Here is a 198,133-nt window from a genome sequence, read left to right as displayed (position 1 = left end):
GACAGAGTGGGTGCTATAAATATAATGAATGCACCTGTGATAGATGGTAACAGTCTATCAGCCTAGGGTACTATATGTACTGCCCTAGGAGGGGTGATGGCATACCCCGAACTTGAGGTCATACTCGCCTACTAGAAATAGACTGGTGTTTAATCATTCAAGAATCCCCTTCCTTCAGGTATGGGGAGTGTCAAATACAAAAAATGATGTACTGATTTTAAGTGGTGAAGGGATTTTAGGGCTAGAAGCTGCCTGTGCTTCATTAATAGAAGCTGGGGATCGGGTTTTATGCTTAGACAATGGCATATTTGGTAATGGATTTATTGACTTTGCTAAAATGTATGGGGGCAATGTGGTAAGCTTTGATTCAGATTATCAAAAGGGAATAGATATAGATAAATTAAAGGGATTTTTAGAGAAGGATCACGATTTCAAAGTGGCGACTCTGGTTCATTGCGAAACACCGTCGGGAATTACAAATCCCATAGAAATCATTTGCCCCCTGCTTAATTCATATGGCATTATTACCGTAGTGGATTCTGTATCTGCAATTGGTGGAGAGACTTTAAAGACGGATGAATGGAAAATAGACATGGTGCTGGGAGGATCTCAAAAGTGTCTTTCTGCACCTCCAGGATTGACTTTTTTAAGTGTCAGCAAAATAGCTTGGAATAAGATATTAAATAGAGAAACTCCAATTGTAGGGTATTATAGCAATCTATCCTATTGGAAGAACTGGTATCAAGAAAAATGGTTTCCCTATACTCAACCCGTTAGCGATATCTTTGGGTTAAGGGCAGCAGTAGACAATTGGTTGCAGGAGGAAAACCCAATCCTTAGACACAAAAAAATAGCAGAGGCAACTAGACAGAGTTTAATAAAGGCTGGCTTGAGTCTTTATCCCCAAGACCACTATTCAAATACGGTCACTACTGTAAAGATTCCATCAGGAATCACATTTAAAGAGATTTATGACGAAATGCTTCAACAACAGCATATCTTAATTGGTGGAGCCTTTGGATACTTAAAGGATCAAGTATTTAGAATTGGTCACATGGGGGAGAACTGTTACGAAGAAAAATTATACTTAACTTTAAAGGCTTTATCAAAAGTACTTATCAATCATAAGGTGAGACTTGAGGGGCAACTTCATGAAATTTTTCTTAGGGAAATGAAATAGCTTGTTATTTTCTATAAGCAAACATAAAATAATTATGTATTAAATAATATCGAGAACCAACTAGAGAAATAAATCTAGTTGGTTTTTATTTAATTGAAATTAACTGCGAAAAGCTCAATGCTAGTTTACGAAATTGTTATATATATGTGTCCTGTTTAATCCACTATTTCAATTTGTATTTAGGTTTAAGTACTATTAAGAATCACAACATAGAATTAACCATGTATAAAAAATTAACGCATTTGCAGGGTTTAAAGCCTGAATTTTACAAAAAAAAGAATTGAAATAATACATAGATTAAGTTACTATTATAATAGCAAAGAGAGCTTGAAACACTTTCAACTAGAGGGATTACATAAGAGGGGAAAATGTCGACTGATTCAGTTAACTTATATATATGAAACAAGTTAGGGGAGGAAGGGGCTTAAAAACTAATGAAAAAGGTATTGAGTGCAGGAGAAAAAATAAAAAAGCTAAGATTGGAACTAGGTTTAAAACAAGCAGATCTTACCAGTGAGGCTGTTTCAAAAAGCTTGATCAGTATGATAGAGAAAGGAAAACGTTCCTTGACTCTACAAACTGCTGAGATTATAGCAGAAGTACTGAATAGGTATTATAAAAATATGGATATGGAAATTACACCTGAGTTTTTAATGGAAACAGAAAGAGATCAAATAAAGGCAGATATAGCAAAAGATTTGGACCACTTAAAGAGAGCTATTAATTCCCGTAGAGCAGATGAGGTGTTAGTAAACAATACCTTTGAAAAAGTAATTGATTTAACCCAGAAATGGAAATTCAAAGAGGAGTACATGGAATTAAAAATTTTAAGGGGAAATTTCTACTATGACAACTATCAATATAAAGAAGCTGTAGAAGATTATTTAGATGTAATGAATTATAGCATCAGAGAGCAAAACTACGGACAAATCGCACGAATATATAACTTACTAGGTAGAACATATCAAATGCAGATGATGATGGATAGCGCCATTGTTCATTATGTGAAGGCATTTGATACAGCCATGTACCATTCAACTACCAATAAAGATAGAATAAAGACTGAAGCACTGCTAAATCAAATCATCTGTTATAAAAATATAAAGCGTTATGATTTGGCTTTAGCTCATGTAAGATTATTTAAAAATCTAAATTGGGAGGACCCTTTATTTAACATCTATAAAAATAGGGTAACACTAATTGAAGCCAATACCTACAGAGATTTAGAAAACTGGAAAAAGGCAGAGGAAGTCTATCAGACCCTAATACCAGAAGCTAGGAGACTAGACGATGAGACTTTATTTCTATTATATGAAAACTATGCTTTACTGCACCGTAACCAGGGGAATAAAGAAATTGCCCTTGATTACCTCCAAAAAGCATTTTATTTAAAGGATGATGTAAATCTAAATTATTTACCAGCATTGTATCTATATCAAGCTACGTGTTATAATTTAACAGAGGAATATGAAAATGTATTAATCTGTTTAGAAAGAGGTCTAAAATTAGCAAAGATGGTTTCGCAGAAACATTTGATGATTGAACTACAATTTACCTTTGTAGAGTTATTCATTAAACTGGAGGACTATGAAACTGCCCTTCAACAGTTGAAGGAAGTAGATAAGACAGTACAGGAGCTTGCTGTAAAATCACTATTAAATGATTTATACAGCTATTACATAGATGTCTACACTGGACTAGGGGAAGGAAATATTGCAAAAGAATACACCTCTAAAATCCGTCAAAAGAATTACTTAAGGGATTAGTACAGTTTTCATCAATATTGAATAAGGAGGAAAAACTATGAAAAGATCTAAAATTTTGTTTGCAGTAGTAATAACGCTAACAATTTTGTTGGGCAATCTTAACTTGGTAGACAGTAGTAATAATTCGACTGGTTTTTATTCGGATAGCTACTCTACTAACCAAGAACCTAATCCAGTAGCAAGTTAAGTACAAAAAACTATGACATTTAATGATAATCGGATAACACTGGAATTAGGAAAGCTGTGCAAGTATAACTTGTATTAAAATACTAATACAGTAGTCTCAACGAAAAGAATCTGGCAAGCAAAACTCCTATAATATATGAGGTGCTGAAAAAGTATTTTAAAACAAAGAAAAAACTTTATCATAAAAATGATAAGGTTTTTTTCTTTTTTACAAAAAGGAAATATGCCCTAAAAGTCGTATACTATTAGTAATAATAAAAATTTCAAAAAAACTTTCTACAGTTTTTGCAGGGTTGTTTAAAATCACATCGTCTTTATTTATGTAGAGAAGGGAGGGGAGCTATGGAACAGGAGGCATTATTAATCAAAAGGGCTACTAGGGGGGATGAGGCAGCCTTTCGAGAAATTGTTGATGGATATAAAAAATATGTGTTTGCAATTATACTGAATATCACTAAGAATCAACAGGAGGCTGAAAACATAGCACAAGAAACCTTCCTAAAGGTCTATAGTTCCCTACAAAATTATCAAGGGCAGGGCTTTAAGGGGTGGATCGGGAAGATTGCTGTCCATAAGGCAATCGATTGGAATCGAAAAAGACATCGGGAGGGAGAAGGTCTGTTGGTCTATATGCAAAATCAAGAGAGCACCAGTTCTTTAACAGAGCCCTCCCCTGAGGAAAGAATTCTAAAGGAAGAAGAAGTAAAAAAATTGAAGATGACCCTACAGCAGTTGCCCCACAAGTATGGTGGTGTGCTAGAAAAATATTTTCTGCAATCCATGAGCTACAAGGAGATTGCTGAACTGGAGGGTATCAGTGTTAGAACAGTGGAATCAAGGCTATATCGGGGGAAAAATCTATTGAGGGAAGCCTGGAGAGAGGAGGGATATGATGCAACACTATAGTAAAGAGAAATGGAATCAATATATTTTTGTACAATTGGATGAGACAGAGGCAGTTGTTATGGAGGAACATTTATATTCATGTGATGACTGTATGAATACCTACCTATCTTTATTAGAGGCCTCAGATATCCCTCAAGGAATACTATCACAGGATTTTACAGATCAGGTTATTTGTAAAATACAGTTAGAAGATAGCACAAATAATAGGCCTAAGGAAAGAGATGAGAAAATATCTAATATTATTCAACTTAATACCTCATCGAAGAATCAGCTCAAGCTAAAAAGAAGAGAAGTGTTTAAATACTATACTGTAGCAGCCTCCATAACAATGGTTTTAATGTATAGTGGTTTTTTCAATGTAATCGCCAGTGGAATCCCAAGGGCCACCAATGAGATAGTTACCTCCACAAAAAATGTGGAGAAATTAGTCCCAGTAGGTTGGTCCCAGAGGTGGATGGATACAACATTGGAAACATTAGATTCTATTAAAGATAAACAAGGGAGTGAAGAAAATGAAAATTAATCGATTTTTTGGTACGCTACTTTGCTTTTTTCCTGGTGCCGCCCATCTATACTTAGGTTTAAAGAAACAGGGGGTTCAATTAATGGCACTGTTCCTTTTACCGATGTTTGTGACGGAACTTATCAGAATCAGTGGGTTAATGTTTATTTTACCCATTATTTGGTTCTATGCCTTCTTTGATGGGCTTAGGAAAATCAATGGACACGATGAATTAATCGATCGTAATATAGCTATTTTTGATTGGGTGTTAGATTGGTATTATGGTAAACACCATGGCTTTAGCGTAAAGAATAAAGCCATCGCCTATTGTTTAATTGGCTTAGGTGTATTAATGATATTAGAGAGAATACTAATGCCTATTGTTCTCATTGAATTTGGATATAGGGTGAGGGAATATCTTTATATGGGCTTTGTATCGTTATTATTAATCGGCGGAGGTGTAATGCTATTGAAATCCGGTATTAAAGAGGAAGAGGGGGAGAAAAAATGGTAAGGATGAGGGTTGGAACATTGTCCATGGGGATATCCCTTATTGCTTTAGGAGTAATCCTATTAGTTGCACTATTAGGAGGCTATGGTATTATAGACCAGCTATTTAAGTGGTGGCCTATAATACTAGTTATCATTGGTGGAGAAATTCTATTGTATGTATACCGTGCTCAAGAGGATCAACCAAAGATTAAGTACGACTTTTTCAGTATATTTATGATTATGGTCATCTTTGTATCCAGTGGTATCTTTTATGCAATTACATCAACAGGAATTGCAGAACAAGTTTCTGTTAATATTAGTAGCCGAGACTTCTCGGTAATGATTCCTCAAAAGGAAATAAGTATAGATGAAAGTATTAAGAAAATAGTCATCAATACTCCAAATAGAGCAACTTTAGAGGTAAATAAAACAGAAGGTAAAAATGTAATTTATCAAGGAGCTGGAGAGGTTTTTACAGAGTCCATAGAAGCTGCACAGGCAATTGTCGAAGGAAAACAGATCTATGCTAATCAAGTGGAGGAAACTCTATATTTACAGTTCCCTACATTTGAAAGAAGACAGGATATCAAGACAGGAGTAACTCAATTAAACTATCAAATCTTTATTCCAGCAGGTGTGGATGTTGAATTAAAGGGAAGTAATCATTATTACTCTAACATTACCATTAATGGTGATGCGGTTAAGGGCAATTGGACGATGAACGGTATTAATTCTGTTGTGGTGAATGGAGGTGCTGATTCAAATTTCATTCTTGAAGTTGCTACAGACCATCGCCACGAATTACAGGGGAATGTAAATTGGGAAATAAAAGAGCAGGAATCAGGTTACTCGATAGGAAAGACTACTTTTGGAACAGAGGAACACAAGCTGACTATTTTAAAGGCAAGAGTTGAAGCAATGGAGTTATAGTTATAGTATAATATACAGTTATTTATGAGTTTTCTGATTAGATTTATTTATAGCAAAAGCAGTCCTCTATTCATATAGGAGACTGCTTTTGATTTTGTTAATATTTAAGTTATTTACTAACACAATTCCTTCCCTTCTTTTTAGCACGATAAAGGGCTTTGTCGGCATTCTTCATTACCTCCATTGGGGATTTAGTCTCCTTTGTTCTACCTGCAACCCCAATGCTAATGGTCACTTTGAGTTTTTTAGAAGGAGAAGAGGACTTTTGAGATGAAGTAGACCTTCTTGTTGGTGTACTTTTTTTAGCTGATGTCGTTTTCCCACCACTGGTGGGCTTTTTTCTTGGACGATCCTTACTTCTTACAGTAAAGGTTCTATTAGCCACCTCTTCTCGAAGACTCTCTAAATGAGGCAGGGCATCAGATGAAGCCTTACCAGGAAAGAGAATTGTAAATTCCTCTCCGCCGTATCGAAAGGCTTTTCCACCACCAGTTACGTCACCTAAGGTGGAGGCAACCATTTTTAACACCTCATCCCCGATATCGTGGCCATGTTTATCATTAAACTTTTTAAAGAAATCGATATCCAACATGGCTACAGTATATTTACCACTAAGCTTCATCATATCCTCCTTTAATGCCCGCCTACCCGGTAGGCCCGTCAATTCATCAAGGTAAGACATACGGTAGGAGTCTCGAATAATGCTGATGGTCAATAGTATTCCAAAGGTAGAAAAAAGAATTAGTAGTGCATTTGTTTGTTTCAATAATAGAATAAACGTGGCTATAACCATCCCCATAATGAAGCTACTATCAGAGTAGGAGGGAGAAAAATACATCTTTGTTAGTATTAAAATTAAGCTGATTCCCAACACTAGTCCCACCAATTGAGGAAACAACTTTATTGGAAAAGGAGCCCATAAATATTCTCTGTAAAGGAAATCAAGCGCTTTGTGACCAGGAGTAACTAAAATAGAACTTATGTAAAAGAATTCTCCTGCGATAACTATAAATCGAGTAAGTCCCCAAGCTGTGAAGAAGCCCCTCTCCTTTAGTAAAGAAAAGATCAATAAATTCAGTGGGAAAAGAATCCCAATTAAAAGATACAGCATAGTAGTATAGCTATAGTCTATTGTGCTATCCTTAAAAAGGTATTGAATTGTAATCAGACTCAAAAGAGCTGTTAAAAGAATAAAAAATATTCTGCTTCTATTAAATTGCAAAGATAGAATCATGCTAATAATGAAAATCCCATAGGGGAGGAAGTTTAACACTAGTTTCTGAGAAAAGGTTGAAAAATCAAACCAAAAGTAAAGAAAAACTGATGCCACTACAAAAATTGTAGGAAGGATTAAACTGAGTAAAAGTCTGAGTAAGCGATTCAATGTATTTCATCCTTTCGTTATGTAAGACAAATAAAAACATAGAGAAATGCAACTATGTTTTAATTATAACATGGATGGTCCTATTATTTAATAGACTAAAAGGGCTAAGGGGGAAAAGAGGAATAGTCGATTTTATATAGAAAAGATTAGGTAAGAACAAAGTCTTCCTTTGGAAGATTTAATTGATGACTTATGTTGAAACTCATTTGCGAAAAAGCTCTATTCTATGTTAATTCAAAGTAGACTTTCCTATTCGTTATAAATAAGAGTTAAAAAAGGATGGAGAGGTGGCTGAAAATGACCTGTGTCATAGAAATGCTATAATCAAGGCACTAAATGGAAAGACTATACAATGGATAAAACTTGTCATTATACCATAGATAGCATAAAATGATACAATGGTAACAGGTTAGAATTATATATAAATTAAATGTTAGAAAATCTAGATAGAGGAGTCTGTAAATGGAAAGCAAAAGAAAGATTTTAATTATAGGTGGTGGTGCTGCTGGACTGATTGCTGCAATAGCAGCCGCCAGAAACGGTGGAGAAGTAACCATCCTAGAGAGAATGAATCGAGTAGGAAAGAAAATATTAGCCACAGGAAACGGTAGATGTAATCTCACCAATACAAATACAAACATAAAAAGATTCCATGGAAACAATCCAAAATTTGCTTTTGGGGCATTAGGTCAATTTGACGTACAGCAGACAATGGATTTCTTTGAATTTCTTGGGGTAAAGTGTAAGGTAGAGGATGAAGGGAAGGTCTATCCCTATTCCGACCAAGCCTCCAGCGTATTGGATGTTATGCGATATGAGTTGGAGAAACTGGAGGTAAAAGAGTATTGTGAGGTAGAGGTAATTAAAATTAAGAAAGTAAAAGATGCCTTTCAAGTAATCCTTTCCGACGGCAAAACCCTAAAGGGGGACAAGGTGATTCTTGCCACAGGAGGAAAAGCCAGTCCAAAGCTAGGTTCCAATGGAAGTGGATATCAGTTGGCTGAGGATTTAGGACATAAGATTAATCCAGTATTCCCAGCTTTAATACAGCTAAAACTAAAGGCTAACTATCTAAAGCAAATAAAGGGAGTTAAATTTATAGGGCAGGCGGCCATATCAGTGGGGGGCAATACCCTGAGGGTAGAAGGTGGAGAAATCCTATGGACAGATTATGGGATATCTGGTCCCCCTATTCTACAATTGAGCCGAAGTGCCTCTGAAATGTTGGAAAAGCAGAAAAAACCTTTAGTCCATGTAGATATGTTTCCTCAACTCACCAGTGAAGAATTAGAAGAAATACTACAATTAAGACTAGCCTATCAACCAGAAAGGTCTCTAGATTTTAGCTTTGTTGGTTTAATAAATAAAAAACTGATACCTGTAGTACTGAAGGAAGCAGGGATACAACAAATTTCAAAACCTGCTAGGGAAGTGGGCAGCAAGGAAATAAAGAAGATTGTCGCTCAACTAAAGGACTGGCGGGCGGAGATTACTGATACACAGGCTTGGGATCATGCTCAGGTGACGGCAGGTGGGGTTGATGTGGGGGATATTGATCCTAAAACGATGGAGTCGAAACTAGTATCAGGACTTTACATAGTTGGAGAACTATTGGATATTGATGGGGACTGTGGGGGATTTAATCTGCAATGGGCTTGGTCCTCTGGATTTATTGCTGGAGATCATGCCAGTGTAGGGATGTAAGCAAAAGTTAAAAAGGCTATTGTATACTCCATTTAATTAAAGTCGATAGATACAATATATGTCAAGCCAATATAGATTAGTAGATGAATCACATAGCTGTTTCAGAAAGGATGTTAAGAATGTTACGAATATCAGAAATCAAAGTTTCTATAAATCAGGGTTTAGATTGTTTAAAGAGTAGTATTGTTAATAAACTAAAGATTAAAGATTCTGATTTAATAGCCTATACAATCTTTAAAAAATCCGTTGATGCCAGAAGAAAGGACAACATTCAGTTTGTGTATACAGTGGATGTGGAGGTTAAGAACGAAGAAAAGGTATTTGCATTGAGATCAAAAGACCCCCATGTTATGCAAACTCCCGACATATCCTATCAATATGTAAAGACAGGCAATCAAAAGTTATCTCACCCTCCAGTAGTAGTGGGGTCAGGGCCAGCAGGACTTTTTGCTGGGCTAATTTTAGCACAGATGGGCTATTGTCCTATTGTACTGGAACGGGGAAAAGCAGTAGAAGAGAGAAGTAAGGATGTTGATTTATTTTGGAGGACCGGCAAGCTCAACCCAGAGTCAAACGTTCAATTTGGTGAGGGGGGAGCAGGGACCTTCTCCGATGGTAAACTAACTACCCAGATAAAGGATACCAGATGTAGAAAAATCCTTGAGGAATTGGTGGTGGCTGGAGCACCAGAGGAAATCATCTACTATAGCAAACCCCATGTAGGGACAGATCATCTAAGAAGAGTAGTTAAAAATCTTCGGGAGACAATCAAAAGCCTAGGAGGAGAAGTTCGTTTTGGTAGTAAAGCGACAGATATCATCATAGAGAATGGCAAGATAAAAGGGGTAGAGGTAAATGGCGGAGAAGTCATCCCTACTGAGGTGGCAGTAATGGCTGTAGGTCATAGTGCAAGGGATACCTTTAAAATGCTACACCAAAGGGGCACCTATATCCAACAAAAGGCTTTTTCTATTGGGGTGAGAATTGAGCATCCCCAAACCCTCATCAATAAAAGTCAATATGGCAGTGCAGCAGAGAATCCAAACCTAGGGGCTGCCGATTATAAGTTGTCCTATCATGCTAAGAATGGGCGGTCTGCCTATACCTTCTGCATGTGTCCAGGGGGGCAAGTGGTGGCATCTTCTTCGGAAGAGGGTGGGGTAGTCACCAATGGTATGAGTTATTATGCGAGGGATTTAGTAAATGCCAATAGTGCCTTATTGGTAGGCGTTGGTCCAGATGATTTTGACAGTGATCATCCTTTGGCAGGGGTACATTTCCAACAAAAATGGGAAAAAAAGGCCTTTGAAGCAGGGGGCTCCACCCATTATGCACCAGCCCAGCTAGTGAAGGATTTTCTAATAGATACACCATCTACAGAATTAGGAGAAGTGAAGCCCTCCTATACTCCCGGAGTGAAGTTAACAGACTTAAGGGAGTGCTTACCGGAGTTTGTGACAGAAACCATGAAGGAAGCCATTGTAGAACTAGATCGCAAGCTCAAGGGATTCGCAATGGAGGATGCTGTTATGACGGGGGTGGAGACTCGAAGTTCTTCACCAATTAGAATTCTCAGAAATGAATCCTGTGAAGGAAATATACAAGGACTATATCCATCAGGTGAAGGGGCAGGCTATGCAGGGGGAATTATTTCTGCTGCTGTCGATGGTGTGAAGGTGGCTGAGGCCATTGCCCAGAATTATGCTCCTTTGAAATGTTAAATTTAATAAAAGAATATATTAAAGGCTGATTTATAGATAAAATTGCAGGCGTTGGAGACTGATGAAGAATCAATAAGGGCGGAGTTAAGACTAAATCGTATATCTAAGTTATAATTAATCTCGAAGATTAGGAGGGTTTTTTATGCTGGTTATAAGATTGTTGATGTAGAGGATGATGTGGGAATTGAATTTTTTATGAAATAATGGTATATTAGTAAAAACAAATTGTAAAAAATGCTAATAAATGTCCCATATTTTTGATGATATACTGAATAAAGCCCTATAGAAAGGATATACAATTGTACTAGATATAATTTTATTAACAAATAAGGAGGAGCGGAATACTATGACGAAAATTGCCATTGTTGCAGATTCTACCAGTGACCTAATAGAAGAGGACGTAAAAAAATATAATATAAAGATACTCCCCCTGAGGGTTGTATACTCGGAGGAGGAAGAGTATAGGGATCGAGTAGAAATTACGCCAGAAGAAATTTATGCAAGATTTGATAAAGATATTCCAACCACTTCCTTACCTTCTCCAGAGGATACAATCAATCTTTTTAAGCAGCTGGAGGATGAAGGTTATACTCATGTAATCGTTACCACGATATCTTCAGGTTTAAGTGGAACCATGAACATGATTCAAAATGTTGCCTCCGATTTTAAGAATTTGGTTATTGAAATTATTGACTCAAAAGCCCTTACTATGGGATTAGGTTTTCCGGTACTGGAGGGGGCTAAGGAGTTGCAAAAATCAAATGACTTTGTAAAGACGGTACAAATAATTAAAGAAACCATTAAAAAGACAGAAGTATATTTTGTTGTAAAGACCCTAGAATATCTTAAAAAGGGTGGTCGAATAGGTAAAGTAGAGGGAACTATAGGTGAGCTATTGAGTATAAAACCTATTATTTCAATTACTGAGGAGGGAATCTACTATACATATAAAAAGGTAAGGGGTAGAAATAAATCACTTCAAGAAATATATAATTTAGTTAAAGAGAAAGCCCGTGATAAAATGGTTAATGTTGCAGTAGCCCACGGGAATGCCTATGAAGAAGCCCATTCATTATTAGAAAGAATAAAAGAATTAAAGAATGTAAAACATACAGTCTTTACCCAAGTTAGCCCTGTGATGGTGGTTCACACAGGACCTGGATTGATGGGGGTTGTAATATCGGAATATACTGAATAGCTGTCGGAAACATATTGTTTTCTGCCGTATTGAGAAAGACCAGCATTCTCGCATATTATTTAGATGCGTGACCGCTGGTTTTTTTAAAAGACTACTACCTGTTGCAATGTGAGAATGATATTGTTAAACCTCAATCACCTAAGACAATTAAAGGAGGAAGAGATTATGGAAAATTTAAAAAAGTTAGTAGTGTACTACTCTCTAGAGGGGAACACAAAGTTAATTGCAGAAGCAATAGCATCGGAAACAGGGGCAGATTTATTGGAGCTAAAACCCATTAAAGACGTATCTCCTACAGGCTTTATGAGGTTTGTCTGGGGAGGAAAACAGGTGATGTTCAAGGAAAGACCAGAGCTACAACCCGTTAATGTAAAGATTGAAGATTATGACGTTATTTATATGGGAAGTCCTGTTTGGGCTGGTAGCTATGCCCCTGCCTTTAATACCTTTTTCAATAATCACCAAATAATTGGTAAAAAGATTGGCCTATTCGGGTGCTATGGTGGTCAAGAGGGAAAGCTTTTTATTAATTATAGAAATCAGCTAGAAGGTAATGAAATCATTGGAGAGATTGGTTTTAAAAATCCATTAACATTGAGTAAGCAAGAAAGCCAATTGAGGGCGAAGGAGTGGGCTAAGAAATATTAGATAGATGGATGAATCATAGCTGTCACAATCCCCCCACATACTTAATATTATGTAATGCAACAAAATAAATTTCGGGGGTGGAATAATGTATCATCAACCATGTCAAAATCCAATGATGCCATACAATGATTATAATAACTATAATTATTATAATAAAATGATGATTTATTATACTGCATTAGTAGATCCTTGTGTGATAGAAACTCTAAAGACTGTTATCGGTCAATCTGTTGTTATTGAAACAGTTAGAGGGAATTTACAGGGGATACTTGCAGACGTACAGCCAGATCATATTGTTGTCCAGACAGGAAATAATGGTGCAACATTCTTTGTAAGAATACAGCAAATTGTATCTATCATGCCAGATTAATCACACCTAGCATAAAACCACAACAATCCATGACGATTGTTGTGGTTTTTTCTTTTTGGTAAGTTGGTAAAAAGACTATCAAATGCTTCAAACATAAAACTTCTTTCTTAAAACTACTTCATCACAAAATACACCATCACCATTACCCCGTAGGTAATTGGTAGTAAATACAAATAATTTTTATATAAGGACTTCAACTTCACCTCAAAATACTCTAAAGTAAGAACCTGACATAGATGTAGAGGAGAAATATAATAAAATAAGAAGGAGCTGGTATAGATAAACATCGCGTATAAAAGCTTCGTCTCATAGTTTGGTGCTAAAGGTAAAATCATTGGGAACAAAATCGCAATCCCAGGGTTTGTGGATGCCAATGGAAAACAAATGATTGCCGTAGACATAAGAATCAATAACTCTATAGGCATTCCTTGATCTAAAAGGTTATTTAAGAAAATGATGATTTCATCAACATCATTAACGGTATTTTTGTAGAGCATAATTCCAACAATTGCAATAATCATAGGGAATTTGATTCCCTTATAGATTGTTTTAAACACGTTTTCTTTTAGGGCGTATTTTTCATCCTGTCTTGTATCATATTGATTAATTAAGATACTGGCTAAAATACCCGCAATCAAGGAGATATAGAAGGGTAGTTGAAATAGTACAACCCCAAACAAACTGATCATGATTGGAGAAGAATATAGAACAAATTCTTTGATGGCACTGAAATATTGCCCAACGCTTATTTTTTCAGTTTTGGGGTCTTTTAAGCCCCTTAATAAATAAAAGTATCCGAAAATATAAAGGGCTAAGGCGATGGGGAATTGAAGTTTTATGAAATCCCATAATTCAAAATTTCCGATTTCTGCCGCCAATAGAATCGTTGGAGAAAGAGGAAACACAAAGTACAGGGCATGTCTAAATATAAGATTAATGGTGGCTTTTTTATCGTTAGGAATAGAAAGTCGATCCCCTAAGCTTCCTACGATCGGACAAGACATCAATGCACCACCAGATACCAGTAGGGTACCCATAAGGGCTGGAGCGATCAAGATTGTTGCCTTAGTGCTTCTTAGGATTTTTTCAAGGGCTACAATCATACGGTCTAATATTAGGTATTTTTCCATCAAGTAGGCAAGTACTGTAATTAATCCAATAGTAATCGCCAGTGCAATGGTGGTGGATTCTGTGATGGTTTGGATAAATAGTTGATAAATGCGGGAAATCCCTCTGCCGTTTAATAAAGCAAGTAGAATAGATCCAGTAATTAAGGAATAGCCGATATTTACCTTTTTATTCACCATGAATAAAGTGACTAGGATAGAAAGAAACAAAGATAGAATTAGCATTTGATAGACACCTTCTCTATGAAATATTTTGATTTACTAAATAAATATAACATATTTCTAAAGATGAATACAATAAAAAGTCCCCTTTAAGAAAATGAAAAAGACCTCTTGTTGAGGTCAGGACATTTTTAGAATTATCGTTTTCTTGGCTAAGAGTTTAATTGTAATTTTTTAATTAACATGCTCCTTTAATACTGAATTTATTTTATATACATCCTTTTCAGATACATTGTATGATATCTTTTTACGCCCAATTAAATATAACTTCCTTACCTTAACCAATAATATTAATTTTTTATTATTTTCAAAATCCCAATGAAAGTTCTTGATCTCATCCCAATGGAAAAAAACACCTTCGATATAAACACCATTTTCACCAACGATCAATTTATTAAAACCTCGATAAATTAATAACGCACCAAGTATAAGCTCTAATGGTAAAATGATAATACCTTGAATATTGTAAAAATGTTTAAAACTGGCAGTAGAAAGAATTATACATCCTAAAGCTAACGGAAGAATACTAAGCCTGGTGGATGTTAGAGTCCCTCTAAGTTTTCGGTAATTAATCCAGTTATATATTAAACTACAAATTAATATAAATATAAAAATTAATAGGTTTATCAAATAATCACCTCATTTACAAAGAGTTTTAAATAGTTATGGGTTTTATGACTTTTTTATTCTATATCCCTAGCCCTTATAGTACTACTAATATGCTCCCCAAAATCAAATGCTCTTCTCTCAATCTGAGGAATCTTCCATATACTCCCCTTATCATTGGCTATGGCCATGATGGAAAAATAGGGGGGAAGATAAAAACCTTTATTGATATTAAGGGCATCAATCAACTGTCGGGCAATAGAGTCACTACCGGAATTACCCGATACAATGACAGAAAAAATAGACTTATCGTAGAAATTCATTCTTCGATAGAGGGTGGTCAAGCGATTGATTACCGCCATCAAATTTGAAGAAATAGAGTCATTATAGTTAGGACAAATCCAGACAAGGGAATCGGACTCCTCTATCGCAGGTAAAATATCCTCCGTCATCACTCCCCCATAAAAGCAACTACTTTGCTCACTGAATTTCATACAGGTCTTGTAGGAACATCCATAGCAATCAAAGACAGAACCATTACGGATATAGAGTTCCTGCACCCTAGGATTCTTTAATCCCTTTGATATCATAGACCACAGACTAAGGGTGTTGGAGGTAGCACGGGAGCTGGAATGAAGGACAGCAATTTTAGGGTCCCTCACTTGCTTGTGGGAGTATTCCCTAAGCCTTAGCCCCAACTGGGAAGATAACCTCAGGGAAATCTCTTCAAGGGATAAATCGAGTGTCTTTTGCCACGTTTTGAAATTTCGCATACTGCCTGTAGCCTCCACCAAAGGATGCCCTATAAAGCCACAGCCCATTTGATTTGCCCGAAAAATGATTTCAGCAGAAGCGCTTTTAGTAAATAACTCCGTATCACTATGTACCACCAATGCCCCTACAGAAGACTTGAGGGAATCATTCCCCCTTTGATGAAGGACAGATAGTAATTGTAGGAGGGGAAGATCAGCACCGAACTCCCCTAATTCAACGGCAAAAAGAATCTTTTTATTTTGAAGATTAGGAAGGTGATCCTCTGATTTGATCACATAAGTCACTTCTTCTTTAGTAGCCGCCTCCACCATCTTCATCAGTTGTTGAGAAGGTTCGCTGGGCATGATGACATAGATCATAGGAGATCCCTCAATTCATCATAGGTTGCCTGTAGTCGTTCCATTAGTTGAGGGGGAAGATCAAGGATTTCCACCTCAGTACCAGAGGGCAGCAGTCGATTCTTTGCTCCCATGTAGACTCCCCCCATATAGGTGGCACTATAATGCCATTCTCCCCTGAGGGTATCCAAAATAGACAAAGTCCCAGAGGAAAGGGCAGGGGCAATATAGGGCTTGTAGCCAGTTTCCCTCACCTCAAGGTTGGCTGTTCTAGCCTTTTCTGTTAAGTATAAAGATAGCTCCTGATGATAATTTTCGATACTATTGGCAATGATCAATCCTGCCCCATGGGGACCAAAGGCCCGACCTTCAGTGACATAGTTTTTTGTATCAGTCCTTTTATTTGCATAATATAGGGCACGGGCATTCATTACCCCAAGGCCATAGCCCCGTACTTGTTCGGGGGCTAATCCTTTTTCGTCCTGCTGTCCCTCTTCATTGGTGTTACTGGCTAAGTACACAGCCTTACACAAGAGGTCAACTGGGTCTGACACCACAGCAAAAATCCCCTTAAATTCAGCCTGTCGAGCTAATGTTCCATAGGCACCAATGATTTTAGAATTTGCCTCCAACTGAACCATTCGAACATCCCCAGATTCTTTTCCCACCTCGGGGACATGGGCAGCGATACAAAATACAAAGGCATCACAATCAAAGACCTCATCTTCTTTGAGGATTCTTACATCTGGTAGGTTAGGGGTGTTGTAGCCATTGATTTGATTGATTTCCTGTTCCCAACGTTGGAGTTTTTTTAGATCCCGGTCATAGATCCCGATGGAGTCGATAATGTCTCCACCAAGGAGTCTAAGTCCAATCAATAGGGTCCCCCCAACATCCCCCAATCCAGCGATATTGACCCGCCATTTTTTAGGGGGGACATTAAACAGAGGCTCCTGCCAGCTCTTAAATGCTGTATTGATTGCCATGACCTCCCGTTTCTGTATCTTATCAAAAACCCATTGGGGAAGACCAACGGTGTTGGTCTGCTCCCTTTGTAGAAGGCTTAAATCCTCCCTATGGGAATAAATCATTTGAGGGTGGGCAAGGCAAAAGCTTCTACGGGTGGGAATATTGTCATTATGTTTAAGGAAATATATCAAGCCACTGGTGGATTGTGCTTCTTCCTCGGTAATTTTAGTTAGATTGGGATAGTTCTCTAGAGAAAAAAGAATCTTGTCCTTCAGACGATAATATTTCAAAATTAATCCCTCCTTGTTTCGCTGGTGATGATACTGGATTCTAGTCGATTTAGTAGCTCTAAGTCATTCTTTAGATAGTGGGATGGACTTAGGCTCAAATCATAATAAATATTCTCCCCATGATCGGGGCATCGAGGATATAAAAACACCTCATTCAAAGAAGCTAAGGTTAATTTACGCTCATTAACCTTTTGATATTCAATCTCCAATACCCTTAAGATTTCAATGGAATTTCTTATAGATACCTCCGATAAATTGTGGATCAGATGGTTTGAAACCCCTCTAATATAATAGGGAGAAGTATAGGGGAGGATCAAGTTAATAGAAGGTAGTAAATTCTCTTCTGGATAAACTCCCCGCCATAGGGTATCTCCACCAATAAAGGGATACATTAAATTTTCATTAAACCAAAGATTAAGCTTTGGCATAAAGTATGCGCATTCCACTTCTCTATTTTGAATTTCCATTAGTTCCTTGCCTCGCCCCGAAAGGATTCCCACAATTGTTTTCTGAACATTAACCCCTTGGGTTTTAAATAGGGGGTCTAGGGCTTTGATACGATAACCCTTATTTAATAAGTCATCCACTAGGATAACAGGGCGATTAAAGGAACGAATCATCTTTACTTGATTAATCAAATCCAAGTAGAAGGGATAGGAACCGATGGTGAAGCCCTTCATATAGGGATAGAATAATTTCTCCGTATGGAGGGATTTGGTGACGGTGTTGGGGACAATGGCTCTATTTAGAATATTACCAAAGGGAACACACATTAGATCCCCCAGTTTTCTTGGTTGAGTAGGGAGAGGAGGCACACCATTTTCCCTACATATTTTCCGTACTAGCGTTTCATCAATGATACTCCTATCAAAGGATAGAACTAAATTTCCAGGGTATAGCTTTGTCAGAGCCTCTTGGAGATTTTTACGGGTACTGCCAATGACTTCCTTCACCATACCATTACTTCTAAAGGGCTCTTTGATGACGGTTTCTAAATCAAGATTTAAGGTACATGGATTAGTTAAATCCACCGCCATGATTGGATGATCCTCGTGAACCGTAGGAACAGGAAGGAATCCATGAAGTCTAATCAGTTCCATAAGCTCCTCAGAAACTATATCATCAATATTGTTTCTATAGATGCCATAGCTAAAGTCCTTTCTGAGACAATAGGTAAGGGTCTCCGTTAAGATAATTTGGTATAGGTTACGCAAATGAGCATATTCCTTAATGAAAAAGCCGTCAAGGGAAATAATTCGCCCCGTAGATTTGCTTCGAATCAGTTCTGTAATCTTACTATCTTGAAATTCTTGATAAATCCGATCGGAGGGAATCCAATGGAAAATGGAATAAGCCAGAAGATTATTAGCGTTATTGATATCCTTAATGATAACCATCCTACCGTTGAAATCTTGACAAAGCTTCTTTAGTCTATTGGCAACTTCCTCCACCTCTTGATGAAAGGAGGATGCCACCATATAAATTAAATCCTCTTGATAATCTTCTATTACTTCAACATCTATAGATATGGTCTGGATTACCGACTTATACTGGGGTTCCTTCTTGTATAGATTATTTTTATAAATATACTTTTGAGCCAGTGGGTCCATCAGCTTAGAAATATCTCGTCCTTCATCAATATAGTTTCGAATTTGAGTAGAACTAATATCCTCATATCGGGGTGGCAAAGTCAAGTTCACCACTGGAGCGAGGATTTGCTTCAAGGATTCTTGTAATTTATCTGGGTCATATTCATGACCATTCTCCCGACGTTCAAAGATAATATGGGGGAAATGGTGGATCGTGTTCTCCTGTGAAGTAGAGTGATAAGCAGAGGCATTCATCACCACATCACTACCCACAACAATATACACATCTTCGTTGTTGAAGATTTCTTTAAGCTGCTTCAAATCCTTAGGATTTCCAATGTTAGTAGGAAAATCCTCTGGATATAGAAAAATGTTCATTTCGTCGGCGATAGATTTATTAATAATATTTCTTCTGATTAAATTTGGTTGCGTCCTTTTAGACCAAGAAAACTCATCCACCGCTAGAAATACCTCAAAGCCTTCATCCCGGATTGCCTTTGAAATCTCCTTGTGACCAAGGGTAAAGGGATCAAAGGTTCCAGGGAAAAATGCCACATTTGAAGGAATAGGAAGCTGAATTTCTCCGTGCTCAAATACATAGTCAGTGATAAAACGATAAATATAATTCAGACCAGCTGCATTGGATAGGAAAAGCAGTTGGCTTTCTTCTCCCTCTGCCAGTAGTGTCAGGAGTTTTTTACTGATGGTTTTAAATATAAAATATTTCTCTGCTTTAGTTAATATTTTGGAACCAAACAGCTCCTTACCAATAACGGTAAAGGAGATTTGACGAATTTGTAAATCGTCATGGACAAGACCATTAATGAGAATACCAAGAAGCTTAGTTTGTCTCTTAGCAAAGGCGTTTTCATCCTCTTGAAATCGCTCGGCATATTCATCATAGCCCGAGATGATAATACCAATGGTCCTTAATAGCAGGGATTTGGTTTGGTTATTGGATTGGCGAATCTTTTCCTCCAAATCATCAATAACTTCATCCAGCTCATAGGGTCTTAGATAAAGAAGAACTTTACCTAAATAGATAGGAATATACTTTGTAAATTGATACCCTTCAATTTCCAATCCCCTCAAAAGTTCAATGGCAATATCGTTTCGTTGCTCAACAGGTAGGTGGGGAAAAAGCTTTACCAAGGCCCTCCCTGCCCCATTGCGGACGCTTTCTACGGCACTAACCTTTAAGAGATTACAAAAATGCATAGCAGTATAAAGTCCAGTGACATTTCCATTCTCTAGGAAATACTCCAACAGCATTTTTACTTGTACCTTCTTTGTCACCCAACTGGTGGCAGTTTTCAGATTGCTTAAGAATAGATCCGAAATGCTCTCCATATCCTTCTGGCAGAGCTGGTGGTAGTGCTGACTGATTTCTTCATCCATGGAAAGACTCTTGGAAATCCGTAGTTGTAGATAATTTTCTGCTGGAAATCCTACGTCCTTATATTGTAGGAGAATATCTTCAATTCTTTTAATCAATTCCCGATGATCCTTTAAATGTCTTACCAAATAGTCTATGGCATCCAATGAAGCCACCTTTAAATCTTGATTGTTACTCCTAAGACTATTGGAAAGATAATCACAAATAATTGTGAGGGATTCGGTATCATCCTCTAGGGGGATGTATTTGATAATATCCAATAGATAAATGTTAATGTTTGTTTCGTAAAAAGTCTTTGAAGAATAATACTTTAGTACAACATTTTTGTATTGTTGAATTTGTCTATTGGTACACATAGAAAATATGTAAGTAATCAATACCTTCATGCTATAGCCCATCCATTGGCGATGGAGGGGAATAATCTGATGGGGTGGATTGATGAACAGGTCAATGTATTCCTCCAATAGACTACAACTGGTGAAGGCAGCAGGGGCTAAGGTTACTCCCTGGGGAATTTCCTTCCGATAATCTTCATCAAATAAAATAATCAGGTTGCCCATTACTTCAGCACTATGGCGACGAATATCCTCCTCAGAATGAACTAATTTTTCATATAAGAATCTGAGGGTGATAATCTTTTGTTTTTGGGTTAGATATGTACAATACTCATGAAAAACATCTAAATAAGCCCTTAAATTCCTCGGATCTTCTTCGCTTCTGGCCATTTCTAAGATTTCATTTAGAGAGCTTTCATTTCTAAAATGATACATCAAAAGGATGTTATGTCGGATGGCAAGGTACTTGAGATTTTCAGTTACTTCCTTTCCCTTCATTAAGGAGAAATATTTTTTCTCCAATTTTGGAGAAATGGTAGCTGGTAAATCAGGATTTGTTTCAATATTAAGGTTTAATAGGTAATCTTCGAAATCCTTTAGTTTTGAATAAACACGGGTATACCTTCTTTCCTTTGTAGCATCAAGGTTATCTAGTTTATCCAAGATCACTTGAAAGGAATCCTTGAGGGAGAAGAAGGTCATTTCATATTTATTTGCTTTTTCATTAAAGTCATTCTTCACACGAAAATCGGAATAAATTAATATGAGGGATTCTATAGAGAGATTTTCCAATTCTAAATCCCAAACAGAATGATTTAAAGCAATATGCCCAATAAAGGTGATTCCGTGATTCTTAAACCATAGGTCTGTATAATAGTAGTGGAGATAGGCAACCCGTTTGCCTTCCCAGCTTTTACATCCAAATTTACCTAGATCATGCCCTGCTGCTGCTCCGGAAACCCTTCCAAGGTCAACAGGAACCCCTGCGTCAAATAATTGTTTTCCGATAAAAAGGGCTAAATGATGAACACCTGAGATATGGTCTAGGGTATTGTGGTTCAATACCTCTTGATTCAGCTTCATCATTTCATAGATATATTCTTGATAAAAAGCCCATTTAAAGTGTCGATACTCCTCTGAGACTTTGTAGTAGGACTCTTCCTCATTAGTTAGAAAACGTAGGGGCTTCTGTTGGAGGATTGTATCTCCATCGCTCTCCATCTCTAACTGTGCCACCACCCGAAGAACCTGCAAATAGAGGAGGCATCCTTTAGTCCATTCCTGTCTTAGGTCGATTTCCACCGATTGAGGAAAGGATTTGCTTAGGGTAAATTGATAGATATAAAAGAGGGGATCAGGAGGCATTTCGTCTCCCCATAGCTTGTGGAGGAACTGTTTACATAGGTGAAGCACAGCCCCACAGCTATAGTCCCTATTGGTGACAATATATGAGATTTGGTTAATGAACTCAGGTGCTTCGATTATTTCTTTTATAAAAGGCCCTTTTATCTGAGTATTCTCCAGGAACTCTGGGTGAAGTAATTCACCACAAATACTCTGATATAATCGTCTTGCGGTAACCATATGAATAAATCCCCTTCCCAAAATATATTTAGAAAATATTTGTTATGAGTTACTTTACATTAAAGCAGTATCGCAAAATTTAGACTAGATGAATAAGAATAAATTTAGAGGGTAGTGTATAAAGTAATATATTAATCATTATATCCTTAATACCCAACAAATTTGTAATGCACCAAAACAAATTGCTTAAATATTATTCCCAAAGCTAATTTATGTATCTTATTCATTTACTATATTGTATCCCGAAAATTTTCATATTGCAAAAAAGTTCAAGAAAATGGAACATTATTAATTTTAAATTAGTCAAATAAAAGGAGGTGCTTATGATGACTAAAAAGTTAACGGCATTATTAATGGTAGTGATGATGTTGCTGACACTGGTTGGATGTGGTGATGAGACGACAGAGGAAGCTATTGGAGGACCGGACATAAGAGGGGTCATAATAGCTGTTGAAAAAAATCAAGCTGGTGGAGTAGGTAGAATATTCGTAAAGGGTGAACTGGAGGAGGGTACCTCCTACGATCAGGCCTATATTAGCATAGTTCAAGATACCAATATTGTTGGTGAAGAGCAACAAGGATTATCAGTTGATGATCTTTGGGTAGGAAAGACAGTGGAGGTTTGGTTCGAAGGAGACGTTGCAGAATCATATCCAGTCCAAGCGAAAGGAAAGAGAGTAAAAGTTTTAAATCAAACCTAGGAACCACCTATGCTAGGCTGAAGCAGGAGAATAATCAGTGGATCATAGAAGCAGGTGGGGGAAGGCCAGGTATGACGGAGGAAGAAATGAAGAAGCATGTGAAGGATTTTATATACAGGGATGGAAAACTCATAGAGAAAGCGGATGCCCATTAGATTTAAGGAGGAGAGGATATGTGGATTGTAGCACTAATAGCAGTACTATTCTTTGTATTGGCGATACTTATAAAACACTTCAAATGCTATTGGTTGATCGCTGGTTATAATACTGCATCTAAGAAAGAAAAGGAAAAGGTGGATATTGAAGGTTTAGGAATTTTTATGGGGAATATGATGTATCTCTTAAGTTGTGTCATGCTTTTAGGAGTCATCTTAAGAACACTAGGATACAAACTAGTGGGGGACTTAACTTGGATCGTAGTTATCGGCATTACCATCTATATGGTGGTCAAAGGCCAACGGTTCCAAAGCAAAGGGCAAGAAGGACAACAGCAAATGAAAAAAAGTACTGTGGTTACAGGGATACTTATCTTTATACCAATTATTCTACTGTCTTCAGGACTAATGATTTATGGCGTTCTCCCTAGTGAAGTGGTGCTAGAGGGAGGGGCTTTGCAAATAACAGGTATGTATGGTACGACGATAGCAGAGAAGGAAATCATTTCAATGGAATTGATTGACGAAATCCCAGAAATCGAAAGAAAAGTAAATGGTTTTGATTTTGGGAATATCCTCAAGGGGAACTTTCAACTGGAGGAATGGGGTAGCGGTATGATTTATTTAGAATCCAAGAGAGGACCATATATACTAATAAGGTATAAGGATGGGAAATTTGTTCTAATAAACTTTAAGAAGCCAGAGGATACCCAGAGGACTTTTGAAATGCTGTCTACATAATCCCTTTGACAAATATCATCAGCTATGCTAAGATAACTTAAGAATGTGAGTCTACCTTTAAATTGGTCCAGAGAGGCCAGAAAGGAATGAGAGCTATGAAAAAGTTCAATGGATTTTTTGTCGTACAAATTTATATACTAATTAATATACCCAGAGCAATGAAAAAGAGACTGAGTTCTCCTTTTTGTTGCTCTTTTTATTATGTCTAAAATCGTTCCTGTAGACCAACATCGTTAAAATTGTGGAATAAGAAAAGGGAGGAATTTCAGTGAAAACATTAATTAAAAATGGAAGAGTGATTGACCCTGCCACTAAAACAGACTTAGTAATGGATTTACTAATAGAAGATGGGAAAATTAAAGCCATCGGTAAAAACCTTGAAGTAGTAGACGGAAAAGAGATCAATGCCACTGGAAAGTGGGTAGTACCGGGTTTGATCGACCTCCATGTACATTTAAGAGAACCAGGATTTCAACATAAGGAAGACATCTTGACAGGAAGTTGTAGTGCAGCTCTGGGAGGGTTCACCACCATTTGTTGTATGCCCAATACCAACCCTGTGATTGACAGTGTAGAGGTCGTAGAATATATCCAAAGGAAATCAGTAGAGGCGGGTGTTGTCAATGTCCTCCCAATTGGGAGCATTACTAAGGGACAACAGGGTAAGGAATTGATTAACATTCAAGAAATGAAACAAGCAGGGGTTTGTGGCATCAGTGAAGATGGAAAAACTGTCATGAACAAAAAACTACTAAGGGAGGCAATGGTGGAGGCTGCAAAGCTAGACCTACCGATTTTCTCCCACTGTGAAGATCATGAATTGGCGGCAGATGGGGTAATGCACCAAGGACTATTGGCTGATGAGCTAGGACTAAAGGGGATTCCGCCAGAAGCAGAAGAGATCATTACCCTAAGGGATATCAACCTAGCTAAAGAAACCTGTGCAAGACTTCACCTGTGCCATGTAAGCACAAAAGGAGCAGTAGGAATTATTAGAACTGCTAAATTAAAGGGGGAAAGGGTGACGGCAGAGGTATGCCCCCACCACTTTACCTTGACGGAGAAAGCAGTAGTAGGAAAAGATCCCAATACAAAGATGAATCCACCCCTTAGAGGACAGGAGGATCTGGAGGAAATCATTCAAGGGCTGAAGGATGGTAGTATAGATGTGATTGCTACAGATCATGCCCCCCATCATGCCGATGAAAAAGCAGTAGGATTTGAAAAAGCCCCCTTTGGAATAGTAGGCTTAGAGACGGCAGTAGCCCTAGGGGTGACGGAGCTGGTGGAAAAGGGAATCTTGACTCCTATGGAATTAATCGAAAAAATGAGTACAAATCCTGCTAAGGTCTTGGGGTTAATGGGTGGTAGCATAAAGATTGGCCAAAGGGCTGATATTGCCATCATTGACCCAGAGGAAGAATACCAAATAGATGTCAATAGACTTGCTTCAAAGGGGAAAAATAGCCCCTTCCACGGTAAAGAGGTAAAGGGAAAGGTGACCCATACCATAGTAGCGGGAAGAATTGTGGTGGAAGACGGGGAATTGGTTGAAGAAATTAAAGTAAGATTATAACAATAATTCGATAGTCGAATATAAGCAGCTAAAACAACAAGTAAAACAACAAGTAAAACAACTAAAATACTACAACAGAAAAAACAATACTGAATCAAATAAAGCTAGTAATCAATAAAAATATAAAATATAACAACATTTAGGGAGGAATATAGAATGATTGATTTATTAATTGAAAAGATTCAAGAGAAGGCAAATCCAACAGTGGTGGGGTTAGATCCAAGACTAAGCTATGTTCCAGAATATATTAAAAATGAAGTGTATGAAGAATTGGGGAAAACACCAGCAGCAGCAGCGGAAGCATTTTATCGTTACAATGTTGCCCTAATTGATGCCATCCATGAAATTGTCCCAGCAATAAAACCTCAAGTTGCCATGTATGAGCAATTTGGGGGGGCAGGAATAGATGCTTATATCAAGACCATCAAATATGCAAAGGAAAAGGGACTAGTTATCATAGGGGATATTAAAAGGGGAGATATTTCCTCCACAGCGGAAGCCTACGCAGATGGACACATCGGAAGGGTGGATGTAGAGGGAGAAAAGTTTGAAATCTACCATGAGGACAGCATCACAATTAATCCATACCTTGGATACGATTCTGTACACCCCTTCATTAAGCATTGTCAAGAATACAATAGGGGATTATTTGTACTGGTAAAGACCTCCAACCCAAACAGTGGTCAAATCCAAAACCTTGATGTAGCAGGCAAAATGGTTTACGAAATCATGGGGGAAATGGTGGCAGAATGGGGTCAACAGGTGATGGGTACGAAAGGCTATAGTCAAATCGGAGCAGTAGTGGGGGCAACCTACCCAGAGGAAGCAACTAAATTAAGAAAAATTATGCCAAACACATACTTCTTAGTTCCAGGTTATGGAGCTCAAGGGGGTACAGCAGAGGACCTAAAAGGATGCTTCAATCAAGATGGATTAGGGGCAATTATCAATTCTTCAAGAGGAATTATCGCAGCCCATTTGAAGGAAGAGAACAAAATGAAATTCTCAGAGAAGGAATTTGCTTTAGCTGCTAGGAAAGCGGCTTTGGCTATGAAGAAGGATTTACAAAGGGTAATTGGATAAAGGCACAATGAAACGATGTGAAATAATGTAGTATAATTAATTCCAAATATATAAAAGAATATAAAAGATTAAAGATTAATTCTATGAAAAGAACTATAACCAGCATATAGTTCTTTTCATTTTTTTACTCTAAATTATTCCAGATTAATGGCAAATACTCATTTTGATAGCCTGTTCCTATCGTTCTTTTCAAATTTTTTAGATCAAGGTAGGTTATTTTTAAAAAAAGGGTATTATAAAAGAAAGACTACATTAGAAAACATACTGAGTAGAAATTTTATTATAGACCAGCAATTATTTTGTTTTAAAGGAAGGGAGATTAGTCAATTGAGAATAGGATATGCCTGTATTCCTTTAGGAATCAATCTCAAGACAAATAGGAGATTTATCATCAAAAACTATTCAGAGGAAAAACTACAATCCACCCTAGCGTCCAACCTCCAAGATTTACTGGGCATCCTTAAATACAATAAAAAATATGGGATACATTTGTTTCGCATTAGCTCTGATATTGTTCCCTTTGGAAGCCATGAAATCAATCAATTGCCATGGGAGAAGATTTTCCAAAAAGAATTATATGAGATTGGAAGATACATTGCTATTATTCTAGTAAAAACCTTTGACAACCGTCTCAACCTATGATAATATATTTTGAAGAGTGTGAGTCTACCTTTAAATTGGTCCAGAGAGGCCAGAAAGGAATGAGAAACCATGAAAAAGCTGACAAAGTTTTTTTGCTGTACAAAATTACAGGTAAATAACAAAAACATCATTGGAAAAACAGCGGAAGAGAAATCTCTATTACCGTTGTACTTTGCCGTTGGTGTAATATTACTATTAAATATAACAAGAGCAATGGAAAGAAGATTGTTAAAATCCTCTTTAAATTGCTCTTTTTGTTATGTCTAAAACATTCCTGTAGACCACCTTAACAACATCTAATCAAAAAATACTAAAACGAGGTGAAATGCATGAAGGCAACATTAATCTTGGAAAATGGCAAAACCTTTCAAGGAAAGGCTTTTGGCTATCTAAAGGAAACCGTTGGTGAAGTTGTATTTAATACAGGAATGACGGGATATCAGGAGGTACTGACAGACCCCTCCTACACAGGGCAAATCGTCACTATGACCTATCCCCTTATAGGAAACTATGGAATCAACCTTGGGGATCGAGAGTCACGAACCCCAAAGGTAAAGGGCTTCATCGTAAGGGAAAGGGCAGAAATGCCAAACCACTGGCGTTGTGAAATGGATTTAGAGGGCTACCTGAAGGAAAATAAGATTATGGCAATGGAGGGAATCGACACAAGGGCATTGACAAAAATCCTCCGAAACAATGGCTCCATGAAGGGAATCATCGCCCTTAGAGATCTTACCCCAGCCCAGATTCAAAATAAGTTTGATAGCTTTAGCAATACTAATGCGGTGGAGTCTGTATCAACAAAGGAAGTATATGAACTAGAAGGAAAAGGAAAGCATGTGGCGGTACTGGATTTTGGGATTAAACAAAATATCCTCCGCTCCCTACAACATAAGGGTTGTAGATTGACAGTTTTCCCAGCCCTCACTCCAACAGAGGAAATATTAAAGGTTAATCCCGATGGTATCCTCCTTTCCAACGGACCAGGGGACCCAAAGGATTTGCCACAGGTGGTGGAGACCATTAAAGAACTATTGGGAGTAAAACCCATCTTTGGAATCTGCTTAGGACATCAGCTTCTAGCCCTAAGCCTAGGGGGAGATACAGAAAAGCTAAAGTTTGGACACAGAGGTTGCAATCACCCCGTAAAGGATTTATTGAATAAGAGAATATACATCACCTCACAAAATCATGGCTATGTCATGAAGGCAGACCAGCTGCCGGAGGATATCATCATTACCCATGTCAACGTCAACGACCAGACCATAGAAGGAATTGCCCACAGGACTTTACCAGCCTTTAGTGTACAGTTCCATCCAGAGGCAGCACCAGGACCGAAGGAAAATGATTATCTATTCGATAGATTTATGAAAATGATGAAGGGGGAATCGCTATGCCAAGAAATCACAGCATAAAAAAAGTACTAGTTATCGGTTCAGGACCCATTGTAATCGGTCAAGCAGCAGAATTTGACTACGCAGGGGCACAGGCATGTCAAGCATTAAAGGAAGAAGGAGTTGAAGTTGTACTAATCAACAGCAATCCTGCCACCATCATGACGGATCGGGAAATCGCCCACAAGATATATATAGAACCATTAACAATAGAATTCATAGAAAAAGTCATTAAAAAAGAAAGACCCGATAGCCTGTTGGCTGGTATGGGGGGACAGACGGGACTAAATCTTGCGGTAAATCTCCACGAAAAGGGGATTTTAGATAAATATGGAGTCAAAATTATTGGAACATCCATCAAATCAATCAAAGATGGGGAAGACAGAGAAGCCTTTCAACAACTGATGAAGCGAATCAACCAGCCAACTATAGAAGGGAAAATCGTCACCTCCTTTAAGGAAGGGATGGAGCTTGTTGAGACATTAGGCTATCCAGTAGTGGTAAGACCAGCCTACACCCTAGGGGGAAGTGGTGGAGGAATAGCAGAAACCCAAGAAGCCCTAGAGGAAATCCTAGCCCAAGGATTACAGCTCAGCCCTGTAGGACAAGTACTAATCGAGAAATCCATCAAGGGATGGAAGGAAATCGAGTATGAGGTAATCAGAGACAGCCAAGGAAATTGTATAACTGTTTGCAATATGGAAAACATTGATCCAGTAGGCGTCCATACGGGGGATAGCATTGTGGTTGCACCATCCCAGACCTTGACGGATAAGGAGTACCAAATGCTAAGAAGTGCCTCCATTGATATAATCAATGCAGTTGGAATAGAGGGGGGCTGTAATGTACAAATTGCCCTCCACCCAAGAAGTCATGAATATGCAATCATTGAAATCAACCCGAGGGTAAGTCGATCCTCAGCTTTAGCCTCAAAGGTGACGGGTTACCCAATAGCAAAGGTGGCGGCGAAAATTGCCCTAGGTTATGGACTAGATGAAATATTAAACGGAGTAACAGGAAAGACCTTCGCCTGCTTTGAGCCAACCCTAGATTATGTGGTGGTGAAAATACCGAAATGGCCCTTTGATAAATTTACAGGTGCAAAGAAAAACCTAGGTACAAAAATGATGGCAACAGGAGAAATTATGGCGATTGCCAATAACTTTGAAGCTGCCTTCCTCAAGGGGATCCGATCCTTGGAAATGGGACAATACAACCTAGAGCTGAAGACCTCTAAAAATAGAAGTCTTGAGGAACTAAAGGAAAGGGTACAAATTCCTGATGATGAGAGAATCTTTGATATCGCTGAAATGCTTAGAAGAAACTATCGAGTTGATATGATTTGTCAGCTGACGGGGATGGATGCCTTCTTCGTTGAAAAACTGAGAAATCTTGTGATGACGGAGGAAGTCCTCAAAGAAACCAAGTTAGAGGATTTGACAGAGGAAAGACTAAGGGAACTGAAAAAGAAGGGATTCTCCGATAAGGGAATAGCTGACTTAATGGGAATCAGCCCCCAAGTCCTTTATCAAAGAAGAAAAGAGATGGGAATACAGGCGGTCTACAAAATGGTGGACACCTGTGGCGGAGAATTTGAAGCCTTATCCCCCTACTACTACTCCACCTACGACCAAGAGGACGAAGTAGTGGTATCAGATAGAAAAAAGGTGATGGTGATTGGCTCTGGACCAATAAGAATAGGGCAAGGTATTGAATTTGACTACTGCTGTGTCCACAGCGTACTGGCATTAAGGAGGATGGGAATTGAAACCATTATCGTCAATAACAATCCAGAAACCGTCAGCACCGACTTCGATATATCTGATAAACTCTACTTTGAGCCTCTGACGGAGGAGGATGTACTGAATATAATCGAAAAGGAAAAGCCCGACGGAGTGATCCTACAATTCGGAGGTCAGACGGCCATCAAACTAGCCAGTTTCCTAGAGGAAATGGAAATCGAGATATTAGGAACAAAGCCTCAACAGATTGATGTGGCAGAGGATCGAGAAAAGTTCGAAGCATTGCTGGAATCCCTGAATATTGCAAGACCAAAGGGGAAGGCAGTTTGGAGTATCGAGGAAGGGATAGATGAAGCAGAAAAAATTGGCTATCCTGTGTTGGTTCGACCTTCTTATGTACTGGGAGGACAGGGGATGGAAATCACCTATAGCCCAGCAGAATTAAAGAGTTATTTAGAGGCAGCCTTCCAAAAAGATAGAAAAAATCCAGTCCTCATAGACCGTTATCTGAATGGAAAGGAAATTGAGGTGGATGCCATCTGCGACGGGGAAGACATACTGATTCCGGGAATTATGGAGCACTTAGAGAGGGCAGGAGTCCACTCTGGAGATAGTATTACCATATATCCAAGCCAAACCATTACAGCAGAAATCCAAGAAAAAATTGTTGATTACACGAAAAACATCGCCCTAGCTCTAAAGGTAAATGGGATGGTTAATATACAGTTTATCCTACAGGGGGAGGAACTCTACATCATAGAAGTAAACCCCCGATCCAGTAGAACGGTACCCTATATCAGTAAGGTAACCGAGCTACCAGTTGTGGACTTGGCAACTAAAGTCATGATGGGAGAAAGAATCAAAGACCTAGGCTATGGTACAGAAGTCTATAAAAAATCAGCCTATGTGGCAGTGAAGGTTCCAGTCTTCTCAACAGAAAAGGTCCCTTTGGCAGAAATCAGCTTAGGGCCAGAGATGAAGTCCACAGGGGAAGTGCTGGGAATCGGAAAAACGCTAGAATCCGCCCTATACAAAGGGTTTGTGGCAGCAGGGATGAGGATTCCGGAGGCAGGGGCAACAGTACTAGTCACTCTAAAGGATCAAGATAAAGAAGAGTTTCTGCCAATGGCAAAGGACTTTGTGGAAAGAGGAATTAAGCTCATGGCAACGGCTGGCACGGCAGAATTTTTAAAGCAACATCAGCTACCTGTTGAGGAAGTTAGAAAAATTAATGAAGAAACACCAAATATATTAGACATTATTCGAAGTGGCAAAATCAACTTAATCATCAATACCCCTACAAAGGGGAAGGAACCGATTCGGGATGGATTTAAGATTAGAAGAGCAGCCATTGAATCCACAGTAAAGGTACTGACTTCTCTAGATACGGTGGGGGCATTGTTGAAGGTGATGAAGTATGACTTAGGAGAAAGTAAACTGGATGTAATAAACATGGGGGTGTGTTCATGAAGAAGAAGGTATTAGCAAAGGTACTTTTAAATGAAGCAATAGCACCAAATAATTTTAAGATGGTGATTTCAGCAAAGGAAATGACGGTGGATGCAACGGCAGGTCAATTTGTGAACCTATACTGCAATAGGGGAGAGCTACTTCTCCCCAGACCCATCAGTATTTGTGAGGTAAATAAAGAAACAGGCGAAATGACTTTAGTCTATGCAGTGGTTGGAAAGGGAACTAAAGAATTGTCTCAAATGAAGAAAGGGGAAACCCTAGGTGCAATGGGACCTCTAGGTAGGGGATTTGAGGTTAGTTATGAAGTTGAAGAACATCTAATCATTGCAGGGGGCATCGGCGTACCACCGATGGTGGAACTGGTAAAGTCATTAAAGGGAAACATCACTGTATACCTAGGATTTAGAAGTAATCCAATATTGGTGGAGGAATTTGAAGCGTACGGAGCAGTTGTTCATGTGGCAACGGAGGATGGCAGTGTTGGACTACAGGGAAATGTCATGGGACTAATTAAAGAACATCAACCAAAACCCCAAATGATCTATAGCTGTGGACCGAAACCAATGCTAAAGGCTGTAGCTGATTGGTCAAAGGCAGAGGACATACCAACTCAGCTTTCTCTAGAGGAAAGAATGGCATGTGGAATCGGAGCTTGTCTAGTGTGTACCTGCAGGACGAAGAAGCAGGAGGATACAGACTGGGAAAATAGAAGGGTATGTAAGGATGGACCAGTATTCTGGAGGGATGAGGTGATTTGGAATGACTAAGTTGGACTTAAGGGTAAATATCGCAGGGGTAGAACTAAAGAATCCTGTCATGACAGCTTCGGGAACTTTTGGATCAGGTAAAGAGTATGGAGAATATGTAGATTTAAATCGACTAGGGGCAGTGGTGGTAAAGGGAATAGCCAGTACTCCTTGGAAGGGAAATGCCAGTCCAAGGGTGGCAGAGACCTACGGAGGAATGTTGAATAGTGTAGGTCTTCAAAACCCTGGGGTGGAGGAATTTATCAAAACAGATATTCCCTTCCTCAGAGGTTATGATACAAAAATTATTGTCAACATCGCGGGTAGAACGGTGGAGGATTACTGTGCTGTGGTGGAAAGACTAGGGGATGCTGATGTAGACCTGTTGGAGCTAAATATCTCCTGTCCAAATGTAAAAGAAGGGGGCGTATGCTTCGGTACTGACCCTAGAATGGTGGAGCATGTTGTCAAAGAGGTAAAGAAATATGCAAAGCAACCACTAATCGTAAAGCTGACTCCAAATGTGACTGACATCGTTGCAATAGCTAAAGCAGCAGAGGCAGGGGGCGCAGATAGCTTGTCCCTCATCAATACTCTGCTGGGAATGGTGATTGACATTCATAAGAGAAAGCCTGTATTAGCCAATGTAGTAGGAGGATTTTCTGGACCTGCCATCAAGCCAGTGGCGGTAAGAATAGTTTATCAAGTAGCCAAGTCAACAAATCTTCCCATCATTGGAATGGGGGGAATCATGACGGGTGAGGATGCAATTGAGTTTATCCAAGCAGGGGCAACAGGAGTGGCGGTTGGAACTGCCAACTTCATTAATCCTACAGCTACAATAGATGTACTGGAAGGAATCGAAGGTTATATGAAGCAGTATGGTGAGGAAAATATCAATAATCTAAGAGGAATAGTTTAAAATTTTATAATGAGGAGGAGTAGTTGTATGTTAAAGAGAGAAAGAGTATTAGAAATTTTAAAGGATTCAGAGGTATTATTAGAGGGACATTTTCTATTAACATCTGGAAGACACAGTAACCAATATATGCAATGTGCTAGAATCCTTCAATACCCGTGGTACACAGAGGAAATCGCAAAGGGATTAGCAGAAGAATTTGCAGATGACAACATTGATATCGTAGTAGGGCCAGCAATGGGGGGCATCATCATCGCTTATGAAATGGCAAGACAACTAAAGGCCAAGAACATCTTTGCTGAAAGAGAAAATGGCAAAATGGCCCTAAGAAGGGGATTTGCCATCCCAAAGGGAGCTAGGGTTCTAGTGGCTGAGGATGTGATCACAACTGGTGGATCTGTAAAGGAAGTAATCGAAATCGTTGAAGAACAAGGTGGAATCGTAGCAGGTGTGGCTGTACTAGTAGATAGAAGTAATGGTACAACAGATTTTGGAGCAAAGCTACGGGCAGCCCTTACAACAGAAGTTATCTCCTATGAGGCTGATGAATGTCCACTTTGTAAGGAGTTAAACACACCTCCAGTGAAGCCTGGTAGTAGAGGGATGAAGTAGTAAAATATAAGAAAATAGCCATAACTAGAGTAAAGCCACACATTTAAAAATGTGTGGTTTCACAATGTCCATTGAAATATATTATATGATTAAATAAACCTGAAACATCTGTACCATCTGAACAATCAATATTTAAAATAACAATAGAAGGAACTATTTTTTCATAAATAAAGTAGAGAACCTAAAGGCTCTCTACTTTAAAAAATAAGATGCATTTAAGATATTATCTATTTAGCAGGGGCCAACTCCACCAATAGCTGGGATAGCAACTTGACGATTTTGAAGTAACTTAAGGGTGATATAAAGAACCATTTTTTCTTCTAATACTCTAAACTTTCTTTCTTCAAATGGCATATAAGAGTGGTCAAATCCAGTTGGATTAAGTGCTTCATCAAATTCTACGATCTCTGCTCTTATAAGTTCGCAGTAAGGTAGTTCATTAAACTCTTCGGTACTTACTTGGTTGAATTCAGTGGTATCACTAGATTGTAGTTTATCCTTAGTTCCAAAACTTGGTCCAGTTAGATCTTGTTGCATCAAATATTCAAACTCTCTAGAAGTATTGTCGATTACCGGAGCAGGTTGGAATCCATTGAAGAAAACTTCAGTAGTACAAGTGAAAGGTACATCTACTGTGAAGTGGCGAATATCTCCGTGGAAGCTTCTGCTGTTGGAGCCTGATCTAGTAGAATAATCTATATTCTTTCTAACAAAACCTTTAATGAATAACATTCCTGTATCTCTAATCAATAGACATTGGGTTATTTTTACTTTTTTCTTGATGTTTTTAATTTCATAAGCATATTCAGGTAATTCAATAATTGAGTTTATATTAACCTGTAATCTTAGCTCTGCTAAGACAACTGGGATTTTTGCCACTACACCACGGGTAATGGCTTCTATATCAGTGGGAACATTAACACAATTGCTTATGGTTTCGTCTTTTACAGTTAGAACTGCATCTCTTGCATCTTTTGAATCTCTTTTAGATTGACATTCTATTACTTTGGGTGAGTATTCAACATTAACTTTAGCCATTTATATTTAACCTCCTTAAAGTCTCTAAAACCTCTAATATCAACACTAGGAAGTAGGTGGGACTTCCCTCCCTGATTCCTAGTACATAGTATGAAGGAAGTTTAATTTGGTCACTAGAAAAATAACATATTTTTAATAAAAATTTCGCCAAAACAAAAAAAAGCACAGTAAAACCTGTAACATCTTTTTTTGAAGACATGAAAAGTCCATATAAAATATAAAATTATGAATTTACTAAATTTTTATAAAATATTACAAAATTTTAAAGTAAAAAAATCATTAATATGGGATATAATGAGATAAAACAATTAGTTAGAAAGATAGTTGTTGGGGGAGTGGAGATAGTGTTTAAATTGTTTGAGAAATTAGATGGGTTATTTGAAGTTAAACAAACGAAATTTACTGGTAGTAGGATTTTTGTAGCCCTGTGCCTAATGGTAGTAATGCTAATGAGTCTACCTATGTATTTTAAGTATGAGAATTACCGGTATCAAAATTATTATAATGAATACATTGAAGCTAAGAATTTAACCTTCGATTATGCTGAAATTCATGGTAAATACCCCATAGGGGAGAAGATTAATTTAAAAAAGGAGAAGGATTTATATGGTTTCTTAAATAATTATTTAGGTGATCGACAGCTTTACTATATTAATACTGACCTAATTCCCGAAATGAAGGATTTCAAGTATACTTATATATTCGATACAAAATATGAGTATATGTATACTAGTGAATTTGTTGTTTATAAAATGAGAAGGTGGCATTTGGCAAGGTGAGGATTATGGCTTCTAACCTCATTTTCTGCGTTACTGCGAGAGACCAGCACTTTCCGTATTACTTATCCGAGACGGCCGCTGGTCTCTCTTGTTCTGAATCTAAGGTATTTACTTAATTTTATTTATTGTTTAAGCTATTCTTCTTTACATTCTCACTCAATACCTCGTTCATACTACCTGTACGGTAGCCTAATAGGTCAAGGGTCACATAATCAAATCCGATTTCCTTAAAGTAGTTCCCAATCTGATCCATTAGATCTTTATCAAAGAATTTAACCCTTTCATCCTTGGCAACCTCGATACGGGCAATATTTTCATGGTGACGAACCCGGAGTTGTCTAAAGCCTAAGTCTAATAAAAATTGTTCCGCAAGTTCCACCATTTTTAGCTTTGGAGCTGTAATCTCATGACCATAGGGGAAACGGGAGGATAGACAAGCAAAGGCAGGTTTATCCCAAGTTGCAATACCTAGCTCTTTAGATAATTGACGGATATCATCCTTGGTCATTTGGGCTTCCTTTAGGGGACTTACGACATTTAATTCCTTTGCGGCGTGCATTCCAGGACGAAAATCCAATAGATCATCAAGGTTAGAGCCATCTAAAACGTGTTTAATTCCATATTCATCTGCAACTGTTCGTACCTTTGTAAATAGCTCATGTTTGCAGTAGTAGCAACGATTAACAGGATTCTTAGAAAAGCCTTCTATATCCAATTCTTCTGAGACAATCACTACATGCTTAGCTCCAAAGGATTTAGCATATTCTGTGGCTTCGTTAAATTCCCTCTCTGGATACGTGGAGGAACGGGCTGTTACAGCAATGGCTTTATCTTTTAAAACATCATGGGCTACCTTTAATAGAAAAGTACTATCAACTCCACCAGAAAAAGCAACTGCTACACTTTCCAAGCCTGTAAGAATCTCCTTTAATTTAGAATATTTATCGGATAAAATCATCATTAAACCTCCTTAATATAGTCATGTTAATAGGTATGTATAATACTATAGCTTATCATATTTCAAATATATAATCAATTCAACTGATTTCTTATTTTCTTCAGAACCATTAATTTAATGATAGTACAACTTAGGTAGTTCTGTATATGGTACTATGCTTAATGGATTTTTCATCTTCCTTGAATCCTAAGACTAAGACTTTTCAATAGAATAGAGTTTTTTACTTCGTCTACATCCTTATATATGTAGGCTTTCTATTCAATTTAATATATTATATAATAAGTTTGTTAAGAAATTATATTTCTAATTGAACTTTACACTACATTTAAACGTTATATATTGGGGGAGTGGTTATGGAGGAACATTTGCTAGTAAAAATGGCAAAGAGGCAAGATAAAAAAGCAATGGAAAAGCTTCTTCAAAGCAATTATTCCATCCTCAAGGGTTATCTACTCAAAATGACATTAAATCCAACTCTAGCAGATGATCTCACTCAAGAAACGATGCTAAAGGCTGTGCTGAATATTTCAAAGTATGAGCACAGGGGGAAGTTTTCTACTTGGTTGATTACCATTGGAACAAACTTGCATCGAGATCAACTAAGGAAGAATAAGAGACTGGTCTACTCAGAAGAGCATATGGAACTGGTGGACCATCATAATATAGAAGAAGAATTTATTAAAAAGATAGAATATGGAAACTTAATGAAGGTGTTAAAGGAAATTCCTGAGGAAAAAAGGGTGGTTTTGATATTGAAGCATTATTATGATTATTCTTATTTGGAGATAGCTGAAATACTGGACTGTCCTATAGGAACGATTCGCTCAAGACTACACTATGCCATTAAAGTCTTACAAAAAACCATGAAAGGAGGGGAAGACATTGAATAATACCTGCAAAGAATATGAAGAAATCCTAATGGATATTTATTATGGGGAAGCAGAGATGTCGATTGAGGTGGAAGAACATTTAAAAAATTGCGAAGGTTGCATGCAGTTTTGTTGCGAATTACAGGAAATGGGCGAAACATTAAGCCAACCCCAGGATATACCTATTGATTATGGGATAATCAGAAATGTTATGGAAACAGCTGAGGGTGTAGAGGCTAAAAAGAGTAATATTAGAGAATTGGCATTGTTTATCCTATTGGCATGTGGTCTTTTAGGGGGAATTGCAGGCCTAGTAATGTTAGGATATGCAAAGCCGATTTTGTATCTACAAGGGATTCTTCATATGGGATTACCATTAACCCTTCCCCTAATTTTATGGAGACGCAAACGCAAGGAGGGGTACAATGTATAGTTTAGATGACACCAATCCACTTTTCTGGATAATAATATTCCTTATACTAATAATACAAGGCAGCTGGATTTTTAACGATGCTTCCAAAAGGGGAGAAAATAAATGGATTTGGGGTTTGTTTGGTTGCCTTAATGTTCCCACCTCCCTGTTGATTTACATTTTAGTTACTAGATATATCATGAAAACGGAAAACTGTGGACATTGTGGTAATAAAGTAAGGACAAATGCCAATTATTGCTCCAATTGTGGTCAAAGAATAAAAAACGAATATTAAGCTAGTTGAAAAAATATGAGTTATTATTTACCTCAAATGACGACCAGCACCCTTACGTATTCAAATTGACGTTGCGGTGGCTGGTTTTTTTTGATCTTTCCCATGAACTTTTTGAACACCTACTTCGTTATAGATATGAAAAATAAATGGAGGTGTTTAAAAATGGGTGATATAACAACATTAGAATTTATAAAATTGGTCTTGCCTTTTATTGTTTTAGAATTAGGTTTGAAGCTATTTTGTTTTTATTTGATTTTGAAGAAGGGAGTAAGAAACCTATCAAAAGTTATTTGGAGTCTTATCTTATTGGTTCAGGTGGTAGGACCGATTAGTTTCTTATTGTTTGGCAGAAGGAGGGAGTTCAATGATTAAGGTAGAGGGACTAGTAAAGTCCTATGGGAAACATGAAGTATTAAAGGGACTGAACTTTGAAGTGAAAAACAATGAGATCTATGGGTTTTTAGGTCATAATGGTGCAGGAAAATCAACCACCATTAATATATTAACGAACCTGATCAAACCAACGAAGGGAAATGTATCGGTAAATGGAAGTATAGGCTATTTACCAGAGGATCCAAAGTTCTATACCTATATGACAGGAGCAGAATATTTAAAATTAATTGGAGAAATCAGTGGTTTTAGTAAATCCAACATTGCTACCCGTTCAGCAGAATTATTGGAACTGGTGGGGTTAAAAAAGGATGCAAAGAGAAAAGTAGGTGGCTATTCTAGGGGGATGAGACAAAGGCTAGGTTTTGCGGTGGCCCTATTTAATAAACCTCAAATATTACTGTTGGATGAACCAGCTTCAGCCCTAGATCCAGAGGGAAGAAAAGAAATGCTGGACTTGATTCAACAATTCAAGAATGAGGGGGGGACTGTTTTCCTATCCAGTCATATTTTAAGCGATCTTGAGCGGATTGCTGATCGAATAGGTATTTTGAATAAAGGGTCAATGGTTTTAGAGGGTAGTCTTGAAGAAATCAAAGGAGAATATCTCCTACCAATCTACGATATTGAGTTTGAAAACCCCATTGGAGCCTTACCAAAGAGACTACTGGCTGAAGCATGGGTGGAGGATATTCAGGTTAAAGGAACTGTTATGAGTGTAGGCATTAGCAATCCAATAGTTGCTAAGACAGAGTTATTAAGAATATTGGCAGAAAATAATCAGCCGGTTACCTCCTATCAAGTTAGGAAAAGCAGTCTGGAGGACATTTATATGAGGGCGGTGAAGGAAAATGCATAGCTTTAAAGCTTATTTTAAAAAGGAAATCTTAGAGGGAATGAGGACCTATCGATATATCATTATAGCCTCTGTATTTATTGGGTTTGCAATATTTACACCAATGATGCTTAAGATGCTACCTTCAATTTTGGAATCACAAGGGGATGGGATTGACTATAGCCAACTTATGAAGGTAACTCAAACCAGTGCTTTGCAGAATTACATGGGTAATATACTACAATTAGGAACTTTGGTTGTGGTCCTTAGTCTGATGGGGATCGTTGCAGAAGAAGTTAAAAATCATTTGTTTGTAATGCCAACATCAAAAGAATTATCCTTTACAGGAGTGATATTAAGTAAGGGTGTACACTATAGTATATTGGTATCAATCTTGATTCCGATTGCCATGACGATTAACTACTATTATGTAGCCATGCTGTTTGAAGACGGGGTGGTTACCCTGCAGCAGACATTGAGTAGTGCTTTTCATTTGACCTGCTACTTCATTTTTATTATTCATCTTTTAATCTGTATCGGTAGCTATGTGAAAAAATCTGGTGTTGTTGCCACCATCACAATGTTGGTCCTACTGGCAATGCCCTTATTAAATAAAATAAATGCATTAAGCAAGGTATTACCCTACTACTTTATTGAGGCAGCCACTAAAGTAAGTAACTTAGATTCATCGGTTTTTATGCCTCTGTTGGTATTGTCAGGGTACATTGTCTTACTGAATGGGATGGCGATTCATCGACTAAAAACGAGAGAACTGGAATAATCCTATAGGAAGGGACAGGAGGGGAGGAAGGAATATCAAGGCCCTCTATCGAACTCTATTTATAGGAGGTGTTGGTGATGGAGGAAACAAAAAAAGTCATTTTAATTACAGGTACGGAGGATACACGGATATCTCTTCACAAACAAATTCAACAATTCATATATCCTCTGGGGGTTGTGGAGAGCTATGCTTCGGATGAAGGATTACCGTCTATGGTTTCGGGGGATTTGATCGTTTTATCTACTCAACTTCTAATGGATGAGGTAGTTCATGTTTTGGATGAATCCATCCCCCTTGTCATTGCCCGTAGGATGATTAACTACGATTTTATTGATAAAATTCTAGTGCTACCTAAGGGGAAAAATGTACTATTGGTGAATGATGTTCAAGAAACAACAATTGAAACCATTGAATATTTAAAGAGACTAGGGATTGATCATTTAAACTATTATCCCTATTATCCAGGTGGAGAAGTGAATTTAGAATGTACCATAGCCATCACCCCAGGGGAGGCCCATTTAGTCCCTACTCATATCAAAGAAGTAATCGACATTGGCCCGAGGCTCATTGATATGACCTCTATTATGGAAATTTTTAGAAAATTAAATATTCTAGACGAACGGGCAGATGCTCTATCAGAGAAATACATTAAGAAAATTATTCAAATGGCTAAAAAATTAGCCCAATATAGTAGTGAAAAAACAGCCCTAAATCAGCAATTGATGATGGTTATTAATAATATGAACGATGCCATCATTGTTGCTGACGAAAAGGGAACCATCCAGTTAATGAATGATAACATGGAAACCCTATTGAAAATCCCTAAAAAGAGGGTTTTACAACAAAATATCCGCTATTATCTACAAGACCAAGCTTTACAGGATTTTATCTTTGGTGAATGCCAAAATAGAAGCAGAATATTGAGCTTTAGACAACAGGATTTTGTTGTGGAAAGGTTTTGGATGGATGAGTCTAATCTATTGGTAGTTACCTTCAAAAATCCCCATGAGACTTTGGAAATTGAGCGGAAATTGAAGCGGGAACTCATCAACAAGGGTTATGTGGCAAAATATCATTTTAATAATATTATTGGAGAAAGTAAACGGATTCAGGAGGCAAAGGCAATTGCAAAAAAACTGGCTCCTGTAGACTATACGATCTTGATTGAAGGAGAAAGCGGTACTGGTAAAGAGCTATTTGCCAGTGCAATACACAATTCCTCTAAGCGAAAAGAAGGTCCTTTTTTAGGGGTGAATTTCAGTGCATTATCGGAGGAATTAGTGGAAAGTGAACTCTTTGGTTATGAAGAAGGGGCCTTTACTGGGGCCAAGAAAGGTGGGAAAATTGGGCTCTTCGAACAGGCCAACGGAGGAACCATATTCCTAGATGAAATCGGGGATATATCCCATAAAATCCAAACTCGACTTTTGAGGGTATTACAGGAGAAGGAACTGATGAGGGTTGGAGGGAGTCGAAATATCCCTATAGATGTTCGGATTATCGCCGCCACCAACAAGAACCTATTGGAGATGATCGAGACGGGGGAATTTCGAGAGGATCTATACCATCGTTTAAAAAGTTTGTACCTACATCTACCACCATTAAGAACCAGAAAGGAAGACCTACAGCTACTCTTATCCTATTTCTTAAAGCAAGAGGGGAAGGGGAAAATCAAAATACAGCAGGAGGTTGTTCAACAACTGACGGAATACAATTGGTATGGCAATGTTAGGGAACTAAGAAATATTATAAACTATATGGTGGCAGTATGTGATGACAATTTGATTCAATTGAAGGACCTTCCTGATAAACACTTTTTCCAAAAAGCCAAACCCCACAACAACATAAATCTTAATGTTGATGAAGATATTACTAAACTAGAAAACTATGGAGACATTAGAGAGTTTCTTAAGATTATGGAAAAAATCGAGGATGCAGGAGGTAGTGGTGATAATATTGGACGGGGAAGATTAGTCAGTATATTGAAGGATGAGGGGTTTCCATTAACAGAGCAGAAGGTAAGGTATAGACTAGATATTCTAGAAGAATTGGGTTATATCAACAAGGGTAAAGGACGTAGAGGTTCTAAGATTACCTTGAGGGGTAAAGAGATTCTCACTAAAATAATTAGCTTAGGATAATGAAGTATAATAATGTAAAATAAATAGGCTGTTCTTGGTTGTAAATAATAACCTATTAAAACCTCTATTTCATTGGAGGCTTGTCCAAAAAAATAGTAAAATAAACCACTTACATTTTAATTTATATAGAAAAATGGTGGTAATACTATTGTCCACCTCAATTTTTACGATCTCGTCCTAAATTGGCATAATATTTGCAATATTAACAAATCAAATATTGAAGGGGGATGAGGATTAATGGCTGTAAAAACGAGTGGGAAGAAGAAAAGCGCTTTTAAAGTGCCCCATACCTATGTAATTATTTTTTCAATTTTAGTATTGGTTGCTCTAGCGACCTACATAATTCCTGCAGGGGAATATGATCGGGCAGAAAATGCCAGCGGTAGAACAGTAGTTGTTCAAGATTCTTATCATACAGTAGACAGCAATCCGCAGGGTATCACTAAGGTACTACAGGCTCCATTAGAGGGGATCAAAGATAGTGCCAGTATAATTGGATTTATCTTAATCGTTGGGGGTGCCTTTGCAGTTGTTCAGAAGACTAAGGCGATTGATACGGGAATCATCAAAATTACTAAGAGATTAAAGGGTTACGAAGTACTAATTATTCCAGTAGTGATGATTTTATTCTCATTAGGAGGAGCGGTATTTGGAATGTCAGAGGAGATCATTCCCTTTGTGGCGATCTTTGTACCCCTTGCCCTAGCACTGGGCTATGATACCATCACTGGTATTGCCATGTGTTATGTGGCTGCCCATATTGGATTTGCAGCGGCATTTTTAAATCCTTTTACAGTGGGAATCGCTCAAGGAATAGCAGAATTACCTACTTTTTCTGGTATGGGATATCGTCTATTTGTATGGGCATTCACTACCCTAATTGGTGTTGCCTATGTAATGTATTATGCGACGAAAGTTAAGAAAAATCCAGAACTAAGTATTACTTTTCAGCATGACCAAAAGAGAAGAAAAGAAATTAATACTGATGAAGCCATGAATAGCAAGTTTACAACAAGACATGGTTTAGTATTATTAGTATTCTTTGCTGGTATTGCAACTCTTGTAGCTGGAGTAATTATTAAGCAATGGTGGATTAGTGAAATCGCTGCCATCTTTGTGGCTATTGGGATCTTATCGGGTATTGTTGGTGGATTAAAGGCTGGAGAAATTGCTGATTCGTTTATCGAAGGGGCAAAGGACTTAGTAGGGGCTGCTCTTATTGTAGGTCTTGCAAAGGGAACTCTCATTTTAGCTACTGAAGGTAGAATTATCGATACCATCTTAAATAGTGTTGCAGGTGTAATCGGAAATGTTCCAAGCGTAATCTCCGCTTACTTAATGTTCTTCATCCAATCAATCATCAACTTCTTTGTTCCATCTGGAAGTGGTCAGGCGGCTTTAACAATGCCGATCATGGCTCCATTGGGAGAATTAGTTGGTATTACAAGACAAACAACTGTATTGGCATTCCAATTTGGTGATGGATTTACAAACATGATTATTCCTACTTCTGGAGTATTGATGGGAGCTTTAGGAATGGCGAAAATCTCATGGGATCAATGGGCTAAATGGATGATTAAACTTCAAGTTATTTTCTTAATCATTGGTTGTCTATTGCTAACACCAGCAGTATTAATGCACTTAGGACCATTCTAGGATAAAATATATTAAATTCATAATATGATTAAATTAGACCGTAGGCTATGGAATAGTCTACGGTCTATCCTTACAACTTCAAAAGAGGAGGCGTTAAAAGGATATGTTATTAATAAAGGACGGAATAGTTTATACACCAGAGAAAATTGGAAAAAAAGATATATTAATAGCTGGGGGACAAATTGAAATGATTTCGGATGAAATATCCCTTCCTACAGGATTTGATATAGAAGTAATTGATGCAAAGGGGAAATTGGTGGTACCAGGATTTATTGATTCCCATGTCCATGTTTTAGGGGGTGGGGGTGAAGGAGGCTACAGGACTAGAACCCCAGAAATACAACTGACGGATTTAACCTTAGGAGGCATTACAACTGTAGTTGGATGTATAGGGACCGATGGAGTGACAAGAACAATGACCTCTTTAGTGGCAAAGACAAGGGCTCTAGAAGAAGAGGGAATTACTGCCTACTGCTATACTGGCTCCTATGATGTTCCTGTTAGGACCCTATTTGAAAGCCCTAAGGAAGATTTGATTTTGATTGACAAGGTAATTGGAGTAGGGGAAATCGCCATATCCGACCACAGATCTTCCCAACCAAGTATGGATGAATTGAAACGACTGTCGGCTGATGCGAGGGTTGGAGGAATCCTATCGGGGAAGGCTGGTGTGGTGAATATCCATTTAGGGGATGGAGATACTCAGCTAGAACCTTTATTGGAAATCATCAAGACCACGGAAATACCCATCACCCAATACATGCCCACCCACGTAAACCGTAGCAAAAAGCTAACGGAGGCATCTGTTGAATTTGGTAAATTAGGGGGCTATTTAGACTTAACCACCAGCTCTGACCCAGACCATCTAGAGGAAGATGAGGTAAAGGCCAGTGCAGGGTTGAAGTATTTACTAGATCAAGGAGTCGATATTGACTATATTGGCTTTAGCTCCGATGCCCAAGGAAGCTTGCCCATTTTCAACCATAAGAAGGAATTTATAGGGCTAGGGATTGGGTTAGCAAAGTCCTTGTATCGAGAGGTGAAGGATGCTGTCATAGATGAAGGAGTACCTTTAGAGACTGCCCTGAAGGTAATTACCCAGAACCCTGCTAGGATTTTAAAGTTGAGGAGAAAAGGAAGTCTATTAAAGGGATTGGATGCAGATTTGGTTGTGTTGGATGCTGATACTCTAGAGATTGATACCGTTGTTGGTATGGGTAGGGTTTTGGTGGAAAAGGGAGTGGCGGTTGTTAAGGGGACTTTTGAGTAGCGGGTTCCCTATTCAGGGGCAAAACATAAAATACTATAAATGAATAAATAATTTAGCCATGTAATTCCCATGAAATTGCATGGCTTATTTTTATAACGAATAGGAAAATTCTACATTAAATGAATATAAAAGACTGAAGGAAGACCTTGTTCTTATTCTTTACAGTGATATTTATACTCAAGAGAACATATTATTTTACAAACATAATAAGAGTATGATACATGTAAAAATGGGCATAAAATTAGTAAATATTTTACTGGAATAATTTATGTGAAAATTTAAAAATTTAGAAAGGTATTATTCAAGTGAGTATTGAATTAAGCATTAAATATGTACTTAGCATATCTATTGTAACATTATTCCTTGGAGAGATGTTCTAATATCAGACGATTTAAAACATCTAAATAACTTAAAAGGGGGCATTGTTTTATGGTTGATAATTTAAAAGATTTTGGAAAGGCAATTCTCAAGTTTTTATTAATTGTGGCATCTATTGTAATAGTAGCTTCATTAATAACCTTGGGGATCTGTAATTATTGGAATTTTGAGTATAGCGTGGCTTTCTTTGTAGCAGGCATAATTTTTATGGGCATTGGAGCTCTTTCCTTTATGGGTAGCCATAATATTAGAGGAGACTTTGCCTTTAGATATAGTAGAACTGCAGGTATAACGACATCTGCACAAAACGGAGTAGATGATCTTAATGAAGTTTGGAATAGCTGGAAATTTTTTATCTATGTTGGAAGTGTTGGGGCAGTGCTTATCTTAATTAGTACTCTGTTGTACTAAATAAATAATACAGCCATAGCTAATTAGTATTAGCTGCATTGGTAATAGTGTTATACAGGTCGAATTAACTTAAAAAAAGGAGACTGAAATGAAATTACTAGAGCTGATTAGTAGATTCATACCAGAAAAAATATTATACTTTTCGATAATTCTAGGAGTCGTAGGGTTACTGATAATAGGTCTAAGATACGGAGAATTTTCTATTACGGTAGGTACCATTGCCGTATTATTCCTTTTGCTTAAAAATGAGAAATGCAAATAATAGCTTTAGTTTTTACTTTCAACGTAATAATAGGGTTCTTTCTAGAAATAACATGTAGTATAATATAGCTGAAATAAAAGAATTTAAAGATTGGCCTATGTAAGCAACTATTCATTATACAATAGACAATAGATAAAAGGTGGTAACGGGATGACAATAAATTACATTGATCGAAACACTGGAGAAAAAAAACTGGAAGTTGTCTCAGGGGGGAGAGCTTTAAGATGGACCTATGAAACTAAACCAGGGCGGATGTTACTAGAGACTTTCATGAAGAAGAAGCTATTTACAACCCTTTTTGGTAAGTTCATGGATACTCCCTTCAGCAGGAAAAGAATCCAAGGATTTATTGAAGAACTGGGGATTGATCTATCGGAAGCAGAACTGGATAAGGTAACGGACTATAAAAATTTTAATGAATTTTTCGCTAGGAAGCTAAAGGAAGGTGCTAGACTAATCCATCAAGGGGAAGAAACATTAATTTCTCCAGCTGATGGGAAGGTTTTAGCCTATGAGAATATAGATATTAAGGAGATCGTGCAGATAAAAGGCTCAAAATATCAACTAAAGGATTTATTTCAACATGAAGAACTGGCAGAGGAATATCAAGGAGGCACATGTATCGTTGTTAGGTTGGCTCCAGCCGACTATCATCGTTTTCACTTCCCCGACTCTGGGGTGCCAACTAAATCAAGACTGGTTGAAGGGGATTACTACTCTGTGAGTCCCTATGCCCTGAGACAGGTGGTGGAGCTCTATTGTAGAAATAAAAGGGAGATTACAGAATTTGAGTCAGACCATTTTGGAAAGATGGCACTAGTAGAGGTAGGGGCAACCTGTGTAGGAAGTATAATACAGACCTATAAGGCTGGAAAACCAGTGGAAAAGGGACAGGAAAAGGGATATTTCAAGTTCGGAGGCTCTACAACTGTGTTATTTATAAAGAAGGGTATCGTAAAAGTGGATGAGGATATTATCACAAACTCTCGCTTGGGGATTGAGACTAAGGTGTATATGGGAGAATCCATCGGGAAATCTTGTTGAAAATACCTCATCTTCTGCGTCACTGCGAAAATCAACCACTCTTGCGTATTTTTTATACGCGGCGACCGCTTGATTTCCTGGTTTCTTGAATCTAAGGCATTTTGAACAAGATTATTAAATCTTGTTGAAAATACCTCATCTTCTGAGTCACTGCGAAAACCAACCACTCTTGCGTATTATTTATACGCGGCGACCGCTTGGTTTCCTGGTTTCTTGAATCTAAGGCATTTTGAACAAGATTATTAAATCCTGTTGAAAATACCTCATCTTCTGCGTCACTGCGAGAAATCAGCACCCTTGCGTATTACTTGTAAAAAAGGGGACCTTGTAGGGTCCCCTTGAACTTATAAATTGTATTGATATATGGTATATTATTTACCAGTAGTAAAGGAAGTGAACATTTCCTTCTTTACTTTACAAACTGGGCAGTTGTCTTCTAAAGCACCTGTTAAGGTGTAACCACAGACATCACAGACATGAACAGTGTCTTCTGCAAAATCTTGCTTTGCATCAACAGCTTCTTTTGCCTTTCCAAAGATGATTGCATGGGTCTTTTCAGCTTCGATGGCATAGTGGAAAGTTCTCATGCTTCCTTTTTCTTCTTGTAGCTCTGCTACTGCCATGAAGGCTGGGTACATTTGCTCTACTTCGTGGTTTTCTCCATCAATAGCCCCTTGAAGGTGATCAGAAGTAGTTGATAATCCAAAGCCTGCGCCTGCTGTTACAGAAGAATCTCCTGCTTCATTCTTTAATTCTCTGAAATGGTTGTGGGCATGAACTTGTTCAGCATAAGCAACAGCCTTAAATAAGTTACCAACATTTGGATAACCTTCTTTGGTTGCAAAAGCTCCCCATTGTAGGTATCTCATGTGGGCCATACTTTCTCCACCATAAGCAGATTTCAAATTGTTTGCAGTCATATCATTCATTTTTTATTCCTCCCCTTTAAACATATAAGTACACTCTAGCTTAGTTAATATTTATTGTCAAGCCATGGATATAGTTACCCATGGTTTTGAACCTTAAACACATAATTAATCATATAAAAATAAAAGGGATTTTAGACTTTAAATCGAAATTTATTTAATATAAATATATAAACTAGAATCGTAAGCCTTTTCTGATAGATATAATCATATATTGCTGCTATACGGTTTGATTACAGGAGGAGTTAGATGGATATTAAATTATTAAAGGAAATCAATAAAAATCACCTCAACTGTATTGTGGAGGTAGTGGCATTACTGGTGGAGGTTAAGGTAAGAACCACTAAAACAGAAAAACAGTATGCTGATTTAATCATACAGGACACCTCTAAAAAAATGGAGGTAAAGTATTGGGAATATGAAGATAACAAACAGTTTTTTGAAGGTCTAGGAGAAGCCACTGTCGTAAAAATCAAGGGGATGGTGGGGGAATACCAAGGGCAAATTCAGTTGACCTGTAAACAAATTGCCCTACTAGATTCCCATGAAGTGAGAATGGCAGATTTGATTCCCACCAGTGATTGGGGATTGGATACCCTTCAAAAGGGCCTGCGATACTTCTATGACAAGGTAGAGGCTCCCCATTTGAAGTCACTATTGGATCAAATGATCTTTACTGAGGAATATTATGAAAGGTTTAGCACTTATCCTGCTGCTCGATCTGTCCATCATAACTTCTATCATGGATTACTACAACATGTATTGGAAGTGTTGAAATTCGCCTATACTGTAGCCACAACAAAGAAACTTACCACCCGTCAGCAGGAAAGACTAATCGTAATGTGCTTCCTCCACGACTGGGCTAAAATTTTTGAATACAAACCACTACCCACCATCGGTTTTACAGAGGAAGGAACAATGTTGGGGCATATTTTTCTTGGAGCCCATAAATCCATGAATGTGATGGAGGAAATAGAGGGCTTTGACCATGAAGACAAGCTGATTATCCTAAATGGTATATTAGGTCATCACGGAAAACTGGAGTATGGTTCGCCAGTATTACCGAAAACAGTAGAGGCACAGATTTTGCATCATGCCGACTGTATTTCAGGAGATATTGAAAGTATCCTTTCCTTTATGACGGAGCAAGAGGAATCAGAAGAAACCTTCACCAGTAAGCTTTGGAATATGGGAACAGATTATTATAAAAAAGGAAGATAGAAATTAATAAACTGTCGAAGTCGGCAGTTTTTCTTATAACGAATAGGAAAGTTCTACATTAAATTAATATAAAAGAGAACTTTTTCGTAAATGAGTTTCAACATAAGGCATCATTTAAATCTTCCGAAGGAAGACTTTGTTCTAACAAATAGCAGATCAGTTATTTAGAAAAGAGGTGGAGTTGTGGAGATTAAATATATTTTAGGCCGTAGTGGTGTTGGAAAAACCCATCATATATTACAAGAGATTAAGAAACGGATTGAAGATAAGGTTGAAAATCCGTTAATATTGCTGGTTCCAGAGCAATTCACACTACAGGCAGAGCGGGATTTAATCCAAAAGCTGGATTTAGACGGAATCATGCAGGTGGAGGTACTGAGTTTTAGTCGTTTAGCCCATCGAGTATTTAATGAGGTGGGAGGACTAACACGAATCCATATAAATGATATGGGGAAAAACATGGTGATTCGAAAATTGCTGGAGGAACACGGTAAGGAACTAAATATCTATCAAAAAGCCTCAAGGCAGGAGGGGTTTGTTACCAAAATCAATGAATTGATTACTGAAATGAAGCAACATGATATCACCCCAATGGAGTTAAGCCTCCAACTAAAAAAACTGGAGGAATCACCATTACTTCAAATGAAACTAACGGATTTTAATTTAATCTACGACCATTTCAATTCCTATTTAGAAAATAGATATATCGACACTGAGGATCATATTAATCTTCTCATAGAAAAACTAGAGGCGACAAAATTTCTAGAGGGGGCTGAAATATGGGTGGATGGATTTCATCGCTTTACACCCCAAATTCTTAGAATCATAGGAGAGTTGATGAAGAAAGTTCAAAATCTGACCATGACCTTTACCCTAGACCCAAGCCCTCAAAGTCGTGAGGGGGATTTATTTGCTATCCCGTCCCATACGGTGGGACAGATTAGAAGGATGGCGAAGGAGTATAAGCTAAAGGAAACGGTTGTAAATCTGGAGGCTTCCCCAGAAGTGGAGGTAATGAAATCTCCAGAATTAAAGCACCTGGAAAAGGAAATCTACTCCTATCCCTACAACCGGCTTTCTTCTAAAGCAGATGCTATAGAGTTGTTCGCCGCCAACAACCTCTATTCCGAGATAGAGCGGGTGGCAATCAAAATTCAAGAATTGGTAAGGGACAAGGAATATCGCTATCAAGATATTTCGGTGGTATCGGGGGACCCAGAAGGATATGGTCGAATCATAAAAAGGGTCTTTAATGAATACAAGATTCCGTATTTTATGGATCAAAAGCGGGGGATTATGGATCACCCCATTATCGAGTTGATTCTTGCGGCTTTAGATATTGTCATAGGAAATCTACAATATAAGGATGTTTTTAGATACCTCAAGACGGGTTTCAGTGATTTAACTAAGGATGAGTATGAAAAGCTTGAGAACTATGTGTTGGCGTATGGGATCGGTGGCAGACAGTGGATGGAGGCCTTCTATAAAGGAGAAAAAAAGGAGGACCTTGAAGGTTTAAATGAACTTAGAGAAAGAATCGTTACTCCCTTTATCAAGCTGAAAAAGGAGGTTGGCGGTTCTAAAACTGTCCTAGAAACCACCCGTGGAGTCTTTAAATTCTTGGTTGACCAGAAGATTGAAGGAAAATTGGAGGACTGGATTCATCAGTTAAAGGAACTGGGGTACTATGATTATGTAAACGAAAACACCCAAATCTGGAATGCTGTTATGGAGATATTTGATCAGTTATCAGAGATATTAGGGGATAATAAAATTTCCCTAAAGGGGTATCGAAGAATATTAGAATCAGGTTTTTCTGCCTGTGAAATAGGGGTAATCCCCACCACCATAGACCAAGTCCTCATAGGGAATATTGAAAGATCAAGAAGCCATGATATCAAGGCTATGTTTGTAGTGGGGGTAAATGATGGGGTTCTACCTGCCATTCGAGAGGATAAGGATATCTTATCGGGCAGTGAAAGGAAATCCTTGAAGGAAAAGGGATTCCTCTTGGAGTTTGATGATGATAGTAGATTGTTGGAGGAAAAATTCTCCATTTATTTAGCCATGACAAAACCAAGGGAATATCTATGGTTAAGTTATTCTATGGCAAATAACGAAGGAAAAGCCCTAAGACCCTCCATGTTGATGGACCGCTTTAAAAAACTATTTCCAAAGGTTGTTTTAAGGAGTGAGTTAACCAGTGGGTTGGAGGAAGAATTGGAACTGGTGGCAACCCCTGACAGTACCTTTAAGCATTTGGTAGAAAGAATACGTAGGGATATAGATGAAGACGATATTCAGGACTTTTGGTGGGATGTCTACGGATGGTATCGACATGATGAGAAGTGGGAGGAAAGGGTTAAAATGGTGGAGGAAGCCTTCTTTCATGCTAATCAAGTCTACTTTATTCCAGAAAACAAGGCAAAGGAGCTCTATACTACCCCCATCACCGCCAGTATATCGAGGCTTGAAAAATTTGCAAATTGTCCCTTCTCCCATTTTGTCACCTATGGTCTAAAGCCAAAGGAGCGGAAGGAATATCAATTGGGACACCCAGATATTGGGAAACTCTTCCATGATTCTATGGATTTATTCACTCAAAGATTGTCGGAAGAGGGGTTGAACTGGGCAGAAATTGAAAGACCGAAATGTGAGGAATTAGTAGACCATGTAATCGAAGGAATGTTGGACAACTTTGAAAACGGTATACTGCAAAGTAGCCATCGTTACCGTTATATGGTGAATCGTTTGAAACGAATTAGTAAAAGGGCCCTTTGGACCCTCACTCAACATCTAAAGCGGGGTGGATTTACCCCAATGGGACAGGAGGTTCGTTTTGGGCAAGGTGAAGCAGTACCTCCTATTGTTGTGGAATTAGAAGATGGAGAAGTGATCTATCTTGAAGGAAGAATAGATAGGGTAGATATATTTGAAGACGAAGAAGGTCGATATATTAAGATTATAGATTATAAATCTGGAAACAAGGACTTTAGTTTGACGGATGCCTATTTCGGACTACAACTACAGCTTTTGGTGTATTTAGATGCTATGATGTCCATGAAGAAGGATTCTAAAAATCAAACCTACCCTGGGGGAATTTTCTACTTCAAAATAGATGATCCATTAATAAAGACCACAGAAAAAGCAGCGGAATTTGTAGAAAAGGAAATCAATACTAAGCTCAAGATGAAGGGAATAGTTTTATCGGATTTAAAAGTCATTAAGGAGATGGATCGGGAGATTACAGGTTCATCTGACATCATTCCTGTAAGACTCAACAAAGGAGATGAAATCTCAAAAATGTCTTCAGTATTGTCGAAGGATGACTTTAATAATCTAATGAAGCATATTCGACATTTAATAAAGGAAATTTCCTGGGAAATGCTGAGGGGAAATGTCAGAATATATCCCTGTAAAAAAGGAAAGCAGGTTTCTTGTCAATATTGTCTATACCAAGGGATTTGTCAGTTTGATTCCTCCCTAGAGAATAATGAGTATAGAAACATAAAAGATTTAAAGGATGAGGAAGTATTTGAAAAAATCAATGGAAGGGAGGAAGCCCCCGATGCCTAATTGGACTAAAGAGCAGGAGGCCGCCATCAAAGCCAGAGGAAGTAATCTGCTGGTATCGGCTGCCGCTGGTTCGGGAAAGACAGCAGTATTAGTTGAACGAATTATCAGGTTGATATTAGATGATGGGGTGGATATCGACCAGCTATTGATTGTTACCTTCACCAATGCCACAGCAGGGGAAATGCGGGAAAGGATTGCCGCTGCCATCGTCAAGGAGCTGGAAACCAACACCCAACAGGAGGAGCATATCCGTCGACAAATGATCTTGTTGAATAAAGCAACCATCACCACCCTCCATTCCTTCTGTATCGAGGTGGTGAAGCGTCATTTCCATTTAATTGAAATAGACCCCTCCTTCCGTATTGGGGATGTGACGGAGACGGAAATCCTGCGTTTAGAAACCATAGCTGAGTTGTTTGAATTAGAATATGAAAAAAGTCATCCTGACTTTTTGGAGTTAGTGGAATCCTTTGGTGGTAGTCGAGAAGATACCCCGTTACAGGAATTGGTCATGAAAATCTTTAGGTTTATACAAAGCAAGCCCAATCCTTATGAATGGTTAAGGGAAAAGACCTTGGACTTTGATATAAACTCCTCAGAGTTGGAGGATAGTCAGTGGGGAAAAACTATTATTAATAGTATTAATATCCGCCTAATGGGGGCTAGAGATTCCTTGTTGGAGGCTAGGGAAATCTGTGGTATGATTGCTGGTCCTGATTGCTATTTAGCAGCGGTGGAGGAGGATTTACTACAGGTGGAGGAACTGATAAGAAAGCTCCCCAAAGGGCTATCTGAATTTTATCAAAGCCTAAAGACCCTAAATCATCAAAAGTTAGGTCGGGCAGGGAAGGACATCGATCCCATCCTAAAGGAGGATGCCAAGAGTCTACGGGATCAAGCTAAGGATATCTTGAAAAAAATCGACAAGGATTATTTTGCCTTGAAGCCTGAAGAATACATTGAAGACCTAAATTTAATCGCTCCTTTAATGAAATATTTAAGCTATCTAATAGAAGAATTTGGAAAAAACTTTCAACAAAAGAAGGTTGAAAAGGGAATCGTAGATTTCAATGATTTAGAGCATTATACCTTAGCCATTTTAGAGGATGGAATGGTGGCTCAGGAATATCAAAATAAGTTTGAATATATTTTTATAGATGAATACCAAGACAGTAATATTGTTCAAGAAACCATTATCCAACGGATTAATCGACCAAACAATCTCTTTTTGGTGGGGGATGTTAAGCAAAGTATTTACCGATTCCGTCTAGCAGACCCTTCTCTATTCATTGACAAGTATGAAAGGTATCAATTGCAGGAGGGTGGCATAGATCGAAGAATTGACTTGGCAAAGAACTTTAGAAGCCGTGGAGAAATTCTTCAAGGAGTGAACCATATCTTTAAAAACATCATGACCAAGACCCTAGGGGAGGTGGACTATGACGAAACCGCCTATCTATATCAAGGGGCGGATTTTCCACCTATCGAGGACTCCTCTATTGAATTGAATATCATTGATAAGGTATATGAGGGGGAAGAACTTGAGGAAGAATTGGAGCTGATGGAGGATATCGAGGTGGAGGCAAAGATTGTCGCCAATCGAATCAAGAAGGCTTTAGAGATGGAGATTTTTGATGCTAAAAGGCAGGATTATAGAAAAGTAGATTATAAGGATATTGTCATACTTTTGAGGACCACCATGAATTGGAGTACCATTCTTTTAGAGACTTTAATACAAGAGGGGATTCCCACCTATGCCGATGCCAATGCAGGATATTTTGAGACGATGGAAATCAATATATTCTTAAATCTCTTAAAGGTCATTGATAATAAAAGACAGGATATTCCCCTCCTCAGTGTAATGAGATCCCCAATAGGTGGATTTACTACAGAGGAATTGATTGATATACGAGTCGCCCACAAGCAGGACAGCTATTATGATGCAATGGAAAACTATGTCCTCCATCATGGGGGGGATTTAAGGGATAAGCTGGTAAAATTCCTAGAGAAATTGATCGGTTGGTTCGAATCATCCCGTTATATGAAGCTGGATGACTTTATATGGAAAATATTAACTGAAAGTGGCTATTATCACTATGTAGGAGCTATGCCAGGGGGACAACAACGGCAGGCAAACCTCAGGATTTTACTGGATCGTGCTTCGGAGTTCCAAAAGACCTCCATCAAAGGATTGTTTAATTTCATTCATTTTGTTGCAAAGATTCAAAGTAGTAAAGGGGATATGGATGCCGCCAAAATCCTCAGTGAAAACGATAATGTTGTCAGGATTATGAGTATCCACAAAAGTAAAGGTTTGGAATTCCCTGTTGTCATCGTGGCAGGTATGGGGAAAAACTTCAACCTAAGTGATAGTAATGATGCAGTTCTTCTTCATAAGGAATTGGGACTAGGACCAAGATTTGTGGATAGTGAATTGAGGACCACTAGAGATACCATTGCCAAGATTGCCATGAAGGATCAAATCAAGACAGAGAGTTTGTCGGAGGAAATGAGGGTGCTTTATGTTGCCTTAACTAGACCAAAGGATAAGCTCATCTTGGTGGGTTCCACTAAAAATATTGATAAGCAATGTAAGAGATGGGCTCGGGGTCTAGGGAAGTTTGCCCTCTTCAATGCCAAGAGTTACTTGGATTGGGTAGGGAGTGTCATGGTGCGACATATCGACGGAGAAGCCCTGAGGACCAAGGGGGAGTTGGAGATTTGTGGAGAAGGAATGTTGGAGGATCATTCAAAATGGACAGTGGAATTCTTCAACAGAGGGGATGTACTACTGGAAAAACTAGAGGAAGTCAATCAGCAACAACAGTACAAGGAAAAGCTAGAGGACTTTGGAAATTCAGAGACCTATACAGCCACCTCCCATCAACTTATCCTTGAGGAACGTCTAAGTTGGAAATATGCCCATGATACTGCCATGAAGATTCCCTCAAAGCTTTCTGTTACTGACATAAAACACGCCCACTTTAGGAAGATGGAAAGCTTGGGGCATAAAATACCACCATTGGTCAGTATGCCAAAGTTCATGGAGGGGGTAAAGGAATTTTCTCCTGCTGAGCGGGGAACGATTCTTCACTTTGTTCTACAGCATCTTGATTTGAAAATACCAAAGGATTTTAATACCATCCAAGAGGAAATAGACATGATGATTGCTAAAGAACTATTGACGGAACCAGAGGCAGAAACGGTGGAAATTGAGAGGCTAGTAAAATTCTTTGAAAGTGATATTGGTAGCAGATTGACAGCTGCACCAAAAGTCTATCGAGAAATCCCTTTTAATCTAAAAAAGAAGGCTGTGGATGTCATTGAAGGCATAGAGAATTGTCAAGATGAGTTGCTGATCCAAGGGGTGATTGATTGCTTTTTCCAAGAGGGGGAAGAATTAGTTCTATTGGATTACAAGAGTGACTTTATACTGGATGGTAAAATTGAAGAAATGAAGGCTAAATATAGGGGGCAGTTGGATCTTTATCAAGAGGCATTAGAAAAAATCACAGGGAAAAGGGTAAAGGAACGATATCTATATTTATTCTATGTGGAGGAAGCATTACTATTGCAATAATATTTTAAGATCCCATGCTTTGATTTACTAAAAAAGGGTATCTTATAGATATATATTAAAGAGGAGAGGGGAATATTTATGAAGGTAAAGGAAATAATGACGACAGAGGTAATTACTACAAAGAAGGACAACACTGTGGAGGACGTCATCAAGCTCTTGGTGGATCATAATATCAGTGGGATCCCAGTGGTGGATGATGAAAATTACGTAGTTGGAATTATTACTGAGGGGGATATCATTTATCGAAGTAAGAAGCTACGAATTCCTAGCTATTTCACTATTCTTGATAGTTATATTTTCCTAGACAACCCCAATACAGTACAGGAGCAGATTAAAAAGATGGTGGGGTATAAGGTTGAGGATGTAATGTCGGATACGGTAATTGTTGTGAAGGAAGATGAGACAGTAGAAGAGGTGGCTACAATCATCACCCATAAGAAGGTAAACAGACTACCTGTTGTAAAGGACGGGAAATTAGTTGGGATTGTAAGCAGGAGAGATATTATCAAAGCCTACTCAAAATCATAGAAGCCTGTTGAAAAGATCTCAGCTTCTGTGTCACTGCAAGAACACAGCACCCCAAAATTAACAATCAAACCTACCTCTTTTAAAAGGAGGTAGGTTTTTAAAAAGGAGTTAATTCAAATATGGAGATATTAAGGGTAAAGGGACTAAAAAAAGTATATCCGATGAAGGGAAAAAAGGAATTTGTCGCCGTTGATGATGTTTCCTTTGAAGTGAATCGGGGGGAGGTTTTTGGGCTTTTGGGTCCGAATGGAGCAGGGAAGACCAGTACCATCAAATGTATTTGTGGGTTATTACACTATGATGATGGAGATGTCTGGGTAAATGGGTATTCCATGAAGGATAGTAGAAGAAGAGGATTACGACATATCAGTGCTGTCCTAGAGGGAAATCGGAACATATATTGGAGGATGACGGTGAAGGAAAATCTGGAATTTTTTACTGGAATTAATGGATTCTCTCCATCGAAATCAAAGGAACGAATGGAATATCTCCTACACCAGTTTCAGTTGCTAGAGCAAAGGGATACAGTGGTAAACAAGCTTTCCCGAGGGATGAAACAGAAGGTGGCCATAGCCATTTCTTTAGTTACCGATAAGGAGATCATCCTGTTGGATGAGCCTACCCTTGGGTTGGATGTGGGAATGAGCCACGAGCTCAGGGGACTTTTAAAGACCATTGCCAAGGAAGAGGGGAAGACCATTCTTCTCAGCACCCATGACATGCAGGTGGTGGAGGAAACCTGTGACCGATTAGTGATTATCAACCAAGGGAAGACCATAGTTCATGACACTGTTGAAAATCTAATGAGATTGACCAATCAGCATTTTTACCTTCTTCAGTTGAAGAATCAATTGACTTCTGAAATTAAACAGAGGGTTGCTAAGATTGCAAAAGCCATCAGCCTTCGAAATGATACCAACAATGGTTATACATACTTAATCACCCTTGAAAACCCCAATGGACTTTATGATATTATGGGAATGCTGAGGGATAGTGGGGCAGAATTAAGATTCATAGAGAGGACGAATAATCGTTTGGAGGATATCTTTATCAACTTGGTGAAGGAGGCTGGAAATCATGAGATATCTTCATAGTTTTGTGGCCATAGCCAAGCGGGAATGGATTGAATTAAAACGTTATTGGTTCAATAGTTTGATTGGGTTGGTGATCTATATTGCCATCTTTACAGCCCTATTCAGGGGTGCCCAATACATAGGCCAAAATAATTATGCCTTGAATGAAAGTCTAGAGGGTTTTTTAATCGGTTATGGCTTATGGTTTATGGCTATGGGGGCATTTTCCGACACTGCCCATTCCATCATTGATGAAGCCAGAAAAGGAACTTTAGAGCAATTATATATGACGGAATTACCCTTTACATGGCTTTTGATTAGTAAAAATATCATTTCCACAGTGATTTTTTCCATTATGTTTTTATTGATAATTCAGATCCAGTTATTCATTACGGGTATACAGCTACATATGGATATAATCAGTATTTTTACAACCCTTCTAATCGGGCTATTTGGTCTATATGGGGTGGGTTTAATTATGGCAGGATTAGGCTTGTTATTTAAACGAATTCAAAACCTCCTAGGGGCAACCCAGTTTATCATCGTTGGGGTAATGGTGGCTTCACCTACAGAAATTCCAGTAGTAAGGTTTTTACCCTTTGTCCATGCCCGTGAATTAATTATGGCAATCATGAGGGATGGGATTTCTATTCTACAGTTCTCCAGTGGGGACTGGCTGTTTTTGATTTTAAACTCATTGCTTTATTTGGGTCTAGGGATTTTACTCTACAAGTTGGCGGAGAAGGAAGTACTACGAAGGGGAATGTTGGGGCAGTACTAACCTAGCCTGTTGAAAAGTCTTCATCTTCTGCGTCACTGCGAAGTACCAGAACCCTCACGTATTACTGTATACGCTACGTTCTCTGGTACTTCTTGTTTCTTGAATCTAAAGGCTTTTGAACAGGCTATTCCTTAGGAAAAGTCTTCATCTTCTGCGTCACTGCATAAAGACAGAATAAATATAGAAAATTATGCAATAAATTACGAAATAAGAAAGGAAAGTGATTATGAAACTTGGTTCCCATGTATCGGTATCGGGAAAGGGGCTATTGGCAGCGGCAAAGGAAGCCATTAAGTATCATTCGGATACCTTTATGATTTATACTGGAGCTCCCCAGAATACAAAAAGAAGAAAAGTTGAAGATATGTTTATTGAAGAGGGAAAGAAGCTCATGAAGGAGCATGGAATAGAGGATTTTATTGTCCACGCACCCTATATTATTAACCTAGCCTCGCCAAAGGAGGATACCTTCCAAATGTCGGTAGATTTTCTAAGGGAGGAAATTGTAAGGACAGAGGCAATGGGTTCAAAATATATCGTCATTCATCCAGGAGCCCACGTAGGTACAGGTGAAGAAAAGGGACTAGAGCGTATCATCGAGGGATTAAATGAAGCCATATCGAAGGATCAAACGGTGTCCATTGCCCTTGAAATGATGGCTGGAAAAGGTTCAGAGCTAAATTATCGTTTTGAACATGCAGCCAGGATCATCGAAAAAGTAAAGATACCTGAGAAGCTTTCTATTTGCTTTGATACCTGTCATACCCATGATGCAGGTTATGATATCGTTAATAACTTTGACGGTGTAATGGAGGAATTTGATAAAATCATAGGATTAGACCGATTGCAAATTTTCCACATCAATGGTTCCTTAAATCCAATGGGCTCAAAAAAGGACCGCCACGCCAACATTGGTGCAACAGAGGATAATCCAAAGGGTAGAGATCATATTGGATTAGAAGCAATCAAATATATTGTGCACCATGAGGTTGCTAAAGGCAAACCATGTCTGTTGGAGACGCCTTGGTTGGATAAGAAGACTAATTTATACAAAGAAGAAATATCCCTCCTTCGAGGCTGATGAAAAGCCCTCACAAAAAAACAAAGAGTTAGTAATTTAAAAATCAAACCTTTGAAAAAACTTTAATTTGAAACAGATTAAATACCTACAGGAGACATGTATAATTTATGCTTTGTTCCTGTGGGTTTTATTTTTTCTAAACATGGGGATTGGCTCGGTTATGTTTGCTTGTACGAGGCAAGTCAGCCACTACACCAGTTTCATTAATGAAAACCCCAACTGGACTGTAGTAGATATCTATACCGATGAAGGAATTACGGGAACGAATACCAAGAAAAGAACAGGTTTGAAAAAGATGATTGAGGATGCCAAAGCAGGAAAGATTGATTTAATCCTCACCAAGTCCATATCAAGGTTTGGTAGAAATACAGTAGATGTATTAAAGTATTCAAGGGAATTAAAGGAGATAGGGGTAGCCATTGAGTTTGAAAAGGAACGAATAAATACGATGGAGGCTTCAGGGGAATTAATGATGACAATATTCAGCTCCCTAGCCCAAGAGGAGTCACGGAGTATATCAGAAAACTCTAGATGGGGAATTGTAAAGGGATTCAAGGATGTAAAGGTCTTCTGCAATACCAATAGATTCCTTGGCTATGATAAAGATGAAAATGGCAATCTAGTCATCAATGAAAAGGAAGCAGAAATTGTTAGAAGGATATATCGATACCTTGAGGGGAAGAGTTACCATTCAATAGCCAAAGGGTTAGAAAAGGACAATGTCCCAACCGTCACAGGAAATAAGAAATGGTGGGATAGCTCCATTACAATAATCCTCACCAATGAAAAATATTGTGGAGACTTGCTTCAACAGAAAACTATCACAGTGGATTTTCTAAGCCATAAGAGGGTGAAGAATAAAAACTATGCCGATCAATACTATATAGAAGATAACCATGAAGCCATAATCCCAAGAGAGGTCTTTGAAAGGGTACAGGATGAAAAGGAACGGAGAGCCTTGGCAAGCAATGTTAGGGGTGATCGAAATAAATACTCCAATAAATATGCCTTCAGTAGTAAGATAGTTTGTGGGAATTGCAAGGATACCTTTAAACGGAGGATGTGGAACAGCAATAAGGAATCTAAGAAGATAGTATGGCAATGTAAGACATATATAAAAGAAGGAAAAGACACCTGCGATGCCAAGGCAGTTGATGACCTACTTCTCAAGGATTCTTTTATAAAGATATTCAATGAAATGCAGAGTAATAAGGAGGATTTTATTAAAGCCTTGATGGATAATATAGAAAAGGTACTGGCTAAGAGGACTGATGATAGTAAGGTACAGGAAATAGAGGGTAGAATTGAAGCCTTGAAGGAAGAACTCAAGGGGCTTATCAAACTGAACTCCAAGGGACAAATAGATATAGAAGTTTATATGGAAGAAAATAATAGGATAGCCCATGAACTAGAAGAGTTGAGGAATGATAAGGCACAGATTGAAAGGGATATAAAGTTAGCGAGGGATACAAGGAAAGGGTTAATGAGATAATAGAAGTGTTGGATAGCATGGATGGACTATTAGAAGAATTTGATGATGATATTTTTAATGCCTTGGTGGAGAATATAGAAGTTCTCTCACAAAGGCATTTTATTTTTGTCTTGAAGAGTGGGATGAGGATAGAGGAGAAATTGTAGAATAATGTAAAATGGATGTGGAAATTAATTACCTCATAATATATACTGAGAAGAGAAGATCCTCTTTTCAGTATTTTTATTTACTTTTATGAAAGTTATTCCACTTAAAGTTAAGGAGTGAAGAAATGCCTAGAGATTTAACAAGTTCAGAAATTGATAGACAAAATATATTAAATAATCAAGTTGCTTTGAATGAAATCCAAAAAGAAGCGAATATAAGAGGTGTATTGTTTGAGGGTAAAATTACCTTTACAAAAGAAATGGTTGCAGAGTTCTACAGTATTGATATTAGAACAGTAGAGCGATATTCATCAAAATTTTCAGATGAACTTAAAAATAATGGATATGAGATATTAAAGGGTAAAAGGCTTAAATCGTTTATTTCAGAAATTGAACGACAGGAGGTTCCCGACATTAATGTCGGGAAGTCGATCCCACAGTTAGCAATATATGATTTTAGGGCTTTTCTTAATATTGGAATGCTTTTAGTAGAGAGTGAAAATGCTAGGGTTTTACGACAGATGATGCTCGATATTGTTATTGATATAATTAATCAAAAAACAGGTGGTGCAACAAAATATATTAATCAACGAGATAAAGATTTTCTTGGAGCTTTTTTAGGAGAAGAAAATTATCGTAGAGAATTTACAGATGCATTAAGAGATTATGTTGATATGAATAATTATAAATATGCTAGATATACAGACATGATTTATCAAAGCATCTTTAAAGAAAAAGCTAAGGAGTACAGAGAAATTCTTAAGTTGCAAAGTCGGGATAAAATTAGAGATACTCTTTATGCTGAGATTTTGGATTTGGTAGCTTCTTATGAATGTGGTTTAGCTGAGAATATTAAAAAGGAATATCAAAGACTAGGAAGAAAACTAACAAATTGGGAGACTGATAAAGTTTTTCAGGATTTCGAAAGTTTACCACATTGGAAGCCACTTATAAATAGGGGAAGAAGCAAGATGGCGAGTAGAGATTTAGCGTTAAGGGATGCTTTCCATAAACAACTAGAAGAATATATAAAACCTTTAGAAGCTGATGAATACCAACGTTTCTTGGGAACAGAGGGAGATGAAATTGAAAAACTTATGAAGGATAATGCAGATGTGTTGAAAAGATTGAAGGAGCGTGAATAATATGAATTCATACTCCTATATAACAATAGATGAAGCTTTAAAAATTCATAGTAAAACTGTAGAAAATAGTGGTGGTGGAATTACTCAATGTATTGATTCTAATAAGTTGGATAGCGTATTGCAACATATACAAAACGATGACTACTATCCATGTTTTGTTGATAAAATAACGCATTTGTTCTATTGTACTTGCCAATTTCATTGCTTTGCAGATGGCAATAAAAGAATTGCTATTACGTTGTCAACACAATTCTTATTAAAGAACGGATATATGCTTATAGCTAAGGATTTTATAGGAAAGATGGAAAATATCAGTTACCATGTTGCTGCAGGAAAAATAGATAAAAGTTATTAAAGAAAATAATGCAGTTAATATATGATGGTGAATATGATAGTAATGAAGAAATTAAACTTGACATTTATAATGCTATTAAAGATTAGTGATACTAGCAAATTAGAATGATAGCGTTGAATAGTGAGCAGAGTATAACCCAGCACTACCAACGTTCTGAGGCATGTCGAGTGTACAGTAAAGATATATAAGGGATAAATGATAGAAGGTAGTGGTTCACTCTACCTTATAATAAAATTTTGAAAGGACTGAGTTCTGTGCAACCAAGATTTCAGTCCTTATGTAAGTACTTGCAACTTAGGATGCTAGAAGGCATAATCTTTTAATTCTGCTTATATATTTTATGAACAATATTATAGGATGAATTGATAGTTTTGTCATTTTGAATTTTAAGTTGTGCTATTTTTTAATTATTCTGGTAATATATAACAGTATAAAAGTCAACTGGATTTATATTCTTACTGATGGGATTTGATTGGATTTTAGTATACAGTTTCAATATTTCCAGAATACTTGGCTCATCAGTTATCACCGAGGCTTTGCTACTTACTCCATGGAGAATTACTATTTTATCCGCTGAAATGGTAGATGTTAAAGGCACTCTTGTTTCACATCCAATAATAAGTAATAAGCAAAGGGTTACTAACAGTCCTATTCTTTTCATAGTTTACACCTCCTTTCGATTATCTCGTATTGTTAATTTTGTAAACCAATTTTCTTACCATTATAAAACTTAATTTTGTATGAGGTATCTAATAGACCATGAATTTGCACGAAAAATAAGCAAATCATATTATCAGCATTATTCAGCATATCCACAGGGTTGAGAACATGATAATTTTTAGATTGATGAGGTCTGAGAAAATTAGTGAGTCGAATAAAAAAACCCAGTCCGATGGGTAGGGCTGGGTTTTAATCTTATTGTCCACTCTCAAAAAGAGGAATCATTAACTCAATGTTCTTCATAACGATAGCACTCTTAATTTGGGCTATTTGTTGGTTTTCAGCCTTTAACTCATGCTGTAGGTCCTGTAGAGATAATTCGTATTTTGAAATTACTTTTTCTCCGTCTTTTTCTATGATTTTTTGTCTTAGACCTTTAGCTACTTCCTCTAACTTTTTTGTCTCCTCTAGGGCAGCTTCATAGTCTTCGGCGCTGGCTAAAAGGGCAATTTTACGGGTCAGATACTTCAACTTATAGATTTCATAGGGAACCTTGCTCTTAAAATAGTTACGGAATTCTGCTAAGTAATTGGTTAATTCATTAAGGGACATCAGACTTTCCTCAATTTTTTTATCTGAAATATTTTTTGTTGCTTCATCCATCAATTTTTCGTACTCTTCTGCTTTCGTTTGAGAAACCTTTACATCCTGAAGATTTGTCTCCAACACATTCCACTGACGATGGAGCTTTGTAACATTTTCTTCCACCTTATGCCATACTTCCTCTGGGTCTGATGGAGGAGCCTCTGGCTTGATGATTTCATCCTCAACTTTTTCTTCTTTTAATACTGGAATAATCATGGCTTCTTCCTCAATTAGCATTTTTAGATTAATATTTTTTTGAGCCGCTTGATCTTTTTCCTCTTTCTTTTGATCTACTTCACTTTCTTCTGAGATTTTTTTCTTCTCTTGCTCCATTTTTTCTTTTGCCTTTTCTACACCCTTTATACCATCAATCGTATGCATGGTGGAGAGAATAGTCATTTCTTTCTCTGTTAGTATTTCTGGTACTTCTGGAATTTTACTTTCTTTTTCTTTTGGGGCTGGTTTTTCCGGTTTCGCGCCACAACCCGATAGAGAACCGACTACTAAAATCAAAACCATGGAAGAAATCATTAGAACTTTAAAATATTTTCCCATCCTATCACCTCGAAAATATTTTTTCCAATATAGTTAAAAAAATTACACTTATTTAAAAATAATGCATTAAATATCTTTAAAGAAGTTAAATCGTATGGAATCATTGGGTTTGTTTTCCTTTAAAATATGTAAATGGGTCCTAAGAACTGGCTGAAAACACTAAAGTATATATAGAAAATAGTCGATAGTGAATAATAAAGATAAGAATAAAGATATAGAAAAGAGGCCAGTTATGTTTTTTAGTAGAAAACGAAAGAAAATTCTTCTCGATAAAAATATTATCAAAAAGAACAATGTCCCCATACTGATTAAAGACAAAAGTTGGAGGGATGTTTTCGCCACAAAATCTAATAAATCTATTACCATCTCCAGCAAACAGCTGGAGGAATTATTGCTGGAGCAAATCAGGTGCATGAAGACCTTAGAAGAGAAGAAAAAATTGAAAAGAGAATTGACGGCCAAAATTTTAGTAATGTCGGATAAAATCAACACAAAGGGTGCAGAGGATTCCATAGATGAATTACTTAAATACAAGGAGGACTTTGCCAAGGTTGCTGAAGAATTAGAGGAGTTGTATAAAAAGCTGGAGGAGTATCCTGCGGCTATTGAAGCCCTCAATCGAGATTTATTGGAGGAAACAGTCCAGATTGCCTATGAAGATTTATTGGAGGGGCAAAAGGAGTTGGATGAGATTCATAAAGAAATTGAAAAATTGAGGGAACGCTTAAATGTTCTAAGGGAAAATAAAGAAGGTCTAGATAACAAACTCAGTTATCTGTATTCATATTTACATACCATGATTGGACATGAGGAAATAGAGAAGTTGGATATACATTATTTTAAGAAAGAGGAAGAATAGATAGGTAGTAGAATGAGTTGACTTTTAAAATAGTATATTATAAAGTTCAATAGAAAGAAATCCAAATGAAAAAGGATTTCTTTTTTTGTGTATTTCAATAGGACTATTTAAAAAGTTTAAATTTTTAGTATTTTAAAAACAATTAAAAAATGGTAGGATAGATAATGTAGGAGGGTGTATATGATTAAAGGAATCGGTATAGACATGATTGAGATTGAACGCATCAAAGAGGCAATGGAAAAGAATAGTAAGTTCATTGAACGTTTTTTCACCTCGGATGAAATAGGAATTTTCGAAGAAAAAAACTTTCGTCCCTCGACAATAGCGGGATTTTTTGCAGCAAAGGAAGCTGTGGTGAAGTCTTTAGGGACAGGTTTTCGTCATATGAAATGGAAGGATGTAGAGATCTACCAGGACCCACTAGGCAAGCCCTATGTAAAATTGCATAATAATGGGGCGAAAATCGCATATGATATTGGTATAGAGGATATTTTAATTTCCATTTCCCATAGTCGATTTAATGCTGTAGCCCAAGCTATAGCATTGGGAGGGGAATAATAATTTCATAGGGAGGGTTACGCTTGAAGTTCCTAAAGACTGCTTTAGTACTGATTTTACTATTTTCACTGATAGCTTGTCAGACCCCCACCGATGAAGAACTTTATTACAAAGCACAAAAGAAATTAAATGAGATGGAAGGCTATACAACTTTAGCAAAGATTTACGTCCAAAGAGACGCCGAGGAAAAGGAGTATATTTTTCAACAAACCTTTCAAAATCCCGACAAATATCGTTTGGAGATTTTAGCTCCAGAAAATCTAAAGGGGAACTTAACCATTTCAAATGGAAAGACTGCATGGATCAAACATCCCGCCATCAACCAAGTATGGAGGATGCAGGACTTTGAGCAATCACAGGAGCAACTAATGTTCATTGGATATTTTATGAGGAATCTATTAAATTCTGAGGACTCAAGGGTTGAACGGGAAATGATTGAAGGAAAGAGCTACGGGGTTATTACCACTTCTCTACCTGGTGGCAGTTATTATTTTTATGAACAAAAACTGTGGATTGATTTAAAAACCTTGGTCCCAAGTCATCTACATATTGTGGATGAAAAAGGAAAAGTTAGATTTAGAGTACTTTACGAAGATTTTGTATATAACCCTAAGCTAGAAGATAGCCTATTTAATCTAAACTGATGAGTATATACATTGAACATGTTTTCTGAATACATATTCTAAGCAAATGAAAACATCTACACAAGGGGGAGCACTTTAATGGAGGGGAAGAAATTACTTAGACCTGTATGGGCAGAGATAAATTTAGATCATATCAAGCACAATCTCAATGAGGTAAAGAGGGTAACCAAGAAGGATACAAAGATTTGTTGTGTCATTAAGGCAGATGGATATGGACATGGAGCAGTGGAAATTTCAAAAACCCTAAAGGAAAATGGAGCCGACTGTTTTGCTGTAGCCACCTTAACAGAGGCGATACAATTGAGAAAAGGTGGAGTAGACCTACCAATCTTAGTCTTGGGTTACACACCAGAGGAGCATGGAGAGCGTATACTGGAGCATGACCTGACCCAGACTGTGTATTCCTTCCAACAGGCAAGGGTGTTTTCAGAAACAGCCTCAAAAATGACGAAGATGATGAAGGTTCACATAAAGGTGGATACTGGAATGTCAAGGCTTGGCTTTTATCCACCTGAGGAAGCCTTCAATGATATTGAAGCTATTTTTAACTTGCCCAATATTTTAGTAGAGGGTATGTATACCCATTTTGCCACAGCTGATGAGAAGGATAAAACGATAACGAGAAAGCAGTTTGACAGATATATGAAGTTAGCCCAACAGCTGGAGGAGGCAGGCTATCAGATCCCTATTAAGCATGTATCCAACAGTGCTGCCATTATAGATTTACCAGAAATGAATTTGGATATGGTGAGGGCAGGTATTATGCTTTATGGATTATACCCATCTCCAGAGGTGAGTCATGAAAACGTAAAGTTGAAGCAAGTTATTACATTGAAGTTAAAGGTGGCACAAGTAAAAGTACTACCAGCCGATACAGGTGTCAGCTATGGACATATCTACAAGACTCCCAGCACAAGACAAATTATTACCCTACCAATTGGGTATGCCGATGGATTTACTAGAATGTTGACCAGCAAAGCTGAGGTAATTTTAAAGAATGAAAAGATACCAGTTGTAGGTAGAATTTGTATGGATCAGGCTATGGCAGATGCTACTGGTATAGATGTAGAGATGGGGGATGAAGTTACTATCATTGGCAACGACCCATCTATAGGAAATACAGTAGATGAAATTGCAAAAAAACTTGGAACCATCAACTATGAAATAGTCTGTATGGTGGGAGAACGGATTCCACGGATCTATATGGAAAATAATAACCTTTTACACGTTAAGGATAGTTTGATAGAATAAAAAAGAATGGATGAAGTGTAAGTATAAAAAAGATAAAAAATCGTACAGTATTTTACGATAGATTGTATAAATACTTGGTTATATTGACACACTTTAAATGAATATATATAATGGGATATATATTATCCATATATAAAAATACTAATGGAAAGTATAATCAGCTACTTAGCCATTATCTAATTTTTTGATTCTGAATAATTCTAGGAGGTGCGCAATGGCTGATTCTAAAAGAATTATGATAAGCCTTCCCGATAGTCTACTAAAGGAAATAGACTCAATTGTATGTGATGAAAAAACCAACAGAAGTGAGTTTATTCGTAAGGCAATGCAATTGTATATAAGGGAGAAAACGAAAGTTGAGATTAGAGAAAAGATGAAGCAAGGCTATCAGGAAATGGCAACGATTAATCTTTCTTTAGCGGAGTTAGGATTGAGTTTAGATATATCTTCGTTAGAAAACTATGAGGTCAAAATGGCGGAGTGTGAATAGTGTGAATGTTAAAAGAGGAGATATTTATTATGCAGACTTAAGCCCTGTCATCGGTTCCGAGCAGGGGGGCGTTAGACCAGTGCTGATTATCCAAAATGATATTGGAAATCGCTATAGTCCAACCGTAATTATTGCTGCCATAACATCACAGATAAATAAAGCTAAGCTACCGACTCATATAGAAATTGCTGCAACTGATTATGGATTACCAAAGGATTCTGTAATTTTATTGGAACAGATCAGGACCATTGACAAGCGACGCCTAGAAGAAAAGATAGGTCATATAGATGATGAAATGATGGAAAAGGTGAATGATGCATTGATGATCAGCTTGGGCTTAGTTGACTTTTAAAAAACTAAATTTAGGTAGGAGAAGACTTAAGATTTTCTTAGGTCTTTTTGTGTGTGTACTTCAAATCCAGTTGTAATTGTAGTATAATGATTACATAAATCCATTTGTAAACGGGAGGGGACTGACTTATGTTGAGGAATAATAAAAAGATACTACTTTCACTAATGACCATATGTGGAACAGTGTTTATCGTAGGACAATTGGTTTATGCAATGAATCAAGAACCTGGTTCTACGGAGGACCCTTTAGTAACATTGTCTTTTGTGGAGCAAAAAATTAATGAAGTAAAAGTATATGTTGATGAAAAAATTCGGACAACCCCTTCAACAGGAGGAGACAGTCTGGAGGTAGTTAATCTAAAGGCTGGTGAAAAATTGATTGCCGGTCAAGGAACAGAAATTATCCTAAGAAGTGGAGCTGCTGTTGCAATAGACTCACCGGGTGGTGGTTTATCAAATGTTACAGCTGGGGTGGATATTCGTATGGGAGAGAAAATTCCAATGAACAATCTACTGATTATTCCAAGGGCTGATGGAAGAGGTGCTGAAGCCCAAACTGCCACTGTATTCATGGTGAGGGGTACTTATAGGATTGAATAAGAATATCTTGAAGACTTTAAAGGAAGACTTCCCAGTGAAACGTCAAGGGAGTCTTTTTTATGGAGAAAATATATCTAAACTACATTAGAGGGATGGAACAATATGAAAAATAACAAAATCATTTTAGGTGTTTTATTAATTAGTCTTTTGGTGACAAGTTTTAATTTTATAGGAAGATTTACTGTAGAGTCAGGGAATAAAAGGATTGATATGGTATTGGATTACTATGAATTCAAAGAATTGGCAGATCAATCGGAAGAATCCTTAACATGGTGGTTCCAACAGCTAAAGTCCATGGGGGTTAAAAATGTTGCCTTAAGGGAAGAAACCCTTGAGGACCTTATTGTAGACGGGAAGCCCCTAGAAATAGAGATGGCTGCCAATATTCTATCTGATGTAAATAATAGAGATGGTTATCCAACTCAGTTATTAGAATACCTTCAAAGCAATCCAGAGGATCATGATTTTGATGCTGTTGTGATGACTGATTCCCAGGAATTATACCAATTTATTAGTGAAAAATTACAAGATCGTTATGAATCGGAGAAGTTTACTTTAGTTGAAGACGAAGGAATCTATTCTATCATTTTAAAGGGAACAAAAGAAGAGGCCCTATACCAATACGAACGGGGAATTGATATCAAAGGAAGAGCTTTCCTATTACAACAAGAATTGGTCTCTACAAAGCTGATCAAGCTAGGTTTGGGTCTTGATCCTGAGAAAGTAAAGATAATTCAAGATAGTGGCTTAGAGGTAATGGCTAGACCTTATCAGTATGATGGATGGGAAAGCGAAAAATTATTTTCTGCAACCTTTGATGAATATAAGGAGTTAAACGTAGCTCCTTCGGTGCTTATTTTTGATGGTGAAAGTGTTTTTGGATTCCCTGATTATATGCATATTACAAAGAATTATATGAAGGAGAAGGGGAGTAAAGTAGGCTTAATAGAAAAGTCAGTCCAAGGACAGTATATCAAGCAAGAAGGAATTGATCCATTAATTAAACAATTGGACTATAACGCGGTTGGTGTATTCTCTATGCCGGAATTTATTCAGATGAAATTTGCCCATTTATATTATACAGGAGCAGAAGAAATTGAAAATACCCTATATAGGGCAGTAACAGAGAGAAATATTAGAGTAATTTATTTTAGACCCTTTAAGATTGACAAATTAACCTATGTCACCGACGTGGAAGAATATGAGAAGATGTTTGACCGCTTTGAAGCAAGAATCGCGAGACATGGGATGGAATTAGGGGAAAGTAGTAGGATGGACCCTAAGCGAGTAAGTCCGATTCATCAAATAATGATGGGATTAGGAATTGTAGCGGCAGGAATTCTGCTGCTGAATACTTTTGTTAAATTGAAAGAAAAATATAATATATTATTACTGGTATTTGGTGGCGGGTTTGTAGTAGCCCTTATTTATGGAATCCCTTCTTTAGCAGGTAATATGTTAGCTATAGGGGCGGCAATTGTTTTTGCTTCCTTAAGTATGGTTTATTTTACAGCCAGTTGCTCAAAATATTTACATGGTGACAATAACAATCAAAATTTCATTATCCAACTAGGAAGAGGGATAAAGGATCTATTAATCACTTCTCTGATCTCTTTTGTAGGGGCTTTATATGTATCATCAATATTATCAGATATTGAATATTTTATAGCAATGCATCTCTATCGTGGAGTAAAAATTGCTCAGTTAGTACCAATGGCAGTTTTCCTACTGGCATACCTAAGCTACTTTGGATACAAGCGTAAGAAGGGAAGTAGAAAAGTTGGAATTCAGATATCTGATATTCAAAAACTATTGATGGAGGATATTAAGGTACTCTATGTTTTACTAGGTGGTATTGCATTAGTAGTGGGCTATGTTTATATTGCCAGGACAGGTCATGCCACAGATCTTCAAGCATCCAATATAGAGATACTTGTTAGAAACAAATTAGCCGAACTATTACTGGCTAGACCTAGAACAAAAGAGTTTTTAATTGCCTTTCCATTGTTATTAATGGGTTTTTATGCAGCCCAAAGAAGATATAAATGTTTAATCTTTGCTACAGGAATCGTGGCCGTATTAGGGCAAACATCTATTATTAACACCTTTAGTCATTTTAGAACGCCTGTATATTTATCAATTGCTAGAACGATTTATTCTTTAGGATTAGGAATTGTATTGGGTATTTTCTACATTGTAGCCCTAGAAATAGGAGTGAAGTTATTAAATTCCCTAAGAAAACACTTAAATATTTAGGCAACTACAGAGTTAGAGGAAATGTAAAAGAGCAATTCTTTATTAAGAAATATCCAGAGAGAGGATGAATTTCATCTATGAAAAATGTTTTATTGTTTGGGTATTATGGATTCCAGAACACTGGAGACGAAGCATTATTACAAACAATTGTTGGTAGAATGAAGAAAGTTAGACCCAAAATTAACATAACAGTATTGACCTATAATGAGGAGGAAACCAGTAAGCAGTATGGTGTCAAAGCAGTCAATAGAAATGATATGAAGAAGGTACTAAAGGCCATTAAAGATAGTGATGTTGTCATTAGTGGCGGTGGTTCTGTCCTGCAAGACGTAACCAGTAGTCGATCCCTGCTATATTATCTAGCCATTATTTTTACTGCTAAGAGGTTGGGTAAAAAGGTTATGTTTTATGGAAATGGCTTTGGACCGATAACAAAGGGAATTAATAAGAAAATATGTAAATATATATTAGACCAAGTGGATGTGATTACAGTTCGAGACCATCCTTCAAAGGAATTGATGCAATCTATAGGGGTGAAAAAGAATATCCAAGTGACGGCAGACGTAGCCTTTGGTATGGAGCTTCCTACTGTAGAAAAAGTGGATAAACTCTTGAGACAAGAGGGGCTGGATCAGAGTAAAAAAATAGTAGGAATCTCAGTGAGAAGCTGGAAGGACCATGAGGACTATAAGAAAGTGATTGCTAAAATGGGAGACTACCTCCAAAAAGCAAATCATGAGGTGGTATTTGTCCCAATGCATTTTCCAGATGACGTAAATGTTTCCTTTCAAATCGCTGACATGATGGAAACAAAGGCAAAAGTTTTGACAAATCAATATTCCCCTGAGGAGTTATTGACTGTGATTAGCGGACTAGATTTGATGGTGGGGATGCGACTTCACTCCTTGATTTTCGCCGCTATAGCCAACGTACCAATGGTGGGGTTAGAATATGACGATAAGATCAATAGTTTCTTAAAGCTGGTGAATCAAAGAAATGCTGGTAGGGTGGAGAGTCTTGATCAGATTAGACTATTTACAGCCATTGACGAAATATTGCAAAACTGTGCTTTTGCAAAGCAGGAGCTGGATCAAGCCACTGCCATTCTAAGAAAAAAAGCAAATATGACCCAAGAAATCTTTTTGGATTTATTATAAGAGGGGGATAAAATGAGTAAGAAAGCTGAAATATTAAATGTACCAATAGACGCAATCACCATGAAGGAAGCCATTAGAAAGGTGACCTCCTTCGTGGAGGGAGACACCCTAAAGAAAGTCTATACACCCAACCCTGAAATCGTCATGTTAGCCCAAGAAAACAAAGAATTAGATCGAATCGTCAAGGAAGCAGATTTAGTTGTTCCCGATGGTATTGGCTTGATCATTGCTTCAAAACTAAAGTCAAAGGGTCTGATTGAAAGGGTAACAGGGGTAGATTTAATGCATCACCTTCTCCTGTATTGTGCCTCAAACCATAAGTCTATTTATATTATGGGAGGAAAACCAGGTGTAGCAGAAATGGCAGTAACCAATATTGCTGCAAAGTATAAAGGGATTAATATTGCAGGTTTTAGGGATGGCTATTACAAGCAAGAGGAAACCGAAAGTGTGATTAATGACATCAACCAATCGGGAGCTGATGTACTTTTTGTTTGTTTAGGAGCTCCAAGACAAGAAATATGGATTGACAAACACAAGGACCAACTGAAATGTAAGGTGGCAATGGGGGTAGGGGGAAGTGTAGATATTCATGCTGGTACTGCTAAAAGAGCCCCAGAAATTTATCAAAAAATGGGTATGGAGTGGTTTTATCGTCTTGCAAAGGAACCTTGGAGATTTAAGCGTATGTTAGTATTACCAAAGTTCTTAATTAAATTTATCCTTAAAGGCTAACTATAGAAAATAAAATACAACTAGAGGGAGGGAGAAAAAGTGAATAATGAAAAATATAAAAAAGTCCTAGATTATGTCGTTATAACCATTGGAGCAGCAATTATGGCCTTGAGTCTAAACTTTTTCTTAGAACCGAATACCATCGCCCCTGGTGGAGTTACTGGTTTAGCAATTGTAGTATATAAGCTTACAGGAATACCCATTGATGTTACCAATTTAGCGTTGAATATCCCCTTATTTATCGCAGGTATTATTGTTTTAGGTGGCGTTTTTGGACTTAAAACAGCCTATGCCACTGTGATGTTATCAGTTTTTATTCGATTATTTATAGTGATTTTTGGTCACGGTTTTATCGTTACTCAAGATATACTGCTGGCAAGTATATACGGGGGACTATTGATGGGTATAGGCCTGGGAATGATTTTTCTTGTTGGGGGGACAACAGGGGGTACTGATTTAGCAGGTGCAATATTAAACAAGTACTTTCCTTCCCTGAGTACAGCCAAACTAATGATGATTCTAGACTTAATCATTGTAGTGACTGCTGGTTTTGTGGAAAGAAATGTGGAGACTACCCTTTATTCCATCATAGCCTTGTATATATTAGTTAAAATTGCAGATTTTATAGTAGAAGGGCTCAGCTTTGGAAAGGCCTTTTATATTATTTCCAGTTCCCCATCTGAAATAGGAAAGAAGATTATGGATGAAATGGAGCGAGGGGTTACAGTGTTGGAGGGACGGGGCATGTATACAGGTAGTCAGAGGGACGTTCTGTTATGTGTTGTCAACCGTGCTCAAGTAACGAAATTGAAGAGAATTGTTTACGGTGTAGATCCTAGAGCCTTCATTATGATCACCACAGTTCATGAGGTATTGGGTGAAGGGTTTAAAGAAATAAAATAGAAAGCATTGGAGGAGAAAAATTTCATGAAGGATTACCAATTATTAGAGGAAAAAGCAACATCTATTAGAAGAAATATAATTGAAATGTTACATGAAGCAGGTTCTGGTCATCCAGGAGGATCTTTATCAGCAGCAGATATTTTAACTGTGCTTTATTTTAAGGAAATGAATATCGACCCAGCAAACCCTAAAATGGAGAACAGGGATAGATTTGTTCTTTCAAAGGGACATGCGGCACCAGTCTTATATGCAGTATTGGCAGAAAAAGGATATTTTCCAAAGGAAGAATTAATGAAGCTAAGAAAAGTTGATGCAATGCTTCAAGGTCACCCAGACATGAAGGGGACTCCGGGAGTTGAAATGTCTACAGGTTCTTTAGGTCAAGGTTTCTCTGCTTCCTGTGGTATGGCTTTAGCTGCAAAGATGGATAACAATGGAGCAAGAGTGTACTCACTACTAGGGGATGGAGAATTACAAGAAGGTATGGTCTGGGAAACTGCTATGGCGGCTGCCCACTATAAGTTAGGTAACTTAACTGCCTTCGTTGACCATAATGGTCTTCAAATTGATGGACCGAATGAAATTGTAATGGGAATCGATCCAGTGGGAGACAAGTTTAAAGCCTTTGGATGGCAAGTACTTGAAATTGATGGACATAGCTTTGAGGAAATTATCAAGGCTTTAGAAGAAGCTAAAAAGACGACAGAACAACCGACAGTGATTGTTGCTAAGACAATCAAAGGCAAGGGTGTTTCCTTCATGGAAAATCAAGCTGGATGGCATGGTAATGCACCAAAGAAAGAAGAAGCAGAAAAAGCTTTAATGGAATTGGGAGGCGAAAAATAATGAGTAAGAGTGTAGCTACTAGAGACGCATATGGAGAAGTTCTTGTTGAACTAGGAAAAGAAAATGATCAGATTGTGGTATTAGATGCCGACCTATCTAAATCAACCAAAACCTATGATTTTAGCAAGGCCTACCCTGAAAGATTCTTTAATATAGGAATTGCAGAACAAAACTTAGTGGGTATGGCGGCTGGGTTATCAACAGCTGGAAAGATTCCATTTGCCAGTACTTTTGCTATGTTTGCCACAGGTAGAGCCTTTGAAATCATTAGAAATTCAGTAGCTTATCCAAAGCTAAATGTAAAAATCTGTGCTACCCATGCAGGATTAACAGTAGGGGAAGATGGGGCATCTCATCAAGCATTAGAGGATATCGCTTGCATGAGGGCGATTCCAAATATGACAGTAATCGTGCCTGCTGATGGTGTTGAAACCAAGGCAGCTATTCGTGCTATTGCAGAGTACAACGGACCTGTTTATGTAAGAATGGGAAGATCCGCAGTACCTACTTTAAATGATGAAAGTACATATAAATTTGAGATTGGTAAAGGTGTACAATTAAAAGAAGGTAATGATGTATCCATCATTGCTACAGGAATAATGGTCAGTAAGGCGATGGAGGCGGCTGAAAAATTAGCTACTGAAGGCATCAATGCTAGGGTAATTAATATCCATACGATAAAACCTATTGATAAAGACATCATTGCAAAGGCAGCTCAAGAGACGGGAGCTATTGTTACTGTAGAAGAGCATAACATTATCGGAGGATTAGGATCTGCTGTAGCTGAAACGCTAGTAGAGACTCACCCAGTTCCAGTAAAGAGAATCGGTACTATGGATACCTTCGGTGAATCTGGTAAGCCAAATGAATTATTAGAGAAGTATGGATTAACTGTGGATGCCATTGTAGAGGCAGTTAAAGGAATTAAGAAGTAAGCCTGTTGAAAAATCATAGAAAAAGGAAGCTTTCGCTAGCTTCTTTTTTTATGGAATTTATTTGAGTTCTGAATATTTCCCATTATCCAAGAATAAACATAGAAGTGAGGACGACATAAAGAATATTGGAGGGGGGGAATATTGTGAATAAATTAAGATTACCGAAATTTCCAAAGTTAAATTGGAAATTATTAGTTACTGTTATGTTATTAATTGTTGTTGTCGTAGTTGCAATGAGATGTGTTCCTAATTTTATGGAAAATGACACAGTGAAGTACGAAGTGGTGGCTACAGAAAATATACCAGAGGAGCTTACGGATATTATAGGTAGGTATAAGATGCTAGAGAGGGCTTTGGCTACTAAAATTGATGATGAAGTTTATGTGATTGTTACTAGGGGAGAAAAATTGACCGCAGGATATGGGGTTGATATAGAGAAAATTGAGCTGGTGGAAGAAGAAAACGAATCAAAGCTGGTGGTTTATGCTGTATTTACAGATCCCAAACCAGATGAATTGGTGGCTCAGGTGATTACATATCCCTATGCAGTAGCAAAAACAGATTTGAAAGAGCTACCTCAAAAGATTGAGTTGCAGGTTAGGAATCCTGAGTAATTAATGGAAAACAATCAAACATAAGAATCCACCTAATTTGGGTGGATTCTTCATATTAAAAAGTAATACCAAAAATTCATTAAATTGTAATCTAGTTGTAATGGACATTCAATATAAAAGAGATATACTGAAAAGTAGAGTTAAATACTAGAAATATATGACACCAAAGGGGGATTGCAATGAGCTTACAAAAGAAACGTATATGGACTGGCATCTTTAGTATTATCCTGTTGTTGAGTCTAACGGTAGGAGCTAACGCTAATAGTGATTTTTACGAAAAAATCACCACAGAAAGGCTTTCCAGTGGGGTAACCCAAAAACATATCCAGCGGTTTACTAAAGACGGTTGGTTAAACGTCAATGCATTATATGTTGATTTAAATGATGAAACCATAGAACTAGACCTATTACAGAGTTCGGGTGGTGTGTCAACAAAGGAAACCCTAACATCGATGGTAAAGAGAAAAGAAAATGTTGTAGGGGCAATGAATGGAGACTTCTTTTATATGACAAACCCTGATTCACCCATGGGAATCATGTTAAAGGATGGAAAGATGATTAGTAGTCCTGTTATTGCAAATGAATTAGCTACTTTTTACATTAATAGATACAATAATGCTTTTGCAGATTACCTAGATTATTACCTGAAATTAAAGACCGATAAAGGTAAAGAATTGAAGGTGGCTGCCATCAATAAAATCACTTCAAAATATCAATACATAACAGTGATTGATAAAAATTGGGGGCCTCAGTCCCTAGGGGTAGCCGAGGACAGGCAGGATCTAGTGGAAGTCCTTGTGGTTGATAACAAAGTTGTAGAGGTTAGAAAAAGCCAACCCTCAGTGAATATACCTGCTAATGGATATATAGTCATGGCGACTGGGTTTTGGGGTGCCGAGCTAATGAGAAATATTAACGTTGGAGATGTATTGACGATAGAAACCCTGATGATTCCTGGAGTAGATAGTATGAAATTAGCTCTAGGAGGAGGAACGCTTTTGGTTAAAAATGGACAAGTCGTTCCCTTTACCCAGAGCGTTACAGGAAATCATCCTAGGTCGGCAGTGGGGATAACAAAGAATCGAAGTCAAATAATCCTAGTAACAGTGGATGGTCGCCATAGTTCATATGTAGGCGTAAATGGTGATAGTTTGGCAAAGTTGATGATTGAGTTAGGTAGCCATGAAGCTGTCATTATGGATGGGGGAGGCTCCAGTACAATGCTCACCCGTAGACCAGGGAGCTTTGTGCCTCAGTTGACGAATACGCCTTCTGATGGATCTGAAAGAAGAATTATCAATGGATTAGCCATAATATCCAATGCAATTGCTGCTCCTATACAGGGAATCAAAGCAGAAGCTTCAAATCAAAATGTGTTCAAAGATACAGCTGTTGAAGTAAGTGTTGTGGGCTTTGATACAAACTATAATCCAATAAAAGTAGATACTTCAAAGATTAAATATTCATTAAAATCTGGTGGAGGGAATTTTACAGGTAATAAGTTTATTCCCAATAAATCTGGCAAGGCAGTAATCGCGGTGGAATATCTTGGTAAAACAACAGAGGTGGAGGTTAAGGTATTAGAAGAGCCTGCCAATCTTGAAATCACACCTAATTCCTTGACATTATCCCAAGGGAAAACAGCCTCCTTTAAAGTTACAGGGGTAGATGCCTTAGGTTACAGGGCACCGATTAATCCACAGCAAATTACATGGAAGGATTTAGAGGGCTTGGGGACCATCAAGGATGGCGTATATACAGCAGGGAATTCCAATGGTGAGGGTACTTTGGTGGCTGAATTTAAGAATAGCAAGCTGAATATCCCTGTGGCTGTGGGTAATCAACAGGTAATTCTGGATAACTTTAATGAAATGAAGGTAAGGTTCAACAGTTACCCACAGGGGGTGACGGGCTCTATTTCATTAGTGGATGAGGGGAGACAAAACACTGATGCAGTGGCATTGGAGTACGACTTTACCACTACAGAAGCCACAAGGGGAGCCTATATGGATTATCCTAATGGTGGTATTACCATCAGTGGAAAGCCCCTTAAATTAGGTGTATGGGTATCAGCAGACCAACAATCAACCCAATGGATTAGAGGTAGAATTTATGATGGAAATGGAACCGTCCATACCCTTGACTTTAAGAGGGGGGTGGATTGGACAGGGTGGAAGTACTTAGAGGCAGCTTTACCTGCTAATATCGCCTATCCTGTTAAATTAGACAGAGTGTATGTTGTTGAGCCCAATCCTGAGGAAAAGGTAAAGGGGAGAATAGTCTTTGACGATCTACAGGCGGTCTACCCCATCGGTAGCACTATCCAGACTGTAAGTAAGCCAGTAATCAAAGACCCCCTATACAAAGAAGCAGCCACTAAAGGCAATATCATCACTGCCCATAGTGGAATTGCTTTAAATCAAAACACCTTAATGGAGCGATATCTAGTAAATAACATAGTGAATAAAATAAATCATGCAAGCAACACAGCCCTATTTACAGGGAACGTAGAGGAAGGCGTGAAAGCCAAGCTTAAAAAACCAATGGTGATTGCATCATCAGGACACTCCCATCAAGATAATGTAGATCATCTGATTATCAAACTAGATAATAGACAAAAGGGACTAAGACAAACCAACTTTAGTCAATGGCCCTACCTAAAGAGTCAACTGGAAAACACAAAGAAGAATAACATTTTCATTGTGTTACCAAATCCCATTTGGGGTACAAATGGCTTTTCTGATGGTCTAGAAGCCAAACTTTTTGAAGAGATGTTGACAAAGGAGGCTGAGAAGGGAAAAAATATATTTGTGCTATACGGTGGGGAAGCCCTAAAGGTGGACCTCAAAAATGGCGTAAGATATATTTCTACAGGAACCAATCCTAAAATCCCTCCCAAAAGCCCCCATGATACGTATCAATATTTGGAATTCAATGTATCGGGTAACACTTTAACCTATCAAATTAAATCTATTTTTAAGTAAAAAATAGCCCAGTTTCCAACGGTTACAAAATGATAACCATTGGAGGCTGGGTCTTCTTTTGTAGGAAACAATGCCATAATTTACATCAAGGAATCAAGGGGTTTCCCGTCGTATTATATCTAGGACACTTATATTTCGACAAAGGAGGCAACACTATGCAGAAAAATATAAAAAAGCTTTTAATAGGTACGACAATGGTGGCAACCCTATTCTCATCAACAGTTAACTATACCTTTGCAAATCAAATACATACCGTAAAGAGCGGTGATACTTTATGGAAAATCTCACAACAATACAATACAAATTTGAATGAAATCTATCGTTTAAATCCTCAATACCAAACAACCCCTGCACTAATGGTGGGCAGTATTATAACAATACCCTCCACAGGGCAAACAAATCAACCAACATATACCAACTACACAGTAACCAAAAATGATACACCATGGATCATCAGCAACCGTTTTGGAGTAAGCTTGAATGAATTGCTGAGAATAAATGGAATGACTGCTTCATCCCATATCTATCCTGGACAGGTTATCCTTATTCCCAGCAAGTCAACCATAACCCCAGAAGTAAATAAATACACAGTGGTAAAAGGTGATACCCCTTGGATTATCAGTCAGAAATTCAATGTAAATCTACAACAATTAATGCAACAAAACAACCTAAAGGAAGGGCAGTCAATTTATATAGGACAAATATTATCTATTCCAAAGGGAACCAGTATAACACCAGACAATACAGGTAGTACTGTACCACCTGCCTCTGGTGTAAACACAAAGACCACCACAACCCATATAGTAGCCAGCGGAGATGACCTGTGGAGTATATCCATCAAGTACGGTATCCCTTTTCCTGAGTTAAAGCAAGTAAATGGGCTGACGGACAGAAGTGTATTAAGAGTAGGACAAAAGCTGACAATCCCAGTATATCACATTGCAGTAAAGCCTACTCCTGGCCCACAATACGGAGAATTATTAGACTGGTGGACTGAGGCCCAATATGTAGTGCCAATCGGTAAAGTATTTACAATGTATGATGTTAAAACAGGTAAGAGATGGCAGGCAAAGCGTACCATCGGAGCCAATCACGCAGATTGTGAGCCTTTGACAGCAAAGGATGCTGCCATTATGAAGGGAGTTTGGGGAGGTAGTTATAGTTGGACTAGAAGAGTAATCATAGTAGAAGTCGATGGCAGAAGATTAGCGGCTTCCGCAACTTCAACACCCCATGATATCCAATATATCAAAGACAACAATTACAATGGACATTTTGATGTATATTTCCTAAATGGAACTAGACATAAGGATGGGCAACCAGATCCAGCTCATCAGTCTAATGTGCTAGAGGCAGGCGGAAAATAATAATCCATCAAAAACAACCCCATAAGTATTTTTGAAAATAAATTTGTTGAACTTTCTTAAAATGGGTATACATTAAAAAACATACGGAGGGGGAATGTAATATGAATAGGAAATACCGGCTAGAACCAGATGCACTTACCAGTCCATGTAAACTTGATTTTATGGATTTTCAAGCAACTGATACTTTAGAACCTTTAAATGAGATTATTGGACAAGAAAGGGCTGTAGAGGCACTAAGCTTTGGGTTACGTATGAAGAAGAAGGGTTACAACATCTTTGTAGCTGGATTAAGTGGGACAGGCCGTAGTAGTTATTCCTATTCCATTACAAAAAAATTAGCTGAAGAACAAGAAGTTCCCGATGATTGGGTCTATGTTTATAATTTTAAAAACCCAGATAAGCCAAAAGCATTATCTATGGAGGCTGGGTTAGGAGCTCAATTTAAAAAGGATATGGAGGATTTAATAAATGACCTTCAAAGGGAGATTTCAAATATTTTTGAAGGAAGCGAATATGAGGCAGAGAAAAATCAATTATATAGAAGCTTTCAACAGGAGAATGATAAGGTAGTACAGCTGATTGATAAAATTGCTTCGAAATATGGTTTCGTCGTCAAGGAATCAGAGGGAGGACTGGTGACTGTTCCCCTTAAAGGAGATCAGCCAATGACCAAAGAAGAATATGGCCAGTTATCGGCGGAAGAAGTTGAGGAATTAAGGGAAAATTCCAGCCAGCTTACGTTGGAGACACTGCAATACTTCAATCAAATGAAGACATTAGAGGCAGAGTTTAGAAATCAATTAAAAAAGCTAGAAGAATCCAAGGGTTATCGAATCATCAACTTTTATATTACTAAACTGCTTCAAAGATACGGCCATAGAAAATTAATGGTGGAATACATCAACCATCTGGAGCAGGATATCCTAGAACATCTGGATTATTTTAAGAAGCAGGATGAAGTCCCAGAGGCAAATGTAAATCGTCTCCTTATGATGCAGGGGAAGATGCAGGAGGACTTTTTAAACCGCTATGGGGTAAATCTCTTTATAGACAACAGAGAATTAACCCATGCACCGATCATTATTGAGAGTAATCCATCCCTATATAATTTACTTGGCTCGATAGAATATAAAAATGAGATGGGTGTCTTAAAAACAGATTTTATGGAGATAAAACCAGGAGCTTTGCACTTATCTAATGGAGGTTATTTGGTTTTAAATATTCATGAAGTACTACTACAACAGCATGCATGGGAAACCCTCAAAAGAGCCCTGAAAACTGGGGAAGTCAATATTGAATCCATTAATAAGCTGATGGGTTATGTGGTAACATCTACCCTCAAGCCGGAAGCAATCCCTTTAAATATTAAGATTGTTTTAATTGGAGATCATCAAACATATCATGCCCTATACAATCTAGATGAAGATTTTAGAAAACTCTTCAAAGTCATGGCAGACTTTGATGTAGAAATGAGTAAAGATAAGGAAAATGTCATGAAAATGGCTCAATTTATAGCTGCCCATTGTGAAAAAGAAAATTTGAAGCCATTTGATTTCTCAGCAGTTGCAAGGGTGATGGAGTATAGCTCTAGATTGGCAGATCATAAGGACAAACTAAGTGCTCAGTTTAATCAAATCGTAGAAATTCTCTACGAAGCCGATGCATGGAGGGACATAAATGGTGGCGAAATCGTACTAAAGAAACATGTTGAAAAAGCCATACAGCAGAAGATTTATCGAAATAGCAAATATGAAGAAAAGCTGAATGAAATGATTAAAGATGGTTCATTACTGATGGATTGTAGGGGCAAACAAATAGGACAGATTAATGGATTGGTGGTTATGGGAACAGGTGAACATAGCTTTGGAAAGCCAAGTCGTATCACAGTAAGCACCTACAGGGGCAAGGCAGGTATTATTAATATTGAAAGGGAAGTAAAGAAGAGTGGTAGTATCCATGATAAAGGAGTATTAATTCTAAGTGGTTATCTAGGCTATAAATATGCTCAACAAGAGCCTCTTTCTTTAGCTGTAAGCATTAGTTTTGAGCAAAACTATTCGATGATTGATGGAGATAGTGCCTCCAGCACTGAGCTGTATGCTATTCTATCCAGCATAGCAGAAGTACCCATTAAGCAATCCATAGCTGTTACAGGGTCCGTGAATCAAAAGGGTGAAATACAGCCTATTGGTGGTGTCAATGAAAAAATAGAGGGGTTCTTTGATGTATGTAGTCTGGAGGGATTAACTGGAAATCAAGGTGTGGTCATTCCGATACAGAATGTCAAAAATCTTATGCTAAGACAAGATGTAATCGAAGCTGTTAGAAACAATCATTTTCATATTTACGCCATCAGTCATGTGGAGGAGGGAATAGAAATCCTTACAGATGTACCTGCTGGAGAATTATTGGACACTGGAGTATATCCAGAGGGAACGATTAATTACTTGATTACAGAAAAATTAAAGGGACTATCTAAAAAGAATCAAAACAAGTAGAAAACCATCTTCTTCACTGCAAACAGCCAGCACCCTTGCGTATTTCTATATACGCTGCGGTGGCTGGCTGTTATTGTGCCTTGAATCTAATGGTTTTGAACAGGCTAGAGATTATTGACTTTGATATTAATCTTAGAACAAGTACTGGTTTGTAAGTATGTAGAAGATTTTGGTATTACTTTTTACAGCTGATGATTCTTTCCTCTGTAATAATAAAATCCACAGGAATATCAAAGGAATCATCATCTACTTGGTCTATCATTTGTAATTCAAAGGCAATGGATACTTTAGGAGTATTAGGCATGAGCTTAGGAAGGAAACGATCATAATAGCCACCACCATAGCCAATACGGTAGCCCCTTTCATCATAGGCAACTCCTGGTACGATTACTAAATCAAGCGTCTCTGGGGTAACTGGTCGAAGAGCTTCTTGTTTTGGCTCCATTACCCCAAAGTGGCCTAGTTCCAAATCTGCATCAGGGTTTATTAGTTCCGATACAACTAGTTCCTTTGTTTTTGGAACCGTTACAGGGATAAAAACCCTTTTATTTTCCTTCAGTAACTTTACAATCAGATCCTTTGTGTCTACTTCGTTGCGAAAGGAAAGGTACAGCATAATATTCACTGCATTTGTAAAATATTCCAAAGCGTCTAAATTTTTAATGATTCTGCTACTTCTTATGACAACTTCTTCTCTTTGTAAATTTTCTCTTTTATTTAGGATTTTTTGTCGAATGATTTTTTTCATTTTATGAAACGCCCCCTAAATGCTGGTATTTTAAGCTATTATCTATATTGTATCAGAATTTTGGTAATCAATTCAATTGAAATAGGGGCTACAATATTGGTATAATGGAGTAGAGTGTTGGTAGAAAAAGATTGATAAATATAAATATGACTATTATTTCCTCGAAATACAATGAAAATAGGTATAAATCACTATAATACACTGCTGTTTTTATAAAGGAAAATACAAGTTAATGTCGAAATAGGATAATGTAGATAACAGGAGTTGATAAACTTGATAGAGATGATGAATGTAAGTAAAAAGTATAAAAATGGTGTACAAGCTTTAACGAATATTAACCTTAAGATAGACAAAGGGGAATTTGCCTTTCTAGTTGGCCCCAGTGGTGCAGGTAAATCCACCTTTATTAAACTACTACTGAAGGAAGAAGAACCATCGGAGGGTAAGATTTACTTAGATAATAAAGAAATTACAAAGCTATCTAAAAGAAAAACCCCCCTACTCAGAAGAAATATAGGGGTGATTTTTCAGGATTTTAGGTTGCTACCCAACAAGACAGTCTTTGAAAATGTAGCATTTGCAATGGAAATTATTGAAGCCTCCTCAAGGGAAATTAGAAGACAGGTTCCTATGGTATTGGGGATGGTGGGCTTAAGTGATCGAGCAAACAATTATCCCCATCAGCTTTCAGGGGGAGAAAGACAAAGGGTATCTATTGCTAGAGCCATTGTTAATAACCCATCTATTTTGATTGCCGATGAGCCTACAGGAAACCTAGACCCTGAGACAGCTTGGGAGATTATGAAGGTACTTCGACAAATCAATAGAAGAGGCACCACTATATTAATGGTTACCCATGCAAAGGACATCGTTGATGTCATGCAACAAAGGGTAATTGCCCTCGAAAAAGGTAGAATTGTACGAGATCAAGAAAGGGGGGCATATGGTTATGAAGATTAGAACGATAAAATATATCTTCAAGCAAGGAACCCTAGGACTATGGCGTAACAGAGGAATGAGTGTTGCCTCCATTGGTTCCGTGGCAGCTTCCCTGATTGTATTAGGTCTGATTATTACCTTAGTATTAAATATCAATAATGCAGCCTCCATGACACAGGCTCATTTTGATACAATACAGGTCTATTTACAGGAAGAACTTAGTGAAGAAGAAATAATTGATATAGGAAAAAAGATAGAAGTCATAGACGGTACACAACAGGTAGAATATGAATCAAAGGAACAGGCCCTACAAAATATGAGGGAGCGATGGGGGGACCAAGGATATTTGTTAGAATCGCTAGAGGAAAATCCTTTACCCAACTCCTATATCATTCATTTGGAAAATATTGATCTTGCAGACCCAGTAGTACTGGCATTGCAAGAGGTTGAAGGAATAGATGAAATAAAATACTACAAAGAAATGATTCAAAACCTACTAAGAATCGCTAGTTTCATTAGGACGGTGGGATTAGCCTTGATCTTTATTCTAGTCTTAGTAGCAATGTTTATTATCTCTAATACTGTAAAATTAGCATTGAATGCCCGTAGACAAGAAATAAACATCATGAAGTATGTTGGGGCAACCAACTGGTTTATTAGATGGCCCTTTGTGGTGGAGGGGATTGTATTAGGGCTCATCGGTGCAGTATTGGCCGTAGGTATTGTACACTATGGGTATCAATACGCCTTTGTGGCCATCACTTCTAGATTTACGGTTTTATTCAGTGGATATTTAATCCCAATTGAAGAAATGATGGAAAGAACCCTTATGATGTTCCTAGTATTGGGATCTGGAGTAGGGGCGTTGGGAAGTATTATTTCATTAAGAAAACACTTAAAGGTGTAGAGATTTAAGGGGGGCGTGTATCTTGAGGTATTTAAAAGTATCCTTTGCAGTTGTTATGGGCTTGATTATCTTGATTTCATCGACTTTTGTATTTGGGAATCAAACTAATGCAATAAAACAACAGATTGCCAGTACAACAAAGAAACTTGAAAGACTAGAAAAAGATATTAGTAAAAACAAACAACTACAAAAAAGTGCATTTACACAAATTCAAAAACTTGAGCTAGAAATTGATATAATAGAGAAGGAAATTACTCTATTAGAAAAGGATATTAGCTCTACTCAAAAGAATATCGATAAGACTACTGTAGAATTGGTAAAGTCTGAGGAAATAATTGATGATAAGAATGAGCTATTAGGTTCAAGAATTAATGTAATGTATCGAAGAGGAAACATAGGCTATGCAGAGGTTATATTAAGTTCAAAGAGTCTACCAGAGCTATTATCGAATCTAGATATGGTGAAGAAAATCGTTCAGCATGATGTAGATTTACTAAAAGAGCTAAAAATACAGAGGGATGCCATCGAAGACAAGAAAGTTCAGTTGGAGACAGATAAGAAAGAATTGATCGGTCTAAAGAATAATGTTGTATCAAAGCAGAAAAATCTACAGGTTTCCAGAAGTCAGCAGGAAAGGTATAGAAAAGAATTGATGGCAGAAGGAAAGGAATTGGAAAAGTTAGAAAACCAATTTGAAAGAGAAATAGAAGAATCACAAAGTAAATTGAGAAGACTTCAATCAAATAATACCCAGTATGCTGGGGGGGTAATGGCTTGGCCAGTTCCAGGATATTCAAGAATATCATCGCCTTATGGTAATCGGATTCATCCAATACTAAAAACAAAGCGATTCCACTCAGGTATTGATATACCAGCCCCAACAGGTGTAGCCATTGTTGCAGCAAATGCAGGTAAAGTAGTTCATTCAGGAGATATGGGGGGGTACGGTAGAGTACTTATTATTGACCATGGTGGTGGAATAATGACCCTATACGCCCACAACTCTAGACTATTGGTATCGGTGGGAGATCAAGTTACTAGAGGGCAAAAGGTTGCCCTTGCAGGAAGTACGGGGATGTCAACAGGACCCCATCTTCACTTTGAAGTAAGAAAAAATGGAAGCTATGTAGACCCAACTCCATATATAAGATAATAAAGTTATAAAATAAGCGAAGGATGTTTTGAATCCTTCGCTTATTTTATGTATAAATTATCAAATGTAAATGTAGAAGACTATCTTCCTACAGAATATTGGGTGAAAATCCAAAGGAGTATTCCAACTCCGATTATTAATAGTCCAATCCTTTTAGCAGTCCTCAAAACAACTCCTCCTTTTTATTTTAATGTATTCAATAGCAGGAATTTTATGATAAATATCTAATACTTATACATGCAGAAAAGACTACTAGAGGGGGTCGATTAGTAAAAATCTGAAATCAATGAGTTTAATTGCGGTTTTTAAGTCATAATAAGAATATGGTATAATGTAGTCTAATAAGCTATAGAAAGGACGAAATAAATGTAATTGGACAAAAAAGGGGCGAAAAAAATGATCAGCAAGAAAAAAGCAATAATCGGTGCAGTTTTAATCGTAATTATAACCTCTGTATTAAATTATACGGTTGGAAATATCCTAGGGGTTAAGCTTGGTCAAAGATTCATAATCAGCAAAGATACATATGAGTATTATCAAGACATTCAGCAGACCCATAAGAAACTACTTCAATTAAGTGAGTTCCTTGAAGAAAATTATTATAAAGAAATTAATCCAGAAGTATTGGCAGAGGGAGCCGTTAAGGGAATGTTTGCAGGTGTTGGAGACCCATATACTGTATACATGAATGAAAAGGAATTTAATGATTTAATGACCAGAACATCCGGGAGCTACGGGGGAATTGGAGTTATTGTAACCCCAGGCGAAGATGGATACGTAACTGTAGTATCTCCAATAGAAGATACCCCTGGTGAAAAAGCAGGGATAACAACAGGTGATAAAATTATTGCTGTAGATGGAACAGCCATCTATGGCGAAAAGCTAGAAGAAGCAGTGGGATTAATGAAGGGTAAGCCCGGTACTGAGGTTATCTTAACCATTAGAAGAAAAGGTGTGACCAATGCTTTAGAAGTTCCGATAGAAAGAGAAGAAATTCGTCTACAGACCGTAAAATCAGAAGTACTAGAAGAAAATATTGGATACATCCGTATTTCAATGTTTGATGAACAAACAGCAGCAGATTTTAAAAATCATTTGAAAAAGCTGGAAAAGCAGAAGATTGAAGGGTTGATTCTGGATTTGCGAAACAATCCCGGTGGATTACTAAGCCAATGTATTGAAATCTCTGATATGCTATTGGGAGAGCAAACAATTGTTTATACAGAAGATCGTCAAGGCAACAAAGAGGTAGAAAAATCCGACAAGAGCAAGATTGATTATCCTCTAGCTGTTTTGGTAAATGGAGGAAGTGCCAGTGCGTCTGAAATTCTTTCAGGAGCAATAAAAGACGGAGAAGCAGGTACCATAATTGGAACCACTACCTTCGGAAAAGGCCTAGTACAGCAAGTAAAACCTCTAGCCGATGGAACGGGCTTTAAATTCACAGTAGCCCAATACTTTACGCCTAATGGAACCAATATTCATGGTACGGGAGTAGAGCCGAATATCGTTGTGGAATTACCGGAAGAGCTTAAGGACAAAACAACGATAGAGAAGGATGATGATATTCAACTACATAAGGCTATTGAAGTAGTACAGGATAAAATAAAGAAATAGAATTAGCTAGTTAGGATTGCCTGAATTAGCATAGATACATTAGCAAATTAATCGTAAGTAAAATAATCTACATTTACATCTACATCCATGGTTAACACTATGGATGTATTTTTTACGATGATTTAATGGTATAAGTTTGACATGATAAGTCTTAATAACTATAATAGAAAATAGAACAAATGTTCCTAAAGATTCGGAAAGATAAGGTGAGATAAAATGATTTAAAATAGTGGCTAGAAATAGGAGGGAAGTAAAAATAAGCTCCGTTATTATATTATGTAAACTAACTATGATATAATAGAATATAGCAAACGAAATGATGAAGGAATAGCGAGGTATATAATATGGATAAATTTGAAATTGTATCTGATTATCGACCAACTGGGGATCAACCGAAGGCAATTGAAGCATTGACCCAAAGTATAATGAAGGGCAACACCCATCAGACTTTACTGGGGGTAACGGGTTCGGGAAAGACCTTTACCATGGCAAATGTGATACAAAATGTTCAGAAGCCCACGTTGGTAATTGCCCATAATAAAACATTGGCAGCCCAATTATGTAGTGAGTTTAAAGAATTCTTTCCAAACAACGCAGTAGAATATTTTGTCAGCTACTACGACTACTATCAACCGGAGGCATACGTAGTCCATTCTGATACCTATATCGAAAAGGATGCCTCTATTAATGATGAGATAGATAAATTAAGGCACTCGGCAACCTCTGCTTTACTGGAAAGACGGGATGTAATCATTGTAGCCAGTGTATCCTGTATCTATGGCTTGGGGGACCCAGAAGAATACAAGAAATTGATGGTTTCCCTAAGGACAGGCATGGAGAAGGATCGGGATCAAGTACTACGACAGCTGGTGGATATACAATATGAAAGAAACGATATCAACTTTGTACGGGGGGCCTTTCGAGTAAGGGGAGATGTAGTGGAGATATTCCCTGCCAACTCTTCAGAAAACGCCATCCGTGTGGATTTCTTTGGTGATGAAATAGAAAGCATTACAGAAGTAAATGCATTGACAGGAGAAATTATCGGAAGAAGAAATCATGTTACCATCTTCCCAGCATCCCACTACGCCACAGGAGCCGACAAAATTGAGTTGGCGATTACGGCAATTGAAAAGGAGCTGGAGGAAAGGGTAAAGGAATTTAACGAACAGGAAAAGTTAATCGAGGCCCAGAGAATCCAGCAAAGAACCATGTATGATATAGAAATGCTCAGGGAAGTTGGTTTCTGTCAAGGAATCGAAAACTATTCAAGACATCTGACGGGAAGAGAGCCCGGCAGTAGACCCTATACGTTATTAGACTACTTCCCAGATGATTATTTGATTATTATAGACGAGTCCCACGTATCAGTTCCTCAGGTCAGGGGGATGTACAATGGTGACAGAGCAAGGAAGGAAACCTTGGTGGATCATGGGTTTAGACTGCCCTCTGCCTTTGATAATAGACCTTTACGCTTTAATGAATTTGAAGAATTAGTGAATCAAGTGGTTTATGTCAGTGCAACACCAGGTCCCTATGAGCTAGAGAAGGATGGACCAGTGGTGGAGCAAATTATTCGACCTACTGGACTACTGGACCCAATTGTGGAGGTACGACCTGTCCAAGGTCAGATTGATGATTTAGTATCGGAGATTTACAAACGAATAGCCAAAAATCAGAGGGTATTGGTCACCACCCTTACCAAGAAGATGTCGGAGGATTTAACCAACTATTTAAAGGAACTGGATATTGCTGTTCGATATCTTCATTCGGATATCAAGACCATAGAAAGAATGGAAATCATTCGAGATTTAAGATTAGGTGAGTTTGATGTATTAGTGGGTATCAACCTATTGAGGGAGGGGCTAGACCTACCAGAGGTTACTTTAGTCGCCATACTTGATGCTGACAAGGAAGGATTCCTAAGATCAGAAACCTCCATGATCCAGACCATTGGGAGGGCCGCTAGAAATGCCGAGGGTAAAGTAATCATGTATGCCGATAAGATTACCAAGTCAATGGATCGAGCCATCAGCGAGACAGAAAGACGTAGAAGCCTACAGCATGATTATAATGTGGAGCATAATATTGTTCCTACCACAGTTAATAAGAAGGTAAGTGAAGTCATCCAAGCGACTAAGGTGGCAGAGGATGAAACACCATATCGTGCTAAAAAGCGTAAAGAAGATATGACGACGAAGGAACTGGAGAAATATATTAAGAAATTAGAAACTGAAATGAGGGCAGCTGCTGAAAATTTACAGTTTGAACGGGCAGCCCAATTACGGGATGAGTTAAAGGAACTACAGAAGAAGAAGTAGAAAAAGGGGTGTAGAAATGGCACGGGATAAAATTATTATTAGGGGAGCTAAGGAGCATAACCTAAAAAATATTGACGTAGAAATTCCAAGGGAAAAGCTAGTGGTGCTAACAGGGTTATCGGGGTCAGGGAAGTCCTCCTTGGCCTTCGATACCATCTATGCAGAGGGTCAAAGAAGATATATTGAAAGTTTATCTGCCTACGCTAGACAATTCCTTGGACAAATGGAAAAACCAGATGTGGAATATATTGAAGGGCTATCCCCTGCAATCTCCATAGATCAGAAGACGACAAGTAAGAACCCTCGTTCTACAGTGGGTACAGTTACAGAGATCTATGACTATCTAAGGCTTTTATTCGCAAGAGTTGGTACTCCCCACTGCCCTGTGTGTAGTATGGAAATCAGCCAGATGACAGTTGAGGAAATTGTGGACAAGATTATGGAATTTGATGAAGGGACTAAGTTACAAATATTAGCCCCTATTGTAAGAGGTAAAAAAGGAGAGCATCAAAAGTTATTAGAGGATATTAAAAAAGAAGGTTTTGTAAGGGTAAGGGTGGATGGGGAAGTGATGGACCTCCACGAAGACATTAAACTTGCCAAGACGAAGAAGCATAATATAGAGGTAGTGGTGGATCGGATTGTTCTCAAGGAGGGCTCACAACAGCGTTTAGCCGACTCCGTGGAGACGGTACTAAAGCTTACCGATGGACTCATTATCGTTGACGTAATCGGAAAGGAAGAACTGCAATTCTCCACAAAGTTTGCTTGTCCAGAGCATGGAATTGGAATTGAAGAATTAGCCCCAAGAATGTTCTCCTTTAATAGCCCCTTTGGAGCATGTCCAGAATGTAATGGTATTGGACACATGAAGATAGTCGACCCAGATTTAGTGCTACCAAACAAGAACCTATCCATCCGTAATGGAGGGATTGCCCCTTGGACAAGTGCCAGTGGGACAAATGAGGACACCTACTATTTTAAAATGGTGGAGAGTATTGCCGATCAATTTGATGTAGACTTAGATACGGCTATTAAAGACCTACCAAAGGACTTTATCGATGTTTTACTATATGGTTCCAGTAAACACAAGGTATCCTTTGAATATGAGTCAAAGTATGGTGGAATTAGAACCTATGAGTCAATCTTTGAAGGAGTAATTCCAAATCTTGAAAGAAGATATAAAGAAACTTCCTCTGACTATATGAGGGAAAAAATCGAAGAATATATGAGTGAAAACCCTTGTCCTGAATGTAAGGGAGCTAGACTAAAGGATGTTGTCTTAGCAGTTAAGGTGGGGGGATTAAATATCCATCAGATTACAGAAATGTCCGTAGGAGAAGCAAAGCTATTCTTTGATGAACTAAAGTTAAATGAAAGAAAAGCCTTTATTGCGAATCAGATCCTAAAGGAGATCAGGGGAAGACTAACCTTCCTGTTGGATGTTGGTCTGGACTATCTGACCTTATCTAGAAATGCAGGGACATTATCGGGGGGAGAATCCCAACGGATTCGTCTAGCAACCCAAATCGGTGCTAGTCTTGTGGGGGTACTCTATATCCTAGACGAACCAAGTATTGGTCTACACCAAAGGGATAACGATCGATTAATTAAAACCCTGAGAAACCTCGCCGATATCGGGAACACAGTAATTGTGGTGGAGCACGACGAGGATACCATGTGCTGTGCTGACCATGTAATCGATATAGGCCCTGGGGCAGGGATTCACGGTGGTGAGGTTGTTGCCCAGGGAACCTTGGAGGACATTAAAAACTGTAAGGAATCCATCACTGGACAGTATCTAAGTGGTACAAAGAAAATAGAAGTTCCAGCTGAAAGAAGACAGCCTAATGGTAAATGGCTAAAAATAAAGGGTGCCAACGAGAATAACCTAAAGAAATTAAATGCTGAAATCCCATTGGGGGTACTGACCTGTGTTACAGGGGTATCGGGTTCTGGAAAGAGTACTTTAATCAATGAAATCCTTTATAAGAAGATTGCCCAAGAACTCCACGGAGCAAAGCGTAAGCCTGGTAATCATAAGGCCATTGAAGGAATAGAGCATATTGATAAGGTGATTGATATTGACCAATCCCCAATAGGTAGAACCCCTAGATCGAATCCTGCCACCTACACAGGCGTATTTGATGATATAAGGGACGTATTTGCCCAAACCCAAACCGCTAAAATGAGGGGATATCTAAAGGGTAGATTCAGCTTTAACGTTAAAGGTGGAAGATGTGAGGCCTGTAGCGGAGATGGTATCATTAAAATTGAAATGCACTTCCTACCAGATGTGTACGTCCCCTGTGAAGTATGTAAAGGGAAACGGTACAACAGGGAGACACTAGAGGTTAAATACAAAGGAAAGACGATTTCCGATGTATTGGGTATGAACGTAGAGGAAGCCGTATCCTTCTTTGAAAATATTCCTAAAATCAAGAGGAAGCTACAGACTTTAAACGATGTAGGTCTTGGCTATATCAAACTAGGGCAGCCATCTACCCAGTTATCTGGGGGAGAGGCCCAAAGAATCAAGCTGGCTACAGAGCTCAGCAAGAGAAGTACAGGTAAGACCCTATATATACTAGACGAACCAACAACAGGATTACACTTCGCCGACATCCATCGTCTCATTGAGGTGCTACAGCAGTTGGTGGATACAGGCAACTCTGTCTTAGTTATTGAACATAATCTGGATGTCATCAAAACAGCCGATTATATCCTTGACTTAGGACCAGAGGGAGGTACAAATGGTGGTATGATTATTGCAAAAGGTACGCCAGAGGATGTGGTGAAGGTGAAGGAATCGTATACTGGGATGTTTTTAAAGAAACTACTCTAGCCTGTTGAAAAACCTTCATCTTCTGCGTCACTGCGACAGACCAGCACTCTCGCGTATTACATATACGCGACGACCGCTGGTCTGTCTTGTTCCTTGAATCTAAAGGCTTTTGAACAGGCTACCTGTTGAAAAGCCCTCATCTTCTGCGTCACTGCGAGAACTTAGCACCCTCACGTATTGTCTATACGCTACGTTCGCTCTGTTCTCTTGTTTCTTGAATCTAAAGGTTTTTGAACAAGCTCTAGCCTGTTGAAAAGTACAATAAAAAATAGTAGCTAAGTTAATTCTTAGCTACTATTTTTTTCAATTAAAAAGGATTTTTTGACAAATAAGCTAATATTACTATAGGAAAAATTGTATCCTCAAGATATTATAGATATAATGAATAACGTACTAAGTTGCGTCGTAGGAGGTTACCACCATGAAGGGTTATTTGGAGCAAGGTATGCCCATTAAACTTGAAATAGATGTATCGCCCCCTCATTTCTACCTTTGGGGAGAAATTGGTGAGTTCCAAGGGGATGAAATGATCGTCAAAATTGAAGGTCAGTATGCCCAAAGGGAAGTCCGTAGGGTCAAGTGTACAATTCCAAGAGATACTAAGGCCTGTACCTTCGAAACCTTCATAATGAAGGGGAAAGAGCAGGCGGTAGTACTAAAGATGCCACCTTTAAATGGTTTTCAACTAATTCAAAGGCGGAAATACCTGAGGGTGGATGTGGATATACCGGTTAATTGTTATCTAGTTGGGATTGAAGATGAAGAGGGCAAAAGTGAAAAATTTTTCCCAGCAAGTCTAAAGGATTTAAGTGGGGGAGGGGCATTGATTAACAGTAACATATCGCTACCATTAGGAACTGTAATTCTATTTGAAATACCAATAAATGATCAAATGATGGTGCTTACAGCTCAAGTAGTACGGAATAAAGAAAGTGATGAAGATTACTCAAGAAACCTTGGCTGTGAATTTTTAGGGATTGATGAAGCAGATCAGAAGAAAATTATTGCCTACTGTACTGGGGTTCAGTTAAAGAGTAAGAGAAGAGTGAAGAATATTGTATAGAATATATAAAACAAAAAGCCGTCACTTGATAAGTGGAGGCTTTCCTACGTTCCTTCTTTTCCAATCGTAAATTTTATAAGTACTAATAAGACAATCGTTACCACTAATCTTATCCAATTACCATGAACATTAATAATATCATAACTAACCAATGCTTCTAAAGCGATGGAAGGTATTTTTCCGATTAAGGTGGCTATTGTAAATATGACACCATTAACACTACTGACTGATGCTGCCAACGTTATAATCCCTGATGGTATAAAGGGAATGATTCTTCCTTGGAAGATTAATAATCCTGCCTTTTTACCATTACTAGTGACGATCCGAGAAAGCAATGGATGCCTATGGGTAATTTTTTCTATCTTCTTTTTAAAGCCCAATCTATAGACAGTAAAAGTAATATATGCCCCGATGGTTTCTCCTAGCAGGGAAATAAAAAAGCCTTTAACAGGGCCAAAGAAAAGGATATTGGCTCCTGTGATAAATACCGATGGCAATATTCCAGCCAGTGAAATACCGATATTGATTAGAAGACTGATGGGGATTGCAAAATGGCTATTGTTTTTTAGAATTTCCAGTAGAGCGTTTATGTTGAACATGGTTTCTCCTTTGTGGATAGCTAGTTTGAAGTATATATCATTATATCAGAAGAGTTTTTTAGTAGTCGAGGATTTTTATTAATAAAGCTTGTATTATAAGAGGAAATAGATGGTAAGTGTAGAAAGTTACTGGACAAAGAAATGAATAATAAATATATGAAAAGCGGTGTAAAAATGATCAAGGATACGATGATAATGAAAATACTTAGATCAATGTTATTTTGGGGATTAATGGGCATATTTTATGTACTTGTAAAACGTTTGATTAGATATGGCTTTACTGGAGCAGTTTTCTTAAATGATTATAAGTCGGACTTTATAATTGGATCTAGTGTGGCTCTATTAGTAGGTTTGAATAATGATCTGAAAAAATAAGGATTAATAATCAAGAAGAGCAAATTTAATTCTTAAGGGGGGCAGTAATATGCCAAAGATTTATGTAATTGGCTCTGTTGCCAGTGGAAAAACTACATTAGCAAAGCAACTATCTAATACACTAAAAATCCCTTGGTATGAATTAGATAATGTGGTTCATGAAAGGTTGAAGAGTGGTGATAGAAAAAGGAGACCAGAGGAAAGAGACATCGTTTTTAATGGAATTATTGATTCGGAGCCCTGGATTATTGAAGGTGTCTGGAGGGATTGTTTTGATAGGGGATTTGAAGATGCAGATATAATCATACTACTGGATACCCCTACCTATGTAAGAAAATATCGTATTGCCACAAGATGGATTAGACAAAGATTAAAGTTGGAAAAGGCTCACTATAGACCAACTTTAAAGATGTTATCCATGATGTATAGATGGAGTAATGTCTTTGAAAGGACTAAAGGGAGGCTTTTTAAGGTCCTACAGCCCTACGAAGATAAGGTAATTATTTTAAAGAACAATAACAATATTGAGGGAGTAGTAAAAAAATATAAAATAGAGAATTTAGTGGAGAAGGTTGGAGAATAAAGAGATGTTACAGTTGATTAGTAAAATCTCACCTCAAGGGAGAGATTATGTAAGTACTCAAATGGAACAGGGCAATGTAGAAGTGCTATATTCTATATCTACGAAAGAAAATACAGGGTATTTTTAAAGACTGATGATGCTGATTATTGTATTTTTTATCTTTTGTAAAATGATATACAATAGTATTAAATAAAAAATATATTGGTTAAAAACTTATTATATACTACAGGAGGAACAACCATGCCATACAACCTCTCCGATTACCTAGTAATAGGAATCTCATCAAGAGCATTATTTGACCTAACAAAAGAAAACGAAATATTTCAAAACGAAGGGCGAGAAGCCTATTGCAAATACCAACTGGAGCACGAAGAAGAAATCCTTGAAAAAGGGGCAGGATTTAACCTAATCGAAGGATTCCTAAGACTAAATGATATTGTTCCATCAAAACGCAAAGTAGAAGTCATCATCATGTCCAAGAACAACCCCGATACAAGTCTAAGAATCTTCAACTCCATAGAACACTACGGCTTAGATATCGCAAGGGCAGCCCTCACCAGTGGACAACCCCTTACCCCCTATTTAAAAGCCTTTAGCGTCGACCTATTTTTATCCTCCGACGAAGGGGATGTGCAGGAGGCAGTTGATGCTGGTTTTGCGGCAGGACTGATTTACAACCCACAAAAATACGACAACTCCCCATTGAACAAGATAAAAATAGCCTTTGATGGAGATGCAGTATTATTTTCAGATGAAGCAGAGAGAATCTACAAAGCGAAAGGACTAGATGCCTTTGTAGAACACGAAAGACATAATGCAAAAAAACCCTTACCAGAGGGACCATTTGCAAAGCTCCTAAAAACAATAGCCTTTATCCAGTCTCAGTTTGACCCTAAAGATGTACCCATCAGGACAGCACTGGTGACAGCAAGGGGAAGTCATGCCCACGAACGGGTTATTAGAACCCTGAGGGCATGGAATGTACGGATTGATGAAGCCTTCTTCCTAGGGGGAGCCCCTAAAGATGGAATACTGGAGGCATTTGGTGCTCATATCTTCTTTGACGATCAAGATGTGCATTTAGAGGGGGCATCAAAGGTCGTACCATCTGCTAAAGTACCCTACAAGACTCAAGTAGAGGTTGATGATACAGAAGAATAGTCAATACTAACGTGAAAGGTTTCTTTTGCATATAACAAGGGGGAATTCAAATGCCACTAGAAAACATATACACCTACACCTTCAACAACACAGAAACAATCCAGTTTCGCCTACTATCAGAAGAGGACTCCATATCAGAGCTAACCAAACTGCTCCATCGCTCCTACAAGGCTTTAGCAGACATGGGTTTCAAGTACCTAGCCACATGGCAGGACGACAGCATAACATTAAATAGAGTCCAAAGTGCCTATAAATGCTATGTAGGAATCTACAATGATAAAATCGTCTCCACCATCTGTCTATATGCGCCACAACCCTCTGATAAAAGTAGCTGGTATAACCAAGATACAGTGGCGAAGGTCGGACAGTTTGCCGTAGACCCCCAGTTGCAAAAATTTGGGGTAGGTGGCAGGATGATGGACATTGTAGAAGATGAGGCAAGAAGAATGGAGAATATAAAAGAATTGGCTTTAGATACTGCTGAGACAGCTCATCACCTGATTAACTTCTACAAGAAAAGAGACTACAGACATGTAGAAACCATCGATTGGGATGGCACCAATTACAAGAGTGTAGTATTGAGTAAGAATCTTCTATAAAAAAGAATTTAATTCTCATCACAAAAAAGACCCTTCCAGAAGGGTCTTTAACTATTACTAAAGTACTGATTACTTATCATTTATCACTTGAAGTCCAGTTTTATTACTTAAGCAAACAATTAGCGAGGTTAAGATTAAAAGAAGGAAAAAATATCAGTTAAGCATTTTCAATGTCTGAGCAAAGCGAGTTTTGAAAATGTATGATATTTTTGAGTTCATTCCCTGTAAGATGCCGAGCGGGTTTGTGTAGTAATGAAACTGGACTTCCTTCCTCTCCCTTAATCCCCAACAATCATCCCACGAATCTCATTGTCCACCGTTAGGATAATGCCAACGATATCCCCAACCCTTACATCCTCAAAATGAATCGGGAATTGATGCTCATTACGCTTTAGGACAATGATGGCATCCTCTGTGGGGGATAGGGCTTCAAAGACTTCACGACTATTGTCATCCATATGTTGCTCAATTTCAATCAGCTTGTTATCATAATCAATCTTCATGATCTCACCATATACAAATGCTTCACCCTTATATGGGTCAGTTGGTTCCAGTAGCTCCGATTCAATCTTTTCTCCAATCACCACTGTTTTATTTTCTGCATCCCAGATCACCTTTTGTTTCAATCCCTCAGAGACAGTTCTCAATGGAACATACACCCTATTGTCATAGATAAATGGTTCATCCTCCGATTCCACCACTTCATCATTGATGTTGATTTGTATATTATCAAAATACACTTGAATATCCTGCAATACTGTAGCTCCCCAACTCAATGAAGAACCAGCAAATAAAAGAAGTGTTATTATTCCAGCAAAAAGTTTTTTCATAGTTTACCCCTCCAAATAAAATAATATTCATTTGAAGTATAGTCAAACTAAAAAAAGTTATTCATCTCTGTGGCAAATTCCTTGGGGAACATTCATCATCATTAGGAATTGCTTTAGGTTTTCCTTTTCATCTGGTTCAAATTCAAATGTAATCCTTCCAGACTCAGCAGGTAATTGGAACTCCACCTTAGAATCCGTCATAGAATAATGTTCAAATCTAGTATAGGGATAAAATCCAGTAGTGTTGATAAAGGGAGATGGTAGAGGTAAGTTAAGACGAAGGTCGATCCCCTTCACCACAAGACCCTCCTTTACGAAAAACACTTTTGTATGTTTCTTGGAGAATTCAAGAACAAAGTAAAACACCGACAAAGTAATGGCAAAAAGAATAATTCTGATTAAAAGAACTTCCCTAGCATTGACAGTACGAAATAATGGCAATAGGTAGGCTAAAAATGGTACAATATAATAGATTGATCGGTCAGTTGCTGAAAAGAAAGTGATGGGAAAACTCATAATCGAGTTAGATGTACTATGGCGATACAGTAATACTTGTCTTATGATGGCTTGTAAAGCAGCAAAGGTTAAAACGATAAAGATTAATACCAGTCCTGAATAAATCTCGATCAAGTAATTTTCCGCTATTCTCCCGGCAAGGGTGGTATCCACCAAGAAGTAAGTTGCCTGTTGAATTAAAGGATATACTAAGTAAGCAATGATTGATGAAACGAGAAAAATAATGGTTCGTAGTGTATTATACATGAACACAACCTCCTGAATATTACGATTTTCTTATGTACTGTTTATTGTAACCAAAAATATGTGAAACTTCAACTGATTATTTGAAGGGGGCAAATTGGATGTTTGACTTAAAAGAACAACTAAGAATACTACCAGAGCGACCTGGTGTATATATCATGAAAAACATAGATCAAGAAGTGATCTACGTAGGAAAAGCCATCTCCCTAAAAAATAGGGTAAGGCAATATTTCCAGTCCAGCAAAAATCATGCCTCAAAGGTACGGGCTATGGTTTCCAATATTAACAACTTTGAGTATATCGTCACCGACTCAGAGCTGGAGGCCCTAATCCTAGAGTGTAATCTAATCAAAAAATACAGGCCCAAATACAACGTCCTATTAAGGGATGATAAAACCTATCCATATATTAAAGTAACCTTAAATGAAGAATACCCGAGGGTTATTAAAGTTAGAAAAATCGCCAAGGACAAGGGAAAGTACTTTGGTCCCTATACCAATATTGGAGCCCTCAACCAGACCATAGAAATTATCCATCAGCTTTATCCTATACGAAATTGCAAAAAAAATATAGCAAAAATGATAGAAAGAAAAGAAAGACCCTGCTTGAATTATCATATAAAGAAGTGCATCGGACCCTGTAGAGGGGAAGAAAGCAAAGCAGAATACCTTCAAATGATTCAAGAAATCATTATCCTCTTAAGTGGTAAGGAGTCAGGGCTAATCAAAATGCTTAACATAAAAATGAAGGAAGCTGCCGTCGATATGGATTTTGAACAGGCTGCCACCTATCGAGATCAATTGATCGCATTGGAAAGTACCTTTGAAAAGCAAAAAGTCGTCTCCACCAATCCAAGGCTTGATCAGGATATTATTGCAATGGCCAGTGGAGCAGAGTTCAACTGTGGGGTGGTATTACTAATCCGTGAAGGTAAATTGATTCATCGGGAGCCCTTTACATTGACCTCCAATGAAGGGGAGTCAAGGGACGATTTATTAACTGCCTTTATGAAGCAATACTATAACGAAATGGATTACATTCCAAAGGAAATATTAATGGAGGAAAGTCTACAGGAGGAAGAAATTCTTCAAGAATGGTTAAGTAGCAAACGAGGAAGCAAAGTCCAAATCAAAGTACCCCTAAGGGGAGACAAGAAGGAGCTATTGGAAATGGCAAAGAAAAATGCCGCCACTACTTTGCTACAGTTACAGTCCTTTAGAAAAACAAAGGCAGAAATTAAAGACCAGAGGGAAGAACTTATTGAGTTGCAGGATTTACTGGGGATTGATGAATTTCCAAATCGAATTGAATCCTACGATATTTCCAATATCAGCGGTCTACAATCGGTTGGCTCTATGATTGTCTTTGAGGGAGGAAAAGCCAAATATAGTGATTATCGAAGGTTTAAGATTAAGACCATTACTGGACCAAATGACTATGGTAGTTTAGAGGAAATCCTGCAAAGAAGATTTTCAAGGGGACTACTGGAGACAGAACAACTTCTAACGGGGGAAATCTCCATGACGGAGGGGAAGTTCTTAGTATTCCCAGACCTAATCATGGTGGATGGGGGCTTTGGACAAGTCACCAGCGTAAAAAAAGTATTGGAGGCAATGAATATCGACATCCCTGTTTGTGGAATGATTAAAGATGATAAGCATAAAACCAGAGGACTTGCCTATGAGGGCAGAGAAATTATATTAGAAAAGACATCGCCTTTGTTCCGTTTGATCTACAAGATTCAAGAGGAGGTTCACCGTTTCGCCATTACCTACCACAAGACTTTACGGAAAAAGAACATGCTCCATTCGGAGCTAGAGGACATTAGTGGTGTTGGTGAAGCCCGTAGAAAGGCTCTAATGAAACATTTTGGAGACATTACAAAGATTAAAAATGCCTCCCTAGAGGATTTGATGCAGGTGGAGGGAATGAATAAGAAGGTAGCCAATAGTGTATTTGAATACTTTGTAAATCAAAAGGAAGTGCAGAGAAAAGAAGAAAAGATAGAAGAAACTCCGTCAAATGACGAAGGAGGTAGGATTAATGACTAATGGGGATAATAGGGTTAAATCCATCACTGTAAAAAAAATGATTGAAGATTTAAAGCTGGAGGAGATTAATTGTCCTCCAAATGAAATCCGTTATATTACCACTACAGAGCTGAATCGGCCTGGCATCCAGTTGGCAGGTTTCTTTCATTATTTTGCCTATGAGAGGATACAACTCATCGGAAAAGTGGAGCATTATTATTTAAATACTTTATCCCCAGAGCTGCGACAAGAACGATTTGATAGACTATTATCCTATGATCTCCCTTGTATTATCATCAGTAGAGATCTAGAGGTACATGATGAAATGCTGGTGGCGGCTGAAAAATACAAACGGAAAATCCTGAGAAGTAGCCATAATACAACGAAATTGATTAGTAAGCTAGTAAATTACCTAGAGGATAAACTAGCCCCAACAGTAACCCTTCATGGAGTGCTGATGGACATTTATGGGGTAGGGATACTAATAACAGGAAAGAGTGGGATCGGTAAAAGTGAGACGGCAGTAGAGTTGATTAAACGGGGACACCTACTGGTGGCGGATGATTCTGTGGAAATAAAGAAAATCGGAAATGAGGTCCTTATCGGTACTGCTCCAGAGTTGATTCGTCACATGATGGAGGTTCGTGGGATCGGACTAATGGATATTAAGAGTCTTTTTGGAGTAGGGGCTATTAAGGAACAGACCCAAATAGATATGGTGGTTCATCTAGAGGAATGGGATTCGGAAAAAGCATACGATCGTCTTGGCTTAGAAGATAACCATCGGGAAATTCTTGAAATTAAGGTGAATGAAGTGGTAATCCCTATCAAACCTGCAAGAAATATTGCTCTACTCATTGAAGTGGCGGCAAGAAATTGTAGACAAAAGGAAATGGGGTATCATGCCGCAAAGGAGTTTGACAAACGGTTAATGGATCAATTATCAAGGCAAGAATAGCTGTGGAGAACAATCAAAAGTAGATATAGTAGTAGGGGGAGCAAGAATGTATTTAATAGGTATAGATTTAGGTGGTACTGAAATAAAAGGGGGACTTTTCAAAGAAGATGGTGAAGTTCTTGCAAAACAGCGTATCAAGACTCCAGTATCAGAGGGTTTTGAAGGGGTATGTCAAGCCATCTATAGATTGGTTCAGCTATTAGTCAATGCTGGAGGAATTGAGGAAAAAAATATTAAAGCAGTGGGTGTGGGAATACCGGGGGTCTGTGATGGGGAAGGAATGGTCTACTCGGCTGTTAATCTTTACTGGACCAATGTTCCCTTTGGTAAAAGACTAAGGGCGATTACAGGTCTAGAAATCTTTGTGGAGAATGACGCCACCATGGGGGCAATTGGAGAATCGGCAGTGGGGAGCATGAAGGGGGTAAAGAACAGTGTTTTAATCACCCTAGGAACAGGGGTAGGGGGAGGGATCATTATTGATCATCTACCCTATAGTGGGAGTCATGGACTTGGAAGCGAACTGGGGCATATGATTGTTGGAGAAAACTATTACGACTGCAATTGTGGCAGTAATGGGTGTCTGGAAACCTTTGCTTCTGCTACAGCATTGGTGAATTACACGAAGAAACTACTACAAGAGGGACAACATGAAAGTATTTTATGCACCAAATGCCAGGAAGACTTAGACAAGTTAGAAGCAAAGGATGTCTTTGACGCAGCTAAAGAAGGGGATCAATTGGCACAAAAAGCTGTTCAACGACTGGTAAAGTACCTAGCCATAGGGGTTGCAAACATCAATAACATTCTCGATCCAGATGTAATTGCCCTTGGGGGTGGGTTGTCAAAGGCTGGAGATTACCTGTTGAATTTATTAAATAACGAAGTTGAAAAATACATTTTCTTTAAATCAGAAAAGATGAAATGTAGACTTGCTATCGCGGAATTAATGAATGATGCAGGGATTATTGGAGCCGCAATGTTGGCTGAAAAAAGAATTCAAATAAGCTCCTAGGGCGAGTAAAAAGCTGGCGTAAACTAATAGTATTAAAATTGAGGAAATCCACTGTAGGGTTTCTTTTAGATTATTCTAAATTTATTTATTATTTAAAAGGAATATTGCTAAGTGTATCGAAATAATAAGTAATGCGAAATATTTTTAAGGAGGCTATTTACTTATGGAGTTAAAATGGAGTTTGAAGGAACTTTACCCATCTTTTGAAGATGACAGCTTTAAAGAGGACTTAGCAAAAGTGACGGCAATGCTTGAAGAAATGAATAACTGGATTGACAAAGAGCTAGGAGATACGTCTAATCCTGTTGTAAAGATGGAGACCTTCCTAAAGAAATTCAGTGTATATAAAAGTACCTTCCACAAGCTTTTTGCCTTTACGCTTCTTACCATGAGTACTGAAGCAACCCACCCAATTGCACCAAAATATCTTAATCAGTTGGAGCAAAAGCAATCGGAGTTAACGAAAATCATCGTTGCCTTCCAGAAGTGGGTAGGAAGACTAGACAATTTAGATGAATTAATTCAAGCTTCTGACTTAACTAAAGAGCATGAGTTCTTCATAAAAGAAATGAATGAAAAAAATCAATATCTTTTGAGTGAAGCAGAAGAAGTAATTATTAGTAAAATGAGCAATACAGGATCTAAATCCTGGAAAAAGCTTCAAGAACTATTAATCTCAACATTAATGGTACCAATTACAATCAATGGTGAAGAGAAAGAATTACCTTTACCAGCCATCAGAAACATGGCGTACGTATCTGATGCAAATACTAGGAAAATCGCATATGAAGCGGAATTGAAGGCATACAAGATGGTGGATGAGGCTTCAGCCGCTGCTCTGAATGGGATAAAGGGGGAGGTCATCACATCAACTTCCTTAAGGGGTTACAAGTCCCCATTAGAGGAAACTTTATTAGGGAGCCGTATGGAGGAAGAAATCTTGAATTCAATGCTGGAGGCAATGAAGGAAAGTCTTCCAAGTTTTCATAAATACTATCTAAAGAAGGCTGAGTTATTAGGCCATAAGAAGGGATTACCCTTCTATGATTTAATGGCACCAATGGGTTCCTTCGATAAAAAATATTCTTATAAAGAAGCTACTGATTATGTCATCAAGCATTTTGGGTCCTTTAGCCAAAAGCTTGCCGACTATGCTAAAAAGGCAGTTGAGAACAACTGGATCGATGTAGAGCCAAGAAAGGGTAAAAGGGGCGGGGCTTTCTGCTTTAATCTACACCCAATAAAGGAAAGCAGATTCCTACTTAACTTTGATGGAACCTTTAAAAATGTTAGTACATTAGCCCATGAGCTAGGACATGGATATCATGGTTCTTGCTTAGTGGAGGAAAGTCCTCTAAATACTACCTATCCAATGCCTTTAGCTGAGACTGCCTCGATATTTGCAGAGACAATCATCACAAATGCAGCCCTAAAGGAAGCCACTAAAGAAGAAGCTTTTAGTATACTTGAAAGCTCAATATCCCATTCAGGCCAGATTATTGTAGATATTTACAGTAGATTCTTATTTGAATCTGCTCTATTTGAGGAAAGAAAGAGTTACGCTTTATCAGTTGATCGTCTAAATGAATTGATGATTCAGGCACAAAAAGAAGCCTATGGTAAAGGATTAGACGAAGATTATCTTCACCCATATATGTGGGTAAATAAATCCCACTACTATAGTGCAGATCGTAATTTCTACAACTTCCCATATGCCTTCGGACTATTATTTGCATTAGGAATCTATGGAGAGTACTTAAAACGAGGAGAAAGCTTCATAGAAGAATACGACCAATTGTTAGCGGCTACAGGAAAGAATTCTGTTAGAGATGTAGCTAAAATGGCTGGAATCGATGTGGCTTCAAAGGACTTCTGGAAAAGTTCATTAAGTTTAATTGAAAAAGACATCGAAAAATTTATTAAATTAGCTGATGAAGTAGCTACAAAATCTAGTTATAAATAAAGGATTTGGCCTCTTCTGAGATTTTTGAGGGTTTATACTTGTCCAGTAAAACTATATAGTTAAATATTAAACAAAGTCCTTCGAAGTATTGTATGCTTCGAAGGACTTTTTATATGAAACTCAAATACGTGAAAAGCATTTTAAGAAAAATCCTTAAACACTATAAATTATTAGTTAATATTAGTATAAGGGGAAGGGATATTAGGCAGATAATTGACAAAGATTTTTTATTGCACATTTCTTCTGAGTTTATTATACTATTCATGTGGGAAAAGTTTGTTTAATTATTAACAATTCTTCATAAAATTAATCGTATTATTTCCTAAATAATAATTGATATACATAAAGGATTGTTATATAATTAAAGCGGTGAAAGACAAAATCAGCATTGATGCAGAAAATGGCAAAAATTCTGACAATTAACTAGGGTATTTTGCAAAATACCAAGAGGTTTTCATAAGCCTGTTCTGGTTAATTATTTAACAACAAAGTATATTTTTTCATAAATATATGAAATTATTTTAGTTACTTAAATATTTTTAATTAGGAGGGACATTGATGGCTAAAAACATTTTTACTGAAGAAAACTTTCAGAAGCTTGAAAAGACAATCGAAGCTAATCGAGGAAGACAAGGAGCATTAATGCCAATATTACATGATGCTCAAAAGATTTTCGGATGTGTTCCATTGGAAGTACAAAAGAAAATTTCAGAAGCAATAAAGACTCCCCTTAGTGAAATCTACGGTGTAGTAACTTTCTACTCCCAATTCACTTTAGAGCCAAGAGGAGAGTACGTAATTGGAGTTTGTATAGGAACTGCCTGTTATGTAAAAAATGCTCAACCAATCCTTGATAAAATCAGTGAATTAACCGGTGCTCCTATTGGAGGAACTTCGCCAGATGGTAAATTCTCAGTTGAGGGAACTAGATGTATTGGAGCCTGTGGTTTAGCACCAGTTCTTACAGTTAATGAAGACGTATATGGTAGATTAGTAGTAGCAGATGTACCAGGAATCGTTGAAAAATATTAATTAAGGGGGGCATTTAAGCATGAAATCTATTCAAGAATTAGAACAAATTCGTAAAGCTGCTTTAGAAAAAGTTAATATTAGAACAGACCGTAAAGGTACAAGAATTGTTGTAGGAATGGCAACCTGTGGTATCACAGCAGGGGCTAGACCAGTATTAATGGCGCTTGTTGAAGAATCTAAAAAGAGAAATCTAGAGAACGTTACAGTAACTCAGACAGGATGTATCGGAGTTTGTCGACTTGAGCCTATCGTTGAAGTATATAAAGAAGGCGAAGGAAAGACAACTTATGTAGAAATGACTGCTGAAAAAGCTAGAAAAGTAATTTTAGAGCATATAGTTAATGGTAAAGTTGTTGATGAATATACAATAGGAGCTACTGAAAAGTAAGTAGGATAGGAACTTATAGAATAAGGGGGTTAAACAATGGAACTATTTAGATCCCACGTGTTAGTATGTGGAGGAACAGGATGTGTATCATCTGGATGTCAAAAAATTATTAACAAATTAGATGAGCAATTAAAGAAGCATGAAATGGATAAGGAAATTCAAGTTGTTAAGACTGGATGTTTTGGACTTTGTGAAGCTGGTCCTATCGTAATCGTATATCCAGAAGGTGCTTTCTATAGCCGTGTTGAAGAAAAGGACATTGAAAGAATTGCAGAAGAGCATTTGTTAAAGGGAAGAATCGTAACTGATTTATTATATAAAGATGCAGTTGTTGATGGACAAATCAGATCTGTTGATGAAGTAGATTTCTACAAAAACCAAACAAGAGTTGCCTTAAGAAACTGTGGAGTTATCAACCCAGAGTCTATTGAAGAATACATCGCATTTGACGGATACAAGGCTTTAGGAAAAGTATTAACTGAAATGAAGCCAGAAGAGGTTATTGATGTAATTAAGCAGTCAGGTTTAAGAGGCCGTGGTGGTGGAGGATTCCCATCTGGATTAAAGTGGGACTTTACTGCAAAAGCTCAAGGAGATCAAAAGTATGTTGCCTGTAACGCCGATGAGGGTGACCCAGGTGCCTTCATGGATCGTTCAGTATTAGAGGGAGATCCCCATGCAATTGTAGAGGCGATGGCTATTGCTGGTTATGCAGTTGGAGCAAGTATGGGTTATGTATATATCCGTGCAGAGTATCCTATCGCTGTAGAAAGACTTGACATTGCAATTAAAGAAGCTAGAAAAGCTGGTCTTTTAGGAGAGAATATCTTCGGAACAGACTTCAACTTTGATATGGAAATTAGATTAGGTGCAGGAGCTTTCGTTTGTGGAGAAGAAACAGCATTAATCAACTCAATCGAAGGTAAGCGTGGTATGCCAAGACCAAGACCACCATTCCCAGCTGTTAAGGGTATCTGGAACAAGCCAACTCTATTAAACAACGTTGAAACCTATGCCAATGTACCTCAAATCATCCTAAAGGGTGCTGACTGGTTCTCTAGCATCGGAACAGAAAAGTCTAAAGGGACTAAAGTATTCGCTTTAGGTGGAAAGATTAATAACACAGGTCTTGTTGAAATCCCTATGGGAACAACATTAAAGGAAGTTATATATGATATCGGTGGCGGTATTCCTAATGGTAGAGCCTTCAAAGCAGTACAAACAGGTGGACCATCTGGTGGATGTATTACTGCTGACTATTTAGATACACCAATTGATTATGATAACCTAATCGCATTAGGATCTATGATGGGTTCTGGTGGTATGGTTGTAATGGATGAAGATAACTGTATGGTGGATATCGCTAGATTCTTCCTTGACTTTACAGTAGAAGAATCTTGTGGTAAGTGTCCTCCATGTAGAATCGGTACGAAGCGTATGATGGAAATTTTAGATAGAATCACTGAAGGAAAAGGTGAAGCTGACGACATCGAAAAACTAGAAAGACTAGCAGAGAACATCAAGGTTTCTTCTTTATGTGGTCTTGGACAAACGGCTCCAAACCCAGTATTATCAACTATTAAATACTTCAGAGAAGAGTTTGAAGCTCATATTCATGACAAGAAGTGTCCAGCGGGAGTATGTCAATCCCTATTAAGCATCGTCATTGATGAAACCTGCAAAGGATGCGGAATCTGTAAGAAGGCTTGTCCAGTTGATGCAATTGCTGGAGAAAAGAAGTTACTACACCAAATTGATCAAGACAAGTGTATCAAGTGTGGAGTTTGTATTGATAAATGTCCTTTTAGATCTATTGTTAAGCAATAGGTTATAGGGTTCGATTTTATAATTGAAAGGAGTGCTTCCAGTTGGAAAAAGTTACTTTAACCATAGATAATATACAAGTAGAAGTTCCTCAAGGTACTACAGTTCTTGAGGCGGCAAGGGTAGCTGGCGTGGATATTCCTAGCCTATGTTACCTAAAGGACATTAATGAAATTGGTGCCTGTAGAGTTTGTTTAGTAGAGGTAGAGGGTAGCCGTGGACTTCAGGCTTCCTGTGTGTTCCCAGTATATGAGGGAATGAAGGTTAAAACCAATACTAAGAAGCTTAGAGATGCAAGAAAATCAACAGTTGAATTAATTCTTTCAAATCACAACAGAGAATGTTTAACTTGTTCAAGAAGCAAGAACTGTGAGCTTCAAAACTTAGCAGAAGAATTAAACATCACTGAAATCCCATTTGAGGGAGAAAAATCCCATGAAACAATGGATACCGTGTCTCATTCTATCGTGAGAGATTCTAGTAAATGTATTCTTTGCGGAAGATGTGTTAATGTATGTAAGAATGTTCAAGAAATCGGCATCTTAGATTTCACAAATAGAGGATTTGAAACTCAAGTATCACCAGCTTTCAACATGAGCATGAATGATACTCCATGTATTTACTGTGGTCAATGTATCGTTTCTTGTCCAGTAGCTGCATTAAAGGAGAAGGAAGATATCGACAGAGTGTGGGATGCTATCGAAGATCCAAACCTACACGTAGTTGTACAAACTGCTCCTGCGGTAAGAGCAGCTTTAGGAGAAGAGTTCGGTTTAGAAATTGGAACTAGAGTAACAGGTAAAATGGTTGCTTCATTAAAGAGACTTGGGTTCGATAGAGTTTATGATACTAACTTTGGTGCTGACTTAACAATCATGGAAGAAGGTCATGAGTTACTACATCGTATTCAAAACAATGGTGTGTTACCAATGATTACTTCTTGTTCTCCAGGATGGGTTAGATATGCTGAGCACTACTATCCAGAGTTTATTCCAAATCTATCAAGCTGTAAGTCACCCCACCAAATGGTAGGGGCCATCGTTAAGAGCTACTACGCTGAAAAGAATAACATTGATCCTAAGAATATCTTTATGGTTTCAATTATGCCATGTACTTCTAAAAAGTCAGAGTCAGCTAGACCTGAAATGACTGTAAATGGATTAAGAGATGTGGATGCAGTATTAACAACAAGAGAATTAGCTAAGATGATTAAGCAATCTAGAATAGACTTCCTAAAATTACAAGATGCTGACTTCGACCAAGACCTATTAGGAACCTACACTGGTGCCGGAGTTATTTTCGGAGCTACTGGTGGTGTTATGGAGGCTGCTTTAAGAACTGTAGCTGACGTATTAGAAGGTAAAGACCTAGAGCAATTCGAATACAATGGCGTTAGAGGAATTGAAGGAATCAAGGAAGCAGAAGTGACTCTTGGTGGAAACACAATTAGAATTGCAGTTGCCCATGGTACATCTCAAGCTGCTAAAGTATTAGAAATGGTTAAGGCTGGAGAAAAGGATTATCACTTCATTGAAATCATGGGATGTAGTGGTGGATGTGTAACTGGTGGAGGACAACCTCATGTATCTTCTAAGACTAAGATGGATCTTGACATCAGAGTAGAAAGAGCTAAAGCTTTATATGAAGAAGATACTAAGTTAGAGATTAGAAAATCTCACAAAAATCCTCTGATTAAAGCATTATATGACACTTATTTAGGCAAGCCTAATGGTCATAAGGCCCATGAATTACTTCATACCCACTATGCTGCTAAAGAGAAGTATCCTGTAAATAAGGAAGAGTCTGAAATTATTAAGGACGAAGCCCATAAAATTTCATAATTTAACGTAATATAGATTAAAAATCTGATCAATGGGCATGCTCATTAAGAGGAGAATTATCGAATTCAAAACTAATTGCAAGGAGTTAAATCTAAGCAAAAGGTACTGAAGGTTAAAATGACTATATCAAAAACTTTCCTATCTTTTTAGGAAAGTTTTTTTTGTCTATAGGGGTTTGTAGCTAATTTATGGGTACAAAATGAATAAGCTCCCTCAGATATTGAGGAAATTGGTAAGGGGGATTCAAATGGAAAAGCGGATTGGAGTAGTGGCGGTTATTGTTGAAGACCGAACGAATATTGAAGAAGTTAATAAACTATTAACGCTATATGGAGACAGCATTGTAGGGAGAATGGGAGTTCCCTATAAGGAAAAGCAGGTGAACATTATTTCTCTGATTGTTGACGGAACAACTGATGAAATAGGTAGCTTGACAGGAAAGTTAGGGAAGCTGGAGGGTGTGACGGTAAAAAGTGCCCTCACAAAAAAATAGTAAGGACAACCTAAGGAGGTAAAATCATGAACACCCATGAAATAATTAATGAAGAAAAAATCCATCAGCTGATTAATGAAGGGAAAGCTACCACAAAGGAAGAAGTGCTAGAAATTATTGAAAAGGCTAGAGAATGTCATGGATTAAGCCTAGAGGAAGCTGCTTCATTGCTAATGAACGAGGATGAAGAAGTATTTAATTCATTACTGGAGGCAGCCAGATATGTAAAGGATGAAATATATGGTAAAAGGGTAGTCATCTTTGCACCCCTTTACACCAGTAACGAATGTACCAACAACTGCCTATATTGTGGGTTTAGAGTGGCGAATAAGCACCTCCATAGGAAGACATTAAATACTGATGAAACGGTCAAAGAAGCTAAAAGAATTGTAGAACAAGGACATAAGCGATTGTTATTAGTTTGTGGAGAAGACCAAAGAAAAACCCATATTGACCATATTACTGCAGCCCTAGAGGCCATTTATAAAGAAACTGACATTAGAAGAATCAACGTCAATGCTGCCCCTATGGAGGTAGAAGACTTTAAAAAATTAAAGGCAGTAGGCATCGGGACATATCAGATTTTCCAAGAAACCTACCATAGAGAGACTTACAAAAAGATGCATCCATCTGGTTCTAAGAGCGATTATGACTACAGACTAACAGCCATTGAAAGGGCCTTTGAAGCAGGGATTGATGACCTAGGAATTGGAGTTCTACTAGGGTTATACGATTATCGCTTTGATGTATTGGCTACCTTGATGCATTCTCAATACATGGATGAGAAGTTCCATGTGGGACCCCATACGATTTCAATACCAAGATTAAGACCAGCAATGGATTCTGCCTTAAAGGAAGTACCCCATGAAGTATCCGATAAAGACTTCAAGAAAATTGTTGCTATATATCGTCTAACGCTTCCCTACACAGGTATTATTTTATCCACTAGAGAGCCAGCAGCTTTAAGGGACGAACTGCTTAACTTAGGGGTTTCTCAAGTGTCCGCAGGGTCAAAGACTAATCCGGGGGGCTATGGAGAATCCGATGAAGAAGCAGCTCAATTTGAAACCAGTGACGAAAGAAGCCTTGGAGAAATGCTACGGGTCATCTGTGATCAAGGATACCTTCCAAGCTTCTGTACTGCCTGTTACCGGGCAAATCGTACAGGAGAAGCCTTTATGAATTTAGCTAAAGAGGCTGAAATCCATGAGTTTTGCCAAAGCAATGCCATCCTTACCTTCAAGGAGCATCTATTGGATTATGGTGACGAAGAAACCAGAGAAAAGGGTAATAAACTGATTGAGAAATCTTTAAAGGAAATTAATAACGAAAAGCTATATCAGCTTACCCTTGAAAGATTGAAGGAAATTGAAGAAGGCAAAAGGGATCTATTCTTTTAAACAGGACCTACGGAGGAGATAAGGATATGAGTCAACAGTATATAATAATATGTTATTCCACTAGTCAAATGCTGAGGGCAGATAGTCTATTAAAGGCAATGGATGTGGAGACGGATTTAATTCCGACCCCCAGTGAGCATGGTACAATCTGTAGTACAGCCATTGCCATAGGGGAAAAGGATAAGGGTAAGGCAGAAAAAATCCTCGCTGAAGGAAACTTTGCTGTAAAGGGTATCTTCCCCCACAAGACTAGAAAGCTAAGTGGATTAATGGAGAGCTTGAAAAACTGTGTCATCTCCCAGACATTTAAAGATATTATGAAGAAGGTGGAGTCGGGAGAGGACTTAACCAAAGATGAGATTACCTACCTGCTCAAAGTAGAAGGAGAAAGTGAATTAAAAGCACTATTTGAAACCGCCGATCGGATGAGGAAGGAAATCGTAGGTGATATTGTTGAAGTTCGTGCCGCCATAGAATTTTCCAACTATTGCAACAAGAGTTGTCACTACTGTGGTATCCGTAATGGTTGTACAGTACCAACCCGTTATCGGATGACAGAGGACGAAATCATGGAGGGGGTTCATGAGCTACATCGAGTTGGAATTAAGACGGTTGTTCTTCAATCGGGTGAGGACGATTATTATACCCTTGAAGTCCTGATCAAATTAATTAAACGGATTAAAAGAGAAACAAAAATGGGAATTACCCTTAGTGTAGGTGAAAGAAGCTATGAGGAATATAAAGCCCTTAAGGAAGCAGGGGCAAACAACTACCTATTAAAAATTGAAACCACTAATCCTGATATTTTTAAATTTATCCATCCAGATGATGACCTAGAGTATAGAAGACAATGTGCCCAATGGCTAAAGGAATTGGGTTATGTCAATGCTTCTGGAAATATGATTGGATTACCAGGACAAAGAGCAGAGGATATAGCAGAAGATATACTCTTTTATAAAGAAATGGGGATCCATATGATTGGTATTGGCCCCTTCATACCAGCAGCAGGAACACCCTTTGAAAAATATCCTCAAGGTAGCGTAGAAATGACATTAAAAGCAGTGGCAGTGACGAGACTAGTCTGTAAAAATGTATTTATCCCAGCCACCACAGCCTTGGCATCAGTTGATCCTGACGGTCAGAAGAAGGCTCTACAGGCTGGAGCCAACAGCTTGATGCTCATCTCCACACCACCTAAATATCGGTCAAACTATCAAATATATAGCAACAAAAACATGATTGATTTAGATTCTGCAGTAAAGGCCATCCACGATGCAGGTAGAAAATTGCCTAAATATTTGAAGCTAGACAATAATCAACAAGAGGAATAAGAATCCAAGGAGGGAAACAAGCATGAACCAAACCCCTAGAGGAAACAGACTTCATATAGCCATTTTCGGTCGGAGAAATGTTGGTAAATCAAGTTTGATTAACGCCCTAACAAATCAAGATATCGCCCTAGTATCGGATGTAGCAGGGACTACCACAGATCCAGTATACAAGGCAATGGAAATACTACCGATTGGACCAGTACTAATCATCGATACAGCAGGGATTGATGATGTGGGGGTGATCGGAGAATTAAGGATTCAAAAAACAAAAGAAGTCTTAAACAAGACGGACTTAGCACTAATTGTTACCGACGAAGCTGGTGGAGCTTATGAAGAAGAACTAATCACTACAATCCAAGAAAAGAACATCCCGATTGTCATGGTAAGAAATAAAATTGACGACAGTGAAAACTTTGATATAGAAGCAATGAAGAATCAATTCAAATTACCTGTAGTAGCTGTAAGTGCCAAGACAAGGGAAGGTATTGAGCTACTAAAGGAAACCATCATCGAAAATGCTCCAAAGGAAGTGGAAGTAAGCTTAATGGGGGGACTCATCAAAAAAGGTGATTTGGTGGTACTGGTAACCCCTATTGATTCAGCAGCTCCAAAGGGCAGAATGATTCTGCCACAGGTACAGACCATCAGAGATATATTAGACCATGATGCCTTTATGATGGTGTGTAAGGAGACAGATCTTGAGGCTACTCTGAAAAAGTTGAATCACCCTCCTGATTTAGTGGTGACGGATTCCCAGGCCTTTGCAGAGGTATCGGCAATTGTACCAAGTAATGTACCTCTAACCTCCTTTTCCATCCTATTTGCCCGTCATAAGGGGGATTTGAATGAGCTGGTAGAGGGAGTAAGGGCCATTAAGAGCTTAAAGCCAGGAGATCATGTTTTAGTTGCCGAAGGATGCACCCACCATAGACAGGATGATGATATCGGAACAGTTAAAATCCCAAGATGGTTGGAAAATCGAGTAGGTGGAAAGCTACAGTTCTCTTATGTAGCAGGAACGAAGTTTGAAGAGGACCTATCAAAATTTAAATTAATCGTTCATTGCGGCTCCTGTATGCACAATCGTAGAGAAATGATGAGCAGAATTAATCGAGCTAAATCGGCCAATGTACCCATCGTTAACTATGGCGTGCTCATTGCAGATGTGACAGGTATTTTGGAAAGAGCTTTAGAGCCTTTTATGGCTATTGAAGAAGTATAGAAGATTACTCTTATCCTTTAGGAATGATCATTACTTCCTAAGGGATGAGAGTTTTTGGTTTTTCGGGTAGAGATTGCATAACTGAACTTATAGACTAGTCTAAGAAGAGTACTTTTTTTAGTTCGTTAATGATATAATGAATTATTAGAAAATTATGACTCAACGGGGTGATTAGATGCAGGATCGTTACTTGAGAAAAGTAAACTATATGAGGATATCAATCACCGATTTATGTAATTTAAGATGTCAGTACTGTATGCCCAAAGATGGATTAATTAAAAAATACCATCAAGATATGATGACCTTTGAAGAGATTTTAGAGGTGGTTAAATCAGGGGTAAAGCTGGGGATAGATAAAATCCGCATCACAGGTGGAGAACCCTTAGTAAAAAAGGGGATTGTTGATCTTGTTGAGGCAATTGCCAGTGTTGAGGGTATTAAAGATATTGCTCTCACTACCAATGGATTGTTATTAAAACAAATGGCTAAGGATTTAAAGAAGGCAGGTTTAAAAAGAGTCAATATTAGTATAGATTCATTAAAGCCCCACCGATTTAGAGAAATCACCAGAGGAGGAGACTTGAATGCAGTATTGGATGGAATTCAAGAGGTACTACATCTAGGGATGTCTCCTGTCAAGTTGAACACGGTGATGATCGGAGGCTTTAACGAAGACGAGGTAGAGGACTTTGTCCGTCTAACGATCAGTGACAACATAGATGTTAGATTCATCGAACTTATGCCTGTAGGGGAAGCTTGTGGATGGGCACAGGAGCGATTTATATCCAATGAAGAAATCAAGAAAAGAATAGAGACACTAACTCTTTTGAGATATGATAAACATGAGGATGGACCTGCTAAGTTATATCAGCTACCAGAAGCAAAGGGAAGGATAGGGTTTATTAATTCCATCAGTGATCATTTCTGTGGAAGTTGTAATCGGATTCGACTAACCAATGATGGAAAACTGAAGCCCTGCCTCCATAGCAATCATGAAATTGATATATTACAGGTTTTAAGAAGTAACCCAAAAGCAATAGATAATTTTCTTCAAAGAGCCATCTTATCTAAGCCAGAAAAACATCGGCTCTATGGGGTGGAGCAGGAAATAGGCTATAGAAATATGTCTGAGATCGGGGGTTAAAGGGAATGTCAACAATTATCGGAATTCGTGGAAGGGTAGAAGGGACAATTCTACCTCCTTCGAAAATAGAAGTAACAAATGCATTCTTTCAATCTAAAAAACCCCATAGACAGGTGAGTTTTATCAGTTTAGCTGGGGAAAATCAATTGAGAGAAGATCTACAAAAAGGTTTTTGTCATACTCGATTTAAAGCTGATTTTGTGGTGGAGGGTCTAGAGATAAGAGATTTAAAAGTAGAAGATCAGCTCATTATTGGTACTGCCATCATTGAGGTGACAGAGGTGGGGAAGGAGTGTCATGATACATGTCCGATTATTCCTTCAGAGGGGCCCTGTGGAGTCAATGAGATCATTTTCTTTGGAAGGATTATTAAAGAGGGAACGATCAAGATTGATGACAAGATTAAAATAAACTAGAAGTAATTAGCATTTATATCTGTTTAAAGGTAAAGTTAGAGTTCAAAGGGAGTCCTTTTGTACTCTAACTTTTTTATAGCTTATTGCTTTAAACATTTAGTTATTCCCCCTTGAATTAAAGCTCTTTACACGACATTGTATAAGTAATGCATTTTATTATAAGAATGATTGATTCTATTGCACTTATATTTTAATTCTATCATATTGCCTCATATGCATGACACGAATATTCATTTTCCCCCAAGAATACATTATAATAGGGGGGGATTGTATGAACAGGAAAAGAAATAAGAAAAAAAGTATATTCAGATCTTTATTAGCAGGAATATTAATAATATTTATCCTTCTAGGACCCTATTATTTTTTTGGCTTCAAACCCAGTCAAGAAGATTATGACGCTGCTAAAACACCGCCCCAATGGAGGGGGGTTATTACTTTTTGGGATTATCCCCGATTAGACCAAAAAACAGGTGGGAGCTTTACTTGGATTACAAGACAGGTGAAGGCTTTTGAGAAGAAATATCCTGGCGTATATATCAACTTTCAAAGTCTAACATGGAATAAAGGCGGACAAAAAATAGAAGAGGCCATGAATAATGGGAGCTTACCAGATGTTATACCGGTAGGGGGAGAGTATCATTATATTGCAAAGGATATATTAGAACCCCTAGACCCGTTGCTGACGGTGGAGGAAATTAGAAGCTTTGAGGACAATGCCCTCAAGGCCGTCACCTATAATGGAAAAATATGGGCTATGCCATGGATGATGACCACCTATGGGATGATGTTAAATGCAGACCTATTCCAAGCGCGGGGTGTGGAATTACCTACAGATGGAATGTGGACCTATGGGGAATTTGTTGAGAAGTTACAGGTCTTAACCTACGATGCAAAGGGAAGGGGAAAAAACACCCATTTCGGTTTTAATAGTTTTATAGATCCCCAGTATTACAATATTTGGGGTATCATACTAAGTGATGGAGCAGAAATTTTTAATGATAAAATGGAGTATACTTTTAATGACGAAAGAGCAAAATCAGGTGTGCAGAAGGTAATCGACCTAAAGCAGAAATATACAGTGACCCATCCAAAATTCGGTGAAAACACTTCGAATCAAGCATGGACCACCTTTTATCAAGATAAAAATATCGGAGTAATACCTTCAGGCACTTGGTCCATCAACGTGTTAGACAGACTAAGAAGTGAAAGTAAGGGATTTAATTATGCTGTAGCCATGTATCCCACAGGGAGTCTGGGAAAGCCAGTTGCCATGAGTAACATGGTGGGAACCTATGGGATTACCAAACAGGAGAACCCAGAGAAATTAAAAATGGTCTTGGAATTCCTTAGATTTATTACAAAAGATGAATATCAAAAGGATTTAGGTCGTTTAGGCGTTTTTCCTGTTAAAAAGGGTATAGGAAATATTTATGAAGGGGATCCTTTGATGTCTTTGCTTTACAATAACCTACAGAACACCATTATCATTCCACCCCATCCCCATTGGAAGGAGATAGATGCCATCCTACAGGAGGAAATTCAACAGGGGATCCTGGGGAATAAAACAGTCGAGGAGTTATTACAGGATGCTGAGGTACGGGTTAGAAGTATTGGTTCAACCTCCAATTGACCCTATGGAGAAAAAAGTATATACTTTTAATAATCCCTATATATAATTGATACATAAATTTGGTATGATATAAATAACCAGCTAAAATACAGAAAAACAGGAATATAGGATAGGTATATATACTTTCAATATTAGAAATTAGGAGTGAAGTTGATGAATAAGGAAATATTACAAAAGTTATTTTTAGAGTTTATGGAAAAGTCGGATGTATTAATAGACGAACCAATGAAAAATCATACCTCTTTTAAAATTGGTGGTCCAGCAGATGTATTATTAAAGCCAAGAAGCATCGATGACCTTCAAAAAATCATCAAAATCTGTAAGGGTCAAGAAGCTCCCTATTTTGTAATGGGTAATGGCAGCAACCTATTGGTGAGGGATAAGGGACTTAGATGCGTTGTGATTAAGATTGCTGACAACTTCAATGATGTTAAATTTGAAGGAACAACGGTAAAGGCACAGGCAGGAATATTGTTATCCACCTTATCCAACAAAATTTTAAAGGAGAGCTTAGGTGGATTTGAATTTGCCAGTGGAATCCCAGGCACCCTTGGGGGAGCAGTTACCATGAATGCAGGGGCCTATGGTGGAGAAATGAAGGATGTACTTAAATCCTGTAGAGTACTAGATCTTGATGGTAATGTACTGGAATTTACTAATGAAGAACTAGAACTAGGCTATCGTACCAGCATTATACAACAAAATGGCTATGTTGTTCTTGATGTGATCATGGAGTTGGTAAGTGAAGAATATGAAGTGATCAAGAACAAGATTGGTGAATTAACCCAACAAAGAACAACAAAACAACCCCTACATTTACCTAGTGCAGGTAGTGTATTTAAAAGACCTCCAGGATACTATGCTGGGAAGTTAATTCAAGATAGTAATTTAAGGGGAGCAAAAGTTGGTGGGGCTCAAATATCGGAGCTACATTGCGGCTTTATCGTCAACGCTGGGGATGCAACAGCAGAGGATGTATTGAGTTTAATTGAATTGATTCAAAAGGAAGTCAAGAAAAATTTTGATGTGGACTTACACACAGAGGTCAAGGTGATTGGAGAAGTTTAGAGAAATAAATTACTTTAGAGGAGTCTAAAATTATGCGATTTGTAATTATAACCGGTTTATCTGGAGCTGGAAAAAGTCAAGCGGTCAAATATTTAGAGGATTTTGGTTATTTCTGTGTAGATAACCTACCTCCTAGCTTGATTCCTAAATTTGTAGAGCTTTGCCAACAAACTAAAGGCAAGATTAATAAAATTGCCCTAGTGGTGGATATTCGAGGCGGAATGTTCTTTGATGATGTCTTTACCAGTCTTGATACCATGGAGGAATTGGGGTATAAATGTGAGATTATGTATTTGGAAGCCAGTGATGGAATTTTGGTGAAGCGTTTTAAAGAAACAAGAAGGTCCCATCCTTTATCACCAGAGGGATCAATATTGGAGGGAATCACAAAAGAAAGAGAAAAGCTTAAAGAACTCAGAAAAATGGCTACCCATATTATAGATACGACAAAACTGATTCCTTCACGGCTAAAGGAGGAATTGAGGGAAATATATGTTGAAGGTAAAGAAACCAATAGCTTGATGATCTCCATATTATCCTTTGGATTTAAGCATGGAATCCCTTTGGATGCTGATTTAGTATTTGATGTACGATTTCTTCCAAATCCCTACTACATTGAAGAATTAAGAGACTTTACAGGTAATGACCAGAAGGTTAGGGAATATGTTATGAAGTCACCCGTCAGTTTAGAGTTTTCTGAACGGCTACATGACATGGTGGGTTATCTGATCCCCCACTATATAAAGGAAGGAAAGAGTCAACTGGTGATTGCAATAGGTTGTACAGGAGGGCGCCATAGGTCAGTAACAATAGCCAATATACTATATGAGCAATTGAAGGAAAAGGGTTATCGAGTCAGTTCTAATCATCGAGACAGCCTATTGGTGAAGGAAAGGAAAAGATAAATAAAATGAAATTAAGCGACTGGCTTAAACCTGGATTACAAGTTAAAAGATGGCTTTTAATAGGCTTTGTGGGCCTTTTACTATTAATGTTCTCCTTGTCCTATTATTTAAACCTTATGGGAATAAACTATAGGGGATGGCCAAGCCTTTTACTGGGTTTAGTGGGATTAATACTGATTATATTTGCTATTAAAAGTGGGATGGCCTCAGTTTTCAGGGTCTGCCACTTTCAAAATACCCTTCAGGGGAAATTAGACCGAAATAAAATTAATAAAATGATTTATGACAAAAGAATATTGGCAAAAGGACCCAAGGTTGTTGTCATAGGTGGAGGGACGGGCCTTTCGGTATTGTTGAGGGGACTAAAACTATATACCACCAACATAACTGCCATCGTAACGGTTGCAGACGATGGTGGGGGATCTGGAAAGCTCAGGGAAGACTTAGGCATGTTACCTCCCGGGGATATCAGGAACTGTATTCTTGCCCTAGCTGAAATGGAACCAACTATGGAACAATTGCTTCAATATCGGTTTCAGGAGGGAACCCTAAAGGGGCAAAGCTTTGGAAACCTCCTTATTGCCTCCATGAATGGTATTAGCAATAACTTTGAAGAGGCCATCAAAAAGATTAGTGAGGTATTGGCAGTTACAGGAAAGGTATTGCCAGTGACCCTAGAGGATGTGACCCTATATGCTAGGCTTAAAAACGGTACAGTTGTTGAGGGGGAGTCCAATATACCACATAAGAGTATAGAAGAGGATAGTCCTATTGAAAGAATGTTTATTAATCCCCAGCAGCCCCCTGCATTGAAGGAAGCAATTGAGGCTATCCTGCAGGCTGATGTGGTGGTGCTGGGGCCTGGGAGTTTATACACCAGTATCATTCCCAACCTATTGATTGAGGATATCCGTAAAAGCTTATTGGACACATCGGCTGCTAAAGTGTATATACCCAATATCATGACTCAACCGGGGGAAACCACCAACTATACATTATTGGACCATATTAAGGCTATTTCAGAACATTGTCCAGACCTAGGGATTGACCATGTGTTAATTAATGATGGCACTATTCCCAATGAAATTGAAGAAAAGTATCTTTCTGAAGGGGCTCAATTAATTCGGGCTAACCACGAAGAAATCAAGTCCATTAGTGTATTGGGCATTAATATTCTTTCAGATAACTTAGTCGATATTAAAAAGGATTATGTTCGTCATGATGCCATTAAGCTATCGAAAATGATTACAAACGTAGTGCTCCGCAATAGACCCTCTAAAGAAGCCTACTGGATTGGTGAAATCTCATCTTTTAAAGATTGGATAAAGAATTTAAAGAAATAAAGAATCAAAGCGAAATAGGAAAAAATAATCTTAACCCAGTACTTGTACGAAAAACATAAATAATATATAAGGTAATTGGGTAATAACTAAACAAGGATATTCTATAACACTATATTAGGAGGAGTTATCTATGTATAACAGAAAAGCAGAACCCTATAAGATTAAGATGGTAGAACCAATAAAACTGATCTCTAAAGAAGAACGGGAAAGAAAAATAAAAGAAGTGGGTTACAATCAATTTGCCCTTAGGTCAGAGGATGTATATATCGACCTATTAACCGACAGTGGTACTGGCGCAATGAGTGACTGGCAATGGGCAGGAATCATGCAGGGGGATGAGGCATATGCCGGAAGTAGAAGCTTCTACAACTTAGAAAAAAGCGTTCAAGATGTTATCGGATATCAATATTTTGTGCCAACCCACCAAGGTAGAGGGGCAGAAAATGTATTGTTCCCTCTATTAATTAAGCAACAGGGACACTATGTGCTGGGGAATATGCACTTTGATACAACTAAAGCCCATATAGAGCTTAAGGGTGGCAGAGCCATCAACCTTGTTATTGAAGAAGCCTATGAAACAGAAAAAGAACATCCCTTCAAAGGAAACTTTGATTTAGAAAAGCTAGATGCCTATATCGAGGAAAAGGGAGTTGAGAATTGTTCCTTCATATTGGTGACTGTAACCTGCAATAGTGCTGGTGGTCAGCCTGTTTCTATGGAAAACATAAAGGGTGTAAAAGATATAGCAGATAAATATGGTTTGAGGGTCTTCTTCGATGCCGCTAGATTTGCAGAGAATGCCTACTTTATCAAACAAAGGGAAAAGGGTTATGAAAACAAGTCAATTCAAGAAATAATACTAGAAATGTTCAGTTATGGTGATGGACTAACAATGAGTGCTAAAAAAGATGGTATTGTAAATATGGGTGGAATGATTGCCATTAAAGATGATGAAGAGCTATATACTCAAGTTCGGTCGATGGTGGTACCGATAGAAGGTTTTCCAACCTATGGAGGATTAGCAGGTAGAGATATGGAGGCACTAGCTAGAGGATTAAGGGAAGTAGTTGAGGAAGATTACTTAGAAAGTAGAATCGGTCAGATAGAATATCTTGGACAGCGATTAATTGATGCAGGTATACCAATCCAAAGACCTGTTGGAGGTCATGCGGTATTTGTGGATTGTAAAAAGTTCTGTCCCCATATTCCTTATGACAAATTCCCAGCACAAGCAGTATGTGTAGAGTTATATAAAGAAGCGGGAGTAAGGGCAGTGGAAATTGGTTCCTTCCTATTGGGAAGAGACCCTGAGACAGGGAAACAACTGGAGTCACCAATGGAACTTTTAAGACTAACCATCCCAAGAAGAGTATATACAGATCGTCATATGGATGTTGTGGCTGATGCCTTAATTGAAATATGGAAAAGAAGAGACTGTTTAAAAGGCTTTGATTTCACTTATGAACCAGAGGTTTTAAGACACTTTACTGCTAAGCTAAGGCCAGTAGAATAAACATGTAAATTACCCCAGTCATTTAACGGTATAATCGTTGAGGGCTGGGGATTTTTATTAGCCATTGGCTGGTGATGTTAAATGGAAATTCATTTGAAAAAATTGTCTGAATGTGTTAACTTAATAATAATAGATAATTAATTGTATTAGGAAAAGAACTAACGAAATTCAAGGAAACTTGTTATAATAGACTATAGGATAAAGTATAAAGGGGTGAAGGATGTGAGGAAAGAGGTTAGCGCTGGGGGCGTTGTTATTTTTGGAAATGCCATATTAATGTTGAAAAAATACAATGGTGACTGGGTACTTCCAAAAGGAAAAGTAGAAGAAGATGAAAAATTTGAAGATACTGCAATTAGAGAAGTATACGAAGAGGCTGGCGTAAAAGTAGAAATAATTGAATATCTGGGAAAAATTCACTTTACCTTCAAAAATAGTTGGGAGGACAATGATCGAATTTATAAGACAGTACACTGGTTCTTAATGCAGTCAAAAACAATAGATTGTATTCCACAACGGGAAGAGGGTTTTGTTGAAGCTAAGTTTATTCATATTAATCGTGCGGTAGAATCAGCTAAACATCAAGATGAGAAGGAGATTATCGAAAAAGCTCTTAATATATATTTTAAGACCCCACAATAGTGGGGTCTTAAAGGATATTACTTAGTACCAGATACGAAGGTTGAACATAGCGCTTCGTCAGAAGTACTTGCTGCGTTTCCGTTTCTTGCATTAACTTCAATTTTAGGTGCAAAACAGTATTGTTTTTCATTAAACTTACAGTTATTCACATGGCACATAACTTCCATTTTTGGATGCTGACTCATATTAAAAAACCTCCTCTATAAGTTGTATTGGGTGAAGTGAAGATCAACTTCAGTAGTATTGTGTGTAGTTTTAATATTTTTATTAAATGAAAATCTTAGAAAATATTTATGTAAGGGCGCCTTTTGTTGGGTAAAATAGAAAGTAGAAAAGCTAAAAGGTTGTGATTAAATGTCGTTTTCATCAAAAACTAAAGGAGAATTGGCAAGGCTTTTTACTGAGGAGCAATGCTGTCAACTAGCAGAATTGGCAGCTTTAGTAAGAATGAGTGGTACTTTGCAATTAGCAGGACTTAATCGGCTTAATTTAAATATAATTACTGAAAATCCATCCATCGCAAGAAAACTTTTTAAATTGATAAAAGACCTATTCAACATTCATACAGAAGTAATGGTAAGAAAAAACTCTAGACTGAAGAAAAACAATCACTATCTTATTGTCATTACCCATCAAATGGGTAGTGATTTAATACTTGAAAAGGTTGGAATTCTCAGAAAAGAAGCTGATTCCTTTGATATTACCTATGAAATTCCAGAGAATATTGTGGAAAAGCAATGCTGCAAGCGGGCATATCTAAGGGGGGCATTTTTAGGAGGTGGATCAGTAAGCGATCCTGAAAAAACCTATCACTTGGAGTTTGTCACCAACAGCTCGGAGCATAGTGAGGTAGTAAAAAACTTAGTGAATGAGTTCAATTTAAATGCTAAAGTAATTCAAAGAAAAGGTAGCTTTGTAATCTACTTAAAAGAGGGGGACCAAGTAGTTGATCTCCTTAACATCATTGGTGCCCACAGTGCTTTGCTTGATTTAGAAAATATACGAATTATGAAGCAGATGAGAAATGATATCAATCGTATAGTTAATTGTGAAACTGCAAATCTAAGTAAGACCGTTAATGCATCAATGAGACAGATTGAAAATATTGAATTTATAAAAGAAACAGTGGGACTTAATAAATTACCAGAAAATCTAAGGGAAATAGCTGAAATTAGAATCAATCATCAAGAAGCTAGCTTGAAGGAATTAGGACAAATGCTGACACCACCTATTGGGAAATCTGGCGTTAATCACCGGTTAAGAAAAATTGAAGAATATGCTCAAAAGATAACGATAAAACAATGATGTAGGGTGACATCCCAGCTTTTTATCCATTAAGTGGATATTATAGCTGGGATTTTTATACATAAAATTTCAAAAAACAATGCATTTCAACCGTTTTTTTCATTGTAAAAACCCTATTAGAATTTAAATGAAAATTAAAGGAATTTCTAATTATTTGTCGAAATTATACAATGGATTAATTTAGTAATTAGCGCTCTATATTGCAAAAAAACATTCTGTTACTGGGTTAAAGGGGGAGCAAAATGATTAAATTAAACATGGCATCTGTTAAGGCAGGAATGAGGCTAGCCAAAAGCATAAGTACTACTGACGGAAAGCTCCTGATTGATGCAGGAATCCCTCTTAAACACCAATATATAGAAAAATTATGCAAACTCGGCATACAAGATATCCATGTGGATTGGGACCAAAATGCAGATGGAGATTTATATGATGTTTTTTTTCAGGATACCAAAAGAGAAATGACCCAATTAGTTGAGGAATCATTTAAGACTATGAGCATATCCAAATCCTTCGAAATTAATAGATTAAAGGTGCTTATTCGACAATTAATTGAAGACTTATCCTATAATAAAGAAACGATGGTTTACTTAACAGATATTAGAAATATTGATGTCTACACCTTCGGTCATTGTATCAATGTCTGTATTTTCTCCCTTATGATGGGGATTTTATTAGATCTCTCTCAAGATGAACTTGTAGATTTAGGGGTTGGAGCACTACTACATGATATCGGGAAAATTGCCGTTTCTCAAGAAGTTCTTAAAAAACCCAGCAGCCTAGACCCCTACGAATATGAAGAGATTAAAACCCATTCAATAAGGGGATATGAAATTATAAAAAACATTGAAGGTATCTCAAAATCCTCCTGTCATGTCGTTAGACATCACCATGAACGTTTTAACGGGAAGGGGTATCCAGATGGACTAAAAGGGAGCGATATTCACCTCTTTTCAAGGATCGTTGCCATCTGTGATGTTTATGATGCCCTTACATCAAATCGAGTCTACAAAAAGAAAATTACACCTCATTTTGCTGTAGAATACTTAGTTTCCATGGGGGGACATGAATTTGATTATGAGCTGGTCAAGCTATTTATAAAGCATATTACTGTATATCCAGTAGGTACTCTAGTAAAGTTTAATACTGGAGAATCAGCGGAAATTATTAAAATAAATGAATCCTTCCCTACAAGACCAGTGGTGTGGGTGAAGTTTGACCAACAGGGGGAACCAATTGAAGGAAGTCGCGTACTAGACTTAACGAAACATCTGTATATAAATATTGAGCAAATCATATAAAATGATAAATAATGCAAGATACGGACATAACAATTCCTTTCTTTACATAATGCATACATAAATTAGTACTAAAAACATATAAACATAGAAGAGGCCATTGATTGATTTAGTGGTCTTTTTTTGTGCCTTAAAGTCCATTCATTTTTAGTTCATTAATAAAAATAGACGTTTTGGTGACGGAGGTCTAATATAATATTATGGGAGTAGCGAAATCAATATTAAGAAGCATTGGTTGTAGTACATATTTTTAACAAGAATATATAAAAATACAATAGTATACTAGGTCAGCATAATAAAAATCCTGAGATTTTTATTACCACCAGAAAAGTAAAATTTTTGATGACATCTTAAATTGATTAAACACCTTTAGTACGTTCAAACTGTAAGTTATATTTGCTTTATCATACATAAAAAATTAAGTAGGAAAGGGATGGTATCATGTCAAAGAAATACTTAAGCGATATCGAAATTGCACAACAGGCTAATATGCTACCAGTAGCAGACATAGCAAAAGAATGGGGTATTCTAGATGATGAGCTAGAGATGTATGGAAAATATAAAGCTAAAATTTCTCTAGATATTTTTAATCGTCTACAAGATCGACCAGATGGAAAGTTAGTATTAGTAACAGCCATCAATCCAACCCCAGCAGGTGAAGGTAAATCAACCACTACGGTTGGTCTAGGACAGGCTTTAAATAAGATTGGTAAAAAGGCTTGTATCGCCCTAAGGGAGCCATCCTTAGGACCAGTTTTCGGGGTAAAGGGGGGAGCTGCTGGAGGCGGTTATGCTCAAGTGGTACCAATGGAGGACATCAACCTTCACTTTACTGGAGATATGCACGCAATCACAACTGCCCACAATTTATTGTCTGCTGCTATTGATAATCATATTCACCAAGGAAACGCTTTAAATATCGACTTAAACCAAATCGTTTGGAAAAGAGTTTTAGATATGAACGATAGAGCCCTAAGGGAAGTAATTGTAGCCCTAGGACCAAAATCCAATGGTGTAGCTAGACAGGACGGGTTTATGATTACAGTTGCTTCAGAAGTTATGGCAGCCCTTTGTTTAGCCACTAGCTTAATGGATTTAAAGGAAAGGTTCGGAAGAATGATTGTAGCCTATAGCAATGAAGGAAAGGCTATTACTGCGGCAGATTTAAATGTTCACGGAGCAATGACTATGCTGATGAAGGATGCTATTAAGCCTAATATCGTTCAAACATTAGAAAATACACCAGCCCTAATCCACGGAGGTCCATTTGCAAACATTGCCCACGGTTGTAACACCATCATGGCAACTAAGCTAGGCTTAAAGCTAGGAGAATACTTAGTTACTGAGGCTGGTTTTGGTGCAGATCTTGGAGCAGAGAAATTTCTAGACATCAAGTGTCGATACGGAAACCTAAAGCCTGCTGCTGTTGTGGTTGTTGCTACAATCAGAGCGTTAAAGATGCACGGTGGAGTTGCTAAGAACAACCTAGGGGAAGAAAACGTAGAAGCTCTTCAAAATGGTTTTGTGAATTTACAAAAGCAAGTTGAAAACATCAAGAAGTACAATTTACCAGTAATGGTGGCAGTAAATAAGTTTGTATCCGATACAGATGCAGAGGTTAATAAATTAATCGAAATGTGTCAAGCTGCTGGTGTAGAGGTTGCCCTAAACGAATGCTGGGAAAAGGGTGGCGAAGGTGGAGCGGAAATGGCTCAAACATTAGTAAATTTAATTGATAGCCAAGAATCTAACTTCAAGCCAATTTATGAAGTAGAAGCTACTATAGAAGATAAAGTGAACAGCATTGTTACTAAAATTTATGGTGGAGAAGGTGTAATCTTTACGCCAAAGGCTAAGAAGGAAATGAAGCGATTAGTAGAACTTGGATTAGATAAACTGCCAATCTGCATGGCGAAGACCCAATATTCCTTATCAGATGATCCAACTTTACTAGGAGCACCAAAGGGCTTCACAGTAACTGTTCGAGAGGTAAGAGTATCGGCTGGAGCAGGCTTCATCGTTTGCTTAACAGGAGACATTATGACAATGCCTGGTCTACCAAAGGTTCCTGCTGCTGAAAGAATGGATATCGATTCAGATGGAAACATCAGTGGATTGTTCTAGTAGATAAAAGGTTCGAAATATAAAAAAGAACTATAGTAAGAAGAGGGAGTGGTTTGAATGATATCAAATGTTGATATTTCACAGGCAATGTCTATCAAGCTAGATAGTCAATTACCAGAGATGCCAGAATTTATAAAGGGGCTAAGAAGAGCCCCAGATAGAGGATTTAAGCTAACACCTGCCCAAACGGAAGTAGCTTTAAAAAATGCCCTAAGATATATTCCTGAGGAGCATCATGAAGTCGTAGCACCAGAGTTTTTGGAGGAATTGACCACCTATGGAAGAATCTATGGATACAGATATCGACCAGAAGGGGATTTAAAGGCCAAATCGATTGATGAATACAAAGGTAACTGTATTGAAGGTAAAGCCTTCCAGGTAATGATCGACAACAATTTAAGCTTTGATATTGCCCTTTACCCCTACGAGTTAGTAACCTACGGAGAAACAGGTAAGGTATGTCAAAACTGGATGCAATATAGATTAATCAAAAAGTACCTTGAGGTAATGACAAATGAGCAAACGCTAGTAATTGAATCTGGACACCCACTAGGATTATTTAAGTCAAAGCCAGATGCCCCTAGAGTAATCATTACAAATGCCCTAATGATTGGGATGTTTGATAATCCAAAAGATTGGGATATCGCAGAACAAATGGGTGTTGCCAATTATGGGCAAATGACAGCAGGAGGTTGGATGTATATTGGCCCTCAAGGAATCGTTCATGGTACCTTCAACACATTATTAAATGCAGGTAGAAAGATTCTTGGCGTACCAGATGACGAGGACTTAAAGGGAGTTCTGTTCGTTTCATCAGGGCTTGGTGGAATGAGTGGAGCACAGCCTAAGGCTGTAGAGATTGCCAATGGCGTTGGAATCATTGCTGAGGTGGACGCTTCTAGGATTGAGACAAGACATAGCCAAGGATGGGTACAGGTTGTATCTGCTGATCTAAAAGAAGTATTTGATACAGCTAAGAAATATCAAGAAATGAGAAAGCCAATCTCCATTGCTTATCACGGTAACATTGTTGATCTATTGGCTTATGCGGTTGAAAACAATATTAAAATAGATTTATTGTCTGACCAAACTTCTTGTCATGCTACTTATGAAGGTGGATACTGTCCGCAAGGATTGACCTTTGACGAGAGAACAGAAATGCTTAAAAATGATCGTGAAAAATTCAATAAGTTAGTGGATGAAACTCTAATAACCCACTTTAACCTAATCAAGACTTTAGTTGAAAAGGGAACTTACTTCTTCGACTATGGAAATGCCTTTATGAAGTCAGTATATGATGCAGGTGTAAAGGAAATCTCCAAGAATGGTATTGATGACAAGGACGGTTTTATCTGGCCATCTTATGTTGAAGATATCATGGGACCAGAGTTGTTTGACTATGGATATGGACCTTTCCGTTGGGTTTGCTTAAGTGGAAAGCATGAAGACCTTATGAAGACGGACCAAGCTGCTATGGACTGTATCGATCCTAATAGAAGAGGTCAAGACCGTGACAACTATGTTTGGATTCGTGATGCAGAAAAGAACCAACTAGTAGTAGGTACACAAGCAAGAATCCTTTATCAAGATGCGATGGGTCGAACAAAAATCGCCCTTAAATTCAATGAAATGGTTAGAAATGGGGAAGTAGGACCTATCATGCTGGGTAGAGATCACCATGACGTAAGTGGTACAGATTCACCATTTAGAGAAACTTCAAACATCAAAGACGGTAGTAATGTAATGGCTGATATGGCAACCCAATGTTTTGCAGGAAATGCTGCAAGGGGGATGAGCTTAATTGCCCTTCATAATGGTGGTGGAGTAGGAATCGGTAAATCCATCAATGGGGGATTTGGTATGGTATTAGATGGTAGTGAAAGAGTGGACAACATTCTTAAAACTGCTATGCCTTGGGACGTAATGGGAGGCGTTGCTAGAAGAGCTTGGGCTAGAAACGAAAACTCCATTAGCACAAGTATTGAATACAACAAAGACAACGATGGTACTGACCACATTACAATTCCATATATTCCAAAGGAAGATTTCATCAAGAGCTTAGTAGAAAAAGTATTTCAACGAAGTCTACCTTAAGTGTTATAAGGGACTTTGTTATAAACAGAAATACTAATTTCAATGGATTTTGTCATAATGAAAACTAGTATGTAGGTTTCTACCATCCTTATGATGGTAAATCAATTTACAAAAATAATAATAGAGCCGAGGGGAGAATGTATCATGAATAAAATCATCCAATGTGTTCCAAACTTTAGTGAAGGTAGAGATTTAGACAAAATTGAAAAAATCGTTAATCCTTTTAGAGGAAAAGACGGCGTAAAGCTTTTAGACTACAGTAGAGACGAAGACCACAACCGTGTAGTAGTAACGGTTGTAGGAGAACCAGAACCATTAAAGGCAGCAGTATTAGAGGCTATGGGAGTTGCAATCGAAGTAATTGATATGACTCAACACCAAGGTCAACACCCTAGAATGGGAGCAATCGACGTAGTTCCCTTCATCCCAGTTAAGAATGTAAGCATGACAGAGGCTACTGAATTAGCTAAAGAAGTAGCTAAAGAAGCTTCTGAAAAATACGGATTACCAATCTTCTTATATGAAAAGGCTGCATCAAGCCCAGATAGAGAAAATCTTGCTAAAGTAAGAAAAGGCGAATTTGAAGGAATGGCTGAGAAGGTTAAGCAACCAGAGTGGAAGCCAGACTTTGGGCCACAAGACATCCATCCTACTGCTGGTGTTACAGCTGTTGGAGCAAGGATGCCATTAGTAGCATTCAACGTAAACCTTGATACAGCAAACCTAGAAATTGCCAACAAAATCGCTAAAAACGTTCGTTTCTTAAGCGGTGGATTAAGATACTGTAAGGCAATCGGAATTGATCTTCAAGAAAGAGGAATCACTCAAGTATCTATGAACATGACTGATTACTCCAAAACAGCATTATACCAATCATTTGAAATGATTAAAATGGAAGCTAGAAGATATGGTGTAAATGTAGTAGGAAGTGAAATCATTGGATTATTACCAATGGCTGCTTTAGTAGACACAGCAGTATACTACTTAGGCGTTGAGGAGTTCTCTATGGATCAAATTCTTGAAACAAGAATAATGGAGTAATATTGGAGTGATGATGATGAAAAAAGGTAAGTTGTTAGTTAAGGGAGCCTCAGAGGTTGTTACTTGTAGCGGTTTCCAAGCTAAAAAAGGGAAAGAAATGCAGGACCTAAAGGTAATCCCTAATGGTTCAGTCGTTATAGAAGACGGCATCATCAAGGCAGTCGGGCCAACAGAAGAAATCTTAAAGCAATATGATGAGTCCCAATATGAAGTAATAGACGCAACTGGTAAGGCAGTATTACCAGGGTTTGTAGACTCCCATACCCATTTAGTCTTTGGAGGTTATCGAGCGGAAGAATTTTCTTGGAGACTACAGGGACAAAACTATATGGAAATCATGGAAAAGGGTGGCGGAATCGTAAGCTCCGTAAGGTCTACTAAGGCCGCATCCCATGATGAACTATATAAGGTTGGGATGAAGCGACTGGACTCAATGTTATCCTTTGGGGTGACAACTGTAGAAGGAAAGAGTGGCTACGGTCTTGATTTAGAGACCGAAATCAAGCAATTGGAAGTAACTAATAAAGTAAATGAAGACCATCCAGTGGATGTTGTTCCTACCTTCTTAGGAGCCCATGCAGTACCACCAGAGTATAAGGGTAGAGAAGATGAATTCATTGACTATATGACAAATGATGTTTTACCAGTAGTTGCTGAAAGAAAACTAGCAGAATTCTGTGATATCTTCTGTGAAAAGAAGGTATTCTCAGTGGAGCAATCCCGTAGACATTTATCAAAGGCGAAGGAGTTAGGCTTTAAAATAAAAATCCATGCCGATGAGATTGTACAACTAGGGGGAGCTGAACTGGCGGCGGAATTAGGGGCAGTTTCAGCAGACCACCTACTACAGGCCTCCGACAAGGGTGTAGCAGATATGGCAGAAAAGAATGTCGTTGCAACGCTTTTACCGGGGACAGCCTTTAGCTTAAAAGAAGACTTTGCAAGGGGTAGATATATGATTGATCAGGGCTGTGCTGTGGCTTTGGCTACTGACCTAAACCCAGGTAGTTGTTTCACTGAGTCAATCCCACTAATCTTCTCTTTAGCAACTCTATATATGAAGATGACTACTGAAGAAACCATTACTGCCATCACCATCAATGGTGCAGCGGCGGTTGACCGTGCAGACACCATCGGAAGTATAGATATAGGGAAGAAAGCAGATATGATTATGCTGGAGTTTCCATCCTATCACTATATTCCTTATCATATAGGTGTAAGTACAGTAGAAAAGGTGATTAAAAATGGCGTACTGGTTTTTGATAAGGAACAAGGAGGGGGAAGATTATGTTAGCATCAGTTGGACTTAATGAATTTTTAAATAAAACAGCTTCCAGCGATCCAGTACCAGGAGGAGGAAGTGCTGCTGCCCTTAGTGGGGCTACAGCTGCGGCTTTAACAGAAATGGTGGCAAAGCTGACTGTTGGTAAGAAGAAGTATGTGGAAGTAGAAGAAGAAATGAAGGCAATTGCTGAAAAGGCGGCTTCCCTAAGGGAAAAATTAATGAAGGATATTGACAGAGATGCAGATTCCTTCAATGAAGTAATGGGAGCTTTCAAGCTACCAAAGGAAACTGATGAAGAAAAGGCTACTAGAAGCAAATCTATCCAAGAAGCAACTAAAAAAGCTGCTGAAGTACCACTGGAGGTAGCAAAGGACGCCTTTGGAATGATGGAAATGATTGAAGCTGTTGTGGTAAAGGGCAATGCCAGTGCTGTAACAGACGGAGCAGTGGCGGCTATGATGGCTAGAACTGCAGTGTTATCAGCCATATACAACGTAAAGATCAATCTTTCCTCCATTAAGGATGAAGCATTTGTTGCTGATTTAACTCAACAGGTGAAGCAATTGGAGGAAGCGGCAGTTGCTAAGGAGCAGGTGATTTTAGGTAAGGTAATGCTGTAGGGATAGGTAGTTTAGAATTAGAAAGATATAAAAGAATAGATAATAAAGTGAAGATTTTATAAGAAAACACCCTCCATGGATACATATGGAGGGTGTTTTGTAAGGTATATGAACATTTTACCCCTCCAATACCTCAAGAATATCATAAAATCTAAAAATACGATTTCGCTTCTTATCATCAGCAAAAATCTTATTAGATTTCACAAGCCTTTGGACATGGAGATTAGCAGTATTGTAGCTTATATTAAGTTGGGTCTGAACTTCATTGATGGTGAAGAAGGGTTTCCGAAAGATAAAACTAATAAGATCTTGTCGTACATTATTCTTTTCAGCAAAATCTTGCATTTCAGATAATATAGTTTCGATTTTAATTAGTTTATCTATGTTTTTATCAGCCTGTTTGATGGAGGCTTTGAGAAAATATTCAATCCAATCCTTCCATTTTGGAGAGGAGCTTCTTAAACTATTTAATAGACCATAATACTTGTACTTACTCTTTTCTAACTCTTCACTGACGAAAAAGGCAGGTTTACTAATTACTTTTTTATCTAGTAGATAAAGCATAATTAGTATTCTACCTAATCTACCATTACCATCAAGGAAGGGGTGAATAGTCTCAAACTGGGCATGAATAATAGCCGCTCTAATCATATAATCCAGTTGATCATCGTACTCATTATTAATATATTTTTCAAGATTAGACATATACTCAGGAACAGAATTTGGCTCTGGGGGAATATAAGTAGCATCTTTAGGGTCATTGGTCGGTCCAATGAAATTTTGAATCCTTCTATATTCACCAGGGGAACGATTTTGACCACGGGAGTCCTTTAGAATAATGTTGTGTAATTCTAGAAATAATCGAGTAGAAATTGGAATGAGATTGAGTCGTTCCTTACCATGATTAAGGGCTTCTAAGTAATTCATTACTTCTTGAATATCATTACTTCTGTAACCAGTAATATCTGCCTCCATAATTTCACTAAAGGTGGTCTGTGTTCCTTCGATTTTCGTAGACTCTATTGACTCTTGAAGGGAAAAGAAAACCAATGCTTCATCACTAATGATGGATCTTTCCAATAGAGAGTTAAAACGTTCAATTTTTACTCTAGCTTCTAAAGCTAATTTATAAAGATAAATGATGTCGTCTTGGGATAAAGTAATGGGTAAATAATCAGGTTTAAAAGGTTTTAGCATAATACACCTCCTATTTAAAATAATATTACCATATTATGTACTTTATTTCAATAATAATACTAAAATTGAAATATAATCAGTATGGGCAGTTTGACTGTAAAAAAAACTATAAAGAAATAAGGTTGAATCATCTTGTATTGAATAATAGAATCCTCCGTGTAATAGAGGATTTTTTATTTTTTAGAGATACTGTTGACAAAAATATATCAAGATGTATAATAATATTAACGGTGTTAATAAATTTAACTATGTTAGTTTAATTAAAACTGTTAATGAAATTACTATAAATATTGTATGGTAATGAAATGCTAAACAACAGAACAGCAATCGGAGGGACTGAAATGGATAAAAAAGAAATTCAAAGACAAAGAATGATGACATATTTTATAGATGCAGCAAAGGAAATTTTGCGGGAAGAGGGAGTAAAAGGACTCAGCGCCAGAAAAGTAGGAGATCGGGCAGGTTACTCCTATGCAACAATATATAATTATTTCAAAGACTTGAATGAACTACTGGTTTACTGCACCTTTGACTATCTTGAAGATTGCTATCAATACTTAACTAAATATAAAAAAGATAGTTTAAATGCAAAGGAACAGCTAATGGTCTACACAATAGCATATTTTAAATACTTTGCTGAGAATCCCGACACCTTTCAATTGGTTTTTGTTGAGGAAATAGGGAATCCACCAGAGGAGCTTTTACAAAATAGATCTATTCCTTCCGTTGCTAAACTCCTTGGTGAAAGTATTATGGAGTGTGCCAAAGCAGGTTATATATCAGAGGATGCAGTAGATACTTTGGGGGAGTTAATTGCTTCTTCAGTCCATGGGAAACTATTGTTTTATATAAACCGAAGGACGACTGAAGAGGAGGAGGACATAATTAAACTAATAAGAAGTGAAGTAGAGTTTCTTATAAAAAAATAGGGAGGTATAGGGATGAGGAAACGAAATGTAGTGAAAAAGGTTCTAATCACAGCTGTAGCTCTAATAATCCTACTGGGGGGTGTATTCTATTTCGGGTTACAGGCTAAGTTAAAGGAGTTCAGTGATGAAATCAGTAATATTGCTGTAAATGATATTAATTTATCCAATATCAATGATGGTGTATACGAGGGAGAATATCAAGTAAATGAGTTAGTGGGAGCTATCGTTGAGGTGACAGTTAAAGATCATAAAATCATTAATGTAAATTTTCTAAAACATAAGTATGGCATGGGTGGAAAGGCAGAAGTGATTACTGAAAAGGTAATCGAGAAGCAAAGTTTAGAGGTGGATGCCATCTCAGGTGCCACAGGGAGTAGTGTAATCATATTAAAAGCGATTGAAGATGCTTTGAATAGTAAATAAGATAAGTGGAGGGGTTAAGATGAAAACATTATTGGTGTATGGTACAAAATATGGATGTACAGAAAAATGTGCCCAGATGCTTAAGGAAAAGCTTAGTGGAGATATAGACCTCATAAATCTTAAGACATCAAGTACTGTGGATTTATCTAAGTATAACAAGGTGATTATTGGTGGCTCCATCTATATAGGTCAGATTCAAAAAGAAGTAAAAGCGTTTTGTTCACAGAATATGGACTTATTAAAAGAAAAAAACTTAGGATTATTCACATGCTGTATGGGGGAAGGGCAAAGAGCAGAAGAACAATTAAATGCTGTATTTCCAAAAGAACTTTTGGATTTAGCAGTGGCTAAAGAATTTTTTGGAGGAGAGTTTATATTTAAGAAGATGGGCTTTATCGACAAGTTGATTGTTAAAAAAGTCAGTAAGATAACCAAAGATACAACTAATATATATGAAGAAAATATTAGTAGATTTGCTGAAGTAATGAACAATGTAAAAGTAGAACATAATTAGTAAGACTTAATAAGGATTATAGTGAAATGTTTTTCTTGGGTACTGCAACCAACCAGGATCGCTACGTATTTCAGTATACGTAGCGGTGACTGGTTGTTTTTATAGAAGTCAAATTAAGTAAGAAAACTCATATTGCCAAAAGGAAAAACAAACAATATGTAGAAGTACTAAACTATTAAAGGTTTAAAATAATAATGCCTAATTGAGGTCATCAGAAGGAGGAAACACATATGGAAATACAAATCATCAAAATAGACGATTCAACAGAAGATATCCTTGTAAATTTTACAACCCCCTACGGAGAAGGAAGAGCCTTCTGGAATGGAACTAAAAAATACAAACCAGAGCTCAATGAAAAATACAAAGTAGAATATGACATCAGTGACACCCTAGAATGGGGCAAAGAAATCACCCTCAGCAAAAATAACGATTTCAGCATAGAAACAACAGAAGATGGTATCCGCTTAACAGGAAAACTTGAAGGAGTAGATCGGGATGGTATCGCCGAACTACGCTTTGGAGAGAGTATCATTCAATTGGAAATAGAGGGTGGGAAATTACCTACTGGAAAGTTTGTAGATATTAATACAAATGAAATAGAAATTTATGAAAAAGCATATTAAAAGTGCTACTAAAGACGACGAACCATCCTAAAAACCTCAAATGAACCAAACCTACTGCATAATCAGTAGGTTGTTTTGTAGTGTAAACATATAATCTTTATTTTAAGCAAATGGTTTTAAATCAATTCTTTCTTTCATGATATTATTTGCTTTACTGATCCCAATAAATTAAAATTAAATTAATGAATTGATAACCGACCATTTCAACTTTAAGAGGGGGAACTACCATGATTGAACTAGAAAAGAAGGACTTTCAACATGTAAAAAGCCTACTAAATGAAGAAAATCACCATTTTCCACTACTCAAATCAGTTATATCCCACAATATTGAAGGAAGAATTTTTGTAGATGAGCTAAACCCACAAAAAGGATGCCAATCAGCCCTTATCATTAACAATATGGGGTGGGCATATTTCTTAGGTAGAGAAGACAATGACGACTTCAATGAACATGTTGAGGAGATACTTAAATCCTTTGCCTCTATGACTGGTAATCTTGCTAATAACAACCCAATCATCTGGTTTGGTATAAGTGACTATTGGAGGGGAAGGGTCACTGAAAGGTTGACGACGGACGTTCAAGACTACCCAAGAATGCAATATATCTTTAATCCAGAGGGATATCAGTTTGGAGGTTATACTAAGGATGATACTAATTTCCACTATGAAATAGCAGAAATCACAGAAGAAAACATACAACAGGCTATAGCATTCAATGAAAGCATCATCAATTTCTGGCAATCAAAAGAAGAATTCTTAAAAAAAGGATTTGGATACATCGTATTAGACCGAGAAAAAATTATCAGCCAAAGTATCAGTGCCTCTGTTGAAGATGGAGAAGTTGAAATAGATATACTGACGGAACAAGACTATAGAGGGAAGGGGTTAGCTAAGATCATCGCCTCCCGTCTCATAGAAAAATGCCTTGGTGAAGGACTAATCCCCAAGTGGGACTGTATAGTGAACAATACCCCATCAAGAAAATTAGCTGAACAACTGGGATTTGAAGTCAAGAAAGAATATAACCTGAGTATTATTAACCTTTAGGTATTATTAAGGCGGACTCTATAAACTTAGAGGGATATTAATTAAGCTAGTATAGGGTAGGATTATTTGACTCAATAATATGTAATTCATTAAAAAAATAACCTGTGGTTAAAGGTCTTAAAGTAGGGCTAACGGATCAGGATTATCATTTCGTCTATAGATATTACAAAATAGTAATAGAGGAATTTCACCCCCCATAAAGAATCTATACATAATACCAAACGTAATAATAGGGTTAAACGTAGCACCAAAAACCAGGGAGGATTATTATGAGTCGCATTGAGGTAAAGGTCTTTAACACACCTACAGTCCATATAAATGAAGAACAGGTACATTTCCCCTTCCGTAAAGCAGAAGCCCTTTTCTACTACCTTTTAATCGAGGGAGAGGCTACCCGAGACGAGTTAGTTAACCTCCTATGGGGCGAAATAGACGAAGAAACTGCTAAAAAGAACCTTAGGAATGCCATGTACAAAATCAGAAAAGTATTTGATCTAGACATCATCATTTCCCCTCAAAAGTCCATAGTTATGCTTAATCCACAAATTAAATTAAAAACGGATTTAGATGCATTTTTATCAGAGGATCAACAATCGATTGATGTGTACACTGGAGAATTTCTACAGGGCTTTTTAGTGAAGGATGGAGAACATTTTGAAGAATGGATGTTTAGCATTAGGGAACAATACAGGGATTTATATATAAATAAGATTAATCAGAGAATCGAAGAAGAGATCCAACAAAATACTTGGGATTCAATAGAATATTATGGTAAGCTTTTGATCAGTGAAGATCAGTTTGATGAAAGAGCATATCGTACCCTAATGAAACTCTACATCAAAGAAGGTGCCTACAATAAAGCAATAGACATTCATCAAAAATTAGCCAAGACCCTTGATATGGAACTGGGGATTAAACCCGATGCAGAAACCCGTAAAATCTATGAAGAGGCCCTAGCCTTAAGGGATTTACTAGAAAACAAGCCCAAAGCCAATCGAGGGGGATTCTTTTATGGTCGGAATGAAGAAATAGCCCAATTGGCAGAAAATACTCAGTTGTTTACAAAGGAGATAGGGGCAAAGTCACAACTGATTATAGGAGAGGCAGGGATCGGAAAGACTCGACTAAAGGAACAATTCCTTCAAATGATAGAGCATCAGGATGTCTACGTATTTCATACCAATTGTTACCAAGCTGAGGAAAAATACATCTTAAAGCCCTGGAACCCGATCTTTTCAAAGATTGCTGATATCATTAAAAAGGATAAAATATCTATTCCTAGTAGTTGGAAAAAGGCGATTGCCTACTTCTTTCCGATTTTTGCAATGGTGGGGTATGTGGAGGACCTTGACTATATCAATGATAGAGACCCTCAACAGTACCAGATGGCGGAGGAGGCCATACAGGGACTATTTAAAAGTCTGGGGGAAGAAAAGAAAATTGTTTTAATCATGGAGGATCTCCAATGGATTGATACTAAGAGCTTGTCTCTATTAAATAGCTTATTATTACACCAACAGCAAAGTCACATCATGTTTGTTGGAACTTGTCGAAATGGGTATGATGAAAAAATAGACAAATTTATTGCTGTGATGACAAAATATAATCTTTTAGAGAAAATCCAAATAAAAAGGTTTAACCAAGTCGAAGTAGGGGAATTTATACAAGGGGCATTGCCCAACACCGAAGTCAAAGAGGAACTGAAGAAAAAAATATATCACGAAACGGAAGGAAACACTTTCTTCCTAGTAGAATATATCAATGCCCTTAAAGAAAATAGAGGCATTGGCGAAATGTCATCGGAAATGCAGGACATTTTAAAGAGTAGATTGATTGACCTGTCGGAGATAGAAATGAAGGCTTTAAATATTGTGTCTTTATTCTTTGATAAGGTTTCCCTAGACCTTTTAGCAGAGCTTCTGGGAAAGGAGGAACTGGATGTACTGGAAATCATGGAGGAGCTTCAACGCAGATGGCTCATTAAAGAAAAACATGAGGAGGATAAAATCAGTTTCTTGTTTACCCATCAAAAGCTGAGGGAGTTTGTTTATCTGCAGCAATCACCTGCCAAGAGAAAACTCCTCCACAATCGAATTGGATTAATGATGGAAAACCAATTGAAAAATGAAAAAAGTGATATGCTGATGTATACTCGGTTGATTTATCATTACTCCCACGGTGGAAATCGATTGGCAACCTTAAAATATCAAATAAAATATGTCAATGGATATCTAGACTTCACCCACGAGCTCTATCCTGTTTTGAGCAACAATACCAAAATAAAAGAAAAAAGCCTACATCTTTCAAAACAGGAAGTAAAGAAATATCTAGTGGAAGTGGAATCCATGCTAAGGGAAGCTGAGGAGCAGGAACCTGAAGCAGAGGGGCTGATTGATTTACAAATGGCCTTCAACTATATGAAGGGAAGGTATTTAATCGGTGAAGGTGAGTACGAGGAAGGTATTCCATACCTACAGAAATTGATTAATTATTCACTTGAAGGGGATAACTATTATTATGGACTAAAAGGTTTTAAACAGATGATTTATTATGGTATCCAGACCCATAATGTACCTTTGATGGAGGAATACCTAGACAAGGGCCTAGCATTAGTTCATGAAAATAAGATTAAGAAGGAGGAACCCTTCTTCTTGAGGCTCAAGGGTCTAAGTAAAATTATGCTGACGGAGTATGATGAAGCAGAGGAATTCCTCAAGCAATCCATAGGACTCTTCAAGGATTTTAGCAAAATGGAGGATAAGTACGTCCTCAACATTGCCGCCAGTTACAACTATTTAGGGGAAGTTCGTCGATACAAGATGCAATTTGCCTCAGCTTTAGTCTACTATGACAAAGCAATGGAGATTTGTGAAGAAAAAAAGGTAACAAGAGGATTGACAATTTTCAACACAAATGGGGGTCAGGCTGCTTTTGATATGGGGGATTATGACAGAGCAAAGATGTATTTTTCAAAGGCTCTAAAGATTTATCGACAGTTCGACATTTCTTGGGGGAGGGCAATTGCAGAAGGATATATGGCATTACTACAAATCCGAAAAGGCAACTATAGAGGTGCTTTAGAGGGCCTAAAAAGAGCAGAGGCATACAGTGACCAATTAAAAAGTCCCTATGAGATGGGACTAATCTATCGAGTAAAGGCAGAAATTAAAACTAACATGAAGACCAATGAAAAGCTTCGAGAGGTTTTTAAGAACTATCTAAGAGAAGATTTAGAGGATTATTGCAATAAGGGAATCACTGTATTGAAGCAAGTGAAGGGGTGTTATGAAATTCAGATTTTAGAAGTATTGAAAAAAAGCTAAGGAATACTTTAATTACTTATAAATTATAGTGATTTTGTATATAATGGTGTTAGAAAGTAACATTTAAATTCAATTGTAAAGGAGAAATGAAAGTGGAGAATAATAACCATAGTTGTGGATGCGGACATAATCATGAACATGAGGGAGAAGAATTAAATAATCATCATCATGAACATGGTTGTGGATGCGGACACCAACACAATCTTGAAGATGAATATGAGTCAATCCGTTTGATGTTGGACGATGAAAGAGAAATGGAATGTTTTGTATTAGAGATTTTCACTATTGGGGATGACGAACAAGAATACATCGCCCTATTACCTAAAGGGGAAGAAAGTGTTCTTCTTTATAGATTCAACGAGGATGCAGAGGATGAGCCTCAACTAATCAACATTGAAGATGAAGAAGAGTTCCAAAAAGTGTCGGAAGTATTCATGCAAATTATGGATGGAGAAGATGTAGAAGAATAAACTGAAATAAAAACTAAATAAATATCCAAATCCTTGGTGGTAACTGCCGAGGATTTTTTCATTCTATTACTTTTATAATTATTAATAGTTTTCAAATAAAATGTTAACCATCCCCTACTACGATAGTAACTTTGAGGAACGAAATGGAATAAAATGTATTAAGATAATAATAGAGTTATATAAGGGTTAGTTTATAATAGTCAAAATAGTCATATTCTATACCATCCTATGAATAAAATGATATAGAGGATATTACATGTCAACTATAACATAAAAAATGTATCTTTATTTTTATTTAATTTTCATTGCATCATTGTATAATATAAATTTTAAATTTTTTGGGGGTATTGGAATGAATATATTGTTGGACTCAAGTAATGAAATTATGGAAGATGTTAGTTTTCAAGTGCTGAAACTTTCAGATAACAAAATTAAAATTATGGTCCACTGGAATCAAACACCTTCCACTGGCTATAAGATTAAGATTGAAGAAGTGAAGTTTGAGGAGAATAAAATTAAGGTTCTCTACAAGAAATATAAGCCAAGGGAGGACTCTATCAACTGCCAAGTCATTTCTAGACCTGTTGATATATGGGAAGGAATGGTAGAGGGAGAATATGATGAGTATTATGTAGCTTTGGTGGATCAGTAATTATGTTTTAGATTATCATTAGAAAACTCTCCAGAATTTACTGGAGGGTTTGTTTGTGTTAGGAGAATTGAAAAGTTGAAGAATCGGGGCTATTTTGATATATTATTTATATAATACAGAAAAAAGAGGTGGAAGTATGAGTCAATTTGTTCATCTCCATGTCCACTCAGAATATAGCCTCTTGGACGGCTTTACCACCATTGGTAAAATGATGGATCGCCTAAAGGAGCTGGGGATGGATAGTGTCGCCATTACCGACCATGGAACCATGTTTGGGGTGGTGGAGTTTTATAAGACGGCTAAAAAGAAGGGAATCAAGCCTATTATTGGCTGTGAGGTCTATACAGCCACTAGAAAAATGGGTGATCGGGACCCTGTTAAAGATAAGGGACAAGGACATTTAGTCCTATTGGCAAAGAATAATGAAGGTTATCAAAATTTAATCAAGATGGTATCAGCTGGATACACCAAAGGCTTCTACTATAAGCCTAGGATAGATTATGACCTATTAAAAAATCATACAGAGGGATTAATCTGTCTAAGCGCTTGTTTGGCAGGAGATATTCAGCAACACCTTATGAGGGGGCAGTATGAAAAGGCGAAGGAACTAGCCCTTGAAATGAGGGATATGTTTGGCCCAGAGGATTTCTACTTAGAGCTACAGGACCATAGCTTGCCAGAGCAAAAGCAAATCAATCCCCTTTTAGTAAAGCTCAGTAGAGAGACAGGCATCCCCCTAGTAGCCACCAACGATAGCCATTATATCTATCGGGAGGATGCTGAAGCCCATGATATACTCCTATGTATTCAAACGGGTAAAACCTTAGAAGATCAGGAACGAATGAAGTTTCCCAATGACCAATTTTATTTAAAGTCACCAGAGGAAATGATGGCGTTATTCCCTTATGCCCCAGAGGCCATCAGCAACTCCCTCAAGATTGCAGAAAGATGTAATGTGGAGTTTGACTTTAATACCATACATTTACCTGAATATGGGCTACCAGAGGGCTTGACAGTAGAGGATTACCTCAATCAGCTTTGTTATGAAGGATTAGAAAAGCGTTACGGGGAGATTACCCAAGAATTGAGGGAACGTCTAGAATATGAGTTGGGTGTTATTAGAGAAATGGGATATACAGAATATTTCCTAATTGTATGGGACTTTATTAAGTATGCAAAGGACAATGAAATACCTGTGGGTCCTGGACGGGGAAGTGCAGCAGGAAGTATAGTTGCCTATACCCTAGGGATTACCGATATTGACCCCATCCGATATAATCTAATCTTTGAACGTTTCCTAAATCCTGAAAGGGTGTCCATGCCGGATATTGATATTGATTTTTGCTACGAACGGCGGGAGGAAGTCATTGACTATGTAAAAAGAAAGTATGGAGATGAAAAGGTAGCCCAAATCATTACCTTTGGAACGATGGCGGCTAGGGCTGCTATACGGGATGTTGGTCGGGTAATTAATATGCCCTATAATGAAGTGGATCAAATTGCTAAACAAGTCCCCTTTGCCATAGGTATGACAATAGAAAAAGCTTTAGAAATGAATCCTATCCTTAGACAGATGACGGAGGAGGACGAAAATGCCGATTTCCTAATTAGGATGGCGAAAAAGCTAGAGGGTATGCCCCGTCATGCCTCTACCCATGCGGCAGGGGTGGTAATTTCAAAAAAAGCACTGGATGAATACGTCCCCCTATATATGCACGACCAGAGTGTCACCACTCAGTTTCCCATGGGACATCTAGAGGAACTTGGATTATTAAAGATGGACTTTTTAGGACTTAGAACCTTGACGGTTATACGGGATGCGTTGTCTTTGATTGAAGCTAACCACGGGGTAATAATTGATTTTTCTACCTCCACATATGAGGACCCAAAGGTGTATGAAACCATCAGTAAAGGGGATACCCTTGGTCTCTTCCAATTGGAGAGTGCTGGAATGATTCAATTCCTAAAGGAGCTGAAGCCCAATTGCTTTGAGGACATTGTTGCTGGAATTTCCCTTTATCGACCAGGTCCAATGGATTCTATTCCTAAATATATAGAATATAAAAACAATCCTTCAAACATCCAATATAAACATAAAAAGCTAGAACCAATACTAAACGTTACCTATGGTTGCATGGTGTATCAAGAGCAGGTAATGCAGGTGGTAAGGGATTTGGCAGGATATAGCTACGGAAGAAGTGATTTAGTACGTAGAGCGATGGGTAAAAAGAAAATGGATATCATGGAGGAAGAAAGACGATACTTCATACACGGCAAAACAGATACCGATGGTAAAGTTGAGATTCAAGGATGTATTCGAAATGGTGTACCAGAAAAGATTGCCAATGAAATCTATGATGAAATGATTGACTTTGCCAAATATGCCTTCAATAAATCCCATGCAGCTGCCTATGCAGTATTGGCCTATCAAACTGGCTATCTTAAATCCTACTATCCTGTGGAGTTTATGGCGGCATTGATGACCAGTATCATGGGGAATACCTCAAAGGTGGGTCAATACATTCAAGATTGTAAGCGGATGGGGATTGAAGTGCTACAACCCCACATCAATCGTAGTTATAGTAAATTCACAGTGGAGGGGGATAAAATTCGCTATGGTTTGGCGGCAGTAAAAAATGTTGGGGTAAATATGATAGAAGCCATTGCGGAGGCAAGAGAACGTAAGGGTGACTTTGTTAGCTTTTATGATTTCTGTCAGAAGGTGGAGTCGCGGGATTTAAACAAGCGGGCTGTTGAAAGTTTGATTAAATGTGGTGCCTTCGATTGTCTAGAAATTTTTAGATCTCAGCTTTTGGCAATCTATGAAAGGGTATTGGAGGGGGTCAATCTAGACCGTAAACGAAATATCCAAGGACAAATTGGTTTTTTTGATGTGGAGGAGGCTTCTGCCATATCATTAAAGGAAGACCTACTACCAGATATTAAAGAATTTGAAGAAAAGATCAGACTGGCAATGGAAAAGGAAGTAATGGGGCTGTATATCAGTGGACATCCCTTATCTGAGTTTGAGAAGGAGCTGACTAAATACGTTACTGTCTACAGCAATGATTTAGTAGGTTTAGTTGAAGAGCCAGAGGAGTCAAAACTAAAAGACGGACAACAGGTGATTGTAGGGGGCATGATTATTGAAAAGGTAACAAAAACCACTAGAAATAATCAGCTCATGGCATTTATTACCCTAGAAGATCTATATGGAACGATGGAATGTATTATCTTTCCAAAGACCTTTACTAGGTTTATGAAATATATAGAAGAGGATCGTTCCATCCTATTGGAGGGGACTTTAAATGTTAAAGAAGAAGAAGTCCCCAAAATTCTAGTAAATCGCTTGAAACCTCTAGTAAAGGAAGAACTAAAAAAGTTAAAAATAATTATTGAAGACGAAAGAAATTTAGTACTATTGGACAAAATAAAGCCGACACTTAGAAAATATAATGGGAACGTGCCGGTATATATATCTATAGGGGAAGGACAAAAGACCATAAGGGCTAAACGGGACCTATGGGTGAGCTTAGAAGAAGACTTATTGGCAGAATTACGAAATACCTTCGGCGAAGAATGTGTGATGATTAATTAATTGTTTGCGAATTTTGAATGGGCAATTCTTGCCGATGCGGCTGCGGCTACTGCAGCGACTAAATCATCTAAAAAAGTATGTACTTTTTCATCAGAGTTATTTAGGGATTTTAGTATGCCAAATTTATTTTTATCAAGATACCCAAAGTTGGTCAAGCCAATGGTGCCATATATATTAGTGATGCTGAGGGCTAAAATTTCATCTATTCCATATAAGGGTTCATCTCGTTCAAGGATTCCTTGTAGCGGCTCTGGGAGAAGTTTTTCCTCAGTGTACAAATCTAAGATCACACCAGTGATGATGGCATTTTGAACTTCGCGTTTTTCTAGAACTCGATCGATACTCTCTTCACAATCTTCAATGGTTAGTGGACCATATTTAGATTGAAGTTCATAGACTAAATCAGCAATCTCCTTTATGGTTACGCCACGATCTGCTAATATCTGTATAATTAATTCTTTCAAATTCATTCCTCCCTTTAACAATATTTTATAGTTAGAAATCATTGTATATGTTATAATATGAAATATATTTCTAAAAGGGAACAATATACTTAAATAACGACAAGTAGTAATGGAGATAGATGCTTTTAAAATGGTGGAAAAGGAGGCCTAATGGACTTATGTGGACAGTTGTATATATGGCGAATACTAAGCAGGATGCGGAAAATATTCAGAAAATGCTAGTGGAAGAAGGCTTCTTAGTCAAAGTAAAACCAATCAGTAAAAATAATATAGAGGGAACTTCCGAAGTACTGGTACCTAGATCTGAAGTGGAAGAAGCCCATACCATATTGATGCAAAGGGGTTTTTAAATACCCCTATTTTGTTCAAGCCCCCTAACTTCTTCTTCAACTTTAAAAATGAAGGTTGCTTTGAATCAAGGGGTTTTGAACAGGTGGAACAATTTGAATTTTGAGAAGATGAGGGACTAAAATAATATTACAGGGACATAGAATGTCCCTGTGGTTGAAAAGGAGGTAGCCATATGCAGACAATAGGGGTATTGACCAGCGGAGGTGACTCACCTGGTATGAATGCAGCTGTAAGGGCAGTGGTTAGGACTGGTATATACAAAGGGTTAAAGGTCATTGGTATTCGTCAAGGCTATCATGGTTTGATTAATGGATTGATGGATGAAATGAACCTATCTTCAGTCGCCGATATTATTCACAGGGGCGGCACCATGCTTCAAACCGCCAGAAGTGAAGAGTTTAGAACTGAAGAAGGAAGGAGAAAAGCTAACTATGCCTTGAAAATCTTTGGAGTAGATGGACTTGTTGTCATCGGTGGAGATGGTTCTTTTGCAGGAGCAAAAAAACTAAGTGAGTTAGGAATTAAAACCATAGGGATACCTGGTACAATTGACAATGACTTAAGATATACTGACTATACCATTGGATTCGATACAGCAGTGAATACCGTAGTAGATGCCATTGGTAAAATCCGCGATACCTCTACATCCCATGGTAGAGCAAATGTGATTGAAGTAATGGGAAGGCATTGTGGAGATATTGCCCTTTATGCTGGTTTAGCAGGAGGGGCCGAAAGTATCATTGTTCCAGAAGTACCTTTTGAAATTGATAGAGTTTGTAAAAAGTTAATAAAAGGTAGAAATAGAGGGAAACTACATAGTATCATCCTATTGGCAGAGGGTGTTGGTGGCGGAATGGATATCGCAAAGGAAATTGAAGAAAAAACTGGAATAGAAACAAGGGTAACAATTCTTGGGCATATTCAAAGAGGTGGAACACCTACGGCTTTTGACAGAAACATTGCCAGTAAAATGGGTGCAAGGGCAGTGGAACTGTTGGTAGCGGGAAAAAGTTGTAGGGCAGTAGGTGTAAAGGGTTTAGATGTAATTGATGTAGATTTTGATGAGGTTTTTAATACCGAGAATAAATTTGATAAGAAAAGTTATGATTTAGCAAATATATTATCTATTTAACAAGATAGGGGGAGTATAAATGAGAAAAACTAAAATAGTATGTACCATTGGGCCCGCCAGTGAAGGTAAGGAAATATTTACGGAGTTAGTCAACCAAGGATTAAATGTCGCAAGGTTAAACTTCTCCCATGGAAACCATGAGGAGCATGAAGCGAGAATCAAGACCATTAAAGAAGTACGAGAAGAATTACAGGTACCTGTGGCTATTCTCTTAGATACAAAGGGTCCAGAAATCAGAACAGGTAAGTTTAAAGACCCAGAGGTTCAACTGGAAGAGGGACAGGAGTTCACCATCACCACTAGGGATATTCTTGGAGATGAGACTATATGTAGTATTACATACAATGGATTACCAAAGGATGTCAAAGTGGGGGATTCTATTTTAATCGATGATGGATTAATCGGCTTAAAAGTTAAGGATATCAAAAACGATACTGATATCCTTTGCATCGTAGAAAATGCTGGGGTAGTAAAGAACCATAAGGGAGTTAACGTACCTGGGGTAAAAATTAACCTACCTGCTATTACAGAAAAGGATCGTAGTGATATTGAATTTGGTATTAGAATGGATATCGACTTTATCGCTGCTTCCTTTGTAAGAAAAGCCAGTGACGTATTGGAAATCAGAAGGATACTAGAGCAAAACAATGCTGAACACATCCATATTATCTCTAAAATAGAGAATCAAGAGGGTGTAGATAATCTTGAAGAAATTATTGATATATCCGACGGTATCATGGTGGCTAGAGGTGATTTGGGAGTTGAAATCCCTACTGAAGAAGTACCATTAGTTCAAAAAGAAATGATTAGATTATGTAATTTAGCTGGAAAGCCTGTTATCACAGCTACCCAAATGCTAGATTCTATGATGCGAAATCCTAGACCCACTAGAGCTGAGGTGACGGACGTAGCCAACGCCATATTTGACGGAACAGATGCCATCATGCTGTCGGGAGAAACAGCTGCTGGAAAATATCCTGCTGAGTCAGTAAAAATGATGGCTGATATTGCAAAAAGAACAGAATCTGCCATCAACTATTGTGATCTATTGAAACATAAATCTTTAGTTAAAGAAGTTACAATAACAGACGCCATCAGCTATGCTACTTGTAGTACAGCAATGGATTTAATGGCATCTGCCATCATCACAGCAACTTCATCTGGATATACTGCAAGAATGGTTTCGAAATTTAGACCAAAGGCACCAATCATTGCAACAACAGTAAGCGAAAGAATAAGAAGAAGAATGAGCTTAGTTTGGGGTGTTCAATCTGTTCTAGTAGATGAATTACAGTCTACAGATGAAGTATTAGAGGTTTCGGTACGCAAGACTTTAGAACAAAAACTCATTAAACGAGGGGATTTAGTAGTAATCACAGCTGGTGTACCAGTTGGAGTTGTTGGAACCACCAACCTTATCAAGGTTCATATTGTTGGTGATATATTAGTTTCTGGTACTGGTGTAGGAAAGAAATCAGTTACAGGTAAAGTTGTGGTAATCAATGACGAAAGTGACTATGCTTCCTTCAAAGAAGGGGATATTTTAGTAGTGCAGTCTACTGATAAAGAAATTGTGCCATTAATTGAGATTGCTGGAGCCGTCATTACTGAAGAAGGAGGCTTAACAAGCCACGGAGCAATTGTTGGGTTAAACTATGGTAAGCCTACAATTGTTGGTGTTGCTGGTGCTACCTACAAATTAAAAAACAGGGATATCGTAACAGTGGATGCAGCTACTGGATTAGTATACAGTGGGAAAACAAGAGTACTATAATTAAAAATTCTTTTACAGAAGTTTAACCTGTTTATAACACAAATAAAGGTTTAGAATCATATAATGAGTATATGAAATCAATATCCCCCTTTAATTATTGATATTCATGAATGCCGTTACCTTTATAGAACTTACAAATCTGTAAGTTCTTTTTTTCTTTGATAGAAAAGGAATCTACTGGTGAATATAGAATTAAATAAGTAAACCTTTGTATATAATATTATTGGGAGGTATATATATGTATTATAACGAATGTGAAGTAACGGTAAGATACGCTGAAACTGACCAAATGGGAGTGGTTTATCATGGGAACTATTTTACTTGGTTTGAAATTGGAAGAACAACGCTACTAAAGTCAATTGGGTACTCCTATAAGGAGCTGGAAGATAAAGATATTATGCTGCCTGTAATTGATGTAGGGTGTCAATACAAGGAATCAGCAAAATATGATGATGTAATTGTCATCAAAAGTACAGTAAAGGAAATGAAGGGAGTAAGAATTACCTTCAGCTATGAACTGTATAGAAAAAAGGATGGAAGACTATTGGCTACAGGAACAACCACCCATGCTTTTGTGGATAAATCCTTTAAGCCCATCAGTATTAAAAAGAAGTATCCAGAGTTTTATCAAAAGCTTATATAAAAATAGTGGGGTGAAGATATGTTAATGAAATTAATCTTACTTTTTACTGTTATTCCAATCGTAGAACTAGGCTTATTATTAAAGTTAAATGAGTACATAGGTTTGAGCTATACACTATTAATCGTTCTAATGACAGGGATTGCAGGGGCCTATCTTGCAAAAAAAGAAGGTAGGGGTATACTGCAGAGGATTAAACTAGAAATGAGTCAAGGAAGAATGCCTGGGGATGAGTTAATCAACGGATTGTGCGTATTGATTGGGGGAGCTTTTTTATTAACCCCAGGGCTATTAACAGATATCAGCGGATTCATATTAGTAGTACCTTTTACTAGAGGGATTCTAAAACACTTTATCAAAGGAAGAATTCGTCAAATGGTGGAGGATGGCACATTTACCTTCTACTATCGTAAATAAAAATAAATTATTACTTATTATTTATTAATTATTAATTATTGGGTTTAAAGAGGAACTGAGGGAGGTTTAGCTTTGGAGAAAAGAAAGCTCGGAAGAACCAACTTAGAAGTAGGGGTTATTGGTTTTGGAGGAATCCCTATTCAAAGATTAAAAGAAGAAGAAGCCATAGACCTGATTAAAAAGGCGGCTGATGAAGGAATAAATTTTATAGATTCAGCGAGAGCCTACGGTGAGAGTGAAAAATTGATCGGTAAAGGAATAGCAGGTAATAGAGATCATTGGTATATTGCCACAAAAACAATGGCAAGGGATTATGAATCCATGAAGAAAGAAGTGGAGACCAGCTTAGCCGATTTTAATATTGACACCATAGATCTTTACCAGTTTCATTTGGTAAAGACAGAGGCACAACTGGAGCAAATACTTGCACCAGATGGGGCCTTCAGGGCATTGAAGGAAGCTCAAGAAGCAGGCAAGATTAAAGAAATAGGCATCACCAGCCATAGTGCAGAGCTGTTGGAGATGGCAATTGAAACTGATTATTTCTCAACTATCCAGTTCCCATATAATATTGTAGAACGACAAGGAGAAGCTCTTTTCAAGAGAGCAGCAGAAAAAAATATTGGGGTTATTATCATGAAGCCCCTAGCAGGGGGAGCTCTAGAAGATGGAGATCTGGCCCTAAGATTTATTTTACAAAATCCTAACGTTACAGTAGTGATTCCTGGGGTAGATAAAGAAGAACAGGTTTATGAAAATGCAAATGTAGGGAAGAATTTTGTGCCCCTATCAGAGGTAGACCAAAAGCGGATTGAAGAAATCAAGCAAAGTCTGGGTACAACCTTCTGTAGAAGATGTGGCTACTGTTTACCCTGTCCCCAGAAGATTGACATACCTACTCAATTTCTAATGGAGGGTTATTATTCCCGTTATGAATTGCAGAATTGGGCAGTAGAACGATATGGAGTGCTCCCTAAAAAAGCTTCGGAATGCGTAGAATGTGGTGTTTGTGAATCAAAATGTCCTTATGATCTACCCATTAGAAGCATGCTAAAAAATGTTGTAGCAAAGTTAGAACCTAATAATAAATAATTGATATGAAATTTATGGTATAATAATGCCATAATTTGAGTATAATCACTAATAGTTTATTGAAGGCCAATAAATTTAATTCAATCACGGGTATACTGATTCTATCTTTGGAGTACATTGCTAACAATGTACTCATTTTTTTTTTACCCCAGCCTGTTGAAAATGCCTTACAAGATAAAAAGCAGCTATGGTGGCTGCTATTTTTCTGGATTAATAAATTTAGATGGATAGAGGGGACTAGATATGGTTTGTCCAGCAAAGGTGCTCAGGGGTTCTCCCTCTACTTGAAGAACAACTCCTTCTACATCTGGTAAAGAGGTAAAGGTATAAAGGAGCGCCTCCAGCATAAAACGCTTTTTAGCATTGTCTTCTGGGTGTGGCAATAAAAAGCCCTCTGAAAGATTAAGGGTTAGAATACCCTCATGTAAATTATGGGACACTAACTCCACCGCTTCAGGAAGTGGGGGTTGAAGCTGATATTTATAAATATCCTGTTGTCCACTGTACTTCAGTTTATTAAAAAGTAATTCTATTGTAGGACTTTCCTCATATAAGGGAATTGGTGTTAATAGAATACGATCTGTCTCTGTAATGGTGCCGATATAAATACGGGCTCTTTCAGATTGGTAGAAGGGCTTATCTACTTGATGGTCATGAAAAGCAACTTCTTTAATTTTGTTGCCAAAGTAGAATTGTACCCCATCTACTGCATCAATAGAGGTAAGGGATTGAATAAAACTCTCCATGGCGACTCTAGCACTTGTAGGATAAGATTCATAGATTCCAATGTCATTGGGAAGATAGACTCCTGCAATACCGTTTCTTAAGCTTAATTTTGCATTAGATGGAATAGGTGAATCTTCCGGTAATCCCAGTGAAGGGTTTGGGCCTTTTTCTAAATTATCTAGAGTGTGTCGTAGAGGTGTATTGGTGTAAGGAATTACTCTTGTAATCGGGATTAAATGACTAGCCAGAGGGTCTGTAAAGTACAAAGTTAATGCTGTTTCATTATTTTTAATGGATTGAAGTGCTGGTATGTACTGATAGTTGGTAGTGAAGCTTAAGGCCACATTAAAGGTAGGGATAGATATTTCTGGAGTTCTAATATTCGGTTTAATCATTAGACGATAATCACCATCTGGTATATCTAATTTATCTTGCTTAATACTAAATTCGATGGTCATTGGATTTTCTTTATTAAGTAAAAGGGAATCTAGTGTTTGCTTGGGCATAGAAGTGAGGGTGATTTGATCTTGTTCTATTTTTTTAACATGGATGTCATCGAGATATAGGTCGAGGGATAGTGGATTGTCGGGGTTTAGGTTAATATTAATTGGGTTTTCTTCTGAGATTAGTTGCACTGTAACACTTTGCTGGATATCACTGATGGTCTCTACTTGAACATCCATAGATAAGTTGTTTTGTAAAGTGACCCCTGTAGTGGATACACTAAAATTAAGGGTATTGGCATAAAGGGGAACACCAGTTGCGACAAAACAAACAACCAATAGTAATATCATATTTCTAATTGCTCGAAACATTTCATCAACTCCTTACTAGCTTGTCTACTCTTATATACTATTATAAAATAAGGAATTGCAATGGTAAACCATTATTATGCAACAAATTATGTCAAAATCGGCAGAAGTAGTGTAGAATAGAAAAGGATATACTAAAACTAGTCATAATAATACAGAGAACATTCAAAAAAATTTTAATAAAAGAATAAAAATTTTTAAATATGAATAGAAAAAGGAGTAGTTTTAATGGTAGAAAAGAACAAGGTATATGAAATACAAATCATTGACCTAGGCCATAGTGGCGAAGGAATCGGAAAAGTAGATGGATTTACAGTATTTGTGGAGGGGGGATTGCCAGGGGATGTTATAAAGGTGAAGACAACGGTAGTGAAGAAGAACTATGCCACTGGTAAGTTACTGGAGATGATTACCCCATCCAATAGTCGAGTGGAGCCTACTTGTGCAATAGCTCATAAATGTGGGGGCTGTCAGATTATGCACATGGACTATCAAGCTCAACTGGATATTAAAACCAGTCGAGTAGAGGAAACCCTAAAGCGTATTGGAAAAATAGATGCAAAGGTTTTACCTACCCTTGGAATGGATAATCCCTATTGGTATCGGAACAAAGCTCAATTTCCTGTTGGGATGACGGCAGGAAAGGCTATTCTGGGCTTTTATGAAAAGGGAAGCCACAATATAGTGGATACGGGATACTGCCATATCCAACACCCTGTTAATGAAAAGATTGTAGCGCTGATGAAGGATTTTATTCAAAAATATAAGATTAGTGTCTATGATGAAAAGACTAAAAAGGGTCTAATCCGTCATGTGGTGACCAAGGTGGGATACCAGACAGGTGAAGTGATGGTGGTGGTGATTACAAATGGAAAAGAGTTACCCCATCAAGAGCAATTAATTAAGTTGTTAAAGGATAATATAGAAGGTCTTGAGAGCATTGTGCAGAACATCAATACTCAAAATACCAATGTGATTTTCGGACGAGAATCAATAACTATCTATGGTAGGGATCATATCGTGGACTACATCGGGGATTTAAAGTTTAATATCTCTGCAAGGTCCTTCTTCCAAGTGAATCCGTTGCAGACAAAGGTGCTGTATGAAAAGGCTCTGGAATATGCCCAACTAAAGGGTGAAGAATCAGTATTTGATATTTACTGTGGTATCGGAACAATTTCATTGTTTTTAGCCCAAAAGGCAAAAAAGGTCTATGGGGTTGAAGTGGTGGAGGCTGCCATTGATGATGCTAAAAAAAATGCTGAAATCAATGGTATGACCAATACAGAGTTTTATGTTGGAGAAGCAGAAAAGGTTGTCCCAGAGTTGTACAAGCAGGGGATCAAGGCTGATGTAGTGGTTGTGGACCCTCCAAGAAAGGGCTGTGATGAGGCAGTATTAGACACGATTGTCAGTATGGCTCCTGAAAGGATTGTTTATGTATCATGTAATCCTGCTACACTAGCTAGGGACTTGGCTTATTTGAATGATCGAGGTTATAAAGCTGAGGAAGTTCAGCCGGTGGATATGTTTCCTCATACTAGTCATGTGGAGACGGTAGTATTGATGTCAAGGGTTGAGGTAAATACGATGTTTTAGGGATAAAAAACTTTGCAAATAAAGGGTTTCCGTGATTTGAGATCTGGTTTCAAGCCGGCAGGATAATAACGGGATTTTTCTTTGTGAAAACTTGTCCAAGATAGGCAGGTTAGATGATCAAGAAGATATTATGGATATTGATGTGGTAAGTTGACAAGATTGCTGGCAAAAACGTGGTGAGTTGACAAGATGACTAACGAAATCAGCATAGGTGTCGTTGGTGACAAGAGTTCGAAGTAACTCTCCTAAGAATGATAATAATAAAATAAAGGGCTCCTGACATTGCATCGTTAGTTCGATTGTTTTACCATGATGCTAATACCAGGAAACCCTTATTTTTTTCGCGGGGACTTATAAACTACTATGAAATCAATGATGTGAGGCTGACATGATATATGAAGAGATTAATCCTCTCTCACTGCATCCTCATCGAAAATTCTATCAAGCTCTTCATTTGACGTAATACCCCTAACCTTGTTTCTAATAGTTGTTTTTTCCATATCAAGTCGATAGAAATGCTCGCGACCATCAACACCTTTTTTTAGCCTAATGAGCTGAATCCTACCAAATTTATCCCAGTGTTTTTCTGCAAACTTTGCTAAACCAACTGCTTTAGGGTAATTGTCTTTACGACTAGGGTCATGTGGTTCAAGAATATCAAAAATGTAACCGTCTGTATCAACTCTTACTACTACCAAATCTGGGAACATGGAAGTGGTGACACCGTTAACTTCATATGGAATTTCAAGGGACCACTTTTTACGATCAAGGTTACGCAACCAGCAGATAGCTCCATTTTTAAGCTCTTCATCAAGCAATCCACTTTCCCATTTATTTAGTTTTGTTTGGAATGTACCATCTTCATTACAGTAGAGGTGTTGTTCAAACTTTACACTATCTTCTGGCAGATAAAAATCGATTGAATCTGGCATTACCCATGGAACAGAAATGGGTTGTACTGAAGCGTTGATTAATCTTTCATAAAATGTCTTACGTGCTTCATTCAATTTTGCAATAGAGCGTTTGTTATGTTCATACAGTTTGATAAACTCTTTCTCAGCCAAATCATTTATTCTTTCCATTGCATCTGTATCGTTTGTAAGAACTATGATTTCAACTTTTACATCAATATGATCTCTACTACTATTCTTAATCCAGTATTCTTTGTGCAACCCTTCACCTAAAATCTTTCCGGACTGCTCAAAATGACGGGAAATATCAAAATCTGACACTGTCATAGTCTGTGAGGACTCATCAAAAGAATAGGCGTTGTCACCATAGTCAAATGTCAGCGTTCCAAGCGAAAAGCCAGTGATTGCAGCTACTCGGTTTTCAAAAAGACCACTTTCTTTGAGCTTTGTGAATTCTTCCTGCATTTTTAATAACACTGCGTTTTTTACAGTCTTCTGAGATTCTAAATCGATACCATCCATAGTTAGAGCACGAGAAATCTGTATCAATAATTTTAAAGGTGCTTGCTTACGAGTTGAATCTATCCTGTAAGTGATAAGATTATCCATCGCATCAAATACGTCTGTATAAGCCAAGTTTCTCCCTAATGTTACAAGTTCTTTGTTGGTCCCAGTTTCAGTTGGCATAATAGCTTCACTATCACGTAGAGCCTTGACAACATTTTCAACCGTTTTTTCATCAAAGTATGGAAGGAATAAGCTGACGCTGTTAAGTTCAGCATCTGAAGAAATCCTTCTAGCTAAAGGAGTACGAATAACTCTCCCTAATAATTGAGCAATGTAAGTATAATCCTGTGCACTCCTGAATGACATCATTGTTTCGGCACGTGGACAGTCCCATCCTGTAGAGAGGTTCATTTTAAAGAATACAACCATTACGTTTTCTTCGTCATTTATTCTAGATGCTTCTATTTGTTGTATTTCAATGTCGCGCACTTTAAGTGTACCGCGGTCATTAAATGTATGAACAACCTCTCCAGGTTGTAATTTTCGTCCTATAGACTCTTCTAATAAATCAATACAAGTTCCTAAGTCTGTATGAGTTGCTTCGCGCTCATTGCCATCCTCAACCTGAATAACAAGAATAGGATTTACCATTTTCTCGTCTTCACTCTCACAATAGGATTTCCAATGAACACATTTCTTTCGCCAATTTTCTACTGCTCCTTTGAACATTGTCATATTGGCACTTAATTGAATATCAGGATAGTGTATGATAATTCTATCTTTCAAGAGGCCGGATTCGCGCACTTGCTCGGGTGGGACGATGACTTTCTGGACCGTTGATGTTGTTCCAGCAATCAAATTATCAAACCTCTGTGGTGTTGCTGTTACACCGATTACTAAAGGCATAATGCAAAGTCCGTCTTCTTTACTGCCTTTAATAAATTTTTGCATTATAGATTGTGCCTTGTTTTCAGCTTGAACAGATGTATAGGTGCCTCTATGAGCCTCATCAATAACTACATAAAACTTTTTAGGACTACGCTTCGCAGTATTAGTAAGTGTTTCCCATATTGAATATTGTCGTATATCTGAAGTTCCTGTAAGCAGTTTATCAGAACCAAGTTTCTGAGTATTTAAAAAGTAAATGCAGCCACCTTCAAAATATTCAGCATTAAAGGTTGAATCAATAGTTACCAGATCTCGAACACGGATTTTGTCCGACTTACTTTCGATCTTCAGTCTAGTTTGTTCATTGAGTTCGGGTGAATCTGAGAGCCAAATAAAAACGGAATCTGGATCTCCAATGCTGTCGGCACTACCATATAATAAATCTTCAAAGAGTGTTGTCATAATAATGGTTTTTCCTGAACCTGTGGGAGCGGAAAAGGATATAATCTGTGGGTCACGTTCACTCCACATTAAGTGTGCTTTATTGATTTTGTCGTGTAGCTCTGTAAGGGCCGTTTCCTGAAAAGGAAATAATATATCTCTCATTTATGAATCCCTCCTGCTTCCCAACACAAAGTTATCGATATAATCACGATAAAGTTGGTGTGTGTTATTTATTTTTACTCCAGCTGTCATTTCACGGAAAGCTTCCTCGGAGTTAGTAACGAAGTACACCACTTGGATGTTATTTTCTTCAGAGAGCTTTTCGGTAAACTCAGCAAATTTTGTCTCATCAACCAGGATAGCAAAACCATTTTGAGGTAAAATTAGCATGTCTGGCACTTCATTATTATTTATTTCAGGTCTTTTTCCAATTGCACCAGACTTAAGCCATAATAACGGCAATATTTCGCTAAACTGGTGTCCTAATGAAACACTATTTTTATCTAGGAAATCTAGTTTGAAGTATTCTGCATTGGCAGGAAAGCCTTCGTTCATTGGACGCTTAATTTGTGATGTTAAATTTATGAGGCCGAGCAAGTCTGAAACCTTCGATTTAATGATCTTGAATACTGCGGCTTCTTTTTCAATAATGTAAAAGTCTATGATGTGGTCTTGGCCTTCCAGAGCATCCAACCATTCATCAACAGCATTTGCATCAAAAAGAATCGATGCTGTATGTTTATCAGAAACAATGAATTTACTATACGACTTTACCAACGTTTGTGGTAGTTGTGTTTTTCCTTCTTTGCTGCGAAGCAAAGAAACAAGCTGCTTTTTGGTAGTTTTCGTTAGAACTTCAAAGTCTTCAGCAAAGCTAAGTTGATAGAATGAACGTTCAACTTCCTTTGTTTCAGTCAGGGTTGTAATGTAATCACCTGTCAAAATTGTACCATCGTCACGCTTGCCAAGGATGCTATATTTTGTCCTCGGCCAAGTTACTGCTCGGCAAATTCCTTGTTTTTCCCAATCAGGATCACCTGGCTGATAGCCGCTTCTTTGTAAATTTCGAGCCTCATCAACTGAAACTTCATTGTTGGTAACTATTATGCATCGCCTGTGACCGCTGTCTTCAGCATTCAAAAGATTAACAGCGTGGAGAGTCGTACCACTTCCAGCAAAGAAATCAACAATGAGAGCATTAGGGTTATCTTTAATTACCACACCAAGCGCATCATGGACCGCATAAAGTGATTTAGGGAAAGAAAATGTATTAGGCTTATTGAGTATACTTGTAATCATGTCAGTTCCATATGTTCCTGCATTATGAGAGTTTCGGTACCAAACGGTCCGAACGAGTTGATTTGTCTCACCAGCATATTCCACCTCAACGGCTCCAGTAACATTGTTGCGTCCAGTTATGATTATCTCTCCACGTTCGATCTGTTCGCGTTGTTTTTTAAACAAATATTTAATAGGCCATGTTTTTCGCTTAGCATCGAATTTCCCAACAGAAACATATCCAAGCTCTATCATCTTATTTAAAGTGTCATTGCTCATTGACCATCGGCCTTCCGATAAATCAGTTCGAACGGGCCATGCGGCTTTATATCCATCTATAGTAGCATCGTAATCAGGATGTTCTCCTAATGGTAAAACATCCCCAGCCTTGACAACCCGGTTATTTTCTTCATCAATTAATATTGGATAGTATAAATTAGGTGAATCTTGCCTATATGAATCACTGCCTCGTCTAAGCAAAGATGCCCATGTTACCTTTTTTGAAAAAGCATCGTTTTCTCCAAGCATTCTATCGAACCAACTTGAAATATTCGCCAGTGGCATAAAAACATAAATGATATACTCTTCAACTCGAGCGAAATGTCCTTGTGATACGCCCTTATAATTAATTACGTCGGTTACCATTTGAATATGAGCTTCAGGGAAAAGCTCCTCAAGTAAAGTGCGAAGATGATGAACTTCGTGTTCATCGATAGTAACAATCAATATACCTGTATCAGGGTTTAATATTCTTCTAGCGATTTTTAATCTTTTTTGCATCATTGAAAGCCATTTGCTATGGCGCCAGTTATCACTAGAATCTACGTAATCATTATTGTATTTCCAATCCCGTGCACCTGTGTTGTATGGTGGATCAATATAAATACAATCGACCTTCTTAGGGTAGAGATATTCCAGTAACTGAAGGGCATGGTAATTATCTGCTTCAATGATTGAATGCCATGAATCATTATCAGGAGCATTTTCTACAGAATCAATTGGCTGAAGAGTAGGAAATATCGGTTCTCCAAACTGAGCAACTGAAACTAACTCCATAAGCGGGGAGTTCAATATATCTCCTGTTGTTTTGTTACGGCAAATTGCAGAATTACTCTCTAATTTTATTACTGTATATACATCATTAATGTGACCAGTTTTTAACGCAACTGTCGAACCGCGTTTGATAGGAACGTCGTAAAGAGGAGTACATTCTGGGATATGGTCCTCAAATACAAGTCCAAATTTTTTATTTTTTGAAATACGTGTAAATTCCTGTTCCAAGCGGTTACGCAAGGAAGTGTCCGGAATTTGACGCAATAAATCATCAATTGCAGCCATTTTTTAAAATCCTCCTTTATTTAATCGTTCGATTCGTACTTACTCCACGAACGACCAAAAAGTTCATTTCCGTCAGATAAACGTAATATTGCAGTTTCTTCTAAAATTCTATGTGCATTCTCGGTTGTAGAATCAGCTTTATCAAATGCAATAAAAACTTGGCGTTTGGTAGACTGATAACGTTCCAATAAATGTTCCAAGTGAACATCCTCAATACGTTTGAGAATGTTTGAGTCGTGGATGATAGCAGGAACTGGACGTAATTCAAGAATACTTAAATCATAAACAACTAGACTTTTGAAGGCAGTTCCTTCACTTGTGTTGCCAGGAGTCTCAAAAATAATATCTTTTTGAGGAGAGATATATAGAAGGGGAGCAGTTTCTTGCTTTTCAGTTACTACCCTATTAATTAATTCCATCCTAGAATTAATATCGTCTTGAATCTCACCTATTTTTTCAGATTGTTGCAACAGTAGCTTTTCTAATTTTTGCTCTGCTTCAGCTCGAGCATCTTGTAATTCTTTTTGATGAACCAACTCTGATGTCTCTTCTTCAAGCCTATCAATGCTCTTAGATACATTGATGCACTGGGAAAGCACTCTCTCAGACATTTCCTTTGCTATGCCAGACTCTTCAATTTTCCTATTTAGACGATTTATTTCCTTATCGTACTCTTGGATCAGTGGTTGCAGTCGGTTTATTTCCTGATCCATTTCTTCACCTAAAATTTCTCTAATTCTTACATGAAAATGTTCTATCTCTGCAAATGCTTTTATATTAGCGTTGGGAAAGAAATTAGCTAAGGAATTAAATTCACTTTCGGTATTGGTCTTGCTATCAAGGATATTGCTCAAGATAGCATTGAGTTCTGATTGCAGGCGATTGCGTTTGCGAATAAAACTATTCAAATCTCTTTGAACTGCTGATATCCTTTCGAATGTTTGTGTATCAAAACCAAATATTGCCAATTGAGCTTCCTCACTGTTTTTCATCAGCTTTTGAAGCCTCTTTTTTAATGATTCAATTGCCTTTTTATTACTTTCGATCTTTTCAATGTCAACTCTATGACGCTGACGATTTTTTAGTTGTGAAGCTTTAATTCCAAGTTCTTCTTCCATACTTTTGATGGATATAAGAATTTTGTAATGCCCGAAAAGTTTTAGTAGAAAATCTACAGCCTTTTCATCTTGTTCACGAGGCTTCACTAACAATGGATATTTTTCAAGAGTGTTCTCGCGCCCGTAAATACGGAAAAAACGCTCTGTAATATCTGAAAACGAAAGAGCAGGAAGGCTTATTTTATATTCCTGAAATAAAAACCTTCGGTAATCTTCAAGTGACAATTTTGCTATAAAATGATGCTCTTTGTCACTTTGATAAACATTTTTAGGATCATCAGTGCTTCTATAAAAATAGTATGGTTGACCATCAAACTCAAATTTGAAGTAAATTGTATGAGAGCCTATTTCTTTCTTTATATCTCCAGTCAGGGAGCAATAGCTTTCACCGCCGAATACATAATCTATAATCCATAGAAATGTAGATTTTCCAATCGCATTGCTTCCACCTGTACTTCCTAGAACCGTATTCAGGCCTGAATTGAAATAAATAGTATGATGGTCTGGAGCAAACTTATCGCATTTAATCTCTTTCAACATAGCGAAGTAGCCTCCCTTCCTCAATTAATTCAAGTTTTCCTAATGCAAATAAGCAATCTAATGCACTTAGAAAATCAGCCATGTCATATTTTCTTGACTTGGTTTTTTCGAATAGCTCTTTAGGTGACATATCCTGCTGTGACAATTCCTCAAGAATGTCAGGAAAAAGAGCAATAATGCTTTTTGCATAGGGTGTTACTTTATTTGGTAATCTCATCGAACACCTCACACCTTTGTACGAAGTAGGAGATTATGATCTCACATGCTTCTCTATATTTTCGCCCGGTTTTTTCGAATAATGTCTCAACAAGTAGATTATAAATAGCACTTTGGGATAATTGTGATTCATTTGCATCTTCGTACATTCGTTTGACGCTTTTTGCAAACTTATCGACGTTTAGCTTGTTTTCTCCTGCCAACCGATCTAGCGCATCGTTAACTCCTTGATACAACTGCCGAACATCAAAAAGCACCCTTTCTTTCAAACGTTTCTCAACGATTTTTTTCTCAACTTTCACAGGCTGGATTTTTAGTTGAGTGCCATCTGTAACATCCATCAAATCGACTTCACGGAGCACCTGTTCAATTTGTTTTTCTATTGTATATCTTGATGTCGCTTCTCTCGCGACTACAAGAGTTTCTAAATCATGCTTTTCAGATATTAGAGCTATTTTTTCTTCCTCAGAGACATTTTGTATTTCCCGTTCACAGTCAACACAAAGAACAACTTCATCAGTTTCAGAAAGGCGGACGATCTTAGCATAGTTAACATCGCTGCCTTCTTTTTTTATGCCTAAAACTTTACTGCATCTTTGACATTTGCCCCCCGTTTCAGTTAAGAGAACTAAAGCGCGAGTGTTAATTGATATTTCGTTTGCTGTTTCATAAGAGAAATTACTATATTTTGAAATGAAACTTATCTTGTCTTTTTCATCATTAAAGGACTGTATGTACTCATCAGTAACTTCCTTTACGCTATCTTCACAATTGCGGTTTTCAACATTTTGAACAGTGTAAAGAAATATTCCAGCGAGAAAATCTTCCAAGACAAATGCATTCCGTCTCGATATGGTTTCTTTCGTCATACCGTTAACTTTTTCAATGATTGTGTCAGGTTCAATTGCATTATCTGATGCAATGATGTCTTTCAGGGCAAGAACGATTAAGCACCTTTTGTTGCTGTCCAACATTTGAAGGATATTCTGCTTAAAGAACTCTGAAACATTCTGAGGGTCGGCTGATAAAGCAGCATCAGTTACAATACGTGAAAGATTTTTCTTGCCCTTTACTAAGTCTGAAGTAGTTCCATCATCGCTACGAACATCATAAGTAGACGCAACAGAAAGCAGCATGATACCGCACAACCACTTTTGTGTAATGCTCTTAGTTTTGCAATTTTTTAAAATTGTTGCCAAAGTACCAAAGCATAGCTTTTTCATACATGCGTCTCCTCTCAATAGATCTAATTAGTTGGAAGTATCATCGTCCACGAAATCGACAATGTCGCCAATGTTGACATTAAGAGCTTTACATATTCTTCCTAGCACATCCATACTTACTGGCAAATCTTTGCTCATTTTTGCTAACGTAGTCGACGTTAAATTTGTTTTCGCCATTAAATCTTTTTTCATCATTTTTTCATCAATTAAGAGCTTCCATAATTTGTTATAACTAAAAGCCATTTAAATCGCCTCCAAGCACAATTGGATGGTAACCAAGACGTGTCTTTACTATTGTAGCAATTTACTAAGCGAATTACAATCAAATATTTAAAAACACTTACTAGAACTTTATAAATACTTAGTTTTATGTTGTTTTGAGGATAAGTAAATATTTGCGGAGTCTCAGCGGAGTGTCAGAGGAGTATCAGCTGAGGATTTTAGGAACTCCAGCTATTAAAATTAAATAGATGGTAAGACAAGCTGATTTCTAGGAAAGACATCTGTAAACGGAAAAGTCTGATAGCTTACCAACTATGAAAAATACAATATGACCGATTTTCAATAAAGGCATATCGAAGAAAAGGAAGGAGGGAAAAGAAATGGCAAAACGTAATACACGCCAAACATCCAAGAGAGTTGCTTCAAAGGCAAGTAAAATTCTCAACGACGGACGTTACAGCAAAAATTCTAAATCAGTTGCTGGCAGTGCTTTAAGTCAAACTAGACCTAGCAAGAAGAAGTAGTTTTTATTTAGTCGATAGGCAGAGACAGATTTGAATAATCAGCCTGCCTATCTTCCTCAAAGGTAGTAATCAGTAAAGAGCATTTATCGCTCAACCAAAATAAATCTCAAAGTCCTAGTGCGCATACGGACGGCGGGATGCATAAGAGTTCAGAACACAGTGATAAAGACTGTGTTTGGAATGAAGATGCACCCACCGTAATTTCGTGTGCCCTTTTTTAGGACAAGCGGAGTCTGTGGTCATCTTCATCACAGGCTCTTTTTGTATTCCGCCGCCCAATGCCAGGACGGAAAGGAATACTTTATGAAGATTCGAGTTTTATATGAAGACAACATCAAAAATGGTCACAAGAACTACACCACAATTGAAATTCCAGATGGAGATTACAGCGTTATGCTGGACATTGATTACGAGCAGCGTCTTGCAGAGGCAAAGCCCGAAAAGAAAGCAGAAGTACAGCGTTGTAAGACTTTACAGGAAATGTTAGACCTAATGAATTCCAAAGAATACAACCACTGGCGCCGCTATCATAGGCATCTTGGCAATCCGAAGATTCCATATCGTAAAGATGATCAGGCTGAAGATGAAACAGATGTTATGGATACATTTGCAGATAACTCTCAAGAAATAGAGCGTTCTAACCAATACGAGCACGAGGATGTTTGTAAATGGATACGCAAGGTACTCGGTAAAAAAGAAGATTGGGCGGATATGTTTATCGCAGTTCGCATAGACGGTATGTCAATCCGCGAATATGCCAGCTCCATAGGTGCTGATGAAAACAACATTACTCAGAAGTTAAAACGAGCAACAAAAAAATTGGAACAAGAATATAAAAACCGTCAGATTTGACCTTCTCCCAAGGCTACCAGGTAGGAGGTCAAGACCTCCATAAAAATTTAAGGAGGTAATTCTGATGAGAGAATTAATACCTAAAGACCAATATGGTGTGTTTGCCGACACCAAAGATATGGCAAGAGTGGATAGTTTGTTTGTAGCAGAGTTCTTTGAGAAGGAACATAAAAATGTTCTGCGTGACATTGCTAAAATCACTGACCCCAAATCTGGGTTAAGCACAGAATTTGCTCAGCTCAATTTTGAGCCGACCTCATACACGGATGGTTGGAACAGAAAGCAAAAGGCTTATGCCATGACTCGTGATGGATTCACTATGTTAGTTATGGGATATACAGGGCAGAAAGCAATGAAGTTCAAAGAGTTATACATCAAACGCTTTTATGAAATGGAGCAGTTCATTAAAACTCTTGTTTCGGCTCGTAAGGAGTTCCCTTTACTGACAGACAACATTAGGTTACTTCATGAAAAACCAAAGCCATATCACTTCAGTAATGAATGCGATATGTTAAATCGCATCGTTATTGGAATGACGGCAAAGCAGTTTAGATTAGCAAATGGAATTGAAAAAGGAAAAAGCATTCGACCTTACTTATCTAATGAGCAGATTACGATGCTAGACACATTGCAAAAAGTAGATGTTGGTTTGTTAGTAGCTGTTCCAGATTATGGGCAGCGCAAGCGTTACTTGGAATGGTACAAAACCAAAATAGAAAATAATTAAGGAGGGCTACAACTATGTTTTATGTGAAAGAAAGAGTGAATGATTCCATGGGGATATCCATTGAAACAACAGATGAGAATGTATTTTGCCATTGCCCAATGTGTGGTGTTGAAGTAATGGTGGATATTGCAGACATCCTAGGTGATGGTGAAAGTGATTTATTTGGTACTGCAATATGTTGTAGCGAATGTAGTAAAAAGATTAGAGCCGGAGGTAGCTGTGATGAACATAAATAGGGCTTACTTAATACAATTAAAAGTATTGAAAATACTGAATTATAGGTCATTTTGTAGTATAATAAGTGTATAGGAAAGTGCTGAAAACAGTAAAAAACCGTACACTTTGGAGGAGCTATGTATAAGAATTCAGTAGGTCAATTGAGATTTGGTGAGGTCGAAATATTTCAAAGAGTCTCATTTCGACTAGATCCTGAAAACAGATGGGTAAAATTAGCTGATTTAATTCCTTGGTGGGAGTTTGAAGAAAAACATATCGACTGCTTTAAAAGTAATGTCTTAGGTCAAGAGGCTTTTACAGTTCGTGTAGCCTTGGGGACTTTGATCATTAAAACAAAGTTAAATATTTCAGATGAAGAAACCGTACTACAAATATCAGAAAATAAGTATTTGCAATACTTTATAGATGTCGATTTAAAAGAGGGAAAGAAACCTGTTGATGCTTCATTGATTACACATTTTAGAAAACGACTAGGTCCAGTAATCCTGATAGAAGAAAATAATCGAATTGCATATGAAGCTGCAAAACGGGAGCAAGATTCCGACGATGACAATGATGGAGATGAACCACCAATAGAATCAAACAATACAGATGAAGCTCCAGAAGATAAACCTAGACAAGGTACTCTTATTTTGGATGCAACCTTTGCCCCAAGTGATATCAAGTATCCTACAGATTTATCTTTGTTGAACAAAGCAAGAGAAAAACTTGAAGTAATGATCGATAAGTTGCATGTGCCAGATATAGGAACGTTGAGAAAACCACTTACAAATAAAAAAGTAGCAAGAAAGGATTTCTTATCAGTAGAGAAGTTACGTAGAAAACCAAAAAATAAATTGAAGCAAGCATTGAGGAAGCAGTTGAAGTATGTCAAGAAAGACCTCGAATTTATTGATGCTTACTTACATGAAAGCCCTGAGCGCTTGAACTTACTTTCATCTAGAGAAATCACAGAACTTTCAACAATCAGAGAACTATATATCCAACAGCAGAAGATGTTCGATGAAGGTATCAAAAGTGTAGAAAATCGAATTGTTAGTATATCCCAACCCCATGTAAGACCAATAGTTCGCGGCAAAGCAGGTTCTGCAGTAGAATTTGGTTGCAAGCTGTTGACAGGTGTTATCAACGGATACAGCGTCATTTTTAAAATGAGTTGGGATAATTTCAATGAGGGCATTTATCTACAAGCAGCAGTAGAAGCTTATGCAGAAGAGTTTGGTTACTATCCGGAAGCTGTCATAGTTGATGCAATTTTCAGAAATAGAGATAACTTAGATATTTAAAGAATCTTGGTATCCGTGTATCTGGTCCAAAGCTAGGTAGAGCTTCCAAAAACATCTCAATCAATGAAAAAAAGATAGCTCAATCAGACTCATCAAAACGCAATGAAGTCGAAGCTAGTTATGGCGTAGCTAAACGTAGATACGGCTTAAATCGTTTTATGTCAAAGCGTAGCGATACAAGTGAGGCCACAATAGCTTTACAATTTCTCGTAATGAACTTAGACAAGCTTGCTAAGCTTTCTTGCGCTCTAAAATATTGTTTGAATCTCATATTAGGATATATTTCCTATGAAAATCAAAGAATATTTGGAGAGCAAATGGAGAAGAGCTTATTGCTTTCTGTTCAGTAAGCCCTAAATAAATTCAATGCTGAAGGATACTATGACCCTACTCCCCATGAAGCACTAACTAATATTGTAAAAAAGGAAAAGGCAGCGTCAAAACCTGCCTTCCGTCCTTTGGTTTATATATGTGCTCCTTTTCGTGGGGCTGTTAAGGAAAATGTATTAAAAGCCACTCAGTTTACAGAGTTCACTTTCAATCGTGGATGTATCCCACTGACCCCACACCTTCTATTCCCATTCATGGATGATAGTAATGAGAAGGAACGTAATCTTGCTATTTTCATGGACATCATCCTTATGGGCAAATGTCAAGAAATATGGGTACTCGGTGATGTTATCTCAAAAGGCATGAGTATTGAAATTGAAAAGGCAAAGAAACGTAGACAACCGGTCAGATATTTCAATAAGGATTTTGAGGAGGTAGAGGCTTTATGAAGATAACATACTGCAATGGCCGAATGGATAAAAAATGGAAAAACAGCGATATTAGCTGGGGAGATTTCTGTTCCCGTGTTAAGACCACACAGCGTACTACTGAAACTGTTGAAGAATACCGGAAAATGAGAAAAGGCGGGCAAGATTCCATCAAGGATGTGGGCGGCTTTGTTGGTGGCCACTTAAAAGATGGCAGACGTAAAAAAGGAAATGTGCTGTCGCGGTCCATGCTGACTCTTGATATGGATTATGGAACAAGTGGTATTTGGGAAGAAATCTGTACCTTCTTCCCTTACCAGTGCTGCATCTATTCTACCCATAAGCATACTCCAGAAAATCCAAGGCTTAGACTAATTATTCCTCTTTCTCGTGATGTGGGAGAAGAAGAATATGCTGCGGTCAGCCGTATGGTAGCAAAGGAAATCGGCATTGACCTTTTTGATGACACGACCTATGAGCCGGAAAGATTGATGTATTGGCCATCTACTTCAAGAAACGGTGTATTTGTATATGAAGAAAAAGATGTCTCCCTCCTTGATCCGGATGAGTTTCTAAATAAATACGATGACTGGCGAGACACAAGTACTTGGCCGGTATCTTCCAGGCAATCTGAGGTGATAGAACGTTCATTAACAGAACAAGCTGATCCACTTTCTAAGGAAGGTGTGATTGGCACTTTTTGCCGTACTTACTCTGTAAGTGATGCAATTGACAAATTTTGGTAAATGTCTATGAGCCTTCAGCAATGGTAGGTCGGTATGATTATATACCAGCCGATTCAAGTGCTGGGGTCATACTCTATGATGATAAATTTGCATACTCCCATCATGCAACAGATCCAGCAAGTGGGAGGTTGCTGAATGCATTTGACCTTGTTCGTATTCATAAGTTTGGCAATTTGGATGATAGAGCATCAGAGAATACTCCACCAAGTAAATTGCCATCTTTTATCAATATGTGTGAATTTGCCATTAAAGATGATGAAGTGAAGGGGCAATTTGCTAAAGAGCGTATGGAGCAGGCAACGGATGATTTTACGGATGATACATGGCAGACAGCTCTTGAACTTGATAAACAGGGCAAGATTAAGGATACCCTCGATAATATTGTCCTTATCATCCGTAATGATAAGGAGCTTGAATCCATTGCTTTTAATAAGCACCGTGATGGAATCGATGCCAGAAATGGTCTGCCTTGGGATCAAATGAAGGCGGTTGGAATGACTCGGATAATGCTGCCCTTAAGAACCTTTTGCGGGGAATGCGGGGATATTTACAGACGGGTCTATTGGAATGTTCACGGTAGAAAAGAGTTTGTTTGGCGATGTGTCACAAGAATCGAGCAAGGTCCCGAAGTCTGCAGGAACCGAACTGTAAAAGAAGGTGATTTATATGATGCGGTTATGACGGCAATAAACAAGCTCCTTGCAGGTGGGGACAACATGATAAGAACCTTGGAAGAAAACAACCATGCAGTAATTGGCGACACCACAGAGTACAAAATTTCAGAGATAAACACCTTGCTTGAAGATAAGCAGAAAGAAGTAATCAACCTCGCCAACAAGGGAAAGGATTACGAATTCTTAGCCGATGAGATTGACAAGCTCAGTGAGGAGCGACAGAGCCTTCTTGTGGAAGATGCATCCTTAAGTGGTGAGAATGAGCGGTCAACGAACTGATAGAAATTATCCGCAAGAATAAATATCGCACTCTACTATACGACGATACGCTTGTAAGGAAGCTCATACAAAACGTCACCGTGTACGAAGACCACTTTGTGGTAAGATTTAAATCTGGCATTGAAATTGAAGTATGAAAACGGATTGAAATAGCCCATGACTCTAGGGTAGAGTTGTGGGTTTTATTCTGGTTATGAAATTATAAGAATATTGGTAAATTTATTGTGCATATCAACCAAATGGTTTATAATATAGTATAGTAGAATATGGAGGTGCTGTATGACTACGGCAGATATGATCAAACAACTGTGTGAACAAATGAATATAAGTGTGGCGGAACTTGCCAGACGTATTGGTCAGACTCCACAGAACTTTTATAAAAAATTGAAACGTGAAACTGTAACCTTGGATGAATTGAAAGCGATAGCTGATGCGTTGGATATTAAGTTTGAGCAGGTATTCATTTTGCCTGATGGCAATGAAATAAAGACAGGAAATGAGTAAAGGAGGTGGCCTAACATGATGATTAGTCCAGAAAGTTATTATGAACAGTATCTTAAAGGAAAAACCAAAGAACAGATAATGACCGCGATTCGGGGACTTAAGCAAGAAATAGGCCGCCTGAAAAATATAATGGAAAGCCCGGAATATGGCACTAAAGAAATCGAGCATCCAAGTGAAGATTCACGACTTCACTGGACTCGTGAAAACCTGGACAGAGCCAGACAAGCCTTTGCCGAAGCTGGTGGAACTTATACCTTATCAAAATCAGAACAAAAGACTGCAGACTTTGATGCGAATATAGATGCCATCAGTAGAATTACTTTTAGTATTGGGGGCTACTTTGGTGGCTATCGCAGTTATGTTGTAGAACTAACAGATGGTTTGAAAGCCTATACAAAATTATGGGAAGATGAAGAACCACTCTCTTTATGGGATGAGTATAACGAAGAGCCCTTCACAAAAGACACTTTTATCGACGCGCTTACGGATATTCACATTGGTGAATGGCGCAGACGATATTCAACTGAGCGTTTCGGATACGTCGTGTGCGATGGTGGTACCCAATGGGAGTTGGAATTTGAATATAACAATGGCCACAGGCCAGTAAGATTCAATGGTGATAATTCATACCCTTATAATTTCGATAAGTTCCAGATGTTATTTGGAATTGACGATGCTGGGGAGGAAGACGAGGATGATTAGATTTTATTCGGTGAAAGAGGTTCACCGTTGGGGACAAATTGCATGAAAACTTTATTGGATGAGCAACTTGAATTTTATTAATATAGGGTGGTGTATTTATGAGTATAAGTCAATACATAAATGAAATAAATAAAGCTTCAAGACATGGTAAATTAGTGTTTTTCGTAGGAGCTGGGCTCTCTTCTTTGTCTGGTTATCCGAGATGGGCAGAACTGGTTGATGTGTTCTATAAAAGACTGTATGGAAAAGATCGAGAAGGAGTATTAACATCAGATGATTACTTACGAATACCGCAAATTTTCTACGATGTATTGGAAGAAAACAAAAAGAATAAGTATGATGAAATATTAAGAGAAGTATTTGATGTAGAAAAGATACCAAATTCAATCCATTATAAAATATTATCTTTGAATCCAGCGCATATAATAACGACAAATTATGATGATCTATTAGAAAAGACATGTTGGCAAAGAGGAAAGTATTACACAAAAATTAGTGCTGAAAAGGACGTTTCTGGAGCTACTTCATCCCGATACTTGGTAAAAGTACATGGGGATTTTAGTCGTGGTTTTAACGCTGATAATGTGGTTTTAAAGGAAAGCGATTATATGAGCTATGACCAAAACTATCCTTTAATAAGTAATTTGATGAAGACAATAATGGCAACTCATACAATAGTATTTATTGGTTATGGATTAGGAGACTACAATATAAATTTATTGCTCAACTGGGTAAAACAATTACAAAAAGATGGATATAATAAACCTTTCTTCATTCGGACTGATCAAGAACCTATCAAAGAAAGCGATGCAAAGTATTTTAAGAATAAGGGATTAAGAATAATTGATTCAGCATCTTTGAAAAAATCGGAAGGTGATGAATATTTAGAACGCTACAATGCTGTTATGGATGTTTTAGTTGATTATAGAAATAACACTGTAAGGATGGAAGATAGTGAAATTATTGAGTTATTTTATCAACAGGTTCAACCTTTGTTTACTTTAAAAAGTATAAGGAAAACTGAATTGAAATATGTTTTTGATAATGATTATTTCTTTAATGTAGATGGACTAATTACAAGTAATAGTTCAACTGGCGAAGGCTATCTGGAAAGGTTTTATAGCATACAGATCAAATCTAATGAAGAGATTGATGAAAACACATGTGAGAAATATAATGCTATTTTAGAATTTTTCTCAAAAAATAATATATTTGGAATGGCTAATAAAACTGAATCAAAAAGTATTAGCATAATTAATAAGGTAACAAACCCTATTTTTGATGCAAACTTCGATGAAGTTGAACAATCAATTGATTCAGAAAATGATGATGTTGAATTCCTTTACAAGAAAGCTTTTTACTTAGCGAGTATGGGAAAGTTGGAAGAAGCGTATAGTTTATATACAAAAATAATTTCTATCACTATAAAGAGTGAAAATCTATGGGTTTACTTTTTATCACAAATTAATCGATATCACTTATATCAATCAATAAAGCAAACAAAGAGGTATCTGGATACAATTGGTATTTTGACATATGGAAGGCATTATCAACCATTTTCTAAACAGTTTATAGAGCAGATAGAAAGTGAATTAAAGAATTTTAATTTAAATGATTTATTTTTAAGTATGCCTAATGAATTTCAAGAAGACTATAAAATCTTGGAGTTCTTAAGCGACAATAAATTTTTATATGATGATACTGTTAAATTATTCGAATTAACAAATAAAGTTAAGGATTCAATGAGCAAAGGCTCTGTAACATTTGGCTTAACGTCAGAAAATGAAATAATGTTAAGAGTTTATGAAACCATAAGATTCCTATTTGATAATCATTTATTAAGCATATCTTTTGGAGAATTTAAGAAATACGTTAAGAATGCCATAATATTACAATTTGAAAAAGCGGAGTATGATTTAACCCGAGATACAGATAGGTTTGGATTCTTGGAAGTAATTAACCGTTCAGGCTTTTATATTGATTATTTTGATTTTGTGATTATTTCAAAAACCTTTAATATAGATGACATAAAATATATTGAAAGGGCTTGTGATATTAGCAGGATAGTATTCAAGGAAGAAGATAAAATTGAAGAATACTTATCAAGACTTATTCTTAAGCTTGAGGCTCATTACACAGGTGATTCATTACAGATGAATATTCTCTTTTATAGTTCCTTTATTAATGAAATTAAATTAGCTGTTTACTTCGCAAAGTATGTATCATTATCTCCACAGTGCATAACAAAGTTGATAAAGGCAATCCTTTACTTGATACCACTTAGAGAACTTGATAACGGAAAAAAATATTTGTGGTGTGAGAGATTAACTAAAAATAATAGTTTACCTGAAGATGCCGTCCAATTAATTGAAAACTTTCTACTAAAAGAAGCTCAAAATCGCAAAGATTCAAATTACTCTGAAATGACATCAAATAATCTCTTTTCACATAACTTTTCTTTGTTGATCCATCATTATTATCCTAAATATATTTCAGAGAGACTATCAAAATATGCTGTTAATATAAATAAATCATCAGGAAATGAAATAGATTACGTATACAAATTATCAAGAATACTAACAGCGGAATCAAAGAAATATTTATTTGAAAACAAAACTATTAAGAATATAAAAGATGTAATTGATGGCATAAATGCCGGTGATATTAATAGTATTGCAGAATACGATGAGCTTGTAGTTGATTATGTATCAGATAGAATATCTGAAATAAACAGCAATAAAGAAAAAGGGGTAACTGTACTTAAAACTGGGGATTATTTGGTAGAATTTGCATCACAGTTTTTTATGGGAGAGCTGAAAAACGAAGAACTAAATGAATACAAAGGTGTAGTAGATGAATACGATATGTTTATTGATCCTAATTGCTTTGACTATTCCAAGTTTGATCCAGTGTGGCTCAAACGCTATTCTGATGAGTTGCTTATGAAGATATCTGAAAATAAACATATGCGTAATAATATATTGAAAATTCTTAAAGAGCGTATAGTTTATTCGAAAGACCACATGTATCTTAGCATTCTGTTAAAACACTTTGTCTAGATGTCATTTTGGATATTTTCCCTCAAACGAGAGGATATGTTGGATATGTTTCCATATACGAGCGTAGATATGTTCCCAACAAGAATAGGGGTTGAAAACTTACTATTGATAGCTATCAATGCAACTCCAAGCATGTGGAGACTGTCGTGAAGATAGAGAAGAAAATAGTTAGATAAATCCATGATTCTATGAGGAATCATATAGAGTTCTGTGTATTTTAAGTATGGAGAAGCGAAATTTTATCTGAAGATTATATATAATGTTATGATAAGGGTGAATACAATGGTTTACTTAAATGTTTTTACATTTCCAAATGAGGATATAGAGTTTGATTTTTTTATGAAGATAAAAAGGACGTGCTATGACTCGTTTTATCCATTTAAGATATTATCAAGACATGGCTTTGAAAGAATTGATTTTGAGCCAGTTACAATTTTATATGGAGGAAATGGTTCAGGAAAATCAACAGCATTAAATGTGATAGCAGAAAAAACAGGAATCCATCGTGATTCTATCTATAATAAATCAAGCTTCTATTCAGATTATGTAAATATGTGTGGGATGCAGCTCGAAGCCGACATTCCTGAAAATAGCAGAATTATTACCAGTGATGATGTGTTTGACTATATGTTGAATATCCGTAATCTCAATAAAGGAGTTGATCAAAAACGTGAAGAACTTTTTGAAGAATATTTGGATGCGAAATATTCCCAATTTCAGATGAAGTCCATGGCAGATTATGAGCAACTTAAAAAAGTAAATGCTGCTAGAAGTAAAACGCAGTCTCGGTTTGTGAGAAATGAATTGATGGATAATGTTCGTGAATACTCGAATGGAGAAAGCGCGTTTTTGTATTTTACAGAAAAAATAGGTGAAAATGGACTGTATATATTAGATGAGCCTGAAAACAGTCTATCTCCAAAGCGCCAGATAGAATTAGTTAAATTTATTGAGGACTCTGCAAGGTATTTTGGATGTCAGTTTATTATATCGACACATTCGCCATTCTTGCTTGCCATAAATGGAGCGAGAATATATGATCTGGATGAAAAACCTGTTGAGGGAAAACGATGGACTGAGTTGGAAAATGTACGTATTTATTTTGAGTTTTTCAAACGACACGAAGAAGAATTTTAATGTTGTTAGGAGTAATAGCGTCAACTACCCATCACCTAAAGGAAATGGGCTTGTAACTGCCCAGTAGTACTAACGGCTAACGCCTCCTACCTTTAACCCCGATAAGCATTAAAGCTTAAAGTGGCGTTACATCATAGGGTGGCTGACAGCACCCTTTACAAAAGAGTTTACTCTGTTGTAACTGCACTAGGTACTTGATTATCAACAAGATAGTTTATTCCCATACGGTGCAGATTCATTGCTCCAATACGGTCATCATTTGACTGATAACCACAGTTTTTGCAAGTAAATAGATGTTTTTTCTTGTTACGATTAGCTTTTTCAGTATGTCCACACTTAGGGCAACATTGGCTCGTATAAGAAGGGTCAACCTTTATTACTGCTGATTCGTTTTGCTTTGCCTTGTAGATTAATTTTTGCTCAAGGTCATAAAATGACCATGATACAGAAACATAGCGGTCTTTGGTGCGAATACGTTCTGTAGCATTACGGACACCTGTTAAATCTTCTAACACAAATAAGGTATGCTTTGGATTACGTTCAACGAGTGCCTTTGATACTTGATGATTTATATCTTGCATCCAACGGTTTTCTCGCTGTCCAATAGCTTTAATTCTTCGTCTTGAAGAAGGTGTTTTTCGTATTTGTAGCTCTTTACGTAGTTTTGAATAGTTTGCTCGTTTTTGTTTGATGGCTTTACCACTTACAAAACCTGATTTATGTTTGCTGTCATAGGTGGTAATTAAAAAATTTATACCCCTATCAATACCTACAACATTGCATACTTCTGACAGGTTACTAGCAGGAACATCATACGTGACAGGAATATGCAGAAAGTATTTTCCATGCTTATTGACAAGTTTTGCAGTGCCAAATTTATAAATGGTTTGGTCAAAATATTTTTCCATACCTTCGGAATAGTAATCTAACTTAATGCGACCCTCAAGTGTGTTTATTGAGAATACATCTTGTGTCAAGGAATAATCCCTATTCCATACCAAATCATATTGTGGTTTCTTAAATACAGGTTTTATCCATTCCTTTTGATTCTCAAGAATAGTTTTATATCTTGCAATAACTGTTTTGAGAACAGATTGAGCCATCTGTGATTTAAGTCCAAATTTTTCACGAAGGGTAGCGTACAAAAATTTATTCAGAGAAAATTGTTTTAGGTCGTGAGTATGGAATATATGATTTGAAACATAGTTACAGGCATTACGATAAATAGACATAGTATTATCAAGCAATACTGTGTCTGCATCCGAAGTTATAATTTGTATTTTTGCTGTAACGGTAATTTGTTCCATAAATACGACCTCACTATTTATTATTCACTAATTATAGTGTATAATAATTATTAGTGAATGTCAAGTAAGGGAGTAGTAGTATGGATACGAATGATAACCGTAAAAACAGGCGTAAATACAGCTTAAAGGCACATATTGAATTAGTCACCAAATATAGAAAACAACTACTTAAAGGCATCATATCGGAAGATATTAAACATCAAATACTATATATTTCTCATACGTATGATTACGAAATAATTGCTATGGAAACGGATAAAGATCATATTCATTTTCTGATCAGCTATGATACCACCGATAGTATATGTGAGATTGTGAAAAGAATAAAACAGGAAACAACATATAGACTGTGGCAAAAACATTCTTTAACGTTATCTAAACACTATTGGAAAAGAAAAATATTTTGGTCAGATGGTTATTTTGCCTGTAGTATCGGTGAAGTATCATCTGCAACAATTCAAAGATATATTGAAACTCAAGGCTAGAAAGGAGCAAGGCACTCCTCCCACCACCTAAAGGTAATGAGTTTCTGTGCCACAAAAATTTATGAATATGATTAGCTCATCCTAGCACTAGCCGATGAGGGGAATTACACTGAAATGTATTGCGTATTAAAAGATATGGTGTCAGATTTTAAAGTCAGTCAGATATCAAGTATGTGCTAACTGCAACACACCATGCACGTGGAATCCATAGTCCTGTTGCAAAGGCGAAAATACTGATGTTTCAAGGGTTTATAGTGGCTAATAAAATAAGTTAGAATGAGGATGTGAGAGGATGACTTTCACGTCTTTTCTTTTTGGTAGAATATAAAATGGTTGCCCTTTTTACATAGATGGTGAGGAACAAATGAAAAATGTCAGGATTATTCCGGTTTTACCGAAAGAAAATAAAAAACTCAAGGTGGCCGCATATTGTCGAGTCAGTACATTTGGACCGGCGCAATTGCGCAGCTTTGAGATGCAGATAAAAACCTATGCAAAAATGATACGCAGCCATCCTGATTGGATTTATGCCGGGGTATTCTATGACATCGAAAGCGGGTTGCTTCGAAGTGGCAGAACCGGGCTGAATAAAATGTTAAAGAAAGCGGCGAAAGGAAGAATAGATTACATCATTACCAAGTAAATAAGCAGGGTGTCACGAGACACTTTGGAGGTTTTGAAAATTATAAGAGTAAATAAAAAACAATGATATGACTGTTAATACACAAAAATAAATTTATATATTAATATTTACAAAGCCAAATAAGTATGATAATTTATATTCAACAAGTTTAATATAAATTATTTAATATAAGCAAATATAAGAAGGGAGGGATTCTATGAGTTTACGATATGGATTACTGGGTTTACTCTGTTATCAAGATATGACAGGTTATGACTTAAATAAAGCTTTTCAATCATCTTTGCAATTTATGTGGAATGTTAAGTCCAGCCAAATATATCGAGAACTATCGAAAATGGAAGATGAAAAATTAGTCACATCACGGATAGAAACACAGGAAAAAAAGTTTGATAGGAAAGTTTATTCAATTACTTCATTAGGAAAAGAGACGTTTCAAGAATGGGTTAAAAAATTTCCTCAGAACCTTATAGCTCCAATTAGAGATGAATTTATTGTAAGAGTATTCTTCGGAGAAGCAGTAGGCTATGATAATTTGATATTTGAAATCCAAAGATTCAAAAGACAACAAGTGGAAGCACTGGATATACTATCGATAGTTGAGGGATCAGCTACAGAAGCAGCGAGAGATGGTGGTTTAGAAACATCATTGTTTTACTGGATGTTAACGATTAGTAGAGCAAGAAAAGCAATTGTGGCAGAAATAGAGTGGTCTGAAGAGACAATTGAGCTAATTAAAAATAAGAGGTGAGAATTTTATGGTGATTATTGAAAAAATTAAACAAACACCAATAACGTGTACTTTTTTATTGCTATCAGTGTTAGTATTTCTTGTTGCACGAATAACAGAACCTGAAAATGTAAGGTTTCTAGCTTTAGACTATAATGAACTACCACAAAGATGGTATACAGTTATTTCTTATGGTGTTGTTCATGTAGAGTGGTACCATATACTAATTAATATGGTAATTTTAGTATTTGTTGGTTCGTGGGTGGAGATGTTACTGGGTTCAAAGAGGTATATCATATTAGTGGTAACTTCTATTCTAGCTGGAGGTTTATCATTAATATTGAGAGAAACAGGTGGTATTGGTTTTAGTGCTGCAGGGGCTGGCATTCTTTTCTATTACTACTTTGCCTTTCCATGGGAAAGAGAGTTGCCATTGAACTTACCGAATATTGTATTACCTTTAGCTATAATGATTCTTTCAGTTCTGGCTATTGTTTTCGGATGGTTACCTTCTATAGGACATTACCCTCATATTGCCGGAGCACTAACTGGGGTTATATTTCTAATGTGTTTTCATAAAAAGCACAATTTAATGGCTTTCAATGATTAAACATTTTTTACATGTATCATGGCATTAAACCAAATATAATACATAAACTCAGTAATAGGTGTCTACCCCAGGGGAATAGGTCTTGTTAAATTGTACAAGAGTAATGTGATATCTATTATATACATGGTCTGCTAAGGATGGATCAGATGTATTTCAATCTAGAGTCTCTACTGGAAGTAGAAAATTCCATCTAGTTAGTAAATCTTTGGACACCAGGAAGTTAGGGCTCAAGAAGTGCGAGTTTAGATTACCATTTTGGCAAACATGGTAAGGAGGTATCTGCTTCAAATATTGCCGCATATGTAAGAATGGCAGATAATTTTAGAAACACGACAATACCAGATAATAACTTAATGTGGTCTAACTTCATCGCATAAGAGCATATTTAACTTATGTTTCCTCAAATTTTATGGAAATTATAATTCTTAAAAAACTATTGACCCTGTTCTAACCCCACACCTTATACTGTTTTTGAGGTGATAAATATGAATTTAAAATAAGAATATGAAAGCAAGTTCAAGGAATATGCAAAACCAACGATTATCTGTTCCCTGTTCAGTAGTTTAATGCATACTGCTGATAAATTAAGAGCAATGTTTTTTATTAGTGGTTTAGCAGCATATATAGGGTTACTAATCGGATGGGAAGAAGTTGAGAAAGCTAATCATATATCAATCAAGTGGAATATTGATTATAATGTAGATTATAGGTGTTGGCATGTTAAATGAAATTGAATGATCTTTGCTCCGGTATTTAGTTTTAATTTTACAAAAGCATATTTTAGAGTGGAGTGATGCTATGGAAAGGAAAAAACTATTTAAAAATGAAGTGATACAACTTTTTAATACAACATCAGAAACTTTGAGACATTATGAGGAAAAAGGACTTTTAGCACCTGAAGTTGGAGAGAACAATTATAGGTATTATGGATTTGAAGATTTACAAAAACTTCGACAAATATTCATGTTTAGAGATTTGGATATATCTATTAAAGAAATGAAGGCGTTAGATGAAGGTAGGTTAAATAAAAAAAATTATATTGAAGTACTTAAGAACCATAGACTTGCTTTAAAACAGAAAATCGAAAGACTTATAAACATAGAGGCTGATTTATTACAACTTATAGATATTTTAGAAAAAGGAGAAAATAGGCCCTCGTATCTCTTGAGATCAGAGAAAAGCAGACAATTTTATCTTCTAAGTCCTTTTGAGTCAGATGTCATGTCATCGCCAAAAGCATATTATGATCATCATCAAAGCATAATCAAAAGGAATAACTATTCAGAAAGAACCATTCAGATAACATATGATTATGAGAATCTACAGAGTGGAGAGTTTATAAATGCCCAGCTTTGTATTGAAATAACAGATGAGGAAGACAAGCTAGAACTAGAAAAGGATAACGGGGAATTACTGAGTTTGCCTAAAGGTTATTACTTATCAATATTTTATCCATTTAGGCACGGGAAGTTCGATGAACTAAAAAAAATGCATGAAGAGATAGAATTGTATCTTAAAGATAATAATCTAAGTAGAATTGGAAATGTTGTAATCGAGAAAGAACATCCTGAGTTGTCTTTGTTTCTTGCTAAAGATACATCAGTATTTGAACTAAAAATTAGAGTTAAAAAAAATAATTGTGTATTGGAGGAGATAAAATGAAAGATCAAACACAGAAAACTGAATTTTCTGGCATTACAGGAAAAGTTTCAGCATGGATGATGAGCGGTTGGCCTCGGAAAATACTTGAAGTACAACTCTTGGGAATCCCTTACCTTTAATGCTTAATATACTAAGTCTTAAAGGCGATGAAGTCATAGTAGATTCTGGATGTGGTTCAGGATTTTATAGTTTAGAGATTACTAAAAGGTTAGTAGATGGAAAAGTAATTAGTGTAGATATATCTGATGAAATGCTTGCTAAACTCCGAAGACAAGTGGATAAAAAACGTTTGAATAATAGTATTGACATAAGGAAAGGCGATTGTGCATATCTTCCTGTGGAAGACAATTCTGCTGATGTAGGAATTATTGTGGCGGTTTGGCATCATTTGAAAGACCCAGATAAAGCAAATAAAGAACTGTTTAGGGTAATAAAACCTTCTGGACGCATAGTAGCAATAGATTTTAAAAATGGAGGACATCATAAGCAAGATATTGAAAACAAACATAAAACATTAGGCATTGAGGAAATGAAATCTATACTTAAGGATGCTGGATTTGTAAATATTAAAGCTGAAATTGTAGGAAGCTGGGTTGTTGGATATGCTGACAAGCCTTAGAAAGCTAGAAAGGTTAAAGTGACAAGATAGAGATCGAAATCTCACTTTATTAGGGGTGATAAAATGACATATAATGCAATTGAAGAATATAAGAACTATATAAACACATCCTTACATAAGGATGAAAGCAAATCATTTGATAGATACCATGTTTTTTCAGAAATGGCTAAACAGTTTTCTATTAAAAAAGCTATGTATCCTGGTTCTTATATTCACATTACACCTTCTTTTATAATTCCAGAAGTGATTTATGTGGATACAGATAAGAAAGCATTAAAGTTTTTTAAAAATGAGAAAGAGATTATTAATTATATAGAGAGCAATAAAATATATAGTGATAGGACCATAGTTAGATTTGAACCAAAGGATTATTGGATGAATCTTTCGGTTTCTAAAGGATATTGTGACCTATTAATATCACAATATGCAGGATTCATCTCTCAAGCCTGTAAAAAATATTTAAAAAAGGGAGGCGTATTATTAGCTAATGATAGTCATGGAGATGCTGCAATGGCATATGTAGATGCAGAGTTTGAGTTTATTGGGGTTTTAGAATATGGTAACGGTAAGTATAATTTTTCAAACGAGGATTTGGAGAGATATTTTACCTTTAAACGGGATAGACCTATAGATATTACCAAGGTAAAAAAGTTAATGAAAGGACCTAGGTATAAACATACTGCGGAATATTATATATTTGAAAAGATTTCAGATTAAGCATTTCATTTTTATATATACGCTTAGCAACCTTAAAGAGCTCTATTCATAAGGAATATAAATAAATTCAAATACATTATAGTAAGAATGATTAGTTTCACAAAACCAATTTAAGATAAGCTTCCGATTCTAAGTTTTATTATTAATTTTTATTCCATTTAAAACCTGAATTTCTTTTTCTTGACTAAATGCAAAATATATATTACAATTATATGTAATATATACTTTGCATTTATTTATTAAAAATCGAGGTGATTTATATAGTTAAGAACAGTGTTAAACTAAGCCGTATTGAAAAACAACTCACTCAAGAAGAGCTTGCTGAAAAAGTAGGTGTAACAAGACAAACGATTGGTCTTATAGAGAAAGAGAAATATAACCCAACAATAGCCTTAGGGCTTAAGTTATGCAAAGTTCTAAATAAGTCTCTTGATCAATTATTTTGGTTAGAGGAGGATGTAAATGAAAAATGATGAAAGAGTAAGTGCAGATGTTAAAATAGCGAAAAGCATTGGCTATACGATTTTTTGGTTTGGAATATTTGCAGTGCTATTGTATCGGTGGTTTATCTTGAATCAAACTCTTATGGATACACTTGACTTCTTTTTAGTTTGGTTTATTGCATCATTAGCTCAATTTTTTACATTAGCGATAAAAGGTATCCCCATGACGTACCCTGTTCCAATGAACAAAAAAGAGCAGATTTACTTTGTTTTTCTAATTCCATTATTGACCGGCATTCTAACAGCGCTTACTGTTTTTTCAAAGATAGGGATGAATATTAGAGGTATTTTTGGCGGGTTTTCAGTGAGTTTTTTTGTTACGCTATTTCTATTTTTTCTATATAAGATTATTCTTCGATTATGGGAAAAAAGGAATATGTAGAGTACCATGAGTAATAATAGGAAATATTTATGGTGAATCCGTTTAAAGTAGAAATTTTTGGGAGGAGTAGTTTTTATGTTAGAGGTGAATAATCTTGTAAAAAACTATGGAAAAAAGGAAGCGGTTAAGAATATTAGTTTTAAAATAAAACCAGGAGAGATATATGGTTTTTTAGGGCACAATGGAGCAGGTAAGACGACAACAATAAAAGCATGTACTGGACTTCTAAAGCCCACTTCAGGGGTTATTAAAATATGTGGTTATGATATTGTGAGTCAGCCACTAGAAGCCAAGAAAAATTTTGGCTATGTCCCTGATAATCCATATTTATATGATAAGCTCACGGGTAGAGAATTTCTAAATGTGGTTTCAGATGTTTATATGAAAAGAAAAAGTAATGATACAGTAAGAAAGATTAACTCTTTACTAGAAGAACTTCAGATGACGAATGATGCCGATAAGCTCATCGGAACATATTCACATGGTATGAGAAGGAAAATTACTCTCTGTGCTGCGCTTCTGCACAATCCTTCAGTTATCTTTCTTGATGAACCTACAAATGGTCTAGATGCTTCCAGCGCAAGAGCTGCCAAAGATTTGATTAGAAAGTATGCTGATGAAGGTTCGGCAGTTTTATTCACAACTCATGTGCTAGAAATCGCTGAAAAACTATGTGACAGAATTGGTATAGTAAATCAGGGTGAATTGATAGCAGAAGGTTCATTTGAGGAGCTGAAAGAAAAATACAAAGTCTTTGGATCAACACTTGAGGATATTTTCTTGAATATAACTGAAGGCAGGAAGGAGGGATAAAGTAACATGAATTATATTAAGTGGTTTATAAAATTGCGATTTTTAGTCTTAAAAAATAGTTTGTTCAAAGACACAAAAGTATTTGTGAGGACGCTATCAATTGCAATAGCAATAATAACTGGTCAGATAGTATTTATTAACATACTTTATAAAAATATTTTTAGTAATATTGCCATTTCGGATGAGGTGGTTAATGGTATACTAATTGTATTCTTTTTTGTGGCTGTTATCTGGATATATCTTACATCATTTGTACAGAGTATCAGCACCTTTATTCGAAATTTTTATAAATCGCCTGATATGAATTATTTAATCACAATCCCCGTTCCATTAAATTATGTTTTTTTATTTAAGTTTTTTGAACATATAATTAGCAGTATTAAATCTATGCTGTTTTTGTTTTTCCCTTTTCTTGTAGCATTAGGTATGTGGGTAAATGCCCCATTTGCTTATTACATTTCAATATTACCTTTATATATTATGATCTCGATAATACCTTGTGCAATTGGTGTTATGGTTGCGATGGTAGGGTCAAGAATAGTATCAGTAAAAGTATTCAACATTGCAACATCAATTATTACTTTTGCAATAAATATATCTTTTGCAGTACTTTTTGCTAGAACTCAGGATGTATCCACTACTTATATAATTAAGGTTGTTGAATTATTAGAAAAACCATGGGTGTCTGATATAGTTCCTATAACAGCGAGTATAAGACTTGTTTATTCTATGGTTATTGGTGAGTGGCCTGCATATCCTGCGCTGTTTTTATTGATGGTATCCATACTGTTTATAACAATTGCATTTATGATCTCAAAAAGAATGTTTTTTGAAGGATGGGCAAAAAATCAACTTGTTGAAAACCAAGATAATAAGAAAAAATCAATTGAATCTGATGAATGCAAAGAAGGCAAAAGGAATGAGATAATTGAGTGGATAAAAACTGAATGGAAGATGGCGATTAGAAATAATGAAATGATTATGGGTTCAGCCTTATTGTTTTTTTTCTATTTGTTCGCGATATTTACTTTTTTATATGGTGGTCTATTCTCCAACAATCCATTGTTAGGTGTTTCTTTGTTAATAACTATCGCGTCAATATTCAATATTATTGCTGTCTCAATTCTATTTATACCCGCTGACATAACGAAGGATAAAAGTCTTTGGAAGAAACGTTACTGGCTTCTCAAGGTTATGCCATTAGAAGGGGGAAAGGTATTTAATATGCAGTGTAATATGTTTTTTATTCCCGCTTATGTCATAAGTATTGTGGGTATTATTGCATATTCAGTAGTAAATGGCTTAAGCATACAATTGATATCACTATCGATCTTGAGCATGTTTTTTATACTATATGGAAGTTCAGCTATATATATAACAGGTGAACTATTATCATTAACTGATTTTTTTGAGAATAATGCTTTTTTAGGGAATCTTATCACTTTAGTACTTCCTTTACTTTATGGCATTTTATCTGCTGGAAGTATAGCTTTGTTTCTGGCTAAAGATATTGTATCAGAGATTATCATTCTATCTGATATAAGTGTTATCATCAACCTTCCTATAGTGATTATACTTTCAGTTACAACAGTGGTCGCAGCATATTTGTTATCAAAAACAGTCTTTATAAGGGTGTGGAAACGGTTAGAGATATAAAAAGGTCCTCTCAGTAGTGAAACCTGTCAGGGAGTGGTTAAACGAAACATCTATCTATTGATAGGTGTTTTTTGATTTGTATTGACATAAAAACAGATTTAGATTAAAATGTAGTTAGACAGACTAACTATATGGAGGTGTAGAATGGATAATGATATTATGATCGGCGCAGATACAGTAACATTGTTTAACCGTCTTCAAATGAATGCAAAGAGGGATATACCCATCAGGCCTAGTGAAATGGGAGTGCTAATATTCACACAAAAACAAAGTGAACCAGTTACACCCTTGATGATAAGTAATTTTTTTAGGATTTCTAAGCCTTCAGTAACATCTATGATTAATTCCTTAATTAAGAAGGAGTATTTGATTAAAACACCATCACCAACAGATGGTAGAAGTTATACTGTCTCAACTTCCGATAAGGGAAAAGAGCTTGTTGAATCTACGTATAATGAGTATTTTAGGACAATCGAGTTACTTAAAAACAAGATGGGGGATAAAGAATTCAATTCATTTATTCAATTGATGCAAAAAGCAAATAGCGTATTAAGTGAGGAAATATAACGATGAAAATGCCAGTACAAACATTAAGGAGGTTAAGCGTTGAATATATTAGCACAACCACTAGGTTTACTACTAAGATTAATTCATGGGATAACAGGAAATTATGGTTTGTCCATTATTACCTTTACTGTATTAGTAAAGCTTTCTATGCTACCACTAACTCTAAAACAAACCAAGTCAATGAATGATCTACAGGCTATGCAGCCAAAGCTCAAGGATATACAGGAGAAGTATAAAAATGATCAGGAAAAGTTGAATGCAAAAACCATGGAACTGTATAAAGAACGGAACGTAAGCCCATTTGGAGGATGTTTACCACTATTAATTCAATTTCCAATCATTATCGGTTTGTTTACAGTATTGAGAAGCCCTGAAGTATATGTTTTTGCATCTGAAGAAATTTATCATAGCATAAGCACAAATTTTTTATGGCTTAAAAATTTAGTGGATCCGGATCCTGTGGTATTACCACTGCTGGCCGGACTTACAACTTATTTAACAAGTATTACAACATCCAGTAATAGCAATGGACAAAGCCAAAAGATTTTAAATTACGTAATGCCTATTATGATCTTCTGGTGGGGGCGAAGTTTCTCTGCAGGATTAACATTATACTGGGTGGCAAGCAATAGTTTTCAAGTTGTACAGCAGCTAATATTGTCTAGAACTAATTTGAAGATTCAAACAGAGATAAATTGATTGAATAGTATAAAAGGAGTACAATAAATGAAAAATGGTGGGGACTGGGAGGGATTATATGTTAACACAAAGTGAAAAGCTTGGAACAGAAAAAGTAGGTAAACTACTATATCAAATGTCATTACCTGCTGCCATTGCAATGATGGTAAATGGTCTTTACAATGTTGTTGATACTATTTTTATAGGTCAAGGTGTAGGACCATTAGCAATAGGCGGATTGGCTATAGCATTCCCTATTCAGATGCTAATAATGGGATTTGCACAAATGGTAGGAATAGGTGCTGCGTCTGCTGTTTCTAGAAATTTAGGAGCTGATGAAATTGAGAAGGCAGATCAGGTTGCTGGTAATGCTTTTACTTCCATATTTGTTTTAAGTCTATTATTTTCATTAGTTGGTTTGGTTTTTGCGGATCAATTATTATACATTTTTGGTGCCACTGAAACCTTGTTACCCTATGCCAAGGAATATATTACAGTAATTCTTTTTGGTAGTGTGTTCTTTTCATTTGCTATGATGTCTAATAGCTTAATAAGGGCAGAAGGAAATGCAAAGGTTGCAATGATAACAATGCTATTAGGGGCAGGGCTAAACATTATACTAGACCCAATATTTATTTTTGTGTTTGATCTAGGTATCAGAGGAGCTGCTTTAGCAACAATTATTTCACAATTTATTTCATTCCTCTATGTCATGAACTACATGTATAGTGGCAAGAGCTCATTGAAGGTAAAATTACATCATCTAAAGCCCGATTGGAAGATAATTAAAGAAATATTTACAGTAGGGTTCTCTGCATTTACGAGGTCATCAACTAATAGTATCTTTTCAATTGTTGTGAATAATTCATTGCGGATATTTGGTGGAGATATAGCTATTACTATATTTGGTATTGTTAATAGGGTAATAGCTTTCTTGTTTATGCCTATTTTAGGGGTAGTACAGGGTATGCAGCCAATAGCAGGGTTTAATTATGGAGCTAAGAAGATAGAAAGAGTAAAACATGTTCTGAAATTATCCATAATTGCCTCTACCGTTATAGCCATTTTAGGATGGATTATTGGAGAAACAATTCCTCATATTATTATAAGGGCATTTACTGATGATGTGAACATTATTAAGGATGGCTCCTATGTATTCAGGATAGTAATAGCCATGGTTCCCTTGTTAGGGATACAGTTTGTTGGGGCTACACTATTTCAATCCTTAGGTAAAGCAATGCCTGCAATCGTTCTATCTTTATTAAGACAGTTTATATTGTTAATTCCATTAATTTTAATATTACCTAGAATATTTAATCTACAGTTGTTTGGGGTATGGTTAGCTTTCCCTATTGCAGATATATTGGCAGCTATAATCACTGCCTATGTTTTAAAGAAAGAGATGTATAAAATTAGCTTAGAAGCAAACGAAGTATAGTATTAATGGAGTGAAGAATGCAGAACACCACATAAATCTAAGAAATAGCAAAAGCCCTGTTTACGAGAATTATCTCATAGACAGGACTTTCTTCATATGTGGGATGTATTTAACGGATAGCCTATATTTACGTCCATCAGCATCATCTTACTGCCAAAACACACACCCGATCCACAGGAAAAATAGCGATTGTTGGAGAATAAAGGGAGTGAAGGTTAATTAATTTAAAAGTTTATTTATTAATTAAGTGGGCATAGATTATACTGAAAAAGAAAATTACTGAAAAATTAACATGCTTGGTGAGTCTATTGATAGTGAAATTGATGAATGCCAAGGCTACAATATAAACAGGGGAGGGGGTTCAATTGTTTATTGCAAGACAGCCCATATTCAGTAAATCACTTAAGGTATATGGGTACGAATTATTATTTAGGGAGGATATAGAATCGAAAAGCTTTGGACAGGCTACAGCAACTAAAGCCACTGCAACTGTTCTAGGGGGCTTGTTTGAGATTGGCATAGATAGAATTGCAGATGGAAAACCAGCATTTGTAAATTTTGGTTATGACCTTTTACTATCAGATACTTTAGAGTTATTAAATCCGAAAAGCCTTGTCATTGAAGTTTTAGAAGATATTACCGTTGATGATGAAGTTTTGAATAGATTGATTTTCTTAAAAAGTAAGGGTTATCAAATAGCTTTAGACGATTTTATAGAGGATTATGACCTATACCCCATAGTCCCATTAGCAGACATTATAAAATATGATCTTATTGCTACACCTCTAGATACAATACAAATGGAAGTTAAGCGAGCCCTACAACAAAATAAAATCCTACTTGCAGAAAAAATAGAAACTGAAGAGCAATTTCTAATGGCTAAAGATATGGGGTTTACCCTGTTTCAGGGTTATTTTTTTAGCAAGCCTAATATTATTGGAAAAACTAATGACAATAAGTCTAATAAGGTTCAATATGCTAGAATTATTAATGAATTAAAGAAAGATGAACCCTCCTATAAGACATTGGCAAAAGTGTTTGAAACAGATGTTAATCTATCTTATCGATTGTTAAAGGTGATTAGTAATCGTTCAGATAAGGATTTAATATATTCCATTAAGAAAGCATTAATATATATGGGTTTTAAAGAAATAGAGAGATGGATTAATATTTTGATGCTTCAAGATCTCTCGACCAATAAACCCGAAGAATTAGTTAAATTATCCCTTGTCCGTGCCAAGTTAGGAGAGTTGATTGCAGATAATAGTAGCTTCAAAAAACGCAAACAAGAGATCTCCATGATGTGCTTATTTAGTAATATTGATGCAATATTAGATGAGACCATGGATGAAGCCCTATTAGAAATATCAGTTACAGATGATATTAAAGAATCCCTTATATGCAAAAGAGGCATCTTAAGGCCTATATGTGAATTGATTTATTCTTATGAAAAGGGTAACTGGGATGAGGTTAAGGTGATTGCTGAGGAAATAGGGATAGATAAGAAAAAGTTAGTGCAATTGTATTTGAGCTCATTAAAATGGGCTGATGAAGTATTATCAACGGTGTAGTACCAAATGCAATTAAGTTCACAAACTTGCTTTACTTGAAAATCAACGATTTGAACTAATATTTATGGGCAGCTTATGCCCGTTATGGATGGATAGCAGTTTTTTATTTTAACATTTCATACTTTAGTCTATTGAAAACTGGTACAATTATGATAAAATCAATTTATAAATAATAATTTGCAGATAGGTATTGCGGGGGGATATTATGATCAAAAACAATAAAAATGGCTTTACGTTGATCGAATTGACAATAGTCATTGCATTATTAGGAATATTTACTGGTATTGCTATTCCTAGATTTATAGGATTCTCTGATAAGTCTAAAGACGCCTCAGATTATGCCAATGCAGCGATATATGAAAGAATTTTAAAATTAGAAAATGCCATAAATCAGTCCAAGCCTACTACTGCAGCTGCTGCAAGGTCACTTATTAAATCAAAAAGCAATATAGATGATGATACTCCAGATAGCTTTTTACCACTAAACGAGAATAATAGATTTTGGTACAATTATGAAAGTTTGCAGGTTGTGGCTGCAGAATCTTCTCCTGAACCGGTGATGCAAGCCTCTTGGATTGATCTAGCTTCCAATGCAACAGTTTCTATTAAGCTATCCAATTCTAGTCACAATGGAGAAGGTTATGTAATAGCTGAAAATCTTCCAGAAGGAGGATCTATTAAAATCACCAGTGGACATATTAATGGTAGGCTAAAGAATGGTGATGAAGTTAAATATGACATTTTAGATCAAGACGGAAATAAAACTGGATCGGATACTTACGTAGTTTCGGGTATTTCTAATAATACGGGAACAGCATCTACTGTAGTACCTGTTCCTGAGGAATTACAAGAAAACATTGTTAAGTCTGTCCGTTTTCGGGTATATGAGCCCAATGCAGTAAGGGCAGAAGTTTATGCATACGGTGCAAATCCACCCTTTAGTGTAACCTATGAACATTTTGATGTGAATGAAACGATCTGGGTAGACTTACCTAAAGGAGGTAATCGTAATATTTCTACTCAACTGATATTGAGGCTATATGATAGTAATGGAAATTTACTTAAGAAAATGCAAAAATAAAACCAATACGGATATAAAAAACCCCTGATTGTAGATATAACACAATTAGGGGTTTATTTCTGAAATACTATTGATATGTAAAAGCCATTTCAACAAAAGCTAAGATAGAAAATATTTTCATAGCTTACGATTTGTCTTTATTCTTCTTCAACAATGATGTGCTAGGATTCACAAGTTGGATTAATTTTCTATTTAGAGTGATAGTTCTTCTTGACTAGAATAAGTAAGAATGTTATATTATAAACTGTGATAATGATTATCAAATGACACTTTAATAGGCCTATCAACACACAAAAACGTAAGGAACAGCTAAATTTAACCATCATCATCCAGGGTGGAAACTCATCCTTGCAAAAACATACGGAATGGGGGATCCACAAATGAAATTTTATAAAGGTTTGATTATAATACTTTTTTTATTTTTATTTACCTCTTTGGGTAGTTATTTCAACTCTGCAAAACTTGATTCAGATTCCCAGTACCCCTCTAATCATATATTGGATACGATGTTTTCAGGAATAAGATCTGATTTGGCTAATAATGTATATCATACGAATAACATTAATGCTTTGCATATAACAGTTCATGAAGATCATTTTCCATATTATTTTTTGAACAGCGTGGGCGTATACGACGGTGCGTACATCAGGGTGTTAGAAAGAATTGGACAGATGAATGACTTGAAAGTATATTATGAAGATAATATTGTTGATTTAGGAAACCAACAACTTATTGAGATTGCAATAGGTAAAGAGGGGGGACTAATCGCCGGAAGGCCACCGATGGAAATAAAGGAAGACCAAATAAATAAAAGCCTGCTGACAGATATTTTAGATACTTTAGCAAATTCAAAGGAAATGGAGGAACTTGCTTCTGCAATCTATATGGAATATGACATTGATTATCTTCCTCCTCAAGGACATAACAATAAAAGAAAGTTAATTGAAAGTTTCTTAATTTTGATGCCTCTTAGTTGGTTGATTATCTACAAATTGTCAAAAAGAAGAAGTGAGCACATAGCGTCTTTAGATTTTCTCACTAAATTGCCGAATAGAAGAGCTTTTGACAAAAGAAAGAATAATTATGACATAGATACAACCACAGCTATATACATAGATTTAGACAATTTAAAGAAAGTAAATGATACAGTAAGTCATAAAGAGGGGGATAAGTTAATTGTGAACTTTACAGAAAAGCTCAAATCCATATGCCCCCCAAAACACATCTATCGAGTCGGTGGGGATGAATTTATCATATTATACAAGAGCAATATAGATGGACTTTTGGCTAAACTAAAAGAAACATTTTTTAGTGGGGAAGAAGGTGAAGAAGAAATAGCATTAAATAGTTTTTCGTTTTCTGCTGGCGTTGTAGAAATGAAACTCTTCGATCTGATCTGTGTGGAGGAGGCTGTTAATATAGCAGATTACACCATGTATGAGGCTAAGAAAAGTGGCAAGGGGCATGTTATCAAAGCCACTAAAAAACATGTGGATGATTACAGAATGACAAATTATATCAAGATGCATGTTGAAAGAACCTGTAGAACAAGAAGCTTTATTCCATTTTTTCAGCCATTAATTAACAGTGAGACAGGGCAGATAAAAGGTTTTGAAACCTTAGTTAGAATGAAGCTAAATAATGGTTATGCCCCTAATGATATTCTAATTAATCAGGCTAAGGAGTTGTCATTGTTAAGTATGATTGACCTTCAGATGTTTGAAGAAAGTATGAAGTTTGCCAGAGTATTATTAGATAAGGGGTTAGCGGATAAGGATTGGATTTTTAATTCTAACTTTTCAGCCCATACATTATCTCATATACAACTAAAACAGCTTATTTCAATTACTGATAAATATAATATCAATCCTGCCCAGGTTGTTATTGAAATTACAGAAGATGACCTGCTGGAAAAATCGATCCATGGGTTTTTAGCTAATTACAAAAAATATGGTTTTAAAATCGCCATTGATGATTTTGGTGCTGCTTATTCATCCTTTGTAAGACTCATGGAGATCAAGCCTGACATTATGAAAATTGATCGTTCGCTGCTGACCCATAACATCGAAAAAGATCAAGATGTTAGAAACATCTACAATAGTATTGTACAACTAGGCCGAGAACTCAAGTCAACGATTACAGCAGAAGGAGTTGAAAATATAGAACAGATTTTTCTTTTAAAATCTTTAGGGGTAGAGACTTTGCAGGGTTTTCATTTTTCAAAGCCAGTGCCAATGGAGGAATTTATTGAATTCGTTGAAGAGCAACAATCAAAGACAATTAGGACAAAGATTACTTTTGAAGGATGAGATTTGAAAGGGAAAACAGATAAATTTAAGATTTAGATAAAAAAACCGGTTCGTATTGTTTTAGATACTGATCGGTTATTTTTATTGATAATCTTTCTTTTCCCCAACTATGGCTGCCTCCCTCTGAATAGTTGAATTGTAGTGTGAAATATTTCAATTAAAAAAACAATTGACAAAATGACACGTGTCATTGCATAATATAATTATCAATAATGACAGGTGACGCTTGGAGGGAAAGGTATGAAAAGTAAAGAAGAAACGAAATTTTTAGCAAGATTGAAGAATTTTGAGAAAGAAATATTTTGGGGGACAGAAAATGCAGTAATTGAAGGATTTGAGTATTTTGAGACCAATGAATATAAGCAAAAAACAGGTGCTGTTCAGAATAGGGCAAAAAGACTATTTACCAACAAAGGATTTAAGGGGTGTATTCGTCTGGCAACCCATATGGCAAAGAGAATGCCAAGTATGCAAAGAAATATTAAAAAAAATTATAGAGATATGGAGCAATATCTAGATGCCCTGGAGAAGGGCATAGACACACCCCGTACATGTGAAAATGTCGTTAAAGCCTTTCCTAATAAAAGCATTTGGAATGATTTACTTCAATATTCATGGAACAAGCATAAGGTAATTGTTGGTTTTACAAAAGTCCCAGTGGAATATATTTTTAAAGGGAAAGCAATCCCCTTTCAATATGCACTGGTGTTTGCCCAAGAGATGAAGAAGGAAGCCATAGAAAAAGCACCACAATTAGATGCTGGTATGGAGGTTGTGAATGTCTACAACTCCTTGGGGATTGCAACAAATGACATTGCAGAATGGTTGAAAACCAAGTATAAAATCATTGGAATGGCCAACCATCCATTAGGTGGGCTGGTTGATTTCGTACCCCTTGCTGAAAAATCAGGATTAGGACTAATAGGCCGTAATGGAATGTTAATAACTAAAAAGTTTGGACCCCGTTGCCGTATATCCCCTATTTTTATTGATGAAAAGCTATTTGAGTTTACAGATACGACTGAACACGAATGGATAAGAGACTTCTGCAATAGGTGTGGTAGCTGTGCTAGGTCATGTCCTGTGGAATGTATTTACAAGAAGCCAAAATTTGTGCAGGCCAGTTCTTCAGAAAACACAAAAGATAGATATGAAAGTTATGACCGAGAAAAGTGCTTTTTATCCTTCTCTGCAACGATGGGCTGTGCCATATGTATTAGCGTTTGTCCCTTCTCAAAAGATCCCAAAATTTATGATAAAATGAAGTCAAAATATTCTTTAATTGAAAGGTAGAGGTCAATGCCGACGAAAACGTATTTTAATCTAAAGGAAGATAAGCAAAAACTAGTCTATAGGGCGGTTTTTGATGAGTTTACACGTGTCCCCTTAGAAGAAGTATCAGTTAAAAATATTGTCACTTCGGCTGATATTCCAAGGGGTAGTTTTTATCAATATTTTAATGATAAGGAAGAAGCATTAGTTTATTTAATAACTGAGACGAAAAACCAAGGACATGAGGAGTTAGGACAGTCAAACAATGAGATGCAGCTAGATATCTTTGAGTTTATGGAAAGGGTGTTTGTTAGTGAAATCAATAAAATAAAGAATAAAGAGCTATCAGATAGATTACGGCTACTTAAGCAAATTGTAAAAAGCCCGAAGGCAACATCTGTTTTCTATAGTGTCATGTCAGGAAGTAGACTGGATCATCCAGTGCTGGAGAAATGTTGGAAAAATATGGGCATGAGTGATAAAGTAGATTTACAAGAAATAAAAACGAGCATCTTTGACCTTGTATTTGCCACCTTAAAGGATTGCTTGATTTTAGCAATTGATAGCGAGGAAGGGATTGATGCATCGATTAATCAATTTAAATTAAAGATGAACATAATCAAGTTGGGAGTAAATCAGTTGGGGAGATAGGGACTGACTTCAGATCGAAGTTTTAATGGTGTGAATAATGCTATGGATGGTGAATGCAGTGAAAATGATTGTCATTTAACACTAGCAAATCTAAAGAAAGCTGATTCGATAAACAATCAATTTTCACACAATTCAGAGGATAATGAATGTTGATTTACTGTCGAAAAATGTTGATTTAGGGCATAGGATTGTAGTATAATTCTTTTGGTGTGAGATAGCACGACTAATCTCTCGATTCAAAAACAAATATACTGAAAGAGAAGGTGTTATAGTGAGTCAGATAAACACAACAAAAGAATGGTCTAATCCTACTCCAGCGGGCCTAGTTGCTTTAGCTGTAGCCTGTTTCTGTTTCTTTGCCCTATTAAGCGGTAAAGTAACAGGTGAAGCAATACCCCTCCTTGGAGTTTGGCTTCTTGGTGGATTTGTAGTACAACTTATAGTTGCTATAGTAGATTTAAAGGGTGGGAACACTACAGGAGGAAACACATTTTTATTCTTTAGTGCATTCTTCATGTTAGTAGGTGGCATTGAGATGATCATGAAGTTTAATGCGACAAATAACGGTATTCTTTTGGATGCCCGTATCGATGGTTGGGCATGGTTAGTACTTACAATTGTACTTTACCTATGGACGCCAGCCTTCTTTAAGACACCATTAGTCCTAACATTAATCGTACTTTCATTAAATGTAGCGTTACCATTTATTACGCTAATGGATTTAGGGATATTATCCAAGAGTTATGCAGCAATACCTGCTTGGGCACTGTTGATTGCAGGTATTTTTGGAATCTATCTTTCAGCAGCAATTATTGTAAATACTGCCTTTGGTCGAGAAGTATATCCGATGCCAGGGCCGATTATTAAAAGCTAGCTAAACGAATTCTAGAATAATATAATCAGATAAAAAGGATAAACCTCCAAAGAAGGTTTATCCTTTTGTTTTTTTGGAACTTTTTCTCTGTAAAATTTACATCAGGATTATAAAAGACAATTACTAGGCCTGAAAATACAATTTGTAGAGTCAAAGCAGTATTATTGGGATAATAGTTAAATAATTTATTATGCAAGTGTTTTATCACCATGATATAATAATCTTAAAAGGAAAACATTGGGAGGGAATAAATACATGAAATTTTGTTGGAGCACATTATTTGTCAATAATATGGAGGAATCTTTAAAATTTTATCAAGAAATCATTGGACTAAAGGAAGATAGAAGATTTAAGGCTGGTCCAGAAATGGAAATTGCCTTTTTAGGAGATGGAGAAACTAAAGTTGAACTGATCTGGGATGCAAAAAATCAAGATGTAAATCTAGGTAAGGATATCTCTTTAGGATTCCAAGTAGACTCTTTAGATGACATGATGACATTTGTGAAGGAAAAAGGAATTGATATTCATAGTGGACCATTTCAACCAAATCCCCATGTTTGATTTTTATATGTATTAGATCCTAATGGCTTGAAAATTCAATTTGTAGAATCAAGATAACCTTAATACACAAGTAACATCTAGTAAACAAAGTATCTAGGTAAATAAAGATTTAAATGAACAATGACTAAGAGGAGTGACTGAAAAGGCACTCCTCTTTTCTAGGTGCGCCCAGCATGGGCGTGAACTTGCTGGTGAAAGTCCAGTACGGGGGCTGGTAGTGCCAACCGTTAGCCAAGAGCAAGGGTGTCCATCGCGAGGTGGAATCTGAAGGAAGCTGGAGGCAAAGCACCGAACCGAGG

The 198,133-nt window shown here is 37.1% G+C and carries 176 protein-coding genes and 1 pseudogene; 151 read left to right on the top strand and 26 right to left on the bottom strand.

Annotation, left to right across the window (positions count from 1 at the left end):
• Positions 1–187 precede the first annotated feature (187 nt).
• The 7 genes from JOC73_RS04125 (at position 188) to JOC73_RS04095 (ending at position 5,962) form a co-directional block, all read left to right on the top strand.
• Positions 188–1,180 carry a pyridoxal-phosphate-dependent aminotransferase family protein gene (locus JOC73_RS04125; protein ID WP_330613099.1) on the top strand — a complete coding sequence of 331 codons (993 nt, stop codon included), beginning with the start codon at positions 188–190 and terminating at the stop codon, positions 1,178–1,180.
• Positions 1,181–1,614: 434 nt separating this feature from the next.
• Positions 1,615–2,946 (top strand): helix-turn-helix domain-containing protein, encoded by a 1,332-nt coding sequence (locus JOC73_RS04120; RefSeq protein WP_204400597.1) that lies wholly within the window; start codon positions 1,615–1,617, stop codon positions 2,944–2,946.
• Positions 2,947–2,983: 37 nt separating this feature from the next.
• Entirely contained in the window at positions 2,984–3,133 is a 150-nt protein-coding gene (locus JOC73_RS04115) for a hypothetical protein (protein ID WP_204400596.1), read from the top strand.
• A 341-nt stretch (positions 3,134–3,474) separates the two neighbouring features.
• Positions 3,475–4,038 (top strand): RNA polymerase sigma factor, encoded by a 564-nt coding sequence (locus JOC73_RS04110; protein ID WP_204400595.1) that lies wholly within the window; start codon positions 3,475–3,477, stop codon positions 4,036–4,038.
• Positions 4,025–4,561, top strand: coding sequence for a hypothetical protein (locus JOC73_RS04105; RefSeq protein WP_204400594.1), 537 nt, complete (start codon positions 4,025–4,027; stop codon positions 4,559–4,561). The genes JOC73_RS04110 and JOC73_RS04105 overlap by 14 nt, the downstream gene beginning before the upstream one ends.
• Positions 4,551–5,054, top strand: a complete 504-nt coding sequence (locus JOC73_RS04100) for a hypothetical protein (protein WP_204400593.1) — start codon at positions 4,551–4,553, stop codon at positions 5,052–5,054. Before JOC73_RS04105 ends, JOC73_RS04100 begins: the two co-directional genes overlap by 11 nt.
• A complete protein-coding gene (locus JOC73_RS04095) occupies positions 5,048–5,962 on the top strand; it encodes a hypothetical protein (protein ID WP_204400592.1) in 915 nt (304 codons plus the stop codon). The genes JOC73_RS04100 and JOC73_RS04095 overlap by 7 nt, the downstream gene beginning before the upstream one ends.
• 109 nt (positions 5,963–6,071) lie before the next feature.
• On the opposite strand, the gene JOC73_RS04090 is transcribed toward JOC73_RS04095, so the two are convergent.
• Positions 6,072–7,346, bottom strand: a complete 1,275-nt coding sequence (locus JOC73_RS04090; protein WP_204400591.1) for a GGDEF domain-containing protein — start codon at positions 7,344–7,346, stop codon at positions 6,072–6,074.
• A 462-nt stretch (positions 7,347–7,808) separates the two neighbouring features.
• Here JOC73_RS04090 and JOC73_RS04085 point away from each other — a divergent pair, with 462 nt between their 5' ends.
• The 5 genes from JOC73_RS04085 to JOC73_RS04065 all read left to right on the top strand — a co-directional run bounded on the left by JOC73_RS04085 (position 7,809) and on the right by JOC73_RS04065 (position 12,987).
• Positions 7,809–9,050: a BaiN/RdsA family NAD(P)/FAD-dependent oxidoreductase gene (locus tag JOC73_RS04085; protein WP_204400590.1), complete on the top strand. Its 1,242-nt coding sequence runs from the start codon at positions 7,809–7,811 to the stop codon at positions 9,048–9,050.
• A gap of 119 nt (positions 9,051–9,169) precedes the next feature.
• A complete protein-coding gene (locus JOC73_RS04080; protein ID WP_204400589.1) occupies positions 9,170–10,771 on the top strand; it encodes an NAD(P)/FAD-dependent oxidoreductase in 1,602 nt (533 codons plus the stop codon).
• Positions 10,772–11,117: 346 nt separating this feature from the next.
• Positions 11,118–11,969 (top strand): DegV family protein, encoded by an 852-nt coding sequence (locus JOC73_RS04075; protein WP_204400588.1) that lies wholly within the window; start codon positions 11,118–11,120, stop codon positions 11,967–11,969.
• A gap of 165 nt (positions 11,970–12,134) precedes the next feature.
• On the top strand, positions 12,135–12,617 hold the full coding sequence (locus JOC73_RS04070) for a flavodoxin family protein (protein WP_204400587.1): 483 nt from the start codon (positions 12,135–12,137) through the stop codon (positions 12,615–12,617).
• Positions 12,618–12,702: 85 nt separating this feature from the next.
• Positions 12,703–12,987, top strand: coding sequence for a YuzF family protein (locus tag JOC73_RS04065; protein ID WP_204400586.1), 285 nt, complete (start codon positions 12,703–12,705; stop codon positions 12,985–12,987).
• Between the two features lie 113 nt (positions 12,988–13,100).
• On the opposite strand, the gene JOC73_RS04060 is transcribed toward JOC73_RS04065, so the two are convergent.
• From JOC73_RS04060 to JOC73_RS04040, 5 genes are all read right to left on the bottom strand, one after another.
• Positions 13,101–14,339 carry a DUF401 family protein gene (locus tag JOC73_RS04060; protein ID WP_204400585.1) on the bottom strand — a complete coding sequence of 413 codons (1,239 nt, stop codon included), beginning with the start codon at positions 14,337–14,339 and terminating at the stop codon, positions 13,101–13,103.
• Between the two features lie 171 nt (positions 14,340–14,510).
• Positions 14,511–14,966 (bottom strand): DUF5673 domain-containing protein, encoded by a 456-nt coding sequence (locus tag JOC73_RS04055; RefSeq protein WP_204400584.1) that lies wholly within the window; start codon positions 14,964–14,966, stop codon positions 14,511–14,513.
• A gap of 53 nt (positions 14,967–15,019) precedes the next feature.
• Positions 15,020–16,075 carry a flavodoxin family protein gene (locus tag JOC73_RS04050; RefSeq protein ID WP_204400583.1) on the bottom strand — a complete coding sequence of 352 codons (1,056 nt, stop codon included), beginning with the start codon at positions 16,073–16,075 and terminating at the stop codon, positions 15,020–15,022.
• Complete coding sequence (locus JOC73_RS04045; RefSeq protein ID WP_204400582.1) at positions 16,072–17,313, bottom strand: lactate/malate family dehydrogenase; 1,242 nt, start codon at positions 17,311–17,313, stop codon at positions 16,072–16,074. Before JOC73_RS04045 ends, JOC73_RS04050 begins: the two co-directional genes overlap by 4 nt.
• A gap of 2 nt (positions 17,314–17,315) precedes the next feature.
• Positions 17,316–22,217 carry a nucleotidyl transferase family protein gene (locus JOC73_RS04040; protein WP_204400581.1) on the bottom strand — a complete coding sequence of 1,634 codons (4,902 nt, stop codon included), beginning with the start codon at positions 22,215–22,217 and terminating at the stop codon, positions 17,316–17,318.
• A gap of 326 nt (positions 22,218–22,543) precedes the next feature.
• Between JOC73_RS04040 and JOC73_RS04035 the strand changes: the two genes are divergently transcribed.
• From JOC73_RS04035 to pyrE, 10 genes are all read left to right on the top strand, one after another.
• Positions 22,544–22,918, top strand: coding sequence for a DUF3221 domain-containing protein (locus tag JOC73_RS04035; RefSeq protein ID WP_204400580.1), 375 nt, complete (start codon positions 22,544–22,546; stop codon positions 22,916–22,918).
• A 173-nt stretch (positions 22,919–23,091) separates the two neighbouring features.
• Positions 23,092–23,814 carry a DUF3784 domain-containing protein gene (locus tag JOC73_RS04030; protein ID WP_204400579.1) on the top strand — a complete coding sequence of 241 codons (723 nt, stop codon included), beginning with the start codon at positions 23,092–23,094 and terminating at the stop codon, positions 23,812–23,814.
• A gap of 268 nt (positions 23,815–24,082) precedes the next feature.
• Positions 24,083–25,390, top strand: a complete 1,308-nt coding sequence (locus tag JOC73_RS04025) for a dihydroorotase (protein ID WP_204400578.1) — start codon at positions 24,083–24,085, stop codon at positions 25,388–25,390.
• A gap of 156 nt (positions 25,391–25,546) precedes the next feature.
• Positions 25,547–26,473: an orotidine-5'-phosphate decarboxylase gene (gene pyrF, locus JOC73_RS04020; RefSeq protein ID WP_204400577.1), complete on the top strand. Its 927-nt coding sequence runs from the start codon at positions 25,547–25,549 to the stop codon at positions 26,471–26,473.
• A gap of 327 nt (positions 26,474–26,800) precedes the next feature.
• A complete protein-coding gene (locus JOC73_RS04015) occupies positions 26,801–27,115 on the top strand; it encodes an apurinic/apyrimidinic endonuclease family protein (RefSeq protein ID WP_204400576.1) in 315 nt (104 codons plus the stop codon).
• A 329-nt stretch (positions 27,116–27,444) separates the two neighbouring features.
• Positions 27,445–28,530 carry a carbamoyl phosphate synthase small subunit gene (locus JOC73_RS04010; RefSeq protein ID WP_204400575.1) on the top strand — a complete coding sequence of 362 codons (1,086 nt, stop codon included), beginning with the start codon at positions 27,445–27,447 and terminating at the stop codon, positions 28,528–28,530.
• Positions 28,509–31,721: a carbamoyl-phosphate synthase large subunit gene (gene carB, locus JOC73_RS04005; RefSeq protein ID WP_204400574.1), complete on the top strand. Its 3,213-nt coding sequence runs from the start codon at positions 28,509–28,511 to the stop codon at positions 31,719–31,721. The genes JOC73_RS04010 and carB overlap by 22 nt, the downstream gene beginning before the upstream one ends.
• Positions 31,718–32,491, top strand: a complete 774-nt coding sequence (locus tag JOC73_RS04000; protein WP_204400573.1) for a dihydroorotate dehydrogenase electron transfer subunit — start codon at positions 31,718–31,720, stop codon at positions 32,489–32,491. The genes carB and JOC73_RS04000 overlap by 4 nt, the downstream gene beginning before the upstream one ends.
• Positions 32,484–33,392 (top strand): dihydroorotate dehydrogenase, encoded by a 909-nt coding sequence (locus JOC73_RS03995; RefSeq protein WP_330613095.1) that lies wholly within the window; start codon positions 32,484–32,486, stop codon positions 33,390–33,392. Before JOC73_RS04000 ends, JOC73_RS03995 begins: the two co-directional genes overlap by 8 nt.
• Positions 33,393–33,419: 27 nt before the next feature.
• Positions 33,420–34,001, top strand: coding sequence for an orotate phosphoribosyltransferase (gene pyrE / locus JOC73_RS03990; protein ID WP_204400572.1), 582 nt, complete (start codon positions 33,420–33,422; stop codon positions 33,999–34,001).
• Positions 34,002–34,232: 231 nt separating this feature from the next.
• Here the strand turns inward: pyrE and JOC73_RS03985 are convergent, their stop codons facing one another.
• The gene (locus JOC73_RS03985) at positions 34,233–35,039 is read right to left on the bottom strand and encodes a CsxC family protein (RefSeq protein WP_204400571.1); all 807 of its coding nucleotides are present in this window, start codon (positions 35,037–35,039) and stop codon (positions 34,233–34,235) included.
• A gap of 344 nt (positions 35,040–35,383) precedes the next feature.
• Between JOC73_RS03985 and JOC73_RS03980 the strand changes: the two genes are divergently transcribed.
• Positions 35,384–35,818, top strand: a complete 435-nt coding sequence (locus JOC73_RS03980) for a hypothetical protein (RefSeq protein WP_204400570.1) — start codon at positions 35,384–35,386, stop codon at positions 35,816–35,818.
• Positions 35,819–35,936: 118 nt separating this feature from the next.
• On the opposite strand, the gene larE is transcribed toward JOC73_RS03980, so the two are convergent.
• Positions 35,937–36,776, bottom strand: coding sequence for an ATP-dependent sacrificial sulfur transferase LarE (larE, locus tag JOC73_RS03975; protein ID WP_204400569.1), 840 nt, complete (start codon positions 36,774–36,776; stop codon positions 35,937–35,939).
• Between the two features lie 353 nt (positions 36,777–37,129).
• Between larE and sigY the strand changes: the two genes are divergently transcribed.
• From sigY to JOC73_RS03920, 11 genes are all read left to right on the top strand, one after another.
• Positions 37,130–37,666: an RNA polymerase sigma factor SigY gene (gene sigY, locus JOC73_RS03970; protein WP_204400568.1), complete on the top strand. Its 537-nt coding sequence runs from the start codon at positions 37,130–37,132 to the stop codon at positions 37,664–37,666.
• Positions 37,659–38,078, top strand: a complete 420-nt coding sequence (locus JOC73_RS03965) for an anti-sigma factor (protein ID WP_204400567.1) — start codon at positions 37,659–37,661, stop codon at positions 38,076–38,078. The genes sigY and JOC73_RS03965 overlap by 8 nt, the downstream gene beginning before the upstream one ends.
• Positions 38,071–38,352, top strand: coding sequence for a zinc ribbon domain-containing protein (locus JOC73_RS03960; RefSeq protein ID WP_204400566.1), 282 nt, complete (start codon positions 38,071–38,073; stop codon positions 38,350–38,352). The genes JOC73_RS03965 and JOC73_RS03960 overlap by 8 nt, the downstream gene beginning before the upstream one ends.
• A 162-nt stretch (positions 38,353–38,514) precedes the next feature.
• Entirely contained in the window at positions 38,515–38,724 is a 210-nt protein-coding gene (locus tag JOC73_RS03955) for a PLDc N-terminal domain-containing protein (RefSeq protein WP_204400565.1), read from the top strand.
• Entirely contained in the window at positions 38,717–39,601 is an 885-nt protein-coding gene (locus JOC73_RS03950) for an ABC transporter ATP-binding protein (RefSeq protein ID WP_204400564.1), read from the top strand. The genes JOC73_RS03955 and JOC73_RS03950 overlap by 8 nt, the downstream gene beginning before the upstream one ends.
• Positions 39,594–40,358, top strand: coding sequence for a hypothetical protein (locus tag JOC73_RS03945; RefSeq protein WP_204400563.1), 765 nt, complete (start codon positions 39,594–39,596; stop codon positions 40,356–40,358). Before JOC73_RS03950 ends, JOC73_RS03945 begins: the two co-directional genes overlap by 8 nt.
• Positions 40,359–40,435: 77 nt before the next feature.
• Positions 40,436–42,499 (top strand): sigma 54-interacting transcriptional regulator, encoded by a 2,064-nt coding sequence (locus JOC73_RS03940; RefSeq protein ID WP_204400562.1) that lies wholly within the window; start codon positions 40,436–40,438, stop codon positions 42,497–42,499.
• A gap of 237 nt (positions 42,500–42,736) precedes the next feature.
• Entirely contained in the window at positions 42,737–44,155 is a 1,419-nt protein-coding gene (locus JOC73_RS03935; RefSeq protein WP_204400561.1) for a YfcC family protein, read from the top strand.
• Positions 44,156–44,258: 103 nt separating this feature from the next.
• A complete protein-coding gene (iadA, locus tag JOC73_RS03930) occupies positions 44,259–45,425 on the top strand; it encodes a beta-aspartyl-peptidase (RefSeq protein ID WP_204400560.1) in 1,167 nt (388 codons plus the stop codon).
• A 429-nt stretch (positions 45,426–45,854) separates the two neighbouring features.
• Positions 45,855–46,214: a hypothetical protein gene (locus JOC73_RS03925; RefSeq protein ID WP_204400559.1), complete on the top strand. Its 360-nt coding sequence runs from the start codon at positions 45,855–45,857 to the stop codon at positions 46,212–46,214.
• Positions 46,215–46,626: 412 nt separating this feature from the next.
• On the top strand, positions 46,627–47,520 hold the full coding sequence (locus JOC73_RS03920) for a phosphatidylserine decarboxylase (protein ID WP_204400558.1): 894 nt from the start codon (positions 46,627–46,629) through the stop codon (positions 47,518–47,520).
• Between the two features lie 371 nt (positions 47,521–47,891).
• On the opposite strand, the gene JOC73_RS03915 is transcribed toward JOC73_RS03920, so the two are convergent.
• Positions 47,892–48,449: a rubrerythrin family protein gene (locus JOC73_RS03915; protein ID WP_204400557.1), complete on the bottom strand. Its 558-nt coding sequence runs from the start codon at positions 48,447–48,449 to the stop codon at positions 47,892–47,894.
• Between the two features lie 246 nt (positions 48,450–48,695).
• On the opposite strand from JOC73_RS03915, the gene JOC73_RS03910 reads away from it, so the two are divergent.
• The 11 genes from JOC73_RS03910 to JOC73_RS03860 all read left to right on the top strand — a co-directional run bounded on the left by JOC73_RS03910 (position 48,696) and on the right by JOC73_RS03860 (position 63,424).
• Positions 48,696–49,667: a 3'-5' exoribonuclease YhaM family protein gene (locus tag JOC73_RS03910; protein ID WP_204400556.1), complete on the top strand. Its 972-nt coding sequence runs from the start codon at positions 48,696–48,698 to the stop codon at positions 49,665–49,667.
• A 183-nt stretch (positions 49,668–49,850) separates the two neighbouring features.
• Positions 49,851–53,243 (top strand): helicase-exonuclease AddAB subunit AddB, encoded by a 3,393-nt coding sequence (gene addB, locus JOC73_RS03905; RefSeq protein WP_204400555.1) that lies wholly within the window; start codon positions 49,851–49,853, stop codon positions 53,241–53,243.
• Positions 53,236–56,823, top strand: coding sequence for a helicase-exonuclease AddAB subunit AddA (gene addA, locus JOC73_RS03900; protein ID WP_204400554.1), 3,588 nt, complete (start codon positions 53,236–53,238; stop codon positions 56,821–56,823). The genes addB and addA overlap by 8 nt, the downstream gene beginning before the upstream one ends.
• A gap of 78 nt (positions 56,824–56,901) precedes the next feature.
• A complete protein-coding gene (locus JOC73_RS03895; protein ID WP_204400553.1) occupies positions 56,902–57,351 on the top strand; it encodes a CBS domain-containing protein in 450 nt (149 codons plus the stop codon).
• Positions 57,352–57,470: 119 nt separating this feature from the next.
• The gene (locus JOC73_RS03890; protein ID WP_204400552.1) at positions 57,471–58,445 is read left to right on the top strand and encodes an ABC transporter ATP-binding protein; all 975 of its coding nucleotides are present in this window, start codon (positions 57,471–57,473) and stop codon (positions 58,443–58,445) included.
• Positions 58,429–59,205 carry an ABC transporter permease gene (locus JOC73_RS03885; protein WP_204400551.1) on the top strand — a complete coding sequence of 259 codons (777 nt, stop codon included), beginning with the start codon at positions 58,429–58,431 and terminating at the stop codon, positions 59,203–59,205. The genes JOC73_RS03890 and JOC73_RS03885 overlap by 17 nt, the downstream gene beginning before the upstream one ends.
• Before the next feature lie 226 nt (positions 59,206–59,431).
• Positions 59,432–60,286 carry a deoxyribonuclease IV gene (locus tag JOC73_RS03880; RefSeq protein WP_204400550.1) on the top strand — a complete coding sequence of 285 codons (855 nt, stop codon included), beginning with the start codon at positions 59,432–59,434 and terminating at the stop codon, positions 60,284–60,286.
• A 160-nt stretch (positions 60,287–60,446) separates the two neighbouring features.
• Positions 60,447–61,778 (top strand): recombinase family protein, encoded by a 1,332-nt coding sequence (locus JOC73_RS03875; RefSeq protein ID WP_204400549.1) that lies wholly within the window; start codon positions 60,447–60,449, stop codon positions 61,776–61,778.
• A 17-nt stretch (positions 61,779–61,795) separates the two neighbouring features.
• Entirely contained in the window at positions 61,796–61,924 is a 129-nt protein-coding gene (locus tag JOC73_RS03870; RefSeq protein WP_204400548.1) for a recombinase, read from the top strand.
• Positions 61,925–62,049: 125 nt separating this feature from the next.
• On the top strand, positions 62,050–63,069 hold the full coding sequence (locus tag JOC73_RS03865; RefSeq protein ID WP_204400547.1) for a DNA-binding protein: 1,020 nt from the start codon (positions 62,050–62,052) through the stop codon (positions 63,067–63,069).
• Between the two features lies 1 nt (position 63,070).
• On the top strand, positions 63,071–63,424 hold the full coding sequence (locus tag JOC73_RS03860) for a type II toxin-antitoxin system death-on-curing family toxin (protein ID WP_204400546.1): 354 nt from the start codon (positions 63,071–63,073) through the stop codon (positions 63,422–63,424).
• Between the two features lie 403 nt (positions 63,425–63,827).
• Here the strand turns inward: JOC73_RS03860 and JOC73_RS03855 are convergent, their stop codons facing one another.
• Entirely contained in the window at positions 63,828–64,085 is a 258-nt protein-coding gene (locus JOC73_RS03855) for a hypothetical protein (RefSeq protein WP_204400545.1), read from the bottom strand.
• A 254-nt stretch (positions 64,086–64,339) separates the two neighbouring features.
• Positions 64,340–65,284, bottom strand: a complete 945-nt coding sequence (locus JOC73_RS03850; RefSeq protein WP_204400544.1) for a hypothetical protein — start codon at positions 65,282–65,284, stop codon at positions 64,340–64,342.
• Positions 65,285–65,516: 232 nt separating this feature from the next.
• Between JOC73_RS03850 and JOC73_RS03845 the strand changes: the two genes are divergently transcribed.
• The 17 genes from JOC73_RS03845 to JOC73_RS03765 all read left to right on the top strand — a co-directional run bounded on the left by JOC73_RS03845 (position 65,517) and on the right by JOC73_RS03765 (position 84,332).
• Positions 65,517–66,143: a coiled-coil domain-containing protein gene (locus JOC73_RS03845; RefSeq protein ID WP_204400543.1), complete on the top strand. Its 627-nt coding sequence runs from the start codon at positions 65,517–65,519 to the stop codon at positions 66,141–66,143.
• 180 nt (positions 66,144–66,323) lie between these two features.
• Positions 66,324–66,701: a holo-ACP synthase gene (acpS, locus tag JOC73_RS03840; RefSeq protein ID WP_204400542.1), complete on the top strand. Its 378-nt coding sequence runs from the start codon at positions 66,324–66,326 to the stop codon at positions 66,699–66,701.
• A gap of 23 nt (positions 66,702–66,724) precedes the next feature.
• Entirely contained in the window at positions 66,725–67,345 is a 621-nt protein-coding gene (locus JOC73_RS03835) for a LolA family protein (protein ID WP_204400541.1), read from the top strand.
• Between the two features lie 78 nt (positions 67,346–67,423).
• The gene (alr, locus tag JOC73_RS03830) at positions 67,424–68,596 is read left to right on the top strand and encodes an alanine racemase (RefSeq protein ID WP_204400540.1); all 1,173 of its coding nucleotides are present in this window, start codon (positions 67,424–67,426) and stop codon (positions 68,594–68,596) included.
• A gap of 214 nt (positions 68,597–68,810) precedes the next feature.
• The gene (locus JOC73_RS03825; protein WP_204400539.1) at positions 68,811–69,086 is read left to right on the top strand and encodes a CopG family ribbon-helix-helix protein; all 276 of its coding nucleotides are present in this window, start codon (positions 68,811–68,813) and stop codon (positions 69,084–69,086) included.
• Positions 69,058–69,438 carry a type II toxin-antitoxin system PemK/MazF family toxin gene (locus JOC73_RS03820; protein WP_207755048.1) on the top strand — a complete coding sequence of 127 codons (381 nt, stop codon included), beginning with the start codon at positions 69,058–69,060 and terminating at the stop codon, positions 69,436–69,438. The genes JOC73_RS03825 and JOC73_RS03820 overlap by 29 nt, the downstream gene beginning before the upstream one ends.
• A 128-nt stretch (positions 69,439–69,566) precedes the next feature.
• Positions 69,567–70,037 carry a hypothetical protein gene (locus JOC73_RS03815; RefSeq protein ID WP_204400537.1) on the top strand — a complete coding sequence of 157 codons (471 nt, stop codon included), beginning with the start codon at positions 69,567–69,569 and terminating at the stop codon, positions 70,035–70,037.
• 102 nt (positions 70,038–70,139) lie between these two features.
• Positions 70,140–72,293 (top strand): DUF5693 family protein, encoded by a 2,154-nt coding sequence (locus JOC73_RS03810; RefSeq protein ID WP_204400536.1) that lies wholly within the window; start codon positions 70,140–70,142, stop codon positions 72,291–72,293.
• Between the two features lie 77 nt (positions 72,294–72,370).
• Positions 72,371–73,450, top strand: coding sequence for a polysaccharide pyruvyl transferase CsaB (gene csaB, locus JOC73_RS03805; RefSeq protein ID WP_204400535.1), 1,080 nt, complete (start codon positions 72,371–72,373; stop codon positions 73,448–73,450).
• Positions 73,451–73,462: 12 nt separating this feature from the next.
• The gene (locus tag JOC73_RS03800) at positions 73,463–74,185 is read left to right on the top strand and encodes a WecB/TagA/CpsF family glycosyltransferase (RefSeq protein ID WP_204400534.1); all 723 of its coding nucleotides are present in this window, start codon (positions 73,463–73,465) and stop codon (positions 74,183–74,185) included.
• Positions 74,186–74,224: 39 nt separating this feature from the next.
• Entirely contained in the window at positions 74,225–75,088 is an 864-nt protein-coding gene (locus tag JOC73_RS03795) for a YitT family protein (protein WP_204400533.1), read from the top strand.
• A gap of 24 nt (positions 75,089–75,112) precedes the next feature.
• Positions 75,113–75,934 (top strand): transketolase, encoded by an 822-nt coding sequence (locus JOC73_RS03790; protein ID WP_204400532.1) that lies wholly within the window; start codon positions 75,113–75,115, stop codon positions 75,932–75,934.
• Positions 75,934–76,869: a transketolase family protein gene (locus JOC73_RS03785; protein ID WP_204400531.1), complete on the top strand. Its 936-nt coding sequence runs from the start codon at positions 75,934–75,936 to the stop codon at positions 76,867–76,869. Before JOC73_RS03790 ends, JOC73_RS03785 begins: the two co-directional genes overlap by 1 nt.
• A 143-nt stretch (positions 76,870–77,012) precedes the next feature.
• Positions 77,013–77,483 (top strand): protease complex subunit PrcB family protein, encoded by a 471-nt coding sequence (locus JOC73_RS03780; RefSeq protein ID WP_330613091.1) that lies wholly within the window; start codon positions 77,013–77,015, stop codon positions 77,481–77,483.
• Between the two features lie 179 nt (positions 77,484–77,662).
• Positions 77,663–80,467, top strand: a complete 2,805-nt coding sequence (locus tag JOC73_RS03775) for a phosphodiester glycosidase family protein (protein WP_204400530.1) — start codon at positions 77,663–77,665, stop codon at positions 80,465–80,467.
• A gap of 155 nt (positions 80,468–80,622) precedes the next feature.
• Positions 80,623–81,834: a LysM peptidoglycan-binding domain-containing protein gene (locus JOC73_RS03770; protein ID WP_204400529.1), complete on the top strand. Its 1,212-nt coding sequence runs from the start codon at positions 80,623–80,625 to the stop codon at positions 81,832–81,834.
• A gap of 101 nt (positions 81,835–81,935) precedes the next feature.
• Positions 81,936–84,332 (top strand): Lon protease family protein, encoded by a 2,397-nt coding sequence (locus JOC73_RS03765; RefSeq protein WP_204400528.1) that lies wholly within the window; start codon positions 81,936–81,938, stop codon positions 84,330–84,332.
• Positions 84,333–84,507: 175 nt separating this feature from the next.
• Here the strand turns inward: JOC73_RS03765 and JOC73_RS03760 are convergent, their stop codons facing one another.
• A complete protein-coding gene (locus JOC73_RS03760) occupies positions 84,508–85,080 on the bottom strand; it encodes a 5-formyltetrahydrofolate cyclo-ligase (protein WP_204400527.1) in 573 nt (190 codons plus the stop codon).
• A 282-nt stretch (positions 85,081–85,362) separates the two neighbouring features.
• Here JOC73_RS03760 and ftsE point away from each other — a divergent pair, with 282 nt between their 5' ends.
• The 8 genes from ftsE (at position 85,363) to JOC73_RS03720 (ending at position 95,925) form a co-directional block, all read left to right on the top strand.
• On the top strand, positions 85,363–86,040 hold the full coding sequence (ftsE, locus tag JOC73_RS03755; RefSeq protein ID WP_330613102.1) for a cell division ATP-binding protein FtsE: 678 nt from the start codon (positions 85,363–85,365) through the stop codon (positions 86,038–86,040).
• Positions 86,030–86,926, top strand: coding sequence for a permease-like cell division protein FtsX (ftsX, locus tag JOC73_RS03750; RefSeq protein ID WP_204400525.1), 897 nt, complete (start codon positions 86,030–86,032; stop codon positions 86,924–86,926). The genes ftsE and ftsX overlap by 11 nt, the downstream gene beginning before the upstream one ends.
• 22 nt (positions 86,927–86,948) lie before the next feature.
• Positions 86,949–88,079, top strand: a complete 1,131-nt coding sequence (locus JOC73_RS03745; protein WP_204400524.1) for a murein hydrolase activator EnvC family protein — start codon at positions 86,949–86,951, stop codon at positions 88,077–88,079.
• 48 nt (positions 88,080–88,127) lie between these two features.
• Positions 88,128–88,307, top strand: a complete 180-nt coding sequence (locus JOC73_RS03740) for a hypothetical protein (RefSeq protein ID WP_204400523.1) — start codon at positions 88,128–88,130, stop codon at positions 88,305–88,307.
• Between the two features lie 168 nt (positions 88,308–88,475).
• Positions 88,476–89,696 (top strand): S41 family peptidase, encoded by a 1,221-nt coding sequence (locus tag JOC73_RS03735; RefSeq protein WP_204400522.1) that lies wholly within the window; start codon positions 88,476–88,478, stop codon positions 89,694–89,696.
• A 344-nt stretch (positions 89,697–90,040) separates the two neighbouring features.
• Entirely contained in the window at positions 90,041–92,017 is a 1,977-nt protein-coding gene (gene uvrB / locus JOC73_RS03730; protein WP_204400521.1) for an excinuclease ABC subunit UvrB, read from the top strand.
• A gap of 16 nt (positions 92,018–92,033) precedes the next feature.
• Positions 92,034–94,862: an excinuclease ABC subunit UvrA gene (uvrA, locus tag JOC73_RS03725; protein WP_204400520.1), complete on the top strand. Its 2,829-nt coding sequence runs from the start codon at positions 92,034–92,036 to the stop codon at positions 94,860–94,862.
• Positions 94,863–95,283: 421 nt separating this feature from the next.
• On the top strand, positions 95,284–95,925 hold the full coding sequence (locus tag JOC73_RS03720; protein ID WP_204400518.1) for a flagellar brake protein: 642 nt from the start codon (positions 95,284–95,286) through the stop codon (positions 95,923–95,925).
• Positions 95,926–95,969: 44 nt separating this feature from the next.
• Here JOC73_RS03720 and JOC73_RS03715 read toward each other — a convergent pair whose 3' ends face one another.
• Positions 95,970–96,524, bottom strand: a complete 555-nt coding sequence (locus tag JOC73_RS03715; protein ID WP_204400517.1) for a TVP38/TMEM64 family protein — start codon at positions 96,522–96,524, stop codon at positions 95,970–95,972.
• Between the two features lie 141 nt (positions 96,525–96,665).
• On the opposite strand from JOC73_RS03715, the gene JOC73_RS03710 reads away from it, so the two are divergent.
• The 4 genes from JOC73_RS03710 to JOC73_RS03695 all read left to right on the top strand — a co-directional run bounded on the left by JOC73_RS03710 (position 96,666) and on the right by JOC73_RS03695 (position 99,242).
• Complete coding sequence (locus tag JOC73_RS03710; protein ID WP_204400515.1) at positions 96,666–96,899, top strand: hypothetical protein; 234 nt, start codon at positions 96,666–96,668, stop codon at positions 96,897–96,899.
• Between the two features lie 49 nt (positions 96,900–96,948).
• Positions 96,949–97,482, top strand: a complete 534-nt coding sequence (locus JOC73_RS03705; RefSeq protein ID WP_204400514.1) for a P-loop NTPase family protein — start codon at positions 96,949–96,951, stop codon at positions 97,480–97,482.
• A 240-nt stretch (positions 97,483–97,722) separates the two neighbouring features.
• Positions 97,723–98,643, top strand: coding sequence for a 5'-nucleotidase (locus tag JOC73_RS03700; protein ID WP_204400513.1), 921 nt, complete (start codon positions 97,723–97,725; stop codon positions 98,641–98,643).
• A gap of 50 nt (positions 98,644–98,693) precedes the next feature.
• Positions 98,694–99,242, top strand: coding sequence for a GNAT family N-acetyltransferase (locus tag JOC73_RS03695; protein WP_204400512.1), 549 nt, complete (start codon positions 98,694–98,696; stop codon positions 99,240–99,242).
• A gap of 278 nt (positions 99,243–99,520) precedes the next feature.
• Here JOC73_RS03695 and JOC73_RS03690 read toward each other — a convergent pair whose 3' ends face one another.
• On the bottom strand, positions 99,521–100,072 hold the full coding sequence (locus tag JOC73_RS03690) for a copper amine oxidase N-terminal domain-containing protein (RefSeq protein WP_204400511.1): 552 nt from the start codon (positions 100,070–100,072) through the stop codon (positions 99,521–99,523).
• Between the two features lie 57 nt (positions 100,073–100,129).
• Positions 100,130–100,834, bottom strand: a complete 705-nt coding sequence (locus JOC73_RS03685; RefSeq protein WP_204400510.1) for a hypothetical protein — start codon at positions 100,832–100,834, stop codon at positions 100,130–100,132.
• Between the two features lie 98 nt (positions 100,835–100,932).
• On the opposite strand from JOC73_RS03685, the gene uvrC reads away from it, so the two are divergent.
• From uvrC to JOC73_RS03585, 20 genes are all read left to right on the top strand, one after another.
• The gene (uvrC, locus tag JOC73_RS03680; protein ID WP_204400509.1) at positions 100,933–102,882 is read left to right on the top strand and encodes an excinuclease ABC subunit UvrC; all 1,950 of its coding nucleotides are present in this window, start codon (positions 100,933–100,935) and stop codon (positions 102,880–102,882) included.
• The gene (gene hprK / locus JOC73_RS03675) at positions 102,875–103,819 is read left to right on the top strand and encodes an HPr(Ser) kinase/phosphatase (RefSeq protein WP_204400508.1); all 945 of its coding nucleotides are present in this window, start codon (positions 102,875–102,877) and stop codon (positions 103,817–103,819) included. Before uvrC ends, hprK begins: the two co-directional genes overlap by 8 nt.
• A gap of 46 nt (positions 103,820–103,865) precedes the next feature.
• A complete protein-coding gene (locus tag JOC73_RS03670; protein WP_204400507.1) occupies positions 103,866–104,834 on the top strand; it encodes an ROK family protein in 969 nt (322 codons plus the stop codon).
• A gap of 163 nt (positions 104,835–104,997) precedes the next feature.
• Positions 104,998–106,797 carry a M3 family oligoendopeptidase gene (locus JOC73_RS03665; RefSeq protein ID WP_204400506.1) on the top strand — a complete coding sequence of 600 codons (1,800 nt, stop codon included), beginning with the start codon at positions 104,998–105,000 and terminating at the stop codon, positions 106,795–106,797.
• 558 nt (positions 106,798–107,355) lie between these two features.
• Complete coding sequence (locus JOC73_RS03660; RefSeq protein ID WP_204400505.1) at positions 107,356–107,829, top strand: NADH-quinone oxidoreductase subunit NuoE family protein; 474 nt, start codon at positions 107,356–107,358, stop codon at positions 107,827–107,829.
• A 19-nt stretch (positions 107,830–107,848) separates the two neighbouring features.
• Entirely contained in the window at positions 107,849–108,217 is a 369-nt protein-coding gene (locus JOC73_RS03655) for a (2Fe-2S) ferredoxin domain-containing protein (RefSeq protein WP_204400504.1), read from the top strand.
• A gap of 36 nt (positions 108,218–108,253) precedes the next feature.
• Positions 108,254–110,044, top strand: coding sequence for an NADH-quinone oxidoreductase subunit NuoF (gene nuoF, locus JOC73_RS03650; RefSeq protein ID WP_204400503.1), 1,791 nt, complete (start codon positions 108,254–108,256; stop codon positions 110,042–110,044).
• Positions 110,045–110,085: 41 nt separating this feature from the next.
• Positions 110,086–111,882 carry an NADH-dependent [FeFe] hydrogenase, group A6 gene (locus JOC73_RS03645; protein WP_204400502.1) on the top strand — a complete coding sequence of 599 codons (1,797 nt, stop codon included), beginning with the start codon at positions 110,086–110,088 and terminating at the stop codon, positions 111,880–111,882.
• A gap of 247 nt (positions 111,883–112,129) precedes the next feature.
• Positions 112,130–112,375, top strand: a complete 246-nt coding sequence (locus tag JOC73_RS03640) for a TM1266 family iron-only hydrogenase system putative regulator (protein ID WP_204400501.1) — start codon at positions 112,130–112,132, stop codon at positions 112,373–112,375.
• A 26-nt stretch (positions 112,376–112,401) separates the two neighbouring features.
• Positions 112,402–113,775, top strand: a complete 1,374-nt coding sequence (gene hydG / locus JOC73_RS03635; RefSeq protein WP_204400500.1) for a [FeFe] hydrogenase H-cluster radical SAM maturase HydG — start codon at positions 112,402–112,404, stop codon at positions 113,773–113,775.
• A 26-nt stretch (positions 113,776–113,801) separates the two neighbouring features.
• Positions 113,802–115,106 (top strand): [FeFe] hydrogenase H-cluster radical SAM maturase HydE, encoded by a 1,305-nt coding sequence (gene hydE / locus JOC73_RS03630; protein WP_204400499.1) that lies wholly within the window; start codon positions 113,802–113,804, stop codon positions 115,104–115,106.
• Positions 115,107–115,128: 22 nt separating this feature from the next.
• Positions 115,129–116,328 (top strand): [FeFe] hydrogenase H-cluster maturation GTPase HydF, encoded by a 1,200-nt coding sequence (gene hydF / locus JOC73_RS03625; protein WP_204400498.1) that lies wholly within the window; start codon positions 115,129–115,131, stop codon positions 116,326–116,328.
• 175 nt (positions 116,329–116,503) lie between these two features.
• Entirely contained in the window at positions 116,504–117,472 is a 969-nt protein-coding gene (moaA, locus tag JOC73_RS03620) for a GTP 3',8-cyclase MoaA (protein ID WP_204400497.1), read from the top strand.
• A gap of 5 nt (positions 117,473–117,477) precedes the next feature.
• Entirely contained in the window at positions 117,478–117,888 is a 411-nt protein-coding gene (locus JOC73_RS03615; RefSeq protein ID WP_204400496.1) for an MOSC domain-containing protein, read from the top strand.
• Positions 117,889–118,159: 271 nt separating this feature from the next.
• Entirely contained in the window at positions 118,160–119,518 is a 1,359-nt protein-coding gene (locus JOC73_RS03610) for an ABC transporter substrate-binding protein (protein ID WP_204400495.1), read from the top strand.
• Positions 119,519–119,671: 153 nt separating this feature from the next.
• Positions 119,672–120,586 (top strand): UDP-N-acetylmuramate dehydrogenase, encoded by a 915-nt coding sequence (gene murB / locus JOC73_RS03605; RefSeq protein WP_204400494.1) that lies wholly within the window; start codon positions 119,672–119,674, stop codon positions 120,584–120,586.
• 32 nt (positions 120,587–120,618) lie between these two features.
• Positions 120,619–121,491 carry an RNase adapter RapZ gene (gene rapZ, locus JOC73_RS03600; RefSeq protein ID WP_204400493.1) on the top strand — a complete coding sequence of 291 codons (873 nt, stop codon included), beginning with the start codon at positions 120,619–120,621 and terminating at the stop codon, positions 121,489–121,491.
• Between the two features lie 5 nt (positions 121,492–121,496).
• Positions 121,497–122,834: a gluconeogenesis factor YvcK family protein gene (locus JOC73_RS03595; RefSeq protein ID WP_204400492.1), complete on the top strand. Its 1,338-nt coding sequence runs from the start codon at positions 121,497–121,499 to the stop codon at positions 122,832–122,834.
• Between the two features lie 130 nt (positions 122,835–122,964).
• Positions 122,965–124,347: a tryptophanase gene (locus tag JOC73_RS03590; protein ID WP_204400491.1), complete on the top strand. Its 1,383-nt coding sequence runs from the start codon at positions 122,965–122,967 to the stop codon at positions 124,345–124,347.
• A gap of 222 nt (positions 124,348–124,569) precedes the next feature.
• Complete coding sequence (locus JOC73_RS03585) at positions 124,570–124,989, top strand: NUDIX hydrolase (RefSeq protein ID WP_204400490.1); 420 nt, start codon at positions 124,570–124,572, stop codon at positions 124,987–124,989.
• 17 nt (positions 124,990–125,006) lie between these two features.
• On the opposite strand, the gene JOC73_RS03580 is transcribed toward JOC73_RS03585, so the two are convergent.
• Positions 125,007–125,174 carry a DUF1540 domain-containing protein gene (locus JOC73_RS03580; RefSeq protein ID WP_204400489.1) on the bottom strand — a complete coding sequence of 56 codons (168 nt, stop codon included), beginning with the start codon at positions 125,172–125,174 and terminating at the stop codon, positions 125,007–125,009.
• A gap of 169 nt (positions 125,175–125,343) precedes the next feature.
• On the opposite strand from JOC73_RS03580, the gene whiA reads away from it, so the two are divergent.
• The 7 genes from whiA (at position 125,344) to JOC73_RS03545 (ending at position 134,756) form a co-directional block, all read left to right on the top strand.
• Complete coding sequence (whiA, locus tag JOC73_RS03575) at positions 125,344–126,294, top strand: DNA-binding protein WhiA (RefSeq protein ID WP_204400488.1); 951 nt, start codon at positions 125,344–125,346, stop codon at positions 126,292–126,294.
• Between the two features lie 242 nt (positions 126,295–126,536).
• Positions 126,537–127,595, top strand: coding sequence for an HD-GYP domain-containing protein (locus JOC73_RS03570; protein WP_204400487.1), 1,059 nt, complete (start codon positions 126,537–126,539; stop codon positions 127,593–127,595).
• Between the two features lie 438 nt (positions 127,596–128,033).
• Complete coding sequence (locus JOC73_RS03565) at positions 128,034–129,716, top strand: formate--tetrahydrofolate ligase (protein WP_204400486.1); 1,683 nt, start codon at positions 128,034–128,036, stop codon at positions 129,714–129,716.
• A 57-nt stretch (positions 129,717–129,773) separates the two neighbouring features.
• Positions 129,774–131,810 carry a urocanate hydratase gene (locus tag JOC73_RS03560; protein ID WP_204400485.1) on the top strand — a complete coding sequence of 679 codons (2,037 nt, stop codon included), beginning with the start codon at positions 129,774–129,776 and terminating at the stop codon, positions 131,808–131,810.
• 144 nt (positions 131,811–131,954) lie between these two features.
• A complete protein-coding gene (gene ftcD, locus JOC73_RS03555; RefSeq protein ID WP_204400484.1) occupies positions 131,955–132,851 on the top strand; it encodes a glutamate formimidoyltransferase in 897 nt (298 codons plus the stop codon).
• A gap of 16 nt (positions 132,852–132,867) precedes the next feature.
• Positions 132,868–134,145, top strand: coding sequence for an imidazolonepropionase (hutI, locus tag JOC73_RS03550; protein ID WP_204400483.1), 1,278 nt, complete (start codon positions 132,868–132,870; stop codon positions 134,143–134,145).
• Positions 134,139–134,756, top strand: coding sequence for a cyclodeaminase/cyclohydrolase family protein (locus JOC73_RS03545; protein WP_204400482.1), 618 nt, complete (start codon positions 134,139–134,141; stop codon positions 134,754–134,756). Before hutI ends, JOC73_RS03545 begins: the two co-directional genes overlap by 7 nt.
• A gap of 117 nt (positions 134,757–134,873) precedes the next feature.
• Here JOC73_RS03545 and JOC73_RS03540 read toward each other — a convergent pair whose 3' ends face one another.
• A complete protein-coding gene (locus tag JOC73_RS03540; RefSeq protein WP_204400481.1) occupies positions 134,874–135,953 on the bottom strand; it encodes a Fic family protein in 1,080 nt (359 codons plus the stop codon).
• Between the two features lie 305 nt (positions 135,954–136,258).
• Here JOC73_RS03540 and JOC73_RS03535 point away from each other — a divergent pair, with 305 nt between their 5' ends.
• From JOC73_RS03535 to JOC73_RS03495, 9 genes are all read left to right on the top strand, one after another.
• Positions 136,259–136,882: a TetR/AcrR family transcriptional regulator gene (locus tag JOC73_RS03535; RefSeq protein ID WP_204400480.1), complete on the top strand. Its 624-nt coding sequence runs from the start codon at positions 136,259–136,261 to the stop codon at positions 136,880–136,882.
• 12 nt (positions 136,883–136,894) lie between these two features.
• Complete coding sequence (locus JOC73_RS03530; protein ID WP_204400479.1) at positions 136,895–137,305, top strand: FMN-binding protein; 411 nt, start codon at positions 136,895–136,897, stop codon at positions 137,303–137,305.
• A gap of 19 nt (positions 137,306–137,324) precedes the next feature.
• A complete protein-coding gene (locus tag JOC73_RS03525; protein ID WP_204400478.1) occupies positions 137,325–137,819 on the top strand; it encodes a flavodoxin domain-containing protein in 495 nt (164 codons plus the stop codon).
• A 230-nt stretch (positions 137,820–138,049) separates the two neighbouring features.
• The gene (locus tag JOC73_RS03520) at positions 138,050–138,442 is read left to right on the top strand and encodes a hypothetical protein (RefSeq protein WP_204400477.1); all 393 of its coding nucleotides are present in this window, start codon (positions 138,050–138,052) and stop codon (positions 138,440–138,442) included.
• 227 nt (positions 138,443–138,669) lie between these two features.
• A complete protein-coding gene (locus JOC73_RS03515) occupies positions 138,670–139,488 on the top strand; it encodes a GNAT family N-acetyltransferase (protein WP_204400476.1) in 819 nt (272 codons plus the stop codon).
• Between the two features lie 269 nt (positions 139,489–139,757).
• Positions 139,758–142,811 carry an AAA family ATPase gene (locus JOC73_RS03510; RefSeq protein WP_204400475.1) on the top strand — a complete coding sequence of 1,018 codons (3,054 nt, stop codon included), beginning with the start codon at positions 139,758–139,760 and terminating at the stop codon, positions 142,809–142,811.
• 92 nt (positions 142,812–142,903) lie between these two features.
• Positions 142,904–143,281 (top strand): DUF1292 domain-containing protein, encoded by a 378-nt coding sequence (locus tag JOC73_RS15385; protein WP_330613088.1) that lies wholly within the window; start codon positions 142,904–142,906, stop codon positions 143,279–143,281.
• A gap of 352 nt (positions 143,282–143,633) precedes the next feature.
• Positions 143,634–143,933 carry a protease complex subunit PrcB family protein gene (locus JOC73_RS03500; protein WP_204400473.1) on the top strand — a complete coding sequence of 100 codons (300 nt, stop codon included), beginning with the start codon at positions 143,634–143,636 and terminating at the stop codon, positions 143,931–143,933.
• Between the two features lie 136 nt (positions 143,934–144,069).
• On the top strand, positions 144,070–147,531 hold the full coding sequence (locus JOC73_RS03495; RefSeq protein WP_204400472.1) for a DNA polymerase III subunit alpha: 3,462 nt from the start codon (positions 144,070–144,072) through the stop codon (positions 147,529–147,531).
• Here JOC73_RS03495 and JOC73_RS03490 read toward each other — a convergent pair.
• Positions 147,528–148,001, bottom strand: a complete 474-nt coding sequence (locus tag JOC73_RS03490) for a phosphatidylglycerophosphatase A family protein (RefSeq protein WP_204400471.1) — start codon at positions 147,999–148,001, stop codon at positions 147,528–147,530. The two genes, JOC73_RS03495 and JOC73_RS03490, sit on opposite strands and share 4 nt — an antisense overlap.
• A 152-nt stretch (positions 148,002–148,153) precedes the next feature.
• Between JOC73_RS03490 and JOC73_RS03485 the strand changes: the two genes are divergently transcribed.
• From JOC73_RS03485 to JOC73_RS03460, 6 genes are all read left to right on the top strand, one after another.
• On the top strand, positions 148,154–148,345 hold the full coding sequence (locus JOC73_RS03485; RefSeq protein WP_204400470.1) for a hypothetical protein: 192 nt from the start codon (positions 148,154–148,156) through the stop codon (positions 148,343–148,345).
• Positions 148,346–148,518: 173 nt separating this feature from the next.
• A complete protein-coding gene (gene pfkA, locus JOC73_RS03480) occupies positions 148,519–149,478 on the top strand; it encodes a 6-phosphofructokinase (protein ID WP_204400469.1) in 960 nt (319 codons plus the stop codon).
• Positions 149,479–149,497: 19 nt separating this feature from the next.
• Positions 149,498–151,252 carry a pyruvate kinase gene (gene pyk / locus JOC73_RS03475; protein WP_204400468.1) on the top strand — a complete coding sequence of 585 codons (1,755 nt, stop codon included), beginning with the start codon at positions 149,498–149,500 and terminating at the stop codon, positions 151,250–151,252.
• A 238-nt stretch (positions 151,253–151,490) separates the two neighbouring features.
• A complete protein-coding gene (locus tag JOC73_RS03470) occupies positions 151,491–151,895 on the top strand; it encodes an acyl-CoA thioesterase (protein ID WP_204400467.1) in 405 nt (134 codons plus the stop codon).
• A 24-nt stretch (positions 151,896–151,919) separates the two neighbouring features.
• Entirely contained in the window at positions 151,920–152,309 is a 390-nt protein-coding gene (locus JOC73_RS03465; protein ID WP_243427851.1) for an FxsA family protein, read from the top strand.
• 72 nt (positions 152,310–152,381) lie between these two features.
• Positions 152,382–153,401, top strand: coding sequence for an aldo/keto reductase (locus JOC73_RS03460; protein ID WP_204400465.1), 1,020 nt, complete (start codon positions 152,382–152,384; stop codon positions 153,399–153,401).
• 197 nt (positions 153,402–153,598) lie between these two features.
• Here the strand turns inward: JOC73_RS03460 and JOC73_RS03455 are convergent, their stop codons facing one another.
• On the bottom strand, positions 153,599–154,942 hold the full coding sequence (locus JOC73_RS03455) for a GerMN domain-containing protein (protein WP_204400464.1): 1,344 nt from the start codon (positions 154,940–154,942) through the stop codon (positions 153,599–153,601).
• Positions 154,943–155,167: 225 nt separating this feature from the next.
• Between JOC73_RS03455 and rlmD the strand changes: the two genes are divergently transcribed.
• Positions 155,168–156,538, top strand: a complete 1,371-nt coding sequence (rlmD, locus tag JOC73_RS03450; RefSeq protein WP_204400463.1) for a 23S rRNA (uracil(1939)-C(5))-methyltransferase RlmD — start codon at positions 155,168–155,170, stop codon at positions 156,536–156,538.
• A gap of 404 nt (positions 156,539–156,942) precedes the next feature.
• Here the strand turns inward: rlmD and JOC73_RS03445 are convergent, their stop codons facing one another.
• The 6 genes from JOC73_RS03445 to JOC73_RS03420 are packed head-to-tail and all read right to left on the bottom strand — an operon-like array spanning position 156,943 to position 165,244.
• Positions 156,943–159,450 carry a DEAD/DEAH box helicase gene (locus tag JOC73_RS03445; protein WP_204400462.1) on the bottom strand — a complete coding sequence of 836 codons (2,508 nt, stop codon included), beginning with the start codon at positions 159,448–159,450 and terminating at the stop codon, positions 156,943–156,945.
• Positions 159,451–161,904: a site-specific DNA-methyltransferase gene (locus tag JOC73_RS03440; RefSeq protein ID WP_204400461.1), complete on the bottom strand. Its 2,454-nt coding sequence runs from the start codon at positions 161,902–161,904 to the stop codon at positions 159,451–159,453.
• Positions 161,905–161,924: 20 nt separating this feature from the next.
• Entirely contained in the window at positions 161,925–163,562 is a 1,638-nt protein-coding gene (locus JOC73_RS03435) for a DUF2326 domain-containing protein (protein WP_204400460.1), read from the bottom strand.
• Positions 163,546–163,779, bottom strand: a complete 234-nt coding sequence (locus JOC73_RS03430; protein ID WP_204400459.1) for an ABC-three component system middle component 7 — start codon at positions 163,777–163,779, stop codon at positions 163,546–163,548. Before JOC73_RS03430 ends, JOC73_RS03435 begins: the two co-directional genes overlap by 17 nt.
• Positions 163,763–165,001: an ABC-three component system protein gene (locus JOC73_RS03425; RefSeq protein WP_243427850.1), complete on the bottom strand. Its 1,239-nt coding sequence runs from the start codon at positions 164,999–165,001 to the stop codon at positions 163,763–163,765. The genes JOC73_RS03430 and JOC73_RS03425 overlap by 17 nt, the downstream gene beginning before the upstream one ends.
• Before the next feature lie 27 nt (positions 165,002–165,028).
• The gene (locus JOC73_RS03420; protein WP_204400458.1) at positions 165,029–165,244 is read right to left on the bottom strand and encodes a helix-turn-helix domain-containing protein; all 216 of its coding nucleotides are present in this window, start codon (positions 165,242–165,244) and stop codon (positions 165,029–165,031) included.
• Between the two features lie 359 nt (positions 165,245–165,603).
• Here JOC73_RS03420 and JOC73_RS03415 point away from each other — a divergent pair, with 359 nt between their 5' ends.
• From JOC73_RS03415 to JOC73_RS03360, 12 genes and pseudogenes are all read left to right on the top strand, one after another.
• Entirely contained in the window at positions 165,604–165,747 is a 144-nt protein-coding gene (locus tag JOC73_RS03415; RefSeq protein ID WP_204400457.1) for a hypothetical protein, read from the top strand.
• 303 nt (positions 165,748–166,050) lie between these two features.
• The gene (locus tag JOC73_RS03410) at positions 166,051–166,599 is read left to right on the top strand and encodes an RNA polymerase sigma factor (RefSeq protein ID WP_204400456.1); all 549 of its coding nucleotides are present in this window, start codon (positions 166,051–166,053) and stop codon (positions 166,597–166,599) included.
• Positions 166,600–166,663: 64 nt separating this feature from the next.
• Positions 166,664–167,326 carry a Rha family transcriptional regulator gene (locus JOC73_RS03405; RefSeq protein ID WP_204400455.1) on the top strand — a complete coding sequence of 221 codons (663 nt, stop codon included), beginning with the start codon at positions 166,664–166,666 and terminating at the stop codon, positions 167,324–167,326.
• Between the two features lie 14 nt (positions 167,327–167,340).
• Complete coding sequence (locus JOC73_RS03400; protein WP_204400454.1) at positions 167,341–167,562, top strand: hypothetical protein; 222 nt, start codon at positions 167,341–167,343, stop codon at positions 167,560–167,562.
• A 117-nt stretch (positions 167,563–167,679) separates the two neighbouring features.
• Positions 167,680–169,199 (top strand): annotated as a pseudogene (locus JOC73_RS03395) (IS5 family transposase).
• Between the two features lie 108 nt (positions 169,200–169,307).
• Positions 169,308–169,628, top strand: a complete 321-nt coding sequence (locus tag JOC73_RS03390) for a DUF7768 domain-containing protein (RefSeq protein ID WP_330613085.1) — start codon at positions 169,308–169,310, stop codon at positions 169,626–169,628.
• A complete protein-coding gene (locus tag JOC73_RS15380; RefSeq protein ID WP_330613084.1) occupies positions 169,625–170,353 on the top strand; it encodes a hypothetical protein in 729 nt (242 codons plus the stop codon). The genes JOC73_RS03390 and JOC73_RS15380 overlap by 4 nt, the downstream gene beginning before the upstream one ends.
• 128 nt (positions 170,354–170,481) lie before the next feature.
• A complete protein-coding gene (locus JOC73_RS15550) occupies positions 170,482–171,306 on the top strand; it encodes a zinc ribbon domain-containing protein (protein ID WP_330613083.1) in 825 nt (274 codons plus the stop codon).
• A 279-nt stretch (positions 171,307–171,585) separates the two neighbouring features.
• A complete protein-coding gene (locus JOC73_RS03375) occupies positions 171,586–171,810 on the top strand; it encodes a helix-turn-helix domain-containing protein (protein ID WP_204400453.1) in 225 nt (74 codons plus the stop codon).
• A 15-nt stretch (positions 171,811–171,825) separates the two neighbouring features.
• Positions 171,826–172,512, top strand: coding sequence for a hypothetical protein (locus tag JOC73_RS03370; RefSeq protein ID WP_204400452.1), 687 nt, complete (start codon positions 171,826–171,828; stop codon positions 172,510–172,512).
• Between the two features lie 98 nt (positions 172,513–172,610).
• Entirely contained in the window at positions 172,611–175,571 is a 2,961-nt protein-coding gene (locus JOC73_RS03365) for an SIR2 family protein (protein ID WP_204400451.1), read from the top strand.
• 282 nt (positions 175,572–175,853) lie between these two features.
• A complete protein-coding gene (locus JOC73_RS03360; RefSeq protein WP_204400450.1) occupies positions 175,854–176,708 on the top strand; it encodes an AAA family ATPase in 855 nt (284 codons plus the stop codon).
• Between the two features lie 167 nt (positions 176,709–176,875).
• On the opposite strand, the gene JOC73_RS03355 is transcribed toward JOC73_RS03360, so the two are convergent.
• Positions 176,876–178,015, bottom strand: coding sequence for an RNA-guided endonuclease TnpB family protein (locus JOC73_RS03355; RefSeq protein WP_204400449.1), 1,140 nt, complete (start codon positions 178,013–178,015; stop codon positions 176,876–176,878).
• An 80-nt stretch (positions 178,016–178,095) separates the two neighbouring features.
• Between JOC73_RS03355 and tnpA the strand changes: the two genes are divergently transcribed.
• The 22 genes from tnpA (at position 178,096) to JOC73_RS03250 (ending at position 197,834) form a co-directional block, all read left to right on the top strand.
• Entirely contained in the window at positions 178,096–178,500 is a 405-nt protein-coding gene (gene tnpA / locus JOC73_RS03350) for an IS200/IS605 family transposase (protein ID WP_204400448.1), read from the top strand.
• 364 nt (positions 178,501–178,864) lie between these two features.
• Positions 178,865–179,143: a recombinase family protein gene (locus JOC73_RS03345; RefSeq protein ID WP_243427848.1), complete on the top strand. Its 279-nt coding sequence runs from the start codon at positions 178,865–178,867 to the stop codon at positions 179,141–179,143.
• A 196-nt stretch (positions 179,144–179,339) separates the two neighbouring features.
• Entirely contained in the window at positions 179,340–179,891 is a 552-nt protein-coding gene (locus tag JOC73_RS03340) for a PadR family transcriptional regulator (RefSeq protein ID WP_204400447.1), read from the top strand.
• A gap of 7 nt (positions 179,892–179,898) precedes the next feature.
• Positions 179,899–180,480, top strand: a complete 582-nt coding sequence (locus JOC73_RS03335) for a rhomboid family intramembrane serine protease (protein WP_204400446.1) — start codon at positions 179,899–179,901, stop codon at positions 180,478–180,480.
• Positions 180,481–181,278: 798 nt separating this feature from the next.
• The gene (locus tag JOC73_RS03330) at positions 181,279–182,142 is read left to right on the top strand and encodes a MerR family transcriptional regulator (RefSeq protein ID WP_204400445.1); all 864 of its coding nucleotides are present in this window, start codon (positions 181,279–181,281) and stop codon (positions 182,140–182,142) included.
• Complete coding sequence (locus JOC73_RS15255; protein ID WP_279381023.1) at positions 182,139–182,261, top strand: hypothetical protein; 123 nt, start codon at positions 182,139–182,141, stop codon at positions 182,259–182,261. Before JOC73_RS03330 ends, JOC73_RS15255 begins: the two co-directional genes overlap by 4 nt.
• A complete protein-coding gene (locus JOC73_RS03325) occupies positions 182,261–182,761 on the top strand; it encodes a class I SAM-dependent methyltransferase (protein ID WP_204400444.1) in 501 nt (166 codons plus the stop codon). The genes JOC73_RS15255 and JOC73_RS03325 overlap by 1 nt, the downstream gene beginning before the upstream one ends.
• Before the next feature lie 63 nt (positions 182,762–182,824).
• Positions 182,825–183,478, top strand: a complete 654-nt coding sequence (locus JOC73_RS03320) for a hypothetical protein (RefSeq protein ID WP_204400443.1) — start codon at positions 182,825–182,827, stop codon at positions 183,476–183,478.
• Positions 183,479–183,729: 251 nt separating this feature from the next.
• The gene (locus JOC73_RS03315) at positions 183,730–183,951 is read left to right on the top strand and encodes a helix-turn-helix transcriptional regulator (protein WP_330613080.1); all 222 of its coding nucleotides are present in this window, start codon (positions 183,730–183,732) and stop codon (positions 183,949–183,951) included.
• Positions 183,941–184,363: a hypothetical protein gene (locus JOC73_RS03310; RefSeq protein WP_204400442.1), complete on the top strand. Its 423-nt coding sequence runs from the start codon at positions 183,941–183,943 to the stop codon at positions 184,361–184,363. The genes JOC73_RS03315 and JOC73_RS03310 overlap by 11 nt, the downstream gene beginning before the upstream one ends.
• Before the next feature lie 75 nt (positions 184,364–184,438).
• Entirely contained in the window at positions 184,439–185,176 is a 738-nt protein-coding gene (locus JOC73_RS03305) for an ABC transporter ATP-binding protein (protein WP_204400441.1), read from the top strand.
• Positions 185,177–185,182: 6 nt separating this feature from the next.
• A complete protein-coding gene (locus JOC73_RS03300) occupies positions 185,183–186,832 on the top strand; it encodes a putative ABC transporter permease subunit (protein ID WP_204400440.1) in 1,650 nt (549 codons plus the stop codon).
• Positions 186,833–186,976: 144 nt separating this feature from the next.
• A complete protein-coding gene (locus tag JOC73_RS03295; protein ID WP_204400439.1) occupies positions 186,977–187,399 on the top strand; it encodes a MarR family winged helix-turn-helix transcriptional regulator in 423 nt (140 codons plus the stop codon).
• Between the two features lie 39 nt (positions 187,400–187,438).
• Positions 187,439–188,098 (top strand): YidC/Oxa1 family membrane protein insertase, encoded by a 660-nt coding sequence (locus JOC73_RS03290; protein ID WP_204400438.1) that lies wholly within the window; start codon positions 187,439–187,441, stop codon positions 188,096–188,098.
• Between the two features lie 58 nt (positions 188,099–188,156).
• Positions 188,157–189,515 (top strand): MATE family efflux transporter, encoded by a 1,359-nt coding sequence (locus JOC73_RS03285; RefSeq protein WP_204400437.1) that lies wholly within the window; start codon positions 188,157–188,159, stop codon positions 189,513–189,515.
• A gap of 365 nt (positions 189,516–189,880) precedes the next feature.
• Positions 189,881–191,086, top strand: coding sequence for an EAL and HDOD domain-containing protein (locus JOC73_RS03280; RefSeq protein ID WP_204400436.1), 1,206 nt, complete (start codon positions 189,881–189,883; stop codon positions 191,084–191,086).
• Between the two features lie 205 nt (positions 191,087–191,291).
• Positions 191,292–192,167, top strand: a complete 876-nt coding sequence (locus tag JOC73_RS03275; RefSeq protein WP_204400435.1) for a type II secretion system protein — start codon at positions 191,292–191,294, stop codon at positions 192,165–192,167.
• A 380-nt stretch (positions 192,168–192,547) separates the two neighbouring features.
• Positions 192,548–194,476, top strand: a complete 1,929-nt coding sequence (locus JOC73_RS03270; protein ID WP_204400434.1) for a bifunctional diguanylate cyclase/phosphodiesterase — start codon at positions 192,548–192,550, stop codon at positions 194,474–194,476.
• Between the two features lie 240 nt (positions 194,477–194,716).
• The gene (locus JOC73_RS03265; protein ID WP_204400433.1) at positions 194,717–195,769 is read left to right on the top strand and encodes a 4Fe-4S double cluster binding domain-containing protein; all 1,053 of its coding nucleotides are present in this window, start codon (positions 194,717–194,719) and stop codon (positions 195,767–195,769) included.
• 6 nt (positions 195,770–195,775) lie between these two features.
• Positions 195,776–196,399 carry a TetR/AcrR family transcriptional regulator gene (locus tag JOC73_RS03260; protein ID WP_204400432.1) on the top strand — a complete coding sequence of 208 codons (624 nt, stop codon included), beginning with the start codon at positions 195,776–195,778 and terminating at the stop codon, positions 196,397–196,399.
• A 271-nt stretch (positions 196,400–196,670) separates the two neighbouring features.
• Positions 196,671–197,273 carry an acetate uptake transporter family protein gene (locus JOC73_RS03255; RefSeq protein ID WP_204400431.1) on the top strand — a complete coding sequence of 201 codons (603 nt, stop codon included), beginning with the start codon at positions 196,671–196,673 and terminating at the stop codon, positions 197,271–197,273.
• Positions 197,274–197,528: 255 nt separating this feature from the next.
• Positions 197,529–197,834 (top strand): VOC family protein, encoded by a 306-nt coding sequence (locus JOC73_RS03250; RefSeq protein ID WP_204400430.1) that lies wholly within the window; start codon positions 197,529–197,531, stop codon positions 197,832–197,834.
• The last annotated feature ends 299 nt before the right edge of the window (positions 197,835–198,133 follow it).

The organism is Alkaliphilus hydrothermalis, assembly GCF_016908555.1.
GTDB lineage: Bacteria > Bacillota > Clostridia > Peptostreptococcales > Natronincolaceae > Alkaliphilus > Alkaliphilus hydrothermalis.
The sequence above is the reverse complement of the archived record's forward strand: the minus strand, read 5'-3'. Positions and strand labels throughout refer to the sequence as shown.

Excerpts from the sequence above, each read along its gene's own strand:
- JOC73_RS04120 (WP_204400597.1), top strand. The coding sequence starts at position 1,615 with ATGAAAAAGGTATTGAGTGCAGGAGAAAAAATAAAAAAGCTAAGATTG.
- JOC73_RS04115 (WP_204400596.1), top strand. The coding sequence starts at position 2,984 with ATGAAAAGATCTAAAATTTTGTTTGCAGTAGTAATAACGCTAACAATT.
- JOC73_RS04110 (WP_204400595.1), top strand. The coding sequence starts at position 3,475 with ATGGAACAGGAGGCATTATTAATCAAAAGGGCTACTAGGGGGGATGAG.
- JOC73_RS04105 (WP_204400594.1), top strand. The coding sequence starts at position 4,025 with ATGCAACACTATAGTAAAGAGAAATGGAATCAATATATTTTTGTACAA.
- JOC73_RS04100 (WP_204400593.1), top strand. The coding sequence starts at position 4,551 with ATGAAAATTAATCGATTTTTTGGTACGCTACTTTGCTTTTTTCCTGGT.
- JOC73_RS04095 (WP_204400592.1), top strand. The coding sequence starts at position 5,048 with ATGGTAAGGATGAGGGTTGGAACATTGTCCATGGGGATATCCCTTATT.
- JOC73_RS04085 (WP_204400590.1), top strand. The coding sequence starts at position 7,809 with ATGGAAAGCAAAAGAAAGATTTTAATTATAGGTGGTGGTGCTGCTGGA.
- JOC73_RS04080 (WP_204400589.1), top strand. The coding sequence starts at position 9,170 with ATGTTACGAATATCAGAAATCAAAGTTTCTATAAATCAGGGTTTAGAT.
- JOC73_RS04075 (WP_204400588.1), top strand. The coding sequence starts at position 11,118 with ATGACGAAAATTGCCATTGTTGCAGATTCTACCAGTGACCTAATAGAA.
- JOC73_RS04070 (WP_204400587.1), top strand. The coding sequence starts at position 12,135 with ATGGAAAATTTAAAAAAGTTAGTAGTGTACTACTCTCTAGAGGGGAAC.
- JOC73_RS04065 (WP_204400586.1), top strand. The coding sequence starts at position 12,703 with ATGTATCATCAACCATGTCAAAATCCAATGATGCCATACAATGATTAT.
- JOC73_RS04060 (WP_204400585.1), bottom strand. The coding sequence starts at position 14,339 with ATGCTAATTCTATCTTTGTTTCTTTCTATCCTAGTCACTTTATTCATG.
- JOC73_RS04050 (WP_204400583.1), bottom strand. The coding sequence starts at position 16,075 with ATGATCTATGTCATCATGCCCAGCGAACCTTCTCAACAACTGATGAAG.
- JOC73_RS04040 (WP_204400581.1), bottom strand. The coding sequence starts at position 22,217 with ATGGTTACCGCAAGACGATTATATCAGAGTATTTGTGGTGAATTACTT.
- JOC73_RS04035 (WP_204400580.1), top strand. The coding sequence starts at position 22,544 with ATGACTAAAAAGTTAACGGCATTATTAATGGTAGTGATGATGTTGCTG.
- JOC73_RS04030 (WP_204400579.1), top strand. The coding sequence starts at position 23,092 with ATGTGGATTGTAGCACTAATAGCAGTACTATTCTTTGTATTGGCGATA.
- pyrF (WP_204400577.1), top strand. The coding sequence starts at position 25,547 with ATGATTGATTTATTAATTGAAAAGATTCAAGAGAAGGCAAATCCAACA.
- JOC73_RS04010 (WP_204400575.1), top strand. The coding sequence starts at position 27,445 with ATGAAGGCAACATTAATCTTGGAAAATGGCAAAACCTTTCAAGGAAAG.
- carB (WP_204400574.1), top strand. The coding sequence starts at position 28,509 with ATGCCAAGAAATCACAGCATAAAAAAAGTACTAGTTATCGGTTCAGGA.
- JOC73_RS04000 (WP_204400573.1), top strand. The coding sequence starts at position 31,718 with ATGAAGAAGAAGGTATTAGCAAAGGTACTTTTAAATGAAGCAATAGCA.
- JOC73_RS03995 (WP_330613095.1), top strand. The coding sequence starts at position 32,484 with ATGACTAAGTTGGACTTAAGGGTAAATATCGCAGGGGTAGAACTAAAG.
- pyrE (WP_204400572.1), top strand. The coding sequence starts at position 33,420 with ATGTTAAAGAGAGAAAGAGTATTAGAAATTTTAAAGGATTCAGAGGTA.
- JOC73_RS03985 (WP_204400571.1), bottom strand. The coding sequence starts at position 35,039 with ATGGCTAAAGTTAATGTTGAATACTCACCCAAAGTAATAGAATGTCAA.
- larE (WP_204400569.1), bottom strand. The coding sequence starts at position 36,776 with ATGATTTTATCCGATAAATATTCTAAATTAAAGGAGATTCTTACAGGC.
- sigY (WP_204400568.1), top strand. The coding sequence starts at position 37,130 with ATGGAGGAACATTTGCTAGTAAAAATGGCAAAGAGGCAAGATAAAAAA.
- JOC73_RS03960 (WP_204400566.1), top strand. The coding sequence starts at position 38,071 with ATGTATAGTTTAGATGACACCAATCCACTTTTCTGGATAATAATATTC.
- JOC73_RS03955 (WP_204400565.1), top strand. The coding sequence starts at position 38,515 with ATGGGTGATATAACAACATTAGAATTTATAAAATTGGTCTTGCCTTTT.
- JOC73_RS03950 (WP_204400564.1), top strand. The coding sequence starts at position 38,717 with ATGATTAAGGTAGAGGGACTAGTAAAGTCCTATGGGAAACATGAAGTA.
- JOC73_RS03945 (WP_204400563.1), top strand. The coding sequence starts at position 39,594 with ATGCATAGCTTTAAAGCTTATTTTAAAAAGGAAATCTTAGAGGGAATG.
- JOC73_RS03940 (WP_204400562.1), top strand. The coding sequence starts at position 40,436 with ATGGAGGAAACAAAAAAAGTCATTTTAATTACAGGTACGGAGGATACA.
- JOC73_RS03935 (WP_204400561.1), top strand. The coding sequence starts at position 42,737 with ATGGCTGTAAAAACGAGTGGGAAGAAGAAAAGCGCTTTTAAAGTGCCC.
- iadA (WP_204400560.1), top strand. The coding sequence starts at position 44,259 with ATGTTATTAATAAAGGACGGAATAGTTTATACACCAGAGAAAATTGGA.
- JOC73_RS03925 (WP_204400559.1), top strand. The coding sequence starts at position 45,855 with ATGGTTGATAATTTAAAAGATTTTGGAAAGGCAATTCTCAAGTTTTTA.
- JOC73_RS03920 (WP_204400558.1), top strand. The coding sequence starts at position 46,627 with ATGACAATAAATTACATTGATCGAAACACTGGAGAAAAAAAACTGGAA.
- JOC73_RS03915 (WP_204400557.1), bottom strand. The coding sequence starts at position 48,449 with ATGAATGATATGACTGCAAACAATTTGAAATCTGCTTATGGTGGAGAA.
- JOC73_RS03910 (WP_204400556.1), top strand. The coding sequence starts at position 48,696 with ATGGATATTAAATTATTAAAGGAAATCAATAAAAATCACCTCAACTGT.
- addA (WP_204400554.1), top strand. The coding sequence starts at position 53,236 with ATGCCTAATTGGACTAAAGAGCAGGAGGCCGCCATCAAAGCCAGAGGA.
- JOC73_RS03895 (WP_204400553.1), top strand. The coding sequence starts at position 56,902 with ATGAAGGTAAAGGAAATAATGACGACAGAGGTAATTACTACAAAGAAG.
- JOC73_RS03890 (WP_204400552.1), top strand. The coding sequence starts at position 57,471 with ATGGAGATATTAAGGGTAAAGGGACTAAAAAAAGTATATCCGATGAAG.
- JOC73_RS03885 (WP_204400551.1), top strand. The coding sequence starts at position 58,429 with ATGAGATATCTTCATAGTTTTGTGGCCATAGCCAAGCGGGAATGGATT.
- JOC73_RS03880 (WP_204400550.1), top strand. The coding sequence starts at position 59,432 with ATGAAACTTGGTTCCCATGTATCGGTATCGGGAAAGGGGCTATTGGCA.
- JOC73_RS03875 (WP_204400549.1), top strand. The coding sequence starts at position 60,447 with ATGTTTGCTTGTACGAGGCAAGTCAGCCACTACACCAGTTTCATTAAT.
- JOC73_RS03870 (WP_204400548.1), top strand. The coding sequence starts at position 61,796 with ATGGATGGACTATTAGAAGAATTTGATGATGATATTTTTAATGCCTTG.
- JOC73_RS03865 (WP_204400547.1), top strand. The coding sequence starts at position 62,050 with ATGCCTAGAGATTTAACAAGTTCAGAAATTGATAGACAAAATATATTA.
- JOC73_RS03860 (WP_204400546.1), top strand. The coding sequence starts at position 63,071 with ATGAATTCATACTCCTATATAACAATAGATGAAGCTTTAAAAATTCAT.
- JOC73_RS03855 (WP_204400545.1), bottom strand. The coding sequence starts at position 64,085 with ATGAAAAGAATAGGACTGTTAGTAACCCTTTGCTTATTACTTATTATT.
- JOC73_RS03850 (WP_204400544.1), bottom strand. The coding sequence starts at position 65,284 with ATGGGAAAATATTTTAAAGTTCTAATGATTTCTTCCATGGTTTTGATT.
- JOC73_RS03845 (WP_204400543.1), top strand. The coding sequence starts at position 65,517 with ATGTTTTTTAGTAGAAAACGAAAGAAAATTCTTCTCGATAAAAATATT.
- acpS (WP_204400542.1), top strand. The coding sequence starts at position 66,324 with ATGATTAAAGGAATCGGTATAGACATGATTGAGATTGAACGCATCAAA.
- alr (WP_204400540.1), top strand. The coding sequence starts at position 67,424 with ATGGAGGGGAAGAAATTACTTAGACCTGTATGGGCAGAGATAAATTTA.
- JOC73_RS03825 (WP_204400539.1), top strand. The coding sequence starts at position 68,811 with ATGGCTGATTCTAAAAGAATTATGATAAGCCTTCCCGATAGTCTACTA.
- JOC73_RS03820 (WP_207755048.1), top strand. The coding sequence starts at position 69,058 with ATGAGGTCAAAATGGCGGAGTGTGAATAGTGTGAATGTTAAAAGAGGA.
- JOC73_RS03815 (WP_204400537.1), top strand. The coding sequence starts at position 69,567 with ATGTTGAGGAATAATAAAAAGATACTACTTTCACTAATGACCATATGT.
- JOC73_RS03810 (WP_204400536.1), top strand. The coding sequence starts at position 70,140 with ATGAAAAATAACAAAATCATTTTAGGTGTTTTATTAATTAGTCTTTTG.
- csaB (WP_204400535.1), top strand. The coding sequence starts at position 72,371 with ATGAAAAATGTTTTATTGTTTGGGTATTATGGATTCCAGAACACTGGA.
- JOC73_RS03800 (WP_204400534.1), top strand. The coding sequence starts at position 73,463 with ATGAGTAAGAAAGCTGAAATATTAAATGTACCAATAGACGCAATCACC.
- JOC73_RS03790 (WP_204400532.1), top strand. The coding sequence starts at position 75,113 with ATGAAGGATTACCAATTATTAGAGGAAAAAGCAACATCTATTAGAAGA.
- JOC73_RS03785 (WP_204400531.1), top strand. The coding sequence starts at position 75,934 with ATGAGTAAGAGTGTAGCTACTAGAGACGCATATGGAGAAGTTCTTGTT.
- JOC73_RS03775 (WP_204400530.1), top strand. The coding sequence starts at position 77,663 with ATGAGCTTACAAAAGAAACGTATATGGACTGGCATCTTTAGTATTATC.
- JOC73_RS03770 (WP_204400529.1), top strand. The coding sequence starts at position 80,623 with ATGCAGAAAAATATAAAAAAGCTTTTAATAGGTACGACAATGGTGGCA.
- JOC73_RS03765 (WP_204400528.1), top strand. The coding sequence starts at position 81,936 with ATGAATAGGAAATACCGGCTAGAACCAGATGCACTTACCAGTCCATGT.
- JOC73_RS03760 (WP_204400527.1), bottom strand. The coding sequence starts at position 85,080 with ATGAAAAAAATCATTCGACAAAAAATCCTAAATAAAAGAGAAAATTTA.
- ftsE (WP_330613102.1), top strand. The coding sequence starts at position 85,363 with ATGATGAATGTAAGTAAAAAGTATAAAAATGGTGTACAAGCTTTAACG.
- ftsX (WP_204400525.1), top strand. The coding sequence starts at position 86,030 with ATGAAGATTAGAACGATAAAATATATCTTCAAGCAAGGAACCCTAGGA.
- JOC73_RS03740 (WP_204400523.1), top strand. The coding sequence starts at position 88,128 with ATGTATAAATTATCAAATGTAAATGTAGAAGACTATCTTCCTACAGAA.
- JOC73_RS03735 (WP_204400522.1), top strand. The coding sequence starts at position 88,476 with ATGATCAGCAAGAAAAAAGCAATAATCGGTGCAGTTTTAATCGTAATT.
- uvrB (WP_204400521.1), top strand. The coding sequence starts at position 90,041 with ATGGATAAATTTGAAATTGTATCTGATTATCGACCAACTGGGGATCAA.
- uvrA (WP_204400520.1), top strand. The coding sequence starts at position 92,034 with ATGGCACGGGATAAAATTATTATTAGGGGAGCTAAGGAGCATAACCTA.
- JOC73_RS03720 (WP_204400518.1), top strand. The coding sequence starts at position 95,284 with ATGAAGGGTTATTTGGAGCAAGGTATGCCCATTAAACTTGAAATAGAT.
- JOC73_RS03715 (WP_204400517.1), bottom strand. The coding sequence starts at position 96,524 with ATGTTCAACATAAACGCTCTACTGGAAATTCTAAAAAACAATAGCCAT.
- JOC73_RS03710 (WP_204400515.1), top strand. The coding sequence starts at position 96,666 with ATGAATAATAAATATATGAAAAGCGGTGTAAAAATGATCAAGGATACG.
- JOC73_RS03705 (WP_204400514.1), top strand. The coding sequence starts at position 96,949 with ATGCCAAAGATTTATGTAATTGGCTCTGTTGCCAGTGGAAAAACTACA.
- JOC73_RS03700 (WP_204400513.1), top strand. The coding sequence starts at position 97,723 with ATGCCATACAACCTCTCCGATTACCTAGTAATAGGAATCTCATCAAGA.
- JOC73_RS03695 (WP_204400512.1), top strand. The coding sequence starts at position 98,694 with ATGCCACTAGAAAACATATACACCTACACCTTCAACAACACAGAAACA.
- JOC73_RS03690 (WP_204400511.1), bottom strand. The coding sequence starts at position 100,072 with ATGAAAAAACTTTTTGCTGGAATAATAACACTTCTTTTATTTGCTGGT.
- JOC73_RS03685 (WP_204400510.1), bottom strand. The coding sequence starts at position 100,834 with ATGTATAATACACTACGAACCATTATTTTTCTCGTTTCATCAATCATT.
- uvrC (WP_204400509.1), top strand. The coding sequence starts at position 100,933 with ATGTTTGACTTAAAAGAACAACTAAGAATACTACCAGAGCGACCTGGT.
- hprK (WP_204400508.1), top strand. The coding sequence starts at position 102,875 with ATGACTAATGGGGATAATAGGGTTAAATCCATCACTGTAAAAAAAATG.
- JOC73_RS03670 (WP_204400507.1), top strand. The coding sequence starts at position 103,866 with ATGTATTTAATAGGTATAGATTTAGGTGGTACTGAAATAAAAGGGGGA.
- JOC73_RS03665 (WP_204400506.1), top strand. The coding sequence starts at position 104,998 with ATGGAGTTAAAATGGAGTTTGAAGGAACTTTACCCATCTTTTGAAGAT.
- JOC73_RS03660 (WP_204400505.1), top strand. The coding sequence starts at position 107,356 with ATGGCTAAAAACATTTTTACTGAAGAAAACTTTCAGAAGCTTGAAAAG.
- JOC73_RS03655 (WP_204400504.1), top strand. The coding sequence starts at position 107,849 with ATGAAATCTATTCAAGAATTAGAACAAATTCGTAAAGCTGCTTTAGAA.
- nuoF (WP_204400503.1), top strand. The coding sequence starts at position 108,254 with ATGGAACTATTTAGATCCCACGTGTTAGTATGTGGAGGAACAGGATGT.
- JOC73_RS03640 (WP_204400501.1), top strand. The coding sequence starts at position 112,130 with ATGGAAAAGCGGATTGGAGTAGTGGCGGTTATTGTTGAAGACCGAACG.
- hydG (WP_204400500.1), top strand. The coding sequence starts at position 112,402 with ATGAACACCCATGAAATAATTAATGAAGAAAAAATCCATCAGCTGATT.
- hydE (WP_204400499.1), top strand. The coding sequence starts at position 113,802 with ATGAGTCAACAGTATATAATAATATGTTATTCCACTAGTCAAATGCTG.
- hydF (WP_204400498.1), top strand. The coding sequence starts at position 115,129 with ATGAACCAAACCCCTAGAGGAAACAGACTTCATATAGCCATTTTCGGT.
- moaA (WP_204400497.1), top strand. The coding sequence starts at position 116,504 with ATGCAGGATCGTTACTTGAGAAAAGTAAACTATATGAGGATATCAATC.
- JOC73_RS03615 (WP_204400496.1), top strand. The coding sequence starts at position 117,478 with ATGTCAACAATTATCGGAATTCGTGGAAGGGTAGAAGGGACAATTCTA.
- JOC73_RS03610 (WP_204400495.1), top strand. The coding sequence starts at position 118,160 with ATGAACAGGAAAAGAAATAAGAAAAAAAGTATATTCAGATCTTTATTA.
- murB (WP_204400494.1), top strand. The coding sequence starts at position 119,672 with ATGAATAAGGAAATATTACAAAAGTTATTTTTAGAGTTTATGGAAAAG.
- rapZ (WP_204400493.1), top strand. The coding sequence starts at position 120,619 with ATGCGATTTGTAATTATAACCGGTTTATCTGGAGCTGGAAAAAGTCAA.
- JOC73_RS03595 (WP_204400492.1), top strand. The coding sequence starts at position 121,497 with ATGAAATTAAGCGACTGGCTTAAACCTGGATTACAAGTTAAAAGATGG.
- JOC73_RS03590 (WP_204400491.1), top strand. The coding sequence starts at position 122,965 with ATGTATAACAGAAAAGCAGAACCCTATAAGATTAAGATGGTAGAACCA.
- JOC73_RS03580 (WP_204400489.1), bottom strand. The coding sequence starts at position 125,174 with ATGAGTCAGCATCCAAAAATGGAAGTTATGTGCCATGTGAATAACTGT.
- whiA (WP_204400488.1), top strand. The coding sequence starts at position 125,344 with ATGTCGTTTTCATCAAAAACTAAAGGAGAATTGGCAAGGCTTTTTACT.
- JOC73_RS03570 (WP_204400487.1), top strand. The coding sequence starts at position 126,537 with ATGATTAAATTAAACATGGCATCTGTTAAGGCAGGAATGAGGCTAGCC.
- JOC73_RS03565 (WP_204400486.1), top strand. The coding sequence starts at position 128,034 with ATGTCAAAGAAATACTTAAGCGATATCGAAATTGCACAACAGGCTAAT.
- JOC73_RS03560 (WP_204400485.1), top strand. The coding sequence starts at position 129,774 with ATGATATCAAATGTTGATATTTCACAGGCAATGTCTATCAAGCTAGAT.
- ftcD (WP_204400484.1), top strand. The coding sequence starts at position 131,955 with ATGAATAAAATCATCCAATGTGTTCCAAACTTTAGTGAAGGTAGAGAT.
- hutI (WP_204400483.1), top strand. The coding sequence starts at position 132,868 with ATGAAAAAAGGTAAGTTGTTAGTTAAGGGAGCCTCAGAGGTTGTTACT.
- JOC73_RS03545 (WP_204400482.1), top strand. The coding sequence starts at position 134,139 with ATGTTAGCATCAGTTGGACTTAATGAATTTTTAAATAAAACAGCTTCC.
- JOC73_RS03540 (WP_204400481.1), bottom strand. The coding sequence starts at position 135,953 with ATGCTAAAACCTTTTAAACCTGATTATTTACCCATTACTTTATCCCAA.
- JOC73_RS03535 (WP_204400480.1), top strand. The coding sequence starts at position 136,259 with ATGCTAAACAACAGAACAGCAATCGGAGGGACTGAAATGGATAAAAAA.
- JOC73_RS03530 (WP_204400479.1), top strand. The coding sequence starts at position 136,895 with ATGAGGAAACGAAATGTAGTGAAAAAGGTTCTAATCACAGCTGTAGCT.
- JOC73_RS03525 (WP_204400478.1), top strand. The coding sequence starts at position 137,325 with ATGAAAACATTATTGGTGTATGGTACAAAATATGGATGTACAGAAAAA.
- JOC73_RS03520 (WP_204400477.1), top strand. The coding sequence starts at position 138,050 with ATGGAAATACAAATCATCAAAATAGACGATTCAACAGAAGATATCCTT.
- JOC73_RS03515 (WP_204400476.1), top strand. The coding sequence starts at position 138,670 with ATGATTGAACTAGAAAAGAAGGACTTTCAACATGTAAAAAGCCTACTA.
- JOC73_RS03510 (WP_204400475.1), top strand. The coding sequence starts at position 139,758 with ATGAGTCGCATTGAGGTAAAGGTCTTTAACACACCTACAGTCCATATA.
- JOC73_RS03500 (WP_204400473.1), top strand. The coding sequence starts at position 143,634 with ATGAATATATTGTTGGACTCAAGTAATGAAATTATGGAAGATGTTAGT.
- JOC73_RS03495 (WP_204400472.1), top strand. The coding sequence starts at position 144,070 with ATGAGTCAATTTGTTCATCTCCATGTCCACTCAGAATATAGCCTCTTG.
- JOC73_RS03490 (WP_204400471.1), bottom strand. The coding sequence starts at position 148,001 with ATGAATTTGAAAGAATTAATTATACAGATATTAGCAGATCGTGGCGTA.
- JOC73_RS03485 (WP_204400470.1), top strand. The coding sequence starts at position 148,154 with ATGTGGACAGTTGTATATATGGCGAATACTAAGCAGGATGCGGAAAAT.
- pfkA (WP_204400469.1), top strand. The coding sequence starts at position 148,519 with ATGCAGACAATAGGGGTATTGACCAGCGGAGGTGACTCACCTGGTATG.
- pyk (WP_204400468.1), top strand. The coding sequence starts at position 149,498 with ATGAGAAAAACTAAAATAGTATGTACCATTGGGCCCGCCAGTGAAGGT.
- JOC73_RS03470 (WP_204400467.1), top strand. The coding sequence starts at position 151,491 with ATGTATTATAACGAATGTGAAGTAACGGTAAGATACGCTGAAACTGAC.
- JOC73_RS03465 (WP_243427851.1), top strand. The coding sequence starts at position 151,920 with ATGAAATTAATCTTACTTTTTACTGTTATTCCAATCGTAGAACTAGGC.
- JOC73_RS03455 (WP_204400464.1), bottom strand. The coding sequence starts at position 154,942 with ATGTTTCGAGCAATTAGAAATATGATATTACTATTGGTTGTTTGTTTT.
- rlmD (WP_204400463.1), top strand. The coding sequence starts at position 155,168 with ATGGTAGAAAAGAACAAGGTATATGAAATACAAATCATTGACCTAGGC.
- JOC73_RS03445 (WP_204400462.1), bottom strand. The coding sequence starts at position 159,450 with ATGAGAGATATATTATTTCCTTTTCAGGAAACGGCCCTTACAGAGCTA.
- JOC73_RS03440 (WP_204400461.1), bottom strand. The coding sequence starts at position 161,904 with ATGGCTGCAATTGATGATTTATTGCGTCAAATTCCGGACACTTCCTTG.
- JOC73_RS03435 (WP_204400460.1), bottom strand. The coding sequence starts at position 163,562 with ATGTTGAAAGAGATTAAATGCGATAAGTTTGCTCCAGACCATCATACT.
- JOC73_RS03430 (WP_204400459.1), bottom strand. The coding sequence starts at position 163,779 with ATGAGATTACCAAATAAAGTAACACCCTATGCAAAAAGCATTATTGCT.
- JOC73_RS03425 (WP_243427850.1), bottom strand. The coding sequence starts at position 165,001 with ATGAAAAAGCTATGCTTTGGTACTTTGGCAACAATTTTAAAAAATTGC.
- JOC73_RS03420 (WP_204400458.1), bottom strand. The coding sequence starts at position 165,244 with ATGGCTTTTAGTTATAACAAATTATGGAAGCTCTTAATTGATGAAAAA.
- JOC73_RS03415 (WP_204400457.1), top strand. The coding sequence starts at position 165,604 with ATGGCAAAACGTAATACACGCCAAACATCCAAGAGAGTTGCTTCAAAG.
- JOC73_RS03410 (WP_204400456.1), top strand. The coding sequence starts at position 166,051 with ATGAAGATTCGAGTTTTATATGAAGACAACATCAAAAATGGTCACAAG.
- JOC73_RS03405 (WP_204400455.1), top strand. The coding sequence starts at position 166,664 with ATGAGAGAATTAATACCTAAAGACCAATATGGTGTGTTTGCCGACACC.
- JOC73_RS03400 (WP_204400454.1), top strand. The coding sequence starts at position 167,341 with ATGTTTTATGTGAAAGAAAGAGTGAATGATTCCATGGGGATATCCATT.
- JOC73_RS15380 (WP_330613084.1), top strand. The coding sequence starts at position 169,625 with ATGAAGATAACATACTGCAATGGCCGAATGGATAAAAAATGGAAAAAC.
- JOC73_RS03375 (WP_204400453.1), top strand. The coding sequence starts at position 171,586 with ATGACTACGGCAGATATGATCAAACAACTGTGTGAACAAATGAATATA.
- JOC73_RS03370 (WP_204400452.1), top strand. The coding sequence starts at position 171,826 with ATGATGATTAGTCCAGAAAGTTATTATGAACAGTATCTTAAAGGAAAA.
- JOC73_RS03365 (WP_204400451.1), top strand. The coding sequence starts at position 172,611 with ATGAGTATAAGTCAATACATAAATGAAATAAATAAAGCTTCAAGACAT.
- JOC73_RS03360 (WP_204400450.1), top strand. The coding sequence starts at position 175,854 with ATGGTTTACTTAAATGTTTTTACATTTCCAAATGAGGATATAGAGTTT.
- JOC73_RS03355 (WP_204400449.1), bottom strand. The coding sequence starts at position 178,015 with ATGGAACAAATTACCGTTACAGCAAAAATACAAATTATAACTTCGGAT.
- tnpA (WP_204400448.1), top strand. The coding sequence starts at position 178,096 with ATGGATACGAATGATAACCGTAAAAACAGGCGTAAATACAGCTTAAAG.
- JOC73_RS03345 (WP_243427848.1), top strand. The coding sequence starts at position 178,865 with ATGAAAAATGTCAGGATTATTCCGGTTTTACCGAAAGAAAATAAAAAA.
- JOC73_RS03340 (WP_204400447.1), top strand. The coding sequence starts at position 179,340 with ATGAGTTTACGATATGGATTACTGGGTTTACTCTGTTATCAAGATATG.
- JOC73_RS03335 (WP_204400446.1), top strand. The coding sequence starts at position 179,899 with ATGGTGATTATTGAAAAAATTAAACAAACACCAATAACGTGTACTTTT.
- JOC73_RS03330 (WP_204400445.1), top strand. The coding sequence starts at position 181,279 with ATGGAAAGGAAAAAACTATTTAAAAATGAAGTGATACAACTTTTTAAT.
- JOC73_RS15255 (WP_279381023.1), top strand. The coding sequence starts at position 182,139 with ATGAAAGATCAAACACAGAAAACTGAATTTTCTGGCATTACAGGAAAA.
- JOC73_RS03325 (WP_204400444.1), top strand. The coding sequence starts at position 182,261 with ATGCTTAATATACTAAGTCTTAAAGGCGATGAAGTCATAGTAGATTCT.
- JOC73_RS03320 (WP_204400443.1), top strand. The coding sequence starts at position 182,825 with ATGACATATAATGCAATTGAAGAATATAAGAACTATATAAACACATCC.
- JOC73_RS03310 (WP_204400442.1), top strand. The coding sequence starts at position 183,941 with ATGAAAAATGATGAAAGAGTAAGTGCAGATGTTAAAATAGCGAAAAGC.
- JOC73_RS03305 (WP_204400441.1), top strand. The coding sequence starts at position 184,439 with ATGTTAGAGGTGAATAATCTTGTAAAAAACTATGGAAAAAAGGAAGCG.
- JOC73_RS03300 (WP_204400440.1), top strand. The coding sequence starts at position 185,183 with ATGAATTATATTAAGTGGTTTATAAAATTGCGATTTTTAGTCTTAAAA.
- JOC73_RS03295 (WP_204400439.1), top strand. The coding sequence starts at position 186,977 with ATGGATAATGATATTATGATCGGCGCAGATACAGTAACATTGTTTAAC.
- JOC73_RS03285 (WP_204400437.1), top strand. The coding sequence starts at position 188,157 with ATGTTAACACAAAGTGAAAAGCTTGGAACAGAAAAAGTAGGTAAACTA.
- JOC73_RS03275 (WP_204400435.1), top strand. The coding sequence starts at position 191,292 with ATGATCAAAAACAATAAAAATGGCTTTACGTTGATCGAATTGACAATA.
- JOC73_RS03270 (WP_204400434.1), top strand. The coding sequence starts at position 192,548 with ATGAAATTTTATAAAGGTTTGATTATAATACTTTTTTTATTTTTATTT.
- JOC73_RS03265 (WP_204400433.1), top strand. The coding sequence starts at position 194,717 with ATGAAAAGTAAAGAAGAAACGAAATTTTTAGCAAGATTGAAGAATTTT.
- JOC73_RS03260 (WP_204400432.1), top strand. The coding sequence starts at position 195,776 with ATGCCGACGAAAACGTATTTTAATCTAAAGGAAGATAAGCAAAAACTA.
- JOC73_RS03250 (WP_204400430.1), top strand. The coding sequence starts at position 197,529 with ATGAAATTTTGTTGGAGCACATTATTTGTCAATAATATGGAGGAATCT.